This window comes from Brachybacterium aquaticum (assembly GCF_014204755.1).
Lineage (GTDB): Bacteria > Actinomycetota > Actinomycetes > Actinomycetales > Dermabacteraceae > Brachybacterium > Brachybacterium aquaticum.
This window is the reverse complement of the sequence record NZ_JACHLZ010000001.1, coordinates 1,764,298-1,990,778: the sequence shown is the minus strand read 5'-3', so window position 1 is coordinate 1,990,778 and position 226,481 is coordinate 1,764,298. Positions and strand designations below refer to the sequence as shown.

Sequence of the window (226,481 nt, the reverse complement as noted above, 5' to 3'; positions counted from 1 at the left end):
CGGCCGAGCACCGGCACCTCGGAGTCCACGGCGTCCGCGAGGGTGGCCGCGACGCGGTCGCCGCCGCCGCTGCCGAACACGTCCATGACGCTGCCGTCGGGGAGGGTGAGCCCGGCCATGTTCTCCACGACCCCGGCGATCTGCTGCTCGGTGGAGGCGGCGAGGGAGCCGACGCGCTCGGCGACCGAGGCGGCGGACTGCTGCGGAGTGGTGACCACGACCATCCGCGCGCCGGGCAGGAGCTGCGCCACGGAGATCGCGACGTCGCCGGTGCCGGGCGGCAGGTCCAGCAGCAGCACGTCGAGGTCGCCCCAGAACACGTCGGAGGCGAACTGCTCGATGGCGCGATGCATCTTGGGACCGCGCCACACCACGGCCTGCCCCTTGGGCACGAACATGCCGATGCTCATGACCTTCACGCCATGGGCCTGAGGGGGCATGAGCAGGTCGGAGACCTTCGTGGGCTGCTCGGAGATCCCGAACATGCCCGGCATCGAGAAGCCGTGGATGTCCGCGTCGATGACGCCCACGCGCATCCCGTCGGCCGCCATCGCGGCGGCGAGGTTCGCCGTCACGGTCGACTTGCCGACCCCGCCCTTGCCCGAGGAGATCGCGAAGATCCGAGTGAGGGAGCCGGGCTGGTTGAAGGGGATCTGACGGCGGCCCTGGCGCAGGCGGGCGGTGAGCTCGCGGCGCTGCTCCTCGGTCATCGCGGAGGTGGTGACCTCGACGCGGGACAGGCCCGGCACGGTCGCGGCGGCCTCGGCGGTGTCGCGCTCGATCCGGTCCCGCATGGGGCAGCCCTCGATGGTGACCAGCACCTGCACCCGGGCGGTGCCTTCGGCGTCCACGCTCACCGAGTCGACCATCCCCAGCTCCGTGATGGGGCGGTGGATCTCGGGGTCGATCACCCCCGCGAGGGCCTCGTGGATGCGGGCGACGCGCTCGTCACCGTCTGCCGGAGCCGTGCCCGGCGGGGCGGCGTCGGCCTGGGTGGGGGACGGGTCCGACGGGGTCACTGCGGGTCCTGCTCCTTCACGTGGTGATGCTCGGTGGGGTGAGGCTCGGTGTGCTGCTCGGAACGGATGCCCTCGGCGGGGCCGCGGCGCTCGCGACGGTCCAGCGCCGCCTCGACCTCCTCGCGCAGCAGCGCGCGCAATGCCTCGACCTCGAGCGACGGGGCGGGTGCCTGCTGGGACCCCTGCGCCTCCTGCGCCTCGCGGGCCTGGGCACCGCGCGAGGAGGAGGGCAGGGACAGGGACTCCGACCCGCCCGCCTGCGCAGCCTCCAGCTGCGCGGCCTCCGCCTGCGCGGCCTCCGCGTCCTGCTGCCGGGCCTCCTCGAGGTCCTCGAGCAGGTCCCGCAGCTCGCCGCGCACGAAGTCGCGCGTGGCGACGTCGTTCAGGGCCAGGCGCAGCGAGGCGATCTCGCGGGTGATGAAGTCGGTGGTGGCGTGGTTGCGCTCGTTGGACTGGCGGTCCTGCTCGTTCTGCACGCGGTCGCGGTCGTCCTGCCGGTTCTGCGCGAGCAGCAGCAGCGGCGCGGCGTATGAGGCCTGCAGCGACAGGATCAGGGTCAGCAGGGTGAAGTTCAGCGCGCGGGGGTCGAACTGGGCCGACTCCGGGGCCAGCGAGTTCCACGTCAGCCAGATCGCGCAGAACAGGGTCATGCCCACCAGGAAGGCGGGCGTGCCCATCATGCGCGCGAAGCCCTCGGCGGCGCGGCCGAAGGCGTCTCCGCTGAAGGGGTTGCGCAGCCGGCCGCGGCGGGGCGCCGGGTCGTCGAGGGCGTCGGGCTTCTGCTCCGCCATGCTCAGCCCTCCTCCGCCGCGTCACGGGCCGTGGCCCGGGCGATCTCGGACAGGTCGATCTGCCCGGTGGTGGGCCGGGGCTCGTCCTGCTCGCGCCAGTCGTCGGGCAGCACGTGGTCGAGCACGTCGTCGACCGTGACCGCGCCGAGCAGACGCCCGTCCTCGTCGATCACGGGGATGGAGACGAGGTTGTAGGTCGCCATCTCGCGGGTCACGGTGGACAGCGGGGCCGACGGGGGCACGGCGACCTTGTCCTGGTCGATGATCTCGCCGACGGCGCGGTCGGGCCGCTCCCGCAGCAGCTGCTGGAAGTGGACGATGCCCAGCAGGCGCCCGGTCGGGGTCTCCAGCGGCGAGCGGCACACGTGCACGGTCGAGGCGAGCGCGGCGTGCACGGCCTCGCGGCTGATCATCGCCAGGCAGTGCGCCACCGGCGTCTCCGGGGCGACGATCAGCGGCTCGGTGGTCATCATACCGCCGGCGGTGTACTCGTCGTAGGCGAGCAGGCGGCGGACGTCCTCGGCTTCCTCGGGCTCCATGAGGTCCAGCAGCTCGGAGGCCACGGCCTCGGGCAGCTCCTGGACGAGGTCCGCGGCGTCGTCGGGGTCCATCGCGTCCAGGATGTCCGCGGCGCGCTTGGCGTCCAGTCCCGTGACCACCTCGACGCGGATGTCCTCGGGCAGCTCCTCGAGCACGTCGGCGAGGCGCTCGTCGGCCAGCTCCCCGGCCAGCTCGATGCGCCGCTTGGTCTCCAGCTCCTGGATGATCTCGGCGAGGTCGGCGGGGTTGAGGTCCTGGTAGGAGGCGGCCAGCAGGTGCGCGGACTGCTCCGCCTGCGTGCCGTACAGGCCGTTGACCTGGTACAGCTCCACGGTGAGGGTCTCCCCGCGGGAGACGAGCCGGCTGAGCGAGCCGCCGCCGCGGCGACGGCGCAGGTGCAGGCGCGAGACCATCCAGTCGCGGTGGCGGTTCTGGTCCAGGGCGATGTCCAGCACCGTCGCCTCGCCGCTGCCGTCGGTGAGGGTCACCACGCGGTCCAGCAGGTCGCCGATCACCAGCAGCTCGCCGCGGCGCTTCTCGAAGCGGCGCACGTTCAGCACGCCGGTGGAGATGACCTGGCCCGGGGAGATGGAGGTGACGCGAGTGATCGGCAGGAACACGCGGCGCTTGGCGGAGACCTCGACCACGAACCCGACCGCGCGGGCGCTGGTGCGGGTCTGGGGGACGACGACCACGTCCCGCACCGTCGCCACCGCGTCCCCGATCGGGTCGAAGACGGTGGTGCCGGCGAGGCGGGCCGCGTAGAAGCGGGGCTGGGCGGTGCTGCTCACTGCCGCAGCCCGGCCATCCAGGCCTCGACGTCCTCGGCGCGGCGCGGGGCGGCCGCGGAGAGGTTCTCGACCCCGTCCTCGGTGACGAGCACGTCGTCCTCGATGCGCACGCCGATGCCGCGCAGCTCCTCGGGCACCAGCAGATCGTTCTCCTTGAAGTACAGGCCCGGCTCGATGGTGAACACCATCCCGGGCACGAGCTCCGCGTCGAGGTACATCTCGCGGCGCGCCTGGGCGCAGTCGTGCACGTCCATGCCGAGGTGGTGGCTGGTGCCGTGGGGCATCCAGCGGCGGTGCCACTGGCCCTCGGGGGCGAGGGACTCCTCGGCGGTGCCGGGCAGCAGCCCCCACTCCTCGAGGCGGCGGGCGAGCACCTCCATCGCGGCGGTGTGCAGGTCGCGGAACCTCAGCCCCGGGCGGGCGACGGCGAAGGCGGCCTCGGAGGCTTCGAGCACGGCGTCGTAGACGCGGCGCTGGACCTCGCTGAAGGTGCCGCCGACGGGCAGGGTGCGGGTGACGTCCGCAGTGTAGAGCGAGTCGATCTCGACGCCCGCATCGATGAGCACGAGCTCGTCGCCCCGGACGGTCCCGTCGTTGCGGGTCCAGTGCAGGGTGCAGGCGTGGTCGCCGGCGGCGGCGATCGTGTCGTAGCCGACGCCGTTGCCGTCGGCCCGCGCGGTCGCGGCGAAGACGCCCTCGATGACCCGCTCGCCGCGGGGGTGGCCGACGGCCTCGGGCAGGTGGCGGATGACGTCCTCGAAGCCGCGCAGGGTCGCGGCGACGGCCTCGCGCATCTGGCGGACCTCGTACTCGTCCTTGACCAGGCGCGCCTCGCTCGCGGCCTCCTTCAGGGCGGCCTGCTCCGCGGCGGCGGCGTCCCCGTCCGGCAGGCCGTTCTGCGCGCGGATCTCCTCCACCATCGCCTCGACGCCGGCGTCCACGCCGGGCATGACGGTCAGGGACAGCTGGGCGCCGACGTCCTTGGCGAGGTGGTCGCGCAGCTCGTCGATGTGGCGCACCTCGATGCCGATCCGCTGGGCGGCCTCGGTGACGGTGGGGCGCCGGCCCACCCACATCTCGCCGTAGCGGGAGTCGGCGTAGAACTCGGAGGTGTCGAAGCCGGCGCGGGGGCGGAAGAAGTAGGTCGCGACGGCTGCGCGGGGATCGTCGGCCGACGGCTCCACCACGAGCACGCTGTCGGGCTCCTCGTCCGTCCCGAGCCCCGAGTAGTACGCGAAGGCGGTGTCGGGGCGGAAGGGGTAGTCGGTGTCGTTGGAGCGGACCTTCAGCACGCCGGCGGGGAGCACGAGCCGGGTCGCGGGCAGTCGGCGCACGAGGGCGTCGCGGCGCGCGGGGGTGAAGTCCGCGGACTCGCGGCGCTCGGCGTCGGGGACGGTCTCGTCCCAGCCGGAGGAGATGAACTCGCGGAAGGCGGCGTTGTTCGGACGCTGCGAGCGGGAATCCCCCCGGAAGGCGAGGTCCTTCATCCGCTCGCCGCTGGTGGTGGCTTCGGTGCTGGTCTCGGTGTTCTCGGTGCTCACTCCACGAGTTTCTCACGCCTCGGTCTACCCTGGGCGCATGAGTGAGCGGACCGACTCCGGCGCGGAGCAGCGCATCGATCTGCACGCGCACACCTCCTGCTCCGACGGGACCACGTCGGTGGCCGAGCTGTTCGCGCAGGCGGCGGCCACGGGCCTGGACGTCCTGGCGCTGACCGACCACGACACCGTGCAGGGCTGGCCGGAGCTGCCGGACGCCGTCGCCGCGAGCGGTGTCGCCGCGGTGCCGGGCATCGAGGTGTCCTCGGAGCTGCAGCATCGCAGCGTGCACCTGCTCGCCCTGCTCGTGGACCCCTCACCGGAGACGGCGCTCGCCGCCGAGATGGGCGAGGCGCGCTCCTCCCGCATCGAGCGGGCCCGGCGGATGGTCGAGCTGCTGGGGGAGGACTTTTCGATCACATGGGACGGGGTGCGGGAGCAGGTGGCGGGGGAGGAGACCGTCATCGGCCGCCCCCACATCGCCGATGCGCTGGTCGCCGCGGGGGTGGTGGCGGACCGCTCGGCGGCCTTCGGGGAGCTGCTGCGCCCGTCCGGGCCGTACTACGTCCCCTACTACGCCCCCTCGCCGCTGGAGGCGCTGGTCGCGATCCGGGAGGCCGGCGGGGTGTCGGTGATCGCCCATCCCGGCTCGGTCACCCGCGACGACGACCTGCCGCTGGAGCTGCTGGAGGCGATGGTGGAGGCGGGCCTGGACGGGGTGGAGGTGCACCACCGCGAGCACGGGGCCGAGGAGCGCGAGCGCCTGCTCGCCTTCGCCCGCGCCCATGACCTCCTGATCACCGGCGGCAGCGACTTCCACGGCACCGGCAAGCCGAACGTGCTCGGTGAGAACCTCACCGCCCCGGAGGTGCTCGCGGAGATCGAGCGCCGCGCCACGAGCGGCACCCGCGTCATCCGGCCCTGACCCCGGAACGCCGACGGGCCCCGACGCGATTTCGTCGGGGCCCGCGGGTCAGGTCGGGGGATCAGCTCTCGGAGCCGCCGCCGGTCGAGCTGTCGGCGTTCGACGATCCGCCGTTCGAGGACCCGCCGCGGCTGCGACCGCGGCCGCCGCGCGAGCGTCGACGACGGGTCGAGGAGCCGCCGGACTCGGAGGAGCCGCTCTTGTCCTCGGGGCCGGTCGACGGCGCGTCGGAGCCGGTGCTCTCGCCCGCGACGACCTCGCCGTTCACCCGGCGGGTGCGGGAACGGGAGCGCTGGCGGCGCGGGGTCTCGCCCGCCTCGCCGTCGGCCTCGTCCCGGGCAGGGGCGTCCTGGCGGGAGCGGCCGCCGCTCTCGCCGCGGGACTCCTCGTCCCGGCTGCGACGCCCGCCCCGGGAACGGCCCTCGCCGCGCCCGCCGTCTCGGCCACCACGGCCGCCGTCACGACCGCCGGGGCCACCACGACCGCCGTCCCGGCCGCCGCGCCCGCCCTCGCGGGAGGGGCGGGAGGCCGAGTCGGGACCGCCCAGGTCCTCGATCTCCTCTGCGTCCAGGCCCTGACGGGTGCGCTTGTCCTTGGGCAGGGTGCCCTTGGCCTCGGTGGGGATGTCGAGGTCGGTGAACAGGTGTTCGGAGGTGGAGTAGGTCTCCACGGCCTCGGTGGACTCCAGCCCCAGCTGGCGGGCGATCAGCGCCCAGCGCGCCAGGTCCTCCCAGTCCACGAACGTGATCGCGGTGCCCTTCTTGCCCGCGCGGCCGGTGCGGCCGGTGCGGTGGAGGTAGGTCTTGTCATCGTCGGGGCAGTTCCAGTTCACCACGTGGGTCACGTCGGTGACGTCGATGCCGCGGGCGGCGACGTCGGTGGCGACCAGCACGTCGATCTTGCCGTTGCGGAAGGCGCGCAGTGCCTGCTCGCGGGCGCCCTGGCCGAGGTCGCCGTGCAGCGGGGCCGCGGCGAAGCCGCGATCGGCGAGGTCGCCGGCCACCCGGTCCGCCTGGCGCTTGGTGCGCATGAAGATGATGGTCAGGCCGCGCCCGCGGGCCTGCAGGATGCGGGCCATCACCTCGATCTTGTCGAGCTGGTGGGCGCGGTAGACGACCTGCTTGATGTCCGCCTTGGTGCGGGCCTCGTCGCCGGGGTCCTGCGCGCGGATGTGGGTGGGCTGGCGCATGAAGCGCCGCGCGAGCGCCATGATCGGGCCCGGCATGGTGGCCGAGAAGAGCATGGTCTGACGGTCGGTCGGCACGGCCTGGAGCAGCTTCTCGATGTCCTCGAGGAAGCCGAGGTCGAGCATCTCGTCGGCCTCGTCGAGCACGGCGGTGCGCACCTGGGAGAGGTCCAGGTGCTTCTGGCGCATCAGGTCGATGAGACGGCCGGGCGTGCCCACGACCACCTCGACGCCCTTCTCGAGCGCCTCGATCTGCGGCTCGTAGGCGCGGCCGCCGTAGACGGTGAGGATGCGGATCGGACGCTTCGCGGAGGCGGTCTCCAGGTCGTGGGCGACCTGCACCGCGAGCTCGCGGGTGGGCAGGACCACGAGGGCCTGCGGCTTGCCGATCTCACGGCCGCCGGGGTTGTCCTCGCCGGGGGCGACGGAGTTCTGCAGCAGCGGGATGCCGAAGCCGAGGGTCTTGCCCGTGCCGGTCTTGGCCTGGCCGATGATGTCGCGGCCCTTCAGCGCGACCGGCAGGGTCAGGGCCTGGATCGGGAAGGGCGTGGTGATGCCTTTCGCGGCCAGGGCCTCGACGATGTCGGGGCGGACGTCGAAGTCCGCGAAGGTCTGGTTCTGGCCGGGGATGCCGGAGCTCTGCTCGACGGCGGGGGAGGCCGACACGGCCTCGTCGGTGTGCGGGATGGTTTCAGGCACCGTTCAACTCTCTGGTCATGGATGTGCTGATCCATGGTAGCCCTCGGGGCCGTACCGGGGTCCGAATGGTGACGAACGGGGCGAATCGCCGGCGCCGACCGCCCGGAAGAGGGCCCCTGCAGTCCGGGACGGTCGTGAGGAATCGTGATCGTCTCGTGATGGAGGTCTCGGTGCGGTAGCTGATCGTTGGATGAATGATCTGTTCAATATCCGGGCTCGGAGGGGTGGAGCAGCAAAGTTGGGACTGATGCGCGGCGAATCGCCCCGGGTCTGGTGGAGGCTCTGAATCCACGGGAGGATGAGGAGCATGGCAGCACCGAGGAAGTACCCCGACGAGCTTCGGGAGAGAGCCACGAGGATGGCAGTTCAGTCACGGCGCGATCCATCGACGAGGTCGGGAACGTTTCGCCGTGTGAGCGAGCAGCTCGGGATCAATCCTGAGACTCTGAGGAACTGGGTCGTGCAGGCCGAGGTTGACGAGGGGCACCGTCCCGGGACCACGACCAGCGAGTCCCAGCGCCTGGTCGAGCTGGAGAAGGAAGTGCGTGAGCTGCGCAGGGCGAACTCGATGGCGGATTCAAGCGGTGGGCGCAAGGAACTCTGCGAGCTTCTCTGATGGTGTCAGATAGCCCAGTGTCTTGCGGGGGCGTCCGTTGAGGCTGTCCTGGATCGCGTCCAACTTCTCGCGGCTGACGACGCTCAGGTCGGTGCCTTTGGGCAGGTACTGGCGCAGCAGGCCGTTGGTGTTCTCGTTGCTCCCCCGCTGCCAGGGCGAGTGGGGATCGCAGAAGTAGATCGGGATTCCTGTGGCGATGGTGAACGCGGCGTGCTTGGACATCTCCGCGCCTTGGTCCCAGGTGATCGTTCGGATCAACGAGGGCGGCAGCTTGCTGATTGCGGCGCGCATCGCGGCCTCGACCTGCTCGGCGCTCTTGCCGTCGGGCAGGTGCAGCAGCAGTGTCATTCGCGTCGAGCGCTCAACGAGCGTGCCGACGGCGCTGCGGCTGCCCTCGCCGAGGATGAGATCACCTTCCCAGTGGCCTGGCACGCCGCGGTCGTCGGCTTCTGCGGGGCGTTCGCTGAGCATGACCATGCCGGGGATGCGGCCGCGACCGTCCGTGGTTCGGCGGGGCTTGCGGGCCGCTCTTCCGGACCGCAGGCACCGCGCCAGCTCACGGCGCAGTTCGCCTCGGCCCTGCACGAACAGCGACTGGTAGATCGTCTCGTGGCTCACGCGCATCTCCGGGTCGTCGGCGTGATCCAACCGTAGGCGCGCCGCGATCTCCTCAGGTGACCACAGTTGCTCCAGCCGGCTGGCGACCTCCTCGAGCAGCCGGCCCGACGCAAGCTTGAACGGCTTCGGTCGACGTGCCTGCTCGCGGGCACGTTCATGACCACGCCACGCCGAGTAGCCGCAGCGACCCCCGCCGCGCTTCACCTCACGGCTGACGGTCGACACCGCACGCCCCAGCTGCTCGGCGATCGCGGTGAAGGTATCGCCACGATTGATCCCCAGCAGGATCTGCTCGCGCTCGTGGATCGTCAGACAGCCCTGACGTGGCTCCCACCCGAACGGCCTGGCGTCAAGGTGCCTGCCGGTGCGGGCCATGATGCCGACCATCGGCGCGCTGCAGCCGATCTCTTTCGCGATGTCGACCAGCCGCCAGCCCTTCCCGTGCAGCCTGAGCCCGAGCTGCTTCTGCTCCCGGCTGAGATGACCGTGCCTGCCCTGCATCCGGATCCTCCTGTGATCAGTGACTGCCTCATCTCACAGGACTCGTTGCACTGACCGCTTGAATCCGCCGATCCTCAGGTCGGCCTCGGCTTTTTTCGCGGCGGAGCTCGACGGCCCACAGCGTTGATCGTGGAGTACATCGACCAGTGCAGGCATGAGTTCGGCGCCTGGCCGGTCTGTCGAACGCTGACCGCAGCGGGCACGCAGATCGCGCCGAGCACGAACTACGCGTTCAAGACCCGCCCACCCTCGAAGCGAGCACTACGCGACGAGGAACCGCTGGTCGAGATCCACCGGGTCCATGCGGCGAACTTCGGCGTCTACGGGGCGAAGAAGGTCCACGCCCAGCTGCGCCGCGAGGGCGTCGTCATCGCGCGTTGCACGGTCGAGCGGCTCATGCGCGGCGCGGGGTTGCGAGAGGTCAGCCGGGCCAAGGGCCCGCGCACCACGATCTCCGGTCGTGGCCCGGATAATCGTCCTGAACTGGTCGAACGTGGCTTCACCGCGACCGCTCCGAACCAGTTGTGGGTCGCGGACATCACCTACTGCCGCACCTTCGCCGGCTGGGTGTATGCCGCGTTCGTCATCGATGTGTTCTCCCGCCGCGTGGTCGGCTGGCAGCTGTCGAAGTCGCTGCGGACGAACCTCGCGCTGGACGCGCTCGAGATGGGCATCTGGACCCGCGATCACGCAGGCCAGGCCGTCTCCGGGCTCACGCACCACAGCGATAAGGGCGTTCAGTACGTCGCCATCCGCTACACCGAGCGTCTTGCTGAGGCCGGCGCGGCCGCCTCGGTCGGCTCCACCGGCGACTCGTATGCCAATGCCCTGGCCGAGGCCTTCAACTCGCTGTTCAAGGCTGAACTGGTCCGCAACCGCGGGCCCTGGAAGAACATCGACGACTTCGAGATCGCGACCGCGGAAAACATCGACTGGTTCAATCACCGGCGACTTCACGGGGAGATCGGCATGATCCCGCCCGTCGAGCTCGAGGACACCTACCATCACCACCACCCCGCACCGGCACCCGCCGACGCGGCACTTGCGAGCCTCTAACAAACCCGGGGCGATTCACACCGCCCACCTCGAAGAGCTCGTCGCCGTCCGCGGTGCACCGGGTGTGCTCCGCAGCGACAACGGGCCCGAGTTCATCAGCGACGCGATGGCCGACTGGGCGGGTACCCGCACCGGCCTGTTCTACATTCCGCCCGGCTCGCCCTGGCACAACGGATACGTCGAATCGTTCAACAGCCGCCTCCGCGACGAGTGACTCAACATCAACAGCTTCTGCTCACTGCTTCACGCCCAGGTCGTGATCGGCGACTGGAAGACCGAGTACAACCATCAGCGTCGGCACTCATCGCTCGGCTACCTACCCCCGGCCGAGTACGCCCGGCAGTGCACCCATCAAATCGAAACCGACGACTCACAGAGCGACCGGACCGAATGAAGGGGGCGGCCCAGGTGACCACCTTGATGTCGCGGGCGCGGATGTTCTCAGCGTTGGTGGGCACGCTCCATGGTGTCACCAGCGGGCGGAGACCCTGCCGGGTCTCAGTAGGAACGCTGCGTGCAGCTCGAGAGTCCCGCAATGACGGGAGGGGGCGGGTTGCTCCCGCCCCTCCCGTCATCTCATCGTCGGTGTCGTCCGCCGCGACCCCGTTGCTCCCGGCTCCGAGTCTGCTCGGCCTCACGCAGCCGCAGTACGGCTGCGCAGAGGTTCAGCAGCGCCGTCGCCAGTGCCGCCACCGCCACCAGCGCCTCTGTGATCTCCCGACTCACCCCCTCCCCTCCAGCGGGCGCGCCACCCTATGGGCCGACCCCGACCCGCGGCGCGCTCGGGCATGCCGCAGCGGCGTGTCTGCGGCGCCGCGGGCTAGCCCGGACCGCCGCGGCCGGCACTAGCCGATAGCTGGTCTTTCCGGCTAGCGCCCGTTGGGGCCGGGACCTTAATAGCTCAAAAGCGGCTGCCCGGGCCGCGGGCGTGATTTCGGGGGTTCCTGCTAATGGCGGCGCCGCACGCAACTGCGAGCAGCGGGACGGGCAGGCTCGGCCGTTCTTCGATCGCGGACGAGAGCGTGTCCGACGAGAGCCGCGCAGCCGGCACCGAGCGACCGGTCGACCCCATGCTCCCGCAGTGGATCACTTGCCAAATACCCCCTGGGGGTATAAAACTGAGGGGAGCAACGACAGTTTCCGCCGCTGCTGCACCCTTTGATGCGAGGAGTACCTCATGAGCCCCGAGACACTTCGACCCCTGCCGATGGCTTCCACCGGCTGTTCTTGCTGCGCCACCGCCCCGGTGGAGGACCGCGCCGCTGCTGAGGCGACTGCGACGTCCGCGGCCGAGACCACGACGTATCCGGTGCAGGGCATGACCTGTGGTCACTGCGCCGACAGCGTGACCACGGCAATCACCGTTCTCGAGGGCGTGGAGGAAGTACGGATCGACCTGGCGCCCGGTGGGATCTCCACCGTGACCGTGGCCGGAGCTGCCGCACCGGCCGCCGTCCGCGCCGCCGTCGCGGAGGCCGGCTACACCGTGGCCGACGCCTGACCCACCCCGGCAACACCCAGCCTCGTCCGAGGCCTTGCGGAAGGGACACCATGAGCACCCCCCACCACCACCACCACGACCACCCGGTTACCCCCGAACCCGACCACGCCGGGCACGACATGGCCCAGCACGGGCATCACCGCGGCACGGGCCCACACGGCCCGGCGGGCGCTCCGCCGGGCGGGGACCGTCATGGCGGCTACGATGCCGAGCAGATGGCGCACGAGGGGCATGCCCTGCCGACCGCCACTCACACCGGCCATGACATGACCGGGCACGGTGAGCACGACATGGCGGGCCACGAGCACCACGACCCGCACGCGGGGCACGACATGTCGGGTCACGGGGGCCATGCGGGTCATGGTGATCACGTGGGGATGTTCCGTCGGCTGTTCTGGATCATGCTCGTCCTTGCTATCCCGACGGTGCTGCTGAACGGGATGTTCGCTGACCTGCTCAGCTATGCGCTGCCGGACGCGGCCTGGGTGCGGTGGGTCTCGCCGGTCCTGGGCACGGTCATGTACCTGTGGGGCGGGAAACCGTTCCTGACGGGCGCGGTCGAGGAGATCCGGGATCGCAAGCCCGGCATGATGCTCCTGATCGGGATGGCGATCACGGTCGCCTTCGTTTCCTCGCTCGGCGCCAGCCTCGGACTGCTCTCCCACGAGCTCGATTTCTGGTGGGAGCTCGCCCTCCTGATCGTGATCATGCTGCTGGGCCACTGGCTCGAGATGCGCTCCCTCGCGCAGACCTCCTCCGCGCTGGATTCCCTGGCCGCGCTCCTGCCCGACCAGGCCGAGAAGATCGAGGGCGAGGACATCGTCGCGGTTTCCCCGGCCGAGCTGCAGCTCGGAGACGTCGTGATCGTGCGACCCGGTGGCCGGGTCCCGGCCGACGGGGAAGTCATCGATGGTGGCGCCGACGTCGACGAGTCGATGATCACCGGCGAGTCCAGCCCCGTGCGTCGCGAGATCGGTGATCAGGTCGTCGCCGGCACGGTGGCCACGGACAACGCGCTGCGCGTGCGCGTCACCGCGATCGGTGAGGACACCGCCCTGTCCGGCATCCAGCGCCTGGTCGCCAACGCCCAATCCTCCACGACCCGGGCCCAGCTGCTCGCGGACAGAGCCGCCGCCTGGCTGTTCTGGTACGCGCTGATCGCGGCGATCGTCACCGCGATCGTGTGGACAGTCGTCGGGGTGCCCGAGAGTGCACTGGTCCGCGCGATCACCGTTCTGGTCATCGCCTGCCCTCACGCGCTGGGTCTGGCGATCCCGCTGGTGGTGTCCATCTCGACCGAGCGGGCCGCGAAGGGCGGCGTCCTGGTCAAGGAGCGTGCCGCCCTGGAGCGGATGCGCACCATCGACACCGTCCTGTTCGACAAGACGGGCACGCTGACCAAGGGCGAGCCCGCCCTGAACCACGTCACCACCGTCGGCACCCTGGGCGAGGACGAGCTGCTCGCGCTGGCCGCCGCGGCCGAAGCCGACAGCGAGCACCCGCTCGCCCGCGCCATCACCGCCGCTGCCGCGGAACGCGGACTCGACGTGCCGCGCGCCACCGAGTTCCAGTCCACCACCGCGGTCGGCGTCAGCGCCACCGTGGACGGGCGCACCGTCCAGGTCGGCGGACCCAACCTCCTGGCCGAGCACGGCCAGGGACCGCTACCGGCCACCGGGCCGTGGTCCGCGGACGGAGCGATCGTCCTCCATGTCCTCCTCGACGGGCAGGTCACGGGAGCGATCGGCCTGGCCGACGAAGTGCGCCAGGAATCTCGCGAGGCCGTCGATGCCCTGCACGAGCTGGGAATCCGCGTCGTCATGATCACGGGCGATGCCCAGCCCGTTGCCCGCGCCGTGGCCGGCGAGCTCGGTATCGACCAGGTCTTCGCCCAGGTGCGCCCGGAGCACAAGAGCGAGAAGGTCCTCGAGCTCCAGCGCGACGGACGAGCCGTGGCGATGGTCGGCGACGGCGTCAACGATGCCCCCGCCCTCGCGCAGGCCGACGTCGGCATCGCGATCGGTGCCGGCACCGACGTCGCGATCGCCTCCGCCGGCGTGATCCTAGCCTCCGACGATCCCCGCTCGGTACTCTCGGTGATCCAGCTCTCCCGTGCCAGTTACCGCAAGATGAAGCAGAACCTGTGGTGGGCTGCCGGGTACAACATCGCCGCCGTTCCGCTGGCCGCCGGTGTCCTGGCGCCGATCGGATTCGTACTGCCCATGTCGGTCGGCGCGATCCTGATGTCGTTGTCCACTGTCGTTGTGGCCTTGAATGCGCAGATGCTGCGCCGACTGGATCTGACCCCTGCCAAGAGCGCGGCGCGCCTGGCCGGCCGCGAGAGCTCGACCCCGGTGTCGACGACCCAGTCTTCGAGCCGCGCGGGCTCGGCCAGCTCCCGGTCGGACTCGAGCAGGACCTCCACGGCGCCCAGGAACGGAGATCAGACTGGAGCCCATGAGGAGTGAATCGGCTCGAGCTGCAGCGACGGTTCTCGTTGTCGAAGACGAAGTCGCGCTCTCGGACGTCGTGCAGGCATACCTCGTGAAGGCCGGCTACGCCACGGGGAGCGCGCGAAGCGGTCCGGAGGCGGTGGAGGTAGCCCGCGCCTTGTCACCGGACGTGATCATCCTCGATCTCGGCCTGCCTGGCCTCGATGGCTTGGAGGTGATGCGGAGGATCCGCGCCTTCTCCGACTGCTACGTGCTGATCACGACGGCGCGATCAGAGGAGGTTGATCGCCTGGTGGGCCTGTCGGTGGGTGCGGATGACTACCTCACCAAACCGTTCAGCGTGCGTGAACTTGTCGCCCGGGTCCAGGCCGTGCTGCGGCGGCCCCGCGGCGAGCCCGGGACCGCTCCTTCGGGCATGGTGCGCGCATTCGGAGAGCTTGAGATCGATACGGCCGCCCAGGAGGTGCGGCTCGCTGGCCAACCAGTCCCGCTGACCCCCACCGAAAGGGGACTGCTTATGACCCTGGCCCGTCGGCCGGGCCAGGTCTTCAGCCGCCACCAGCTGATGGAAGCCGTCTGGGGTGATACCTGGATCGGAGATGACCATCTCGTCGATGTGCACATTGCCAACCTGCGACGAAAACTGGACGAGACAGCGGGTTCGGCACGGTATGTCACCACGGTCCGCGGTATCGGGTACCGGATGGGGAAGGGTTGAGGGCGTGACTGATCCCCGCTCATCGGCCAGAACGATCCGCCCCGGCACGAGCCTCGCCTCACGTTTGATGATCGGCCAGCTCATCGTGCTGTGTGCCGGCGCCGTCAGCATCACCGCTCTGACGGTGATGATCGGACCCGCCGTCTTCCACTATCACCTGCTCCAGACTGCTCTTCCGGTGGGCAGCGCTGAGATTCTGCATATCGAGCGCGCCTACCGTGACGCCCTCGCCCTCGCACTGGGGGTCGGACTGGTGGTCTCCCTCCTAGCGGCAGGCCTGGTCACCTGGAGACTGGCGCGACGACTCCGGCAGACACTCCACCGCCTCACCCTGGCCGTGGACGAACTCTCCCGAGGCCACTACTCCACTCGGGTGCCCGCCCTCGGTGCGGGAACCGAGCTGGACTCTCTGGCCGCCACGCTCAACGACATGGCTGCACGCCTAGATGCCGTCGAAGAGAATCGTCGCCGGCTGCTCTCTGACCTCGCCCACGAGCTACGTACTCCCATTGCGACTCTCTCGGCACATCACGAGGCGATGGCTGATGGTGTCATCGAGCCGGAGGCGGCCATGCCCATCCTTGCCGGTCAGACCATACGCCTGTCCCGGCTGGCCGACGACATCAGCGAGGTGTCCCGTGTCGAAGAGGGACAGCTCCCGGTGGAGCTGCGGCCCACGTCGGTCCGCGACCTGCTGGACTCAACACTCCAGGAATGGGAGGAGAGGTTCGAGGCAGCGGGTGTGGCATTGCGACGAGATTTCGTTATGCGCCGCTCCCCGATCATTCACGCCGACCCGGACCGCCTCGCCCAGGTACTCGGAAACCTCCTGAGCAATGCCCTGCGGCACACCTCGCCCGGGGGCGCCGTCACTCTCTCAGCGCTCACCACCGGCGACGTGGTGGAGATCGCGGTGTCCGACGACGGTGAGGGTTTCACCGCGCGTGACCAGGCGCGGCTGTTCGAACGCTTCTTCCGCGCCGACAGCGCTCGCACCCGCGAAAACTCCGGCTCGGGAATCGGCTTGACGATCAGTCGCGCCCTCGTGGATGCGCACGGCGGGACCATGGCTGCCGCCAGTGAGGGGCCCGGGCGGGGAGCCGTCTTCACCATCCGGCTTCCTCGAGCGACCGTTGAACGCTGATCCTCGAGAGCAGTACCCTTAGACGATCGTGGTGAAGGTGCCGATCTGGACCTGCAGGAGCGCCATCCACTGCTCCCACACCCCGGAGACCAGCAGCAGCCCGATGGTGATCAGGACGGACCCGCCGACGATCTGGAGCGTGCGGCGATGCCGGGACAGCACTCTGGAGATTCCTAGGGCGCGCCGGAACACGAGGGCGAAGAGGATGAACGGGATCCCGAGCCCGATCGCGTAGCCGAAAGCCAGGAGAGCGCCGCGGCTCGCGGATGCCTCCCCGAGGCTGAGTGCGGCGACTGCGGCGAACGTCGGCCCGATGCACGGGGTCCAGGAGAAGCCGAACGTGATCCCGAGCAGCGGGGCGCCGGCGAGTCCGGCATCGGGGCGCTTCCGGATCCTTTTCACACCGGAGAGGCGGGGGAAGATTCCCACGAACACCAGGCCCATGAGGATGACCAGCACCCCGGAGATCCGATTGATCGCGCTCGTGTACTGGATCACCAATGACCCCAGTGCACCGACGAAACCGCCGATGACCAGGAACACCGCCGTGAAGCCCGCGACGAACAGCACAGCGCCGGTGACCAGGCGCCATGGCCGTTCCCCGGGATCGCCGGTGCGGGGCGGCCCGGCGCTTCCTCCGGTGAGCCCGGTGATGTATCCGAGGTAGCCGGGGACCACCGGAAGCACGCACGGCGAGAGGAACGCGACCAGACCGGCCACCATCGACAGCAGCAGGGCTGCGGCCAGGGGTCCGCTCAGCACGGTGGTGGCGAACAGTTCACCCATCAGGCGGCCTCCGCTAGCACGGCATCCAAGAGGCTCTCTAGGGTGCTCTGATCGGCTGCGCCCGCGATCCGGGCGGCTACTCGTCCTTCAGCATCGAGGATCAAAGTCGTGGGGACGGCGTTGGGCGAGACGCTGCCGTCCATGGACGCGATCACCGCCCCGTCGGTGTCGGGGATCGAGGGGTAGGTGATGCCGAAGGTCTCCTCGAACGCGGCGGCTGGCCCGGCCTTGTCGCGCGTGTTCACGCCCACGAATTCCACTCCCAGGGCGCTGTACTCGGAGTGCACGGCCTTCAGCGCCGGTGCTTCGACCCGGCACGGCGGACACGACGCATACCAGACGTTGATCAGCAAGGGTGCACCGCGCAGCGCCGTGGAGTCGAAGTCGTCGCCGTCGTAGGTGGTTCCCCGAATCTCCAGAGGATCGGCGCGTCCCTCCGGGGGGATCTCGACGACGACACCATCGCCGGAGACGTACCCGGCGTTCGCCTCACTCGCGGCGTCCGAAGAACTGCTGCACGCCGCAAGAAGGGGCGCGAGGACGAGCAGGCTCCCGCCCAGTCGGAGCGTGGTCCGACGACTCAGGCGTGGTGTCACGCTCCGCTCAGTTGGGCCGACCACCGAATGCCAGAAGGCGGACCGGGTGCTTCGCCTGCTCACGTCAGCTGGAGACTGGTCAGACAGGTCAGATCATCCTCCGCCTGGGTCGAGATGGACGCGGTCCCCGTGTAGTCCTCGAGGGTGCACGTGAGCTCCGCGGTGATCCCGCGCGGTAGCCAGAGACCGAGGAACCCGTTGTCATGCGTGGTGCGAGTGCCCTCCTCAAGGACCTCGCCCGAGCTGCTGTCGACCACGCTCACGGTGAGCTCGCGGCTGCGCAGTTCTCCGCGGCACGTGGTCAGGCTGTGGAAGGCGCACTCGTGGGTGGTCTCGACGAACGGGGCCACCGACAAGTAGAACTGGTCCTCGGGAAGGGGCAGCTCGGCCTCGCGCCCTGCATCGTCTTGGAGCTGCAGAGACGTCGCGGTGACGCTGGCGATCAGATCCTGCGGTCGCTCAGCCACCGGGAGCGCCTCGAGCCGGTCGATGATCTCGTGCGCGTCCGCGTCGGCGAAGCCATGTTCCTGAAGCAACTCCTGATCACCCGTGATGGATGCGGGCTCGGACCCGCCGGCCCCGCAGCCGGCGACCACGAGCGGGAACAGGCCGGCACCGAGCACGAGCGATCGGCGCGGCAACCGGCCGGTGCGGCGACGGGGCCTACCCCCGGAGGAGGCGAGCGCACCTCGAGGGCTCGACGGGGAGGTCATCACGCAGGCTCGATCTCGCTCTCGACGACCCACTTGTGGTTCGTCATCATCATCCCGTCGGCTTCGTAATCGACCATGTACACGGTCTCCTCGGTGGCACTGTCGATGGTGGCCTCAGCGCCCTCCATCCCGGTCATGTGATCGGCGGTGATGACCACCTCGGTGCCCTCTGCCAGCGGTGCCTCGCCCGGGTTCTCGAGCTCCTCGTGAACGACCCACTTGTGGTCAGTGACCGGCTCACCGCCATCGGTCGGGGTGAAGCTGACCGAGTAGGTCGTGGTGTCGAAGGCACCGGAGATCGTCGCCGTCGCCCCCTCCATGCCCTCCATGTGGTCCGCCGTGAGCGTCACCTCCGTGCCGACCGGGAACTCGGGATCCTCCGCGGGCACCATCCCCTCAGGCGCTGGGCCGCCATCCATCGGGTGCTCCATGCCGCCGTGGCTGCCTCCATCGGACGCCTCCGATGCCTCGGACCCACCCGATGTCTGACCGTCGTCAGACCCGTTGTCGGTGCATCCGGCAAACACAATCGCACCGGTGACGACGACGGCCGCGAGACGGCCGAGAGAGCGACGAGAACGCATGATTTCTCCTAGTCAGAGGACACTTTGCGCCATCCTATGACCCCTAGATCAAGGTCTCCTCAAGGTCAGATCTTGACTTCTTGAGCACAACGTTGGCCAGTCATTCCGCATTGCCTCCAAACGAGTGGTCTATCCGCTTCCGTCCTTCGGGGGGCGATGGCTAGCGTCGTCAGGACGGGCCGGCATCCGCCGGGCCGTTCGGAACGAGAAGGAGCAGGACCATGACCCATCACGTCGCATCAATGCTTCAGACCTACCCGAAGGACCTCGGCACCATCGACCAGCAGAAGCTCGCCGAATGCATCGAGGCCTGCTTCGAGTGCGCCCAGACCTGCACAGCCTGCGCGGACGCCTGCTTGGCCGAGGACATGGTGGCGGAGTTGACCCAGTGCATCCGCCGGAACCAGGACTGCGCCGACGTCTGCGAAGCCACCGGACGCGTCCTGTCCCGTCAGACGGGCGAGAACATCGCCCTCAACCGTGCTCTACTCGAGGCGTGTCAGGCGGCGTGCCGGTCCTGCGCCGAGGAGTGCGAGAAGCACGCTGAAATGCACAAGCACTGCAAGGTCTGCGCGGACGCCTGTCGCCGCTGCGAGCAGGCCTGTGCCGAGCTGTTGGCCTCGATCAGCTGATACCGCTGCCTCTGCACGCAAAGGGAGCCCCAACCGTTGGTCGGGGCTCCCTCTGCGCGGGCGTTGCGACCTGCGGTCAGCGGAAGGTGACGAAGGTCGGCGAACCCCAGATGGTCCGCTCGGTGACGGCGCCCGGGGTGCGCCCCGCGTCGATGACCGTGTCGCCACCGGCGTAGATCCCGAGGTGGCCGGGCCACACCACGAGGTCGCCGGGCTGGGCCTCGGACTTCGAGATCGTGGTTCCAGCCGCAACCTGCTGCGACGAGGTACGGGGCAGGTCGATACCGGCCTGCTTGTACGCGTACAAGCTCAGGCCCGAGCAGTCGAAGCTGACGCCCGGCTTGGAGGTCCCCCACGAGTAGGAGGCACCGATCTGGCTGCGCGCGGCGTCGACGATCGCCTGCTGCGAGTTCGTCGCGGAGTTCGAGGGGGCGGGAGCAGAGGTTCCACCGCCCGAGGTCGATGCGCCGCCGTTCAGTGCGCCGCGCGTCTCGGGGCCCACGATGCCGTCGATCTTCAGGCCATGCGAGCGCTGGAAGTCCTTCACGGCCCCATGGGTGAGCGGGCCGAACTTGCCATCGACCGACAGCGAGGCACCGTGTTCGTTCAGTGCCGTCTGGAGCTGCTCGACCGACGAGCCCTGCGATCCCCACCGCAGCTTCTCGGCCGCAAGCGCGGATGTCGCATGTGCCGGGGCCGGCGCCGTGGGGGCTGAAGCCTGCGCAGCAACGGCAGGTGCGGCGGGCGAGCCGGCGGGGGCGGCCTGCGCGGGGCCCGCGAGCAGTGCGGATCCGAGGACGACCGTGCCGAGCACAGCGGCACCACCGGTGCCCCGCAGTGCGCGGCCGGCGGTCCCGACAGGCGTGACTGCTCGGCCGACGGCGCGGTGGGTGTTGTTCTGGGACATGGTTCTACTCCGTAAATTTCCCACTCGAGTCGGGCGGGAGTCGATGACTTCGTCAGTGCCACAGCGACAGCGGAGCGAGCAACGAGGCGACGGCTCATGTCGTGGGCGGCGACATCAACGTACGGCCCTGATCAGCCCCACAGAACAACGATGGGAGGGTCCACCGAAGGATTTAGCCGATCCTTGACTCCATAACCGTGCATACCCCCGGGGGGTAGGGCTCGCCTTTACCTTCGTTGGGCAGACTGTGGCTTAAGTGGAGCACGACGGCTCACGGGTCGGCGATCCCCACGTCAGCGCGCCGAGGCGCAGCTTTCCTCCTGGCGGACTGCGGAGATCACCGGCACGGGCGTCTCGTGCTGGCGCTCACCCCTGTCGGGAGCGGCGCGCTGCACTCGGCGACTTCGGCGACTTCCGCGGCGAGGACCAGGCCGACTAGGTCCAGACATCGAAGAGCACGCGAAAAAGCAGCGCGATGAGAATCGCGAGCGCCACGGCGGTGTTTCAGATCATGCTCCGGCGGCCGGCGGCCGGCGGCCGCGGCGGGTAAGGGCGAGTGCGTCGAGGGTCGACCGCATGCCATGATTCGGCTCATGGCAGTTGCTTCGTTGGGGTATACCCAGTGCGACAGATGTGTCGCAAAAATCCTCTTTTGGACCCTATTGCGATCTTCATGGCCGTTCCCCTTTTCGCCGACGGGGCCGCGTGTCTACCGTCACAGATGTGGAGGGTCGACATGGTTCTCCTCGAGGTCGCACCGATGGCAGGAGCGCGCTATGACGCACACCGTGAAGGCCATGCTGGAGACTCATCCGATCGGCTCTGGGTCCGTGGATCAGGAGAAGCTCGCCGCGTGTATCGCGGTGTGCTTCGAGTGCGCTCAGGTTTGCACTGCCTGCGCTGACGCCTGCCTGTCTGAAGAGATGGTCGCCGACCTGACGGCGTGCATCCGCAAGAACCTCGATTGCGCGGACATCTGCGCAGCCACTGGCAATGTCCTTTCCCGCCAGACCGGCAGCAATACTGAAGTCCTTCGCGCCCAGCTGCAGTCCTGCATGGTTGCCTGCAGGGCGTGTGGCGACGAGTGCGCGCAGCACGCCGATATGCATGAGCATTGCAAGGTCTGCGCCGAGGCGTGCCACCGGTGCGAGCAGGGTCAAGTCCCTGGAAGTGGTGTAGCGATCCTTCGCTGAGAGGTCAGGCGGTCAGGGCGGGCAGGGAGCTGGTGATGACCTCCTCGGTGCTGGTGTCGGGGACGAGGTTGAGGCGGCAGCGGGCAAGGACGTCGAGGCCGAGGTAGCGGCGCCCTTCGGCCCACTCGTCGGTCTGTTCGGCCAGGACCGCGCCGACGAGACGGACGATCGCTTCGCGGGTGGGGAAGATGCCGACGGAGTCCGTGCGGCGACGGATCTCCTTGTTCAGCCGCTCGGTGGGATTGTTCGACCAGATCTGCACCCACACGTCCTTGGGAAACCCCGTGAACGCGAGCAGGTCTGCGCGGGCCGCGTCGAGGTGCTCGGCCACCGCCGGGAGCTTCTCGCTGACGTAGTCCAGCAACCGCTCGAACTGAGCGTTCACGGCTGCTGCGTCGGGCTGGTCATAGACGCTGTGCAGCATCGCCTTCACCGCCGGCCACATGCTCTTCGGCGTCACTGCCATGAGGTTCGCGGCGTAGTGGGTGCGGCACCGCTGCCAGGCCGCGCCAGGCAGGTGCGCAGCGATCGCCTCGACTAGGCCGGCGTGGGCGTCGCTGGTGACCAGACGGACTCCGGCGAGGCCGCGAGCGACGAGGTCAGCGAAGAAGCTGTTCCAGGCCGCTCCGGTCTCGGAGGTGGCAACACGCATGCCGAGGACTTCGCGGTGCCCGTCTGCGTTGACGCCGGTCGCGAGCAGGACGACGGCGTTGATCACGCGCCCGCCCTCGCGGACCTTCATCGTCAGCGCGTCAGCGGAGACGAACGTGAATGGCCCGGCCTCGCCCAAGGGCCGGTGGCGGAACTGCTCGACGTGCTCGTCCAACGATGCGGCCATCCGGCTGACTTGCGACTTCGAGAGCGAGTTGCTGCCGAGAGTCTTCACGAGCTTGTCCATGCGGCGGGTGGAGACGCCGGCGAGATAGCAGTCTGCAACGACCGTGATCAGCGCGGACTCGGCGCGCTTGCGCCGCTCGAGCAGCCAGTCGGGGAAGTAGGTGCCAGAGCGGAGCTTGGCGACTGCGACGTCGATGGTGCCGACGCGGGTGTCGAGGTCGCGGTGGCGGTAGCCGTTGCGCTGCGCAGAACGACCAGCGCTGGGCCGACCGTACTCCGCGCCGGCGACAGCGTCTGCGTCCGCGGAGAGCAGGGTATTGATCACGTCCTGGAGCAGGCTGCGCATCAGATCCGGGGACGCCTCGGCCAGGGCTTCACCAAGCAGGCCGGAAGGGTCGACAATATGGGGAGCGGTCATCGTGATGACTCCGTTCGAGAGTGCTGTGAGAGGTTCACTCGAAGGATCACACGGTGGCCGCGCCCACGTCCGAGACGATCACTGCGGCCACCGCGCTACACCACTATGCGGGACTCAACTGCGGCCGCGCTGGATGACCTCGCGCGGGCTCGCCCGCCGAGGTGGGCATTGCTGCCGTCCAGCCAGTCCGGGATCACGGCCTCGTCCCAGACCCTGCTGGCGCGGGCGATGGCCAGCTCGATGTCGCCGTCCTGTGCGGGGGTATGGACCTTGCCGACCATGGAACCAGCATCCCTGTATAGCCACTCAGCAAGAACCTACGAAGACCGACGGACGTATGCGGGCTACGTCGACGGTCCCACGCTTCACTCACGACCCGACTAACGGACCTCCGTTCGTCACAACGCCCGCGTAGGATCGAGATCCAGCGGAGATCTCCTGATCTCAGCGGAGCTGACATCGAGGGGGCAAGACGTGAACGATTCCACAGATCCAGCGTTCGACGAGCAGAAGGAGCTCGAGGAAAAGCTAGGACTTGAGTCGATCAAGGACCTGCCGGTCGAAAAACTCCCTCAGTTCCTGCAGGAAATTCCAACGATGAGCAAGGAAGCCGTCGCTGCCGCCGTCGCCGCCCTACCCGACTTCGAGAGTCTTGTGAAGGGATCCCTCGACCGAGTGCAGAGCGGCACCAACACTGTCCTGAGTGCCAACTGGAAATCGCAGAAGAAGGTTCATGCCGCATTCGCAGAGTATCGCGCCATGATTGAACGCGAACTAGATAGCGGACCTCTGGAACTCGAGGATCGCATCCTTTTGCTCGGTCTCGTCAAGGAGGCGATCGAGCTAGAGGCAAAGATGAACGAGAATCATCAGTCCTTTGCACTCGCGGCTGTTAAGACCGTTGCCGTGGCAGGCGCGGCCATCGGCGCGATCGCTATCGCAACGACCGCCGCATTGATTACCAACAACAGCGACACGAAATCCTGATCCTGATTCTGATCCGGCATTTCTTCGCGGAGAAACAGATTCTTCTCTTACCGGGGCGCATCTTGAGAGTTCCCCAGCAGGTCAGCCCCAGATCTGCCTCGTCCGATGTCGCGTGCTCCGGCCCGCTCTGGTATCGGTGCTGACCCCGTGTCGGCCGAGCAGCCAGTGCACCCACGTCGGTCCACGCCCGAGCGCAGTCGACAGTGTCTGCATCGGCACGCCGTCCTCCACGAGTGCGAGGCAGGCCGTCGCGAGCACCGTACCCGCCTCTCCCCCGGTGTCCCGGTGCCCAGGCCGGTTCCGCTCAGCCTCGGGGCACGCCTCGTAGAGCTGTCGCAGCTCGAGCAGCTCCGCGTCCGTCGGCATCCTGCGCGCTGAGAGTCTCGGGTACCTCGTGCTCGGGACGCCGCTGGTGCTCTCGATCGCGGTGCGCACGGCGGTGCGGGAGCAACTGAGCGCCTCGGCGATCTTCTGGATGCTCTCGCCTCGTAGCCGCCGCTCGGCGACCTCCCCGGGGTCGGCGACAGGCTTTTGCCCCCACCGGCGATACGCGACCGGACGCAGCTGGGCGCCGATCCGGCGGACGGTCTCGGGGTGTAGGTCATGATCGCGTGCGATCTCGGCCCAGGTCTCGCCCGCCATGTACCGGTCGTGGCCGATACGGGCGAGCTCCTCACGCTCGGCATCGGTGAGGCGGCGGCGCATCACGAAGCCACCTCCTTCATGATGGCCCTGCGAGACGCGCTAGCGATCCTCCGCGAGGTCATACAAGCCCCCTCAGCTGTAAACGCCAGCCTCGTCGCCGGTGATCGCGGCGAGCACCGCGGCAGTCCGTCCGCGACGGATCATATCCAGCGGCGTGGTCCCGCCGAGGAAGGCGTTGCGCCCCTCGAGCCAGTCCAAGATCACGGCCTCGTCCCAGACCTTGCTGGCACGGGCGATGAACAGCTCGAGGTCGGTGTCCTGCGCGGGGGTGTGGTCAGCGGAGCTCATGCGTCCAGTATCCGCGCGCAGCCGAGCTGGGCAAGATCTCGTCACGGGTAGTGCAATTCCGGGCGCTATGCAGGAGAATTCCCCCACGGCTGAATCTCTTCACGCTCAGATCGCCAACCATGTCTTCCGTTTCCAGAAGGCATATGAAAAGGATCCGGAGTCCTTTGCGAATCAGCTAGAGATGATGTGGACTGGCCTCTCGTATAAGGCGACTTTCGAGGTCGAGATCAGCGAGGATCCGTGTATCGTGGTGCGCTATCACCTCGACCACCGAGGCGACCCCATGATCGTCGAGATCGCGGCCGTCGACGAGCGCGGCCGCCCCATAGCCAGCCAGCGCGTGGAGCAGGGGCACGCCCTGTGGCAGGCATACCAGGGATGGCTCGCGCTCTACGACCCGGACGGGGAGTTCGAGGACGTCCTCGAGGCTGCAGCAGCCGAGGTGGCCCACCAGGAGCCGGGAACGATCTCGCACCGTGAGCTCAAGGCGGAGCTCGCCCTGGAGGACGAGGAGTAAGTCAAGGCCGGTGGTTACCGGCGGCTCGCACGGGACGGCGGTGTGCCGATCCACTAATCATCCTGTGGGACCTGACCCAGCAGCCGAGTTCAGGTTAGATCGCTGATCGGTTCCGCGACTCGATCTTTCGACCGAGGAGCAACTCGCGGCGACGATGACGGATTAAGACTGGCCCGGATGCTCCTGCCGCCAGTGCTCTCGGAAGGCGGCGAGGACCTGCCGTCGTTCCTCGTCCGTGAGCACTCCCGCGAAGGGGGTGGTTTTTCGCAGCTCGCATGAGCGCGGGTCGGTGCCGACCAGCACGTCCACGACGCCGTCGATGCTGCCGTCGATGATCTCCCGCCACTGCGCCAGGTACCGCTCGGCCATGCCACCGGGGCGGTGTACGCCGTGCCAGGCCTCGAGATTCGCGCGCGCCCTCCCGAGGATGGACTCAGGATCGCTCCGGAGCCGTTCGAGCACGGCGCGGTGCAGCCAGAGACTCTTCTGGCGCTCTCGGGTTAGCTGCTCGTTCCCAGTCACGGCGCGAGCCTATGCAGTCGCCCGCTCTCCCGGCGTCCCATCAACCAACTACCACCGTCGAACCCTTGACCATATCGGCCAGTTCTGGACAACGCGCTGCCCGGTGACGGGAGGGCGCGACAACAGCAGGGGGCTGCATCGAGCGTGGTGCTGAGAGGCGTACGGAGTACGTGCGCGGCTGACACGGGGTGCTGGGTCAGTCCGCACACCGGGTCTCCTTCAGCTTTGAGATCTCACGGACCGCGCTGCTCATCTCCGTCTCCGCCTTTTGGCCGGGAAGACGCACCGGAAGCTGGCGCAGGCCCTCCATCCCAGGATGACTTCGACCCCGCGATCCAGAGGACGAAGATCATCGATTCTCGACCTATCCAACTCGTCTGTCAGACCGATCTGGGATAATCAAAGACGTCGCCAATCCCCAGATTCCATGAAGCGGAGAGCCATCACGTGAGCATCGGTTATCGCTCGATTCTGCAGCTCGAGGACTCAGCCGACGCGGTGCGCGTCGCCGAGGAGCAGATGCACGACTGGCTGCGCGGCAAGCTCAGGGGCCGTTTCCGGTCGATCGAGCGAGCTGACTGGGACGGCCCGGGGGTGCACGAGCTCGGGGAGCGGGCGCGGCTCACGGTGCTGGAGGACTCGAGCCACGACGGCCGGCGGCGACGCGAGCTGCTCGAGTTCGTCGAGGACAACGGCAACGGTGTCTGGACCACTCGCGTGTACGCGATGAACGCCCCCGATGCTCGGCGATACCGCCAGACCATCTGGATCGAGAGCGAGGGGCGAGGGCGCAACGGCGAGAGCGTCGTCCCCTCACCGCCCAGGATCGTCCGCAACACCCTCGAGACGATCCCGGCCTTCGACGGTGCGGTGCCGATCCTTCCGGAGTCGACGATGGTGCGCGGCGAGGACGCGGAGGCCCTCTTCGACCACATCACTGATCAGGAGCGGTCCCTCTCCCTCGTCATCGCCTCTCCCATCCCGAACGTCGGGGACGAGCGCTGGCGTCGCGCCGTCGACACGATCACGAAGGAGACGATCGGCTGCGCCTCGTTCTTCGTGCTCGACCAGGAGGCGCACCGGCTGCTCAACGAACGCCTCGGCGCGGCGCACTCGCTGCCTCTCGGGGCGCTGCGCACCTTCGTGCCCGGGGTCGCGCTCGATGACCGGCTCGATGCGCGCCGCCATCGGGTGCTGACCACGTGGGCGGTCCTCCGGGGGCTCGTCGAGGTTCCGGCGACCTCGAAGAAGTCCGAGCGACTCATCTTCGACGATCGCACCAAGCGCCTCGTCTCCGTCTCTCCCCGCCTGCAGCTGCTCGAGAAGGAGCTGCCCGGAGACCTGTCCCGGGCGACCAGGCTCCTGCAGCGACAGCGACTGGTCATCGCCGAAGAGCTGCCCGCGGCCGAGACCACCGCACCCAGCACCCCGGTCATCGTCCCCGCACCGAGCACCCCCGCTGCCGTGCCGGAGGTGGTCGCGGCCTCGGAGCCTGCCGCGCCAGAGGTCACGGAGACGGCCCCGGAGCCGACGCCCACCCCGATCGCAGCGCCCCGCGCCCCTTGGATGGACCGCCTGACGGCGCTGGTCCGTCGCATCCTCGGCCGCGAGACGCTGGACGATCAGGCGCTGCAGGCGCTCTCGGAGCGGTTCGAGCGCCAGGAGGCCGCCGTCAGGAAGGCCCAGGAGACCACCGGCGCTCTGCAATCGGAGCGGGAGAAGCTCGAGGACCAGGTCGCGGAGCTGAAGGCGCACCTCGAGACGGAGCGCTTCGAGCGGGCGGTCGCCGAGTCCGAGCGCCAGGACGCCGAGCGCAAGACCCGGCAGCTCGAGGCATGGCGGGCACAGCGCCCGGACCACTACGAGTTCATCGAGAAGCCGGCGGACCTCTGGGAAACCGATCCCGTCAGCGTCGTGAACATCGTCGAGCGCCTCACCGACGAGGAGGGCTTCGAGGAGGTCCGCAAGTACGTCTCCCTCACCGACTGGGAGCGGACGCTCGACGATGCCGGCGAGATCGACCTGATCGACCGCTCCAGCCTGTACGCGACCTCGTTCTGGGAGTACGTCCTCGTCCTCATGGACTTCGCCAAGGAGGTCGACGAGCACGGGTTCCGCGGCAACGTCCACACCTACCTCGGAGGCGCTGATCGGGTCGTGGGGCGGAAGTGCCCCCAGGCGCGGCACCGACCGAACGAGTCGCAGAGCGTCCAGAACAACGCCAAGTGGCGGAAGGAGCGGACGTTCACCGTGCCGACGGAGCTCGACCCCTCCGGGAAGCTCTTCATGACGGCCCACTTCGCCCCGACCAACCGCGACCAGAACGCCCCGCGCATGTACTACGCGATGGGGAAGAAGGACGGCCGCACGCACGCGTACATCGGGTACATCGGCACGCACCTGACGAACACGAAGACGAACTGAACGGTCGCCCCGGAGGCCCGGGAGCAGCCCATGGAAGCTTGGCGCGGCGGCGGTGTCTAGGTGTACTGACCGGAGACGTTAGTAGAGTGACTTTCTCTGGGAGCCTTGACCTTGACACTGTGTGATGCGGTCTGGTGGGAGTCGACATGTTGAGCATCGGAGAGATCGCGCATAGCGCCGGTGTCTCGCGGCGAATGCTACGGCACTGGGAAGACGAGGGGTTGCTGACCCCAGCTGTAACCGACCCCGTGACCGGCTATCGGCGCCACCAAGACAGCCAGCTAGGGCGCGTGCGAGCCATCACGGAGCTGCGCGCGCTCGGGTTCGGTTTGGCCGAGATAGGGCAGCTGCTCGATCCGCAGATCGGGCAGTCCACGCTGGAATCGCTTCTGATTCACCAGGTAGATGCCTTGCAGCGGGAGATCACCGAGGCTTCAACACGTCTGGTCCACGTTCAGCACCGGCTGGACATCATCCAGAACAAGTCCATGGAGATCATCATGAATCTGTCCCTCACCGCACTGCCCAGCCTCAATTTCTGGGGGCTGAGCACCGCCGTCCTTGATGAGACCGAGATCGGTCACGCCGTGAGCGAGCTGTACCGGCGTCTCCCGCAATCCGATGAAGAGATCGTGCTTCTGTACGACGGCACGCGCGACGACCAGATCACCGTCTCGGCCGGGACTATGACGCAATCCGAATCTGAGGCGGTCAGCAGGATCGTCGTACCGGAGGTCCCGGAAGGCGTAACGGTCACGTTCGATGTGCCCCCAGAGAGCATCGCGGATGCCTGGATCCTCATCGAGACCGAGCTGGAGAAGCGACACCTGACCAGCTTTGGAGTCTATCGGCAGGTCAACAGCGCGACGGGGCACGTCACCCTGCAGGCCCCTGTTCGCGAGCGGCACTGATTTGTCGGCCACGGCAAACGGGGCCAGCGGCGTTGTCGAGCCGTCGCCTGGACGTGAGCCTCAATGAGCCATGCAAATGCGGCCCTTACCCCGCGCCACAGGCTGAAAGTTGCCCACCTGGTCGTCGACCAGGGGTGGCGGATCAGTGAAGTAGCGGCCCGCTTCCAAGTGTCCTGGCCGACGGTCAAGCGCTGGGTCGACCGCTACCTCGCCGGCGAACCGATGCTGGACCGCTCCTCGCGGCCGCGGAGATCTCCGGGCAAGACACCCAAGACTGTGACGAAGAGGGGGACTGATGCGCGGGTAGGTGTCACATGATCGGTGGCGCTGAGCAGCGTCGCAGGGAAGGATGTGCACCATGCCCGCTCCTTACCCCCAGGAGTTCCGTGACGACGTCGTCCGTGTCGCGAGGAACCGTGAACCTGGCCAGAAGCTCTCCCAGATCGCGAAGGACTTCGGGATCTCGGAGTCGTGCCTGACGAACTGGGTGCGCCAAGCAGATGTCGAAGACGGCGCCCGTCCCGGCAAGACCCGCGAGGACTCTGCCGAGCTGCGCGATGCGCGCAAGCGGATCCGGCTGCTGGAGCAGGAAAACGAGGTCCTCCGCCGCGCCGCCGCCTACCTCTCGCAGGCAAACCTGCCGGGAAAATCCTCTACCCGCTCGTGAACGAGCTCGCCGCCGACAGGATCCCCGTCGCGGTGTCCCTGCGGGTCCTGAAGCTCTCCCGCCAGCCCTACTACCGCTGGCGGAAACAGCAAGTCACCGAGTCCGAGCTGGTCGAGGCCTATCGAGCAAACGCGCTGTTCGACGCCCACCGCGACGATCCCGAGTTTGGCTATCGGTTCCTCGCCGGCGAAGCGGAAGCCGCTGGCCAGCGCATGTGTGAGCGAACCGCGTGGCGGATCTGCCGCGACAATCAGTGGTGGTCCGTGTTCGGCAAGAAGCGGGGGAAGAACGGAAAACGACCCGGACCGCCCGTGCACGACGACCTCGTTCAACGGGACTTCTCCGCGGATGACCTCAACGAACTGTGGCTGACGGACATCACCGAGCACTGGACCGACGAGGGCAAGCTCTACCTCTGCGCGATCAAGGACGTGTTCTCCGGCCGGATCGTCGGAGACTCCATCAGCGACCGGATGAAGGCGCGCCTCGCAGTAAACGCCCTGGACAACGCGGTGTCCAGGCGCCGTGACGCCGGCGGCTGCATCGTGCACTCGGACCGCGGATCTCAGGGCGGATTCAACTGGTCGTCGCAACACCTCGACTTCGGAGGTGTGTTCGAGCATGGCCACGGGAGACTGGAGCAAGAAGACGAGCGACGCGCCGGTGGAGCTTCGTCGTCAGTGGCGTGCTGACCGGGCGCTGAGACCGCCGATGCGCTCGCCCGGACGCCCTGCCCCGTCCCGGGCGGTGCAACGGCAGTTCTGGCGCCTGATCGCCACGGGCATCACGTCGGCAGAAGCGGCGCTCGCGGTCGGCGTGTCCGTGCCAGTCGGGTCCCGCTGGTATCGCCACGCTGGCGGGATGTCGCCTATCTCGCTGGCTGAGCCCATCGGCCGATACCTGAGCTTCGAAGAACGCGAGGAGATCGCCATCCTGCACGCCCAGGCCAAGGGCGTTCGAGAGATTGCCCGCGAGATCGGGCGTGACCCCGGAGCCGTCTCCCGCGAGCTGCGCCGCAACGCTGCGACTCGTGCCGGGAAGCTGGAATACCGGGCCACGGTTGCCCAGTGGAAGGCGCAACAGTCGGCCAAGCGGCCCAAGGCCGCGAAGCTGCTTGAGAACACGTAGCTGCGCCAGTACGTCCACGACCGGCTCGCCGGCAACGTTCGCCGACCCGACGGCACGATCGTCACTGGCCCCACCCCGGCCCCGTGGAAAGGGCTGAACAAGCCGCACCGTGCCGACCGACGGTGGGCGCTGGCCTGGAGCCCGGAGCAGATCGCACAGCGCTTGAAGATCGACTTTCCCGATGATGAGTCCATGCGCATCAGCCACGAGGCGATCTACCAGTCGCTGTTCATCGAGGGTCGCGGCGCTCTCAAGCGCGAACTGGTCACGTGCCTGCGCACCGGTCGCGCGCTACGGAGGCCCAGGGCCCGGTCGCGGAACAAGCCCGGTGGGCATGTCACGGCCGATGTGGTCCTCAGCGAACGCCCCGCGGAAGCCGCAGACCGCGCCGTGCCTGGTCACTGGGAGGGCGACCTGATCATCGGCACTGGCCGGTCGGCGATCGGGACGATCGTCGAGCGCAGCAGCCGCTCAACGATCCTGGTCCACTTGCCCCGCACGGAGGGCTGGGGAGAGCAGCCCTACGTGAAGAACGGTCCATCGCTCGGCGGCTACGGCGCTCTCGCGATGAACGCGGCACTCAGTGCGTCGATGACCACGCTGCCCGAGCAGCTGCGGAAGACCCTGACCTGGGATCGAGGCAAGGAGCTCTCTGGTCACGCGCAGTTCTCCGTGGAGACTGGCACGAAGGTGTTCTTCGCCGACCCCCACTCGCCGTGGCAGCGGCCGACGAACGAGAACACCAACGGCCTGCTGCGCCAGTACTTCCCCAAGGGCACGGACCTCTCACGATGGTCCGCTGAGGACCTCGAGGCCATCGCGCACGCGCTCAACAACCGACCCCGCAAAGTACTCAAGTGGAAGACCCCTGCCGAGGTATTCGAAGAACAACTACGCTCACTCCACCAACCCGGTGTTGCATCGACCGATTGAACCCAAGCAGTTCCGGTCACGAAAATTCGTGCACGCCCTGAACCGTCACCACCTCATCGGGTCGATGGGGAAAGTCGGTGCTGCAGGCGACAACGCCGCTATGGAATCCTTCTTCGCCCTGCTCCAGAAGAACGTCCTGAACCGCAAGCGGTGGCGGACCCGAGAAGAGCTGCGGATCGCGATCATCACCTGGATCGAGCGGACCTACCACCGCCGCCGCCGACAGGCCCGCCTGGACCAATTGACCCCCACCGAATACGAGACCATCATGAACCCCGCCGTGAGCCTCGCGGCCTGAAACCTCAACTGTCACCTATCGGTGCGGCAGTCCCACTCAGACCCCGGTAGCGATGCTGCCGGGGTCTTGCTGTGCCTGTTGCGCTGCGCGCCTGGCTGGCCGGCACCCACCAGTCGGGCCTGGCGGCGACAATGGTGTGATGAGCGGCTTCAACTTCTTCGAGGGGATCCTCGCCGACGCGCCGAAGGCACCGGTGAAGGTCTCGTCGCGCTCCTTACGCAGCGCGATCGAGGAAGCGCTAATCCACAGCTACACGCGTCGCGACCTCGAAGTAGTGCTGGATGAAGAGCTCAAGCTGTCGTGGCTCCTGGCCGGGAGCAAGCCGACCGACGAGGTCTTCACCAAGCGCGACGTCATCCAGGGGTACACCCGCGGCTGGGATCTCCCGCGCTTGGTGGCACTGGCGCGACGCATCACCGCCGAGCTGGAGGTAACCGGCACGCTGCTGGCGGACCTGGAAGCCCTGCTCAACGAGTACGACCGCGGCGGAGGCGTCGGGTCGCCGGCGAAGAACCTGATCTTCGCGGCCAACGGACCCAAGCCCGACCTGGTTCTCCGGGACGCCGTCAACAACGACATCGAGATCGTGCGCAACGCCGAGTTCTGCCTGGTCTTCGACCAGCCGATCCCTGCCGATGGGCTGACGTACAGCACGCTGATCGAGTGGTGGCGCAAGCGCCAGGGCTTCGACGAAGCGATGTCCGCCCGCGACGTCGGCCTGGACCTGCACCAGCGCTTGCGGGACTCACTGGGCGACAACCCGGTCGAGTTAAAGGTGTTCGACGCCTACGCCGCCCGATACAAGGACGGGTTCGACATCCCGGCGCTGATCCCGCAGGTCTACCTGCACTTCGATCCTGCAACGCAACGGGCCAGGCAGACCTCGGGCCAGAGTGGAAGCCCGCTGGCGCGGCAGCGGATGGACTTCCTCATCCTGTTCTCCAGCCGGCATCGCGTCGTGCTGGAAGTCGATGGGAAACAGCACTACGCGAACGGCGATACTGCGAGCCCCACGCTGTACAGCGAGATGGTCGCCGAGGACCGGCGGCTCAGGCTTGCCGGCTATGAGGTCTACCGATTCGGCGGGGCCGAGCTGATGCGAGACGACGCAGGCACGATGCTCGCGGGGTTCTTCGACCAGCTGGCCGAGCGCATGCGGTGAGCGATCTCGCAGCGCTCAGATCTCTTCGGCCTCGTCGAGCGACAGCACGATGTCGGCTGTTGCCGCCTCGGTGAAGGACGCGCTGAACGTAAAGCGCAGCCGCCCTCGCACGGACGCCCTGAAGACATAGTCGTTCCAGTCCTCCAGCACGGAGAACCCTGAATCGTCGTCGTGGAGGAAATAGTCGCTCTTGTCGATGTATCCATCGAAACTGCAGTCAGCGTCTACCGTCACGAGAATTGTCAGCTCATCCCCGGCTTTGTAGATCTCGGAGGAGATGGTGTCCCCTTCGAACATGATCTCCTCGAAGGCCGCGCCGCTGAGTCCCGTGCTGATCGGCACCTCATACATGCCGTCGCCGACGTACACGCCGAGCGCTTCTTCGACATCGATCCCGTGCAGGTCCGCGATTGCGCTGTCGACCAGCTCCTCGATGCGCTCCGGTGTGAAGGTGTCCTCGAGCACGCGGAAGGCTTCAGCAAGCGGCGCGACCGCGTGATGCTCCAGCAGGTGGTGGAGCGAGGGCACAACGTCGAAAGCCTGACTTGCCGCAAGGTCCTGCCTCAGGTCCGGGTGGAGGCTGCCGCCCTTCTTATCGCAGAAGTCCGTGTGGTTGTTGGTGACGAAGACAACCGGAGTCGACGGATCGGTCAGGTCGCCGCAGAGCTCGCGAATGGTCTCCCAGATCAGCGCGTCACGGAAGCCCGTGCCCTCCCTGTCGAACGGCTTCCTGACCTCGATCTCGTTGGCTAAGAGATCTCGCACCGACACTTCGGGCGGTGATGGGATCTCGACACGCTTTGAGCGGAACAGGTTCTCGGCATAGGTATAGAACGCGGTCCGGTCGGGCGTGGGCGTGTTGATTTCGACCTGCCCGAGATCGAACTCGACGAGTGACTCATTGAGCTTCTTTACCCCCGTAAGCGCCTCAGCCGACTTCTCCTGCGCCTCCTCGTGCCATTGCCTCGAGAGCTCGAGCAGGACCACCTCGGGGACGATCAACCTCACGTGTCCAGACTCGGCGAGGGCCAGCAACCGGAGGCTGTACGCCTGCGTGAGCGGCTTACGGCCGTAGAGGGCGTTCGTATCGAGGACCACGACGGGCTGCATGCTCCGAGGATACTGGGGCGCGCATCCGGCCTGTTCAGAAAACGGTCGATCAGACGAACATCTGAAGGGTGCCCACGGACACGGTGTTTCGTGGCTCAGTTGATTCAAAAACTCGTTCAACAACAGGTACTATTGAGAAAGGCAATTGAACACGTTTGATGAACGGAGCAAGCCATGGCACTAGTGGGATTGGTGCGAGTCAGCACGAAGGGCCAGGACACCGCGCGGCAACATGACGCGCTGGACCCGATCTGCGTCAAGGTCTTCGAGGAGAAGGTCAGCGGCAGCTTGAAGGTGGAGAACCGGCCAGGCCTGAGCGCCGCGATCGACTACATGCGCGAGGGCGACATGCTCGCCGTCCAAGAGGTGGATCGCCTCGGCCGAAACCTGATCGAGGGGCTGGTTGTTCTCACGGACTTGTTCGAACGCGGAATCGCGGTCAAGGTCATCGAGGGAATCGCCAAGGGCGAGCACACCGAGCGGAGCTTCGTCCTGGACATGGCCATGGCGCTCGCAGAAGACCGCCGCCGCGACATCGTGCGCAAGACCAAGAACGGGCTCGAAGCAGCGCGCAAGCGCGGCAGGATCGGCGGCCGCCCCCGGGTGCTCGACGACGACAAGCGCGCGGTCATCATGTCCCGGCGCGAAAAGGGCGAGTCGATCAGGGCGATCGCCTCGGCTGTTGGAGTCTCAGTCGGGACGGTGCATTCGGCGCTAACCGCAGACGAGCAGGAAGCCAGCTGATGACGCGGGACATACGCGAGCCGATGATCACAGGAGATGGTTAGGAGCTCAGCCGTCAACGACCTCTGCAAGTGCACGCGGCGGGCAGGAGATCAGGAACGATCAACTTCAGCTCACAGCTGCCCGGCAGCCCAGGTCATCATTACCTCGGTGTACGCCTGCTGGCCGATCTGCATCGTTCCCACATCGCGACGCAGCAGACGCTTGAGCGAAGAAAGCGTGTGCTCCACGTAGATCTGCTCTCGCTCGCTGTCGGGAACGTCCTGGATGGAGAGTGTCGCGACCTCCCCGGCCGGCTTCTTCATGATCTTGTACCTGATCCCGAGGATGATCTCTGGATCCGATGGCTGGGCACCAAAGACCCAGCGCGAGTGGACCACCGCGTTGCGTCCATCCCGCCCAGACGCGAACCTCGCACGGAACTGCTCCACTTTGCGCACATCTGAATCGCCCCGGTTCTGGTGGAGGCTCTGAATCCACGGGAGGATGAGGAGCATGGCAGCACCGAGGAAGTACCCCGACGAGCTTCGGGAGAGGGCCACGAGGATGGCCGTGGACGCGCGACGGGATCCAGAGACGAAGTCTGGAACGTTCCGTCGTGTGGGTGAGCAGCTCGGGATCAATCCCGAGACTTTGAGGAACTGGGTCGTGCAGGCCGAGATCGACGAGGCGCACCGACCCGGGACCACGACCAGCGACGCTGAGCGGCTCGCTGAGTTGGAGAAGGAAGTGCGCGAGCTGCGCCGGGCTAACGCGATGGCGGATTCAAGCGGTGGGCGCAAGGAACTCTGCGAGCTTCTCTGATGGTGTCAGATAGCCCAGTGTCTTGCGGGGGCGTCCGTTGAGGCTGTCCTGGATCGCGTCCAACTTCTCGCGGCTGACGACGCTCAGGTCGGTGCCTTTGGGCAGGTACTGGCGCAGCAGGCCGTTGGTGTTCTCGTTGCTCCCCCGCTGCCAGGGCGAGTGGGGATCGCAGAAGTAGATCGGGATTCCTGTGGCGATGGTGAACGCGGCGTGCTTGGACATCTCCGCGCCTTGGTCCCAGGTGATCGTTCGGATCAACGAGGGCGGCAGCTTGCTGATTGCGGCGCGCATCGCGGCCTCGACCTGCTCGGCGCTCTTGCCGTCGGGCAGGTGCAGCAGCAGTGTCATTCGCGTCGAGCGCTCAACGAGCGTGCCGACGGCGCTGCGGCTGCCCTCGCCGAGGATGAGATCACCTTCCCAGTGGCCTGGCACGGCGCGGTCGTCGGCTTCTGCGGGGCGTTCGCTGAGCATGACCATGCCGGGGATGCGGCCGCGACCGTCCGTGGTTCGGCGGGGCTTGCGGGCCGCTCTTCCGGACCGCAGGCACCGCGCCAGCTCACGGCGCAGTTCGCCTCGGCCCTGCACGAACAGCGACTGGTAGATCGTCTCGTGGCTCACGCGCATCTCCGGGTCGTCGGCGTGATCCAACCGTAGGCGCGCCGCGATCTCCTCAGGTGACCACAGTTGCTCCAGCCGGCTGGCGACCTCCTCGAGCAGCCGGCCCGACGCAAGCTTGAACGGCTTCGGTCGACGCGCCTGCTCGCGGGCACGTTCATGACCACGCCACGCCGAGTAGCCGCAGCGACCCCCGCCGCGCTTCACCTCACGGCTGACGGTCGACACCGCACGCCCCAGCTGCTCGGCGATCGCGGTGAAGGTATCGCCACGATTGATCCCCAGCAGGATCTGCTCGCGCTCGTGGATCGTCAGACAGCCCTGCCGTGGCTCCCAGCCGAACGGCCTGGCGTCAAGGTGCCTGCCGGTGCGGGCCATGATGCCGACCATCGGCGCGCTGCAGCCGATCTCTTTCGCGATGTCGACCAGCCGCCAGCCCTTCCCGTGCAGCCTGAGCCCGAGCTGCTTCTGCTCCCGGCTGAGATGACCGTGCCTGCCCTGCATCCGGATCCTCCTGTGATCAGTGACTGCCTCATCTCACAGGACTCGTTGCACTGACCGCTTGAATCCGCCGATCCTCAGGTCGGCCTCGGCTTTTTTCGCAGCGGAGCTCGACCGCCCACAGCGTTGATCGTGAAGTTCATCGACCAGCACAAGCACGAGTTCGGCGCCTGGCCGATCTGCCGCACGCTCACCGCAGCGGGCACCCAGATCGCGCCGAGCACCTACTACGCCTTCAAGACCCGACCACCCTCGAAGCGGACGCTGCGGGACGAGGAACTGCTCGTGCAGATCCGGCGCGTGCACGCGAAGAACTTCGGGGTCTACGGCGCGAAGAAGCTCCACGCTCAGCTGCGCCGGGAAGGCGTCTCAGTCGCGCGCTGCACCGTGGAACGGCTGACGAGAGCCGAAGCTCTGCGCGGCATCAGCCGAGAGAGAGGCCCTCGGACCACGCGCCCAGGCGACGGCCTAGACACACGTCCTGACCTGGTTGAACGCAACTTCACCGCGACGGCCCCGAACCAGCTCTGGGTCGCCGACATCACCTACCGCCGCACGTTCGCGGGCTGGGTCTATGCCGCGTTCATCATCGACGTGTTCTCCCGCCGCGTGGTTGGCTGGCAGCTGTCGAAGTCGCTGCGGACCGACCTCGCCCTGGACGCGCTGGAGATGGGGATCTGGACCCGCGAGCACGCTGGCCACGACGTTTCCGGGCTCACGCATCACAGCGACAAAGGGGTCCAGTACGTCGCCGTCCGCTACACCCAGCGCCTCGCCGAGGCTGGGGCCGTGGCCTCGGTCGGCTCGACCGGCGATTCTTACGACTGTCAGTCTCTTTCTACCCGGTCCCGCGAGGATTGGGGAGTCCCGGCCGGCGCGGTCTGACCCTTGCTTACGATTGGCCCGAGTGGTGCCTTTGCGTTGATCTGTCGACCGCCCGGCTGGGCACGCAGTAAGCGCTGCCGCCGGATCGGGCGTGACCTAATAGGAGCCTGGAGCAGCATGTCGAGAGCGTCCCCGTGACAGTCCTGTCCACCCGCCGGCGACAGCGTGAGACCACGCTAACCGTCAAGGGAGACAGGCACCATGAGCACACTCGAAACCGTCCACTCCGGGCACGTCGTCATCGGCGTCGACACCCATAAGCACATCCATGTCGCCGCCGTGCTCGACACCATCGGCGGCATCCTGGCGACACTCACCGTCCCCACCGACACGGGTGGCTTCAAGCAGCTTCTCACCTGGGCGGACTCGTTCGGCAAGGTCCTTGCGTTCGGCATCGAGGGCACCGGTTCCTATGGTGCGACGTTGACATCGTTCCTGCGCCGCCACGGACACAAGGTCGTCGAAGCAGGACGCCCTGATCGCCGCCAGCGGCGCCTGAACGGGAAATCCGACACCCTCGACGCGGAGAACGCCGCCCGCTCCGTGCTCGCGGGGTTCGCGACGGTCATTCCGAAGACCGCGGACAGCAGCGTCGAGATGATCAGGCAGCTCAAGATCGCGCACGATTCAGCCGTGACCGACCGCTCCGCCGCGATGATCTCGATGAAGGCGATGCTCGTCCACGCCGACGACACGCTGCGCCGGGAGACGAACCGGATGACGCCGATCAAGCTCGCCCGACACCTCGCAGCGCTGCGCCCTCGCAACCTCGAGACGCCCGCAGACTCTCTCCGCCATGCGCTGCGGTCACTGGCCCGCAGATGGCAGCACCTGGACAGCGAAGCCAAGGAACTAAGGGCGTCGATCGAGGCGCTCGTCATTCGCACCGCACCCCAGCTGCTGGAGCAGTTCGGCATCGGCGTCGATACCGCAGCCGAGATCCTGATCGTCGCTGGCGACAACCCCGAGCGGATCCACTCCGAAGCCGCATTCGCGAAGCTCGCCGGTATCAGCCCAGTCCCGACCGGTTCCGGGATGACCAGCGGTCGACATCGCATCAACCACGGCGGCCATCGGCAGCTGAACGCCGCGATCTACCGCACCGTGATCGTCCGGATGAGGTTCCACGAGCCGACCATCGCCTACGTCGCCCGTCGGACCGCCGAAGGCAAGAGCAAGCGCGACATCATCCGCTGCCTGAAGCGCTACGTCATCCGCGAGGTCTACCACCTCATCAAGGTCAACCCCCGCACCGGCGAAATCGCGGGTTGACAACTATAGGAGCGTCAACGCCCTGGCCGAGGCCTTCAACTCGCTGTTCAAGACCGAGCTGATCCGCAACCGCGGGCCCTGGAAGAACATCGACGAGCTTGAGATCGCGACCGCTGAGTACATCGACTGGTTCAACCACCGACGTCTCCACGGGGAGATCGGCATGATCCCGCCCGTCGAGCTGGAGGACATCTACCATCACCACCAGACCGTGCCGGCACCCGCCGACGCGGCACTTGCGAGCCTCTAACAAACCCGGGATGCTTCTATGTTGTGTCAAGCCGCGGCGGCGGCGTCCGGGACGGGGTGGGCAACTGTGAGTGATCGGAAGATCTGGCGGCTGATGTAGCGCTTGAGGCAGCGTCGGATCTCTCTGGATGTCTTGCCCTCGCTTTGGCGCCGCTCGATGTAGGTGCGGGTGGCAGGATCGGTGCGCATCCTGGTGAGCACGATGGTGTTCAGCGCGCGGTTCAGCCGTCGGTCTCCACCGCGGTTGAGGCGATGCCTCGTGGTGTTACCCGAGGAGGCCGGGATCGGGCAGACTCCTGCGATCATGGCGAATGCGGCCTCGTTGCGTATTCGGCCGGGGTGCGACCAGACCGTCAAGATCACGGCTGCGGTGACTGCGCCGACTCCTGGCAGGTCCAGCAGCTCGGGAGCTGTGGTCTCCACGAGGTGAGTGATCCGTTCACGGTTCTCGGCGAGGTCCCTCTCGAGCGTCGTGATCTGCTTCGCGAGGCGTGTCGCTTCGGCGCGGGCGGTTGCTGTCCCCAGCGTCTCTTCTCGGCGACGCCAGCTCGCGATCGTCGCGATCTGCATTCCGGTCAAGGCCCGGCGTGCATCGATTCCAAGGTCGTGGGTTCTCACGAGTGCGGTGAGGGCGTTGATGCACCGCAATCTGTCGGCGTTCTGTTGGTCGCGGGCACCGGTGAGGACTTGGAGCGCCGACTGCAGGTCACCGGTGCGACGATCTCGCAACGTCGTCAACGGCATGACGAGACTCGATCGGGCGGCGAGTAGCGCGTCGAGGGCGTCGGTCTTGCTTCGGGCTCGTGCACGACGCGGGGTCGGTGCCTCGACGACTCGGTAGCCGACCTGCTGCAGCACGTCGCTGAGAACTGCCCCGTAAGAGCCGGTTCCTTCCACGGCGATCAGCACACCGTCGAGGTCTCCCTCGGTGCGGCGCGCGATCCATTCTCGTGCGCGTCGCAGCCCTGCAGGGCTGGTCGGGAAGACATTCTGATCGATGAGGCCGCCGTTCGGAGCCTCGATGATCGCGTAGGAGTGGGTTGCGGCGTGGGTGTCGACTCCGACGACGTATCGGTAGAAGTCCCCTACGGTGGCAGGCAGACTGTTCATGACGATGTTCCTCTCGAATCGCTGGGACGGGACGTCGTTGCCGGCGTCGGCCCAGGATGAGAGTCACTACGAGGCGGGCCTGTAATGAGCCACGCCGCCGAGATCGAGCTCCCGGCGGTGGACATGCTTCTGATCAAGCCATCGTGGTGGGCCAGGGCTGGCGCCGGCACCCGGCCCCCGCCGGACAGATCCCGGGAATGACACCCCGCAGGGGTCAGCCGATTCAGGAGTCACGACGGGCGCCGGGCTACCAGCACCAACCCTGCCAGCCAGCCCCGGGCCGGCCACCACGAACACTTACAGGCGATTCAGGTAGGTGTCAGCTGGGGTCAGGCCGCCGGGCTGACGATCGGGTTCATGACGGTCTGGGACCCGGTGGGGGGGCGATCGGCCCAGGATGTCCTGCCACCGGCGGCGGTGGTCGGTCCGTTCGATCCAGGTGATGATCGCGATCAGAGGCATCATCCTGCGACGCATCAGCCCGCCCTGTTCACCCTTCGCCGTCGTCGCTCGCACCCGGCAGCGGGCTGATCGGGTCGGTGGGGGTGACGCGGTCCTCGTCGGGCAGGCCCTCGCCGGGCTGCACCTCCTGCTCCGGCGGGATCGTCCCGTCGGGGGTCTCGGCATCGGCGGGGATCTCGAGCTCGGGCTGCTCCTCGGGCATCCGGGAGCGCTCGATCGAGACGGACACGAGCCCCAGCCCGCCCATCGTGATGTCGTCGTACGCGACCAGGTGTCCTGTCCGGGCGTCGAAGTAGAGCATCCTCGCGGTGAGCTCGAGCGGGTCCTCGCCCTGCAGCACGGGCGCGACCCCGCCGGAGGCGAGGGCGCCGCCGGTGGACCCGACGGTGAACCAGTCGGTGCCGGAGCCGTCCACGTCCATCTCCACGTTCGAGGTGTGCATGTGCCCGGAGAGCACCAGCGGCACCCGGCCCAGCAGCCCATCGGGCTGGGTGGGGTCGTGGAGCAGAGCGATGTCCACCGGCGCGTCGGGGTAGGCGTCGTCGTAGGCCTCGATCGTGTCGCCGAGCTGGTAGGCGCTCGCGGCGACCGCGTCCTTGCCCTCCTGCCAGCCGCCGGCGGCGTCGGAGTCGTCGTCGGCCGCGAAGCGGGGGTCGCCGATCCCGGCGATCCGCAGGCCCGCCATCTCGACCACCTCGTTGTCCAGGACGGTGGCGTTGGGCTGGGCCTCGATGACGGCCGCGGCCGCGGCGCCGTCATGGTTGCCGGAGATGTACACGTAGGGCACGTCCAGGGTGCCGATGCGGCGCAGCTGCTCGTTCTCCACCGGGGTGCCCCAGGAGACGATGTCGCCGGTGTCGATCACGGCATCGATCGCGAACTGGGTGTGCAGCTGCTCGATGACGTCGTAGGCCTGCGGGTTGTCGTGGATGTCCGAGACGTGCAGGACGGTGATCAGGTTTTCCTGGTCCAGCCCCACGGGGAGGTTGTCCGCCGCGATGTACAGCGCGGAGACCTGCCCCACGAACTCCGCGAGGGTGCTGCGGTAGCTCGCGTAGTCGATCGCCGTGCCCTGGCCGATGTCGGCGATGTACGCGGCCTGGGAGAGCAGCCCCTCGAAGCGCGGCTGGGTGAGGGAGGCGGGGGAGAAGGTCACCGCGGTCGCGCCGGCGGAGGCGGCGACCACCGCGACCGCCCCGCCGCCGGCGGCGAGGGCGCGGCGCACGCGGCGGAAGGTGAGCCCCACGGCGAGGCCCGCGCCCGCGGCGGCGAACAGCGCGTTCCACACCGCATTGGTCGCGGCGGCGCGGGTGATCGCCTCGGGGGCGGTGCGCTGCAGCTCGGCGAGGCCGGAGCTGTCGTAGAACAGCGCCTCGGCCTTCTTCACGTCCACGCCCTGCACGCGCGCCTCGATCCGCACCGGGGCGGTGTGGGTGTCGAAGCCGACCTCCCCGACCGGCGGCAGCAGCAGCACCGTGTCCGAGGAGAGCGAGGGGCGCAAGTGCACGGTCGCTCTCAGCGGGCCGACGTCGACCTTCGTGTCGGGCACGAGTAGCAGACCCACGATCGCGCCGAGCACCGCGACGACCACGGTGGTGGTCAGGCGCAGCGCCCGGGCGCGCCGACGACGGCGCCGGTGGCGTCGCACGATCGCGTCAGCGTCCTCCGAGGCGGCGTCGTCCTCATCGGGGCCCACCAGGGTGGCGTCCTCCGGCTCCCCGCCCTGCGGGGCGCCGCTCTCCTCCTCGGGGGAGGTCAAGGACTCAGCCGAGGAAGCCGACGCGGCGGGGCTCCTCGGTGGAGACCTCCGCGTAGGCGACCTTCGCCCCGGGGATCAGCACGGACTTGCCCTTGTCGTCCACCAGGGTGACGGGGGTGCCCTCGGTGACCGCGGCGCTGAGCCGCTCGAGCACCGCCTCCGCCTTCTCGTCGGACTCGATCACGAGCTCGCGCGGGGAGTGCTGGATGCCGATGCGGATCTCCATGGCCTGACCTTCCCTCCGCCCCAGGGGCGGGGACGATGTTGCAGTTCGCGCTCGAGTCTACGGCGCGGCCGCGGGCCTCGCGGCGGCGTACGCCGCAGGCGGAACGACACGGGGTGCGCGGGGTCGTGCGCGGTTCCGCGCCGACTCAGCGGGCGTCCGACGGCTCCGCGGCCTCCGCGTCCGACGGCTCCGCGGCCGACCGCTCTTCGGCGTCCTCGCCGGGCGGCTGCGCGGCAGGGCTGCCCTCGGCGGGGATCAGGTCGAAGCCGCTCAGGCCGTGCACCACGGTGGTGGTCATCGCCGAGAGGATCTCCTCGCGCATCTCGTCCCCCTCGGCATCGTGCAGGATCTGCGCGGTCGTCTGGGCGACGGCGATCAGGCCGCGGCCGAGCGTGCGCGCCTGGACGGTGCTCAGCCGGCGGTAGGAGGTCAGCACCCCCGCCAGCTCGATCGACAGCGCGTCCAGCACCTGCTCGACCCGCTCCTGGACCGCGTCGGAGATGACCTCGTGCCCGGTGAACAGCCGCAGCGAGTTCTCCAGCGCCACGAACTCGTAGAAGCGGTGCAGCGCGTCGCGGACCCTGCCGGTGGTGTCCCCGGCCTGGAAGGTGATCGCGCGGACCTCGGTGAGCATCGACTCACCGATCACGTCCAGCACCTCCACGTAGAGCGTCTCCTTGGAGCGGAAGTGCTGGTAGAGCACGGGCTTGGTGACCCCGGCGGCGGTGGCGATGTCATCCATCGACGTGGCCTGGTAGCCCTTCTCGGTGAACACCCGGGTGGCCAGGCGCAGCAGCTGCGAGCGGCGCTGCTCTCGGGGCATCCTGCCGGTGGCGGGAGCGGTCATGGGATCAGCCTCCGATGCGGGGTGTGCAGGACTTTCGTGATCCAGGACACTCTACCGCCGTGCGGGTGCGCGACGGACCCCCTCACCTGTCGGCCCGGTGCGGTGGAATGGGGGTATGCGACGCACCGGCACACCGTTCGAGGAGGGCATCCGACTGCTCGGACCCGACCTCGCCGCGCTGCCGGCCCTGCATGCCGCGGATGCGCTGGACGCCCCCCAGCGCGAGGCGCTGGAGCGCTTCCTCGCCGGGTCCGACGTGCTCGTCCACGGCGGGCCGGGCAGCGGCCGGACCGCCCTCGCGCTCGTCGCGGCAGACGGGGCCGCCCGTGCGCTCGGCGCGGAGGAGACCCTCCTGCTGGCGCCGCGGCGCGTCGCCGCCGGTCGGCTGCGCGATGCGATGGCGGTCCACGGCGCGGCCGGGGTGCGGGCCATGACCCCGCCCGCCCTCGCCCACGCGATCGCGCGGGCCGACGCGCTGCGTCGCGGCCTCGGCGAGCCGACCCTGGTCACCGGCGCCGAGCAGGACGCACTGCTGGCCGAGCTGATCGCCGAGCGCGACACCTGGCACCTGGACGTCGATCCCGGAGCCCGCACCCTGCCCGGCTTCCGCACCGAGCTGCGCGACCTGATCACCCGTGCCGGGGAGCTCGGCCTCACCCCTGCGGAGCTCGCCGCCCTCGGCCTCGAGCACACCCGCCCCGCCTGGCGCGATGCCGCGGCGCTGCTGCGCGACTACCTCGGCGTGCTGGACCTGGAGGCCTCCGCCGCGCTGGACGCCGGTCCGCGCCTGGACTCCGGTGCGCTAGTGCGCCGCGCCGCGACGCTGCTGCTGCGCCCCGGCACCCCCGCGCCGGCCCGTGCCGTGATCGTCGACGACGCCCAGGACCTCACCGTCTCCGGCCTCGCCCTCGTCGCGGCGCTCGCCGCCGGCGGCGCGCGGGTGCTCGTGCTCGCCAGCCCCGACGAGGCGGTGGACACCTTCCGCGGCGCCCTGCCCGATGCCGCGGACCGGCTGCGCACCCGCCTGCCCCGCCCCGCCGCCGAGGTCACCCTCACCGGCGCCCCCGGCCGCCGCGCCGAGATCACGGCGCTCGTCGACGCGCTGCGCGGCCGCCTCCCGCTCGCGGGTGCCCCGGCCGCCTCCCGGCGCCCGCGCGTGGTCATGCGCGCGGTCGCGGACGCCGCGGTCGCGGCGGGGGAGCCCACCGGCGCGGCCCACTCCGACGGGTCCCCCGCCGGCATCGCCCCCTGCGACGCCGCCACCGCCTCCCGCGCCGCGGGGCTCGTCGCCCTGCGCGCCGGGGACCCGCTGGACGAGGCGCGGCTGATCGGCTCGGCCCTGCGGGACCTCCACCACCGCGAGGGCGTCGACTACGACGACATGGCCGTGGTGTGCCGCTCCGGCGCGGCGGTCGCCGACGTGGCCGACCTCCTCGCCCGCACCGGCCTGCCCGTGCGGATCCCGCGCCGCCCCCAGCCGCTGCGGGACGTTCCCGCCGTCGCCGATCTCCTGCGCATCCTCGAGATCGGCCTCGCGCCCGACGGCACGGCGCTGGACCCCCTCACGGCCTCCGAGCTGCTGCGCGGCCCCTTCGGCGACGCCGACGACCTGCGCCTGCGCCGCATCCGCCGTCTTCTGCTCGCCGCCCACCGCCGCGCCGAGAACCCACCCGCCGTCGACGAGGCCCCGTCAGCCGGAGAGGCCCCGTCGGCCGCGGCGAACCCGTCGGCCGAGGACCCCGAGCCGACCCCGCCGGCGGAGGCCCCGTCGGCCGAGGACCCCGCGCTGGCCGCGGATCCCGCACCGCCGGTCTCGAGCGCCGAGCTGCTGGCCCGCGCCCTCGTCGAGCCGGACGTCCCCGGCCTGCCCGATCCCGAGGCGCGCGACCGCGCCGCCGCGCCCGTGCACCGCGTGCGGGCGATGATCGCCGCCGTGCGCGCGCACCGCGACCAGGACGCCGAGCAGGTGCTGTGGCAGGCCTGGGACGCCTCCGGCCTCGCCGGGGGCTGGCGGCGCGCCGCCCTCGGCGACGCCGGGGACGCCGACGGGGCCCGCGCGCGGCTCGCCGCGTCGCGCCTGGACGCGCTGCTGGAGCTGTTCGCCGCCGCCGAGCGCCTCACCGAGCGCCGCCCCGGGGCGGGCGCCCTGGACCTCGTCGAGCAGATCCGCGGCCAGGCCGTCGTCGAGGACACCCTCGCCCCGGCCGCCGGGGCCCGCGGCCGCCTCGCCGTGCTCACCCCGGCCCAGCTCGCCGGAGAGCACCGCGACACCGTCGTGCTCGCCCGCGTACAGGAAGGGGCATGGCCCGACCTGCGCCTGCGCTCGACCCTCTTCGGCGCCGCCGACCTCTCCCTGCTCACCGGACTGCGCGGCGCCCGGCCCGACATCTCCGGCCCCGATCCCGCGGATCCCGCCGTCGGCCCCGAGGAGCTGCGCGCCCTTCAGCGCGATCAGGTCCTCGCCGACGAGCTGCGTCTGGCCGTCAGCGCCCTCGCCCGCGCCCGCACCCGCGTGCTCGTCACCGCCGTGGAGGACGAGCAGTCCGAGCCCTCCGCCCTGTTCGAGGTGCTCGAGGAGCAGGCCCGCCGCGACCCCGCCTCGTGGGTGGACGCCGAGACGCTGCGCCTCGACCCCGGCCCCGCCCCCGACGCGCGCCGCCTCGTCGCCGCCCTGCGCCGCCGCCTGCGCGACCCCGACCCGGACCGTGCCCGCGACGCCGCGCTCGCGCTCGACGCCCTCGGCCGCGCCGGCGCCCCCGGCACCGACCCCGCCCGCTGGTACCACCAGGCGCCCAGCTCCACCGCGCCCCTGCACGACCAGGGCGAGACCATCATCCTGTCCCCGTCGGCCCTCGAGCGCGCCGTGGACTGCCCCCAGTCCTGGCTCATGGAGCGCGCCGGCGGCACCCGCGCCGGTGGACCCGCCCAGCTGCTGGGCACCGCGCTGCACCTGCTCGCCCAGACCCATCCGTGCGGGGAGGGCGACCTCCTCGGCGCGCTGCACACCCTGCTGCGCGGCATGCCCGGCACCGACACCTGGTCCGGCAGGCGCCGCGTGCGCCGCGCCGAGGACTCCGCCCGCCTGCTCGCCGAGCACCTCGCCGGCGCCGCGGGGGAGCCGCTCGCGCTCGAGGCGCCCTTCGAGGTCGACCTCGGCCGCGTCCGCCTGCGCGGCAGCATCGACCGGATCGAGGGGGACGCGACCGGACTGCGGGTCGTGGACCTCAAGTCCGGACGCACCGCCAAGTCCGCCGCGAAGGCCGAGGAGGACCTGCAGCTGGCCGCCTACCAGGCCGCCGTGCGCGAGGGCGCGCTCGCCGAGCAGCTCGGCGAGGACGCCCCCGAGCGGCTGAACGGCGCCCAGCTCGTCTACGTCGGCACCGGCGGGAAGAAGGCCGCCGTGCGCACCCAGGGCGCGCTCACCCGCGCCGATGACCCCGCATGGTTCGACGACCTCGTCGAGGCGGTCTCCCGCGATGTCTCCGGCGCCCAGGTCACCGCCCGGCGCAACGCCCACTGCGACCACTGCGCCGTGCGCGCCAGCTGCCCGCTCCAGCCCGAGGGGGACCAGCTGTGACCACCCCGCCCCGCCCCACGGAACCCCGCCATACGGCGCCCCGCCACACGGCCGCGGAGCTCGGCGCCCTGCTCGAGCAGCCCCCGCCCACCGCCGAGCAGACCGCCGTCATCGAGGCGCCGCTGGTGCCGATGCTCGTCGTCGCCGGTGCCGGCTCCGGCAAGACCGAGACCATGGCCTCCCGCGTGGTGTGGCTGATCGCCAACGGCATCGTCGAACCGCGCCAGGTGCTGGGCCTGACCTTCACCCGCAAGGCCGCCCACGAGCTCGGCGAGCGGATCCAGAAGCGGCTGGCGGCCCTCGCCGCCGCGCTGCGCACCGAGGGACTGGACCTCCCGCCCGGCCTCGAGCGCGGCGGCGACGAGCTGGTCGGCCAGCGCCCCGTGGTCCACACCTACAACGGCTTCGCCCTGGACCTCGTGCGCGAGCACGCCCTCGCCGTCGGCATCGACCCCGAGCTGACCATGATGTCCACCTCCGCCTCCTGGCAGCTCGCCCACGAGATCGTCGAGGGCTGGGACGACTCCCTGGACCTCGAGGCGTCCCCGGCGACCCTCACCGCCGCGCTGCTGTCGCTGACCAGCTCGCTCGCCGACCACCTCGTCACCCCCGCCCAGCTCGAGGAGCACCTGCGCGAGATCCGCACCCACCTCTCCCAGATCCCCCTGCAGGTCGAGGGCCGGCGCCGCACCACCCCCAAGGAGGTCGCCAAGGTCCTCACCGCCCTCGATGCGCGCCTCGCGCTCATCCCGCTGCTCGAGCGCTTCGCCGAGATCCGCACCTCCACCTCCTCCCTCGACTTCGCCGACCAGGTCTCCCTCGCCGCCCGCGTGGCCCGCGAGGTCCCCGCCGCCGGCGCCCTCGCCCGCCGCATGCACCGCGTGGTGCTGCTGGACGAGTTCCAGGACACCTCCGTCGCCCAGCTGCGCATGCTCACCGACCTGTTCGGTCCCGGCCACGCCGCCTGCGCCGTCGGCGACCCGCAGCAGGCGATCTACGGCTGGCGCGGCGCGTCGGCCGCCTCGCTCGCAGGCTTCGCCCGCGCCTTCGCGACCGACACGCAGCCCGTCCTCCAGCGCACCCTGTCGACCTCCTGGCGCAACGACGAGGCCGTCCTCGCCGTCGCCAACCGGCTCGCCGCCCCGCTGCGCGAGGCCGACGCCGGCATCGAGATCCCCGAGCTGCACCCCCGGCCCGGGGCGGGGGAGGGCGCCGCCGAGATCCTCGAGGCGGCCGACGAGCGCGCCGAGGCGCGCGCCATCGCCGACTGGGTCCTCACCCGCCGCGCCGAGGACGAACCCGGCGCCCCGCCCGCCTCCGCCGCGGTGCTCGTGCGCGCCCGCCGCCAGATCCCCGCACTGGTCGCCGGGCTCGAGGAGCGGGGCCTCGTCGCCGAGGTGGTGGGCCTCGGCGGGCTGCTGCACCGCCCCGAGGTCGCCGACGTGCGCGCCCTGCTCGCCGCCGCCCACGACCCCGGCCGCGGCGACGCCCTCATGCGCCTGCTCACCGGGTCCCGGCTCCGGCTCGGCGCCCGGGACCTCGCCGTGCTCGGGAAGTGGCGGGACCGGATGGGCTCGCGCCGCCGCGGGGAGCGCGGCCGCCCCGGCGAGGAGGACGAGGCCGAGGCCATCTCCCTCGTCGACGCCGTCGACGACCTACCGCCCGAGGACTGGACCGACCCCACCGGCCGGGCCCTGACCGCCGAGGGCCGCGCCCGGCTCACCCAGATCCAGGGCATGCTGCGCGAGATGCGGCGCCTGCTGCCCCTGCCCCTGCCGGACCTCGTCACCGCCGCTACCCGCCTGCTTGAGGTGGACCTCGCCCTGCTGGAGACCGACCCCGGCTCCCGCGCCCTCGCCGACCTCGAGGCCTTCCGCGACCACGCCGCCGCGTTCGAGCGCACCGCCCGCCGCGGCGGCCTCGGCGCCTACCTCGACCTGCTCGAGATCAGCGAGGACGAGGAGGCCGGCCTCGCCGTCACCGCCGCCCCCGAGACCGCCCACGACCCCGCCGCCGTCACGATCGTGACCATGCACTCGGCCAAGGGCCTTGAGTGGGACCTCGTCGCCGTCGCCGGCCTCACCGAGGGCACCGTCCCCTCCTACGACCTGCGCCGCGCGAGGACCGACGAGACCGGACGGGTGCGGGTCCCGGCCGACGGATGGCTCGGGAAGCTGGCCTCCGCCTCCGTCCCCACCGCCCTGCGCGGCGATGCGGACACCCTGCCCGAGCTCGCCTGGGCGGAGGCCGACACCCAGGTCGACGCCGAGGCGCTCATCGAGGACTACCGCTTCGCCCAGGGGGAGGAGTCGCTGCGCGAGGACAGGCGGCTGATGTACGTGGCGGTCACCCGCGCCCGCCGGCGCCTGCTGCTCACCTCCGCCGCCTGGCGGGAGGGCCTCGCCTCCGCCCGGCCCCGCTCCCGCTACCTCACCGAGGCCGCGCCGCTGGTCCCGGACGCCTTCCGCACCGCCCAGGAGGTGCCCGAGCAGAACCCGCTGGAGTCCGAGCGGCCCACCGCCGCCTGGCCCCCGGCCCCCGGCCCGGCCGAGCACGAGCGCGACCGCGCCGCGGCCCTGCTCGCCGAGGCGGCGGCGGAGGCCGCTGCGTCGGCGGAGATCGCTGCGTTGGCGGAGGTCGCTGCGGCGCCCGAGGACAGCCCCGCCGAGCACCGCGGGGGCCGGTCGGCCGTGCCCGCGCTCGCCGATCCGCAGCTGGCCGAGCTGGTACGCCGCGCGATCGTCGACCTCGAGCAGCGTGCCGCCGCGCCGGTCGTCCACTCCCCGCCGCGGCTGTCCGCCTCCCAGGTGGTGCAGCAGGCGAAAGACCCGCGCGCCGCCGCGATCGACCTGCTGCGCCCCCTGCCGCGCCGCCCCTCCCCGGCCGCGGCACGCGGCACCGCCTTCCACGCCTGGCTCGAGACCCGCTACGGCTCCGCGAGCCTGCTGGACCTCGAGGACCTCGCCGTGCTCGAGGACGAGGCCGAGCAGGGTCCGCTCGTCGACGCCCGCGCCCTGCGCGAGGCCTTCGACGCCTCCGAATGGGCCCACCGCTCACCGCTGGCCGTCGAGCAGCCGGTCACCACCCGCATCGGGGAGATCGCCGTGCGCGGCATCATCGACGCGGTCTTCGCCGACCCCGAGGGGAGCGACGGCAGCGAGGGCGTGCTGATCGTGGACTGGAAGACTGGGCACATGCCCCGCCCCGCGCAGCTGCGCGAGCGGTCCCTGCAGCTGTCGCTGTACCGCCTGGCCTGGCACGAGCGGACCGGTCTGCCGCTGTCGCGGATCCGCACCGCCTTCCACTTCGTGGCCGACGGGATCACCCACGAGGTGCGCCGCCACCCCTCCCGCGAGCGGATCGCGGCGATGCTGTCCGGGCAGGAGTGAGCCCCCGCCGGGCCGTGCGGGAGGTGGTGCGGGAAGCAGTGCGGGACGGAGCGGAGGACTCAGCCGTCCTCGCGCGCGCTCATCTCGTCGTAGGCGCGCTCGGCCTCATCCCGGGCGAGCTGGGCGAGGTCCGCGTCGAGGTCCGCGATCATCCCGCGGGCGTCGGCGACGATGACCTCGTCCTCGACCTCGAGGCCGTGCTCGAGCCATTCGGCCACCGCGAACTCGCCGAGCGCCTGGGCGCGCTCCATCAGCCGCGGATGGCTGTCGGTGGGCAGCTCCTCGCGGTACGCGGCGTACAGCTCGTCGAACCGCTCGGGATCCAGCGAGGAGACCAGCCAGGCCAGGTCCGCGGCGGGATCGCCGACGGTCGAGGAGGACCAGTCGCGCACCGCGCTGATGCGGTGCCCGGAGACGAACAGGCACTCCTCGGACAGGTCCCCGTGCACGAACTGCGGGGCGAAGTCCCACAGCCCCGCATCGGAGAGCAGACCCTCCCAGCGCTGCGCCACGGCGGCCGGCAGGTGCCCAGCGGCGTGGACCCGGTCGATGCGGGCGCGGTGGCGGGCGTGCAGCGTCTCGGGGGTGTAGGACTCGACCCCGGCCGCCTCGGCGGCATAGCGGGGGACGGTGTGGATGCGGGCGAGGACCTGGCCCAGCGAACGGGCGGCCTCGGTGCTGTCCTGCAGGTCGTCCAGCATCAGGGGACGGCCGACGGGGGCCTCGGTGACGGCGCAGCGACCGCCCTCGGGCAGCTTCACATAGCCCAGCACCGGCGGGATCACGGTGCGCAGCGGGGTGCCGGTGAGCGCATCGGCGATCCGCAGGTCGCGCTCGAGCCGGACCCCGGAAGCGGTCGTCGAGGGGGAGAGGACCATGAGGCGGCGCCCGTCCTCCGCGACGACCCCGGCGACGTCGAGATCCTCGGCCGGGGTGGCGATCGTCGAGGTCCTCACCGGGACCAGTCCGGGGACCGCGGCCGCAGCGAGGGCGGCCAGGGAATAGGAGTTGCGATGCACCCGTCCACCGTACCCGGCCCGCGACGCGCAGACGGCTAGGCTCGGAGCATGGCGACGCTCCGTGGACCACATCTCAGCACCCCTCTGACCCTTCCCGGCTCCGACCGCGACGCGCTGCTGCGCGGCGACGAGGGCGTCCTCGCCCCGGGGGAGGACGCCCGCTATCTCGTCACCCGCGCCGGCGCCGTCGCCCTCTCCGAGGACGAGAACGGCACGCTGCACGCCGTGCTGGAGGTCGAGGACCCCCGCGGCGGCAGCACCCAGCCGCTCGTGCTGCTGGGCCGCCGCGACGGTGTGCGGGTGCTGGCCGTGGAGATCCCCGAGCCGAGCCCCGAGCTCGACGATCCCGGACGTGATCTCCGCGACCTCCGGCGCGTCGCCGACCAGCTGGCCGAGAAGGACGCCGACATCGCCGCGGCCGCCGTCGCCATGGGCGCCTGGCACCGCTCCATGAAGCACTGCCCCCTGTGCGGCGGGGTGCTCGAGCCCGAGATGGCCGGCTGGGTGCTGCGCTGCCGCGAGGACGGCATCGAGCAGTTCCCCCGCACCGACCCCGCCGTGATCATGGCCGTGCGCGATGGGCGGGACCGCCTGCTCCTGGCGCGCAACGCCCACTTCCGCGGCCGCTTCCACTCGGTGCTGGCCGGGTTCGTGGAGCCGGGGGAGAGCCTCGAGAACTCGGTCGCGCGCGAGGTCGCCGAGGAGGTGGGCGTCCACGTGACCGAGGTGCAGTACATGGGCAGCCAGCCCTGGCCCTTCCCCCGCTCGCTCATGCTCGGCTACCGCGCCTGGGCCCCGGAGGCGGGTGAGCTCACCCTCCAGGACGAGGAGATCGCCGAGGCCCGCTGGTTCACCCGCGAGGAGCTCACCGCCGCCGTCGAGGCCGAGGAGATCGAGCTGCCCGGCCCCGCCTCCATGGGCCGCGCCCTCATCGATGACTGGCTGCGCGGGTAGACCGCGGGCTGAGACCCGCGTTCCCCGTCGGCCGACGGGCCCGGGTCAGAGCGCGCCGAGCGCCCGCAGCGCCTCGCGGAACCGGGCCGGCTCCTCCTCGACGGGGACGAGGTCCCGATCGAGCACGCCGTCCGGGGACCCCGGGACGTCGGGGCGCAGCGCCGCGAAGTCGTCCGTGAGGTCCTCCTGCTCGGGGCCGGTCCCCGCCGCGAGCTCGAGGGTCTTCCGGGCCGCCGCGTCCAGCCGCAGGCTGTCCACGAGCACGCGCGCGATCTCGTCGCGGGCGAGGACGCCGTCGGCGGGGCCGCCGGACCGCTCGGTGTCGCCCTGGCGCATGACGATCCGGCGCTCGTCGGGGTCGTTGTAGTCGAACCAGCCAGGACGGACGATCGTGTACTCGTGGCCGCTCGCGCGCACGAGCTTCTCGCCGCGCCGCTTCCACGCCGCGTAGGCCACTCCCGGCCGGGTGGTCCCGACCGCGGTCATCAGCGCGATCCGCACCCGCCTGCCGTCCAGGGCGGCGAGGACGTTCACCACTCCGGCGTAGTCGATGTCGCGCACGTCGGACTCCCGCGTGGTCGAGCCGTGGGTGAGGACGACCGCGTCGATCCCGCGGACCGCGGGCTCGAGGGTGTCCGGACGCGTCAGGTCCCCGACGACGAGCTCCGCCGCGTCGGGCAGGGCAGCGGCCCGGTCTCGGTCGCGGACGAGCGCGCGCACCTCGTGGCCCTGGCGGAGGGCCTCGATGACGGAGAGGCGGCCGATGCTGCCGGTGGCGCCGACGATCAGGATCTTCACTGCGCGGTCTCCTTCGGGGTGGGGGTCTGCTGCGGGGTGGGGGTCTGGGGAACTCCGGGGCTCGTCGCACCATCACACCCCGAGCCCCGGGCAGGGGCCAGTGGCCGCTGGTGCGGGTACCGCCAATACCACCCTCCGCGGGAACCTCGGCCGACGGATCCCGCACGATGTGGCGGACCCGTCGTCCACAGCGCCCCGCGGGGCGTCGGTGCCCCCTGGCAGGATGGGAGGCGATGACCCACCCCGCAGCCCCGCAGACCCCCGGCACCTCCGACGCACCCGCCGCCCCCGCGGCCTTGGCCGGCCCGGAGGCGCTGCTCGCCGGGCTCGACCCCGAGCAGCGCCAGGTTGCCGAGAGCTTCGGCACCCCGCTGTGCGTCCTGGCCGGCGCCGGCACCGGCAAGACCCGCGCGATCACCCACCGCATCGCCTACGGCGTCTCCACCGGGCAGCTGAACCCCCGTCACGTCCTCGCCGTCACCTTCACTGCCAAGGCCGCCGCCGAGATGCGCTCGCGCCTGCGCGACCTCGGCGTGCCCGCCGTGCAGGCCCGCACCTTCCACTCCGCCGCGCTGCGCCAGCTGCGCCACTTCTGGCCCCGCGTCGTCGGCGGACCTGTGCCCGAGATCCTCACCAGCAAGTACGCCGGCGTCGGCGAGGCCTGTCGGCGCCTGCACCTGAGCGTGGACCGCGCGGCGCTGCGCGACATCGTCGCCGAGGTGGAGTGGTCCCGCGTCTCGATGCTCACCCCCGAGTCCTACCCGGAGGCGGCTGCCGCGACGCGTCGGCCGGGCGTGGCCGGCTTCGACGCCCGCTCGATCTCCCGCATCCTCACCCAGTACGAGGAGGTGAAGAAGGAGAACGGCGTCATCGACTTCGAGGACGTGCTGCTGCACATGGTCGGCTTCCTCACCGAGCGCGGCGATGTCGCCCGCGAGCTCCGCGCCCAGTACAAGCACTTCGTCGTGGACGAGTACCAGGACGTCTCCGCCCTCCAGCACGCCCTGCTGCGGCTGTGGCTGGGCACCTCCGACGACCTGTGCGTGGTGGGCGACGCCGCCCAGACCATCTACACCTTCGCCGGCGCCCGCGCCTCCTACCTGCTGGACTTCCGCAGCGAGTTCAAGCGCGCCCGCACCATCCGCCTCGAGCGCAACTACCGCTCCACCCCGCAGATCGTGCGGATGGCCAACACCGTCCTCGACGGCGCGCAGGGCCGCACCCGCGCCGGCCGCCTCACCCTCGTCTCCCAGCGCCCGAGCGGACCGCCGCCGCTGGTGGAGTCCTTCCCCGACGACACCGCCGAGGCCGACGGGATCGCCGAGCGGATCGCGCACCTCGTCTCCGAGGGCCGCTCCGCCGCCGAGATCGCGATCCTGTTCCGCACCAACAGCCAGTCCGAGGTCTTCGAGCAGGCCCTAACCGCCCACGGCATCGGATACCTGGTGCGCGGCGGGGACCGGTTCTTCGAGCGGCAGGAGGTGCGCCGCGCCCTGGTCGCACTGCGCGCCGCGACCCGCGTCGAGCAGCTCGACCCCGCCCGGGCCGTGCGCGACATCCTCTCCCAGCAGGGCTGGGCCCCGACCCCGCCGGACACCACCGGCGCCGTCCGCGACCGCTGGGACTCGCTGAACGCCCTCGTCGGCCTCACCGACACCGTCACCTCCCGGCCCGGCACCACCATGGTCGACGTGGTACGCGAGCTCGAGGAGCGGGCCGAGGCGCAGGCCGCGCCCGTCGTCGACGGCGTCACCCTCGCCTCCGTCCACGCCGCCAAGGGCCTGGAGTGGCCGGTGGTGTTCGTGGTCGGCGCGAGCGACGGCCTGCTGCCCATCTCCATGGCGCGGACCCCCGCGGAGATCGAGGAGGAGCGGCGGCTGTTCTACGTCGCCCTCACCCGCGCGAAGGACCTGCTCACCGTCAGCTGGGCCGCCGCCCGCACCCCCGGTGCGCGCGGCTCCCGCAAGCCCTCCCGCTTCCTCGACGGGGTGCTGGACCATCCCGACTCCCCGCGCACCGCCCCCGGCGCCGGCCCCCGCCGCACCGGGCGCCGCTCCGCGACCGTGTACGCCGAGTGCCGGGTGTGCGGGCAGGGCCTCGTCTCCGCCGCCGAGCAGCGCCGCGGCCGCCACGACGGCTGCCCCTCACCGGCGGGGGAGGACCTCCTCACCGCCCTGCGCACCTGGCGCCGCGAGCAGTCCGCCACCCGCGGCGTGCCCGCCTACGCCGTGCTCACCGACGCCGCCCTCGAGGCCGTCGCCGAGCGCGCCCCGCGCACCGAGCATGAGCTGCTCGCCGTGCCCGGGATCGGCCCCTCCAAGGTCCAGGGCTACGGCGAGGCGCTGCTGCGGCTGCTCGCCGAGCACGCCCCGACATCCGGCGCGAAGGACTGAAACCGCAGGTCGAAAATTGCTTCTGCATCTCGTGGGCGGGGTGTAGAGTGCCTGTTGTCAATCGTTGAGAGTCGTGGGCCGGGGCACCGGGACACGCGCACTGAAAGGGGGTGGGCACCGTGATGAACATCTGGAATCTCGCAGGCACGGGACTGCGCGCCTTCGGCGCGCCCTCCCTTCTGCCGCGCGAACGGGGCGTTGCCCCCACGGTGCCCAGCCTGAGCTGACGAGGCCTTCCCTCGCTGCCGGCGCGGCGCCGAAGCCGTGCCCCTGCCCCCTGCGGGCTCGTCCTTTCCGACGACTTCGAAGCAGCGAGACGATGACTTCTCTACTCACCACTTTCTCCACCACCGCGGAGACCTCCGCGGACATGTTGCCGTGCCACGACCTGGACGCGGCGGACCTCTTCTTCTCCGAGCGCCCCGCCGAGCTCGAGCAGGCCAAGCGCCTGTGCGCCGACTGCCCGCTGATCGAGGAGTGCCGCCAGGGCGCCCTGGAGCGCTCCGAGCCCTGGGGCGTCTGGGGCGGCGCGATCTTCCAGGACGGCAGCATCATCGCCGTCAAGCGCGGCCGCGGCCGTCCCCGGAAGCACCCCTTGCCCGCCGAGGACCCTGCGCGCGACGCCGCGTGAGGTGCCGGGCGCTGCGGGGGGGAGGGGACGGGAAGACATGCGAAGGGCGGGGCTCCGTGATGGTGCCCCGCCCTTCGTGTGCGGTCTGAGCGTGGTCGGGATCAGGCTCTGTCTTCCGCCTGATCTCCTACCGCTCGTGCCTCGCAGTACGTCGATCAGGCTCTGTCTTCCGTCTGATCTCCTACCGCTCGTGCCTCGCAGTACGTCGATCAGGCTCTATTGACCGCCTGATCTCCTACCGCTCGTGCCTCGCAGTACGTCGATCAGGCCTTGCCGAGGATCCGGTTCAGCTTGGTGCCGCACTCGGGGCACACGGCCTTGGCCATGCGCCGACCGTTGGAGACGACGACGTTGCCCTCGGCCTCCCGCTTCTCGCGGCACTTCACGCAGTAGAACTCTCCGGCATAGGTCTCGTCGGCCATGTCCGCTCCTCGTTGTTTCGTGAATGATGATCGATCCCCGGACGCGCGGCGCTCGCCGCGAGGCCGGGACCGGACCACTGTAACGGGGTGGGCACGCACGGCCGAATCGGCGCCGTCCACGGCGCGGCGCGCTCACAGGCACGGCGGCGGTCGGATAGGGGTGCGGGGAGGGGCAGTGCCCGAGCTGACCGGCTCGTCGCGCGCTTCGGGTCATGGGGGCTCCGTGGAGCCGAGGAAGTGCGCGCGACGAGCCGATATCGGAGGCCCGACGGCAGCGTGAGGCCTGAAGGGCCGTGGAACCCCGGGGGCGCTCAGCACCACGCGCACCTTCCCCGTGTGCGTCCTGCTAGTTATCCCGGGGTCCCACGTGGAGGGAAACGTAGCCCCTGCACACCGGGCGGGTCAAAGACGGGTCGGGGACCCGTTGTGGACAACCTCCCCCATCCTGTGGACAGAGTGCCCACAGCGGTGCGACCACTGTGGAGGACGCGACATCGTCCCCGGTCACGGGGCGCTGACCGGCCACTTTGCGGTGCACAGATGTGGACGAACTTTTTTGGTCATGGAACCGTGCCAGGCTTCCCCCATGAGTGATCTCGTCCTCCATCAGACGCTGTCGGGGCCCCGCGGGGAGCGTGTGCTGGTGCGCCGCAGCAGCCGCCGTCGCCGCACCGTCTCGATCACGCGGCGCGAGGGCGACCTCGTCGTGGCGATCCCCGCGAGCTTCAGCGCCAAGGAGGAGCGGGAGTGGGCGCGGAAGATGGTCGACCAGCTGGTCGCCAAGGAGTCCCGGCAACGGCCCACCCGCCGCAGCGACTCGCAGCTGATGGCCCTCGCCCGCGAGGTGAGCGAGGCGTACCTGGGTGGCAGAGCCCACCCCAGCTCGGTGACCTGGTCCACACGGCAGAACCACCGCTGGGGCTCCTGCACCCCGGTGGACGGCACGATCCGCCTGTCCCATCAGCTGCAGGGCATGCCCGACTACGTGGTCCGGGCCGTGATGATGCACGAGCTGATCCACCTGCTCGTGCCCGGGCACGGCCGCGAGTTCAAGGCCCTGATGGCGAACTACCCGCAGGCGGAGAAGGCCAAGGGATTCCTCGACGGCGTCTCCTGGGCGAAGGACATGCCGCTCGGCGACGAGGACGACATCGACGAGCCCGGCGACGATGAGGACGAGGGGAGCAGCGGCGAAGGCTGAGCCCCGCAGGGGTCGGTGCGACGCCGGGTCGGTACGCCGCCCGACGTCGGCCTCGCGAGCGGGGCGGCCGTGCATTCACTGGCGCTGGAGAGCAGTCCTCGTTCGCATTCGACGAGCTCTGCGCCAAGGCGCCAGTGATCGCCATAGCGCCAGTAAATGCAGCGCCGTCCGACCTCGGCCTCCGTGGGCCGCGCGTCAGCCGGCGTGGGCCGCGTAGTACCCGGCCAGGGCGTCGAGGGTCGCCGGCAGATCCGGGACGGTCCCCTCCGGCAGGCCGCCGCGACCGGTGCGCCCACCGGCCCCGCCGGTCGACCCTGCCGTCCGCGCCGGCCACGGGAACCACGTGACGTCCCCGGACTCCTCGCTCGCCCGCAGCGGCGTCTCCGCCGCAGGCCCTGGAGCGCGCAGCAGGAACTGCACGTCCCAGTGCTCGTGGCAGCGGCCGAAGGCGGAGTCGAGCGCGTGACGGTTCAGCATCGCGGGGCCCGGGCCGATACGCTCCAGGTCGCTCAGCCCGATCTCCTCGGCGACCTCGCGCCGCGCGCCCTGCTCGAAACTGGTCTCCCCGGCCTCGAGGTGCCCGCCGGGCTGCACCCAGAACCGGCCCTTCAGATGCCAGACGAGCGCGACGTGGTCGCCGGGAGCATCGACGACGATCGCACTCGCGGTGAGGTGACGCGGACCGCCCTCGCGCAGCATCGTTGCGGGGGAGCCGCCGAGCAGCTCGCGGTACTCGGCCGCGAGGCCGGGACCGGAAGCGGCATCATCGGCGAGCATCAGCTCAGCCCACGCGCCAGGGGACACCCCAGCGGGAACCCCGTGCACCCCAGCGGGAACCCCGTGCACCCCGGCGGGAGCCCCGTCCTCGCCCGGGGTCTCGCTGCCGGGACGCGGCTCAGCGCCCATCGCCCGCCGGAGCGTCTCCCTCGTCATCCGCACCGTCAGCGCCGTCGGAACCCTCGGCTCCGTCGGACCCACCGGAGCCGTCGGCCTCGCCAGCCCCAGCCTCCGGCCCGCCCGCACCCCGCGGCCCGCCCTGCTGGTCCTCGCGCGGGGCCGTGTCCTGGCCCTCGCCGGAGAGCAGCTTCTCGAGCTCGGCGTCGAAGTCGTCGGGCAGGGTGACGTCCGCGAGCTCCTCGGGGACCTCGGCGGTCTCCGAGGGGCGCGGCGCCTGCGGGGTGCCGGAGAGCACCTCGGCGGTGGGCAGCAGGTCGGGGTGCTCCCACTTCGCCTCGCGCCCGGACTCGCCCTCGGTGTCCAGCACGCTCTCCCACCAGGACAGCGCCTCGCGCACCCGGCGGGGGCGCAGCTCGATGCCGATGGTGCGCGAGAGCATCTGCTCGGCCGGGCTGCCGGCGGCGCGGCGCCGACGCAGCACCTCGCGCAGCGCCTCGAGGTCGGGCAGCTTGCCGGTGAGGGCCTTGGTGGTGACGTGGTCGACCCACGCCTCCACGAGCGCGAGGGTCGTGGCGAGTTCCTCGAGGGCCCGCTCCTGCGAGGCGCGGCGGGTGAAGACGAACATCTCCTCCGGCCTGCGCGCCTGCATCGAGGCAGGGTCAGAGAGGTCCAGGCCCCGCACCATCTCGTCCAGCGCGTCGAGGTCCAGGGTGATGCCGCGGGCGTAGTCCTCGATCGCGGAGAACAGGGCGCGGCCCAGCCACGGCGCGGCCTGGAACAGGGCGGTGTGCGCGATCTCGCGGGCGGCGAGGAAGATCCGCGCCGCGCCCGGGTCCAGGGAGTGGGCGGAGATGAGGTCCTCGACGTTCGCGGCGACGAGCGCCGGCTCCCCGTCCCGGCCCAGCGGCAGCGACAGGTCCGTGGTGCCGGAGATCTCGCGGGCCAGCGAGCCGATGGCGTGGCCGAACTGGACGCCGAACATGGTCCCGCCGATCCGCTCCATCATCCCCGCGGGGTCCCCGCCGCCGGGCAGCTGCATCCCGGCCGCGCCGAGATCGCCCATCTGGCCCAGCTGCGCGGAGATCGCCTCGCCGATCGCGCCGGCCATGTACTTGGCGACCGGCTCGACGATCGGCTTCCAGCGGGGCAGGGTGCGGGCGAGCCACGTGCCACGGCTGTACACGCCGAGCTCGGTGGAGGGCACGTCGATGGCGAGCACCGGGTCCAGCCACAGTCGGGCCACCTGGGCGGCCTGGCGCAGCTGCTGGGTCTGCTCCGCGGTCGGGGAGGGGTCGCCCGGGGTACCGGGCGCGGGCTCGGCACCGGGGATGGTCAGCTCGCCGGCGGCGGTGCGGCGGGCGAGGTCCTCGGCCATCTGCCAGTTCACGGGGTTGTCGCCCTGCGCGGCGAAGAGGTGCTGCATCTGCGCGGCCGCGGCCCGCAGCTGCGCGGGGTCCTGGGGGAGGTTCGCCTGCTGGGCGAGGGCCGAGAGGTCCAGCCCGTCCAGCGCACCGTCGGGGAGCGCGTCCCCGAAGGTCTCCTTCAGGAAGCGCTTCAGCGCCTCCTCGTCCATGTCACCGGGTCCACCCGGGATCGGGGCATCGCTCATGGCCACCTCCAGCAGTCCGTGGGGTGCCCAGCGTACCGAGGGACCCTGCGCCCCGCCCGGGGGCGCGGCCCGGTTTCGCCCCTGGCGGAGAAGCGTGTCGGCCGACGGGCCGCGCGAGCGTCGGCCGACGGGCCCGCCCGGCCGCCCGCTCGTCGGCCGACGGGCCACGCCCGGCCGCCCGCTCGTCGGCCGACGGGCCACGCCCGGCCGCCCGCCCGTCGGCCGACGGGGGTGCCCAGCCGCCGTGGGGCACAATGTCCGGGTGACCGACCAGCCCACCCCGCCCACCCGCACCCGCGGGGTGCGCCCCCTGCTCTCCAAGGCCGTGGACGATGCGCAGTTCGCCCGTCCCCGCCTGGCACTGGTGTCGCTGGGGCTGCTGTGCGTGCTGATCCTCGGCGGGGCGCTCATGCCCGTGCCCTATGTCATCGAGCGGCCCGGCCCCGCGATCGACGTGCTCGGCGAGTACCAGGACGAGAAGATCCTGGTGATCGAGGGGGCGGAGACGTACCCCACCGAGGGCGAGCTGATGATGACGACCGTCTCCGTGGACGGCGGCCCCGGCTACCGCGTCACCCCCGTCGAGGTGATCGCCGCCTGGTTCGACCGCACCAAGCAGGTCCTGCCCCGCGAGGCCGTGTTCCCGGAGGGGCAGACCCGCGAGCAGACCACCCTGAACAACACCGCCGCCATGAGCACCTCCCAGCAGGGCGCCGTCGCCGTGGCGCTGGAGGAGCTGGGCATCGAGTACCGCGATGTCGTCATGGTCGCGGGCGTCCAGGAGGACGGGGCCGCGGCCGACACCCTCGAGGGCGGGGACGTGCTCGTCGCCGTCGACGGGCGGACCGCAGCTGATGTTGAGGGCTTCCGATCCCTGATCGCCGCTGTCCCCGCGGGGGAGGACGTGCCGCTGACCATCCGCCGCGGCGGCGAGGAGATGGACCTCCAGGTCCCGACCGCCGACGTCGACGGCACCGCCCGGATGGGCGTGATCCTCTCGGCCGGCTACGAGTTCCCCATGGACGTGCACCTCGCCGTCGGCGACATCGGCGGCCCGAGCGCGGGGATGATGTTCTCCCTGTCCGTCTACGACGAGCTCACCCCCGGCGCCCTCACCGGCGGCCACGCCATCGCCGGGACCGGCACCATCTCCGAGGACGGGACCGTCGGCGCGATCGGCGGGATCCGCCAGAAGATGGTCGGCGCCGCCGACACCGACGCCGAGTTCTTCCTCGCCCCGTCCGCGAACTGCCAGGACGTGGTCGGCTACGAGCCCGACGACCTCCAGGTCGTCGCCGTGTCCACCTTCGACGAGGCCCTGACCGCCACCGAGACCATCGCCGAGACCGGCAGCGCCGAGGGCCTGCCCACCTGTGAGGACGTGACCGCGAAGTGAGCAAGCGCAACCGCCGCCGCACCCCGCCGAAGCCCACCGTCGTGTTCGACTTCGGGGGCGTGCTCAGCGCCGGGCACGACCCCGTCCCGGACCTGCACGAGCTGCTCGGCGGCGACGCCGAGACCCTCGCCTCCGCCCTGTGGGCCGAGCGCGGGGAGTACGACCGCGGCGCTCGCACGGCCGAGGACTACTGGGGCGCGGTCGCCGCCGCCGTCGGCGTCGAGTCGCTCTCGGCCGACGAGATCACGGAGCTGCAGGACACCGACAACCGCTACTTCCTGCGCCTGGATCCCGAGGCCCGGTCCCTCATCCACGACCTCGCCCGCAACGGGGTGCGCCTGGCGCTGCTGTCCAACGCCTCGGAGGCCTTCGGCGAGGCGGTGCGCCGCGCCGACTGGTTCGAGGCCTTCACCCTCGCGGTGATCTCCGCCGAGGAGCGGGCGATGAAGCCGGACCGCGAGATCTACGAGGTCCTGCTGGACGTGCTCGCCCACGAGACCGGTGGGGTGTCGATCCCGTCGGCCGTGATCTTCTTCGACGACCGCGAGGAGAACGTCGAGGCCGCGCGCGCCCTCGGCATCGACGCGCACCTGTGGCCCCGCAACGGCGATGCACACCCCGAGGGGACCGAGCACGGCACCGTGATGGCGCGCCGCGTCCTGGCCGACCGCGGCGTCCCGCTGGACTGAGGGCCCCGCACCCCGCCGCTCCGGCCCCGCAGCACCCCGCCCGGACGTGCCCCGCGTCATCCCGCGCGCCTGCGCACGACAGGTTCGCGGGGGATGCGGGTAGAGTCGGTCACCGTGGCGTCCCCCGTGCGGCACCGCTCCGGCGCGCCGGTGGGACCACGCCCCTCGAACCCTCTCCGACAAGGACAGTGACTTGGCAGAGTTCATCTACACGATGTACAAGGCCCGCAAGGCCGTGGGCGACAAGGTCATCCTCGATGACGTCTCCATGAGCTTCTACCCGGGCGCGAAGATCGGCATGGTCGGCCCCAACGGCGCCGGCAAGTCCACCATCCTCAAGATCATGGCGGGACTGGACCAGCCCTCCAACGGCGAGGCGCGCCTCAGCCCCGGCTACAGCGTGGGCATCCTGCTGCAGGAGCCGCCGCTGGACGAGTCCAAGACCGTCCTGGAGAACGTCCAGGAGGGCATGGGCGACCTGTACCGCAAGGTGCAGCGCTTCAACCAGATCGGCGAGGAGATGGCGGAGCCCGACGCGGACTTCGACGCCCTCATGGCCGAGATGGGCACCCTGCAGACCGAGATCGACAACGCCAACGGTTGGGACCTCGACTCCCAGCTCGAGCAGGCGATGGACGCGCTGCGCTGCCCGCCCGGCGACGAGCCGGTCACCCACCTCTCCGGTGGTGAGAAGCGCCGCGTGGCGCTGTGCAAGCTGCTGCTGGAGAAGCCCGACCTGCTGCTGCTGGACGAGCCCACCAACCACCTCGACGCCGAGAGCGTGCTCTGGCTCGAGCAGCACCTCCAGCAGTACGAGGGTGCCGTCATCGCCGTCACCCACGACCGCTACTTCCTGGACCACGTGGCCCAGTGGATCGCCGAGGTCGACCGCGGCCACCTCTACCCCTACGAGGGCAACTACTCCACCTACCTGGAGAAGAAGGAGGAGCGCCTGCAGGTCCAGGGCAAGAAGGACCAGAAGCTCGCCAAGCGCCTCAAGGAGGAGCTGGAGTGGGTCCGCTCCAACGCCAAGGGCCGTCAGGCGAAGTCCAAGGCGCGTCTGGCCCGCTACGAGGAGATGGCGGCGGAGGCCGAGAAGACCCGCAAGCTGGACTTCGAGGAGATCACCATCCCGCCGGGGCCGCGCCTGGGCAACCAGGTCATCGACGGCAAGGACCTGAAGAAGGGCTTCGGGGAGCGCATCCTCATCGACGGGCTCTCCTTCTCCCTGCCGCCCAACGGCATCGTGGGCGTCATCGGCCCCAACGGCGTCGGCAAGACCACCCTGTTCAAGACCATCGTGGGCCTGGAGCCGCTGGACGGCGGCGAGCTGAAGGTCGGCCAGAGCGTCAAGATCAGCTACGTCGACCAGAACCGCGAGAACATCGACCCGGAGAAGAACCTCTGGGAGGTCGTCTCCGACGGGCTGGACTACATCCAGGTCGGCAAGGTCGAGATCCCCTCGCGCGCCTACGTCAGCCAGTTCGGCTTCAAGGGCCCGGACCAGCAGAAGAAGGCCGGCGTCCTCTCCGGCGGTGAGCGCAACCGCCTGAACCTCGCGCTCACCCTCAAGCAGGGCGGCAACGTGCTGCTGCTGGACGAGCCCACCAACGACCTCGACGTGCAGACCCTGGGCTCCCTGGAGAACGCGCTGCTGGAGTTCCCCGGCTGCGCCGTGGTCGTCTCCCACGACCGCTGGTTCCTGGACCGCGTGGCCACCCACATCCTGGCCTACGAGGGCACCGAGGAGAACCCCTCGAACTGGTACTGGTTCGAGGGCAACTTCGAGTCCTACCAGGCCAACAAGGTCGATCGCCTCGGCGAGGAGGCCGCGCGCCCGCACCGCGTGACCTACCGTCGCCTCACCCGCGACTGATCCCGCCGCCGCCCCGCGGCCGCAGGCACGGAGGGCCGGTCACCATCTGGTGACCGGCCCTCCGGCGTCTCCTTGGTGGTGCGGGGCCGCTCAGCCCTCCTCGGCCGACGGGGCGAGGCTCGCCACCACCCGCGGGGACGGGGAGCCGGAGCCCGAACCGGGCGCCATCTCCCACGTGACCTGCAACCGCTCCGCGGTGCGGTCCGTGCTGAAGCGCACCGTGCCGTCGTCCTCGAGGTCGAGCACGCCGAGGCTGCGCCACTGCCCGTCGCTCTCGCCCCACAGCTCGAGCACCTCGCCCTCGCGCGGGGCGACCCCGTCGGCCCGCACCGCGAGCCCGCCGGGGGTGAGGACGGCCTGCCACAGGCCGTTGTCGCTGGCGCCGTGCACGAGCGCGGCGTCCTCGACCATGGTGAGGTCCGCCCAGGTCGCGGCGAAGTCCTCGGCCTCGCCGAGGCGCGAGCGGGCATCCAGCAGCAGTCCGCCGAGCACGAGCGCGGTGAGCGCCAGCAGCACGGCGAGGGAGCGGGAGAGCCACGGGACGCCCCGGCCGCCGCGCGCGGCGAGACGCTGCTGCCGGGCCAGGCGCCGCGCCTGGCGCCTTCCGCTCCGGGTGCGCAGCAGCTCGTCGCCCGGGCGGAACGCGAAGGTGGGGGTGGCGGAGGGGTCCCCGCCGGCGGCCGCGAGGGGCATCCCGGTGGGGGCGGCGGGGTCGGCCGGCGGTGCGGAGGCGTGCAGGGTCCCGGCCAGGGCCGGTGGGCCCACCTGGCGGCGCTGGCGGTCGGTGCCGAGCACGGGGGTCGCGTAGTCCCCGGCATACGCCGTCTCGCGGGGGCGGGACGCGGGCGGCTGCGGGGCGAAGCCCTCGAGCACCGTGAGGTGCAGGTCCCGCGAGGGGGCGAGGGCGGTGAGGCGGGTCAGCCGGGCCGCCGCCTCGATCGCGTGGCGGTGGATGCCCGCCGTGTCCGGGGCGCGTGTGAGCTCGGCGAGCCGTCGGCGCTCGCCGGGATCGGCGAGGGCCAGCGCGTCCAGGGAGGCGAGGGCTCGGATCTCGGGCTCCTCGCTGCCGCGGAGGGGCACCAGGGCGTCCAGGAACTGTGCGAGCGCCAGTGCGGCCTGCTGCCGGTCGAGGCCGGCATAGGGGAGGCGCCCCTGCGCGGCGGCCTCGACCATCGCCCGTCTCCCCGGGGGCAGGGCGAGCAGCACCCGCAGCATCTCCACCTCGCGCCGGTCGCGGGTGCGGTCCTCGAGGCTGCCGGGGGAGAGGCGGTCGGGGGAGAGGAGGGAGCGGACGACGCCGCTCGGACGGGTGGCGACCGCGGCCCGCCGGGCCCGGTCCAGCACGGCGGCCTCCCCGGGCAGGCCGCTCGCGGCGAGCTCGGCCGCCTCGCGCAGGCAGCTGCGCAGCACCTCCACGGTGAGGCGCTCGGCGCGGGCCCCGGAGCCCGTCACGTGCAGTGCCAGGCCGTGGATCCGCGGGCCGAGCACCTCCACCAGGGCCCGGGCCGCGCGCTGGTCCCCGGCCGAGGCGCGGCGCAGCAGGGTCCGCACCGGGTCCAGCCGCTCGCCGAGGTCGATCGTGTCCTCCAGCACCGCGGCCCAGTCCTCCGCGCCCCCTCCGGCGGCGACCCCGTCGGCCGCGATCCCGCTGGCTGCGCCCCCGTCGGCCGTGATCGGACCGGCCGCCCCCGCGACCGGTCCGTCGACCCTCGCGTCCGCGCTGCTCCCCATCGGGCCTCCGTGCCGTCTCCGCGCGCCCGTCGCTCCCCGCGCGCCTGTCCTGATCCGTCCCCTGGGCGGTCCCGCCCCGGACCGTGTCCGAATCGTTTCCGAAGGGTGCCCCGGGCACCGCCCCCGCGGTGCCCGCCCATTGTGGCAGGCAGGAGCGCCCTCGCGCGCGGCGGCGGGCCGCCGCGGCGATAGAAAGTTCTTGCAAGATCCGGGACCTTCGGCCTCTCAATGGCCGGCGTGTGAACCTGAGGTGGCCTGTTCGTGCTGGTGAGCGCAATTCTGGTCGGGAAACTTTCCCGCCGGACATCACGCAAGACGGGTGCAAGACAGCGCGCGGCGTCGGGTACCGTGGAGCCATGAAGCCGATCTCCACGATCCAGGTCTCCTCGGCCCTCCCGGAGGCCCTCGCCCCCCTGCGCGATCTCGCGCTGAACCTGCGCTGGTCCTGGCGTCGTCAGACCGCCGACCTGTTCCGCTTCCTCGACCCGGAGGCGTACATCGCCAGCGGCGAGAACCCCTTCGCGATGCTCTCCAAGGTGCCCGCCGGGCGCTTGGCCGAGGCCGCGCGGGACGAGTCCTTCCTCGCCCGGATGCGCTCCGAGGTCGGCGACCTCGCCACCTACCTCGGCTCCGGCCGCTGGTTCCAGCGCACCGTCCCCGGCGCGCAGGGCACCGGTCAGGGCTCCTCGATCGCGTACTTCTCCATGGAGTTCGGCATCACCCCCACCCTCCCGATCTACTCCGGCGGCCTCGGCATCCTCGCCGGCGACCACCTGAAGTCCGCCTCGGACCTCGGTGTGCCGCTGACCGCGATCGGCCTGCTCTACCAGTGGGGCTACTTCTCCCAGTCCCTGGACCGCAGCGGCTGGCAGCAGGAGGAGTATCGCCATAACGACCCGGCCGACCTCCCCGTCTCCCCTGTCCTCGCCGCCGACGGCACCCAGCTGACCGTGTCGGTCACCCTGCCCGGCGCCCGCGAGGTCGCGATCGCGGTGTGGAAGGCGCAGGTGGGCCGCATCCCGCTGCTGCTCCTGGACACCAACGTGGAGGGCAACGACGAGGACGCCCGCCAGATCACCGACCGCCTCTACGGCGGCGACCACGAGCACCGCATCGTCCAGGAGATCGTGCTGGGCATCGGCGGCGTCCGCGCCGTCGAGGCGTACGCGGAGGTCACCGGCTCCCCGGCCCCGTCCGTGTTCCACCTCAACGAGGGCCACGCTGGCTTCTCGGGCCTGGAGCGCGTGGGCAGCCTGATCCAGAAGGGCGCCGGCTTCTCCGAGGCCGTCGCCGAGGTGCGCGCCGGCACCGTGTTCACCACCCACACCCCGGTCCCCGCCGGTATCGACCGCTTCGACGCCTCCCAGCTGCGCAGCTACCTCGACGCCGACGAGTCCGGGCTCTCCCGCCTGATCCCCTCGCTGCCCGTCGAGGCCGCCCTCGCGCTCGGCATCGAGGAGGGCGGGGACATCTTCAACATGGCCCAGCTCGGCTTCCGCATCGCCCAGCGCTCCAACGGCGTGGCGAAGCTCCACGGCGCCGTGTCGCGGACGATGTTCCAGGACCTGTACCCGGGCTTCGACGTGCCCGAGGTGCCGATCGGCTCGGTCACCAACGGCGTGCACCGCCGCACCTGGACCTCCGCGCACATGGACGACCTGTACAAGAAGTCGCTCGGCGACGTGGACATCTCCTCGCTCTCGGACTGGAGCGAGCTGTCCACCCTCACCGACCACGAGCTGACCACCACCCGCGACGCCCTGCGCGCGGAACTCGTGGCCATGGCCCGCAAGCACGTGAAGCATTCCTGGCAGCGCCGCGGCGCGGACGAGGCGGAGCTGGCCTGGACCGACCACATCCTGGACCCGGGTGTGCTCACCATCGGCTTCGCCCGCCGCGTCTCCACCTACAAGCGCCTGACCCTCATGCTCAGCGACCCGGAGCGCCTCAAGCGCATCCTGCTCAGCGAGGACCGTCCGGTGCAGATCGTGGTGGCCGGCAAGTCCCACCCGGCCGACCGCCCCGGCAAGGAGTTCCTCCAGCAGCTGGTGCAGTTCGCCGACGACCACGGTGTGCGCCACCGCATCGTGTTCCTCCCGGACTACGACATCCGCATGGCCTCGGTGCTGATCGCCGGCTCCGACGTGTGGCTGAACAACCCCATCCGCCCCGAGGAGGCCTCCGGCACCTCCGGCATGAAGGCCGTCCTCAACGGCGGGCTCACCTTCTCCATCTCCGACGGCTGGTGGGACGAGATGAAGGACGACGACGCCGGGTGGACCATCCCCACCGCCGAGGTCGCCGACCAGGCCGAGCGCAACCGCATCGAGGCCGACGCCCTGTACGAGATCCTCGAGCACGAGATCGCGCCGCTGTTCTACGAGCGCGACGCGCGCGGGATGCAGCGCGGCTGGATGACCAAGGTCCGCGCCTCGCTGGTCAAGGTGGCTCCGCAGATCACCGCCGCCCGCATGGTCCGCGACTACGTCACCGACCTGTACCTGCCCGCCGCGAACGCCGCCTCCGCCTTCACCGCGGATCCGGCGCTGGCCGGGGAGTTCACCGAGTGGAAGGCCGGGGTGCAGAAGGCCTGGTCGGGCGTCGCGGTGCGCGAGGTGACCCTCGAGGGCGCCGAGGGCTCGCAGGTCTCCACCGGCGCGGAGGTCACCCTGGTGGCCGACGTCGAGCTCGGCGGCCTGCGCGACGACGACGTGCTCATCGAGGCGGTCCTGGGTACCGTGGGAGAGGGCGAGGAGATCCTCGATCCGCAGCTGATCCCGCTGCGGCGCGCGGAGGACAGCCGCTGGGCCGCCCGCTTCGCCCTCGCCGCTCCCGGCGAGGTGGGCTACACCGTGCGGGTCACCCCGCAGCACCCGGTGCTGGCCTCCCGCGCCGAGCTCGGGCTGGTCACCACCGCCTGAGCCACACCGCTCCGCGGCGCGGCGGGTCGCTTCCTGCGACCCGCCGCGTCCGTCATGTCGGATGCTTGTCACCGACAGCTCTCCCACCCGTCGCCCGATCGAAAGGCCCGCCCCGTGCCGACCCGCCGCCAGCTCCTGCTCACCGCCGCTGCGACAGGACTGGCCGGGACCCTCGCGGGCTGCTCCCGCACGGCGGAGCCCGAGCTCGACGAGGGCGATGCGCTGCGGATGCGGGTGTGGAGCGAGGCGGCGTCGGCCGCGTACGAGGACTCCTTGGCCGCGTTCACCGAGCAGACCGGCATCGAGGTCGAGCTCGAGGTGCTCGCCTGGGACGACTACTGGTCGCAGCTGCCGCTGGACGTCGCCGGCGGCAAGCTCCCCGACGTGCTGTGGATGAACACCGCCAACCTCGCCCAGGCCATCGCCTCGGGCGATCTGCTGGAGATCGGTGCGGCCACCGACGCGGACCCCTCCACCTGGGAGGCGCTCGCCACCGACCTGTACCGCACTGATGACGGACTGTGGGGCGTGCCCCAGTACTGGGAGCAGAGCCTGCTGGTCGCGAACACGGCGCTGGTCACCGCCGCGGGCGGCGACGCCTCGGCGCTCGAGTTCTCGCCGGGCGCCGACACCGACTCCCTGCGCGATCTCGCCCGGGCGCTCACGGCCGACGGGGAGGGACGCCACCCCGGCGAGGAGAGCTTCGACGCCGCGACCCGTGCGACCTTCGGGTTCAGCGCCCACCTGGACCGCAGCGGCGTGCTCGGCCCGTTCCTCGCTGCGAATGGTGCGCAGTGGCAGGACGAGGACGGGACCATGGACTTCGCGACGGCAGAGGGGACCGCGGCCGTCCAGTACCTCGTCGACCTCACCACCGCCCAGCTCGCCCCTGCCGGCGCCGAGACCACTGCGGACGCGTCGCTGTGCCGCGACCTGTTCATCGGCGGGCAGCTGGGCCTGCTGCAGACCGGCAGCTACGACCTGCACGCCCTGTCCGAGGGGATCGCCGGCTCCTTCGCCTGGACCCTGCACCCCGTGGTCGCGGGTCCCCAGGGGGAGCGTCCCCTCGTCCACGCCGTCGCCGCGGTGGGCGTGGATCCCGACGACGACGAGCGCGCTGCCGCGATCGCCGCCCTTCTGGAGTGGCTCGGCAGCGCGGACGGGCAGCGACCGCTGGCCGAGAACCGGCTCGGCATCCCCGCCCACCGCGACCTGCGCGGGGCGTGGGAGGAGAGCTGGGCGGCCGACGGCGTGGACGTGTCCGTGCTCGAGGTGCCCTCCGACGTCGCCGTGCCCGAGCACGGGGAGCGCTCCGCGATCGGCACCGGCGAGGCGCTCTCCGTCCTCGCCGAGGCGTTCCGCGGCGACACCGACGTCGCCGAGGCCATGCCCCGCGCGCAGGAGGCCGCCCGCGAGGCGATGGGCTGAGGCCCGCCGGGAGGCGCCGGCCGAGGGCTCAGCCCCGGGGCTTCACCCGGATCATGCCCTCCTGGGTCACCGTCGCGACGAGGTCCCCGGCCCGGTCGAAGACCTGCCCGTGGGTCAGGCCCCGACCGCCGGAGGCCGACGGGGAGCGCTGCACGTACAGCAGCCAGTCGTTCGCGTCCACGTGCTTGTGCCACCAGATCGCGTGGTCGATCGTGGCCATCCGCAGCCCGGGCGTCATCCAGCTCAGCCCCTGACGGCGCAGGATCGGCTCGAACGGCGTGTAGTCGCTGGCGAAGGCGAGGATCGCGTCGTGCAGCAGCGGCTCCGCCTTCACGGGGGAGAGGGTGCGCATCCACACCATCTGCGTCTCGGTCGCCCCGCCGTTCGCATCCGGACGCAGGTAGATCGGGTCGGTGACGTGGCGGATGTCGATGGGGCGCTGGGTGGACCAGTAGTGCGCGACGGGGTGGTCGATCCCGGCGAGCACGTCGGCCGTGGTGGGCAGCTCCTCGGGGTCCGGGGCCTCGGGCGCCCGCTCCTGGTGCTCGAGCCCGTCCTGCACCTCCTGGAAGGACGCGGTCATCGCGAGGATCGTGCGGAGCTCCCCTGCCCCCTCCCCGTCGGCCGCATCGGCGGGCTGGGTGGCGAGCACCCGCCGCACCGAGAAGGAGCCGCCGTCGCGCAGCGCGTCGACCTGGAAGGTGATCGGGTGCGCGGGATCGCCGGGGGCGAGGAAGTAGGAGTACATCGAGTGGATGCGCCGCCCCTCGGGGGCGGTGCGGCCCACGGCGGTGACCGCCTGGCCCATCACCTGGCCGCCGAAGACGTGCCCGCCCGGCTGCGGGGAGGAGTCGCCCTCGAAGACGGCGACGGTGGCGGGCGTGGCGAGCGGCCCCGGGGTCTGGACGGGCCGCAGATCCAGCAGGTCGACGAGGCCCGCGGCGATCTGGGCGGGGTCGGTGCTCGAGGGAGTCATGGGAGGGATCGTACTGGTCAGGCGCGTCGGCAGGAGAACTACCATGAGGGCCATGCAGTACGAGATCACCACCGAGGCCACCCCCGAGCAGCCCGCACCGCTGGACGTTCCCGTCCCCGTGCGCTGGACGGACCTCGACGCCTACGGCCACGTCAACAACGCCGCCATGGTGCGCCTGCTCGAGGAGGCGCGCATCGCAGCGTTCTGGCAGCCGCCCGCTGAGCAGATCGCCCTCGGCGCCCAGCCGCCGCCCGCCGCGCTGCCGATCAGCGGCGCGGGCGCGGAGCTCTCCACCGTCATCGCCTCGCAGCGCGTCGAGTACGTGCGCCAGCTGGACCACCGCCGCGACGGCGTGGTGGTGCGGCTGTGGCTCTCCCGTATCGGCGGGGCGAGCCTCACGGCGGACTACCTGGTCCTCACCCGCGATGACCCCGAGGGCGCCGCGCCCTACGCCCGCGCCCGCACCGTCATGGTGCTGGTGGACGCAGAGACCGGCAGCCCCGTCCGCTTCGACGCGGAGGTCCGCGCCTCGCTGCGCGCCTTCACGGGCGAGCCGCTGGTGTTCCGGGACTGAGCCGTTCCGGGAACAGGGGTCTCTCCCGCTTCGCGAACCTCCCGCCCCCGTCAGCTGAGCCGGTCCGGGACCGCCTGTCCGGCCGCGGGGGCATCGCCGCCGTCGTAGGTGTTCACCATCGAGTGCGCGGCCCGCTCGAGGTAGTCCCACAGGGTCTGCTCGTGCAGGGGTGCGAGATCCAGGGCGTCCACCGCGTCGCGCATGTGGCGCAGCCACGCGTCCCGCGCCGAGGGGGAGACGGGGAAGGGGGCGTGGCGGATGCGCAGGCGCGGGTGACCGCGCTCGGCGCCGTAGGTCTTCGGCCCGCCCCAGTACTGCTCGAGGAAGGTGCGCAGGCGGTGCTTCGCGCCGGTGAGGTCCTCCTCGGGGTACATCGGCCGCAGCAGCGGGTCCTCGGCGACGCCCTCGTAGAACCGGTCCACGAGCGCCTCGAAGGTCGCGGCGCCACCCACGGCCTCGTAGAAGCTCTGCGGCGCAGGATCGGCGGGGGATGCGGGGCCGACGGGCGCGGCCGGGCCGACGGGCGCGGCCGGGCCGACGGGGGCTGCGGGATCGGGGCTGGTCATGCGGTCACGCTCCAGGGGGTAGAGGGAATCACTGCGGTGTCGTCACTTCGCGGTCTCGACGAAGCGGGGCATGGCGAAGGCGATGTCGGCCGCGGCGAAGCCGGCGCGGATCCGGGCCCTCAGCTCGCGCTCCACGCCCCACTGCTGGCCGGGGACGGTCTGGATGACGACGCGGCGCTGGTAGCGGGTGCCGTCCACGTCGAGGATGCCGGTGATGTCGGCGGGGGAGAGGATCGGCTCCTGCCAGGCCTCGTCGGCCGCGAGCTCGGCGGTGACCTGCTCGAGCACATGGGTGACCTTCTCGTCGTCGGCGCCGGCGTCGATGTCGAGGGTGACCACGGCGTTGGAGAAGCCGCGGGCGTAGTTGCCCACCCGGATGATCTCGCCGTTGCGCACGGTCCACAGCACGCCGTCGGTGCCCCGCACCTGGGTGGCGCGCAGGTTGATCGACTCGACGGTGCCCTCGGCGTACTCGATGTCCACCCAGTCGCCGACCGCGATGATGTCCTCGAAGAGCATCACGATCCCGGCGACGACGTCCTTGATGATGGTCTGCGCGCCGATGCCGGCGGCCAGGCCCACCACGCCGAGGCTCGCGATCACCGGGGCGATGTTCACGCCGATCTCGGACAGGATCATCATCAGCGCGATCGCCCAGATCACGGCGCGGGAGAGGTTGCGGGCCACGTTGGAGAGGGTCTCGGCGCGCTGCTCGCGGCGGGCCTGCGCGGCCTTCTGGGAGCGGGGGTCGCGCTTGATGACGGACCCGGCCACGTGCGAGAGGCGCGAGCCCGAGGAGACCATCGTGCGGAAGAAGCGGCGCAGCAGCCACGCGGCGACGACGCTGAGGACGGTGGCCACCACGAGGATCACCACGATCTTCACGCCGCTGGCGGCCAGCCAGTGCACCGCCTGGTCCGCGAGGGTCAGCGCGTCGTCGGTGGTGGGGCCCGACAGCAGGGTGCCGAGGTCCAGGGGGTCCAGGGAGTCGGGGTCCAGGGAATCGTCCGGCATGCTCCCGACGATAGCCCGCGCCGCCGCACCCGTCAGGGGTGCGGCGGCGCGAGGATCATCACCGTTCGAGCGGGAGCTCACCCCCCGCTCACGTCAGCTCACTCGACGTCCGCGGCGCGGACCCGCTCCTGGCGGGCGACGGTGTCGCGGCCCTCGATGACGATGCGGCGCAGCCCGAAGGGGGCCTCCTCCGCGTCGGCGAGCCACTGGTCGGCCGCGTCCAGCACGCCCTGGCCGCCGTAGGAGTGGGGGAAGTATCCGGCGACGAGGCGGGTGGCGATCTCGTTGGAGCGCTCCGCCCAGATCTTCGAGATCGCCGCGAAGTACTTCGGGCGGTACTCGGCGATGAGGGACTCGTCGGTCACGCGGCGGAAGCCCTGGATCACGGCCGTGATCGACTCGTTGGCCAGGGTGTCCTTCTCGACGGTGCGCCGCCAGGCCTTGGCCTTGGCGACGTCGGAGGGCAGCGCCGCGCGGGCGGTGAGGGCGTGCTTGCGGCCGGACTGGGTGTCGTCCGCGGCGAGCTGCTCGTCGATGCCGGCTGCGTCGATCCCGCCGAGCACGGCCAGGGAGATCACGAGCTTCCAGCGCAGGTCGGTGTCGATCGTGCGTCCCGGCAGGGTGGTCGAGCCGCCGAGCAGGCCCTCGAGGGTGTGGCGGTGCTCGGGGGTGCGGGCCAGGCGCGCGAAGGTCTCCAGCAGCTGCAGCTGGGTGTCGGAGCCGGCCTCGGCCTCGGTGGCGAGCTGCCAGACCGCGTCGGCCGCCTGCTCGGTGCGGGACGCGCGCTGGTCCACGGCGGCGTAGGGGCCGGACACGGACTCCAGGCGCTGCAGGAGCGTGCGGATCACGGAGGAGGAGTCCTCGCCGGTGAGGTTCGCCAGCAGCAGCTGCTGGAGGCGGCGGCTGGGCAGCTCGCCGTCGCGGACCATGTCCCAGGTGGCGGACCACAGCAGGGTGCGGGCCAGGGAGTCGTCCAGGTCGCGCAGGTGCTCCATCGCGACGGCCAGGGACTCGGCATCCAGGCGCACCTTGGCGTAGGCGAGGTCGCCGTCGTTCAGCAGCCACAGGTCCGCGCGACGCCCGGCGAGCTCGGGCACCTCGGTGAGCTCCCCGTCCACGTCCAGCTCGATGCTCTCGGTGCGCACCAGGCGACCGTCCTGGAGGGAGAAGCCGCCGACCTGCAGGCGGTGCGGGCGCAGCACGGGATGCTCTGCGGGTGCGGTCTGGGCGATCGCGAAGCGGGTCACGGTCCCCTCGCCGTCGCGCTCGATGACGGGGGAGAGGGTGTTCACGCCTGCGCGCTGCAGCCACAGCTCGGCCCAGGTGGTGAGGTCGCGGCCGGAGGTGGCCTCGAGCTCGACGAGCAGGTCCTTCAGCTCGGTGTTGCCCCAGGCGTGCTTGGCGAAGTAGGCGCGCACGCCGGCGAAGAACTCGTCCCGGCCCACGTACGCGACGAGCTGGCGCAGCACGGAGGCGCCCTTGGCGTAGGTGATGCCGTCGAAGTTCGTCTCGACCGCCTCGAAGTCGACCATGTCGGCGACGATCGGGTGGGTGGAGGGCAGCTGGTCCTGCTGGTAGGCCCAGCTCTTCTCCGACAGGGCGAAGGTGGTCCACGAGTCGGTCCAGCGAGTGACCTCGGCGCTGGCGAGGGTGGAGGCGTACTCGGCGAAGGACTCGTTCAGCCACAGGTCGTCCCACCAGCGCATGGTCACCAGGTCGCCGAACCACATGTGGGCCAGCTCGTGGAGGATGGTGAGGTCGCGGCGCTCGCGCACGGCGTCGGCGACGTCGGAGCGGAACACGTAGGACTCCACGTAGGTGACCGCGCCGGGGTTCTCCATCGCGCCCATGTTGTACTCCGGCACGAACACCTGGTCGTACTTGCGGAACGGGAAGTCCTGGTCGAAGGCCTCCTCGTAGAAGTCGATGCCGGCCTTGGTCACGTCGATGACGTTGTGGGCGTCGACGTGCTCGGCGAGGGAGGCGCGGGCGAAGACGCCCATGGGGATGGTGCGGCCGTCGCGGGTGGTGACCTCGCCGGTGCCGCCCTGGTAGTTGCCCGCGATGAGGGCGACGAGGTAGGTGGAGATCCGCTCGGTGGCGTCGAAGGCCCAGGTGGCGGTGCCCTCGCCGGCGGGGGTCGGCTCCGGGGTGGGGGAGTTGGAGATGACGCGCCAGTGGTCGGGGGCGGTGACGGTGAGGGTGAAGGCGGCCTTGAGGTCGGGCTGCTCGAAGCAGGCGAACATGCGCCGCGCGTCGGAGACCTCGAACTGGGTGTAGAGGTACACCTCCTCGTCCACCGGGTCCACGAAGCGGTGCAGGCCCTCGCCGGTGTTCATGTAGCGGCCGGTGGCGAGCACGCGCAGGGTGTTCTCGCCCTCGGCGAGTGCGGGCAGCTGCACGCGGGCGCCGTCGAAGCGGGAGGCTGGGTCCTCGACGAGCTCGCCGTTGAGCTCGATCTCGTGGACCTCCTCCGCGATCAGGTCGAGGAAGGTCTCCCGCGCGGCGGAGGCCGTGACCACGATGGTGGTCTCGGTGCGGAAGGTCTTCGTGTCGGTGGTGAGGTCCAGACGGATGTCGTAGGACGCGGTGTCGAGGAAGGAGGCCCGGCGGCGGGCCTCGTCCCGGGTGAGGTTCTCTGAGGACATGGGCCCCATCCTGCCACTCGGTCAGCGCACTCGGTTCAGCGACGGGTCAGGTCCAGGTCCCAGGTGTAGTGCTCGGGCAGGGCGGGCAGCGCCCAGCTGGGGTCCGGGAAGAAGTATTCGTACCCGGCGGAGAACGGGTAGGACCACTCGGCGATGTGCCGTTCGGCGTCCTGACCGGCGGCGCGGATCCCGGCGATCTCCTCGGCGGAGAAGTAGCCGGTGCGCTCGGCGCCCTCGAGCTCGTCCTCGTCCTTGTAGTGCCAGTCGCGGCGCGGCAGCACCACGAGGTCCAGGACCAGGTCGCGGGTGCGCACGCCCTCCTCGGTGCGCTCGTAGGGCGTCTCGAGGTTGACGTAGTAGCAGCCCAGCGAGCCGTCGTCCTTGTAGAACAGCCAGATCGAGTAGGGCTTGTCCGGCAGACCGATCATGAGGATGCCGTTGCCGGTCCACAGCTGCTTGGACTGGACGCGGGGGGCGGTGAACATGCCCTCGTCGCCGGCGCGGCGCAGGGCCGCCCCGGACTCCAGGACGGGCAGGAGCACCTCGGTGCCGGGCGCGATCCAGACCACCACGCCGCGGTCGTCGTCCAGCACGACGGTGCCGGGGCGGACGGTGCGGGTGGGGTGCTGAGGGGTGTAGTAGGTCCAGGTCACCTGGTCGCCGGGCGACCAGCGCGGGGTGGAAGACATGGTGGGGTCCCGGCCGGATCGGCCTCCGCGGACGCCCCGTACCGACCGGCCATCGGGCCGGGGCTGCACTGCCCGTGGAGGGGTAGGCGTATGGGACGACCCTACCCCTTCACCGGCCGACGGGGCGCGGGGGCGCGCCGTCGGGGCTGGTCCGGGGACGGGTGGGACGAGGGGGACGAGCGGGGTCAGGTGAGCGCCGCGACGACCAGCACCCCCGCGCCGACGAGCGCCGCCAGTGCGAGCACGAGCAGCACGACGCCCGCCGCAGTGCGCCCCCGCTCGCGGGAGGCCGGGGGCTGCTGGAAGTGGGAGGGCTGTGGTTCGTAGGACGGTTGCGACGCCGGGGGCGACGCCACCGCCGCATCCAGCGTCGCCGTGCGCACGAACCGCTCGGTGTCCGCGGTGTCCGGCACGTCCTGCTCCGCGGGCGGGCTCAGCACCGCCGGCGGAGACGGCGCTCGAGGCGGCGCTGCGGCGGGCGACGGTGCCGGCGCGGCCGACGGCGCTCCCGCCGCGGATCCCGCCGAGCGCGCCATCAGCTGCTCGTGCAGTCCCGGCGCGACCCCGGCGAGCCGGCCGGGACCGTCCAGCGGGACCTCGGGGCGTCCGTCGGCGGACCCGATACGGTCGCGGATCTCGACCGGCGCACCGGCCGCGGTGCGGGACCAGTGCGAGGGCGGTGCGGTCATGACCGCCAGCGCCTCCCGGGCCTCCGCGGCAGAGGGCCGCCGGTCCGGGTCCTTGGCGAGCAGGGCGTGCAGCAGGCGGCCGAGCACCGGCGCGGCCGGGTCGGCGCTGCCTGCGAGCGCGCTGTCGATCCGGGCGGGGAGGGCGGAGGGGTCCGGGCGCTCGCGCGGAGGGCGCGGGTCCAGGGCCTCCACGGCGCAGGCCCCGGCGGCCCACACGTCCTGCGCGGCGGAGGTGCCGGCACCCTCGAGCGCCTCGGGCGCCATGAACCCGGGCGTGCCGTGCACGAACCCGGTCTCGGTCAGGCGCACGTCGCTCTCGTGCAGGGCGATGCCGAAGTCGGCCAGCAGCAGGTGCGGGGCCGCGGACCCGGTCGCGTCCAGCAGCAGGTTCGCGGGCTTCACGTCCCGGTGCACCCAGCGCTGCGCGTGCATCGCGGCGAGCGCATCGAGCAGCTGGCGCAGCAGATGGGCGACGAGCGAGGGGGACAGGGCGCCGTGATCGGCCAGTGCGCTCGCCAGCGTCCCCCCGTGCACGAGCGGCATGACCAGCACGATCGTGTCGTCCTCGGCCACCCACGTGTACGGCGGCAGCAGATTCGGGTGCGCGCCGAGCCCCTGGGCCCCGCCCACGGCCTGCTCGCGCACGAAGCGCAGCACCTCGGCCCCGTCCCGCTGTCGCATGACCTTCGCGGCGCACACCGCGCCGTAGCGGCGGTCCACGGCGCGCCACAGCGACCCCGAGGCGCCACGGGCGAGGGGCTCGAGCAGCTCGATGCGACCGGCGATGACATCGGACATGATGGACCTCATGCTAGGGCACCGCGCCACTCCCTCCCCGTCCCGTCCCGCGAGCTCCCGCGCCGCGCTCACCGCCCGGGCTCTGCTCGCGGGCACCCTCGTCCCCGCCGCCCTGGTGCTCGCCACGCTGCCGCCCGCGGCGCTCGCCGACCCGGCCCCGGGGGAGGCCACCCCGCCCGCCTTCGCGTACCAGGCCGAAGGGCGCGAGGTCGAGGGCGGTGCCTCCCTGGCCCAGGCCGCGCTCGTGGATCCCGGCAACCATCGCGACTCCTTCGCCGCGGGCGGTGCGGAGCAGGGCGACGACGGCACGGTGAAGTACTACCGCGTCGCCGTCGCGGACGGGCAGCGGGTGCACGCCGCGGCGACGATCGCCGCCCCGCCCTACGCGGACGGCCTGCCCGAGGACAATGCGCAGCTCACGCTCGACGTCTCGTTCCTCACCGCCGCCGGCGCCACCTGCGACGACGGCTGGGAGACCGACATCGGGGAGAGCCAGCACGGCGACGGCCCCATCACCTCGACCGCCGTCTCGGACACGATGGGCCCGGACGGCTGCGCGGGCGACGAGCTGTTCGTCCGCGTCGCCCGCGAGGGGCCCCGCGACCTCGACGTGCCGCTGCCCGTCGAGCTGCAGATCGCGATCCAGCCCGCCGGGATCGGCGGCGGCGCCCCGGCGGTGGAGGAGCCGGTCGAGGACGACGGCGCCCGCCCCATCGCTCCGGAGGACACCGAGCCACTCACGCCCGGCCGCTCCTTCGCCGCCCCCACCGTCGTGGAGCCCGGCTCCCACGTCCTCGAGCTCGTGCCCGGGGAGACCGCCGTGCTCGCCCTCGACGTGCAGGAGGGACAGCGCCTGCGCTGGCGCACCGAGGTCGTCTCCCAGCCCGAGAACCAGCCCGGCTCCCTCTCCCTGCGCGTCCACAACGCCGCCCGCAGCCTGGTGGAGGTGGGCGGCGGCAGCTGGCCGCTCGGCGGCTCGGCCGGGGTGCGCGGCGGCGGGATGCGCGCCCCGGTGGACCTCGGCAACCGCAGCGCCCAGCAGACCTCGATCGCGGAGGCCTGGCTGCCCGGCCGCCACACGGTCGTCCTCCAGCGCCTCCAGCGCGACACCGCCGCGGATCCCGAGGGCGACGCGCCCGTCCGCCTGATCCTCACCCTGGAGGTCGAGGGCGAGACCGCCGAGGGGGCGGCCGACGGGTCCGTCCTGGAGCTCGGCGACGCGGAGTCCACGAGCGCGGGGTTCTTCGGCGGCTCCGCCGCGATGGTGCGCGGCCTGCAGCTCGCCGGCGCCGCAGTGCTCGCCCTCGCCGCGCTCGTCCTCGGCGCGGCCGGGGTGCTGGTGCTCCGCCCTCGCAGGAGCTGAGCAGCCTCAGCCCGCCCAGGCCTCCCACAGCCGCGCGTAGTCCCCGCCGCGGGCGACGAGCTGCTCGTGGGTGCCCTCCTCGACCACCGCCCCGTCGGCCATCACGAGGATCCGGTCGGCGACCATCGCCTGGGTCAGGCGGTGGGCGACGATGATCGTGGTCCGGCCCCGGGCCACCTCGAGCGCCGCGCGCTCGAGCACGCGCGCCCCCGAGGAGCCCTCGTCGGCCGTGGCCTCGTCGAGCACCAGCACCGCCGGGTCCTGCAGGGCGATGCGCGCGAGCGCGAGCTGCTGGGACTGCTCGGCGGTGAGCCGCTCGCCCCCCTCGCCCACCTCGGTGTCCGTTCCCTTGGGGAGGCGCTGCACCCACGCGGTCGCGCCGACGCGGTCGAGCGCGGCCCGCAGCTCCTCGTCGGAGGCGCCGGGGGCGGCCAGCTGCAGGTCCTCGCGCAGGGTCCCGCGGAACACGTGCACGTCCTGGGACACGATCGAGGAGTGGGCGCGGACCGCCTCGAGGTCCGCGGCCGCCAGGTCCGCGCCGCCGTGCAGCACCCGGCCGTGGCGGGGCACGAGGGTGCCGGCGAGGATCGCGGCGAGGGTGGACTTGCCCGCCCCGGACGCGCCGACCAGCGAGACCGTCTCCCCGGGCGCGATCTCGAGGTCCAGCGGCCGCAGCACGATCCGCTCGTTGCCCTCGGCGTCCTCGCCGTAGGCGTGGGAGACCTGCTCGAGGCGGATCGACGCATCGGCCGGGGTCTCCGTGCCGGGGGAGGAGGCGGGGTCGATCGTGGTGATCACGCCGACCATGCGCGAGACGCTCGCGACCGCCGACTGCACGTCGTCCAGGCGGAAGATCACCGCCATCATCGGCCAGAACAGGCTGATGAGGTAGATCCCGGCGGCGGTGACCACGCCGATCGGGGCGCCGGCGACGTGGACCATCACGAAGCCGAGCACGAGCACCAGCAGCAGGGCGAGGTTCTCGGGGATGTTGATATAGGCGACGAGCCGCCCCACCAGGTACATCACCCGCATGTGCAGCACGGACGCGGACTCGGAGAGCACCGCGACGTGGCGGGTCTCGCGCTTCTCGATGCCGTAGGCGTGCACGGTGGGGATGCCGTGGATCGCCGAGAGCAGGCCCTGGGCGCGGGCGCCCATGGTGATCCGCTCCTGGCGGTAGATCGGGGCGGTGCGGCGCAGGTACCAGACCGCCGCGATCACGTACATCGGCAGCACCACGACCACGAGGATCAGCAGCCACGGCGACAGGCTCGCCATGCCCACCATCGTCGCGATCACGTAGAAGCCGGTCTGGATGAGGGAGGGGACCAGGGAGTTCACGGCCCGGGCGGCGACGTCCACGTCGTCGGCGACGCGGGAGAGGGCGTCGCCGATGCCGGTGCGCTCCATGGTCTGGGCCGGCAGATCCAGCGCCCGGTCGATGACGTCCTCGCGCATTCCGGCGAGGATCCGCTGGCCGAGGGCGGAGACCATCGACCACCCGAGCGCCGTGAGCACCGCCTGCGCCGCGGCGACGCCGAGGATCTGCCCGCCGAGCCGCCAGGCGCCGCCGGTGCCGCCGCCCGCGGCGACCACGTCCACCGCCGCACCGATCAGGCGCGGCAGGATCGCGCCGCACACGGCGGCGCCAACGGTCACCAGCAGCGTCAGCAGCGCTGCGAGCCAGTGCTCGCGCACCTTCCCGCCCATGAACCGCAGCGTCGCGCGGGCGTCCGCGATCGGCAGCAGTTGGGCGTGCTCGGACAGCTGGCGCCGCGCGGTGGCGTCGTCGGCGAGCACCTGCTCCAGCGGGCGCTTCCAGTCCAGATCGCTGCGGCTCATCGCTGCACCATCTCCCGGTAGTCCTCGCGCTCGAGCAGCGTGAGGTGGTCGCCCTCGGCGGCGACGGCCCCGTCCTTGACGTACACGACCCGCTCCGCGCCGCGCAGCAGCGCGGGGGAGCGGGTGACCAGCAGGGTGGCCCGGTCGGTGCGGGAGCGGGCGGCGACCAGCGCCTCGGCGATGTGCTGCTCGGTCACCGCGTCCACGGCGGTGGTGGGGTCCTGCAGCACGAGCACCGGGGTGTCCGCGGCGACCGCGCGGGCGAGCGCGATGCGCTGACGCTGCCCGCCGGAGAGGTTCGCGCCGCGGTCCAGGATCCGCTCGTCGTAGCCCTCCGGCAGGATGCGCAGGAGGTCCTGGGCACCGGCCGCCTCGAGGGCGGCGTCCGCCCAGGCATCGTCCGAGCCGTCGGTGCTGTCCTCGGCCGTCCCCGCCGGCGCGCGGGTGGCGAGCTGCTCGCGCAGGGTCCCGTCGAAGAGGTCCACCACGTGCGGCTCCACGAGCAGGTCCGCGCGGAGCCCGGCGAGGCTGCGCGGGGTCAGCGCCTGCTCGCCGAGGCGGGCGCCGCCGTCGGTGCGGCCGGAGACCGCGTCGATCACGGCGTCCGCGTCGCGGACGTCCTCGCAGGCGAGCGCGACGACGCTGCCGTCGGGCACGGACACGGCCGGGCGGGCGAGGTGCAGGCCGCCGGCCGCGGCGCGACGACCGTGGGCGCCTCCGTCGCCGCGCTGGTCGCGGGCGGTGGACAGCGCGGCGAGGGACAGCGCCGGGTCGTCGACCTCGCGGCCGAGGTCCGCGAACAGGTCGCGCACGCGCCGGGCTGAGGTGGACATCGACGCCCACCACACCGGGATCTCGGCGAGGCCCTGCAGGGAGCCCATCACCTGGCGGGCCACGCCCACCACGGCGATGAGCGCGCCGATGCCGAGCTCGCCCTGCAGGCCGCGCAGCACCGCGATCACCACGACCGCAGCCATCATCGCGCCGGTGACCAGGGTGGTCAGGCCCGAGGACAGGCCCGAGAAGCGGGAGTTCACCAGCGCCGCGTCCAGCGCGATGCGGGAGCGGCGGCGGTACTGGGCGCGGGCGCGGGACTGCACGCCGAGGCCCTGCAGGACGCGCAGGCCGTGGACGAGGTCGGTCGCGGTCGCAGCGGCCTCGGCGGCCTGGGTCTGCTGCGCGTCGTAACGGGCGGAGAGGGTGGGGGTGATGACCCGCACCACGAGCACCATCACGACGATCCCGGCGAGCATCGCGACGGCGAGCCAGACGTCCTGGAAGGCCATCCAGATCGTCGCCCCGAGGATCGCGAGGGCCGACGGGATGCCCCAGGGGAGCATGTCCAGCACGTCTGAGGCCTTGTCCGCATCGGACGTGGCGATGGAGAGCACCTCCCCGGCGGGCCGGTCGATGCGGCGCGAGCGCGGGTCCAGGACCGCGCCCGTCAGCCCCACCCGCAGCCGGTGGCGCTCGTAGAGCACCGCCTTCTGGGAGGCGAGGAAGGTGATCACCCACATGAGGGTGCCGACCAGTCGCACGCCGATCACGAGCGCGGCGCCGAGCAGCGTGGCGGTGAGGTCCCCGTCCACGATCCCGCGGTCGATGACCATGCCCAGCAGGATCGGCAGCACCATCTCCGCCGCCTCGGAAACAGTCGCCAGCGGCACCACGAACCACAGCATCGAGGGGTGGGCGCGGACGATCGAGGCCATCACTCCGCGGCGCCGGGAGGGTGTCACGCGGGGCGGGGGAGCGTCGGCGTCGGCCGGGGGAGCGGCGCCGGTCGCGGCGGGCGGGACCGCCGAGGAGGAGGAGTCGAGCACTCGGTCGATCCAACCCTCCCGCGCCCGCGCGCGCAATGTGTTTTCCGCCCCGCGCGAGCGCTCGCACGACCAAGGGCCCACCGGGTCTCGCGGCGGTGACAGAATGAGGTGGCCGCGCGCCCACCCGGCGCGATCCGAGACCCGAGAGCAGGAGCTGCCATGACCCCACGCACCGTCGAGCTGTTCGTCGATCCCGTCTGCCCGTTCGCCTGGATGACCAGCCGCTGGCTGCTCCAGGCCGCGGAGGTCCGGGAGGTCCAGCCGCTCTTCTCGGTGATGTCGCTGTCCGTGCTCAACGAGGGCCGTGACCTCGAGCCCGGCTACCGCGCCTCGATGGACGACGCCTGGGGCCCCGCCCGCCTCGCCATCGCGATCGTTCAGGGCCATGGCGCCGACGCCTTCGCCCGCTGGTACACCGCCTGGGGCGAGCGCTACCACGTGGGCGGCCAGAACGAGGACCGGAAGGCCACCGCCGCCGCGGCCCTCGAGGACGTCTCCCTGCCCGCGGAGCTGCTGGACCTCTACGAGCCCGTCGCGGGCGACGAGATCGACACCGCCCTGCGCGCCTCCCACGAGGGCGCCATCTCCCGCGTCGGCGACGACGTGGGCACCCCGGTGATCTCCTTCGGCGAGGGCACCGCCTACTTCGGCCCCGTCGTCTCCCCGGCCCCCAAGGGCGAGGAGGCCGGGAAGCTGCTGGACGCGCTGGAGACCATGGCGACCCTCGAGGGCTTCTACGAGCTCAAGCGCTCCCGCACCGGCGGCATCGACTTCAGCTGATCGCGGGCCGCTCATCCCGGGCGACCACGTCGCCCCGCCATCCCCACCACTCCCGCTCCGGAAAGAGAGACCCCATGCGCGTGCACATCGGCACCGACCACGCCGGCTTCGAGCTCAAGAACCGCCTCGTCGCGGTGCTCACCAAGAAGGGCCACGAGGTCACCGACCACGGCGCCCACGAGTACGACGCCCTGGACGACTACCCGCCCTTCTGCACCGACGTGGGCGAGGCCGTGGTCGCCGACCCCACCTCCCTCGGCGTCGTGATCGGCGGCTCCGGCAACGGCGAGCAGATCGCCGCGAACAAGGTCAAGGGCGTCCGCGCGGCGCTGGTGTGGAACGAGGACACCGCGCGCCTGGCCCGCCAGCACAACAACGCCAACGTCATCTCCGTCGGCGCGCGCCAGCACACCGAGGAGGAGCTCGAGCACCTCATCGACGTGTTCCTGGCCGAGCCGTTCACCGGCGAGGAGCGGCACCAGCGCCGCATCGACCTCGTGGCCCGCTATGAGACCACCGGCGGCTACGCGGAGGACCAGGGCACCGGCGCCGACGCGCGCTGATGCCCGAGGGCCACACCGTCCACCGCCTCGCCGCGGCCCTCGCCCGGGGCTTCGGCGGGCAGCGGGTGCGCACCTCGAGCCCGCAGGGACGCTTCGCCGACGCCGAGGCGCTGGACGGCCACGTGCTGCTCGGCGCCGAGGCGGCCGGCAAGCACCTGTTCCTCCCCTTCGCCCCGTCGGCCGACGTCGACCCCACCGGCCCCGCGGTCCGGCACGTCCACGTGCACCTGGGCCTGTACGGCTCGTGGACCTTCGCCGGTGACCCCGGCACCTTCGACGCCCACGCGATCGGCGCGCCCCGGCTGAGGATCGGGGAGCGCGAGGAGGGCCTCGCGTCGGCCGACGGAGGCTCCCGCGACTGGCGACGGATCGTGCCGCGGGAGACGGTGCGGCTGCGGATCGCGGGCCCGCACGGCCTCGCCGACCTCACCGGCCCCACCGCCTGCGAGGTCCTGGACGGCGAGGGGCGGCAGAGGGTCCTGGACCGGCTCGGCCCGGACCCGCTGCGCCCGGACCCGGACGGCTCCCAGCGCCGCCGCTTCGTGGACGGGATCCGCCGCTCCCGCAGCACAATCGGCCAGCTGCTCATGAACCAGCAGGTCGTCGCCGGGATCGGGAACATCTACCGCGCCGAGCTGCTGTTCCGTGCCCGCCTGGACCCCACCGTCCCCGGCCGCGACCTCACGGCCGGGATGCTGGAGGACATGTGGGAGGACCTGGTCGCGCTCATGGCCTACGGCGCACGCACCGGCCGGATCGTCACCACCCAGCCCGAGCACCGCGAGATCGAGGCGCGGATCGTGGAGCGCTCCCGCGGCACCCGGCAGAACGGCGACGAGGACCCTGGCGTGGTCCCGCGCGAGCAGTCCTTCTACGTGTACCACCGCCAGACGCTGCCGTGCCGGCTCTGCGGCACCGTGATCCGCTCGGCGGACATGGGCGGGCGCACCGTGTTCTGGTGCCCCCGCTGCCAGAGCGTCCGCTCCCGTCGCGCGTCCTGGAGCCGGCAGCACCCCGCCGCGCCCTGGGCGGTGGAGGAGCGATGAGCACCCCGCCCCTGCCGCCACCGCCGCCCGTGCGGGCCTCCGGCCTGCTGGACGTCGGCCAGGGCCACCGGATCCGCTGGGAGGAGGCGGGCGCCGAGGACGGCGTCCCTGCGCTCTATCTCCACGGCGGCCCCGGCGGCCGGCTCACCCCCGGCCACCGTCGCAACGCCCCCGCGGACCGCACCCGCATGATCGCCCTGTCCCAGCGCGGAAGCGGCGACTCGAACCCGCCCGCCGGCGCGCCCGGCCCGGTGGACCTCACCGCCCAGACCACCGCGCACCTGGTCGCCGACCTCGAGGCGCTGCGCGCGCACCTCGGGATCGAGGCGTGGATCGTGCAGGGCGTCTCCTGGGGCAGCACCCTCGCCCTCGCCTATGCGCAGGCGCATCCCGAGCGGGTGCTCGGCGTGGTCCTGTTCGCGGTCACCACCACCTCGCGCCGCGAGGTCGACTGGATCACCGAGGGCGTCGGCGCGCTGTACCCCGAGGCATGGGACGCGCTCGCGACCCTCGCCGAGCAGCGCACCGGCTTCGACCGGAGGGACCGCTCACCAGGGCGGCTGCGCCTGGTCGAGGCGTACCGGCGGATGCTGACGGGCGGGGATCCCGCGCTCGTCGACGAGGCGGTGCGCACCTGGACGGCCTGGGAGGACGCGCACATCGCGATCGGGGGCGGCGGGCCCGCCCTCCCGTCGGCCCCGTCCGGCTCGACAGCCCCGTCGGACGCTCCTGTCACCGAGTACCAGCGCGGCTTCGCGCGGCTCGTCACCTACTACTGGGCGCACGACGGGTTCGTCGCCGACTGGGCCGTGCCCTGGGGCGCCGCGCCCGGCAGCGGTCTGCTCGGGGGCATGGACCGGCTCGCGGGGATCCCCGGCGTGCTGATCCACGGCCGGCGTGACGTCTCCGGCCCGACCCTCACCGCCTGGGAACTGCACCGTGCCTGGCCGGGCAGCGAGCTGGTCGTCGTCGAGGAGGAGGGCCACGGCGGCCCCGTCATGGCGGGGCACTGGCGGCGCGCCGTGACCGCGATGGTCGACGCGGTCCGGGCCCGCTGAGCGGCAGTACCCTGTCGCCCATGCCGTCCCCCGCCACTCCCGCCACGGCCAGCGGCGTCGTCCGCCGCGCCGCGCTCGCCGAGATCGACCCCCGCACCGTCTACCTGCTCGCGAAGCTGCGCCAGGACGTGTTCACCCTCGAGCAGCACGCCACCGACGCCGACCTCGACGGCCGCGAGCTCGAGCCGGGCACGGAGATCATGTGGCTCGAGGACCCGGACCCGGTCGCGCACCTGCGGGTGCTGCGGGAGGCCGACGGGACCGTGCGGATCGGCCGGGTCGCCGTGCGCGCGGATCGTCGTCGTGGCGGGTTCGGTCGGCGTCTCATGACCGCCGCCCTCGAGCACGTGCGCGCCACCGCCCCGGAGGCGGAGGTGCACATCGACGCCCAGGCCTACCTCGAGCCGTGGTACGCCTCGATGGGCTTCGAGACGGTGGGCGGGGTGTTCATGGAGGCGGGCATCGAGCACGTCGCCATGGTGCTGCGGAGGTGAGCTCTTTCAGCCCAGCAGGGCAGTGATCTCCGCACGCTGGAAGTACGCGGCGGTCTCCCGCGCGCTCGGGGTGCCGAGCTCCGGGTCGGCGCCGGCGGCGAGCAGCGCCTTCGCCACCTCCACATCGCCCTTGAACGCGGCGCCCGCGAGCGGGGACTGGCCGCGGTCGTTCAGCAGGTCCACGTCCGCGCCGCGGGCGGCGAGCTCGGTGACCAGCGCGGCATGGCCGTGGTACGCGGCGAGCATGAGCGGGGAGTTCCCGGCACTGTCCAGCAGGTTCACCGGCGCCCCCTGGTCGAGGTAGGCCAGCAGCGTCGCCGCATCGCCCTGCCGTGCCGCATCGAGGAGGGAGTTCGCCAGCTCGATGAGCGCAGCGTCCTCTGCCTCGGTCTCGGGAGTGTTCTGGGGTTCGTCGTTCACAGGACAACCCTAGCCAGCATCGTCATCGCACCAGCAACTCGGCCACCGCCGGCCACACCAACAGCCCGACCGCGAGCGCGGCGCCGAGCAGGTCCGCGCGGTGCAGCGGGCTCGGCTCCGCCCAGGTGCGGCGGTCCGCCCCGGCGAAGCCGCGGGAGTCCATGGCGAGGGCCTGCTGCTCGGCGCCGCGAAGGGTGTCCACGAGCAGGGCGAGGGTGGCGCCGGCGAGGAGGCGGGGCGAGCGAGCGGTGCCGAGGCCCCGCCGGATCCGGGTCGCGGTGATCGTGGACCACTGCCGGCCCAGGTGCGAGATGCGCACCAGCGCGATGACGGAGGCCGCGACGGGACGCCCGGGCAGGTGCAGGCGCTGGGCGAGGGCGTCGCCGAGCGGGGTGGGGCGCACGCTGCCGAGCGCGAGCACGCCGGGGGCGACGAAGACCGTGATCCGGCACGCCTCCTTGAGGCCGACGAGCCAGGCCTGCCCCGACAGCGCCGGGGCGTCGCCGAGCAGCGCCGTGGTCCAGGCGAGCCCGGCGGCGGAGAGCAGGATCGGCAGCAGGCGCAGCAGTCCGCCGCGCAGGGTCCGCACGGCGAGCGGGGCGAGCAGCAGGGTGGGCAGCAGGGCGAGCAGTCCGCCCTGCCAGGTCTGCACGGCGAAGGAGCCGATCGCGGCGAGGATGCCGATCAGGCACAGGGTGAGCGGGTTCAGCGCGTCGGCCGGGATCCGCCGCTCCCGGGGCGCCTCGGGGGCACCATCCGGACGCTTCGGCGCGGGCAGGTCGTGGTGGTCGTCAGCCGCAGCGACCACCGCCGGGTCGTGGGTGGCGACCAGCACGGCGCAGCCGCGTCCGGCGGCCTCGCGCAGCAGGGCGATCACCTCGGCCCTGCGCCGGGAGTCCAGGCCCACGGTCGGCTCGTCGAGGACCAGCAGGTCCGGGCGCTGGGCGAGGGCGGCGGCGATCGCGACGCGGCGCTGCTCCCCGCCGGAGAGGCGATGGGGATGGGCACCGGAGAGGTGGGCGAGGCCGGCGCGGTCCAGGAGCTCGCCCACGAGGGCCTCGTCGTCGGCCCAGGGGGAGGCCAGGAGCTCCTCGCGCACGGTGGCCCGGACGAAGGAGTGCTCGGGGTTCTGGGGCACGAGCGCGATCCGCCGGTCCTCGGGACGGCGCACCGTGCCGGTGGCGGGGGAGAGGTCGCCGAGCAGCACGCCCAGCAGCGTGGTCTTCCCGGCCCCGCTCGGCCCCGTCAGCGCGGTGATCCGGCCGGGGTGCAGGTCGAGGTCCTGCGGGACGAGGAGCCCCCGCGCGGGCACGGTGATCCCGCGCAGGGAGGCGACAGCCTCCCCATCGGCCGGGAGCCCGGCCCCTGCCGCACCCGCCGGCGCGTTCTCCTCTTCGAGCACCCCCGCCTCGATCAGGAGCGCCCGGTCGCGGGAGAGCACGTCGGCCGGCGCGCCGTCGGCGAGGATCCGCGCGCGCGGCCCGAGCACGATCATGCGGTCGACGTGGGGGAGCCAGGGCCCGATCCGGTGCTCGGCGACGACGAGGGTCGCCCCGCCCGCGGCCTCGAGGATCGCTGCCCGCACCTCCTTCGCGGTCGCGGCGTCGAGCATGCTCGTCGGCTCGTCCAGGAGCATGAGCTCGGGGTCCAGGGCGAGGGCGCCCGCGAGCGCGATGCGCTGCTGCTGCCCGCCCGAGGCATCCAGCGGCGCCCGGTGCGGGGGCAGATCCACCTGCGCGGCGTCCAGCGCCCGGGCGGCGCGCTCGTGGATCTCCGGGCGGGGGAGGGCGGCGTTCTCGGGCCCGAAGGCGGCGTCACGGACGATGGTCGCGGCGACCAGCGCATGGGTGGGGTTCTGCAGCAGCAGCCCCCGCTCGCCGGCGCGCCCCGGCGGGGCGGGCAGGGCCTCGCCGTCGCCGTCCTCGGGGTCGAGCAGTCCGGCAAGGGCGCGCAGCAGGGTCGACTTCCCGCTGCCGCTCGCCCCGGCCAGCAGCACCCGCTGCCCGGGCGGGATCTCGAGGTCCACCCCGTCCAGGGTCGGCTCGCGCCGGGTCAGGGGCCGCCAGCGCAGTCCCTCGACCTGCACCGCCGCGCCGGCCCGGGTGCTCTCCAGAGTCACTCCGTGCCCGTCCCTCGCGCACTCACGCCTCGGCGGCCCGGGCGTGCTCCCGGCCCGCGGCGAGCGTGTCCACCGCCCCGGTCGCGACCAGGGCCCGCGTCGCCGCCCAGCCCAGCACCCCGCACAGCACCGCCCCGGAGAGCAGGAAGAAGCCGAGCATTGCCAGGGCGAAGGGCCAACTCATCTCGGGGTAGTAGGCGAAGCGCTCCCAGGTCCACTCCAGCGCCGCCGCGAGCACCCCGCCGAGGATCGCGACGGGCAGGGTGAATCGGCGGTAGCGGGTCAGCAGGAAGGCGAGCTCGACGCCGCCGCCCTGCAGCAGGCCCGAGACGACGGTGCCCCAGCCCCACTGCCCGCCCAGCAGCATCTCCATCACCGCGGCGATCATCTCGGCGAGCAGGGCCGCGCCGGGCTTGCGCACGATCAGCGCGGCGAGCATCGCGGGCAGGAACCAGATCCCGGCCAGCAGACCCTCGGCGGGCTTGAACGCGGCGGTGATCGGGCCGATCAGCGTGTACAGCTGGCCGTAGCCCAGGAACGCGACGCCGAAGGCGGCGCCGATCAGCACGGTGACCAGCAGGTCCACGGTGCGGTAACGAGTCATCACAGCTCCTTCCATGATGGAAGGGGCGCGGGGCGCCGGCGGCGTCCCACGGAAATCCCGACTCCCTACGCCGGTGCGAGCCGGATCAGGTTCGAGGGTCTGCGCTGGTGCGCACTCTCAGCACCCCGATGGTGCTCCCCTGTCAGTGGATGACGATCGCCGAGTATATACCGCTCAGCGGCGGGCGCGGATGGCCTGGTCGACCGCGGCGGCGGTGGCCTGAGGGTCCTCGGCGTCCAGGAGGTAGTGGGTGCCCTCCCGGCCGATGATCTCCACCATGGTGCCGGGGCCGGTGGCGAGCACCCGGTAGGGCGACTTGATGTCGTCGAGCGTGAAGACCTTCCCGCCGCCGACGGGGGTGATCTCGTGCGGCTGGGCGGGACGGATGCGGGCGCGCCGCCAGCCGTACCCGCCGAGGGTCGCCCCGGCGTGGGAGGCGTCGAAGCGGCGCAGCTGGACGAGGCGGAAGTCCGCGAGCGGCCAGGGCCGCTGCGGCCAGAACCCGCCGAGGCTCACGGTCACGCCGTGCTCGTCGACGATGAAGCGGGTCCACTGGCCCATCCAGGTCCACAGCGCGAGGGCCGCGAACAGCGCGAGGATGATCAGCGCGGGCAGGAGGTCCAGGCGCTGGGCGATGAGGACCGCCATCAGCGCCCCGCCGATCAGCGTGATCCCGATGCGGGTCCAGCCGATGGCGGAGGGGCGGGTGCGGCCCACGTAGAAGGGCGCCTCGGGCCTCACCAGATGCTCACCCTCTCCTCGGGGGCGCGGTACATGCCGTCGCCCTCGGCCACGCCGAACGCCTCGTGGAACTCGTCGAGGTGCCCGGCCACGGTGTTGCAGCGGAACTCCATGGGGGAGTGGGGGTCCACGGCCAGGCGGCGGATCGCCTCCTGGGGGCGGTTCTTGCCGCGCCACACGGTCGCCCAGGAGAGGAACACGCGCTGCAGGCCGGTGAAGCCGTCGAGCTCCTCGGCGACCTCCGCCGCGGGGCGGGAGGCGAGGTAGGCCTTGACCGCGATGGACAGCCCGCCGAGATCGCCGATGTTCTCGCCGATGGTGAGGGCGCCGTTGACGCGGTGGGAGTCGTCGAGGTCGCGGGGGGAGAGCTGCGAGTACTGCTCCATCAGCCGGGCGGCGCGCTCCTCGAAGGCCTCGCGGTCCTCGGGGGTCCACCAGGAGGCGAGGTTGCCGTCGCCGTCGTACTTCGAGCCCTGGTCGTCGAAGCCGTGGCCGACCTCGTGGCCGATCACCGCGCCGATGCCGCCGAAGTTCACGGCGTCGTCCGCCTCGGCATCGAAGAACGGGGGCTGCAGGATCGCGGCGGGGAAGACGATCTCGTTGCGGCCGGGGTTGTAGTAGGCGTTGACCGTCTGCGGGGTCATGTGCCATTCGGTCTCGTCGATCGGCCCGCCCACCTTCGCGAACTCGAACGCCGCCTCGAAGCGGCGCGAGGCGCGGACGGTCGCGACGAGGTCGCCGGGGACGATCTCGAGCCCGTCGTAGTCGCGCCACTTCTCGGGGTAGCCGATCTTGGGGGTGAACTTCTCGAGCTTCGCCAGCGCCTTCTCGCGGGTCGCCGGCGTCATCCACTCGAGGGTGGAGATGGAGTCGCGGTAGGCGTCCATGAGCGCGTCGACCAGCGCGATCATCCGCTCCTTGTGGGAGGCGGGGAAGTGGCGGGCCACGTACTCGCGGCCGACGGCGAAGCCGACCGTCCCCTCCACCAGCGCGACTCCCCGCTTCCAGCGCTCGCGCAGCTCCTCGGCGCCGGAGAGGACCCGGCCGGAGAAGTCGAAGTCCTCCTCGACGAGCGCGGCGGGGAGGTAGGGGGCGTAGGAGGAGACGGCGTGGAGCGCGAGCCAGGTGCGCAGCACCTCGAGGTCCTCGCCGGCCAGCAGCTCGGCCGCGGCGCTGACGAACTCGGGCTGGCCGACGGACACGACCTCGAAGGCGGCCTGCGGTGCGCCGGTACCCTCGATGTAGGCGTCCCAGGGGAAGGCGGGGGCGAGCTCGGCACGCTGCGCGGCGTCCATCGGGTTGTAGGACTTCTCGCGGTCGCGCAGGCGCACCACGTCGACATGGCACTCGGCGAGCCGGGTCTCGAAGTCCATGACCGCGCGGGCGAGGTCCTCGGCCTCGCCCCCGATGAGGCCGTCCCGGCCGGGCAGGCCCGCGAGGCGGGCCAGGTTCGCCAGGTGCGTCCCGTAGGCGGCGCGGACCTCCTCGTAGCGGTCCTCGCGGTAGTAGGACTCGTCCGGCAGGCCGAGGCCGCCCTGGTGGATCTTCACCTGGTAGGAGGTGGAGTCGTGGTCGTCGGTCCACACGTAGGCCAGCAGAGCCGAGGCGCCGGAGTCCGGGGCGGCCATGGTGCGGGCGATGTCCTCGAGGCTCTGTGCGGTGGTGATGGTGCCGAGCAGGTCCTCGAGCACGTCCAGGCCCGCGGCCTCGATCGCGTCGGTGTCCATGAACATCCGGTACAGGACACCGATGCGGGCGTGGTCGGTGGCGGGAGCGGCATCGCCGGCCTCGCCGCCGGCAGGCCCGTCGGCCGCCGCCTCCTCGACGATCTCGCGCACCCGCTCCTCGGAGAGGTCGCGCAGCGCGTGGAACGCGCCGTCGCTCGAGCGGTCCGCGGGCATCACGTGCTCGCGCAGCCAGCGCCCGTTGACGTGGCCGAACAGGTCGTCCTGGAGGCGGATCGACTCGTCGACCTGGTCGAGGGAGAGTCCGGAGGGTCGGGCAGCGGTCATCATCGGCTCCTGCAGGTCGGGATGCGGTCGTGTGCGGTCGTGTGCGGGCGGGGTGCGGCGGGTGTGCGGGGCCGACGGCTCAGAGGCCGACGAGCCCCAGCGAGGCGAGGGCGAGGGTGAGCGCGCCGAGCAGCACGGGGGCGTAGGCCCAGGGGCTGCGGGAGCGCTCCGCCGGCGGGCGTCGGTGAAGGATCAGGGTGGACAGGCCGATACCGATCGAGAGCACGGCGGTGCCGATCACGAGCACGTGGGAGAGGATGACCAGCACGGTGGCGCCGACCTGGAACATCACGGTGCCCAGCACGTCCAGCAGGCGCATGACCACGGTCGAGCGGGCGCCGACGCGCTGCGAGAGCAGGGTCGAGATCGCCTCCTCGGACCACTCGCCGGGGCGGGCGATCCGTCGACGGGTCGAGATCGTCTGCGCGGTCGCGAGCGCGAGCCACACGAGCGCGCAGCCCGCGCCGACCCACACGCCGAGCTCGGCGCGGATGTCGCCGGGCCACAGCACGAGCGCCAGCAGCACCGCGGCGACGCGCAGCACCTCCTCGAGGATGCTGCGCACCGCGAGCAGACCGGGGTTCACGGCCAGCTGCTTGCGGGTGCGGGCCACGAACAGGGAGGTCGCGACCAGGGCGACGAGGTGCGCGGCACCGAGGGCGACGCCCAGCAGCAGCGGGACCGGGGTGGTGGGCGCGACGGGAAGGATCGCCAGCAGCAGGAGCACGCCGATCGCGGGGATCAGCAGCGCCTGGATCGACAGGCCCTTGACGAGGTCCCTCACCAGATCCGCGCCGGTGGGCGGGTGGTCATGACCGGTGTGGTCGTGGGGATCGTGCGGGTCGTCGCAGTGCGTCCGGGCGTCTGCGGGGGTGTCGGTCATGGAGCTCCTTCGTGGTCCCCACCAGGGTAGCGGGGCCGGGCTGGGCGCTCACCTGTGGAACCATGGGGCTGTGACGACGCATGCGACACCCCCTGACGCCACCGGGCTGACCCCGGCCCAGCGTCAGCGCGCCGTCGGCGCGGTGGTGGCCGCCGCGACCGGCGATGCGCTCGGCGCCCCCTACGAGTTCCAGGCCCCGGTGGTCGACTCGGAGGAGATCGACATGATCGGCGGCGGCGTGCTCGGCTGGCAGCCGGGCGAATGGACCGACGACACATCCATGGCGATCGTGGTCCTGGAGGCCTCGCTGACCGCCTCGGACAACCATGACCTGCGGATCGAGTCCGCGCAGGACCACATCGCCCGCGAGTGGTACTCGTGGTCGCTGGGCACCCCCGACATCGGCACTCTCACCTCGCACGTGCTCCGCACCGCCGCGGACCTCGGCCGCGAGGCCGGGCACTACGCGCCTCGGGCGGAGGACTTCCGGGCCGCCGCAGAGAAGGCCCACACCGAGCATCCGTCCTCCGCGGGCAACGGCTCGCTCATGCGCGTCCACGCCTCGGTGCTGCCCTATCTGCTGTCCGAGGACGCCGACGCGGTCGAGGCGATCGAGTCCGTGTGTCGCTTGACACACGTGCATCCGGACACCATCGAGGCCTGCATCCTGTGGGGCCTCGCGGTGCGCCACGCGATCCTCACCGGCGAGCTCGACGTGCGCGTCGGCCTTCCCCAGCTCCCCGCGGACCGCCGCGCGGAGTGGGGGGAGCGGATCGAGGAGGCCGAGGAGTCCACCCCGGTGATGTTCCGCCGCAACGGCTGGGTGGTCGGCGCGTTCCAGGCCGCCTGGGCCGCGATCCACGGCGTCTGCCCGATCCCGAAGGGGAAGTTCGCCCAGCGCGAGGCGATGGTCGCCGCTCTTGAGGCCGCGGCCCGCGCCGGCTACGACACCGACACCGTCGCCTGCATCACCGGCTCGCTCATGGGGGCAGCGCTCGGGCCGAAGGCCGTGCCGCCGGAGTGGCGACGGGTGCTGTTCGGCTGGCCCGGCTACGAGGTGGACGAGCTGAAGGGCCTCGTCGAGCGCGTCATCGCGCCGATGGTGGTCGAGGACGGCGAGGGAGAGGCAGCATGACGTCGCAGGAACTCTCGCGCGACCTGCGTGTGGTGGCCTGGAACCTTTGGGAGCTGCGCGGCGACCTCGAGGCGATGGCCGAGGCCATCGAGGACCTCGACCCCGACGTGCTGCTTATCCAGGAGGCGCCCCGCTTCGTCCTGCCGACGGCGCGGCTGGCATGGTTCGCCCGGCGGATCGGCCGACGGGTCCTCGTCGGCGGCGCGGGCGGGCGCGGGCTCGCGATCCTCGCGACCGACGACGTCGCCGCCCAGGTTATCCGCCGCGGCATGCACCCGGTCCAGCAGACGATCTCGGACCTGAACTCGACCTACCCCCGCGGCGTCGCCGCGGTGCGGGTGTCGGTGCCGGGCGGCGGCGCGGTGGTGCTCTCCTCGATCCACCTCGCGCTGCAGGAGGACAACCGTCTGCGCCATGCCGAGCACATCGCGAGGCTCGTGCGCAGCGCCGGGGCCCCGGTGATCGTCGGCGGCGATCTGAACGAGGAGGCGAGTGGGAAGGCCCGCACGCTGCTCGCGCCGTACGTGCACGATCCGGCGCCGCAGTCCGAGCACACCTTCCCCGCCAAGGGGCCGGTGCGCCGCATCGACGCGATCCTGGTGACCGAGGGGGTGCAGGTCCGCGAGGCCCGCGCCGTGCGGTCCACCGAGAGCGTCTCCGAGGAGCGCCTGGCGGGGGCGAGCGACCACCTGCCCACGCTGCTCGACGTCACGCTCTGAGACGTCGCGTTCTGAGGGGGCTCCCTCACACGTCCGTGCGCAGCCCCGCCCGCAGCGCGACGACGTCGTTCTGCCCGCCCACGTGCCGGATCGCGATGCCGCCCGGGACCGGACCGACCACCGTGAGCTGGGTGCGGTAGGAGTCCGCCGCGTGCAGGACCGTCTCGGCGACCTCCGGCAGGTCCCGCCACGCGGCGCGGGGGCGTGCCCCGCCGGCGGCGCCCCCGTCGGCCGATCCCTCACCCTTGCCGCCGCTCGCGACCTGCACGAGCGGCGTGCCCGTGCGGCCGCAGGCCGCGACGGCGACGTGGTGGGCGCGCACGTGGTCCGGGTGGCCGTAGGTGCCCTCGTCGTCGTAGCCGATCACCACGTCAGGGCGCACGTGCGCGATCAGCGCGGCGAGGTCGTCGGCCTCGTCCTCGAGCGGTGCCAGGGAGAAGGAGTCGGGGCCCGCGTCGGCCGACGGACCCGCCAGCCCCTCGCGCACCCACTCCATGCCGGAGTCGCGGTAGCGGCGCGGGACTGCGCCGGGGGCGAGAGCGGGCGAGGTGCCGAGCCAGTGCCGCTCGGCGAGGCCCAGCACGGCGGTCGCCGCATCGATCTCGCCCTCGCGGATCTCCTCGAGCGGGCGGGCGTCGCCGTCCTCGATCGCGCCGGGGACCACCTCGCCCTCCTCGCCGCGGGTCGCGGTCACGAGCACCACGCGGGTGCCGGAGGAGACGAGCGCGGCGAGCAGCGCACCGGTGGAGAGCGACTCGTCGTCGGGATGGGCGTGGACGGCGAGGACGGTGCGGGCGTCGTCGAGGAGGTGCCAGGGATCGGACTCGAGCAGACGCCGGGGCTCGGCGCTCATGCGCGCCCCACGACCGTCGCGTACAGCGACGCGAGCGCCTCGGCGGTCGCGTCCCAGGTGCGGGCGGCGGCGAACTCGCGGGCGGAGGCGACGGCGGCGGCGTAGCGGTCCGGGTCGGCCAGCAGTGCCTCGAGCGACTCGGCCCAGACGTCGGGGTCGCGGCCGGGCAGCACGAGCCCGTCGGGCGCGACGGCCTCCCGCACCCCGCCGGCGGAGCCCCAGGCGAGCACCGGGGTGCCGCTGGCCTGCGCCTCGAGGGCGACGAGACCGAAGGTCTCGGACCAGCTGGCCAGCAGGAGCGCGGCGGCGCAGCGCATCTGCTCGGCGAGCTGGTCGCGGCCGAGGGTGCCCACGAAGTCGACGCGGTCCTCGACGCCGAGCTCGCGGGCCCGGTCGCGCAGCTGCTCGAGGTAAGGCGCGAAGACGGTGGAGGCGGAGCCGGCGAGCACGAGGCGCGCGCCGAGGGCGGGGTCGAGTCGGGCGAGCACCTCGAGGGCGAGGTCGGGGCCCTTGAGCGGCTCGATCCGGGCGGTGAACAGCAGGGTCGGGTCCTCGCGCCGGGAGGCGACGTCCTCGCAGGGGCGGAAGCGGTCCGCGTCCACGCCGGGGCGGACCACGGACAAGCGCTCCCCGGGCACGCCGTAGCGCTCGGCGACGGTGCGCGCCTCCGCATCGGAGACGGCGACGACGAGCTCGGAGCCGGTGGCGGCGAACTGCTCGCCGGGGATGCGGCCCTCGGACTCGGCCGGCTCCCCGGCCTCGAGGGAGCGGGAGCCCTCGGGCGCGGCGACGGAATGGAAGGACTGCAGGTGGGGCACGCCCAGCTCGCGGGCGAGCGGCAGCGCGGCGACGCCGGAGAACCAGTGATGGGAGTGGACCAGGTCGTAGCCGCCCTCCGCGAGCGGGGCGCGCAGCTCCTCGCGGAAGGGGCGGATGGTCGCGTCCATGTCGGGCTTCGCCACGGGCGCGGCGGGGCCGGCGTCGAGGTGGAACAGGCGCACGCCCTCGGTGACCTCGACGAGGTCCGGGGCGTCCGGGTCGGAGCGGCGGGTGAAGAGGTCGACCTGGTGCCCGGCGCGGGCGAGGGCGAGGGACTGCTCGAGCACGACGACGTTCATGCCGCCCGCGTCGGCGTCCCCCGGCTGCTGGAGCGGGGAGGTGTGCAGGCAGACCGTGGCGATCCGGAGCGGTGCGGCGGACCGGTGCGGCGTGGCGGTCGTGGTGGCGGACATGCCCGCCATAGTAGGCGGGGCAGGGTTTCCCGGCGCTTTCCGGAATGGATTCCGGTGCCTCTCCGCTGTTTGTGTTCGCCCGTGACGAAAATGACGCGGCCTGGGTCACGGGAAGTTGAATCGGGCACCAGAGTGGGGGAGTCTGGCAGGCATGGAGACGGCGGAGAAGGTTGACTGGGCGGCGCTGAACGCCCATGCGGCGGGCCGTCCTGCCCGCCGGCTCGTGTCGAAGGCGATCGCTGCGGCAGGGGGTGACCGGCACCCCGGGGTCGTGCTCGACCTCGGCGCGGGCGCCGGCGCGGACTCCCTGCAGTTCGCGCGGCACGGCTGGACCGTGCACGCCTACGACAGCGATGACACCCTCGCCGCGCGTCTGGTGGAGAACGAGCGGATGACGGGCTCGGTGGAGTTCCACCACACCGACATCCAGGACGTCGAGTCCTTCCCCGACGCGAAGATCGTCTACTCCACCTACACCCTGGGCCTGCTGGGCCCGGAGGCGCTGCCGCAGGTGTGGGAGAAGCTGGTCGCGGCGCTGCCTCGCGGCGGTGTGATGGCGGTGGACTTCTTCGGCCCCAACGATTCCTGGGCGGAGCTCCCCGACGTCGCCACGCTGCGCTTCGAGGAGATCGACGACATGTTCCGCGGATTCCAGGTCATCGACCGGTCCGTGCGGGACGAGGACGGCCGCTTCCTCGCCGACAAGAAGCACTGGCACGTCATCACGACCCTGGCGCGGAAGCTGCGCTGAGGTCTTCGGGCTGTACGGCCCGTCTGCTCCACGGTGGAGCTCAGCCGTGCTCGGTAGAGCTCGCCCTTCCTCGGTCTCACCCTTCCCTGATCGAGCTCAGCCTGCCGTGCGCTCGTCGCCGGGGCGGAGGGGATCGGCGGTCGCGCCCTCGGCAGGTGCGTCGCCGTCGGCTGAAGGGGTGCCCTCCTCCGAAGTGCCCTCCTCCTCCGTGTCGCCCGCGATCTCGGGCGGCCTCGGCGCGAACAGGGGTCGTGGCAGGGAGATCCCGACCGCCCCGTGAGGGCTCGACCATTCCCTCCCCGAGCCCTGGGGTGGGAGTGATCCGTCGGGCGGGAGGGCCCCCTCGGTCGGGAGTGCACCCTCAGGGACGTCGTCGGCCGACCCCCTCCCGCCCCGGAGCGGGACGATCCTCCAGGTCCCATGCTCCTTGGCCTGGTTGCAGCGGGCGCACAGCCCCTGCCCGTTTTCGAAGGTCGTCCCGCCTCCGCGGTGGTGGGGGAGCACATGGTCGATCTGGCGGATCACGGCATTGCACCACGGGGTCGCACAGGTGACGTCGCGCCAGCGGATGAGCGTGGCGAGCCCGGCGGGGAACGCCCGGGCGCGGGACTCCATGCCGATCAGCTCCCCGGTGCGGGGACTCGTGTAGAGGCGACGGTAGAACGCGCTGATCCTCTGATCCGGGTGCTCTCCGAGCGGGTCGTCCGGTCCGGGAGTGATTCGCCCTGGTGGATGACCCCGCAGCGTGTCGGTGATGACGTGCGCGGGGATCCCGCCAAATCCGTCAAGGCGGGCGCTCTCGTGCTCGTCCTCGCGGCCGAGCAGCGCGGTGTCGGTGATGACGATGCCGATCTGGAGCGTGGGTCGAGGGCGCGGCCGAAGGGGCCCGGGCTCCGGGGTGGCGGTGGCCGATGTGCCGGGTGCCGGGGTGAGGTCCTCAGCGCTGGTGGCAGGGTCCGCAGCGGACGCAGCGCCGGAGTCGCCGGTTGAGACCACCTCAAGGCCGGCGCCGGGGGCGCGCTCGGTCTCGACCAGGATGGAGCCTGTGCTCGAGCCGTCGGCCGACGGGCTCTCGGCGGCGACGGCGGCAGACTCCTGCCCGTCGCGCTCAGCCGCGGTCTCCTCCGGTGCCGCGACCAGGTCCCATCCCGCCTCATGGGCGCCGAGCACCGCGTCGACAAGAAGGTCCGCCTCGAGGGCACGGCCCGGGGTGCGGGATCCGGCAGCGCGCAGCGACTCGGCGCGTTGCTGGAGCGCGGTCATCAGCGCCACGGCGTCGGGTCCCGGCACCACCGCGCCGATCCTCGCCATCCCGTCGGCCAGCGGCGTCATCGTCACGTGGCGGCGGCGGGCGGCGCGCTCGGCCCGGTCGCGGGAGCCGTCCGGCTCGAGGTGCTGGATCATCTCCCGCACGTCCGAGGCGACGCGCTTGACGCCCTTGCCGCGCAGGGTCTCCGGATCCTCGGCGATCATCCGGTCGATCCGGGCGCAGGTCTCCGCGTCGGCACCGTCCAGGGTGGTGGAGATCGTGGAGGCCTGCTGCGGGGTGAGCCGGCCGCGACGCAGCGCCGAGGTGGTGCCGGGGAGCTGACGGACCAGGCGCCGCGCCGCAGCGAGGGAGAACGAGTTCGAGGAAGGGGAGACCTGGCGGGCCAGCGCGATCTCCTGGTTCGCGCCCTTGCCCTGACGCTCGGCCGGGACGCCGCGGACCCGGTCGTCCTGCGTGATGCGCTGCTCGGCCCGCACCTGCCAGTTCGCATCCAGTGCCGCGAGCGAGGAGCGCAGATGGTCCAGCCCCGCCACGACCGCGAGCGCCTCCTCCGCGCTGCGCGGTGCCGTGTCCGGCAGGGGGTCGCGCGTGGAGCGAGTGAGGGTGAAGGCGGCGAGGGTCGCGGCGAGCACCTCGGCGAGCAGGGCTCGGGCCGACGCGCTCGCCTCGAGGGCCGCGATCTCGGCGGCGGCACGGTCCAGCACATCGACGCCGACGGGCCCGCCGTCCCGGTGGGGATCGTCCCCACCGGGGCGGTCCCCGTCGGCCTGCGATCTGATGGTGTCCATGCCTCGATCGTACGGATGTGCGAATCGCGACACCAGACCCGGGCGTAAATTGGGGACAACCTCCACCGTGTGTTCTAAGAATGTGGATAGAGCGGTGGAAAACTGCCCTGTGTGGAGGGGCGGTCGCGGGGTCGGGGGTGTGAGAGCGCAGGTCGTTATGAGGGAGAGGAGTCTCAGGTGGTGTCACAGGGGTGATGTCGGGGCATTTGTTGTCGCGGCTCGAAAGAATGTGTCAAGTGCGTCGCAAAAAATGTGGATGAATGACCTCTGTGGAGGAACGGTCGAGGACGGGGGAGCGGCGCTGGCGCGGTTCCAGGGGGTCGGGTCGGTTCGCGGCAGCCGGGCCGAAGCCGGACCGCGCCCCAACCCCCTACGACCCCAGCAGTGTCAGCACCGCGGTCACCCGGCGGTGCACGCTCGCGTCCTCGCTGAGGCCGAGCTTCGCGAACAGCCGCTGGGTGTGCTTCTCCACCGCGCCGCCGCTGATGAACAGGCGCTGGGCGATCGCGGCATTGGTCAGCCCCTCGCCCATCAGCTCGAGCACCTCCCGCTCGCGCGGGGTGAGGTCGTCCAGCGGGGTCCGCCGACGAGACGCCAGCACCTGCCCCACCACGTCGGGGTCTATCGCGACGCCGCCGTCGGCGACCCGCTCGATCGATTCGAGGAACGAGCGGATGTCGAACACGCGGTCCTTCAGCAGGTACCCCGTCGCCTGCTCCCCGGACTCGACGAGCTCGGTCGCATACGACACCACCACGTACTGGCTGAGCAGCACGATCGACGCCTCGGGCCAGCGGGCGCGGATCTCCTTGGCCGCCCGCAGACCTTCGTCGGTGTGGCTGGGCGGCATGCGGATGTCGGAGACGACCAGGTCGGGCCGCAGCTCGAGCGCCCGCACCACCAGCTCGGTGCCGGTCGCGGCGGCGTCGACCACCTCGTGCCCGGCGTCCTCGAGCAGCAGGCGCAGCCCCTCGCGCAGCAGTGCGGAGTCGTCGGCGATCAGGATGCGCATGGGATCACCGCCTCGATCCGGGTGCCCCCGTCGGCCGGGGAGTCGACCACGAGGCGCCCCTCGAGGGACGCGACCCGCCCGGCGAGCCCGGCGAGACCCCCGCCGGGGCGCAGCTCGGCGCCGCCGCGACCGTCGTCCGTGATCCGCACGCGCGCCTCCTCGCCGTTCCGCTCGACCTCCACCTGCACATGATCCGCCCCGGAATGCTTGGCCGCATTGGTCAGCGACTCGGAGACGACGTAGTAGATGCCGATCTCCACGTGCTCGGCCAGGTCCAGCTCGCCGCAGCGCACGATCGTGGGCACCGGGGAGATCGCGGCGAGCTCGGTGAGCGCGGCGGCGAGGCCGCGGTCCACGAGGATCGGCGGGGCGATACCGCGGGAGAGTCGGCGCAGCTCGTCCAGGGTCTCGCCGAGCTGCGCGCGGGTCTCGCGCAGCACCGCCTGGGCCCGGTCGGGGTCCCGCTCGGCCAGGGACTCGACCCGGGCGAGGTCCATCGACGCGCGCACCAGACGCTGCTGCGGACCGTCGTGCAGGTCCCGCTCCAGCCGCCGCAGCGCCGCCGACTCCGCGCTGCGCCCCGCGGCGCGCGACTCCTCGGTGCGCCGCAGCCGCTCCTGCGCCTCGAACCGCGAGCTCAGCAGCCCCTTCGCCACTCCCTGGTGCAGCGCGGTCATCCCCCGCGTCACCGGGCCGACCGACACCAGGAACAGCAGCCCCACCACCACCTGCAGCGCGATGTCGAGCAGCAGGGCCGTGGTCCCCGAGAGGCCCAGCAGGTCGGCGAACCCGCTGCGCTGGAAGGGCGGGAGCACCTCGTCCAGGATCAGGGTCGCGACCGGCCCGCCGACGGTCCCGATCGCGCCGACGGTCCAGGTCAGCGCGATCGAGAACGTCACCACCGTCAGCACGAAGTTCACCGCCACCCATAGCGCGTCCAGCCACGACTGCGGATCCGTCAGCGGCGTGACCAGCCGCCGCATCCACCCGGCCCCGTCGGGCGCGCGGCGCGGCGCCGGCGCGGGAAGATCAGTGCCGAGGATCGCGCCCTGCAGGGCCCGCTCGGCCATCGCGAAGCCGCGCGCGACGAGCACGCCGCCCACCAGGATCGGCACCCCGATCCACACCACGAGCGTCCCTACCCCCGCGGCGAGCAGGGCGATGACGAGGGAGAAGCCGAGCCCGCCGAGGATCAGCGCGATCAGCGAGTAGGCGAGGAAGCGGCCGATGCTCGAGGTCCAGGCGCCGAGCGAGCGGCGACGGGCGGGGGAGGAGTCGTCCGGGGCGGTCCGGGGCAGGGTCATGGTGGTCATGCCTTCACTCTCGGGCACACGTCCCGTCGGCCCCATCCTGTCACCGGGAGCGTCGATGTCGGGCTGGCCCGACGCTCACACCCGCCAGGCACTCACGCCCTCCAGGCGCTCACGCCTGCTCGCAGATCTCCTTCAGACGCTGCAGGTCCGCGCGCACGGCGTCCGCGTCCTCGGCGAGCTCCGCCTCGGTCATCGTCCCGCGGCGCAGCGTGAACAGGACCTCGCAGCGCCCCTCCTCCAGCGGCATCACCCGCAGCGGGTTCAGCACCGACTCACCGGAGGGGAGCGTGACGGTGTGGTCCATGACCCCGTAGGGGTTCTCCGGCACGAAGGAGACGAGCACCCGCCCCATCGGCGAGTTCATCGACCACTGCGTGACCTCGCGCTTCACCTCGCTGCCCGCGAGCCCCGCGGCCCAGGTCGGCAGGTTCCGCGGAGCGCTCGCGTAGGCGTACACCTCCTGCCAGGGCCGCTCGATCACGACGTCCAGGTGCAGGGACGCGGACTCGGCAGGCTGGGCGGGCTGGGCAGGCTGATCAGGGGGAGTCTGGGCGGTCTCGCTCATCCCGCGACGTTAGCACCCGCCCGCTCGGCGGAGCTCCCGGCCCGCATCGCCGCCCCGAGGGTCGTCACGATCGCCTGCTCCCACGGGATCGGGACGAGGCCCTCCTCGGTCTCGAGCCGCCCCGGCCGCATCACGCACGGCCCGTACCAGAGCCCGGAGATCCCGCGCACGATTCCTCGCGCTCGCCGGGCGATGACGCGCTGGGCGCTCGCCGAGCCGGCGCGGTGGACGCTGCTCTACGGCACCCCGGTGCAGGGCGACGCGGCCCCGGCAGAGACCACCAACGCCGCAGGCACGCGCGTGACCCGCCGGGTGCTCGAGATCGCGGCCGACGCAGCGTGGGAGGGCGGCGACCAGGCCCGCGAGGGCGTGGACCAGGCCCGGGAGGGCGGGGCGCCGGCAGAGGACGCGCCGGCACTCGCGCCGGCGGTCCGGGAGCTCCTCACGCAGACCCTCGCCGAGTTCGACGTCGACGCCGCGCCGGAGACCGCCGTCCGCGCGATCACGGTGTGGAGCGGGCTCGTCGGGGTGCTGAGCGCCCACCTCTTCGGCCAGCTCGGCGCCGACGCGGTGGCCCTCGGCGAGGACGTGCTGCGCCCCCAGATCGAGGTGCTCGCGGACGTCATCGCCCCGCGCTGAGCGCGCTGCCGCGCCGCGCCGAGAAGCTCTACCGCACCGCGCTGAGCGCGCGGCCCGACTCGCCCTCGTCGACCGCGGCGACCGCCGCGCGAGCCACCGAGCGCAGACTGACCGGCTCGCGCACGCGGGCCCCGTCGGCCGACGGAGCCACCACCACCCAGCGCGCCGCGCCCCGCCGGCGCATCCGCCCGATCTCGACGCTGCCGCCGGTGCGCAGCGGGATCACGAGCGCCCCGCTCGGGCCGACGACCAGGCGCGCGCCGAGCGCCGGGCGCAGCTCCAGCAGGAGCGCGCGGATCCGCTCGCGCTCGGCCCGGACCGTGGAGTCCAGGGCGGCGCGTGCAGGGGTGCGACGCGACGACGACATGCTCCGACCCTAGGAGCGGGGTGCGACAGATGAACGGAGCGATGCCCCGGGAACCCGGACGTGTCGCAGCCCGGATGTGTCGCAGCCTGGACGCGTCACGGGCCGATGCCTACGGTGGAGCTCCACGGACGTCCGCCCACGGGCGCCCCGAGGGGAGGACCCTCCGATGCGTCTGCGCTGGTACACCGTCGTCGTCGACAGTCTCGACCCCCGCGCCCAGGCCCGCTGGTGGGCTGCCGCGCTCGAGGGGGTGGTGGTCGACGAGAGCGACGAGGGGGGCCTGGTGATCCCGGGCGACATGCCGCCCGAGCTGCTCGCGGACGGCCCGGTGCCCGCCGAGCGCTGGCACCGCTTCCCGCCCGGCCTCGCCTTCGTGAGGGTCGACGGCGCCAAACAGGTCAAGAACCGTCTCCACCTCGACCTCGCCCCGCATGCCGAGGACGACCGCGACGCGCAGATCGAGCGTCTGCTCGCCCACGGCGCCCGCCGGGTCGACGTCGGCCAGGACGAGTCGGTCGTGGACTGGACCGTGCTCGCCGACCCCGAGGGCAACGAGTTCTGCCTGCTCTCCTCGCGCCTGGACTGAGCGCGCCTGGGTTACCCGAGGGGGCGAACCTCAGTCCCCGAGAATCGCCCCACGCGAGGCGGACTGGACGAGCTTCACGTACTTCCCGAGCACGCCCTTGGTGACCGTGGGCGGCAGCGGCTCCCACCGCTCGCGGCGCGCCGCGAGCTCCGCCTCGTCGACCAGCAGGTCCAGCGCGCCGCTCGCGACATCGAGACGGATCCGGTCGCCGTCGCGGACGAACGCGATGGGCCCGCCGTCCACCGCCTCGGGGGCGATGTGGCCCACGCACAGCCCCGTCGTGCCGCCGGAGAAGCGCCCGTCGGTCATGAGCAGCACGTCCTTGCCGAGCCCGGCGCCCTTGATCGCGCCGGTGATCGCGAGCATCTCGCGCATGCCGGGCCCGCCCTTGGGGCCCTCGTAGCGGATCACCACCACGTCGCCGTGATCGATGGTGCCGTCGTTCAGCGCGTCCAGCGCCGCCTGCTCCCGCTCGAACACGCGGGCGGTCCCCTCGAAGACGTCCTGCTCGAAACCGGCCGACTTCACCACCGCCCCCTCGGGCGCGAGCGAGCCGTGCAGGATTGTGATCCCGCCGGTCGGGGCGATCGGCGCGGAGGCGGGGCGCAGCACGGACCCGTCGGCCGGACGCGGCGCGAGGACCTCGAGGTTCTCCGCGATCGTGCGGCCGGTGACGGTCATGCAGTCGCCGTCCAGCAGACCCTCGTCCAGCAGCGTCTTCATCACGACCTGGATGCCGCCCACGTGGTCCACGTCGTTCATGACGTAGCGGCCGTAGGGCTTCAGGTCCGCGAGGTGCGGCACCTTCGCACCGATCCTGGCGAAGTCCTCGAGCGTCAGGTCGACGTCGGCCTCGTGCGCGATCGCGAGCAGGTGGAGCACGGCGTTGGTGGAGCCGCCGAAGGCCTGGACCACGCTGATCGCGTTCTCGAAGGCGGCCTTGGTCATGATGTCGCCGGTGGTCAGTCCCTGGCGCAGCATCCCGACGACGGCCTCGCCGGCGCGGCGCGCGTGCTCGTCGCGGCGTCTGTCGGCCGACGGGGGCGTCGCCGAGCCGGGGATCGACATGCCGATCGCCTCGGCGACCGTCGCCATCGTGTTGGCGGTGTAGAAGCCGCCGCAGGCGCCCTCGCCCGGGCAGATCGAGCGCTCGATCCGGCCGACGTCCTCCCGGGACATGAGCCCGCGCGCGCAGGCGCCGACGGCCTCGAAGCCGTCGATGATGGTCACGTCCTTCTCGGTGCCGTCGCTGAGCGAGGCGCGGCCGGGCATGATCGTGCCCGCGTAGACGAAGACGCTGGCGAGGTCCAGGCGCGCGGCGGCCATGAGCATGCCGGGCAGGGACTTGTCGCAGCCGGCCAGCAGCACCGAGCCGTCCAGCCGTTCGGCGAGCATCACCGTCTCCACGCTGTCGGCGATGAGGTCGCGCGAGACCAGCGAGTAGTGCATCCCCTCGTGCCCCATCGAGATCCCGTCGGAGACCGAGATGGTGCCGAACTGGAGGGGAAAGCCGCCTCCCGAGTGCACGCCCTCCTTCGCCGCGCGGGCGAGGCGGTCCAGGGACAGGTTGCAGGGGGTGATCTCGTTCCAGGAGCTCGCGATGCCGATCTGGGGCTTGTCCCAGTCGGCGTCGCCCATCCCCACGGCGCGCAGCATGCCGCGGGAGACGGTCGCGCTCACCCCGTCGGTGACGGTGCGGCTGCGGGGCTTGATGTCGGGGGCGGGGCTGGTGGGGGCGGGGCTGGCGGTGACGGCGCTGTCTTCCATGTCCCGACCCTAGACCTCGCCCCCGCACCTGTCACCGGGTCGGGCAGGGCGGGGGCGGGGCTCAGGCCGGGGTCACTGCACCGGGATCATCCAGGACAGGACGCTGGACTGCAGACCCACCAGCAGGCACAGGGCCACGAGCATGCCGAGGCTCCACCAGATCACCTTGCGGAAGATCAGCGACTCCTTGCCCACCAGTCCCACCGCGGTCGCGGCGATCGTGAGGTTCTGGGGGCTGATCATCTTGCCGACCACGCCTCCGGAGGTGTTCGCGGCGACCAGCAGGGCCGGGTCGAGCCCGGCCTCCTCGGCGGCGGTCTGCTGGAGGGTGGCGAACAGGGCGTTGGCGCTCGTGTCCGAGCCGGTCACGGCCGTGCCCAGCCAGCCGAGGATCGGAGAGAGGAAGGCGAAGGCCGCGCCGGTGCCCGCGATCCAGGTGCCGATGGTGATGGTCTGCCCGGACTGGTTCATGACGTAGGCCAGCGCCAGCACCGAGGCGACGGTGAGGATCGACCAGCGCATCTTCACGAGGTTGGTGACGTAGACGTCCACGGCGTCGGCGATCTTCATCCGGTACACGATCGCGACGATCACGCCGGTCAGCAGCAGGAGCGTGCCGGGGGAGGAGAGCCACTGGAAGGTGTAGACGGTGCTGGAGGTGACCTCGCCGGCGGCATTGGTGACGTTCCCGTCCAGGCCCGGCCAGTGGATCTTCACGTCGGTCGAGGCGAGCCACGCCGTCAGCGGCGGGACCAGCTTGGAGGCCGAGAAGATGAGGATCACCAGCAGGTAGGGGAACAGCGCCATGAAGACCTTGCCCGGGGTGAGCTGCACCTGGGTCCGGGTGGCGGTCGCGAGAGCGCCGCCGGCGGCGCTCGGATCGGGGTCCTCGGCCTGCTCGCGCTCGCGCTCGTGGGTCATGTTCTCCAGCGCGTCGTGACCGCCCACCGGCTTCCACACCTGGAGCATCAGCACCGCGGCGGCGAGGCCCATGAGCGAGGCGACGATGTCGGTGAGCTCGACGGAGAGGAAGTTCGAGGAGACGTACTGGCTGACCGCGAAGACCACGCCGACCACGAGCGCGAGCGGCCACAGCTGGCGCAGGCCGCGTCGGCCGTCGACCAGGAAGATCAGGAACAGCGGCACGAGCGCGGCGAGGAACGGGGTCTGGTGGCCGACGATCGCGCCGATGTGCTGGTAGTCGATGCCGGTGAGGTTGCCGGCGGTGATGATCGGGATGGCGATCGCGCCGAAGGCGACCGGTGCGGTGTTGGCGATGAGCACCACGGTCGCGGCGCGCATGGCGGTGAACCCGATCGCCATGAGCATCACGCCCGTGATCGCGACCGGCGCGCCGAAGCCCGCGAGGGCCTCGAGCAGGCCGCCGAAGCAGAACGCGATGATGATCGCCTGCACGCGCGGGTCGTCGGAGATCGCATCGATCACGGCGCGCAGGTCCTCGAAGCGTCCGGCGCGCACGGTGAGCTCGTACAGCCAGATCGCGTTCAGGACGATCCACATGATGGGGAACAGGCCGAAGGTGAAGCCCTGCGTGGCCGACAGGCCCACCAGCCCCACCGGCATCTGGTAGACGAGCACGGCGACGAGGATCGCGACGCCGAGCGCGGTCAGGCCCGCCCAGTGCGCCTTCCAGCGCAGCGCGCCGAGGGTCAGGAAGATCGTGAGGAGGGGGAGGATCGCGACCAGGGAGGACAGCGTGAGGCTGTCGGCCAGCGGTGCGAGATCGGGTGTGTACATGGGGACCTCCGGCGCGCATCACCGGGGGTGCCGAGGGACGATCCCTGCTGCTGCATCTCCGTCGATGTCGCGCCTCGTGAGCCGTGGGGACGAGGAGCCGGCCGGCCGGGGAGCCGGACCGTAGGGAGATGGTAAGTCCTCCGCGGGCCCGAGGCGTGCGACCTCGGGCCCGCGGCGGCGAGAAATCCTGGCCCGGTCGGCTCAGGCGCCGGGCACGTGCCGCTCGTCGGGGCCGACGTACTGCGACAGCGGCCGGATCAGCGCATTCGCGGCCCGCTGCTCCATGACATGCGCGGTCCAGCCCACCACGCGCGCCGCGATGAACAGCGGCGTGAACAGCTCGGTGTCGAAGCCCATGAGGTGATAGGCGGGGCCGGCGGGGTAGTCGAGGTTGGGCTTGATGCCCTTGGCCTCGTCCATCGCCTGCTCGAGCCCGTCGTACAGGCCCAGGATCTCATCGCGGCCCGTGTACGCGATCATCCCGTCCAGCGCCTGCTTCATGGTGGGCACGCGGGAGTCGCCGTGCTTGTAGACGCGGTGCCCGAAGCCCATCACCTTCTTCTTCTGCGCGAGGGCGTCCTCCATCCACGCCCTCGCCCGGGCCTTGGCCTCCTCGCCGGACTCCTCGGGGCGGATCCCGATCTCGTCGAAGGTGTGCATGACGGCCTCGTTCGCCCCGCCGTGCAGCGGGCCCTTCAGCGCACCGATCGCCCCGACCACGGCCGAGTGCAGGTCGGCGAGGGTGGAGGTGATGACGCGGGCGGTGAAGGTGGAGGCGTTGAAGGAGTGCTCGGCGTACAGGATCATCGAGACCCGGAACGCGTCGACCACCTCGGGCGCCGCCTCCTCGCCGAAGGTCATCCACAGGAAGTTCTGGGCGTAGTCGAGGTCGTCGCGGGGCGGCACGGGCTCCGTCGGCCCGCCCGCGCGCCGGCGGCGCTGCTCGTAGGCGATCACGGCCGGCAGCTGCGCCATCAGGCGCTCGGCCTTCTCGCGCTCCGCCGCGGGGGAGGAGTCCTCGGCCGACGGATCCGAGGCGCCCAGCACCGACACGGCGGTGCGCACGGAGTCCATCGGATGGCAGGTGGTGGGCAGGGCGTCGAGGGTCTGCTTCACCACCGGGTCCAGCGCCCGGTGCGCACGGCCCTTGGCGACGAAGGCGGCGAGCTCCTCGTCGCTGGGCAGCTCACCGGTCCACAGCAGGTGCGCGACCGCCTCGAAGGACTGGGTGGCGGCGAGCTCGGGCACGGGGTAGCCGCGGTAGAGCAGCGAGTTGGTCTCGGGGTTCACCTTGGAGATGGCGGTGACGTCGGCGACGACCCCGTTCAGTCCCTTGCGGATCTCGGTGCTGTCGGTCATCTCGCGGCTCCTTCGGACGAGGACGGATCAGTCGGGGAGTTGCTGTGGGCGGTGGGGTTCTGGGCGGTGGGCACCTCGAAGTCGAACACCGACGCGTCGAAGCGCGCGTAGGACTCATAGTCCACCAGTTCGTACAGACGTGCACGCGTGAGCATCTCGGGCACCCGCGACTCCTGCGTGCCCTCGGCGAGGATCGTGTCCAGCACCCGCTCGGAAGCGCCCATCGCGGCGCGCAGCAGGGTGACGGGGTAGATCACCATCGCGACCCCCGTCGCGGCGAGCTGCTCGCGGGTGAACAGCTGCGACTTGCCGAACTCGGTCATGTTGGCGAGCACGGGCACGTCCAGCGCCGCGCACACCGCCTCGAACTCGGAGAGATCCTTCAGCGCCTCGGGGAAGATCGCGTCGGCCCCGGCGTCCACGAGTGCCTTCATGCGGTCGATCGCGGCGGGGAGCCCGTCGGTCGCCCGCAGGTCGGTGCGCGCCATGACCAGGAAGCCGGGATCCCGCCGCCCGTCGGCCGCGGCGCGGATCCGCTTGATGGCGGTCGCCTCGTCGACCATGGTCTTGCCGTCCAGGTGGCCGCACCGCTTGGGGTTGACCTGGTCCTCGATGTGGCAGCCGGAAATGCCCGCGTCCGCGAGCTCCTGGATCGTGCGGGCCACGTTCATGGGCTCGCCGAAGCCGGTGTCCGCGTCGATGAGGCAGGGCAGGTCTGTGGCGCGGGCGATCTGCGCGCCGCGGGCCGCGACCTCGCTGAGCGTGGTGAGCCCGATGTCGGGCAGGCCCAGCTCATTGGCGATCACAGCCCCGGAGATGTACGCGCCGCGGAAGCCCTTCTCCTGGATGAGCCTCGCCGACAGCGGCGTGAACGCACCGGGGAACGGCTCGGCCGCGCCCGGGGTCAGCAGCGCCCGAAGCGTGCGGCGCTTCTCGGCGGGGGTGACGGTGGAGGAGAGCATCAGAACAGTCCCTTCGGGGCGGCCGACGGGTCGATCACGCTGTCCGCCGCACGGATCGCGAGGCGGCCCAGCTCGCCGGCGGGCAGGTCCGCGAGGTTCGCCGCGGCCTCGAGGAAGCGGTCGATCTCCGCGTCCTCGACGACGCCCTCGGCGAGGGTGCGCAGCTTCTGCTCGTACTGGGGGCGGGCGAAGGGACGGGCACCGAGCGGGTGCGCATCGGCGACGGCGATGCTGTCGCGCAGCTCGCGGCCGTCCTTCAGGCGGATCACGATCTCGCCGCCGAAGGCCTTCTCGGTGAGGTCCAGGGAGTGGTACCGGCGCGTCCACTCCGGGTCCTCCTCGGTGGTGATCGAGCGCCACAGCGCCACGGTGTCGGGTCGGGCGGCGCGCTCGGGCGCGTAGGAGTCCACGTGGTGCCAGGTCCCGTCCTGCAGGGCGACGGCGACGATGTAGGGGATCGAGTGGTCCAGCGTCTCGCGCGAGGCGGTGGGGTCGTACTTCTGGGGGTCGTTCGCGCCGGAGCCGATGACGTAGTGGGTGTGGTGGCTGGTGCGCAGCACGATCGAGTCGACGTTGCCGGGGTCGGTGACCTCGGGGTGCTCGTGGTGCAGGCGGCGGGCCAGGTCGATCCACGCCTGGGCCTGGTACTCCGCGGAGTGCTCCTTGGTGTAGGTGTCCAGGATCCCGCGCTTGGCCTCGCCGGGTGCGGGCAGGGGCACGGTGTAGCGGGCGTCCGGGCCGTCCAGCAGCCAGGCGATCACGCCGTCCTCGCCCTCGTAGATCGGGACGGGGGAGGTCTGGCCGCGCATCGCCCGGTCCACGGACTCCACCGCCATCTTCCCGGCGAAGGCCGGGGCGTGCGCCTTCCACGTGGAGATCTCGCCCTTGCGGGACTGGCGGGTGGCGGTGGTGGTGTGCAGCGCCTGCCCGATCGCCTGGAAGATCGTCTCGGCGGGCAGACCCAGCAGGGTCCCGATCCCCGCGGCGGCCGACGGGCCGAGATGGGCGACGTGGTCGATCTTGTGCGCGTGCAGGCAGATCGCGCGCACCAGGTCGACCTGGAGCTCGTAGCCGGTGGCCAGGCCCCGCAGCAGCTCGGCGCCGGAGCGGCCGGTGTGCTCGGCGACGGCGAGGATCGGGGGGATGTTGTCGCCGGGGTGGGAGTAGTCCGCGGCGAGGAAGGTGTCGTGGAAGTCGAGCTCGCGCACGGCGACACCGTTGGCCCAGGCGGCCCATTCGGGGGAGGTGCGCTCGGCGATGCCGAACATGCTCGCCCCCGCGCCGCCGGCGGAGACGGGGTGGCGGAGCGCCTGCGCGCGGGCGGAGACGATCGGGGCACGGTTCAGGGACGCGATGGCGACGGAGGCGTTGTCGATGATCCGGTTGATGATCATCTCGGCCACGTCGGCCTCGACCTCGACCGGGTCGACGGCGACCTGCGCCATCTTCCAGGCCAGCTGGCCAACGCGGGGGAGGTTCTCGTCGGAGCGGTGGACGCGGACGTCGTGGTCGATCATGCGGTCTCCTCCTGGAGGGGCGGGATGGTGGGGTCGGGCGGGGTGTTCTCCTGCTCGGCGAGCAGGTGGGCGAGGGCGCGGCGGAGGTGGACCTCGGTCGCGGCGGCGGCGAGGTCCGGGTCGGCCGACGCGACGGAGCGGGCGATGTCGGCGTGCTCGCGGGCGGAGTCGGCGAGTCGGCGCGGGGCGTGGCGGGCGAGGCGGCGCAGGCGGGCCAGGTGCAGCCGCAGCCCGCGCAGGGAGTCGACGAGATAGGGGTTCGCGCAGGCCGCGTCGAGCGCCCGGTCGAGCTCGGCGGTCAGGGCGTAGTAGTCGGTGGGGTCGGCGCCCGCCGCGAGCGGAGCGGCGGCTTCCTCGAAGCGGTCCGCGAGGGCGGCGAAGGCGCCGGGGGAGTGCTCCTCCGCCTCGTCCGCTCCCCCGACCTCCTCGGCGGCGCGGCGGGCGGCGAGCACCTCGAGCGCGATCCGCGGGTCGTAGAGGCGCCGGGCGTCGGCGCGGGAGATCTCGGTGACCACGAGGCCTCGGCTCGGGGAGGGGGCGACGAGCCCGTCGGCCACGAGCCGGGCGAGCGCCTCGCGCAGCGGGGTGCGGGAGAGGTCGAGCCGTGCGGAGTGCTCGACCTCGCCGAGCACGGTGCCGGGCGCAAGGGTGCCCTCGACGATCTCCTCGCGGAGCGTCGTGTAGGCCCGTTCGCTGGCACGCATGGGGCCGAGTGTATGCAGAACTGTCCTGCGAGAGCCAGATCCTTCGTGGATTCACCGAACGGGAGAGCGGCGTGTATACAGATTTGCGGTGCCGACCTCAGCGGCCGAATGCCCGCATCGTCTCCTCGGGATCCAGCACCGCCGCCGGATGCGGGCCCGCGCGCAGCCACGCGGCGCGCCAGTCCTCGACCTCGGGGGAGGCGAGCGCCCCGCCCGCGAGCAGCACCATGTTCCCGTCGGCCGGGGTCTCCAGCAGCGAGACATGGGTGAGCGTCCAGACCCCGGCGACGCCCTCGGCCGCGGCGGCGTCCTCGAGGTGGCGCACCTGGGCGGCGAGGAAGCGCTGCCCGGCGTCGTCGCCGACGTTCACCAGCAGCAGCCCGTCGGACTCGAGGTGTCCCAGCACCTCGCGGTAGAACTCCGTCGCCGCGAGGTGGGCGGGGGAGGACTCGCCGGAGAACACGTCCAGCACGATCGCGTCGAAGCGACGCCCCGCCATCGCGGCGAGCTCCTCGCGGGCATCACCGATCACGACCTCGAGGTCGGTGCCCTCCGGCATCGGCAGCGCGGAGGTCACCAGGTCCGGCAGCTCCCGCTCGATCTCGATCACCACTTGCGCGGAGCCGGGCCGGGTGACCTGCACGTAGCGGGCGAGGGTGAGCGCCCCCGCGCCGAGGTGCGCGATCCGCAGCGGCTGCCGACGTGGCCAGGCCGTCTCGAGCACCGCCGCCATGCGGCCGAGGTACTCGTGGACGAGATGGGTGGGGGCCTCGAGATCGACGTGCGACTGCTCGATGCCGCCGATGCTCAGCGCCCAGCCGCCCACGATCTCGTCGGCCTCGATCGAGGCGATCTGGTCCGAGAAGCTCAGGCGGACGCTGCGCGGGGTGCCGACGGGGGAGCGGTGCTCGGAGCCGGAGGACGAAGAGGAGGAGGTCATGGGGGCATTGTCGCAAGGCCGTACCCTGGGATCCTGCACCACCCAGGAGGACCACCATGCCCAGCACCGCCCCGGACGCCGTCGACCGTGACCTCACGGCCGAGGTCGCCGCCCTCCAGGAGGAGCTGGACGCGCTCGCCGACGACCGTATGCGCGCCGTGAACGAGAAGCACGGCGACGACCACGCCGTGAACCTCACCAAGCTCCGCTCGGTCGCCAAGCGGCTGAAGATCGACCCCGACCTGGCCCGGGCGCTGTGGGCGGCGCCCGCGGCGGACTCGACCCCGAAGCTGCTCGCCCTGCTGATCTCCCGCCCGAAGCAGTACTCCACCGAGGAGCTCGACGCGATGCTGCGCGAGGCCCCGACGCCGAAGGTCCACGAGTGGCTGGTCAGCTACCTGGTGAAGAAGAGCCCCCACCGCGAGGAGCTGCGCGAGGCCTGGTTCGCGGATCCCGATCCGGTGGTGGCGAGCGCCGGCTGGGCGCTGACCAGCGAGCGGATCGCCAAGGCCCCGGCCGGGGAGATGCCCGAGGGGATCGACCCCGACGCGCTGCTCGTGCAGATCGAGGCGGAGATGAAGGACGCCCCGGAGCGGCTGCAGTGGGCGATGAACCAGTGCCTCGCCGAGATCGGGATCCACGATGCGACCCGCCGCGAGCGCGCCAAGGACATCGGCGAGCGGCTCGAGGTGCTGAAGGACTACCCGACCCCGCCGAACTGCACCTCGCCCTTCGCCCCGCTCTGGATCGACGAGATGGTGCGCCGGGCCGAGGGCGCCTGAGCGCTCACCAGGCTCTCTCCGCCTCAGGCTCCGACCGGCGAGGCCCTCACCAGCAGCGCCCGGTGGTCGGTGCCCGGGACCGTCAGATAGGTCGGCACCGGGCCCGAGACGCCCTCCCCGGCGATCGCATGGTCGATCCGCGCGAAGGGCGGCGCGGTGCGGCCGACGGGCCACGTAGGCTCCCACAGCCCCTCGCCCCGTCCCCGCCCCGCGACGGCGAGGCTGTGCAGGGACCCGTCGGCCGTCAGCTCCCGCATCGTGTGATGCTGCTCGATCGCGTTGAGGTCCCCGACCAGCAGCAGGTTCCCAGCGGTGTACGGCGCGACCATCTCGCCGACGGCGGCGGCGTCCCGCGTCCAGGCTTCGGCGCCCATCTGCGGCGGCGCGGTGTGGATCACGCCGAGGTGCCAGAGGGCGCCGTCGACGGTGGTGGTGGCGAGCAGGTTGTCGAAGACGGTGTCCTCCGTGCTGTCGACCAGCTCGACCGGGGTGCGTGAGAGCAGCATGGTGCCGCCGGCTCCCTCCCGGGCGGTGCCGGCGCGGTGCGGGAAGGTCTCGAACATTCCTGCCGCGGCAAGGCTCGCCTCGAAGTCCGGGGTGATCTCCTGGATCGCGACGGCGTCCACCCCCTGCAGGGAGAGGCTGCGGATCTCCTGCACGTCCGCGCCGCCGTACTCGACGTTGAGCGAGAGCACGCTGAGCGACCCCGGCGCCACGATCTCGGGGACGGCATCCCGCTCGGGGCCGGGCAGCATCGGCCAGGCGAGGACGACGGCGAGCGCGAGGGTCGCCGACGCGCCGAGCAGCCGCCACCACGAGCGGAGCACGAGCACCAGGCCGAGGCAGGCGATCAGCAGCGGCACCCACAGCAGGGGGATGAAGCTCGACGCGGCGATGAGGTACTCGTGCCAGGTGTGCACCACGGTGACCTGGCGCAGGACGAGCAGGGCCGCGGCGCCGAGAAGGCCCGGGATCAGGAGCACCCAGCCCGCCCCGCGGAGCGCGCGGCCGATCATGCCGCCGGCCCGTCGGTCCGAGAGGAGCCGGGGTCGCCAGCGAGGAAGGTCGCGGGGTCGACATGCCGACGGGAGCGCGGCAGCCCCTCCACCACCAGCAGGTAGGAGTTGGTCACCAGCTCCCGCACGAGCTCCTCCGGGAGCGATCCGCCCGGGTTCAGGGTGATCCAGTGCCGCTTGTTCATGTGGTAGCCGGGGGTGATCTCCGGGTGGGCCGCGCGCAGCGCCTCCGCATCACGCGGCTCCGCCTTCAGTACCACGACGGGGGTGTCCTGGACCGGGATGAGCAGGAGGAATACCTTCCCCAGCACCTTCGCGACGTCCACCTCCGGGCCGAAGGGCCGCTCGAAGCCGGCGGCGGGCAGCTCCAGCGCCCGGTCCCGGGCGGTCTCCTGCAGGTCGATCCCGCCCATGCGCGTCCCCTCACGTCTGCTGTTGGATGATCCCGATCTTCTGCCACACCTTACGGGCCATGTCCGAGGTCAGCGCCTCGATCCCCTCGACCGCGTCGAGCACGTCCCCGTCGGTGGTGTGCTCCGCGAACAGGGCCGCGCTCTTGCCGACGAGCGAGAGCATCTCGGTGCAGAAGTCGAGATAGCGGGTGAGCTCCGTGCGGTCGAGGTCCAGCCCGCCGTCCTCCCGGGAGCCCCGCTCGAGCCGCTCGGGCACCTTGGTGAGCTGGTGCATGTCGATCACGTGGGCCAGCGAGCGCAGCCGGTGCAGGATCCGCAGCACGCGCGCCCGCTCCATCCGCTCGGGGATCCGCAGCAGGAAGAACACCGCGATCCCGCCGAACACGAGGTCGTTGATGATCGTCTCGAGCAGCGGGAGCATGTCCAGCGGGCCCAGCACGTCGCGCTCCGCGACTAGGTCCGCTCCCGCGAGCGCGACCGCACCACCGAGGAACCCCACGATCGCCATCATCGCGACCCGCGAGAGCACCCGGGCGAGTCGCACCCGTCGGCGGCTGATGCCGGTGCCGGCGTTGATCTCGTCCACCAGCCCCACCACCTCCCCGCACACCTCCCACAGAGTGCGGTCGGGGAAGCGGGTCATGATCCGGTGCTCGAGCGCCGCGGCCGAGCGGCGCACCGCCTGCCCGTCCAGGCGCTGGAAGCGGCTGGAGGAGGGCGGTGCGTCGGAGTGGTCCTCGGGACGGGGCGCGGGCGCCGGGTGAGTGGTCGGGGACATGCTTGGAGGTTAAATGATGGAGCGGTCACGGCGCGGCGGCGGGTTCCGGTGGCGTGCTCTAGGACGCTATGAGGGTGGGGGCTGCGGCGAGTTCTGTGGCCCAGGGCCCCGCGAAGAAGTCTCGTGGATCACCGTGGTCGAGGGGCGGCTGGGGTGCACGCATTCATAGGAGGCCCTGGTGTTCATCGAGACGACGAGGCGGGACATCGGGCGCAGGTCGCGGCACCCTCGAAGTTGATCCACCCGCCCGGGCACCGGGAACAAGGCCGACCGCGACGATGCAATGCTGCTGGCCCGTCTGGGCGGCGTCTGGAGAAGCTCGCCCTGCGCGACCCCTATGTGCTCGCCGGGAAGTCGAGCTGGGGCACGGAGCACAGGGCCCGGCTTCGGGGTATACGGCGTGACCAACCGGGCGTTGCCGGAGTCGGCGCACCCCGCGAACGCCGAAGCGGGGGCACCCACCGGCCGGTGGACACCCCCGCTTCACCCCGCCCACTGGACAGGAAGCCCTACATATCGGCCCTGTGTCAGCGGAACGCTGATCGTCGTGGGAGAACCCCGCGGTTATCGGCCGCCGAGGCGTTCGACGCTGTTCCTCTAAGAGGACTCGCCGGGCAGCTTGTACGCGATCACGTCGACGTTCTGGATGCTCGGCTCGGTGCTGAACAGATCAGCTCCCTGCGCAGCGAGTGCCTGACCGACGCCACCCGAGAGGTGGGTCTTACGGGCCTCGTCGTCGGGGAACACGTCGAAGATCCCGAAGGTCGATTCGTCGAACTGCAGAGCGAACCAGGCCTGCGTACCCTCCTCCTGCTCGACGATGGGGCGGGCGCTGCGGAGGAAATCCGCGACGTCCTGCTCCTTCCCCGGCTTGGCGTGCACGACGACCGACAATGCAACGTTGATCATGTTTTCCTCACTTGTCCTGGCTGAACAGCTCGACCATCGCGGCGTTGAAGGCCGGGAGATCCTCGGGCGAGCGGCTGGTGATCAGGTTCCGGTCGCGCGCCACCTCTTCGTCGACGACGTTCGCTCCGGCATTGCGCAGGTCGGTGCGGATGCTCGGGTACGAGGTCAGCGTCCGACCCTTCGCGACACCGGCCTCGATCAGCGTCCACGGTCCGTGGCAGATCGCGGCGACCGGCTTGTCGGCGACCATGATGTCCCGCACGAATCCGACGGCGTCGGTGTCCATGCGCAGCTGATCGGGGTTGACCGTGCCGCCGGGAAGCAGCAGGGCGTCGTACTCGTCGGCCGAGGCGGACTTCACCAGGGCATCGACCGAGAATGTCCCGGCCTCGTCCAGGTCGTTCTCGCGGGCCTTGATCTCGCCTTCGTGCAGCGAGAGCAGCACGGTGGTGGCCCCGGCGTCCTGAAGAGCCTGACGCGGCTGCTCGAGCTCCACGCGCTCGACGCCGTCCGCGGCCAGGATCGCGATCCGCTTGCCGTTCAATTCGTCTGCCATGTTCTGCTCCGTTCTGTGGGAGATGACGGCCTGCCCGTGCGGGCGAGCCGCACGCTGTTCGTACCGGGCAGCGTGGTTCGGGCGCAGACGACTCGCGTGCAGTCGTCGTTGCGCTCATCGGAGTGCCGGCAGGTGGTGGCTGCCGATTCTCGGGCCGGGTCCTGGGGGACGGAGAAGAAGCTTCGGCCCGGAGGTCGTCGCTGACGTTCCGCCATCGACGGTGGGCCTTCTTCGCCGGGGCCTGGCCGAATGTGAGCGCCTGCCCCTCAGTGAGTGTAGACCTCGTACGTCAGGGACGGGGCGCACGTGGCCATCTCATCCGGGACGCCGGGACGCCGGGACGCCGGGACGCCGGGACGCCGGGGGCACGAGGACGTCGACGCCGCCGCAGGACGTCCGGTCAGCGTCGTTCGAGGGTCACCGATCAGGTGACGCAGCCTGCTCGTCCGATGCGCTCCCTGCGACGAGGTCATCGCCCTCGTCGCAGCCGTACGACGCTCACGCCGGGGAGGTGGCCTCCTGGAGCGCGGCCTCGAGGTACGGTGCCGACGCACCGGCTCCGGACGAGGCGACCTGCGCGGGCGTGCCTGAGGCGACCACCGTGCCGCCATCGTCCCCCGCCCCGGGCCCGAGATCGATGACGTGGTCGGCCACGGCGACGATGCGCATGTCGAGCTCGACCGCGACGACGGTGTTGCCTGCGTCCACGAGGGTCTGGAGATGCGTCACGAGCCGGTCGGAATCGGCGCTGTGCAGCCCGGACGTCGGCTCGTCCAGGACGTAGAGGGTGTCCCCGCGCTGGGATCGCTGGAGCTCGGAGGCGAGCTTCACCCGCTGCGCCTCACCTCCGGACAGCTCGGTGGCCGGCTGTCCGAGACGGAGATATCCGAGGCCGACGTCGACCAGCGCCGCGAGCGACCGCATGATGTCGAACTCGCCCTGGAAGAAGTCGTGGGCCTCCTCGACGCTCATGGCGAGGATCTCCGCGATGTTGCGGCCGCGCCAGGCGATCTCCAACGTGCTGGACTGGTAGCGGGTGCCGTGGCAGTCGGGGCACTCGGTGTAGACCGAGGGGAGGAAGAGCAGCTCCACCATGACGGATCCTTCGCCCTTGCAGGTAGGGCAGCGACCGCCGGTGACGTTGAAGGAGAACCTGCCCGCTTTGTACCCGCGAGCGCGAGCCTCGGGCGTCTCCGCGAACCTCCGCCTCACGTGGTCGAACAGGCCCGTATAGGTGGCGACGTTCGAGCGCGGGGTGCGACCGATGGGCTTCTGGTCGATGCTCACGACGCGGCGCACCCCGTCGACGTCGCCGCGGATCTCACCCTCGAGCTCGTCGGGCTCGTCCGACAGCAGGAGCTCGTCCCCTTCGGCGGCGTCAGCGTCCTCCGCCTGGTCAGCTCGTCCCTGCCGTTCGTCGAGCAGCGCAGGCAGGGCCTGGCTGACCAGGCTGGACTTGCCTGATCCCGACACTCCGGTGACGGCCGTGAACACCCCGAGCGGGAAGGAGATCGACACGTCGCGCAGGTTGTTGCGCGTGACGTGCTCGAGCTTCAGCCATCCCTGCGGCTCGCGAGGCGTGCGGTGGGGCAGGCCGCTGCCCCCGAAGACGTATCCGCGGGTGACGGACTCCTCCACCTCGGCGAGCCCTTCGTAGGGCCCGCTGTAGACGACGCGGCCGCCGCGCTCACCCGCGCCGGGCCCGATGTCGACCAGCCAGTCCGCATGCCGCATCACGTCCACCGAGTGCTCCACGACGAACAGGCTGTTGCCTCGGCGCTTGAGCCCGTCGAGGATGCCGAGCAGGGCGCTGACGTCCTGCGGATGGAGCCCCGCGGACGGCTCATCAAGCACATAGACCACGCCGAAAAGTTCGGAGGTCAGCTGGGTGGCGAGCCGCAGCCGTTGCAACTCGCCGCCGGAGAGGGTGGGGGTGGTGCGGCCCAGGGAGAGGTACCCCAGACCCAGATCGATGATCGGCCGCAGTCTGTTGACGAGCTCTGCGCCCAATCGCGCTGTCGCGGCCAGCTTCTCGACCGAGCGGTCAGGCGATATGCGCGCGTCCTCGACGGCCGCGGGGGCGGATCCTCCGGCGTCGATCCGCGGCCCGGCGTCGCGTCGGTCAGCCTGGCCACCTGTGCGGCCCGCCGACTCAGCCCCGTCGAGAGTTCCGGCAGCTCGCTCGACCGCCTGGTCGATCAGCGTGGAGAGCTCCGCAAGCGGCAGCGCGGAGAGATCTGCGACGTCGAGACCCTCGAACGTCACGGACAGGGCCTCCGGCTTCAGCCGCTTCCCATGGCAGGCAGGGCAGGGAGCGACCGAGAGGAACTCCGCCACGCGTCGCTTCATCGACTCGCTCTTGGAGTTCGCGAACGTGTCCAGGACGTATCGACGAGCTCCGACGAAAGTTCCCGAGTAGCTCGGTTCGACGCCCGCGGCGGTCGCGGCCCGAGCCTCGGCGAGAGTCAGCCGCGAATGGACCGGGACGTACGGCGTCTCCTCGGTGTAGAGGATCCAGTCACGCTCCTCCTTCGGCAGATCCTTCCAGGGCACATCGACGTCGTAGCCGAGGGCGACGAGCACATCGCGCAGCTGATGACCGTGCCAGGCCGTCGGCCACGAGGCGATGGCCCGTTCGCGGATCGTCAGTGAAGGGTCCGGCACCATCGTGTCCTCGGTGACCTCGTACACCCGGCCGATGCCGTGGCACTCCGGGCATGCGCCCTGCACCGTGTTGGCGGAGAAGTCCTCGGCGTAGAGCATCGGCTGATCTTCGGGGTAGTGGCCGGCCCGGGAGTAGAGCATGCGCACCAGCGAGGAGAGCGTGGTGATGCTGCCCACCGAGGACCGCGCACTGCGGCCGCCGCGCTGCTGCTGAAGAGCGACGGCCGGCGGCATGCCCGTGATGGAGTCGACGTCCGGGACGCCGGCCTGGTCGATCAGGCGACGAGCGTAGGGAGCGACGGACTCGAGGTAGCGGCGCTGGGACTCCGCGAACAAGGTTCCGAACGCCAGGGAGGACTTCCCCGAGCCCGAGACGCCGGTGAACACCACCAGCGCGTCGCGAGGCACCGTCAGGTCGATGTCCTGGAGGTTGTGCTCGCGAGCGCCGAGAATCTGCACGTCGGGCTGAACGGGTGAGGAGTCCGACGATGCGGACCTGCGTGCTTCGACCATGTCGGCGAGACTAGCAACGCGTTACACCGATCGGTCGGTGCATGGCCCGGTCCTCCACGTTCCACCTGCCCGTGGTGCCTATCGCCGCAGCCGCGGCGGGCAACTCGGTGGAGGGCGAGGTTCCGTCTGTCCTTTGCTCGAAGAGAGCCGAGGTCGCGGGCGACGGGCATCCGGATGTTCGTGGCACTTCCGCGACCGGGCCATACACAACGGGAGGAGAACGTCATGGCAAGCAGTAACCGCGCCGTGGTGTTCCAGAACGTCAAGGACATGCGCGTCGAGACTCTCGACTTCCCGAAGCTCGAGATGCCGAACGGCAGGAGCGCCCCGCACGGCGTCATCCTCAAGATCGTCGCCACCAATATCTGCGGCTCCGACCTGCACATCTACCGCGGTTCCTTCCCCGTCCCCCAGGGCATGGTGATGGGGCACGAGATGACCGGCGAGGTCGTCGAGATCGGCTCCGACGTCGAGTTCCTCTCCGAGGGCGACCTGGTCTCGGTTCCCTTCAACGTCGCGTGCGGCCGATGCCGCAACTGTCGTGCCCGCCATACCGAGGTGTGCGAGACCGTGAACCCCGACGTGTCCTGCGGCGCCTACGGGTTCAACCTGGGCGACTTCCAGGGTGGGCAGGCGGAGTACCTGTTCGTCCCCTACGCCGACTTCCAGCTGCTCCGCTTCCCGGACAAGGACCAGGCCATGGAGAAGATCCGCGACCTCGCCCTTCTCTCGGACATCCTGCCCACCGCGTTCCACGGCCTCATGGAGGCCGGGGCCAAGCCCGGCTCGACCGTCTACATCGCCGGCGCCGGACCTGTGGGACGCTGCGGCGCCGCGGCGGCCCGTCTTCTGGGTGCGTCCTGCATCATCGTCGGTGACTACCACCAGGACCGGCTGGACCTGATGAAGAACAACGGCTGCGAGACCATCGACCTGAACCAGGACGTGCCGCTGACCGATCAGATCGAGGCCATCCTCGGCGAGCCCATGGTGGACTGCGCCGTCCACTACGTCGGCAACGAGGCACACGGGATCGGTCGCGAAGCCGATGACATGAACCCCGCCCACGCCATCAACCAGGTCATCGACGCCACCCGCGCAGGCGGTGCCACCGGCATCGTCGGCGTCTACGGCCCCGACCCGCTGGCCTCCTCCAAGGCCGAGCAGGAGGGCACCTTCTCGATCGACTTCGGCAAGGCGTGGATCAAGTCGCCTCGGATCTCCGGCGGCCAGGCCCCGATCATGCACTACAACCGTGAGCTGATGATGTCGATCCTCTGGGACCGCATGCCCTACCTCAGCGACATGCTCAACACCAAGGTCATCAGCCTCGATGAGGCCTCCGACGCCTACGCGGCGTTCGATACTGGTGTCTCGGAGAAGTTCATCATCGATCCCCACGGCATGATCCCCGCCTGATCCCGGGCCCGTCATGCACCCGGCCCGCGATCGTCGCTCCAGCGGCGGTCGCGGGCCGGTTCTGTGCACGGATCCTTCGCCGATCCCGTCCTGGACGATGCCCGGCGCGGGCCCGCCTCGGCACGCCCTGCGGGGAGGAGGGTCACGTGGCGCTCTGCGCCACGCGGTGATCGTCTGCGGCATCAGTCCACCGCATCCGGTGGGAGGGGACAGGATCCGGGCTTGCCGTCACCTGCCCCCTCTCCACGGGATGCGGTGGGCGGTGGTCACCGGATGGCGGAGCGGATGGCGGCGGCCGCGGCGGCGACGTCCGATGCGCTGTAGATGGCGCTGCCCGCGACGGCCACGTCTGCTCCCGCCTGCTGGACGGCCTCGACAGAGTCCGCACTGACGCCGCCGGCGACGGAGAACGGGACCGCGGCGGCCTCGCCGGCGGAGAGCAGGGCGTCGAGGCTGTAGCCGTCCTCCGCCTGCTCGTCGAGGCCGGCGTGCATCTCCACGAAGACGGCGCCGAGGGCGACGACCTCTCGGGCCCGTGCGGCCTTGTCGGACACGCCGATCAGATCGACCACGACGCCCTTGCCGTGCTTGGTCGCCGCGGCGACCGCTCCGGCGATCGTGCTGTCACCGGCGACGCCGAGCACGGTGACCAGATCGGCTCCGGCGGAGAAGGCGATGTCAGCTTCCAGCTCGCCGGCATCCATGGTCTTGAGATCGGCGAAGACTGTCTTGTCGGGGTGGGCGGCCTTGACCGCCGTGATCGCCGCGAGGCCCTCGCTCTTGATCAGAGGGGTGCCGAGCTCGAGGATGTCGACGTAGGGGGCGGCCTTCGCGGCCAGGTCGAGGGCGGACTCGGTGGTCAGGGTGTCCATGGCGAACTGCAGTCGCATGTCAGGGTGTCTCTTTCTCGTGGTGGTGTGGATGATGGAACGGGGAAGAAAGGTCATTCGAGGTTGGCATGACGGGGCCAGAGCGCATCCGCGCTCTGCCCGCTCCTCTGCCACAGGACGTCGAAGAGAGCGTCGCCGACGAGGACGAGGAGCTGCTCGAAGAGGCTGCCGGCGTACTGGGCCGACTGCTGCTCGGACCGGTCCGTCTTCGTCGCCGCACGGACGACCAGGACGGCGTGGGACAGCAATGCAAGCGGTGACTCGGGGTCGGTCGTGATCCCGATGACGCGGGCACCGACGGATCTCGCCGTCTCAGCCGCGCTCACCACCCCCGAGGTCGTCCCGGAACCGCTGGCGGTCAGGAGCAGGTCGCCCTCTCCGATCGCCGGGGTCGTCGTCTCACCTACTACGTGGACCTGCAGCCCGAGGTGCATGAGGCGCATGGCCGTCATCCGCAGCGCGAGCCCGGAGCGTCCGGCGCCGTGGACGAAGACTCGCCGGGCGTCCGCTGTCAGCTCGACGGCGGCCGCGAGCGCGGGCGCGTCGGGAAGGGCAGCTGCCCCCTCGATCTCGTTGACGATCCGCGTCAGCGAATCCTGAATACCTCGTTCTTCCATGTGGACCATCTTGGGCCGGTCCGCGGTGCTTCACTGCTGCCCGATGAGCGGGGCGCCCCCTTCGATCGGGTGGGCCTCCCAGGTCGGGCTAGAGTGGCGGAGTGAGCGACCTCCCTACCCCGCTGGAACGTGCCCGCTCCCTGTCGCGGGACCGTGCCCTGTCCGAGCAGGCTGATCAACATGCGATCACCCTCGAATCGATCCTCGCCGTGCTCCGCTCCGGCCGACTCGCGGATGCGGCCGCGCGCAGGGAGGCCACGGAGATCGCCTCCTCCGCGCTCATCCGTGCTCGTTCGGTCCACGAGCAGCAGGAGAGCGTGCTCGAGCCGGTGGCGGAGGCGTTCTCGCGCCTGCGCACCGAACTGCGTCCCCTGATCCGCTCCGGGCCGCTGCACGTCCAGTTCGCCGAGCCTCCTGCGCGAGGGCGGGCGCTGCCGGGCCCGGTCGCTCGGGAAGCCCGCGCCATCTCCCGCACAGCAGTGCTCTCGCTCATGGACCGCGCGGACGCTGCACGCGCCCGGGTCGGCTGGGACTGCGATGGCCGCAACCTGCTGATGGAGGTCCGTGACGACGGGGGAATCGCGGTGACGGCGCACGACGACACACTGCGTCCGATCGCGGAACGAGTGGCGGCGCTCGACGGAACCATGGACGTGGAGACGACCCCGGGCTGGGGGACGACGCTGCGGATCGAGATCCCGCTGGACCCACCCAGCGCAGCGCTCACCGTGGAGGGCGCCGAGGAGCTCACCGACCGCGAGAAGCAGGTGCTTCGCCTGGTCGCGACCGGGATCTCGAACCAGCGCATCGGCGATCAGCTCGGGATCACGGCCAACACGGTGAAATACCACGTGGCCAACCTGCTGCGGAAATACGGTGCCCGCACGCGCGCCGAGCTCGCAAGCATCACTCACTCCCCTGATGCGCACCATCCGAGGTCCCCGACTCGATAGCGGGCCGCGGTCCGGACATCGGCTGCGGTGCCCCGATCTGGCATCCTGCGCGGCAGATCCCACCATCGCCGGTCGGCCGGCGCTGCGAGCGGCAGCCCCCGCGACACGTTCTCGGGCTCCGAGCTCGCGCCACCGTCATCCCGCCGACCAGCCCCTGGGTGCGCCTCGGGACCGAGCCGCGGCGCGCCCCCGGGTGGGCGGGCACGAGGCTCACATCAGACCGTGCTCCTCGAGAAGCTGGCCGATCTCCCCGTGCTCGAGCCTGCCCCGCAGGTAGCTGCGCAGCGCGGCCGGGCCAGGCATCTCCACCTTCTCGCCATCGCGCATGCGCGCCGCGGCCTCGAGGAGGTCGCGCACGTCGTACGTGGAGCCCCAGGTCTCCGGCACGCCGCGCTCCACGTCGAGGAGCTCGTAGACGGCCTCCATGCCGGTGCGCACCGAGTACTCGGTGGTGAAGATCGTGTCGCGGCCGGTCTCCGCGAACTGCCCGAGGAACGCGAAGTTCTGGGCGCCCTCCGGGACGACCCGGGGCCGATCCCCCGCGCGGCGGGGCATGAAGAAGCTCGTCACATAGGGCATCATCACCGGCACGCATCGGGCACCGGTCGCCGCGAGCTCAGGGATCTCCTCCACGGGCACGCCCAGGTGGTAGAGCCATTCCTGGGTGATCTCCTCGCCGGTGCACTGCGCCAGGGGCTTCTTCACGTAGTCGCCCTCGACGTCGACGAACAGGCCGTAGACCCAGACGACGATCTGATCCTTCGGCTGCTTCTTGAAGTGCGGCTGCCGATTGACCGTCCAGCTCAGCAGCCAGGAGGAGTCCTCGGCGGTGACGATGCCGCCGGTGACCACGCGGCCGCTGAACGGATCGCGCTGGGCGATCCGCTCGATGTAGGCCGGGATGCGCTGATCGAGCGTCGTCACGGTGGCCGACTCCCACTTCGTCTCCTCGATCGAGGAGCAGAAGACCTCCGGGCGCCCGAACGACGCGTCCTTCTTCGCGATCCGCTTCCACAGGTCCCAGGCCGGGGCCGGGCCCTCATTGAGCACAGCGGGGGTGTGGTGGTCACCGTCATCGGAGTTGTCCACGAGCGAGCCGATCGTCATCAGGGCGAGGTCGTGCTCACCGAGCTCGATGGTCTCCTCGGCGCCCTCGCGGCGGCAGTGGACGGCCGTCGCGCGGATCTCGCCGTTGCGGTGCGCGAAATCCACATCGAGGACCTCGGTGCCGGACTGGAAGACGACGCCATGCTCGGCGAGGTAATGCATGAGCGGCAGGACGAAGGACTCGTACTGGTTGTACTTCGTGAACTTCAGCGCCGTGAAATCGGGTAGTCCGCCGATGTGGTGGACGAAGCGGTGGAGATAGAGCTTGAACTCGAGCGCGGAGTGCCATTCCTCGAAGGCGAACATCGTCCGCCAGTACATCCAGAACGGCGAGTCGAGGAACTCACGGCCCATGACCTCGTCGATGCGCTTGCCCTCCATCTCCGCGCGCTCGGCGAGAAAGATCTTGAGCAGGTCCTTCTGCGCCCGCTTCGGCAGGTCGAAGCGGCCATCGTGCCCCGCGTCCTCTCCCTGACGGACGGTGGCCCGGCGCAGCGAGTAATTGGGGTCGTCCTTGTTGAGCCAGTAGAACTCGTCGAGCACGGAGGCGTCCTCGAGCTCGAGAGAGGGGATGGAGCGCATCATGTCCCACAGGCACTCCATGTGGTCCTCCAGCTCCCGGCCGCCACGGATGACGAAGCCCTTGTCCGGCACGTCGAGCCCGTCGAGCGCACCGCCGGCGATGTCACCCTTCTCGAGGATCGTGACGTTGGCACCGGGAACCCCGGCGTCGCGGATCAGGAAGACGGCCGCCGCGAGCCCGGCCAGCCCGCTGCCGACGATGTAGGCCTTCGTCTCCTGGGCGTGCCGTGCGGGGCGGGGGCGCGCGAACGCCTCGTAGTTACCTGCCGTGTGCTGCATGGTCCATCCTTCCCGACGCGTGCCGGACGGCGGTCGTCCGGGCTCAATATTGAGTGTACTCAATACTGAGTCGACTACAATGGATGTATGGGAACTCAGGACGCCATGAGGCGGGGGTCGTCGGCGCGCCCGGGCAGGCGCGAGCAGGCGAAGGCGGACAAGCGCGCCCGCATCCTCGCCGCCGCGCGCGCACTCTTCGAGGAGCGAGGATTCCAGCGGACCTCGATGAGCGAGGTCGCGCGCGCGGCCGACGTGGCTGAGGGGACCGTCTTCCAGTACGCGGCGACGAAGACCGACCTGCTGATGATGGTCGTCGATGCGCTCTGGGGAGCCCACGAACAAGCGATGACCACCCCTGCGCGCGCCACGTCCGCCGCGCCCGGTGGAGTCGCGGCGGCGCCGCCGGCAGGGGAGACCGCTGACCAGATCGCGGCGCTCGTCTCGCCGCTCGTCGCCGCGATGCGCCGCTGGCCCGAGCCCGCGACATGGGTCGCCCGCGAGATCCTCTTCGGTGCGGAGATGCCGCACCGCCGGCAGGTCCTCGACCATGTCGATCGCCTCGAGGAGCAGATCGCCGCGCGCCTGCGGGACAGCCGGGCCGACACCTCAGGCGCGGTCGCCGTGGCGCAGGACGGGGCGGCCGGAGCTGCCGGCGGGGCCCCCGGCGAGGTCGAGGCGACCGGCGCCCGGCTCATCGTCACCGGGGTGCTGGCCGAGCTCAACCGCTCCCGACAGGGGCGCAACGAGAGCGAGAACGTCGATGCGGCTCTGCGTCAGCTCATCGACCTCGTGGTGGCAGGGGCGAGCGCCTCACGGTGACAGGGGGCCATCCCTTCGACACCGCTATCACCAGGCCCGATACGTTGACGAGCGCGCCCTCGGCGTGCCGTGCAGAGCGCTCGCACCGCCCGCGTCCCACCGTGTTCCGGGTTCGCGGATCGGCCTCAGGCCTTCGCCGCCTGGGTGCGGCCCCCGCGACGGCTGGATTCCAGCATCTCGGTCAGGGAGCGCGCGTCATAGCTGCCCACCATCCGACAACCATCGACGAAGAAGGTCGGGGTCATCTTGGCGCCGCTCGCCTCCGCGCTCGCGATGTCCCGCTGGACCCTCGCAGCAACCTCCTCGCTGTCGAGATCCTCGATGAACGCCTCGACATCGAGGCTCAGCTCAGCCGCGTAGCCGATGAGATCCTCCCTCTCCAGCGCGTCCTGCCGAGTGAACACGAAGTCGAGCCAGGGCCAGAACATCTTCTGCTTCGCGGCCGCCTCGGCGGCCCGTGCGGCGAGGGGGCCGTGAGGATGGTGAGGCAGATGCCGCACGACGTAGCGCAGATCGTCACCGAAGCGCCCGTGCAGATCTTCCCATGAGCCAGTGGCGTGCGCGCAGTACTCGCACTCGAAGTCCACGAACTCCACGAGGGTGAGCCGGGCGTCCTCCGGTCCGCGGATGTGATCCACCTCGGGGTCCACCGGAGGGTCGAGCGTCATCGGGAGATCCGCCGTCTCCTCTCCCCACCGACGGGCCGCGACCTTGAAGATCAACCAGCCCAGAACAGTGGCCAGCACCATCGCCACGAGCACGCCCAGTGTCGCCTGGCGCCCCAGATCCGAGGAGGAGTCGAAAGCGAGGCTGATGACCAGCAGCGACACGGTGAAACCGATGCCCGAAAGTGCTGCCCCGCCGAACACGCTGCCCATTCCGACTCCTTCCGGCAGTCGGCCTGCGCCCATCCGCACGGCGAGAGCGTTGCGATCCCGATCCCGAGGAGCTTGCCGAGCACGAGCCCCGCGATGACGCCCCACGGCACAGGCGAGCCCAGGGAGTCGGCCACCACTCCGCCGCCCAGGTCGACCCCGGCATTGGCCAGAGCGAAGATCGGCACGACCAGCAACGCCGTGGGGAGACGGAGGTACTCGTGCAACCGCTCGTTGACCGACACGCCCTTGGACAGCCCCCGGCCGACAGCACGCGCCGAGGAAGCGCTCGGGGATTGCCAGAAGTCGCGGAACAGCTGCCGGGCGGCGACCACCTCCTGCCGTTGCGTCGGGTAGGCCGGGATCAGAAGGCCGGCGATCATGCCCGTCAGCGAGGCGTGGATGCCGGAGGACAGAGTCGCCAGCCACAGCACGATGACGATCCCCACGTACGGAGCGGCACTCCACTGCCGGGAACGGCCCACCGGCCACAGGGCGACGAGGCAGCCGAGAGCGACCAGCAGCGGGACGGGCCGGATCTCGTCGCTGTAGAAGACGCCGATGATCGACACCGCGAGGAAGTCGTCGACCACCGCGAGGGTCAGGAGGAAGACGCGCAGCTGCCCGGAGAGCCGGGGGCCGACGATCGCGAGAGCACCGAGCATGAACGCCGTGTCCGTGCCGACGACCGCTCCCCACCCGCGAAGCCCCTCGCCACCGGACGCGCCGACGACCAGGACGTACACCAGCGCGGGCAACGCCACACCCGCGACGCCCGCGATCGCCGCCAGACGGGCGCGACTGCTGTCCCGGAGGGCCCCGTGCGCGAACTCCTGGCGCACCTCGAGACCCACGACGAAGAAGAACACGACCATCAGGCCGTCGTTGATCCAGTGGTGCAGATCCAGATGCAGGCCGAACGGGCCGACGTCGATCCCCACGCTCTGTTGCCACAGCTCGACATAGAAAGAGGAAAACGGCGAGTTCGCCCAGAGGAGAGCGAAGGCCGTGACGACGATGAGCAGCGCGGCCGAGCCCGACTCCGTGCGGAGCCTTCCGGCTATTCCGCGCGGGGGCGAGGTTGAGTGGGACACGGCGCGATTCTGCCTGTATCTGCTGGCTGGCGCCACTGGGTCGGACCGGGTCCGATGCCGCTGCTGTTCGGGTCCGAGGGAGTGGACGGGCGGCCGTGGGAGACCCATCCCCAGCTGCGCGCGAGGTGCGTGCGGCTCGTGCAAGAGCCCCCGCGGGAGTTCCCCTCCCACCCCGCCGCAGCGGTCGCGACCGCTCGGCAGGACGGCGTCCCGTGGGGCCCGTGCGGCGCTGTCCGGCGCAGGACGATGTCGACCACGGGACTCGTCGGGGTGTCACCAGCGCAGGGACGGCCGAGGTCAAGCGATCGAAGGCGGAGAACGAGCAGCTGTGCGCGGACCAGGAGACGCTCCGCCCGGCCTCAGTTCTCTTCGCGGCGAGCTCGACCCGCGCAACCAGCGATCTTGGCGTTCGGCGACGTGATGAAAGGCGATGGCTGCGCGGAGCTGCCGGGCCTGGAGGCCTCAGGCCCGTATCGCAGGCCGCGCCGTCATCGATGCCCTGGTTTAGGACAGGATCCGCGATCCAGTCACGCCAATGACGGATCGGCGAGATCACTGCCACCTTGTCGAGCTACCTTATCGAGAACCGGTGGATGTGGCCTCCATCACGACCTGCTGCACCGGGAATGAACCTGATCGGATCAGAGTTGAGTCGGGTGCACTCAAGAACGGAGCTGCTGAGATTGACATCGTCGATCCAGGGTTCTCTACTTGAGTCCGTACAGCTCAAGTCTTGCCGTCGACCACTGTCGGCAGCGAAGATCCCGTGCGGCGCATCCGTCGCAGAAAGGCAGGCACACATGTCCCGTGTCGTCGGAATCGACCTCGGCACCACCAACTCCGCCGTCGCTGTCCTCGAGGGTGGTCAGCCCACCGTCATCGCGAACGCCGAGGGCTCCCGCACCACCCCGTCGGTCGTGGCCTTCTCCAAGCAGGGCGAGGTGCTCGTCGGCGAGGTCGCCAAGCGCCAGGCCGTCACCAACGTCGACCGCACCATCGCGTCCGTCAAGCGCCATATGGGCACTGACTGGACCCAGGAGATCGACGGCAAGAAGTACACCCCGCAGGAGATCTCCGCCCGCATCCTCGGCAAGCTCAAGAAGGACGCCGAGTCCTACCTCGGCGAGCCCGTGACCGATGCGGTCATCACCGTCCCGGCCTACTTCTCCGACTCCGAGCGTCAGGCCACCAAGGACGCCGGCACCATCGCCGGTCTGAACGTTCTGCGCATCATCAACGAGCCCACCGCCGCGGCGCTCGCCTACGGCCTCGAGAAGGGCAAGGACGACGAGCAGATCCTGGTCTTCGACCTCGGCGGCGGCACCTTCGACGTGTCCCTGCTCGAGGTGAGCAAGGACGAGGAGGGCTCCACCATCCAGGTCCAGGCCACCGCCGGTGACAACCGCCTCGGCGGCGACGACTGGGACCAGAAGATCGTCGACTGGCTGATCTCGCAGGTGAAGAACAAGGAGGGCGTGGACCTGGGCAAGGACCGCATCGCCCTGCAGCGCCTCAAGGAGGCCGCGGAGCAGGCGAAGAAGGAGCTGAGCTCCTCCACCTCCACCACCATCTCCCTGCAGTACCTCTCGATGACCGAGAACGGCCCGTTGCACCTGGACGAGAAGCTGACCCGCGCGCAGTTCGAGGACATGACCTCGGACCTGCTCGAGCGCACCAAGGCCCCCTTCCACCAGGTCATCAAGGACGCCGGCATCAAGGTCTCCGACATCGACCACGTGGTCCTCGTCGGAGGCTCGACCCGCATGCCCGCGGTGACCGAGGTCGTCAAGGAGCTGACCGGCGGCAAGGAGCCCAACAAGTCCGTGAACCCGGACGAGGTCGTCGCCGTGGGCGCCGCGCTCCAGGCTGCGGTGATCAAGGGCGAGCGCAAGGACGTCCTGCTCATGGACGTCACCCCGCTCTCCCTCGGCATCGAGACCAAGGGCGGCGTGATGACCAAGCTCATCGAGCGCAACGCGGCCATCCCGACGAAGACCTCCGAGGTGTTCTCCACCGCCGAGGACAACCAGCCCTCCGTGGCGATCCAGGTGTTCCAGGGCGAGCGTCAGTTCACCCGGGACAACAAGCTCCTCGGAACCTTCGAGCTGACCGGCATCGCGCCGGCTCCGCGCGGCATCCCGCAGATCGAGGTCACCTTCGACATCGACTCCAACGGCATCGTGCACGTGACCGCGAAGGACCGCGGCACCGGCAACGAGCAGTCCATCCAGATCACCGGCGGCTCGGCCCTGTCCGACGAGGACATCGACCGCATGGTGAAGGACGCCGAGGCCCATGCGGCCGAGGACGAGGAGCGCCGCAAGAACGCCGACGCCCGCAACACCCTCGAGCAGCTCGTCTATCAGGGCGAGAAGCTGCTCAAGGACAACGCGGACAAGGTGCAGGACGCCGAGCGGACCACCGCCGAGGACGCCATCAAGGCGGCCAAGGACGAGCTGGTCAAGGAGGACGCCGAGACCTCGGACCTCGAGGCCAAGCGCGATTCCCTGAACGAGGCCCTGCAGGCCGTGGGCACCGCGATCTACTCGCAGGCTCAGGAGTCCGAGGGCGCCGCGGAGGGCGAGAGCACGTCGTCGTCCGACGACGATGACGTGGTCGACGCCGAGATCGTGGACGAGGACGAGGAGAAGAAGTGATGACCGAGAACCCCAGCACTCCCGACGACGCCCAGCGCCCCGAGGGCGAGCCGCGGTTCTCCTTCACCGACAAGCGGAAGGTGAACCCCGAGGACGGCTCCGTCCGTCCCTCGGGGGACGCCCCCGCCGACGGGGGCCAGGGCCCCACCGAGCCCGTCGACCCGATCGACGCCGAGGCCGCCACGCTCTTCGAGCAGGCCGCCGCGGAGAGCGCGGAGGGCGGGGCGGATGCCCCGGCCGACGCCCGACGGGTCGCCGAGCTCGAGGGCAGGGTCGTGGAGCTCACCGAACAGCTCAAGCGCGACCAGGCCGAGTACGTCAACTCGCGCCGGCGCATCGAGGGCGCCGCGACCGCCTCCCAGGAGGCCGCGATCGCCAAGGTGGTCACCTCGCTGATCCCCGTGCTCGACGACGTGGAGCTGGGCCGCCAGCACGGCGACATCGCCGAGGGCACCCCGTTCCACTCGATCGCCCAGAAGCTCGTCGAGGTCCTCCGCTCCCACGGCCTGACCCGCTTCGGCGAGGTCGGCGAGGAGTTCGACCCCACCCTCCACGAGGCGCTCATGCACGAGCAGGCCGACGACGTCGACACTGCGACGGTCTCCCTGGTCATGCAGCCCGGCTACAAGCTGGGCGAGCGGGTGCTGCGCCCCGCGCGGGTGGGCACCAAGGGCCCCGCCTGATCGGCGAGCCCGACCTCCGATGACGGCGGGGCCGTGCGGTCCCCGCGACCGACCGGCCCCGCCGCCGTCATCCCCCAAGACATACGCAGAAGCACCTGACGCTCCCGGAAGGAGGCGCACATGTCCCAACAGGACTGGCTCGACAAGGACTTCTACGCGGTCCTCGGCGTCTCCAAGGACGCCGACCCGCAGGAGATCAAGAAGGCCTACCGCAACCAGGCCAAGAAGTACCACCCCGACCGCCACCCCGACGATCCGAAGGCGGAGGAGAAGTTCAAGGAGATCGGTGAGGCCTACTCGGTCCTCAACGACGCCGAGCAGCGCCAGCAGTACGACGCGATCCGCGCCATGGGCTCCGGCGGCGCCCGCTTCTCCGCAGGCCAGGGAGGCCCCGGCGGTGCCGGCTTCGAGGACATCTTCTCCGCGATGTTCGGCGGCGCGGACGGCGGACGCACGAGCTTCGGCGGCGGTGCCGGCGGTGGCGCGCAGCCCGACCTCGACGACCTGCTGAAGATGTTCGGCGGCCAGGCGGGCGGCTTCGGTGGGGGCGGCCGGCCGACCGGCTTCCAGCCGAACCCCGCCCAGGGCCAGGACATCTCCGCCCGGACCCGTATCAGCTTCCGCGATGCGGCGCTCGGCACGGAGATCCGCCTGACCGTGGACGGCCGCACCGTCACCGCCCGCATCCCCGCGGGCGTGCACGACGGGCAGAAGATCCGCCTGCGCGGCAAGGGCCGCCCCGGCCACGGTGGCGCACCGGCCGGCGATCTGCTGCTGACCCTCGATGTCGACGAGCATCCCGTGTGGAGCGCCGACGGCGCGAACCTGCGCCTGACCGTCCCGGTCCGCTTCGACGAGGCCGTGCTCGGCACGACCCTGTCGGTGCCGCTGCTGGACGGCGGGACCATCTCGATGAAGGTGCCCGCCGGCACCCCGTCGGGCCGCACCCTGCGCGTGCGCGGCAAGGGGCTGGTCACCAAGAAGGCGACCGGCGACCTGCTGGTCACCGTCCAGGTCGCCGTGCCGACCCACGTGGAGGGCAAGGCCAAGCGGGCCGTCGAGGAGCTCCGCGACGCGCTCGCGGACGAGGATCCCCGCGCGGGCCTCGCGGCCGCCGCCGCGAGCTGAGAGGAGCCCCGGCCATGGCACCGCAGCAGCGCATCGACGACCGCGCCCCGGTCTTCGTCATCTCGGTGGCCGCCGAGCTCTCCGGCATGCACCCCCAGACCCTGCGCCAGTACGACCGGCTCGGCCTCGTCGTGCCCCAGCGCACGCGCGGCCGGGGCCGGCGCTACTCGACCCGGGACATCATGCGGCTGCGGGAGATCCAGTCGATGTCCCAGGACCAGGGCATCAACCTCGCCGGCATCAAGCGGATCCTCGAGCTGCAGGACGAGGCGAGCGAGCTTCGCGAGCAGCTCACCCGCGTGCGCGAGGCGCTCGAGGCAATGACCCCCGCCCAGCGTCGCGTCTTCGCCGCCGACCGGGACGGCGAGATCAGCGCCCTGCGCCGCGGCGAGCGGCCGCGCCGCAGCAGCTCCAGCGGTGCGCTCGTGGTGTGGCGGCCGAACCGTCGGCCCTGACCGGGCCCGGCGCTCCCCGTCCGCCTCGCGCCTAGCGCTTTCGCCGCAGACGGCGATGGGGCTGCGCGCCGACGAGCGCGTAGATCTCCTGGATCTGCCGCGCGACCTGCAGCAGGTCGACCGACTCCGCAGCCTGGCGCCCCGCTTCCCGCAGGTCCACCAGCTCGCCGTCCAGCAGGGCGGCGAGCTTCGTCGCGACCCGGTCGGGGAAGCCGGGGTCGTCACCGCTGACCTGGTGGGTCAGCACCCCGTCGGGCATGGCGTCGCGGTAGATCGGGATGCCGCGCACGAGGGTGGGCGTCCCGCACGCCAGCGCTTCCCACAGCACGATCCCCTCGGTCTCCTCCTTGGTGAGGAAGCAGAACGCATCGGCCCCGCAGTACGCCTCGCGCAGCTGCTCGGGGCGCACGTAGCCGGGGAACTGGGCGTTGGAGGGGGCGGTGCGCAGGGCATGCTCGACCTCGGAGGTGAGCAGGCGCTCATCCGTGCGGCCGTACCAGACGAAGGTCGTGTGCGGCATGCACCGTGCGACCTCCACCCAGTCCAGGATCCCCTTGCGCACCAGCTGCATGCCGACGCTGACCACCACGGTCGAGGTCGGGCCGAGGCCGAGGGACTCGCGAAGACGTCCGCGCGCCTCGGGATCGGGGCGGAAGAACCGGGTGTCCACGCCGTTGGAGAGCACGCGGATCGGGGCGGTGAGGCCGTACTTCGGGGCGGCGATCAGATCGCGGGAGTAGGTGCTCGGGGTGACCACCAGGTCGCCGCGGCGGTAGATGTGCGAGATCCAGCGGCGGAACAGCGGCGCGAGCCGGTTCGAGCCGGGGAAGGAGTCGCGGAAGTCGTCCTCCGTGGAGTGCGCCCACACGAGCACCGGGCGCCGCCACAGCCGCGCCCAGCGGGCGAGAACGGGCGTGTCCGGGAAGGGGGTGTTCAGGTGCACCACGTCGAAGGGGCGCAGCGGGTTCGTGACCACGACGTGGCCGAGCGAACGCACCGCGGACTCCTGGTGGCGGATGGCCGCGCCGATCCCGGACTCCTTGGCGAGGGAGGCGAGGCCTCGGGGCATGAGCACGCGCAGCGGCTCATCGGGGCGCACGTCGCGGCGCGGATGGCGGCCAGGCACGACGGTGTGCAGGGCATGGTCGGCCCAGCGCACCGCCGGGTCCCAGGGGCGGCGGGGGCGCCGGACGGCGCGGGTCTTCATCAGCATGTCGGAGTCCTTCTCACCAGGGCAGGAACCGCAGCAGCAGGGCGCTGACACCGAGCCCGTACGCGATCAGGGCCCACGGCTTGCACAGCAGGATGATCAGGGCGTAGGTGCGCCACCGCACGCGGGTGGTCCCGGCGATGTAGCAGAGCAGGTCGTCGGGGGCGACCGGGAGGGCGATCGCGGTGGCGAAGGCCCGCGTGAAGTGCGCGCTGCGCGTCCAGCCGAGGAACTTCTCGACCGTGCGCACGCCGAACATCCGCTCGATGAGGTCCAGCCCCACATGGCGGCCGATCGCGAAGTTCATCATCGAGCCCGCGCACACGGCGACGTAGTTGTATAGCGTCCCCTCGACCGGACCGAACAGCACGGGACCGGCGATCACCAGCAGCCCGCCCGGCACGATCGGGAACACGACCGAGGCGGCGGAGACGACGAGGAACGCGACGGGCCCCCAGGCGCCGAGGGAGTCGATGAAGGCCTGCAGGTTCACCAGGGAGCGCAGCACCCCCGTGTCCAGTCCCCACACGACCATGGCGATGCTCGCGGCGAGGCCCAGCAGCGGCGAGAGCCGCACCGCGATGAGCAGCGGGTCGCGGCGGCGCGGGGCGGTCTCCGCGGCCGAGCCATCGGCGGCGGGGGCCGTCGGGGAGGCGGGGGCTGTCGAGGTCGCAGGCGCCGTCCGGACGGCCGGGGCGGGAGCCGGGGAGGTGGACTTCCGCGAGGGCAGCGACGGTGCGGAGGGCACCGCCACCACCGGGATCGTGCCGGTGTGCGTGCTCATGCGCTCACCGCCGTCCGGGCGATGATCTGCGGCGGGCGACGCCGCAGGATCTGTTGGTACACGTCCAGCACTCCGCGGCCGAACTCCCGCGCCCCGCAGGTCGCGCGGGCGTGGGCGAGCGCGGCGGCGGACATCTCCTCCCGCAGCATCGGGTCGTCCAGCAGTGCGGACAGGTGCGCGGCGAACTGCGCGGCGTCCTGGTACTGCCAGCCGGTGCGGCCCTCGAGGACCACGGCGGCGAGCGAGGGGTCGCGGTGGCACAGCAGTGGCAGGCCGCAGGCGAGGGCCTCGATGAAGGTCAGTCCCTGGGTCTCGCTGAGCGAGGCGCTGACGAACACGTCCCCGAGGCGGTACCAGCGCTGGACCTCCGAGGGGTCCACGACGCCCACGAACCGCACCCGCTCCTGCAGGCCGAGCTGCGCCGTGCGCTCCTCGAGCTCCTCCCGGTAGGGGCCGTCACCGACCAGCATCAGCACCGCATCGGCACGGTCCGCGGCGGCGACCATGTCGAGGACCTCGTCGAGGTTCTTCTCCTTGGCCAGGCGTGAGACGGAGATCAGCACCTTCTGGTCCGGGGCGATCCGCAGGCGCTCGCGCAGCACGCGCACGTCCTCGTGCTCGGCAGGGGTGCGGGCGGCGCGGAAGCGCTCGAGGTCCAGCCCCGTGGGGATGATGTGGACGGGGGAGTGGACCCCGTAGCCCTCGAGCAGGCGCGCGACCTTCGCCGTCGGCACCACCACCGCGTCGGTCCCGTCGAGCACGCGGCGGGAGAAGGACTCCACGACCTTGCGGCCGACGGTCTTCGAGGGCGAGTAGTAGTGCGTGTAGTCCTCGTAGATGGTGTGGTACGTGTGCACCAGCGGAACGGAGAGGGTGCGGGCGATGCGACGGGCCCACATGTAGGTGGAGAACTCGCACTGGGAGTGGATGACGTCCGGCCGCCAGCGCAGGATGTCGCGCAGCACGCGGCGGCTGGCGGGCATGCCGATCCGGGCGCGGTCGTAGACCATCGCCGCGGAGACCGAGCCGATGCGGTAGACGCCCGGCTCATGACGGGTGCGCAGTCCCTGGGAGAGGGTGAGGACCCTCACGTCGCAGCCCAGGGCGATGAGCTCGCGGCGCAGGGTCTGCACCGAGGCGACGACGCCGTTGATGACGGGCTCCCACCAGTCGGTGGTGATCAGCACGCGCAGCGGGCGGGTGGTCTCAGCGGCCGGCCAGGGGGCGGGGCGCCATCTTCCGAGGTTCACGCCTCGAGCCTGGCAGACCGTCCCGCCGTCCGCCTCCGCCGTGCGCAGGAGGGGGGTCAGACCCAGGTCTGATCCTTCCGCCGTCCGCAGGTCGCGGCTGGTCCTGGAGCTCATGGCTCGAGCCTACGACCGCCCCCTGGGTGCTGATACGGGGCGCGCCCGAGTCGACATGGGGAGTTTCCCTCTGGTGCGTCAGTTCGTCACCTGGTAACGGGCAGTGAAGTCCGCGGAGCCGAGCTGCTGGGAGAAGATCGCGAAGCGCGCGCCGATGTGCAATGCGCCCTGCTCCACGCCGAGCGTCTCGACCGGCATCGCATGCACGGAGAACTGGTAGCGGTGCGGGGCACCGGCGGGCGGGTTCGGGCCGTCGTAGCCGACGTTCCCGTAGTCGTTCACGGCCTGCTTCAGCGAGGCGTCGTCGCGGGCGAGGCCGAGCGGCAGCGAGGTGACGTCGGCCGGGATGTCCCATGCGACCCAGTGCCAGAACCCGGAGCCGGTGGGCGCATCGGGGTCGTAGCAGGTGATCGCGAAGGACTTCGTGCCCTCCGGGGCGTCGCTCCAGGCGAGGTCGGGGGAGAGGTTCTCCCCGCCGAGATCCTCGACCAGCTGCTGGGCGCCCACCACCGACCCCGCAGGGATCGCGGAGGAGACGAGGGCGAAGGTCTGCTCGGGCTCGGTGACGTTCTCGGGCGCGTTGTCGGTCATGCAGATCAGACTAGGCCGGGCCGGGTCTTCTTTCGAGCGGTTCCGCGGAACTGCTCGGGGCGCGGCCGGGCCGCCGGCACCGGCGGGTGGCGTCGGCGGGCGGGCCTGCTCAGAATCCGTCGGCCGACGGGCGCGGGTAGTGCTGGAGGAACTTCTTCACCTGGTTCAGCTTCGCGGCCTGGACGTAGAAGCGGCGCTTCGGGCCCTCGACCTCGTAAGCCAGCGGGTGCACGGTGCGACGCCGGCCGATGGCCTGCACCCGCGCACGCAGATCCGGGTCGATGATGTAGCGGCGCAGCAGCTGCCACGGCACGATCGAGTAGAGGATCTCCTCGCGCGGCACGAGGCGCGTCATCTCGCGCTGCTCGACGAGGTCGGCGACCACGGGCTCGGCGACGTTCGCGCCGGCGGCGGTCATGTAGTAGTTGTTGCGGCCGATGCGGGGGTTGACCTCGAAGAACTTGGCGACCCCGTCGCGCGGGTCGATCTTCACGTCGAAGTTCGCGTAGCCGCGGTAGCCGGAGTGCTGCAGGAAGCGCACCGACTGCTCGAACACCTCGGGCAGGTCGGTGGTGAACATCGCCGCCGGGTTCCCGAGCGCGCCGGGGGTGTGCTCCTCGAGCAGCACCTGCGCGCCGCCCAGCAGGGTCACCTCGCCGCGGGTGTCGACGTAGGCGGTCACCGACAGCATCGCCGTGTCGTCGCCGGGGATCATCTCCTGGACCACGAAGCGGTCCTGGTAGCCGGCCGCGGTCAGTCGGCCCACGAGGTCCACGAGCTGGGCGCGATCGGCGATCTCGAAGACCTTGCGCTTGCCGGGGAAGGAGACGGCGCTGTACGCGGAGGAGCGGGAGGCCTTGGCGACCACGGGCCAGCCCAGGTGCAGCTCGGGCACCTCGGGGGCGGTGCCGCCCTCGAAGTCCAGCACCACGGTGCGCGGGGTGGGCACGTCGATCTCGGCGCACATCTGGGAGAACGTGGCCTTGTCCGCGACCGCGGCGAGCACGTCGTCGTCCAGCAGCGGCAGGTGGTAGAACTCGCCGAGCTCCTCGCGGTGGGCGGCCAGCAGCGCGACCAGGAAGTCGGCGTTCGCCAGCAGCACCGGGCGGGTGCCGCCGGGGCGGGCGGCCTTGTCGCGGCCCACCTGCAGCAGCGCGGCGATCATCTCGTCCTCGGTGGCGCTCATCCCGAGCTCGACGGTCTTCAGGATGGTGCTGTCGGCGACGGGACCGGCGACCTTGCGGGTGACGACGGTGGAGACCACCCCGTAGCGCTCGTGGAAGGCGCGGGCCAGAGCGTAGATGCCGATGTCGCCGCCCAGGAGCACCAGGTCGACCTCGGGCGTCGACGCGGCGACGTAGGGGTGGGCAGGGGTGTCGGGCATCAGGGGTCCTTTCGGGATCCGGGCTCAGAACCCGGTGTCGGTGGGGCGCGGGTACACGGCCCGGTACTTGCGCACGAAGTTCGCTCCGGAGATCACCGAGTAGGCCCGCAGCCACAGGCCCTCGGGACGGTACCGGAAGGGGTTGCGCAGGCCGCGGCGGGCGACCTGCTTCACGTGCGCGCGCAGCGCGGGGTCACGCACGTACGAGAGCACCAGGCGCAGCGGCAGGATCGTGTAGAGGATCGGGGCGGTCACGACGACCTGGTCGATGTCGCGGTCGTGCAGGCGGTCCTCGACGACGTGGCGGGCCACCGGCTCCCCGGCGGCGGTCACGTAGTAGTTGTTGCGGCCGATGCGGGGGTTGATCTCGAAGAAGCACTCCCGGCCGGTGCGGGGGTCGACCTTCACGTCGAAGTTCGCGAAGCCCACGTAGTCCACCGCGTCCAGGAACTTCTCCGCGGCGGCGGTGAGGGTGGGGAAGTCGCCGGTGACCATCGCGGCCGGGCGGCCCAGCGCCTCGGGCGTGTGCTCGCCGAGCAGCACCTGCGCCGCGCACAGCAGCGTCACCTTCCCGCGGCTGGAGCGGTAGGCGGTGATGGAGCGCTGGGCGGTGTCGTCGCCCTCGATGAGCTCCTGGAACAGGAATCGGCCGGTGAAGCCGGACTCGCGCAGGCGGCGCACCAGGTCCTGCTGCTCCGCGGGGGTCTCCAGGAAGAACACCTTCTTCTTCCCGGGGAAGTCGACGTGGTGGTACTCGGCGGTGTTCGCGGCCTTGCCCACCACCGGGTAGGACCAGGGCAGCTCCTCGTGGCCGTTCCAGCCCGCCTCGCCCGCGCGGGAGAAGTCGACGATCACGGTGGGGACCGTGTCGATGCCGAGCTCCTGGCAGATCTCGGCGAACTCCGCCTTGTCCGCCAGGCGCGACAGCAGCGCGGCGTCGACCTGGGCGAGGGTGTAGTGCTGCTCGAGGTCGCCGCGGAAGCGGTCGATGAAGTCGATGAGGGAGTCGGCGTTGGTCAGCAGCAGGGCGGGCCGGCCGGCGGGGCGCTGGGAGGCGAGGTCGATGAGCGCATCGCGCATGTCCTCGTCGGTCGCGTCGGCCCCGAGGGTGATGAGGTCCGAGGTCACCGTGCGCTCGTTCATCGCCACGGGGATGCGCACCACCGTGGTGCAGCGCATCCCGTACTGCTGGTGGAAGGCGATGGTGAGGTTCAGGGAGTTCAGACCCGCCCCGAGGACGACGACGTCGAACCCGGGATCGGTCGCGGAGGCGGAGGGCATGGCCACGATGGTAATGGCGCGGCGGGCGCGGACCCGGCGCGCCGCTCCGGGGGAGGGCATCTCACAGCGATCCGGGGCCACAGCGGGAACGGGTCGGGCCCCGACCGCTCCCGGTGGGGAACGGTCGGGGCCCGAGCCGTGCGTGCGGGGAGCCTGCGGCTCAGCCCTTGACGGCGCCGGCGGTGGAGCCGCCGACGATGTACCGCTGCAGGAACTGATACAGGATGATCACCGGCAGCATGACCATCACCGAGCCCGCGGCGAAGACGCCGAGGTTGTTCGAGCGGTCCGAGGAGAACATGCCGTACATGCCCACGGCGAGGGTCTTCTTGGAGTCGTCGGTGAGGAAGATCGAGCCGATGAGGAACTCGCTCATCGCGCCGACCAGCGCCAGCAGCAGGGTGGTGGCGAGGATCGGGGTCATCGACGGCACGAGGATCCGGGTGAAGGTCTGCCAGTGCGAGGCGCCGTCGATGAGCGCCGCCTCGTCCAGCGACTTCGGGATCGTGTCGAAGAAGCCCTTGATCAGCCACACCTGGCCGAGCGCGCCGCCGAGCAGCACGGCGATGTAGCCGGCCAGGGTGTTCAGGCCCAGCATCGGCACGACCTCGCCGAGGCCCGCGATCATCGTGTACACCGCGATCATCGACAGGATCGCGGGGAACATCATGATCAGCAGCACGGCGAGCATGCCTCCGCGGCGGCCGCGGAAGCGGAAGCGGCTGAAGGCGTAGGCCGCCAGCAGCGACAGGAACACCTGCACAACCGCGACGACGCCGCAGACGATGATGGTGTTGAGATACCAGCGCAGGAAGTTCGCGCGCTCGCCGGAGAGCATCGCGGCGTAGTGCTCGAAGGTCACGCCCTGGGTGGGGATCAGGCCCGTCGCGGACAGCGAGCCCGAGGGGTTCACCGACGCGGAGATGACGAACAGGATCGGGAAGACCGCGAAGGCGATCGCGAGCAGGCCGACGACGTGGCGCCAGCCGATCTCGGCGAACCAGCGCCCGAAGGGCATGCGGTGCTTCGGCGCCTGCGCGGGGGCGGGCTGCGACGGACCCGCGACCGGCCCGGTGGAGGTGGTGGTGCTCATGGTGGACCCCTTCCGCGGGCTCAGTTGACGTCCTCGAGGACGTTGGTGAATCGGAACTGGATGGTGGCCAGCACGCCGGTCAGGATGAACAGGCACACGGAGACGGCCGAGGCGAAGCCGAAGTCGGCCCCGGAGCCGCCGAAGGCGATGCGGTAGATCATCGAGATGAGGATGTCCGTCGCACCACGGGTGGAGCCGTCGGGGAACGGCCCGCCCTCGGTGAGCAGCTGGATCGCGTTGAAGTTGTTGAAGTTGAAGGCGAAGGACGAGACCAGCAGCGGCGCGACCGCGACCAGCAGCAGCGGCAGCACGATCCGCGACGTGGTCTGGAAGCGGGAGGCGCCGTCCATGCGGGAGGCCTCCATCAGCTCGTCGGGGATGGCCTGCAGCGCACCGGTGGAGACGATGAACATGTAGGGGAAGCCCATCCACAGGTTCGTCAGCAGCACCGCGGCCTTGGCGAGCGTGGGATCGCCGAACCAGTTCAGGTCCAGGTTCAGCATCTCGTTGATCAGGCCGAAGTCGCGGTTGTAGAAGTTCGACCAGACCAGCAGGGAGATGAAGCCCGGGATGGCGTAGGGCATGATCAGGACCGAGCGGTAGATCCGTCGGCCCTTGAGCCGGGCGTCGTTGAGGATCAGTGCGAGCGCGAAGCCGAGAGCGAAGGTCAGCAGCACCGACCCGGCGGCGAACACGAGGGTCCAGGCGAAGGCCGCGCCGAACTGGCTCGCGATCGCGGAGTTCGTGAACAGGCGCTCGTAGTTGGACATGCCCACGCCCTGCAGCCAGCCCTGCGAGAAGGCGCGGCTGCCCGAGGAGTCCACGAAGTACTCCTCGTCGCCGATGGCGCCGACGGTGTAGGTCTCGCCCGAGGCGGTGTCGGTGATGGTGTCGGTCGCCTCGTCGTACTGCAGCACCGTGGTGCCGACGAAGGCCTGGTTCACACCCAGCGGCCGCACGGCGGAGGTCTCGTCCACCGGCACGGCGAGCTGCATGAGCTCGTTGTAGACGGCGTTGACCTGGTTGGCGTCGAGCACCTCGAGGCCGTCGACCTCGGTGACGCGGCCGTCGACCACGGTCACGGAGTCCGCGGGGACCTCCTCGAGCGGGGTCTCGGCGTCACCGCGGTGGACGGTGCCGTCCGCGGGGTTGACGAGGTACAGCTCGAAGGGTCCCTCGGTGGGGGAGCCGGAGGTCGCGACTGTCATCGCGTAGCGCGGCGCGTCCGGGGACTGCTGCACGGAGTTGGCCACGATCGAGGCGACTGCCTGCTCCTTCGTGCCGCGGGTGCCGTCGCCGTAGTTGGTGAAGGAGTACCCGACCGTCAGCGCGATCGGCAGGATCAGGAAGACCGCCAGGAAGAAGGTGCCGGGGAAGAGGTACTTCCCGGGCACGAAGCGCTTGGTGGAGTACAGGACGAAGATCGAGATCGCGGCGATCAGCATCACCGCGAGCCACATCCAGGACTGCTGGGCGATCAGCACCGGGGTCATGAACACGGTGACGGCGAGGGTGGCGCCGAGCACCAGGATGCGCACGAGAAGGGCCGGGACCGACGTGGAGCGCGCCCGGTGCGCGGGCGCATGCGACGAGGTCATGAGGCGACTATGCCTTTCGGGGTCAGGGTCGAGCTAGCGGTGCCGGGGCACCGGGGGAGCGGCCGACGGGGGCGGCCGCGCGGGCCGGGTCTCGTCGGCCGGGAGGGTCCCGGCGGCCAGAAGGACCGGGCCGACGGGACCCTCCCGGCCGACGGGAACGGACGGAGCCGGCCCGCCGTCGAAGCCGCTGTGCGGCGCGGGCGGAGGGCCGGCTCCCCGGGATCAGCCGATCGCGGTGGCGATCTCCTCGCCGGCGGCCTGCATGGTCGGGTGCGGGTCCGCACCGCCGACGATGTTGGCCTGGGCGATGCCGAGCGGGCCCCAGATCGCAGCCATGGCCGGGATCGCGGGCATCGGGTCGGCGGCCTCGGCCGCCTCGGCGAAGATGGTCACGTGCTCGTCGGTCGCGGCGATCTCCTCGCGCAGCGCCAGGTTCACCGGGGGCAGCGGGTTGGCCTCGTACATGGCGCGGGCGACCTCGGGGTCATTGGCGGCATCGGTCATGAACTGCTGGGCGAAGCCGGCGTTCTTGGCGTTCGAGGCGACGTAGAAGGAGTTCACGCCCGCGAACGGCGCGGCGGGCTCCATGCCCTCGAAGCCGGGGATCGGGGAGACGGTGAAGTCGATCCCGGAGTTGCGCACGTCGGCCAGGGCCCACGGGCCGGAGATGAGGTACGCGGACTTGCCCTCGGCGAACAGCGAGATGGAGTTGTCGCCGGTGATGGAGTTCTTCAGCACGCCCTGCTTGCCGAGCTCGGAGATCTTGTCGGCCGCGGCGAGGGAGCCCTCCTTGCCCACGCCGAGGTCGGACGGGTCGAGGTTGCCCTCGGCGTCCTTGCCGAACAGGTAGCCGCCCGCGGAGGTGTAGATGGGCTGCATGTGGTACGGGTCGCCGGACTCGCCGATGGGCAGGGAGAGGACGTTCTCCGCGCCGCCGGCCTCGGCCGCCGAGATGAGCTCCTCGAGGGAGGAGGGCTCGGGGACGTCGGTCAGGGCGTTGTTCGCGTAGAGCGCGAGGGTCTCCACGGCGTAGGGGACGCCGTAGGTCTGACCGTCGTAGGTCACGGCCTCGATGCCGATCGGGGCGATGGTGTCGGCGACGTCGGCCGGCAGCTGCACGGGTGAGATCGCGCTGTTCTGCACCAGGTTGCCGATCCAGTCGTGCGCGCCCATGGTGATGTCCGGGCCGTTGCCGGCCTGGTTGGCGGTGATGAAGTTGGCCTGCAGCTCGTCGCCGGGGACGACCTGCACGGCCACGGTGATGCCGTTCTGCTCTCCCCACGCCTTCGCGGAGGGCTCCAGCGCCGGGGCCTTCTCCTCGTCGGCCCAGATGACGAGCTGAGCATCGGAGGGAGCGGCGGGCGCGCCGCCCGCATCCGAGGCGCCGCCGGCGTCCGAGGAGCCCCCCGAGGCGGAACCGGAGCCGGAGCCGGAGTCATCGCCGCCGCAGGCGGCGAGCATGGTGACGGAGGCGGCGAGGCCACCCAGGGCGAGGAAACTCTTACGACGGATCTGCACGTCTTCTCCTTTGAATCGTGGTCGTACTCGACCGGTCCAGGGGGCTGCCCTGTTGGCACCACTGTAGATCCCGGAGGGGGTGCTGTGCAAGAATGCGCAAGAACTTGCAGGGTGACGATCGGGTCACGGCGATGACGCTGCCCCAGCCGGAGGGATGCCGCGATGACCGGAGGGATGACCAGATGACCAGACTCATCGATATCGCCAGGAGCGCCGGGGTCAGCGAGGCGACCGTGTCCCGCGTGCTCAACGGCCGCGCCGGCGTCAACGAGGCGACCCGCAGATCGGTGCTCGAGGTGGCGCGGAGGATGGGGCGCGACGTGGGCCCCGTGGCGTCCGGGGGAGGGCCCCTCGTCGGTGTGCTCGTGCCGGATCTGGACAACCAGGTCTTCACCGCCTGGGCCGAGCGGATCGAGGCCGAGCTCTTCGAGCGCGGCGCCTCCACGCTCGTCGCTCTTCGCGCCCGCACGGTCGAGCGGGAGCGCGAGATCTTGCAACGCTTTCTGCACTCCGGCGCGGAGGCGATCATCGTCGTCTCCGGTCATCACGCCCAGGAGCGCGGCCCGCTGGACCACTACCGCGAGGTGACCGCCGCCGGGGTGCCGCTCGTGCTCGTCAACGGCGTGCGCGAGGACCTCGAGGCGGCGTTCCTGTCCACCGACGACGAGCACGCCGTCACCTCGGTGCTCGGGCACCTGCGCGAGCTCGGCCATGAGCGCTTGGGCCTGGCCGTCGGCGACGAGCACACCTGGCCGGTGCGCGAGAAGCTGCGGGTCTTCGAGTCCGTCACGGCCGACTGGGAGGGCGCGCCGCAGCCGGTCGCCTTCACCGACTTCTCCTACGCCGGCGGCTACGAGGCCGCGCGCGATCTCGTCGAGCGGGGCGCGACCGCGATCATCTGCGGCTCGGACGTGATGGCGGCCGGTGCGCTCGAGGGCGTGCGTTCCCAGGGCCTCAGCGTCCCCCGGGACGTCTCCGTGGTCGGCTACGACGACGTGTTCTGGGCGTCGCTCACCGATCCGCCGCTGACCACGGTGCGCCAGGCCGTCGGCCCCATCGCCCGCGCCGCGGTGCGCAACGCGCTCGGCGGCGGTGAGGACTCCCGCCGGCCCGCCCGCACCGAGGTGGTCTTCCGTCCACAGCTGGTGGTGCGCGGCTCGACCGCGGCCGCCCCCGGCGGGGCGGCTAGCATGGAGTGGTGACCGCACCGAACTCCACCAGCACCAGCTCCACCAGCTACGACACCGCCCTCCAGCGCAGCCAGAAGATCTGGGAGAAGATCGAGAAGGATCCCTCCGGCCTGCGCATGCTCACCGGGGACCGCCCCACCGGCGCCCTCCACATCGGGCACTGGTTCGGTTCCCTGCGCAACCGCGTGCGGCTGCAGGACGCGGGCGTGGAGACCTGGCTGATCGTCGCGGACTACCAGGTCATCACCGACCGCGACGTGATCGGCGACATCCAGGGCTCCGTGCGCGAGCTGCTCACCGACTACCTCGCCGCCGGGATCGACCCCGAGCGCTCCACGATCTTCACCCACTCCGCGGTCCCGGCGCTGAACCAGCTGCTGCTGCCTTTCCTGTCGCTGGTCACCCAGCCGGAGCTCGAGCGCAACCCCACGGTGAAGGCCGAGCTGCAGGCCGCCGGCAAGTCCGCCATGGGCGGGCTCATGCTCACCTACCCCGTCCACCAGGCCGCGGACATCCTGTTCTGCCACGGCAACCTCGTGCCGGTCGGAAAGGACCAGCTGCCCCACATCGAGCAGACCCGAGTCATCGCCCGCCGCTTCAACGAGCGCTACGCGGGCGGGGTGGAGTTCTTCCCCGAGCCCGACGCGCTGCTCTCCGAGGCCCCGACGATCCTGGGCCTGGACGGCGAGCACAAGATGAGCAAGTCCCGCGGCAACACCGTCATGCTGAAGATGGACGAGGCCGAGACCCTCAAGAAGATCAAGAAGGCCAAGACCGACGCGGACCGGCAGATCACCTTCGACCCCGAGGGCCGTCCCGAGGTCTCGAACCTGCTGACCATCGCCTCGCAGGCCACCGGCCGCACCCCCGAGGACATCGCCGAGGAGGTCGGCGACCGCGGCGCGGGCACCCTGAAGATCTTCACCGCCGAGGCGCTGAACGCCCACCTCGCGCCCCTGCGCGCCCGCCGCGCCGAGCTCGAGAAGGACCCCGGCTACCTCATGCAGGTCCTCCGCGCCGGCAACGAGCGCGCCAACGCCGAGGCCGATGCGACCCTGCAGAAGGTCCGCGAGTTCATGGGGATGGTGTACTGAGCCGGAGGGCGTCCCACCTGATCCCGACCTGGACGTCGCCTCCGCCTGCACCGTTATGATCGGTCCAAGCAAACCTTGGAGCCGGCTCCTCGCGGGCTCCGCGATATGGAGGAGAGAAATGCCCGTCTACGAGAACGTCTCCGAGCTGGTCGGCCGCACCCCGCTGGTCAAGCTCAACCGCCTGGGCGACGACGTCAAGGCCACCGTGCTTGCGAAGCTCGAGTTCTACAACCCCGCCAACTCCGTCAAGGACCGCATCGGCGTGGCCATGATCGACGCGGCCGAGGAGTCCGGCCAGCTGCAGCCCGGCGGCACCATCGTCGAGGCGACCTCCGGCAACACCGGCATCGCCCTGGCGATGATCGGCAGCTCGCGCGGCTACAAGGTCATCCTCACGATGCCCGAGTCGATGTCCAAGGAGCGGCGTGCCCTGCTGCGCGCCTTCGGCGCCGAGCTCGTGCTCACCGAGGCCCCCAAGGGCATGAAGGGCGCGGTCGAGAAGGCGAAGGAGATCGCCGAGGAGACCGGCGCCGTGCAGGTGCGCCAGTTCGACAACCCTGCCAACGTCGACATCCACCGCCGCACCACCGCGGAGGAGATCTGGGACGACACCGAGGGCGCCGTCGACGCGCTCGTGGCCGGCATCGGCACCGGCGGCACCATCACCGGCGTCGGCCAGGTGCTCAAGGAGCGCAAGGAGGGCGTGAAGGTGTTCGCCGTGGAGCCGGCCGAGTCCGCGATCCTCAACGGCGGCCAGCCCGGCCCCCACAAGATCCAGGGCATCGGCGCGAACTTCGTGCCCTCCATCCTGGACCAGGAGATCTACGACGAGGTCCTGGACATCGACGCGGAGACCGCCATGGCGCGCGCCCGCGAGGTCGCCCGCAGCGAGGGCCTGCTGGTGGGCATCTCCTCCGGCGCCGCGATCGAGGCCGCCGCGCGCGTGGGCTCCCGCGAGGAGTTCGCCGGCACGACCATCGTCGTCATCGTCCCGTCCTTCGGCGAGCGGTACCTCTCCACCCCGCTCTACGCCGAGTACATGGACTGACGAGCCACGAGATGGCCGCATTGCTCGCGCGGGCGATGGACCGCGCCATGGGCGCCGTCGCGACGGTCCGGGAGGACCTCGCGGCGGCGCACCGCCGCGACCCCGCCGCGACCGATGACCTCGCGATCCTGCTGACCTCCCCGGGACTCCACGCGATCTGGACCCACCGCATCGCCCACCGGCTGTGGGAGCGCGGCGCAAAGCTGCCGGCGATGGTCCTCGCCCAGGGGGCCCGCTCGATCACCGGCGTGGAGATCCATCCCGGGGCGCAGATCGGCAGGCGCTTCTTCATCGACCACGGCATGGGCGTGGTCGTGGGGGAGACCGCCGAGGTGGGCGACGACGTGATGCTCTACCACGGCGTGACCCTCGGCGGCCGCTCCATGGAGCGGGTCAAGCGCCACCCCACCGTCGAGGACGGGGTCACCATCGGCGCCGGCGCCCGGGTGCTCGGCCCCGTGCTGATCGGCGCGTACTCCCAGATCGGCGCCAATGCGGTGGTGGTCAAGGACGTGCCCTCGGGGGCGACGGCCGTGGGCATCCCCGCGACCATCCGTCAGGGAGCGGCGCATCCCGAGGAGCAGACCGACCCGGCCATCTGGATCTGAGCCCCGGGCGGAGCCCCGGACTCGTTCGGCGCTCGCGCCCCGGGCGCTGAACGGGTCAGGACAGGAACGGGTCCAGGAACGAGGTGCCGCCCACGCGGTGCAGGCGCCGCTCCCAGTCGGGCAGAACCTCGTGCGCGTCCTCGGCCAGCACGTGGTCGAACAGGGCCGAGGAGCCCGGCGGCGGGTCGATGTCCACGAGCACCGTGGTCGCCCCGTGCGCGCGGGCGAGCGGTGCGAGCTGTGCGGCGGGGAAGACCACACCGCTGGTGCCCACCGCGACGAACAGGTCGGCCCGCTGTGCGAGCCGCATGGCGAGGTCCAGCGCGTCCGGCGGGAGCTGCTCGTCGAAGAGCACCACGTCGGGCCGGGTGGGCGCCCCGCAGCGCGGACACGAGGAGGGCACGCCGTGGTCCTCGGGATACTCGCCCTCGCCGGGCTCGAGCGGCGCGCGCCAGTCGCAGCGGGGGTCCAGGCACACCGCGAACAGGGCGCTGCCGTGCAGCTCGGCGACGATCTCGCTGCCCGCGGCCTGGTGCAGGCCGTCGATGTTCTGGGTGATCACCGGCGCGCCGAGGCGCGCGATCGCGCGATGGCCCGGGGTGGGGCCGTGCGAGGTCGCGATCCGCGCCATCCGCCCCCACACGCTCCACAGCTGCGGCAGGGTGCCGGGCAGGAGGTGCGCGTGCATCGCCCGCTCGGTCTCGGGCTCGAGCGCCCACAGCCCCTGCGGGCCGCGGAAGGTGCCCAGGCCCGTGCGGGCGCTGATCCCGGAGCCGGTGAGGAAGACGATCTCCTGATGCTCCGGCCCCGGGTGGAAGCGCCCTGCTGTCACCACTCCTCGTGCTCCCGCGAGTCCCAGGCGGCGTCCTCCCCGAGGTCGAGGGAGGCGAGCAGGGTGCGGTCGGCGTCGTCGAGCACGACCTGGTCGAGCTCGGCGTTCAGTCGGCGGCGCTCGGGGCTGGAGGAGCGGGGGATCGCCACGATCTCCTGGTCGCGCAGCCAGCGCAGGGTGACCTGGGAGGTGCTCACCCCGTGCTTCTCCGCCACGCGGCGCAGCGCGAACTGCTCCGGGAGGCCCTCGCGGTTGCCGAGCGGTCCCCACGCCTCGGTGACGATGCCGTGCTCGCGGTGGAAGGCGAGGGAGGCCTGGCGCGGCAGGGCGGGGGAGAGCTGGATCTGGTTGACCTCGGGCCACACGCCGGTCGCGTCGAAGAGCTCCTGGAGCTGCTCGGGGCGGAAGTTGGACACGCCGATGTGCTTCGCGAGCCCCTCCTCCTTGAGGTCGACGAGGGTGCGCCAGGTGTCCAGGGCGAGGCCCCGCGAGGGGTTCGGCCAGTGGATCAGCAGCAGCGCCACCGAGTCCAGGCCCAGACGGCGCAGCGACTCGGTGAAGCCCTGGCGCGCGGCCTCGCGGCCCTGGTCGCCGCCGGCGATCTTGGTGGTCACGAGCACCTCTGCCGGGTCGACGCCTGAACGGCGTACGCCCTCGCCCACGGCGGTCTCGTTGCCGTACTGCGCGGCGGTGTCCACGAGGCGGTAGCCCTCGCGCAGGGCCGCGGCGACCACCTCCGCACCGTCCGGGCCCTTCGGCGAGCCGGTGCCCAGCCCCAGCAGCGGGAACGGGGTGCCGTCGGCGAGCGGGGTGGTCGGGATGGCGAGCGGTGCGGACTGCGACATGACGTCTCCTCCAGGAAGCGATTCCGGACGGGCACCAGGCTAGTGCGTCCGCGGCGATCGTGAACACGCCGTGCCTCGCTGGTAGCGTGCACGCACCGCAGGGAGCGCTCTTCCGCGTCCCTGACGGCACGACCCTCCGCCCCGATCCGAGGAGCTCCGATGGACGCCGGTGCCGCCGAGAACGCCCCCACCCCGCCCGCCCCCGTCGGGGTCCACGACGAGATCTCCCCGCTGCGCAGTGTGCTCGTGCATCGGCCCGGCCCCGAGCTCGAGCGGCTCACCCCGGACACCCGCGAGGAGCTGCTCTTCGACGAGGTGCTGTGGCGGGACCGGGCGGAGGCTCAGCACCGCGACTTCAGCGACCTGCTGAGCGGCCAGGGCGTCGAGGTGCTCGAGCTGCGCGACCTGCTGGTGGATCTCGTCGCCGATGCGGAGCTGCGCGCCCAGCTGCTCGAGCGGGCGCTGGACCCCGCGGTGCTCGGAGACATCGCCGTGCAGGACCTGCGCGGTGTGCTCACCGCCATGCCGCCCTCGCATCTGGTGGACGTGCTGATCGGCGGGATCACCGTCGGGGAGCTGCGGGCCCTCGGCGTGAGCCCCCGCTCGATCGCCCTGCAGCGGGTGGGGGAGGAGCACCTCGTGCTCGACCCGCTGCCCAATCATCTGTTCACCCGCGACCCGTCGGCCTGGATCGGCGACTCCGTCTCCGTCAGTGCCATGCGCCATCCCGCCCGGCGCCGCGAGAGCCTGCACCTCGAGATGATCTACCGTCATCACCCCCGCTTCGCCGGTACGGGGACGCCGCGGCGGATCCTCGGCCGCGACGGGGCGGGTGCCGCGACCGTCGAGGGCGGGGACGTGATGATGCTGTCCCCGCGCGTGGTCGCCGTGGGCCTGTCGGAGCGCACGAGCGCGGTCGGGGTGGAGCGCCTGGCCGCGGACCTGCTCGAGGACGGCGCGATCGAGCGGGTCATCGCGATCGCTCTGCCCCACCGCCGCTCGATGATGCACCTGGACACCGTCACCACCGTCGTCGACCAGGAGTCGATGCTCCGCTTCGGCCCGCTGCCGGCGCTGGAGACCTTCGAGATCGAGCGGCCCGGGGACCGGCTGGTCTCCCATGCGCGGGCGGCCGACGAGATGGACGAGGTCCTCGCCCGCGGCCTCGGCGTCCCCTCCCTGCGCGTGCTCACGCCGCCGCTGGACCCCTACGCCGCGGCGCGCGAGCAGTGGGACGACGGCTGCAACGTCCTCGCCCTCGCCCCGGGCCGCGTGGTCGCCTACGAGCGGGCCGCCGCCACCAACGAGTACCTGCGCGGGCAGGGCGTGGAGGTGCTCGAGTTCGCCGGGGACGAGCTGGGGCGCGGACGCGGCGGTCCGCGCTGCATGAGCTGCCCCGTCGCGCGCGGCTGAGACGGGCGCGGGTGAGTCGGGCGCGGCGGGGAGGGGCGCGGCTCCGCGCGCTGCGCGGCCGACGGGCGCGTCAGCGCCGGGTGGGCGGCGGCGGGTCGGCCGAGGTCTGCAGGGGCAGCTCCTGCGCGGGCAGCGGCTCGCGCAGCGACCGCTCGAGCAGCAGCTGCTGGGCGCCGAACTCCTCGAGCCCCTTGCGCACTGTGAAGCCGAGCTTGCGCAGCAGGGCCACGCTGCGCTTGTTGCGGGTCTGGCTGATCGCGATCACGGTCTCGTCCTCGAGGTGCTCCCGCGCCCAGTCCAGCAGGGCGATGCAGGACTCCGCCGCATAGCCCTGCCCGGTCCACTCCGGCAGCAGCGCATAGGACAGCTCCAGCTCGCCGCGATCGTGGTCCAGCGTGATCGAGCCGATCATCGCGTCGTCCTCGATCCTGGCCAGCACCCAGCGTCCCCAGGTCAGGCCCAGCGGCGAGAGCTCGAGGGCCTGGCGGGAGGCGTAGTCCACCGCCCCGCCCAGGTACTCACGGGTGACGGGATCGGTCATCAGCCGGATCATCGCCGCACGGTCGTCGTCGCCCGGCGGCCGGATCACCAGTCGGGGACTGCGGATCCGGACCGGCCATTCGGTGGAGCCTTCCTTCGTCACGCCCTCCACCGTACAAGCACCCGAGCCCCTCCTGCAGGCCGACGGGTCCCGGCCAGGTCAGTGCGGCGCGTGCACGGAATCTGCCGAAGGGGTGCGGACAGGGGTGATTCCGGGACGGCATGACACGGATCGGTGACGGGGCGCGATGACCTGCGGGACCCGTGCGCGCGGCGCGCACCGGACAGGTATGGTGACCCTGCGGCCCACCGCAGTGCCGCACACCAACGGTGCCCGGTCCCGCACCGGGTGATGGATGGGACGGCACGATCCGCCCCGGGACGCAGAAGGAGCACCATGTCCGACCAGGCCCTCCGCAGCACCGCCCTGGAGGAGGTCCATCGCGCACTGGGCGCGACCTTCACGGACTTCGCGGGCTGGAACATGCCGGTCCGCTACGACTCCGATCTCGCCGAGCATCGCGCCGTGCGCGAGAGCGCGGGACTATTCGACCTCAGCCACATGGGCGAGATCCACCTGCACGGCCCCCAGGCGGCTGACGCGCTCGACCACGCCCTGGCCGGGAAGATGTCCGCCATGTCGCTCGGGCGCGCGAAGTACTCGCTGCTGCTCACCGAGGACGGCGGCGTCATCGACGACCTGATCACCTACCGCCTCGCCGAGGACCACTTCCTCGTCGTCGCCAACGCCTCCAACGCCGAGGTCGTTGCCGGCGAGCTCGTCGACCGCGCCGCCGACTTCGACGTCGAGGTCGAGGACGCCTCCGCCGCCACGTCCCTCATCGCCGTGCAGGGCCCCGCCGCCGAGCAGATCCTGCTGGACGCGCTGCTGGCCGACGGCTCCGGGGTCGAGGGACCGAGCGCGGAGGTGATCACCTCCATGGGCTACTACCGCTTCGCGGAGGGCACCTACCGCGGCGCGGACCTGCTGATCGCCCGCACCGGCTACACCGGCGAGGACGGCTTCGAGCTGTACGTCGCGAACGAGTTCGCTGTGCCGCTGTGGGAGCAGCTCACCGCCGCCGGCGGCGACCGCCTCACCCCCTGCGGCCTCGCCTGCCGCGACACCCTGCGCCTCGAGGCCGGGATGCCGCTGTACGGCAACGAGCTCAGCCGTGACCTGCTGCCCGCGCAGGCCGGCATGGCGAAGGTCCCGGCGCTGAAGTCCAAGGGCGACTTCGTCGGCCGCTCCGCGATCGAGTCGAAGGACGCCTCCGGCCTGCCCGTGCTGGTGGGCCTCGCCGCCGAGGGCCGCCGCGCCGCGCGGGCCGGCGCCGCGGTCCGCGACGCCGAGGGCAACGAGATCGGGACCGTGACCTCCGGGGCGCTGTCCCCGACCCTCGGCCACCCGATCGCCATGGCCTACATCGACCCCGCGAGCAGCGAGGTCGGCACCGATCTGGTCGTCGACGTGCGCGGCAAGGACCTGCCCGTCCGTGTCACCGAGATGCCCTTCTACCGCCGCGGCTGACCGCCCGGGCCCCTGAGTTCCCCCGCCCGTCCCCAGGAAGGACCATGGAAATGTCCGCAGAACTCCTCTACAGCAAGGACCACGAGTGGGTCCGCGTCGAGTCCGACGGCGTCGCCGTCATCGGCGTCACCGACTTCGCCGCCGAGCAGCTCGGCGACGTGGTGTACGTCGACCTGCCCGAGGCCGGCTCCGACATCGCGGCCGGCACCGAGATGGGCGAGATCGAGTCGACCAAGTCCGTCTCGGACCTGTTCTCCCCGATCGATGGCACCGTCACCGAGGTCAACGACGCGGTCGTCGACGCCCCCGAGCTCGTGAACTCCTCGCCCTTCGAGGAGGGATGGCTCATCAAGGCCTCCTTCGACTCCCTTCCGGACGACCTCCTCAGCGCTGAGGAGTACAAGGCCCTCACCCAGTCCTGAGCGCGATCGGGGAGGCGGCGCCCGCGGGCACCGCCTCCCCGTCGGCCGCCCGGCCCTTTCCACGAACCCGACCCGCACGCAACTTCCAGGGGCACTCCTTCATGACCGCATCGCCTGAGCTCGACCACGACTCCTTCGTACGCCGCCACGTCGGCACCGATTCCGACGCCCAGCGTCACATGCTCGAGGTCCTGGGCTACGAGTCCCTGGACGAGATGCTGCGCGCCGCGGTGCCCTCCACGATCCTGCTCGACGACCAGGACGGCGCCGCATCGTCCGTCCCCGCCGGGATCACCGAGCCCGCCGCGCTCGCCGAGCTGCGCGGCCTCGCCGACCGCAACACCGTGCGCCGCTCCCTCATCGGCCTCGGCTACCACGGCACCCACACCCCCGCCGTGATCCAGCGCAACGTGCTGGAGAACCCCGCCTGGTACACCGCCTACACCCCCTACCAGCCCGAGATCTCCCAGGGCCGGCTCGAGGCGCTGCTGACCTTCCAGACCATGATCTGCGACCTCACCGGGATGGACGTCTCCAACGCCTCCACCCTGGACGAGTCCACCTCCGCGGCCGAGGCGCTGATGCTCGCCCGCCGCACCGCCAAGCGCAACGGCAACGTCTTCCTCGTCGACGCCGACGCCCTGCCCGCCACCAAGGCCGTGCTCCAGGGCCGCGCCGACGGGCTCGGCATCGAGCTGCGCGAGGTCGACTTCCGCGTCGACGGTGCGCCCGAGGGCGAGTACTTCGGCGCCCTCATCCAGTACCCCGGCGCCTCCGGCCGCGTGTGGGACCCCCGCGACGTCATCGCCGAGGTCAAGTCCACCAAGGCCGTCGCGATCGTCGCCGCGGACCTCCTGGCCCTGACCATGCTCGCCTCCCCGGGCTCCCTCGGGGCCGACGTCACCGTCGGCACCTCCCAGCGCTTCGGCATCCCGCTCGGCTTCGGTGGCCCCCACGCCGGCTTCGTCTCCGTGCGCAAGGGTCTCGAGCGCCAGCTGCCCGGCCGCCTCGTGGGCGTCTCCCGCGACGCCGACGGCAACCCCGCCTACCGCCTGTCCCTGCAGACCCGCGAGCAGCACATCCGCCGTGACAAGGCCACCAGCTCCATCACCACCGCGCAGGTGCTGCTGGCCGTGATGGCCGCGATGTATGCCGTCTACCACGGCCCCGACGGGCTCACCCGCATCGGCCGCACCGTCGCCGACCGCACCGCCACCCTCGCGGACCTGCTGCGCCGCAGCGGCTTCGAGCTCGTCTCGGACAGCTTCTTCGACACCCTCGAGGTGCGCGCGACCGGCACCGCCGCGGACCTCGCCGCCTCCCTCGGCGAGGCCGGCTTCCTCGTGCACACGGTCGGGGACGACATCGTCCACCTGTCCCTGGACGAGACCATCACCGAGGCGGACCTCGAGGCGATCGCCGCGGCCTTCGCCCCGCACGCCCCCACCCCCGGCCAGGAGATCGCCGCCGCGGACTCCGGCGCCGGCTGGGACGGCCTCGTGCGCGAGGACGCGTTCCTGCGCCACCCGGTGTTCTCCTCCTTCCGCTCCGAGACCGCGATGATGCGCTACCTGCGCCGCCTGTCCGATCGCGACTTCGCGCTGGACCGGGGCATGATCCCGCTGGGCTCGTGCACCATGAAGCTCAACGCCGCCACCGAGATGGCCGGCATCACCTGGTCCGAGTTCAACGGCATCCACCCCTTCGCCCCGCGCGAGGACGTGGAGGGCTACCTCGAGCTCATCGGCCAGCTCGAGGGCTGGCTCACCGACCTCACCGGCTACGACACCGTCTCCCTGCAGCCCAACGCCGGCTCCCAGGGCGAGTTCGCGGGACTGCTGGCCATCCGCGCCTACCACGACTCGCGCGGCGAGAGCTCCCGCGACGTGTGCCTGGTGCCCAGCTCCGCGCACGGCACCAACGCCGCCAGCGCCGTCAACGCCGGCCTGCGCGTCGTGGTCGTCGCCTCCGACGCCCGCGGCAACATCGACCTCGACGACCTCAAGCAGAAGATCAAGGACCACGGCGACGAGCTCGCGGCCATCATGATCACCTACCCGTCCACGCACGGCGTGTACGAGGAGGAGGTCCGCACCGTGTGCCAGCTGGTGCACGACGCGGGCGGCCAGGTGTACGTCGACGGCGCGAACCTCAACGCCCTGCTGCAGGTCGCCAAGCCCGGCGAGTTCGGCGGCGACGTCTCCCACCTGAACCTTCACAAGACCTTCTGCATCCCCCACGGCGGCGGCGGCCCCGGCGTCGGCCCCGTGGGCGCCAAGGCCCACCTCGCCCCGTTCCTGCCCGGCCACCCGGCCATGCAGAAGCCGGAGCACGCGGTCGTCGGCGCGGGCGAGCTGGTCCACGGCGGAGCCCCGGTCTCCGAGGCGCCCTACGGGTCCCCGTCGATCCTCCCGATCACCTGGACCTACATCCGCCTGATGGGTCCGGACGGGCTGCGCCACGCCACCGCCTCCGCGGTGCTCGCGGCGAACTACATCGCCCGCCGCCTCTCCGAGGCCTTCGACATCCTCTACACCGGCGAGAACGGGCTGGTCGCCCACGAGTGCATCGTGGACCTGCGCCCCTTCACCGATCGCACCGGCATCACCGTGGACGACGTCGCCAAGCGCCTCATCGACTACGGCTTCCACGCCCCGACGATGTCCTTCCCGGTTGCCGGCACCCTGATGGTCGAGCCGACCGAGTCCGAGGACCTCGCCGAGATCGACCGCTTCGTCGACGCGATGCTCATGATCGCCAAGGAGGCCGACGTGGTCCTCGCCGGCACCTGGCCCGCGGAGGACAACCCGCTGGTCAACGCCCCGCACACCGCCGCGTCCATCGCGACGGGGGAGTGGACCCACCCCTACTCCCGCGAGGTCGCCGTGTACCCGGGCTCCTGGACCGCCGTCGAGGACGACTCCGTCCACGACAGCGCCCAGATGCGCATCCAGTCCAAGTACTGGCCGCCGGTGCGCCGCATCGACCAGGCCTACGGCGATCGCAACCTGATCCCCGTCTGGCCCGTCGACTGACGAGCGGTATCGCTCGACGACCTGTGTGAACAGCTGTGACGCCCCGGTTTCCGACCGGGGCGTCACTGCTCCTACGCTCGGTCCATGACCGAGATCCTCACCACCCATGCCGGTTCCCTGCCCCGCAGCCCGGAGCTGATCGCCGCCAACGCCGCCCGCCCCGTCGGGGAGGACGGACTGACCCCGGAGCCCACCGACGAGTTCCGCGAGGTGCTCGCCCAGGCCGTCGTCGACGTCGTCGCGAAGCAGAAGGAGATCGGCATCTCCATCCCCAACGACGGGGAGTACGGCCACCTCATGGGCTCGGCCGTGAACTACGGCTCCTGGTGGTCCTACATCTTCGACCGCGTCAGCGGCCTGGAGATCACCGGCCAGGACCACATCTCCGCCGAGCCCGTCCGCTCCGCCCCCGGCGACGTGCGGCTGACCAGCTTCCCGGACCGCCGCGACTGGACGATCTTCGCCGACGCCTATCAGGACCCGACCTCCGGGATCACCACCGGCGAGCAGCCCACCTTCCCGGCCGCCACCGGACCCATCGCCTACTCGGAGACCGGCCGTGAGCTCGTCGCGCAGGACATCACCAACTTCCGGGCGGCACTGGAGCAGGTGGGCTACGACCGCGGCTACCTCGCCGCCCTGTCCCCGGGCTCCGGCTCCCGCATCGTCGACGACCACTACGGCGATGCGGACGCCTTCCTCGACGCCTGGGTGGAGGTGATGCGCCCCGAGTACGAGGCGATCGCCGCCGCCGGGCTCACCGTGCAGATCGACGACCCCTCCATCGCGGAGAACTTCGACCAGATCAACCCCGAGCCCAGCATCGAGGACTACCTCGAGTTCACCCGCAAGCGCGTCGACGCCGTCAACCGCGCCCTGGTGAACGTCCCCACCGAGCAGACCCGCTTCCACCTGTGCTGGGGCTCCTGGCACGGCCCCCACACCACCGACATCGAGTTCCGCCACCTCGCACCGCTGCTGCTCGAGATCGACGCGAAGTACTACAGCTTCGAGGCCGCCAACGTGCGCCACGAGCACGAGTGGACCGTGTGGCAGGACGTGGAGCTGCCCGAGGACAAGGTCATCGTCCCCGGCATCGTCTCCCACGCCACCAACGTCGTCGAGCACCCGGATCTGGTCGCCCAGCGCCTGGAGCGCTTCGCCCGCATCGTCGGCCCCGAGCGCGTCATCGGCTCGACCGACTGCGGCCTCGGCGGGCGCATCCACCCGCAGATCGCCTGGGCGAAGCTGGCCTCGCTCGTCGAGGGCGCGAAGATCGCCTCGACGCGGCTGTGAGGTCGCGGCCGCAGGTGTGAGCCGGGAGGGGGAGGGTGTCGCGCCCTCTCCCTCCTCGCGCGTCTTCTCCCTCCTCGCGCGTCTTCTCCCTCCTCGCGCGTCCGCGCCCCGTCGGCCCGGCCAAGAGTTCACCGGAGCGTCGACGACGCGTCACGCCCCGGTGGCGCGGTGGCAGGACGGGGAGCGGATCATCGAGGGCGTGAGGATCCTAGTCGTCACCGAGTCCTTCCTGCCGCACATGAACGGGGTCACCAATTCGGTGCTCCGGGTCGTCGACCACTTCGCCGCCGCCGGCGATGATCTCGGGATCATCGCCCCGCAGTGGCCGGGGGCCGACAAGCACCTGCGCACCTCCTGCGGGCGCAAGGTGCGGGTGCGCCGCATCGCGTCGGCCCCTATGCCGGGCTACGCCGAGGTCCGGATCGCCACCACGAGCGCCACCTCCCTGCGTCGCCGGATCGACGAGTTCGCGCCCGACGTCATCCACCTCGCCTCGCCGACGATCCTCGGCGGCCGCGCCGTGGTCGCCGCGCAGAAGTCGGGCGTGCCCACGGTCGCGATCTACCAGACCGACATCCCGGGCTACACCGCCCGCTACGGCATGCCCTTCCTCGAGAGCGCCTCCTGGCAGCTCCTGCGCGACGTGCACAACCGCGCCACCCTCAACCTCGCCCCCTCCACCGCCACCCGGGACCAGCTGATCGAGCACGGCATCGAGCGGGTGGACCTGTGGCGCCGCGGCGTGGACACGTCCCTGTTCTCCCCGAGCCTGCGCAGCGAGAATCTGCGCGCGAAGTACGCCGAGCCGGGGGAGAGGCTCGTGGTCTACGTGGGGCGCCTCGCCCCGGAGAAGCAGGTCGCGGACCTGAAGGTCCTCCACGACATGCCCGGCGTGCGCCTGCTGATCGTGGGCGACGGTCCCGAGCGCGAGATGCTGCGGCGCGAGATGCCCCGCGCCCGCTTCGCCGGCTTCCGCTCCGGCACAGACCTCGCCGCGCACCTCGCCAGCGCCGACCTCTTCGTCCACCCCGGCGAGCTGGAGACCTTCGGACAGACCATCCAGGAGGCCATGGCCTCCGGGCTGCCCGTCATCGCCCCTCGCCGCGGCGGACCGGTGGACCTGGTCACCCCCAGCCGCACCGGCTGGCTGTACACCCCGGGCATGCTCGACGAGCTGCGCGACCGCGCCGGCGACCTCCTGTTCGACGACGCCAAGCGCCTCGCCTTCGGCGCCGCCGCCCTCGAGTCGGTGCGCAAGCGCACCTGGCCGGTCCTCGCCGAGCAGCTGCGCGGCTACTACCTGCAGGCCATCCGCGAGCACGAGCGCGTCGCCGCGCACTGAGCACCGGCGGGGGAGGGCGCACCCGCGCCGTGACAGCCTGCGCTGTCACAGCCCGCTCGTCACAGCCCGCTCGTCACATTCCGCCACACAGCTCGCCCGCACACCCCCGGGCGGGGTGGACTGTGTCCTGTCGCCGCACGGCGGCACGATCACGGCTCCACTGCGGAAAGGACAACATCATGGCGCAGCGCACTCGTCGCCCGCTCATCGGCGTGACCGCGGGGACCCGCACCATGATGTCCGGTGCATGGGCTGGACACGAGGCCGTGGTCGTCAACGAGCACTACGTGCGCGCCCTGCGCGAGGCCGGCGCCCGCCCCGTAGTCCTCTCCCCGCAGGAGCCCTGGACCGACGAGGAGCTCGCCGAGCTCGACGGCCTGGTCCTCACCGGTGGCACCGACCTCGACCCCGCTGCCTTCGGCGAGGACGCGCTGCCCACCGACATGACCCCGGACCCCGAGCGCGACGCCTTCGAGACCGCGCTGTACCGCGCCGCCCGCCGCGTCGGCGTGCCGGTGCTCGGCATCTGCCGCGGCCTGCAGATCATCGTCGTCGCCGAGGGCGGCTCCCTGCACCGCCACCTGCCCGAGGACCTGCCCGCGCATCCGCTGACCGGCCAGGCCCCGACCGCCGTGGAGACCGGGATCGACGCGGCCAGCGACCTGGCCCTCGCCCTCGGCACCCGCGCCCAGGTCACCGCCTACCACCACCAGGGCATCCGCGAGGTCGCGGGCGACCTGCGCGTCGTCGCCCGCCACGACTCCGGGCTGGCGCTCGCGGTCGAGGCGGAGACCGGCTCCGGCGTGATCGGGGTGCAGTGGCACCCCGAGATCGACGGGGCGAGCGGCGCGGCGGTGTTCGAGGTGCTGCTCACGGCGATCCGCCACCGGGACACGACCGCGAGCACTCGTGCGCTGGTCTAGGATGGTCCTGGTCGCCCGCACCTGATGGCGGGTGCCAAGACGCCGCAGCACCGGCATCGCATGCCGGGAGAGTCAGGAAAGAGGCAGCATGAGCAACAACCATGTCGCGGACGCGCCCCGCGCGCAGGAGCGCCAGGACGACAACGTGACCTCGCAGGGCAACAGCGTGGTCCTGTCGGTGGTGCTCTTCCTCGTGCTGTTCGGTCTCTTCGCCGCCGGCCTGTACGTGATGAGCCTGTTCACGGTCGCCACCTTCCTCGGCGGTCTGGCCATGTGCCTGGTGGCGCTGTTCTGCACCTTCGACCTGGTGCCGCGCTTCCTCACCTGAGCCCCGCGCTCCCCAGAACCCTCCGATCGTGCCCGGCAGCCCGCAGCTGCCGGGCACGATCGCGTCATGCCGGTCCCGTCCCGGGGAGGTCAGCCCTGCCGGTTCTGGGCGCGCTCCAGGCGCACGATCGACTCCAGCGCCACCACGATCATGTCCTCGAAGGTCTCCTGGCGCTCCTGGGCGCTGGTCTCCTCACCGGTGAGCAGGTGGTCCGAGACCGTGCAGAGCGCTAGCGCGCGGCGGGAGTGCTGCGCGGCGAGGGTGTACAGCGCCGCCGCCTCCATCTCCACGCCGAGCACCCCGTAGCCCGCGAGGGTGCGGGCGATGTCCGGGTCGGGGTTGTAGAACTGGTCGGAGGAGAACAGCCCGCCCGCGACCAGGTCCACCAGCCGCTCCTCGGCGACCTCCGCGGCGATCCTCGCGAGGGTGAAGTCCGCCGCGGGGGCGAAGGAGACGTGCCCGAAGCGGGGCACGTTCATCGCCGAGTCGGTGGAGGCGGCGACGCCGAGCACCACGTCGCGCACCTTCACCGCGTCCGAGAGCCCGCCGCAGGTGCCGACCCGGACGATCGTCTCCACGTCGTACTCGGCGAACAGCTCGTGCGCGTAGATCGCGAGCGACGGCTGGCCCATCCCGGAGCCCTGCGCGGACACGCGCACCCCGGCGTAGGTGCCGGTGTACCCGAGCATCCCGCGCACGTCGTTGTACTGGACGGGGTCCTCGAGGAAGGTCTCGGCGATCCACCGCGCGCGGTAGGGGTCGCCGGGCATGAGGACGTGAGGGGCGATCTGGCCGGGAGCGGCACCGATGTGGGTCGACATGGCCACAGGGTACGGCGCGGGGCGGGCAGGTCGACGCAGGCCCCTCCGTCCCGGACAATGAGTTCTCGTGAACGCTCACGCCCCATCCGACGACGACTCCCTGCGCCCCGCCGTCCCGACCGACGCGCGCCGCGCCCGCTGGGCTGTCTCGCTGATCTTCTTCCTCAACGGCGCCTCGTTCTGCGCGATCCTGCCCCGTTACCCGGAGCTGGTGGACACGATCGGGCTGACCAACACCGCCTTCGGACTCGCCGTCGGCATCGGCCCGATCGGCGGACTCCTCGCGGGCCTGTTCGCCGCCCGGCTCATGTCCCGCCACGGCTCGGCGCGGATCAGCGTGCTCTTCCAGCTGATCGCCTCCACCTCGCACCTGGCGATCTACCTCTCCGGCTCCTGGCTGTGGCTCACCCTCGCCCTGATGATCGCGCAGGCGGCCGACGCGATCACCGACATCTCCATGAACGCGCACGGCATGCGAGTGGAGCGGCGCTACCGCCGCTCGATCATGAACAGCTACCACGGCTGGTGGTCTCTCGGTGCGGTCACGGGAGGCCTGCTCGGCGCCGCCGCGGCCCAGGTCGGACTGCCGCTGTGGGCGCAGGGGCTGATCGGCCTGGTCGTCTTCGGAGCGCTCGCCGCGGGGTCCTTCCGCTTCCTGCTGCCCGGGCACGACGCCACCGAGCGCACGCCCGCCGCCGCGCCCCCATCGGCCGACGCTCCCGCCGCCGCCTCCCCGTCGGCCGCCTCCGCCGCCGGGATCCCGGCCGAGCCGGCCGAGCCGGCCGGGCCGGGCCGGCCCATCGCCGGGATGAGCCTGCGCTCGCTCGGGCTCGTGGTGGCCCTCGGCATGGTGCTCGTCTTCGCCGGGTCCACCGAGGACGCCGGCAGCACCTGGGGCGCACTGTTCATGCGCTCCACCTTCGATGCGACCCCGTTCCTGGCCGGCATGGCCTTCGTCGCCCTCCAGGGCGCGCAGACCATCGGCCGCTTCACCGGCGACGCCGTCGTGGACCGGCTTGGGGACCGCCTCACCGCCCGCATCGGCGCGCTCGTGGCGATGGCCGGCATGGGCCTCACCCTGCTGGTCCCCACCCCGGCCACCGCCGTGCTCGGCTTCGCCGCCGCCGGCTGGGGCATCGCGACCCTGTTCCCCGCGGCCTACCGCGCCGCCGACGACCTGCCCGGCGTGCCGCACGGCGTGGGCATCACGGTGGTGGGCTGGTTCGCCCGGCTCGGCTTCTTCCTCACCCCGCCGCTGGTCGGCGCCCTCGCCGACGCCCTCACCCTGCGCTACGCGCTGTGGATGGTGCCGCTGTACGCGCTGGGGATCCTCGTGTTCTCCGGGGTGCTCAGCCCCCGTCGGCGGGTCGCGCGGGACTGACGGGGCTCAGAAACGGCTGACGTCGCCGGCACCCTCGCGGGCGATCACCAGGTCGCCGCCGGAGAGGTCCACCACCGTGGTCGGCTCGATGCCCACCTCGCCGGAGTCGATGATGACGTCCAGCTGCTCGTCGAGCAGGTCCTGGACGATCCAGCCCTCCGCGGGCGGGTCCACCTGCCCCGGCAGCAGCAGGGTCGAGGACACGATCGGCTCGCCGAGCGCCTCCACCAGCGCATGGGCGACCCGGTGGTCGGGGATGCGCACGCCGACGGTGTGCTTCTTGGGATGGGACATCTTGCGCGGCACCTCGCGGGTGGCCGGGAGGATGAAGGTGTACGGCCCCGGGGTCGAGTTCTTCACCAGGCGGAACACGGGGTTGGAGACCAGCACGTACTGGCCCAGCTGCGAGAAGTCCGCGCACACCAGCGTGAAGTGGTGGTCCTTGCCGACCTGGCGGATCCGTCGGATCCGCTCGAGCCCGTCGACGTCCCCGAGCCGGCACCCCAGCGCGTAGCAGGAGTCGGTGGGGTAGGCGATCAGGCCCCCGTCCTCGAGCGCGGCGACGGCCTGGTCGATCAGGCGCGGCTGCGGGTCCTCGGGGTGGATGTCGAGGTACTTCGCGGAGTGGGAGGATCTGGCCATGCCCGATGGTACGTCCGTTCCCGGACGGGTGACCAGGACATTCCCCGCAGGGCGGCCGACGGGGCCGGACTCAGGCGACGACGACGAACTCCCGGCCGATCCACTTGGTGCGGCGCAGGCGCACCACGGCGCTGACCGGCAGCGGACCCATGATGTGCGGGTACCCGCGGCCCTTCCCGTCGCGGTCCGCCTCGATGTCCACCGCGATGCCGGCCGCCTCGACCCGGGCCACGTCGATCTCGAGGATCACGAGGTCCGAGGGGCGGTCGGGGTAGATGCGCTTGGCGACCTTGGAGACCTGCTCGGGCCAGGAGGCGTGGAGGAAGCCCTCATCGGCCAGGTCCTTCCCGCGGGTCGCGCGGGTGTAGACGCCCGCCGGGACGGCCGCCTCCCAGGCGGCCAGCTCGGTGATGTGCCAGATCAGGGGCGCGGGCATGAGCGGCAGTGTACCGTGACCGGCATGGATGAGACCTCCGCCGGACCGGACGCGGTGCGCCTGGTCCACGACGACGACCGCGACCGCTACGCCGCCTACGAGGACGAGACCGTCGTCGCCGTCCTGGCCCATGAGGACGAGGGCGACGTGCGCGATCTGCGCTCCACCGTGGTCGCCCCGGACCGCTCCGGGCGCGGCATCGGCTCCGCCATCGTCCGCTTCGCGCTGGAGGACATCCGCGCCAAGGGGATGCGCGTCCGCCCGACCTGCTGGTTCGTGCGCGGATTCATCGAGCGCCATCCCGAGTACGCCGACCTGCTGGAGACCGACCGTTGACCTACCGCATCCTCACCGTCTGCACCGGCAACATCTGCCGCTCACCGCTGGCCGAGTACGCGCTGGCGGAGGCCGTGGAGGAGGCGGGGCTCGCCGGCCGCGTCGAGGTGGCCTCGGCCGGGACCACCGGCTGGGAGGCCGGCAACCCGATCGACCCGCGCGCCGGGGCACTCCTGCGCGAGCACGACATCGACGCCTCCGCCCACCGCGCCCGCCGCATGGACGAGGACGAGCTTCGCGCGGCGGACCTCGTCCTCGCGCTCGACCACGACCACGTCGACCCGATCCGGCGCGTGCTCGGCGCGGAGGCGGCGGGGGAGTGGCTGCGCATGGTGCGCGACTTCACCCCCGAGCCCGTCCCCGACACGGGCATCCGCGACCCCTGGTACGGGGACGAGAGCGACTTCCAGCTCGCCTGGGACCAGATCCAGGAGTCCGTGCCCGGCATCCTCGACCACGTGCGCGCCGCGCTCGCGGCCGACGAGACCTCCGGACGGCGCCCGTGACCGCGCCGGGCGCGGGGGGAGCGGGCGCGGGGGAGCCCCTCGGCGCGCTCGACACCGCGGAGGCGCTCCGCCGCGGCGACCTCGACGTGCGGGAGCTCGCCGAGAGCGCGCTGACGGCCGCCCGCACCGTCGGCGCCGAGGTCGGCGCCTACGCCCACGTCCTGGAGGACCTGACCCGTCGGCAGGCCGACGAGGCCGCCGCCGCCCTCGCGCAGGCGCGCGACCGCGGCGGACTCGAGGACCTCGCACGGACGCATCCCCTGCTCGGCGTGCCGATGCCGATCAAGGACCTCACCCAGGTTGCCGGCGCCCCCTTCGAGGCGGGCTCCGCCGCGCTGCGCGGGAACATCGCGACCGTCACCGACGGCGTGGCCCAGAGGATCCTCGACGGCGGAACGCTCACGATCGGCAAGACCACCACCCCCGAGTTCGGCATGCCCTGCTACACCGAGCCCGCGACCGGAGCGCCCGCCCGCACTCCCTGGGACCTGCGACGCACCGCCGGCGGCTCCAGCGGCGGTGCGGCGGCCGCCGTCGTCAGCGGTGCCGTCCCGATCGCCCACGGCTCCGACGGCGGCGGTTCCGTCCGCATCCCCGCCGCGTGCTGCGGCATCGTCGGGATCAAGCCCTCCCGGGGCCTGGTCTCGCCCGGCCCTCACGGCAGCGAGGGCATGGGCCTCGTGACCGACGGGGTGCTCGCCCGCAGCGTGCGCGACGTCGCCGCCGGCCTCGACCTCATCGCAGGACCCCGTACGGGGGACGCGACCCCCGCCCCTGCCCGCACCGGCTCCTTCCTCGAGGACCTCGAGCACGGTCCAGCGCCCGCTGGGCTGCGGATCGGCGTGCTGCGCGAGCCGCTCGCCGCCGAGACCGACGTCCACCCCGCCGCCCTCGCGGGACTGGAGCGGGCCGTCTCACTGCTGCGCGACCTCGGCCACGAGACCATGGAGATCCCCGCCCCCTTCACCCCGGAGGACTGGACCGCTTTCATGCCCCTGTGGACCGTGGGCGCGGCGACCATCCCGCTCACCGCGGAGCAGGAGGGACAGCTGCTCGAGCTCACCCGCTGGCTGCGGGAGCGGGGCCGCACCTACTCCGGGGTGGACCTGGCCCTCGCACTCGGCGGCGTGCAGATGCTCGCCCGGCGCACTCTCGAGGCCTTCAAGGGCCTGGACGCCGTGCTCACCCCGACGCTCGCCGGACCTCCCGCACTGCCCGAGACCCTCCAGCTCGCCGACGGCGGCGAGGACTTCGACGCGCAGCGCGCCTTCACACCGTGGACCAGCACCTGGAACATGCTCGGCACCGCCGCGATCGCGGTGCCGCTGCACCGCGAGGTCGTCGACGGGGTGGAGCTGCCCTTCGGCGTCCAGCTCGGCGCGACCCGCCCGGGCGAGGACCTGCTGCTGCTCGCACTCGCCGCCCAGCTCGAGGCGCACGACCCCTGGCCGCTGGTGCGCGCCCCGCACCGCGCATGAGCGCCGCGGAGACCCCGCAGGGCGGGACGCAAGGTGAGGCCGGGCCGCATGCCGCCGGGCCTCAGCGCACCGACGGGCCGCATGCCACCGACGGGCCGCAGTCCGTGCGTCTGGACGTGTGGCTGTGGAGCGCGCGCCTGATGCCCACCCGCTCCGCCGCCACCGCCGCCTGCCGCGGCGGTCACGTGCGGCGCAACGGCGAGCCGGTCAAGGCCGCGCAGAAGGTCGTCGTCGGCGACGAGCTGCGGGTCCGCTCGCCGGGCCGGGAGCGCATCGTCGTCATCACCCGGATCCTCACCAAGCGCGTGGGCGCCCCGATCGCGCGCGAGGCCTATGAGGACCACAGCCCCGAGCCCGCCCCGCAGCTGGCCGCCGCGCCGCCCCGCCGCGAGCGGGGCACCGGCCGGCCCACCAAGCGCGAGCGACGCCAGTTCGAGCAGCTGCGCGGCCGGGAGGAGCAGGACCCCTTCGACCGGCAGCACCGCCGCTGACTCCTGCGCACCGCTCCCGGAGTGCCACGAGGGCCCCGCACCTCGTCGGTGCAGGGCCTTCGTGCACGAGATTCCCGGGGGCCTCAGCGGGCGTGGGAGAGCAGCTCCTGGCGGTTCGTGGTCAGGCGCTGCAGCAGGTTCCGCTCGACCTGGACCACCTTGGGGTTCGCGCCGTCGGCCAGCAGTCGCTGGCGGATGGAGGCGAGGTCCGCGCTCTCGCGGATGAACCGCTTCATCACGGGCTTCGCACCGATCGTGTCGGCCCAGCGCTTGCCCTCGCGGCGGCCCTTCCAGGTGGCGAGCATGTCGACCTCCTCGTGGGTCAGCCAGCCCTGGTTCGCGTAGTCGCCCAGGCGCACCCGGGTCAGTCGCGACTCGTCCCAGATCAGCACCACGATCGTGATCAGGAAGAGCAGCGACAGCAGCGCTTGCGCGGCATACATGAGGACCATCAGCCCGATCCCTCCGCCCATGCCGGCGGTGAGGTTCCAGAGACCGTGCAGCAGCATGCCGGGGATCAGCGCGGGGATGAAGGAGAGCAGCCCGATGACGGTGCCCCACTTGCGCACCACGAACCCGACGATGATGCCGGTGCAGGCGGTGTAGATCGCATGGCCGAAGATGTTCAGCACGCCGCGCATGATGAACAGGACCAGCACGCCCTGGCCGCCCAGACCCTCGAGGATCCGCGAGTAGTAGAGGATGTTCTCGGTGAAGGCGAAGCCGCCGCCGATCAGCGTGCCGTAGATCAGGCCGTCCAGCGGACCGTTGAAGTAGCGCCGGGCGATCAGCATCAGCAGCAGCAGGCCCAGGCCCTTGGTGGTCTCCTCCACCAGCGGCGCGCTGATCACGGGGGTGGCGAAGTTCGAGAAGCCCTCCCCGCCGATCAGGTAGAAGATCAGACCGTTCAGGGAGTTCAGCCAGTAGCTCGAGAAGGCCGCGATCGCCGCGCCCCAGAAGATCGCGATGAGCAGCAGAGGGATCGGCTGTGGGTCCCAGCGGTCCGCCAGCAGGATGATCCCGGCGATCACCACCAGCGACACCCCGGCGAGGAAGGCGGTCACCGGCCACCACACCGGGCTCGAGCTCGCGTTGATCACGAAGTCGAGGAAGAAGTAGCCCAGCACGAACAGCAGCGCGAAGCCGAGCATGATCAGCGCGATCCACACCACGATGCTCACCGTGGGCACCTTGGTGCCCTCCTGCGAGACCTCCTGCACGCGGCGGGTCTGCGTGGACCAGGCCGACTGCGGCTGCGCCTGATCGGGGCGCTGGATCTGGGCGGGGGCGAAGCGCGCGGCGGTCAGGCCCGAGGTGGGGCGCACCGAGGTGTCGTACGCCCGCGGGTTGCCGTAGTCGATGTAGCGCGGCTGGGCCTGGAAGGACGGTGCGCCCGGGGCGGACTGCTGCGCACCGGGGCGCGGCCGTCCGTTGGGCATGTACTGACCGCCCTGCGGCGGGTACGGGGACTGTGACATGGAGGCCTCGGAATCTGCGGCAGGAGGAGCGGGGAGCGGGCGGGGCCGCGACCCCGACGGCGTCGGTTCCCCCTGACGTACGGGTGCGGCTCCGAGGCGATGCTACAGGGACGCCCCCGCCCGGCCCCGGAACGGATGTGGATGACGGGGAGCGGACCCTGGCCGAGCGCGGAGGCAGACCGACGGAGGATCGCGAGAAACTCAGGATTGAGCGGAATAGACTCAACCCCGTCGTCGTTGACCTGAGCGTGCCCGGGACCGATCCCGGATCGCACCCGCATTTCCGCACCGAGACATCCGCACCGAGACACCCGCACCACGACAGGAGAGGAGCCCCGTGGAGTTCCAGTTCACCACCCGCTCGCAGGAGGCGCTGACCGCTGCTGCGGAGAAGGCCGCCGAGCTCGGCAACCCGCAGATCAGCTCCATGCACCTGCTGTGGGCGCTCGCCGGCCAGGAGGACGGCATCGCCCGCGCCGCGCTCGTCAAGGCCGGTGCCGACCCCCGCGACGTGCTGCGCCGCGCCGGCCAGGCGATCGAGTCGCTGCCGCGCGTGAGTGGCTCCGGAGCCTCCTCGCCCACCTTCGTCGGCACGGCCTTCGACGCCCTCGAGGCGGCGCGCAAGGAGGCCGACTCCGACGGCCGCACGTACCTGTCCACCGAGCATCTGCTGATCGGCATCGCACTCGGCAAGGACGCGGCCTCCCGACTGCTCTCCGGCGTCGGCGCCACCCCCAAGGCCCTACGCGATGCCGTCCAGACCCTGACCCCAGGAGATGACCGTATGAACCAGATGGACTCCCAGAACCCCGAGGGCACCTTCCAGAGCCTCGAGAAGTTCGGCGTCGACCTCACCGAGCAGGCCCGTGAGGGCCGACTGGACCCGGTGATCGGCCGCGACGCCGAGATCCGCCGTGTCGTGCAGGTGCTCAGCCGCCGCACCAAGAACAACCCGGTGCTGATCGGCGAGCCGGGCGTGGGCAAGACCGCCGTCGTCGAGGGCCTCGCCCAGCGCATCGTCGCCGGGGACGTCCCCGACTCCCTGCGCGGCAAGCGTCTGATCTCGCTGGACCTCCCCTCGATGGTCGCGGGCTCCAAGTACCGCGGCGAGTTCGAGGAGCGGATGAAGGCGGTGCTGGACGAGATCCGCACCTCCAACGGGCAGATCATCACCTTCATCGACGAGCTGCACACGGTCGTCGGCGCCGGCGGGTCCGGCGACGGCTCCATGGATGCCGGCAACATGCTCAAGCCCATGCTCGCCCGCGGCGAGCTGCGCATGGTCGGCGCGACGACGCTGGACGAGTACCGCGAGAACATCGAGAAGGATCCCGCTCTCGAGCGGCGCTTCCAGCAGGTGTTCGTCGGCGAACCGAGCGTCGAGGACACGGTGACGATCCTGCGCGGCCTGAAGGACAAGTACGAGGCCCACCACAAGGTCACCATCACCGACTCGGCCCTGGTCGCCGCCGCGAGCCTGTCCGGCCGGTACATCCCCGGCCGACAGCTGCCCGACAAGGCGATCGACCTGGTCGACGAGGCCGCGTCCCGTCAGCGCATGGAGCTGGACTCGTCCCCGGAGGAGCTGGACATCCTGCGCCGCCAGGTGGACCGGCTGAAGATGGAGGAGCTGGCCCTGGCGGGCAGCGAGGACCCGGGCAGCCTCGTGCAGCTGGAGTCGGTGCGCGCGCAGCTCGCGGACCGCACCGAGCAGATGAACGAGCTCTCGGCCCGGTGGGAGCGCGAGAAGGCGGGGCTGAACCTCGTCGGCGACCTCAAGGCCCAGCTCGAGCAGCTGCGCATGCAGGCCGACCGCGCCCAGCGCGAGGGCGACCTGACGGCCGCCTCGAAGATCCTCTACGGCGACATCCCCGCCCTGAAGCAGCAGCTGCGCGACGCCGAGGAGCAGGAGGAGAGCACCTCCGGCGAGGAGGAGCGGCCGATGGTCTCCGACCACGTCGGCCCCGACGACATCGCCGATGTCGTCTCCTCCTGGACCGGCATCCCCGCCGGTCGCCTGCTCCAGGGCGAGACCGAGAAGCTGCTGGACATGGAGAACATCATCGGCAAGCGCCTGATCGGTCAGGAGCGGGCCGTGACCGAGGTGTCCGACGCGGTGCGTCGGGCGAGGGCCGGGATCGCCGATCCCGATCGGCCGACAGGCTCGTTCCTGTTCCTGGGGCCGACGGGCGTGGGCAAGACCGAGCTCGCCAAGGCGCTCGCCGAGTTCCTCTTCGACGACGAGCGGGCGATGATCCGCATCGACATGTCGGAATACGGCGAGAAGCACACCGTCGCACGTCTGGTCGGCGCCCCTCCGGGGTACGTCGGCTACGACGAGGGCGGCCAGCTCACCGAGGCCGTGCGGCGACGCCCGTACTCCGTGGTGCTGCTCGACGAGATCGAGAAGGCGCACCCGGACGTGTTCGACGTGCTGCTACAGGTGCTGGACGACGGCCGCCTGACCGACGGCCAGGGCCGGACGGTGGACTTCCGCTCCACCATCCTGATCCTCACCTCGAACCTCGGCGCGCATGCGCTGCAGGACGCGACGCTCGGCGAGCAGGAGAAGCACGAGCGGGTCATGCAGGTGGTGCGGGCCTCCTTCAAGCCGGAGTTCCTGAACCGCCTGGACGACATCGTCATCTTCGATGCCCTGAACCGTGAGCAGCTCTCCCGCATCGTCACCCTCCAGATCGACGAGGTGGGGCGGCGCCTGCGCGAGCGGCGCATCACCCTGGACGTCGACGAGGCGGCGACGCGCTGGCTGGCCGACGAGGGCTTCGACCCGCTGTACGGGGCGCGCCCGCTGAAGCGCCTGGTGCAGAAGGAGATCGGCGACGGCCTGGCCCGTCTGATCCTGCGCGGTCAGGTGCAGGACGGCCAGACGGTCACCGTGCGCCTCGCGGCGGACGGCGACGGGCTCGAGCTCACCGCGCTCGAGGACTCGTCCGCCCCTGAGCCGGAGCACGGCGACGACGGCTCGCTGGAGGACTGAGAGCACTGCGAACGGGTCGGTGTCCACGAGGGCACCGACCCGTCGTCGCGCTCAGAGCAGTGCGTCGCTGATCCGCCGTCCGGGCGGCGGCGGGGCATAGAGGTCGAGCATGACGTCGAGCTGCGGCCTGGCGAACATCATCTGCCCGAGGATCCCGGTGACGCCGCCGGCGCTCGTGAACAGATTGCTCGCAGTCCCGCCGTCTTCGAGCCCGAGCGCATCGGAGAGCGCGCCCGCTGTGGCTTCACCGACGCGTGCGCCGCGTCCCTCGGCCAGGTGGTCCCCGAGCCGCTCGATCACCGAGCCCTCGCCGGGGAGGACGGTTCCGATGGCTTCGCTGACCTCGAGGGCGATCCCGGCTGCCGGATGCGGGACGGCCCCGTGGACCGCCCCGAAGAGATTTTCCGCCACGCCCCCGATGTCGCCCTGACGAGCTGCATCAGCCATCTCGATGCCGTCGGGAATCGCCCCGAGCAGCGAAGCGCCCGCTGTCCGAGATCGCGTGGATCGCCGGGGAGGAGCCTGTCCAGTCCGTCCTCGACCAGATCATCGATCGGCGAGCGCGCATGGTCCGCAGCATCATCGATCAGCCCCGGGACGTCCGATAGTCCGTCGCGGATGCCCTTGCCGACCACGGTGACGGGTTTGTCCGGTTCGGCGATCTGGTTCCGGGGGCGCACCCCATTGAGGCCGGAGGAGGATCCGGTCGAGGAGGCATCGTCCTGCTGGTCGGCCTCGTTCCCGAGCGGCAGCCCGTCGTCCTGGAGATGCTTGGCCACGTCGAGTCCGTTGCGTACGGTCTGCTCGACCATGCGGCCGAAGGCATCGGTGTCTGGCCCGGTCCACTCGACCTCCTGCGCACCTTTCTGCAGCATCTCGAGCAGCCCGGCGAGGGTGGAAGACGACGCGGTGTACGCCTGGCCCTGCGCTCGCAGCTGTTCGGTGTCGGCGCCCAGAGTGATCATGGCGTCGATCAAGCCGCGACATGCGAGCGCGGTCGATGGGGAGATCTCCCCACACACAGGTCACCACTGCTTCACCTCCGGTGCTGCCCAGCACTCCGGCTGCGCCATGCCGTCACCCCTGCGGGTCCCAGGGCATCGGGACGTGGCGGCGTCGCCGGTCGTACCAGGACTCCGCATCGAGGGTGTCCTCGCGCCACTGCTCGACGCTCTCCCCGAGCCCCCGCAGCTCCGCTTCGGCGCGGTCGAAGCCGGCGGCGGCCTCCGGGCTCCAGCGCCGGGCACCGTCGGCACCGGCGGCCAGCATGTCCGCGCCGGAGTCCGCGATCGCCGGGAGAGGGGTGGCGGTGAGCATCTCCGCCGAGTACTGGGCGCCGCGGTGCAGTCCCCGCTCGCCGGCCCGCAGGGCGGCGGCGAGGTCGCCGTCGCCGACGGCCGCCGAGACCTCGTCCCCGGTCTGCAGGACGTTCGCCCAGCTCTTGTCGATGCCCGTGGCGACCTGCGAGACGACGGACTTCTCCCCGAGGGCCATCTCCGAGATCCGGTTGGGCAGGCGGAACGCCTGGAGCACCGGGTCGAGATGGCCGTAGCCGGCCTCCTCCAGCGACTGCTCGGCACGGTCGAAGCCCCGGCTCGCCGCGGCCTGCACGCCGATCATCGTCTGCACGGTCCCGACCACCGGGATCCCGCCGACGGCCAGGCGGCGGTCCTGCTCCGCGCCGGCGAGCACCTCCGGGTCCAGGGCGAACGACTCGCCCTCGGGAAGCGGACCCTGCACCTCCGCGGGCGGACGCGGACCGCCCGCGGGGCTCCCGGGAGGCATCAACGGCCCGCCGATCCAGGGACCGCCGGGGAACCCTTTGAGCTGCTCCTCGAGCTCCTCCGCGATCCTCTGCGTGTCCCGGTGCATGAACGGTCCGCCGATCCAGGGGCCGGGGTCCTCGAGCGGGCTCCTGCCGCGCAGCGGCGGCAGGGGGATCCGGCCGGGCCCGGGGAGGCCGCTCGCACCGCCCTCGGTCCCCGTCTCCGTGCGGGTGCGATGCGGCATCTCGCCGCGCAGCAGCCCGCCGAAGCTCGGCGGCGCGGCCTCCGCCGCCGAGGCCGCCTCCTGCTCGGCGGCGTGCTCCTGCAGGTCGGCGGCGAAGCCCTGCACCTGCGCGCCGGCCCGCGTGCCCTGGGCGGCGACCGATGCCGTGCGCTGCCGATGTGCATCGGCGTCGGGCCCTGTCCAGGCGACCGCGGCGCTCGCGTCGCGCAGCCGCTCGATCAGCTCGAGGAGGCGCTCTGCGCCCTCGAGCATCCGTTCCGCCAGGTCCTCGAGGGCCTCGGGCTCACATCCCATGAAGGTGTTCATGGCGCGAAGGTAGGACTGCGGGCGGCACCGCGTCAGCAGGGCCCCGCCCATTGTGGACAACCGCGGGATCTGGAGGAACGGTCGGGAACGGCCGACGGGCCCCACGGCTCCCGGGGGAGCGGCGGGGCCCGTCGGCCGTCGAGATCAGTGCGCGAGCAGCGCGATCAGACCACGATGTTGACGATCTTCGGGGCGCGGACGATCACCTTGCGGACCGTCTGGCCCTCCAGGAGCTCCTGCACGCGCGCCTCGGCCATCACCGCGGCCTCCAGATCCTCCGCGGAGATCTCAGGATCGACCTCGAGACGGTGGCGGACCTTTCCCTTGACCTGGACCACGCAGGTGACCGTGTCGGCCTTCAGCAGCTCCGGATCGGCGACCGGGAACGGGGCGCGGGCCAGCCCACCGGTGTGCCCGAGGCGGGCCCACAGCTCCTCGGCCAGGTGCGGGGCCAGCGGCGAGACCAGCAGGACCAGCGGCTCCACGGCCTCGCGCGGCGCGGTGCCGGTGGCGGTGAGCTGCTTGGTCAGATGGTTCACCAGCTCGATCAGCTTCGCGATCGAGGTGTTGAACTGCATCCGCTCCATGTCGCGGCCCACGCCGTCGATGGTGCGGTGCACGGCCTGCTTCGTGGGCAGATCGGCCGGCTCGTCCGAGATGGTCAGCTCACCGGTCTCCTCGTCGACCACCAGGCGCCACAGGCGCTGCAGGAAGCGCTGCGAGCCGACGACGGCGCGGGTCTCCCACGGCCGCGACAGGTCCAGCGGACCCATCGACATCTCGTACACGCGCAGGGTGTCCGCGCCGTACTGCTCGTACATGTCGTCGGGCGCCACCGCGTTCTTCAGCGACTTGCCCATCTTCCCGTACTCCTGGGTGACCGGCTCGCCCTGGTACGTGAAGGTGCCGTCGGCCTCCTCCACGACCTCGTCGGCCGGCACGTGGATGCCGCGGGAGTCGGTGTAGGCGTAGGCCTGGATGTAGCCCTGGTTGAACAGGCGGTGGAACGGCTCCTGGCTGGAGACGTCGCCGCGGTCGAACAGCACCTTGTGCCAGAACCGGGCGTACAGCAGGTGCAGCACGGCATGCTCGGCGCCGCCCACGTACAGGTCCACGCCGCCGGTGCCGCCCTCCTCGCGCGGGCCCAGCCAGTACGCCTCGTTCTCGGGGCGCACCAGGACCTCGTCCTCGGAGGGGTCGATGTAGCGCAGGTGGTACCACGACGATCCCGCCCACTGCGGCATCGTGTTGGTCTCGCGCAGGTACGTCTTCGGACCATCGCCCAGGTCCAGCTCGACCTCCACCCACTCCGTGGCGCGCGACAGCGGGGTCTGCGGCTCGGTGTCGGCGTCCAGGGGGTCGAAGGTCTTCGGGGAGAAGTCCGCGACCTCCGGCAGGTCCACCGGCAGCATGCTCTCAGGCAGCGGGATCGGGGTCTCCGGATCGGCGGGGTCGTAGACGATCGGGAAGGGCTCGCCCCAGTAGCGCTGGCGGGAGAACAGCCAGTCGCGCAGGCGGTAGGTGACGCGCGGGCGGCCGTGGCCCTCGGCGACCAGGAACTCGGTGGCACGCGCCTTGGCCTCGTCGATGGACAGGCCGTTGAGGTCCAGCTTCTCGTTGGCGGAGTTGATCTTCTCGCCGTCACCGGTCCAGGCCCCGCCCTCGAAGCCCTCGGCCGGCTGGACGGTGCGGATGATCGGCAGCGCGAAGCGGTCGGCGAACTCGTAGTCGCGCGCGTCCTCGGCGGGCACGGCCATGATGGCGCCGGTGCCGTAGCCGGTCAGGACGTAGTCGGCGGTGAACACCGGCACCTCGCGCCCGTCCAGCGGGTTCGTGGCGAACCAGCCGGTGAACACGCCGGTCTTCTCGCGGTCATCGGCGGTGCGCTCGTCGTCGCCGAGCGCGGCGGCGCGAGCCTGGTAGGCGGCGACGGCCTCGCGCGGGGTCGCGGCGCCGCCGGTCCACTCCTCGCGGGTGCCCTCGGGCCAGGCCGCGGGCAGCTGCTCGAGGTCGGTCAGCAGCGTGTGCTCGGGGGAGAGCACCGTGAAGGTCGCCCCGAACAGGGTGTCCGGACGGGTGGTGAACACGTCGAAGTAACGTCCCGCACCCTCACCGGCCAGCGCGAAGCTGACCTGGGCGCCGTGGCTGCGGCCGATCCAGTTGCGCTGCATGGAGCGCACCGACTCGGGCCAGTCCACGCGGTCCAGGTCGTCGGCCAGGCGGTCGCCGTAGGCGGTGATGCGCATGTTCCACTGGCGCAAGCGCCGGGTGAAGACTGGGAAGTTGCCGCGCTCGGAGCGGCCGTCGGCGGTGACCTCCTCGTTGGCCAGCACCGTGCCCAGGCCCGGGCACCAGTTCACGGGCGTCTCGGAGATGTAGGCCAGGCGGAAGGCGTCGGCCAGCTTCGCGATCTCCGCCGCGCTCGCGGCGGGGACCTCCTCGGCGCTGCGGCCCTGCCAGGCCTCGGGCAGCTCCAGGCCCTGACGGTCCGCCAGGGCGAAGGGATCGACCCGTCCGATCGCCAGCTCCTCGCGCAGCTCGGCGATGGGGCGGGCGCGGCCGACGATCCCGTCGGCGTTCGGGGCCTCCGGGTCGTACCAGGAGTCGAAGATCCGCAGGAAGATCCACTGGGTCCACTTCACGAAGCCGGGATCGGTGGTGGCCAGGGAGCGGCGCGCGTCATGGGACAGGCCCAGGCGGTGCAGCTGGCGGCGCATGTTGGCGATATTCGCCTCGGTGGTGGTGCGCGGATGGGTGCCGGTCTGGACGGCGTACTGCTCGGCGGGCAGGCCGAACGCGTCGTAGCCCATCGTGTACAGGACGTTCTTGCCCAGCATGCGCTGGTAGCGGGCGACCACGTCGGTGGCGATGTAGCCCAGCGGGTGGCCCACGTGCAGCCCCGACCCCGAGGGGTAGGGGAACATGTCCATGATGTACATCTTCTCGGGCTTCTCAGCCCGGGTCGCCTGCTCGAGCGACTCGACCGAGCCGCGCAGCGCGCCGACGGGGTTGTCGGCCCGGAAGGTGCCCTCCTCGTCCCAGCGCTGCTGCCAGCGACGCTCGATCTCGTCCGCGACCGCGGCGGTGTACCGGTACGGTGCCTCGCTCATGGGTGGTTCGTCCTCCGAAGGATCAGTGCGGCAGGTGCCGCCAGGTGTGCCGTGACATGAAAAAACCCTCGCGCAGGCGAGGGGAGCCGCATCGGTGCCTCTCGTGCGCACCGCCGTGGTCTCAGGAGCGGGCGGGCGCGGGCCTTGTCCGACGCGGCTGCATAAGCAGGAGCCGTTCAGTCACCGCCCCATCCTAGCGCGCCGGTCCCCGCCGCTCGGCGGCGGTCCGACGGAGGCCCGGAGGGCGGACGTCACACCGTGCCCGTCACGCCGCGTCCGTCGCACCGCGCCCGTCACGCCCCGTCCGTCACACCTCCAGCACGGCGGAGATCAGCAGCAGCACCAGCACGGTGCCGATGGTCGTGATCAGCACGGTGTCCCGGGCGAGGTTCTCCGAGGCGCGATAGCGGGCGGCGGCGACGTACACGTTCTGGGCGGTGGGCAGTGCAGCCATCACGACCACCTCGTACAGCGCCGCCCCTCGCATCCCGAGCAGCAGGCCGAAGCCGAGCGCGATCAGGGGCATCAGCACGAGCTTGGCGGTGGAGGCGAGCGCGATGAGGCCCCTGTAGCCGTCGTCCTTCGCCAGGGGTCTCGAACCGTTCAGCGACATGCCGAAGGCCAGGAGCATGGCGGGGATCGCCATGTCGGCCAGGGACTGGATCGGGGCGAGCACCACCTCGGGGAAGCTGACGCCGAGCAGCACGAGCGCGAGGCCGAGCGCCGAGGCGATGATCGTGGGGTTCGCGACGATGGAGCGGATCACGCCCGCGGCGCCCTGGGCCTCCTTGGTGGTGACCCGGTGCAGCACGAACAGGTACAGGGGCGTGTACACCGCCTGCTGGAAGAGGATCACGGGCAGGGCGTGGGAGATGTCGTCGAGTACGTAGGCGGCGATGGGGAAGCCCATGTTCGCGCCGTTGACGACGGAGCCGCTGATGGCGGTGACGATGAGGTCCGCGCCGCGGCGCCTGGTGAACAGGGCGACGATCGCGATGAGCAGCGCGCCGGTGGTCAGGCCGGAGGCGCCGGCGACCAGCATCGGCAGGGAGAGCACCTGGCGCACGTCGGAGCCGAGCAGGCCCACCAGCACCAGGGCGGGGGAGGCGACGAAGAAGGTGGAGCGGTTGAGGACATAGCGCCCGTGGGAGCCGAGCACTCCCGTGCGGCCGACGACCCAGCCGACCGCGATCATCGACCAGACGACGAAGAACCCGGCGAGGACCCCGCTCATCGGACGGGGCGGAGAAGGGTTCGCATCATTCCCAGGATGCTAGCCCCTCCGCGCCGGGGAAGCGTTTGCCGTCCAGCTCTCGGCCAGGTTCGAGGTGGGCGGAGGCCACGTCTCGGACGGCCCGCGGGCAGGCCTCGGGCGGAGCGCGAGCCGTCCGTCGGAGCCCGTCATGAGACATCCTCCCGCCCGGGGACCTTCATCGGCCCGCGCACCATCACCGATTCCTAGCGTGAGAGGCACCACACCACCCGCGTCGCCCACCACCGCTCAGGAGACCCCCGATGACCGCCACAGCCCCGACCGCCGCGGCCCCCGCCCCGACTGCTGCCGCCCCGACCTTCGCGCACATGCTCGCGCCGCTCCAGATCGGCCCGCTCCGCCTGCCGAACCGCGTGATCATGTCCCCGATGGGCACGGAGATGGGGACCGAGGACGGCCGCTCCACCCCGCGCGAGGCCGCCTACTACGCCGCTCGCGCCGCCGGCGGCACGGCGCTGGTGATGACCGGGGTGAACTTCCTGCAGTCGGATCACGAGCCCACCGCTCCCGGGCTGGCCCGGGCCGACACCGACGAGCACATCCCCGGCCTGCGCGGCATCGCCGACGCCGTCCACGCCGCCGGCGGTCTCGCCGCTCTCCAGCTCACCCCGGGCCTCGGCCGCAACAACCAGTACTACGACCAGATGGGGATGGAGCCGGTCTCCTCGAGCGAGAACCCTACTTCTTCGACCCCGAGCGGACCTGTCGCGCGCTGACCACCGAGGAGATCCGCCTGATCGTCCAGCGCACCGGCGAGGCGGCCCGCCGCGGCGCCGAGGCCGGGTTCGACGTCATCGACCTCCACGGCCACACCGGGTACCTCATCGACCAGTTCCTCTCCCAGGTGTGGAACCACCGCACCGACGAGTACGGCGGCAGCCCCGAGAACCGGGCCCGCTTCGCCGTGGAGTGCATCCGCGCGGTCAAGGAGAACGCCCCCGGCGTGGCCGTGTCCTTCCGCATCTCGGTGGACCACCGCTTCGAGGGAGGCCGCACCTGGGAGGAGACCCGGTACCTGGTCACCGCGCTCGAGGAGGCGGGGCTGGACATGATCCTCGCCGACGACGGCTCCTACGAGGCGATGGACTACGTCTTCCCGCCCTACTACCTCGGCGACGACTGCATGGTCCCCGCCGCCCGCCGCCTCAAGGAGGTGCTCACGATCCCCGTGGCGGCCTGCGGCAACATCACCCCCGAGAACAGTGAGCAGATCCTCGCGCGCGGCGACGCGGACCTCGTCGCCATCGGCCGCGGCCTGATCGCCGACCCCGACCTCGTGGCCAAGCTGCGCGCCGGCCGCCCCGAGGACGTGCGCCCCTGCATCCGCTGCAACCAGCTGTGCACGGGCAACGCCTTCTACGGCAAGGCCATCGGCTGCGCCGTGAACCCCGAGGTCGGCTACGAGGGCGTGCGCGTCATCACCAAGACCGACGCCCCGCGCCGCCTCGCCGTCAGAGGAGGTCGTCGACGTGCTCGCCTTCCACGAGGGCGCCCCCGTCGGCGAGCGGGTCGTCGTGTGCGGCGGCGGCCTCTCCGGCGCCGACGCGGCGCTCGAGCTCGCCCAGGACGGCCACCGGGTCACCGTGGTCGAGGCGGCCGAGGAGATCGCCCGCGACATGCCCATGCTCAACCGCACCTCGCTGCTGCGCAGCCTCGAGGAGGCGGGGGTGGAGCTGCTGACCTCGACCTCCGTGCAGGCCGTCACCGAGGACGGGGTGCGGGTCGCCGGCCCCGACGGCGAGCAGGTGCTCGAGGCGGACACGGTCATCGCCGCCTTCGGTCTGCGCCCCGCTACCGCTCAGGTCGAGGCGCTGCAGGCGCAGGCGCTGAGCGTCCGTCCTGTCGGCGACTGCGTCGCGCCGCGGAAGGTGGGCGACGCGATCAACGACGGCTACGAGCTGGCGATGAGCCTCTGACGGGGTGTCCTGAGCCTCGAACGGGGGCTGCGGAGCCTATCCCGGGAGGTGCTGATCAGGTCAGCGGAGGCCGGCGCTCGTGCGTCCGCCGATCTGGTCGGCCATCCCGGGGACGGGCTCGGCGCCGTCGTTCCCGAGCGCGACGATGCGATTGTTCTCGTCCACGTGCACCACGCGCGGGCGGTGGGCGGCGACCTCGGACTCGTCCAGCTGGCCGTAGGCCATGATGATCACGAGGTCGCCGGGGGAGACGAGGTGGGCGGCGGCGCCGTTGATGCCGATCACGCCGCTGTCGCGCTCGCCCTCGATCACATAGGTGGTCAGGCGGTTGCCGTTGGCGATGTCCACGATCGTGACCTGCTCGTGCTCGACGAGCCCCGCGGCCTCGGTGAGGGCAGGGTCGATCGTCACCGAGCCGACATAGTGCAGGTCTGCCTGCGTGACGGTGGCCCGGTGGATCTTCGAGGTCATCAGAGTGCGCAACATCGCCCCCATTCTCCCACTGCTGCGCCATGCTGGATGATGGGAGTGTCAGTTTTCGTCAGGAGGATCACTATGCCCAAGGCCCGTCGCCGCTCAGCCCACTCCTCGGAGCGGTTCGAGGACATGGCCCTGCCCGACGAGCTCCTCGGCGTCCTGGCGGAGCAGGGGCTCGAGCGGGCCTTCGAGATCCAGTCCGCGATCCTGCCCGATGCGCTCGCCGGCCGCGACGTCCTCGCCCGCGCCGAGACCGGCTCCGGCAAGACCCTCGCCTTCACCCTGGCGATGACCTCCCGCTTCCGCGGCCGCAGGGTCCACCGCCGCAGGCCGCTCGGCGTGGTCCTCGTCCCCACCCGCGAGCTCGCCGTGCAGGTCGTGGACACCATCCATCCCTTCGCCCGGGCCGTCGGCCTCCGCGCCCAGCTCGTCGCGGGAGGCATGAACATCGAGAAGCAGGCCGACGCGGTCGCGCGCGGGGTCGAGATCGTGGTGGCGACCCCGGGCCGGCTGATCGACCTCGCCGAGCGCGGGGCGCTGCAGCTGGACCTGGTGGAGACCACCGTCATCGACGAGGCGGACCACATGGCCGACCTCGGCTTCCTGCCCGACGTGCACGACATCCTCGCCGCTGTCCCCATGGGCACCCAGAAGATGCTCTTCTCCGCGACGCTGGACGGCCAGGTCGAGCAGATCGTCGATGCCTTCCTCGTCGACCCTGTCAGCCACGAGACCACCCCGGTCACCGCGGCTGTGAAGACCATGGACCACACCGTCCTCGCGATCGCGCCGTCGGCCAAGCGTGCGGTCACCGCGCAGCTCGGCGCCCGCGAGGGCCGCACCCTGATGTTCACCCGCACCCAGCTCGGTGCCGAGCGCGTCGCGCAAGAGCTCATCGAGGTGGGCATCCCCGCCGCGGCGCTGCACGGCAGCAAGCAGCAGGGCCTGCGCACGAACGTGCTGGCAGGCTTCCGTCAGGGCGCCTTCCCGGTGCTGGTCGCGACCGATGTCGCCGCCCGCGGCCTGCACATCGACGACGTCACGATGGTGGTGCACGTGGACCCCTCGGACGATGTCAAGGAGTACGTCCACCGCAGTGGCCGCACCGCCCGCGCCGGCGCTGCCGGCAGCGTGGTCACCCTCGCCCTGCCGCATCAGACCCGCGCCACCCGGCGGATCCTCGAGGAGGCCGAGGTCGAACCGACGTGGGCCGAGGACGTCGAGGACGCGGAGAACCCCGCGCTCGCCGAGCTCGGCGGCCGTACCCCGGCCGGGGAGCCCGTCGAGGACCCGGCGCTCGTGAAGTACAAGGGCGCCCCGCGCAAGCTCGACCTCTCCCGCGCCCGCGGCGCCGACCAGCGCAAGGCCGAGGAGCGCCGCGCCAACGAGGAGCGGCGCGCCTCCTGGGAGGAGGACGCTTCCGGTGAGTCCCCCCGCCGCGGCGGCGGTGGTCAGCGCGGTGGCGGCCCGCGCAGCGGCGGCCAGCGCGGCGCGTCGAGCGGCGGCCGTGGGGCGCGCGGCGCCTCGAGCGGCGGGCGCGGCGCCGCGGGGCGCGGCGGCTCGGGCAGCGGCCAGGGCGCCCGCGGGCAGTCCGGCCGGGGGAGCGCCGGCCGGGGTCGTCCGTCGGCCGACGGGGGCTCCACCGGCGGTCGCGGAAGCTCCACCGGCGGTCGCGGAGGCTCCCAGGGCAAGGGCGGCACCGGCAGGGGCACCGACAAGGGCGGTGCCGGCAGCAGCGGCACCGGCAAGGGCGGCGGCCGCGGGCGCTCCGGCGCGCCGACCCGCTCCCCCCGCCGCCGCGGGGGACGATGAGAGCCGCGCCCCGGCCCTGATCCCGGGCGCCGGCATCCGTGACGAGTGACGACACCGACGTCGAGGAGACGCATCCCCACCGTGAGCATCAGCACCTTCGACATGTTCAAGATCGGCATCGGCCCGTCGAGCTCCCACACCGTGGGCCCGATGCGCGCCGCCGCCCAGTTCGCCCGTGAGGTCCTCGCCGACCCCGGGATCGGCCCGCGCGTGGCCGGGGTCGAGGTGCATCTGTACGGCTCCCTCGCCGCGACCGGCGCCGGTCACGGCACCCTCGATGCGGTGGTGATGGGCCTGGAGGGCGCGGATCCCGAGACCGTCGATCCCGTCGCCGGGCGCGAGCGCGTCGCACGGATCGAGGCCGAGGGCGGGCTGCTGCTGGACGGCACGCGCGAGGTGAGCCTGCGCCCCTCGAGCATCGTGCTGCACCCGCTGACCTTCCTGCCCCAGCACTCCAACGGCATGACCTTCATCGCCCAGGACGCGGACGGGAACGAGCTGCGGCGTCGGCCGATGTTCTCCGTGGGCGGCGGCTTCGTCGTGGACGAGGCGGACATGGACCGCTCGATCGCGGAGGTCGCCGCCGAGGACGAGGGCCGCACCATCTTCACCACCGGTGCGGAGCTGCTGCGCGTGTGCGAGGACCGCGGCATCTCGATCTCCGAGGCGATGCTGCTGCGGGAGCGGCAGTGGCGCAGCGACGAGGAGATCCGCTCGGGCCTGCTGACGATCTGGCGCACCATGCAGGACTGCATCGAGCGCGGTACCCGCACCTCGGGGATCCTGCCCGGCGGGCTCGAGGTCAAGCGCCGCGCCGCCTCCTGGTACGACTCGCTCTCCGCCGAGGACCCGGTGCACCTGCCGATGAACTCCTTCGAGTGGGTCTCCCTCGCCGCGCTCGCCGTGAACGAGGAGAACGCCGCCGGTGGCCGTGTCGTCACCGCACCCACCAATGGCGCGGCCGGCATCATCCCGGCCGTGCTGTACTTCGCCACCCACTACATCGAGGGCGTGGACCCCGACGAGATCGCGGTGCGCTTCCTGCTCACCGCCGGGGCGATCGGCTCGCTCTACAAGGAGCACGCCTCCATCTCGGGCGCCGAGGTGGGCTGCCAGGGCGAGGTCGGCTCGGCCTGCTCGATGGCGGCCGCGGCACTGTGCGAGGCGATGGGCGGCAAGCCCGCCCAGGTCGAGAACGCGGCTGAGATCGCGATGGAGCACAACCTGGGGCTGACCTGCGATCCCGTCGGCGGCCTCGTGCAGGTGCCGTGCATCGAGCGCAACGCCATGGCGGCGGTCAAGGCGATCACGGCCGCCCGCTTCGCGCTGCGGGGCACGGGCGAGCACTTCATCTCGCTCGACACCGTCATCGAGACGATGCGCCAGACCGGCAAGGACATGCACGAGCGCTACAAGGAGACCGCCATGGGCGGCCTCGCCGTCACGGCCGTCCCGGTCAGCGTCCCCGACTGCTGAGCACTTCCGACTGCTGAGGATCCCGGCGGGCCCCGTCAGCGCAGCAGGCGGAACCCGTCGGGCACGGCGGAGGCGCCGAGCCGGTCGTGCACCAGCGCCCGCAGATCCTCCGGGCTCACCGCCGTCGTCCGGGCGGCCGACGGGTCCAGCACGACCTCGGCGAGGGTGTGCACCCCGGTGCGCTCGTCGGCCTCGACGAGCAGCCGTGCGGAGCCGACCGCGGGATGCGCGCGCAGCACCCGCAGGGTGGCTGGCGGATCAGGCAGGCGCCCGCCCGCGGTGAGCGTCGCATCGGCCCGGCCGAGCACACGCACCCTCTCGCCCCCGGCGAGCTCCCCGCGGTCGGTGACCAGCTCGCGGCCTGCGGTGAAGGGGGTGCGGGCCACGAGCAGCCCCTCGAGCTCGCGCAGGTGCACCCCGCGCAGCGGACGCCCGTCCACGCTCAGCGGCCCGGTCTCGGTGGTGCCGTACACGTCGTGGACCCGGGCGCGGAAGTGACGGGAGAGGTCTGCCCGCAGCTCCTCGGTGAGGGGTCCGGAGCCGGAGACGATGCGGGGGATCGCGAGCGGCCGTCCGCGCACCAGCGCCTGCTCCGCGCGCAGCAGCGCCGCGAGGTGCACGGGCGCGCCGGTGAGCAGGTCGGGGGAGGTGCGGTGCAGCAGGGCGATGCGGTCCGCGGCGGGCAGGTGGGCGAGGTCCACCAGCGGTGCGCCCACCGCGAGCGCGCCGAGGGCGAGCAGCAGTCCGTGGCCGTGGACCCCCGGGGCGAGGCAGGCGACCAGGCGTCCGCGGCGCAGCCCGACGCGCCGGCCGAGGTCGAGCAGGCAGCGCAGCTGAGCGGGGGTGAGCGGTCCGCGGCGCTGGAGCCGGGGTGCGCCGGTGCTCCCACTCGAGCGCAGCACCACCTCCCCGTCGGCCGCGAGCACCGCGACCAGCACCTGGCGCAGCGGCGCGGTCGCCGACAGGGCGCCAGGATCCTGGGCGGCCGGGAGGTGCGCGACGGTGCGTGCTGCGGGATGGGCGGGGCCATGCAGGAGGCCGTGGCGGGGGTGCTCCCGGCGCAGGCGCACGAGGTCCAGCAGGTCCTGCCCGGTGAGCATGCCCTGGCGGTCCACGAGGACGACGCTGCGCGCGCGGGTGCCGAGCCGGGCGCGCAGCACCGCGGCCACGTCGATGCCGCGGCCCGCCCGGCCCCGCAGGCTCATCCCGCGCTCACCACGAGCCCCGACGGTAGGCGCCGGGGTACAGGGAGGCGTCGCGCACCCCGAGCTCGTGGGCGGCGCGCTGGGGCCAGCCCGGCTCCCGCAGCGCCGCGCGGCCGACGGCCACGAAGTCCGCATCGCCCCGGTCCAGCACCACCTGCGCCCCGGCCGGGTCGGTGATCAGGCCCACGGCCGCGACGGGCGTGGAGACCGCATCGCGCAGGGTGCGGGCGAAGCCCACCTGGTACTCGGGCCCCACCGCGATGTCCGCGATCACCGCGCCGCCGGTGGAGACGTGCAGGGCGTCGATCCCGACCTCCTCGAGCTCGCGCGCCAGCCCGACGGACTGCGCGATGTCCCAGCCGCCGTCGATCCAGTCGGTCGCGCTGATCCGCACCACGAGCGGCCGGTCCGCGGGCCAGCGCTCGCGCACCGCGCTCGCGATCTCCCGGGCGAGCCGGCGCCTGCCGGGGCCGTCCCCGCCGTACTCGTCGGTGCGCGTGTTCACCAGGGGTGAGAGGAACTCGTGGACCAGGTAGCCGTGGGCGAAGTGGAGCTCCAGGGCGTCGAAGCCGGCGCGCTCGGCCCGCTCGGTCGCCGCGACGAAGTCCGCGACGATGCCGGCGATGTCCTGCCTCGACAGGGCGTCCGGGGCGTCCAGGCCGGGGAAGGGATCCGAGGTGGGGCCGACGGTGCGCCAGCCCGCGGCGAACTCGGGCACGGTGCCGCGCCGGCCGCGGAAGCGGGGCAGGTTCGGCCAGGTGGAGGCCTTGCGCCCGGCGTGGGCGAGCTGCACGGCGACCTTCGCGCCCTGCGCCTGGCAGAACGCGGTGATCCGCGACCAGGCCACGACCTGCTCCTCGTTCCACAGCCCGGTGTCCTGGGGGCTGATGCGGCCCTCGGGGGAGACGGCGGTGGCCTCGGTGACGATCAGGCCGAAGCCGCCGGCGGCCCGGGCGCCGAGGTGCACGAGATGCCAGTCGGTGGGCACGCCGTCCTGCTCCTCGACCATGTACTGGCACATGGGGGCGAGCCAGATGCGGTTGCGCAGCTCGAGATCGCCGAGGCGGGTGGGGGAGAGCAGCGTCGGGGAGGGCGCGGCGTGATCGGGGGCCATGGTGCACCACGGTAGTCGGACCGGACGCGCCCGGCGCACCCGCCCATGCCGCGGGCGGTGAGGTGCGGGCTCGTCGTTCCTGGAATCGTCCGGATGCGGCCCTCGAGCCGCCCGTTGCCCCAAGCTTGCGAACTTGCTAGCATCCTCGCATGGCAGCAGGTCCGCCCCCCGCCAAGGTCCAGTTCAACGTCTACCTCCCGCCCGATCTCGTGGTCGCGGTGAAGCATCGCGCGATCGACGAGAACAGCAGCCTCAGCGACCTGGTGCGCCGGGCGCTGACCGAGTACCTCGAGACCAGGAGCTCCTGATGATCCAGAACCCGAATCCGCCTGCAGCCCCGGCCCCCACGCCGGTTCTCGGAGTCCTGCCGCTGCGCTTCAGCGCCGACGCCCCCGCGATGATCGCCTTCCTGCGCACCCTCGGCATGGCCGCCGAGGTCACCACCGCCGGGGAGGACTTCGCCACCCTCGTCGCGGGCGGCGGTGGGCGCGTCATGGTCCACGGCGCCGACGGCTCGGAGACCGGCGCCGTGCCCGGCGAGACCCAGCTGTGCCTCGCCGTCGAGCGCACCGACGAGGCCGCGGACGCTCTCGCCGCCCACGATCTCGAGGTGCGGGTGTGGGACGAGACCTACGGCCGCCAGGGCGTCGTGGTCGGACCGTGCGGCGAGACCGTGTCCCTGAACGAGCAGCAGAGGGACCTCTACGGCTACGAGGGGCACGACGGCGACGGCGCGGATCCCCGCCTCGCCGTCTGCGTGGTGCGCTCGAGCGAGGAGGGACCTGAGCGCGAGGCCGACGTGCGCTTCTTCGCCGCCCTCGGCTTCACCCCCGTCGGCCCCGGCGACCGGTGGTGGCAGGCGCTCGCCGCTCCCGGCGCGGGCGTCGTCGGCCTCCACGCCCCGCACCCCGACGCGCCCGCGGGCCAGCGCGCCACCGGCACCGAGTTCGGCGACGTGGCCCTCGTGCGCCTCGGTTTCGAGACCGCCGAGGACCTCGAGCAGCTCGCCGCGCGCCTCACCGCCGCCGGCCACCCGGCGCGAGTCGTGCGTGAGGAGGTCACCGCCGTGCACGTCACCGACCCCGACGGCCTCCACCTGGAGATCCACCCGCGCTCACGGGGCTGAGCGCTCCCTTGGAGACCCAGAGGCGACCCCTCGGCGACCCCGCGCTCCCGCGGACCGGATCTCTCCCCGGTCCGCGGGCGCGTGATGTGGGTCTCCTGCGATACGGTGTCAGCGACCACCCGCCCCGGCCGCTCCGGGGCCCCATGACACAGGAGTGCTGATGTCCGACGACGCCGTCACCGGGATCGAGAACCTCTCCCAGGAGACCCGCACCTTCGCGCCGCCCACCGAGTTCGTCCAGAACGCGGTGGCCCGCCCGTCCCTCTACTCCGAGGCCGAGCGCGACCGCCTCGCCTTCTGGCGCTCCCGCGCGAGCCTGCTGAGCTGGGAGACCCCCTTCACCGAGACGCTCGACTGGTCCAACCCGCCCTTCGCCCGCTGGTTCGCCGACGGCACCCTGAACGTCGCCTACAACTGCGTGGACCGCCATGTCGAGTCCGGCCACGGCAGCCAGGTCGCGCTGCTGGCCGAGTACGAGGACGGCACCGACGCGTCGTACACCTACGCGGACGTCAAGGACGAGATCTCCCGCATGGCCAACGTGCTCGCCGACCTCGGCGTGCGCACCGGCGACCGGGTCGCGATCTACCTGCCGATGATCCCCGAGGCCGTCTTCGCGATGCTCGCCTGCGCCCGCATCGGCGCGCCCCACTCCGTCGTCTTCGGCGGCTTCAGCGCCGAGGCGCTGCGCTCCCGCATCGAGGACGCCGAGGCGCGCGTGGTCATCACGGCCGACGGCCAGAACCGTCGCGGCAAGCAGCTGCCGCTCAAGCCCGCCGTGGACGAGGCGCTCGCCGGCGGTGCGAAGTCCGTCGAGAAGGTCCTCGTGGTGCGCCGCACCGGCGGGGACGTGGCGTGGACCGAGGGCCGCGACGTGTGGTGGCACGAGGCGCGCGAGAGCGCCTCGACCGAGCATGCCCCGGTGCCCGTCGAGGCCGAGCACCCGCTGTTCATCCTCTACACCTCCGGCACCACCGGGAAGCCCAAGGGCATCGTCCACACCACCGGCGGTTACCTCACCCAGGCCACCTACACCCACCGCAACGTCTTCGACCTCAAGCCCGCCACCGACGTGTACTGGTGCACCGCGGACGTCGGCTGGATCACCGGCCACACCTACGTGGTCTACGGGCCCATGGCCAACCGCACCACCCAGGTCATCTACGAGGGCACCCCGGACACCCCGCACCAGGGCCGCTGGTGGGAGATCATCGAGAAGTACAAGGTCACCCAGTTCTACTCCTCGCCCACCGCGATCCGCACCGCCATGAAGTGGGGCGAGGACATCCCGGGCAAGTACGACCTCAGCTCCCTGCGGCTGCTCGGCAGCGTGGGCGAGGCGATCAACCCCGAGGCGTGGATGTGGTACCGCCGCGTGATCGGCGGGGACCGCTGCCCGATCGTGGACACCTGGTGGCAGACCGAGACCGGCGGCATCATGATCTCCCCGCTGCCCGGCGTCACCGACACCAAGCCTGGCTCCGCCCAGGTGCCGTTGCCCGGCATCAGCGCCGACGTCATCAACGACGCGGGCGAGTCCGTGGAGAACGGACAGGGCGGCTACCTCGTCCTGGACCAGCCCTGGCCCGGCATGCTCCGCGGCATCTGGGGCGACCCCGAGCGCTTCAAGGAGACCTACTGGTCCCGCTTCGAGGGCTACTACTTCGCCGGTGACGGCGCGAAGAAGGACGCCGACGGCGACATCTGGCTGCTGGGCCGCGTGGACGACGTCATGAACGTGTCCGGGCACCGCCTGTCCACCATGGAGATCGAGTCCGCGCTGGTCAGCCACGAGTGGGTGGCCGAGGCCGCGGTCGTCGGCGCCGACGACGAGACCACCGGCCAGGCGCCGGTCGCCTTCGTCATCCTCCGCAGCGGCAACGACGAGGCGATCGCCGCCGCCGGCGGCGAGGAGAAGGTGCCGGAGCTGCTGCGCGCCCACGTGGGCAAGGAGATCGGCCCGATCGCCAAGCCCAAGAAGGTGCTGCTCGTGACCGAGCTGCCCAAGACCCGCTCCGGGAAGATCATGCGCCGCCTGCTGCGCGACGTGGCCGAGAACCGTCAGGTCGGCGACACCCAGACCCTGGCCGACGCCTCGGTGATGGACCTGATCCAGCAGGGCCTGACCGGCAAGAGCTGACCCCGGTCCGCTCCTGCCCGACGACGAAGGGCGTCCCCTCCCGGTGGAGGGGACGCCCTTCGTGTGTGCGGCCCGAGCGAGACATCGCCAGGGGGATCTCCCGCCGTCGGACCTTTCAGCGCGTGATCGTCACGTCCCCGGTCTCGGTCCTCGCTGAGAGCGTGCCGACCGGGGCGCCGCTGCCGTCGGTGAGGCCGGGATCGATCTGCTCGGTGCCGAGCCCGGTGCTGGTCTCGACGCCCCAGCGGGAGGTGCCGGCCACGGCGATCCGCAGGTCCCCGAGCTCGCTGAGCAGACTCACTTCGCCGCCCGCATCGGCCGGCAGGCGCAGGGACACGTCCCCGAGGCTGGAGGTCAGTTCGACCGAGGTCGGGGCGGGGGAGACGGTCTCCACGTCGATCCCGCCGATGTCCGTGCTGACGGTGAGCCCGTCCGGGGCGGAGACCGGTCCGAGGTGGACGTCGCCCACGTCGGCGCGCACGTTCACCGCCGAGAACTCGCCGTCGGCGACCACATCGCCCACGGTGGAGCTCAGGTCCAGGTCCATCACGTGCCCGCTCGGCACGAGGACCAGGACGTCGCGGGCCCGGTCCACCCCGGGCACGCCGGTGTACTCCTCGGGCTGGCTCACCCGGACCACCGTCGCGTCCGCGCCGCCGCTGCGCTCGATGCGGGCGCGGACCATGTCGCCCTCGGCGGCGGGCACCGTGGTGCCGGGCTCCACGAGGGACAGCACGACTTCGTCGACCTCGTCGGAGGGCTGTACCCGCACGGTCCCGAGGGTGCTGCCCACCGACAGCGAGGTCGGGGCACCGAGCGTCGTCGTCGCGGGGACCTCGGTGAAGCGACGGGCGTTCACCCAGGTCGCGGCCGAGGTCGCCGCGAGCACCAGCACGAGCAGCAGCACCACGCCCCCGCCCACGAGCACCGTCCCGGTGCGCCAGGGGCGGTCGGAGGCGGGGGAGGGGACCAGGCTCCGCGGCGGGTCGTAGCGCACCTCCGGGTCCGGCGGACGTGGGGGATCGTTCGGCAGGCCGGGCGGCCCGGCCACGGGTCCGGTGGACGGCCCTGCGGGCGGGCGGTCGGGAGCGTCGACGCTCATGTCCGGTCCTCCGATTCCAGGTAGCGCAGCACCGCCATGACGCGCCGGTTCTCGCCGTCCACCGGCGGCAGGTCGAGCTTGGTGAGCAGCGAGGAGATGTGCTTCTCCACGCTGCCGGCGGAGACGAAGAGCGTGTCGGCGATGGCCTGGTTGGAGCGCCCCTGCGCCATGAGCGAGAGCACCTCCCGCTCGCGCGGGGTGAGCGCTTCGAGGGTGCGGCGGCGGCGCGAGCGGACGAAGATCTGCTGGACCACCTCGGGGTCCAGCCAGGTCCCGCCCCCGCCGACGGTGTCCACGACCCCGAGGAAGTCCTCGACGTCGGCCACGCGGTCCTTGAGTACGTAGCCCAGCCCCTGCGGCGAGTCGGCGATGAGGTCGGAGGCGTAGCGCTCCTCGACGTACTGGGAGAGCACCAGCAGTTTCACCTCGGGATCCTGCTGGCGGATCAGCACCGCGGCGCGCACGCCCTCGTCGGTGAACGTCGGCGGCATGCGCACGTCGATCACGGCGAGGTCGGGGCGGTGGTGGGAGACGGCCGCGAGCAGCCCGGCGGCGTCGCCCACGGCGGCGACCACCTCGTGCCCGGCCTCGGTGAGCAGGCGCTCGAGCCCTGCCCGCAGCAGCACGGCGTCGTCGGCGATCACGATCCTCATCGGTGGGCCTCCTGGGGGTCCGGTCGGGTCTGGGGGCGGGGCGGCGGGGCGGGTGCCGAGGCGGGTGCCACGGCAGCAGTCGGTGGAGCGGTGCCGCGCAGGGTCGGGATCACGGCCTCGAGCACCGTGCCCTCGCCGGGTGGGCTCGTCACCTCGAGCACCCCGCCGGTGGCGCGGACCCGGTCGGTCAGCCCCGCGAGCCCGGTGGACATCCCGTCGCGGTGCACGCGGGCGCCGCCGCGGCCGTCGTCCTCGATCCGCACCCGCAGAACCCGGGCGTCCTGGCGGACGTCGACCCGGATGCGCGAGGCCTCGGCGTGCTTGGTGATGTTGGTCAGCGCCTCGGCGACCAGGAAGTAGGCCACGCCCTCGCGCTCGCGGTCCAGGCCCGCATGGGTGCCGGGCGGCAGCTGCACGTCGAGCTCGACCGGGATGCGGGAGCGGGCGGCGAGAGCGGACAGCGCCGCATCCAGGCCCCGGTCCGTGAGCACGGCGGGGTGGATGCCGCGGGCGAGCTGGCGCAGGTCCGTCATCACGGCCTTCGCCTCGGCGTGCGCCTCGGTGACCAGGCGCTCGGCCCGGTCGGGGTCGGTGCGGATCGCGGTGCGGGCGATGCCGAGGGTCATGGCGAGGTTCACCAGGCGCGGCTGGACGCCGTCGTGGAGGTCCCGCTCGATCCGCAGCCGTTCCTGGGCGGCGGCGTCGACCGCGCCCTGGCGGCGCTCGGCGAGCTCGGCGACCTGCTCGCGCAGCTCCTCCTCGGAACCGGAGATCAGCCCCCGGGCCAGGCCCCGGTCGGCCAGCGCCCCGAGGGCCAGCATCGCGCCGGAGAGCAGCACCCCGGCGGTGCCGATGAGGGCCAGCCCCCAGCGAGTCAGCTCCACCCCGCCCAGCTCGAGCGGTCCGTGCAGCAGTGCGAGCTGCCAGCCGTTCCACCCCAGCCACAGCAGTGCCGCGAAGGCCACGAAGAACGCCCCGGCCACAAGCATGGCCAGGTGGTGGTGGAGGATGCCCCGCCAGAACGCGCCGCTGCCCAGCTCGAACCAGCGGTTCTGCAGCCAGCCCGCCGCGCCGGTGCGGCGCGAGCGGCGGCGCACGGGGACGATCACGCCGATGCCGTGGATCGCGACGGCCCGGCGGCGCTCGATGCGCACGACGACCTGCATCGCCAGCAGCCAGGGGATGAGCAGCAGCAGACCGGCACCGAGCGCGGGCAGGGCGCTGAGCCCGGCGATCAGCATGGTCACGCTGAGGATCAGCCAGGTGAAGCTCAGCACGCCGCCCACGACCACCGAGGCCAGGGAGGCCGGGGTGATCCGGGGGCGCTCGGGCAGCGCGGCCCCGTCGGTCGTCTCGTCCATGGCACGACCCTAGACGCGCCCCGGCCCCGGGCCCCACCGTGCCCGCCCGGCGCGCCGACGGGGGATATCCCCCGGTCCCGCGGCGGAACCGTGCGGTCCCGCGGCGGAACCGTGCGACGCATGCCCCGCGGATGCGGTTCAATGGGAGCCATGAGCAGTGACGCCACCTCCTCCTCCGATCAGATCGACCCCCGCATCGACGAGTCCGCGCCCGAGGACGCCGGCGCGACCGGGCAGGTCGTCGAGAACGTCGAGTCCACCGCCGCCTCGCTCGCGGCCGAGGGCGTCGCCCGCGGCACGCTTGGCGATGTCGCGAACTCGCTGGGCATCTCCAGCGCGGTCGCGCTGCGCGCTCTGCGCGGGTCCGACGAGATCAAGCCGCAGATGGCGGCGCGGGTGCGGGAGGCGGCCGAGCGGCTGAACTTCCCCATCGAGGAGCTCAGCGAGGAGACCGAGCACCGCGGCGTGGTCGCGATCCTCGTCAACACCATGCGCAACACCTGGATCTCGGACCTGGTCCGCTCGATCCGCATCGAGCTCACCGCGACCGGCCGCACCGCCGTCGTGGTCCCCACCCGTCGGCGCGTGCCCGAGTACCCCGTCGCCGCGGACACCGACGCAATCGAGAACCTCGTCCACCTCGGCGTGGACGGCTTCCTCATGGTCTCCGACCTCGCCGACATGGACAGCGTGCTAGAGGCCACCGGCAACCGGCCGCTCATCGGCATCGGCTGCTCCCGCGAGTTCGTCGGCCGCTTCGACACCGTCCGCATCGACGACGAGGTGGGCCAGGGACTGCTGGTCGACCATCTGGTGGGTCTCGGACATCGCGAGATCGCCCACGTCGGCGGGGTCGGCGCCGCGGTCGCCCGCGAGCGCGCCGACGCCTTCCGCGCCGCGATGGCCCGCCACGGCCTGTCCGACGTGGCCCGCGTCGAGCCCGGCGACTTCACCGAGCAGGTCGGGCAGACCGCCGGGTCGATGCTGCTGCGCGGCAGCCGCGTGCCCACGGCCGTGACCTGCGCCAACGACGTCACCGCCGTCGGCGTCCTCTCCGCCGCCCGCGAGGCCGGCTTCGACGTGCCCGAGGAGCTGGCGGTCGCCGGCTACGGCAACACCTCCCTCGCCTCCTCCGGCGTCGCCCAGCTGACCAGCGTGGATCCCAACTCCGACCGGCTCGGAGCGCTGGCCGCGCAGTTCCTGGTCGAGCGGGTCTCCGGCCACGAGGGCCCGACCCGCGACGTGGCCGTCGCCCCGTCGATCGTGGTGCGCCGCTCCACCTCCGCCGGCCCCCGCCCCGAGACCACCCGCCGCAAGCGGATCTCGGTGGAGTGAACTGCCCCGACCTTCGCGCTCCGTGCCGACCCCTGCGATAGGCTCCCGCCATGATCAACACCACGAACGACCCGAGCACGCCGCCCACCCAGCGGTCCATCGGCGAGCTCGTCCAGTCCATCCGCGACGAGCTCCTGGGTGTCGTCCACCACGAGATCGACATCGCCAAGAAGGAGGGGACCGCGCTCGCGATCAAGGTCGGCATCATCGCCGCCATGGCCGCCGTGCTGCTCTTCCTCCTGCTGTCGGCATGGGTCATGCTGCTCTTCGCGGCGGCCACCGGGCTGAACGCCCTGGGCCTGCCGTACTGGGCCTCCTTCCTCATCGTCGCGGGCGTGTTCATCGTCCTCGGCGCGATCGCAGGCCTGGTCGCCTTCCTGGTCTCGAAGAAGCTAAAGGCCCCCGAGACCACCATCGAGACCGCCCAGAACGCGGTCCAGGCGGTCCAGGGCAAGCGCCGCAAGAACGCCGTCTCCTACGACGACACGTTCGAGGAGCTCTACGGCAAGCAGGTCAGCGCCCGCACCGAGTGACCGGTCGCACCACCCCTGCGCAGGACCGGCCGCGCTGACCGGCCCGCGCCCCACCAGGCAGTACCCTGGGGGACGTGACTCTTCAGCTGCACGACACCGCCACCCGCACCACCGCACCGTTCACCCCGGTGCGCGAGGGGGCGGTGTCGCTGTACGTCTGCGGTCCCACCACGCAGGGCGCCCCGCACCTCGGCCACCTGCGCACCTTCCTCGCCTTCGACGTGCTGGTGCGCTGGCTCGAGCGCAGCGGCTACGAGGTGACCCACGTCCGCAACGTCACCGACATCGACGACAAGATCCTCGTGAAGTCCGCCGAGTCGGGCGCCGAGTGGTGGGCCTGGTCGCTGCGCTTCGAGCGCGAGTTCGCCGACGTGCTGGACCGGATCGGCAACCGTCGGCCCACCTACGAGCCGCGCGCCACCGGGCACGTGCCCGAGATGATCGAGCTGATGCAGCTGCTCATCGAGCGCGGCCACGCCTACGCCGACGGGAACGGCTCGGTGTACTTCGACGTCGCCTCCCTGCCGGACTACGGCTCGCTCACCCGGCAGTCCCTCGAGGACATGCAGGACGCGGGCGAGGAGATGGAGCCCGGCAAGCGCGACCGTCGCGACTTCGCCCTGTGGAAGGCCGCCAAGGCCACCGAGCCGGAGACCGCCTCCTGGGACACGCCCTTCGGCCGCGGCCGCCCCGGCTGGCACCTGGAGTGCTCGGCGATGAGCCGCAAGTACCTCGGGGAGACCTTCGACATCCACGCCGGCGGTCTGGACCTGCGCTTCCCGCACCACGAGAACGAGCAGGCCCAGTCCCATGCCGCAGGCTTCGGCTTCGCGCAGCGCTGGATGCACTCCGGGGTACTCACCGTGGACGGGCTGAAGATGGGCAAGAGCCTGGACAACTTCGTCACCGCCGCCCAGGCGCTCGGCGACCATCCCACCGCGGCGGTCCGTCTGGCCCTGGTCAGCGGCCACTACCGCGCGACCGTCGAGTACAACGCGACCGCCATGCGGGAGGCCGAGGTGGTGTGGGAGCGCTTCACCCAGGCTGCCCGCCGCGCCGCCGGCCTGCTCGGTGAGGACCCGATCGCCGGTCCCGACGCCGATCTCGCGGCGGTGGAGCTGCCCGCGGAGTTCGTCGCCGCGATGGACGATGACCTCTCCGTCGCCGAGGCCCTCGCCGTGATCCACCGCGAGCTCGCCTCCCTGAACACCCTGCTCGCCGCCGCCGGTGCCGCTGGCCGCAGCGAGGAGATCGCCGGGTCCCTCGGCCGCCTGCGCGCCATGCTCGACGTGCTGGGCCTTGACCCGCTCGGCGCGCAGTGGGGCCAGGAGTCCGGGGCCGACGGGGCTGAGCACGCCGCGCTCGACGCGCTCATCGCCGCCCAGCTCGCGGCCCGTCAGGAGGCCCGCGCCGCGAAGGACTGGGCCCGGGCCGACGCTCTGCGCGACGCTCTCGTCGCCGCGGGGATCCGCATCGAGGACGGGCCCGACGGCGCCCGCTGGACCCTCGATCCCACGCACTGAACTCCGAGGAGATTCCACACATGGCAGGAAACAGCTCGCGCCGCGGCGCGGTGCGCAAGGGCAAGAAGGGCGCGACCGTCGGCTCCGGCGGTGTGCGCCGACGCGCGCTCGAGGGCAAGGGCCCGACCCCGAAGGCGGAGGACCGTCCCGCCCACAAGAAGTACGCCGGCGGCTCGTCCGGCAGCGGCTCCGGCGGCTCCGGCCGCGGCGGCGCGAAGGGCGTGCGCAAGAGCCCCGGCAGCGACCAGGTCGCCGGGCGCAACGCGGTGCTGGAGGCGCTGCGCGAGGACGTGCCCGCCACCCAGCTCACCGTGATGGTTCGGCTGGACACCGACGAGCGGGTGCGCGAGATCATGCGCTTGGCCGCCACCCGCGGCCTCCCGGTCGCCGAGGCCTCCCGCACCGATCTGGACCGGATGACCGACCACGCCGTCCACCAGGGCGTGGCGCTGACCATCCCGCCCTACGAATACGCCGAGGTCTCCGACCTGCTCGAGATCGCCGCGGACCGCTTCGAGCCGCCGCTGCTGGTGGCGCTCGACGGCATCACCGATCCCCGCAACCTCGGCGCGATCCTGCGTTCGGCCGACGCCTTCGGCGCCCACGGCGTGATCCTGCCCGAGCGGCGCAGCGTCTCGATGACCGCGAGCGTGTGGAAGGTCGCCGCCGGTGCCGCCGGCCGCGTGCGCGTCGCCCAGGTCACCAATCTCAACCGCGCCCTCGCCTCCCTCAAGGAGAAGGGCGTGTTCGTGCTGGGCCTGGACGCCGACGGGGACGTCACCTCCCGCGAGCTCGAGCTCGGCACCCAGCCGACCGTCCTCGTGGTCGGCGCGGAGGGCAAGGGCCTCTCGCGCCTGGCCCGGGAGAGCAGCGACCAGGTGGTCTCGATCCCCATGGGCGGTCGGACCGAGTCGCTGAACGCCTCGGTCGCCGCCGCGATCGCGCTGTACGAGCTCTCCGGCGTACGGGAGCGCCAGGGCCTGGCCTGAGCCGCGCCTGCTCGGTGCGGGCCGGTGATCGGTGCGCGGGCCGGTGATCGGTGCGCGGGCCGGTGATCGGCGCGCAGGCCGGGCGGCGCGGGCCGTCAGCGCCGGGACGTTCCTTCGCCGATCGGGATCAGCACGTGCGGCATGGTCGCCTGGATGACGGGGCCGAGCGCGAGCGCGTACACCACGGTCCCGAGCCCGAGCGGCCCGCCGAGCGCCCAGCCGGTGACCAGCACGATCACCTCGAGCACGATCCGGATCGGGCCGACGGGGCGCTCCAGCACCCGGCTGAGACCGGTCATCAGCCCGTCACGGGCCCCGGCGCCGAGCTGGGCGCCGATGTAGACGGCGCCGGAGATGCCGTTGAGCACCACGGCGAGCAGCATCAGCACGATCTGCAGGGGCAGGGAGTCGAACGAGGGCAGCAGCGCCAGGCCCGCATCGATGCTGAGCCCCACCCAGATCGCGTTCGCGATCGTGCCGATCCCGACCCGCTCGCGCAGCGGGATCCACGCCAGCAGCAGCACGAAGCTCACCGCGATGCTCATCAGCCCCACGGTCGCGCCGAGATGGTGCGCGAGCGCGGCGTGGAGCACGTCCCAGGGCGCGCCCCCGAGGCCCGCCTCCAGCAGGAGCGCGAGGGACAGCCCGAACCCGGTCAGCCCCACCATCATCTGCATGAGCCGGCGCGGCAGCCGGTCCAGGCGAAGCTGGTCGCGCAGGGACACGTTGTCCAGGCGCGCAGGGGCGCGGCGGGGGCGTCGGCTCATCGTCGAGTCCTCGGGCGGGGAAGGGGAAAGGGGAGAGCGGGGGCGAGTCCTCAGCCCTCGATGATCGGCAGCGCCGACGTCTCGGTGGTCACCAGCGACTTCTCATCGGGCCGGTGGATGAGGACGTTGAGGATGTAGTGGCGCACCGTGTCGTCCAGGCTCACGTCGTGCCCGGCCTGCTCGGAGAGGAACCACTTGTGCTCGAGCACCTCGTGGTAGAACTCCGGCGGCTCGAGCTTGGAGCGCATCGAGCGGGGGATCGCCCGCACCACCGGCTCGTAGTGCCGCTGCAGCCACTCATGGGCCACGAACTCCTCCTCCTCGGCCTGCTGCTCGGTGTCCGCGATGTACTGGTCGAGATCGTTGAGCAGGCGGCGCGCCTGGTTCTCCTGCGCGTCGATGCCGGTCAGGCGCATGAGGCGGCGGGAGTGGTGGCCGGCGTCGACGACCTTGGGGCGGATCGAGAGGGTGGTGCCGTCGAGGTCGGTGGTGATCTCGAGCTCGCCCACGTCGAAGCCCAGCGCGTTCAGCCGCTCGATCCGGGCGGAGACGCGCCAGCGCTCGTCGGCCGAGAACCGCTCGCGCGAGGTCAGCGCCTCCCAGAGCTCCTCGTAGCGGGCGACCAGCTCGTCGCCCACCTCGACGGGATCCGCCTCGGGGTCGATCATCTCGCCGGCCTGGAGGTCCATCAGCTCGCCGATGATGTTCGTGCGCGCCAGGTCCAGGTCGTAGTGGCGCTGCCCGGCGGAGAGCTCCTCGTGCAGGGACCCGGTCTCCACGTCGACGATGTAGGCGGCGAAGGCGCCCGCATCGCGGCGGAACAGTGTGTTCGAGAGCGAGACGTCGCCCCAGAAGAAGCCCTCCAGGTGCAGGCGCACCATGAGCACCGCGAGCGCGTCCAGCAGACGCTGGGCGGTGTCCTGGCGGGAGACCTGGCTGAACACGGCACGGTAGGGGAGGGAGAACTGGAGGTGCCGGGTGATGAGCACCGCGTCCAGCGGCTCGCCCTGGCGGTCGGTGCGGCCCGAGACCACGGCGAACGGGGTCACCGACGGCACGCCCAGCCGGTTCAGCACCCGCAGCGTGTCGTACTCGCGCTGGGCGAGGTGATGGTTGATCTCCTTGAGGGCCAGGACCTGGCCCGAGACCCGGGCGAAGCGCACCACGTGACGGGAGATGCCGCGGGGGAGTGCGGCCAGCAGCTCCTCGGGCCAGTCCTCGAGCGGCTGGTCCCAGGGCAGGTCGAGCAGTGCCGGATCGGCGCGGGACGAGGTGATCTCCAGGGGTGCCATTGGTCCATTCTCCCCCGAGCGGGACGTGTTCGCCCACCCGTGACCGGTTTTCACGTCATCTCGACGGAAAGCTCACCGGATGAGCCCCCGTCGGCCCGCTCCAGGACGGGCGGCTCCGGGACGGCCTCCCGCCCCCGGGAACGACTGCCCCCTGGAACGCCTGCCTAGTGAACGGCGACGGGCGCCCGGCCGCAGCCGGACGCCCGTCGCACGGGAGCCGTGGGGATCAGTCGCCCAGGCGCTGGCCCGACTTCGCGTCGAACAGGTGGATGTGGCCCTCCTTGGGACGGAAGTACACGGTCTCGCCCTTGGCCGGGGGACGGCGGCCGTCGACACGGGCGATGAACGGCTTGGTCGTCTCGTCGCTGCCCGCGCGGCGCCCGTACACGAACGCATCCGCGCCGAGCTCCTCGACGACGTCGACCTCGACCGCGATGCCCTGGCCGTCGGTGACCAGCTCGAGGTCCTCGGGGCGCACGCCGATGGTCACGTGGGACTCATCGGTGTCCGAGAGGGTCGCGCGGTCGACCGGCAGCACGGCACCGCCGAACTGGACGCCCTGGTCGGTGAGCTTCTCGTCGAGCAGGTTCATCGCGGGGGAGCCGATGAAGCCGGCCACGAACACGTTGTTCGGGTGGTCGTACATGCGGCGCGGCGAGTCGATCTGCTGGAGCACACCGCGGTCCAGGACGGCCACGCGGTCGCCCATGGTCATCGCCTCGGTCTGGTCGTGGGTGACGTACACGGTGGTGACGCCGAGACGACGCTGCAGCGAGGCGATCTGGGTGCGGGTGGACACGCGCAGCTTCGCGTCGAGGTTCGACAGCGGCTCGTCCATGAGGAAGACCTGCGGGGAGCGGACGATCGCACGACCCATGGCCACACGCTGGCGCTGGCCGCCGGAGAGGGCCTTCGGCTTGCGGTCCAGGTACTCGGTGAGGTCCAGGATCGCGGCGGCGTCCTCGACACGCTTGCGGATCTCCGCCTTCGGGGTGCCGGCGATCTTGAGCGCGAAGCCCATGTTGTCGGCCACCGTCATGTGCGGGTAGAGCGCGTAGTTCTGGAACACCATGGCGATGTCGCGGTCCTTCGGCGGGACGTCGGTGACGTCACGATCGCCGATCAGGATGCGGCCCGCGTCGATCTCCTCGAGACCGGCGAGCATGCGCAGGGAGGTGGACTTGCCGCAGCCCGAGGGGCCGACCAGGACGAGGAACTCGCCGTCGCCGATCTCGATGTTGAGGTTGTCCACGGCCGGGCGCTCCTGGCCCGGGTAGATCCGTGATGCGTTGTCGAACGTGACTGTTGCCATGGTGGCGCTCCTTCACCGGCAGGTACGTGCCGGACGGTCCGTAGTGAAGTGATGTGCGGCCGGTTCGAAGGGTCAACTGCAAGGTGCACCTTCGCACCGGCTCGAGGAAGTGTATCCCAGCTCCCACCTCGGTGCGAGCACCATCCAGCGCGTCGCGCACGGCATGTCGCGCACGGGATGTCGCGCACGGGATGTCGCGCATGGGATGTCGCGCATGGGATGTCGCGCATGGCATGTCGCGCACGGGATGCCCTCGCCCACGATCCGGCACGCGATACTGGGCCGGTGGACACCACCGAGCTGACCCGCAGGATCCTTGACCGCCGCCCCCGCGAGGACGCCCCGCTGCGCATCGTGCAGGCCGGGCACCCCGCCCTGCGACGCACCGCCGTCGCCGCCCGGGACAGGCTCGAGTCCGAGCTGCTGCTCGAGCTGGCCGACGCGATGACCCTCACCATGCGCGAGGCGCCCGGGGTCGGCCTCGCCGCCCCGCAGATCGGCCTTCCGGTGCGCTTCTACGTCGTCGAGGACCGCTACGCCGGCGAGCCCGGGGAGGACGAGGAGGACGACCTGCTCGAGCGCCGCCCGCTCGCGCTGCGGGCGCTGCTGGACCCCGTCGTCGAGCCGCTGGGCACCGAGCGGGTCTTCGCCTTCGAGGGCTGCCTGTCCGTGGACGGCTGGCAGTCGATCGTGCCCCGCGCCCGGCGTGTGCGTCTGCGCGCCACCGAGCTGCTGCCCGGCGGGGAGCTGAGGGAGGTGGACGAGGAGCACGTCGGCTGGACCGCGCGCATCCTCCAGCACGAGACCGACCACCTGGCCGGGACCCTCTGCCACGACCGCATGGTGCCGCGCTCCTTCATCGAGGCCGGCTACACCCCGCACTACGCCGATCTCGGCGAGGCGGTGCGGCGCCTCGGCCTGACCGGCGACATCACCGAGCTCGGCGAGGGCGAGGTCGTGCTCGACCGCTGAGCACCCGGACGCGTCCAGGGCGGCGCCTGCGACGTGCATCCCACATCCAGGCACAGCGGCCGGTGCACGGTACCGTGACCCTGTTCAGGACCCCGTAGAACGGAGCAGCAGGTGACGCAGAGCGACTCCCACCCCTCCCCGCAGGACCTCCCCGAGGAGGACGGCGGGCTCGTCGAGCAGATCGACGACCGCTGGCTCTCGGTGATCGACGCCGCGCTGAAGGTGCAGGCGCCGCTGGCGCACACCTATGTCGAGCGGCTGCGCGTCAAGCACCCCGAGGCCACTGACCGGCAGCTGCTGGAGATGGTGACTAAGCGCTTCACCACCCTCACCACGGCGACCGGCGCCGGCATCGGCGGCGTCGCGGCCCTGCCGGGTCTCGGCACCGCGGCGGCGCTGGGCCTGACCGTCGGCGAGGGCGCGACCTTCGCCGAGGCCTGCGCCTTCCTCACCCTCGCCGCGGCGGACATCCACGGTGTGGACATGTCCGACCGCGCCACCCGCCGCCTCGTCCTCATGGGCGTGCTCAGCGGAGAGCGCGGCACCGAGATCATCGCCAAGGCCCTCGGCAAGCAGGGCCTGCAGTGGAACGCCGTCCTCGGCGGCGGTGGGGGCGGCTTCCTGCCGGGCCTCATCTCCAAGCAGGTCAGCAAGTACGTCCGCCGAAGGGTCATCGCCCGCACCGGCGGACTGTGGGTCGCGCGCCTGCTGCCTTTCGGCATCGGTGCGGTCCTCGGCGGGCTCGGCGCCCGGGCCGTGGCCCGCTCCGTCGTCGAGGCGATGCTCGAGATCTTCGCCCAGGGCCCCACCACCCTCGAGGGCGAGACCGCGGGGGCGCGCCGCAGCATCGACGCCTGAGAGCACGCCGGCGACATAGCCCGTCGGGGACACAGCCCGTCGGTGACACTGCACGGGCTCAGCACAGCAGGAGGGCCGGTCCCCGCGGGGACCGGCCCTCCTGCTGTGCCCGGGGCGCGTCGGCCCGCGAGGGGCCGACGCGAGCGCGGACCTCAGATGTCCTGGGTGAACTCGTTGGCGTGCTCGGTGCCGATCGCGCGCTGGTAGGACTGGCGGATCTCCGCCTCCGCGTCGCTGCGGCCCTCCCAGTGCGCGCCCTCGACGCTCTTGCCCGGCTCCAGGTCCTTGTAGACCTCGAAGAAGTGCTGGATCTCCAGGCGGTGGAACTCGGAGACGTCGGTGAGCTCCTGACGGCGCACCTGACGACGGTCGCCCACCGGCACCGCGATGATCTTGTCGTCGCCGCCGGCCTCGTCGCGCATGCGGAACATGCCCAGCGCGCGGCAGCGGATCAGGCAGCCCGGGAACGTGGGCTCCTCGAGCAGCACCAGGCAGTCCAGCGGGTCGCCGTCCTCACCCAGGGTGCCCTCGATGAAACCGTAGTCGTCCGGGTAGCGGGTGGCGGTGAACAGCATCCTGTCCAGCCGGATACGACCGTTGTGGTGGTCCACCTCATACTTGTTCCGGTTCCCGCGAGGGATCTCGATCGTCACGTCGAATTCCACGACTGCCGCTCCATTGCTCCGGCCCCGTGGGCCACTTCCGATGACCGGGACACCATATCGTGGGCTCATGGTCCGACGAGCAACCGAGCGCATGTGGCGCCTCACGGCGATCGTGATGTGCGCGGCAGTTCCCGCGAGCTTCTACGTCCTCGGGGACCTCATGGACGCCTTCCCGGGCGTGCTCACGATCCGCTCGCAGGAGCAGGGACCCCAGGCGGGGCCCCGCGCCGTCGCCGAGGACTGGGAGCGCGTCGACCCCACCGAGGCGGCCGACCCGGTCGCCTCCTCGCCCGCCCCGCTCGACCCCGCCGACCTGCAGGCGCGGATGGACGCCAAGGCCGAGCTGCCCGTCATCGCCGGCAACCTCGCCTACAGCGTCGTCGACTCCGCCACCGGCGCGGTGCTCGCCGAGCGGAGCTCCGGCGAGGCCCTCGTGCCCGCCTCGACCCTCAAGCTGCTCACCGCAGCCGCGGTGCTGCGCACCTACACCGGCGACGAGGTGCTCGTCACCCGCGCCACCGTCCAGGACGGGGTGGTCACCCTCGTCGGCGGTGGTGACATGACCCTCACCGAGGACGACCTGCGGGACCTCGCCGGGCAGGCCGCGGCCCTCGCGACCGAGCTGGGGACGAGCGAGGTCTCCCTGCGCCTGGACGACAGCCATCTCGTCGGCGGCCGCAACGAGAACTGGGGGAGCAACGGCCCCGAGGGTGGATGGGTCACCCCCACCGCCTCCCTCGCCCTGGACGAGGGCTGGCTCGACGGCGAGCAGTACGGCCCGAAGTCCACCGACCCCGCCGGCGACGCGGCCGAGCGCTTCGCCGCACTGCTCGGCGAGGCCGGGCTCACCGTCACCGGGGAGATCACCGAGGCCGCCGCACCCGACGGCGCCCCCGCCGCCGAGGTCGCCTCCGAGCCCCTCTCCGAGATCGTGCGCCACACCCTGCTGATCTCCGACAACACCACCGCCGAGCTGCTCGCCCACCTCGTCGCCCTCGCCGACGGCGTGGAGACCACCCCGGCCGGGGCCGCGGCCGCGGTCGAGAGCGAGATCCGCGACCTCGCCGCCGAGGCCGGTCTGCCCGAGACGATCCTGGACGGCCTCGACCTTCGCGACGGCTCCGGGCTCTCCCGGGAGAACCGGGTCCCGCCCGCGCTACTGGCCGCCGTGGTCGCCGAGGCCTCTTCGGGCCGGACCCCCGTGCTCGAGCAGATCCTCTACGACGTGCCGATCGCGGGACTCAGCGGCACCCTCGCCGACCGCTTCGACCACGGCGACACCACCGAGGCCGCCGGGATCGTGCGCGGCAAGACCGGCTATCTCGGCGGCGCCGCGACCCTCGCCGGGGTCGCCGTGCTGCCCGACGGCCGCACCGTCGGCTACTCGATCGTCGTCCACGGCTTCGACGGCGCGCGGGCGGACGAGGCCCGCGCCGCGGTCGACGAGGTCGCCGTCGAGATGGTGCAGAGGGACTGATGGCCGGACCGCCCCCGGTGGTCGCCCGCGCCCGACGCGCCGTCCGCACCGCCCTCACCGCCCGCCTCGAGCAGCTCGCCGACGACACCGGCTCCGGGAACTACGCCCCGCGGCTGCTCGTCGGCACCAGCGGCGGCGCCGACTCCCTCGCGCTGCTGGCGACGACGCGCTGGGTGGGGGAGCGGATGGGTCTTGCGACCGAGGCGGCGATCGTCGACCACGGGCTCCAGGAGGGCTCCGCCTCCGTGGCCGCCCGCGCCGCCGCCCAGGCCGAGCGCCTCGGCGCCGAGGCGCACGTGGTCCGCGTCGCCGTGGACACCGCCGCGCCCGGCGGCATCGAGAACGCCGCCCGCACCGCCCGCCACGACGCCCTCGAGCACCTCGCCGCCGAGCGCGGCGCCCTCGCCCTGCTGCTCGCCCACACCCTCGACGACCAGGCCGAGCAGGTGCTCATGGGCCTCGCCCGCGGCGCCGGGCCCCGGGCGCTCGCAGGGATCCCCCGCACCCGCGGCCTGCTGCTGCGCCCCTTCCTCGGCGACGGCCGTGACGAGACCACCGCCCTGCGCCGCGAGGACACCGAGGAGATCTGCCGCCTGCACGACCTGGAGTGGTGGGAGGACCCGATGAACGCGGACCCCGCCCTCCTGCGCTCGCGGGTGCGTCACCGCGCTCTGCCCCTGCTGCGCGAGATCCTCGGCCCCCAGATCGACGAGAACCTCGCCCGCAGCGCGGACCTGGTCCGTCCCGACGTCGACCACCTCGACCGCGAGGCGCGCGAGCTGCTGCCGGCGCTGCGGCGTCCGTCGGCGGAGCGCGCCGAGGAGGGGGACCTGCTCGCCCTGGACGTCCACGCGCTCGCCGCCGCCCCGGAGCCGCTGCGCACCCGGGTGCTCCGCGACGCCACCCGCGAGGCGGCGCAGCACGCCGGGCGGGACGGCGCAGCAGCCTCCCAGGAGGGTTCCGCTCAGCGCGCAATCGCCGCCGGTGAGGGCTCCGGGTCGACGAAGTCCCTGCTCCGAAGGCAGGTGCTCACGATCGATGCGCTGGTGGTCTCATGGCACGGTCAGGCAGCGGTGCCCCTACCGGGTAGGATCGAGGTCGCTCGCCGTGACGGCCTGTTGGTGTGGCGCCGTCCCGCTCCGTGAGCCGCGGCGGACGCACCCCACCACTCACCCGGAGGAGATCCGCGTGCCCCTGACGCACCCCCACCCCGATGTCGACCGCGTGCTGCTGGACGAGCAGCAGATCCGCGAGCGGCTCGCCGAGATCGGCGCCCAGATCGCCGAGGACTACGCGGACGAGTCCCCGGTCCTCGTGGGCGTGCTCAAGGGCGCCGTCATGGTGATGGCCGACCTCGCCCGCCAGATCGACCTCAAGGTCGAGATGGACTGGATGGCGGTCTCCTCCTACGGCTCCGGCACGAAGTCCTCCGGCGTGGTGCGCATCCTCAAGGACCTCTCCGGCGACATCACCGGGCGCAACGTGCTCATCGTCGAGGACATCATCGACTCGGGTCTGACCCTGAAGTGGCTGCTGTCCAACCTGCGCTCGCGCGGGCCGAAGTCCGTCGAGATCGCCACCCTGCTGCGCAAGCCCGAGGCCGCGCGGGTGGAGATCGACGTGAAATACGTCGGCTTCGACATCCCCAACGAGTTCGTCATCGGCTACGGGCTCGACTACGCGGAGAACTACCGCAACCTTCCGTATGTGGGCGTGCTCGCCCGCTCGGTCTACGAGGACTGATCCGTGGCAGATTCCCCCAAGAGCTCCTCCAAGGGCTCCCGCAAGCGCAGGCCCTTCACCTCGGTCGCCCTGTGGATCGTGGTCGCGCTGCTGCTGGGCATGGCGATGTTCTCCCTGCTGGGCCGTGACGGCTACCAGCAGATCGACACCGAGCAGGGCCTCGAGCTGCTGCAGGGCGGCACCGTCGAGCAGGCCAAGATCATCGGCGGCAACCAGCAGCGCGTCGACCTCGTGCTGAGCGAGGACTTCGTGGACGGCGAGGAGAACAAGGGCACCCAGGTGCGCTTCTCCTACGTCGACGCGCGCGCCGAGTCGATCATTGCCGCGGTCGAGGAGGCCGCTCCGGCCGACGGCTACACCGACGAGATCGCCACCAGCTCCTGGTGGTCCACGCTGCTGCTGTCCTTCCTGCCGCTGCTGATCTTCATCGGCCTGTTCTGGTTCCTGATCATGAACGCCCAGGGCGGCGGCCGGGCCATGCAGTTTGGCAAGTCCAAGGCCAAGCTGTTCAACAAGGAGGCCCCGAAGGTCACCTTCGCCGACGTCGCCGGCGCCGAGGAGGCCGTCGAGGAGCTCGACGAGATCAAGCAGTTCCTCGTCGACCCCGGCAAGTACCAGGCCGTGGGCGCGAAGATCCCCAAGGGCGTGCTGCTCTACGGCCCGCCCGGCACCGGCAAGACCCTGCTCGCCAAGGCGGTCGCCGGTGAGGCGAACGTGCCCTTCTACTCGATCTCCGGCTCGGACTTCGTGGAGATGTTCGTGGGCGTCGGCGCCAGCCGCGTGCGCGACCTGTTCACCACGGCGAAGGAGAACGCCCCGGCGATCATCTTCATCGACGAGATCGACGCCGTCGGCCGCCATCGCGGCGCCGGCATGGGCGGCGGCCACGACGAGCGCGAGCAGACCCTGAACCAGATGCTCGTGGAGATGGACGGATTCGACGAGAACCAGAACGTCATCCTCATCGCCGCGACCAACCGCGTGGACATCCTCGACCCGGCGCTGCTGCGCCCGGGCCGCTTCGACCGTCAGATCGCGGTGACCGCCCCGGACCTCAAGGGCCGACTGCACATCCTCGGCGTGCACGCCAAGGGCAAGCCGCTGGCCCACGACGTGGACCTCGAGGCCGTCGCCAAGCGCACCATCGGCATGTCGGGCGCGGACCTCGCCAACGTGCTCAACGAGGCGGCGCTGCTCACCGCCCGCTCCGGCAACCAGATCATCGACAACCGCGCCCTGGACGAGGCCATCGACCGCGTCTCCATGGGTCCGCAGCGGTACTCGAAGGTGATGACCGAGCGCGAGCGCCAGATGACCGCGTACCACGAGGGCGGCCACGCCCTGGTCGCCGCGGCCATGAACAACTCCGCCCCGGTCACCAAGGTGACGATCCTGCCGCGCGGCCAGGCCGGCGGCTACACCATGGTCGTGCCCACCCAGGACCGCAACTACCAGTCCCGCAACGAGCTGCTGGACCGCCTGGCCTACGCCATGGGCGGCTACGCCGTGGAGGAGAGCATCTTCCACGACGTCACCACCGGTCCCAGCTCGGACCTGCAGAACGCCACCAAGATCGCCCGCACCATGGTCATGCAGCTGGGCATGAGTGAGGCCGTCGGCCAGGTCGCCCTCTCCGGTGACCAGGACGAGGTGTTCGTGGGCATGCAGCAGGGGCAGGGCCCCCGCTTCTCGGGCGAGACCGCGTCCCTGGTGGACCAGGAGGTGCGCAAGCTCCTGGACAACGCCTTGGACGAGGCCTGGAACGTGATCGTGCAGAATCGTCACGTGCTCGACCGCCTGGTGGAGGAGCTGCTGGAGAAGGAGACCCTGAACGAGCACGAGCTCGCCGAGGTCTTCAAGGACGTCGTCAAGCAGCCGCCGCGGGAGGTGTGGGTCTCCTCGGAGGAGCGCCCCGCGCTCGAGGCCCCCTCCGTCGGCCGCACCACCACCGCCGCCGGCACCGAGGAGCACGACGCGGGCGAGCCCCTGCAACCGGGCGCCCCCGAGCTGCCTCACCCGGGCGGCGACGGGCCCGCCATCCCCGGCGCCCCGCAGGGCGGCCCCGTCGGCGGACCCGACGCGGGCGGTCCCACGGGACCCGCAGGACCTGGCGGCCCCGCGGGCCCGGGGCAGGGCTACGGCTACGACACGCAGAACCCCTGGGGCGACGGCGGAACGGAGCACTGAGATGACCGTGGACAAGCCCCGCGTCGAGGCGGCGGTGCGGGAGATCCTCGCCGCGATCGGGGAGGACCCCGACCGCGACGGTCTCCTCGACACCCCCGCCCGGGTCGCACGGATGTACGCGGAGGTGTTCGAGGGCCTGGACCAGGACGCGCACGAGCCGCTGTCCACGACCTTCGACATCGACCACCAGGAGCTGGTGCTCGTGCGCGACATCGCCTTCTACTCGATGTGCGAGCACCACCTGCTGCCCTTCCACGGCACTGCCCACGTCGGGTACATCCCCGGGGGCGGGGTCGTGACGGGCCTGAGCAAGCTCGCGCGTCTCGTGAACGTCTACGCCCGCCGCCCGCAGGTCCAGGAGCGGCTCACCTTCCAGATCGCCGATGCGCTGATGGAGGAGCTCGGGGCGGGCGGCGCGATCGTCGTCATCGAGGCCGAGCACATGTGCATGTCGATGCGGGGCGTCCGCGCCGCCGGGGCCCGCACCGTCACCAGCGCCGTGCGGGGCATGCTGCGCGACAGCGCCAGCACCCGCGGCGAGGCCATGGCCCTCATCCACGGGCGCTGAGCGGCATGAGCACCGCCGTGCGCCGCCCGGACGGCCTGCCCGACCGCCTCGGCGGGGACGACACCCTGGTCATGGGTGTCCTGAACGTCACCCCCGATTCCTTCTCCGACGGCGGGACGCACAACGACGCGCCCGACGCGATCGCCCACGGTCGCCGCCTGGTGGCCGAGGGCGCCGCGATCGTCGACATCGGCGGGGAGTCCACCCGCCCCGGCGCGCCGCGCGTCGACGAGGAGGAGGAGCTGCGCCGGGTGATCCCGGTCGTCGAGGCCCTCGCCGCCGAGGACGTCGTGATCAGCGTGGACACCATGCGCGCCTCCGTCGCCGCGGCGAGCATCGCCGCCGGCGCCCTCATCGTCAACGACGTCTCCGCCGGCCAGGCCGACGTGCACATGGGCGCGCAGGTCGCGGCGCTCCGCACCCGGCTCGGCACCCCGCCCGTCTTCATCGCGATGCACTGGCGCGGCCACAGCGACGTGATGAACGACCTCGCCGCGTACGAGGACGTCGCCCGGGACAGCACCGCCGAGCTCGGCGACCGCATCGCCACGCTGCGCGAGGCCGGGGTCGAGGACCGCTTCCTCGTCGCCGACCCGGGGATGGGCTTCTCCAAGACCGGCGAGCAGAACTGGGACCTGCTGGCCGACTGGGAGGCCATCTCCTCCCACGGCCTGCCCGTCCTCATCGGCGCCTCCCGCAAGCGCTTCGTCAGCGCCCTCGGCGTGGACCGCGACGCCGCGACCGCCGCGGTCAGCGCCTACAGCGCCGAGCACGGCGCCTGGGCGGTGCGCGTCCACGAGGTCCCCTCCAACCTCGCCGCCGTGCGGGTGGGGGACCGGCTGCGCCGGAGCCGGCGGCGATGAGTCGGCCGACGGGCGAGGTCCGGCTCGAGCACGGTGACGGGAGCGACGCGCTGGACCGCATCGAGGTGCGCGGCATCCGCGCCTGGGGCCGCCACGGCGTGCTTCCCCAGGAGAAGGACCTCGGCCAGCAGTTCGTCGTCGACATCGTCCTGCACCTGTCCACCGCCCCGGCCGGCCGCACCGACGCCCTCTCCCGCACCGTGAACTACGCCGAGGTCGCCGCCGCCGTCCAGGAGGAGATCCTCGGCGGGCCCCACGACCTCGTCGAGACCCTCGCCGAGCACATCGCCGCCCGCATCCTCACCGACACCGGCCATCCCCTCGTGCGACGCGTCGAGGTCACCGTGCACAAGCCTGCGGCCCCCGTCGGCCTGCCCGTCGCCGACGTCGCCGTGCACATCCGCCGCGACGCCGCGCCAGTGGACGCCGTGCTCGCCCTCGGCACCAACCTCGGCGACCGCGAGGCGCATCTGCGCCGGGCCCTCGAGATCCTCGCGGAGACCCCCGGGCTCGCGATCGACTGGACCTCCCCGGTGCTCGAGACCGCCCCCGTCGGCGGCCCGGACGGCCAGGGCGCGTTCCTGAACGCCGTCATCGGCGTCCGCACCGTGCTCGGCCCCTACGCCCTGCTCGAGGCCGCCCACCGCGCCGAGCGGGACGCCCGCCGCGAGCGCCTGGTGCGCTGGGGACCGCGCACCCTGGACGTGGACGTGATCACCTACGGCGACTGGACGAGCGACGACGAGGAGCTGACCGTCCCCCACCCCCGCGCCCACGAGCGCGCCTTCGTGCTCGCCCCCTGGCACGCCGCCCGCCCGGACGCCGAGCTGTCCGGCCACGGACCGATCGCCGACCTGCTCGAGGTCGCCGCGGACCGCGAGGGCCTGCACGAGGGACCGGCCGTGGAGGGCTTCGGTCGGAGTGCCGCGCAGGGCGTCGACGAGAGCACCGACCTGGGCGGTGCCGGGCGGCCGTGAAGCCTCTGAACATCCCCGTGCTCGTGCTGATCCTCCTGATCGGTGCGGGGTTCGGGGCGCAGATGCTCGAGGCCCTCGCCTCCCGCGGCCACTCCCTGCCGATCGCCGGGTGGCTCACCACCGCCGTGCTGCTCGCGCTGTGCGGGGTACTGCTCGCCTACGGCATCCCCATGCGCCGGTACCTGCAGGAGAGCGCCGAGCGCCGGGAGCACCCCTCTTTCTCCCCGCGCCGCCACCAGATCGACCTGCCCACCGCCTACCGCACCGTGCTGCTGGCCCGCGCCTGCGCCTACACCGGCGCCGTGGTGGGCGGCATCTTCACCGGGCAGGCGCTGTTCCTGCTCGTCACCGGCACCGGCGACCCGATCGGCGCGATCCTGCCCACCTCCGCCGCGGCCCTGTCCGGCATCGCCCTCGGCGTGCTCGGCGTGATCGTGGAGCGCTGGGGCAAGCTCCCGCCCGACGCCGGCGAGGGACCCACCGAAGGGGCCGAGGCCGGGTCCTGACCCGCGCCACCCTCGCTCTTCCCTGCCTCGGCATCGGTGAGCCTCCGCCGCTCGGCGGACCCCGGACCTGCAAGGACACGACCTTCGCAGGGGTCATCTCCCCACCGCCGTCGCGGCGTGCGCGCCGGGCGAGATGACACCATGGGGCCATGACCTCCTCCTCGGACCCCCAGCAGGCTCCTGCGCTCCAGCAGTCGACCCTGCCGTCGCTGCCCGGACCGGACCTCCCGACCCGCCCCGAGATCTCGGACGCGCCCACGGGACGGCTCGGCGAGGAGGGCCTCACCCCGGTCTCCGAGAAGCTCATCCCCGCCCGCTACCTCGCCGGGATCCCCGGCTACGTCATCGGCCTGCTGCTGACGGCCGGCTCGATCGTCGCCGCGGTCCTGACCGGCTGGTGGTGGCTCGCGCTGCCCGCACCGCTGTTCCTGCTCATCGTGCTGCAGGGACTGCTGCTCACCCCGCGCCGCGTCCGCGCGATCGGCTACCGGGTGGGGGAGGACGACCTCACCGTCGCCGGCGGCATCATGTTCCGCACGGTGCAGACCGTCCCCTTCGGCCGCGTGCAGTCGGTGAAGATCGACGAGGGACCGATCGCACGCCGCTACGGACTGACCACGCTCACCGTCTCCACGGCGACCGACGGCGACGGTGTCACCCTGTCCGGCCTGCCCCGCGAGGAGGCCGAGCAGCTGCGCGCCCTCCTCGCCGCACGCGGCATCGAGCTGATGGCGGCGCTGTGAGCACCTCCCCGTCGCTCGGCGCCGAGACGGAGGACGTCTCCGCCTCCACGCCGCGCCATCGCACCCACCCGATCACGCCGTTGGTGTCGGGGTGGAAGGTCGTCGTCGGCATCGTCGCGATCATCACCGCGCAGAACATCGCCCAGCTCGCCGCCGAGTTCACGATCCAGCGGGCCCTTATCGGCCTCGCCCTCCTGGCCGTCGTGATCCTCGTCGTCATCGGCGGTTCCGCCTTCCGATGGTGGTTCACGACCTATGCGGTCGACGACGACGGCGTCTCCCTCCACAAGGGAATGATCAGCCGCTCCCGCGAGTACGCGCCCCGCGCCCGCATCGAGTCCGTCTCCATCGAGCGCCCGCTGCTGCCGCGCCTCCTGGGCCTGGCGAAGGTGCGCGTCGAGGTCGCCGGCGGCGGCGAGTCCTATCTCGACATCGAGTACATCCGCAGCTCCGAGGCGGAGGAGCTGCGCCGCGGCATCCTCGGCATCGCCGCCGGGACGGGCGCGGCCGCGGGGCGTTCGGCCGACGGGCCCGCGGGCGGCGGCCGGGCGGCCGACGGGCCGGCCGCTGGAGGAGCCGCGGCCGACGGGCAGGCATTCCTCGGCCCCACGGCCGACGGGTCCTTCGCCCCGGCCGCCGCCGGGTCGGCGTCCGCCGCCCATGGCGACCGGCTCCAGGAGCTGCTGTACGACGGGGTCACCGAGGGTGAGCTCATCGCCCAGATCCCCACCGCGCGCCTGATCCGTTCGCTGCTGCGCGACCTGGGGTTCCTCACCGGCGTGGTCTCGAGCGTCCTGGGCGTGATCGTCGCGATCTTCTTCGCGATCTGGCAGGACGGGTTCTCCGTCGCGATCATCATCGCGCTCGTGCCGACCTTCATCGCGGTGCCCAAATACGTGTTCGGACGCATCGACGCCGGATGGGGATTCACTTCCCGCTACACCGAGCGGGGCCTGCGGATGCGCCGCGGCCTGCTGGACTCCCGCACCGACAACATCGCCGCCGGACGCATCCAGCGCTACGACCTGCGCCGGCCCCGGCTGTGGCGCGCCCCGGGCTGGACCGCCGTGTCCGCGACGGTCGCCGGGATCGACGACGACGATGAGAACGGGGCCGAGAGCGTGCTGCCCGTCGGCACCCGCGAGGAGCTGCGCGACACCCTCGGCCATCTCAGCCCGCCGCTCGGGACCGAGGACGACCTGGCGACCCTCGAGCACCTGCTCATGGCCCCGGCCCGCCAGATCCCCGGGATCCGCACCCCGAGGCGGGAGCTGTGGATCTCCCGCCGCACCCGCGTGACCGTGGTGCTGCCGGGCGCGCTCGTGCACCGCCGCGGCATCCTCGCCCGGCGCCTGTCGGTGATCCCGCGGGACCGCATTCAGCAGCTCACGCTGAACGACGACGTCCTCGCGCGGCGGCTCGACGTGCTGGACCTGACCGTCCAGGGGGCCGGGCACGAGCTCGAGCTCGGCTATCTCTCCCGGGCCGACGCCCTCGCGCTGCACGCCCTGCTCGCCGAGGACGCCCGCACACTGCGCCGCTACCGCGACCGGGACCAGTGGCCGCGCCCGGCGCTCGCGGCCGCGAAGGGCCCCCGCCCCATCGGTCCGCTCGCCCGCGCGCCCGGCCCCGTCGGCCCGCTCGCCCACGCGCCCAGCCTCGATGTCCCGTTTCCCCCGGGCCCCGTCGGCCGTCCCGCTCCGTCCTCCGAGGAGACCCGATGAACCCGCCCCGCCTCGGCATCGGCGTGATCGGCGCGGGCCGGGTGGGCGCCGTGCTCGGCGCCGCCCTGCGCGCCGAGGGCCACGCCATCACCGGCGCCTACGCCGTCTCCGACGCCTCGAGGGAGCGCGCCGAGGCGCTGCTGCCCGGGGTGCCGCTGCTGGACGTGCCCGCGATCGTGGAGCGCAGCGAGATGCTGCTGCTGGCCGTGCCCGACGACCAGCTGGCCCCGCTCGCCGCCGGGATCGCCGCCACCGGCCTCGTCCCCGGCGGACAGCTCGTCGCCCACACCTCCGGCCGCTACGGCGCCGAGGTGCTCGCGCCGCTCGCCCGTGCCGGCAGCGCCACCCTCGCCATCCACCCCGCCATGACCTTCACCGGCACCCGCACCGACCTCTCGCGCCTCGTCGGCTGCCCCATGGGTATCACCGCCGCCGAGGAGTTCCTCCCCGTCGCCGCGGCGCTCGTGGTCGAGATGGGAGGGGAGGCCGTGGTGATCGCCGAGGGCGACCGCCCGCTCTACCACGCCGCCCTCGCCCATGCCGCGAACCATCTCGTGGTGCTCGTGGACCAGTCCCGCCAGGCCCTCGCCCGCCTCGGGATCGAGAACCCCGGGGAGTACCTGCGCCCCCTGCTCGAGGCGGCGCTGGACGAGTCGCTGCGCCGGGGGAGCGGCGCGCTGACCGGCCCCGTGGTCCGCGGCGATGCCGGGACCGTCGCCGCCCACCTCACCGCCCTCGCGGATCTGGACGCGACCGCCGCCCCCGTCGAGCTCGGCGACGTGGGCGGCACCTACCGCGCCCTCGCCGCCGCGGCCCTCGCCCGTGCGAGACTCCCCGAGGACGCCCGGACCAGGATCCGGGAGCTGCTGGAGGAGAACCCGCCCCGGGAGGACGCATGACCCACGAGAACACCGCACAGGAGACGACCGCCGCTCACGGGAACGGCCCTGCGCGCACCCGCCTGATCACCACCAAGGCCGAGCTGCGCGCCGAGCGCGCCGCGATGGACGGCACCGTCGCCGCGGTGCTCACCATGGGCTCCCTCCACGAGGGGCATCTGGCGCTCGTCCGCCGCGCCCGCGAGCTCGCCGACCACGTGATCCTCACCGACTTCGTCAACCCCCTCCAGTTCGGCCCCGGGGAGGACTACGAGGCCTACCCGCGCGACCTCGAGGCGGACCTCGCGCTCGTCGACGGTCTCGTCGACCTCGTCTTCGCCCCGTCGGTCCAGGAGATGTACCCGGTGCTGCCGCCGACGGTGTCGGTGACCGCCGGCCGCGCCGGCACCGTGCTCGAGGGCGCCGCCCGCCCCGGCCACTTCGACGGCGTCGTCACCGTGGTCACCAAGCTCCTCCAGCTCACCTCCCCGCACGTGAGCGTGTTCGGACGCAAGGACGCCCAGCAGCTCGCGATCATCCAGGCCCTCGTCGCCGATCTCGAGCTGCCGGTGCGGATCGAGCCGGTGGAGATCCAGCGCGAGGAGACGGGCCTTGCCCGCTCCAGCCGAAACGCCTACCTCACCCCGGCCGGGAAGGAGCAGGCCCTGGCCCTGTCCCGCACCATCGCCGCGGCGCTCGCCGCCGCCCCGTCCCTGTCCGGCATCCGCGCCGCGCTCGCGGGCGCCCTGGCGCGCGGCGAGATCGCCTGGGACTACGCGCTGGCGCTGGACCCCGCGACCCTCGAGGAGGCCGGGGACGACCACCGCGGCGAGGTGCTCGTGGTGCTCGCCGGGAAGGTCGAGGGCACCCGTCTGCTGGATGCGGCTGTGGCGGTGGCGACAGCACCCTGATCCCACGGGCCCTGCCCGGGGTTGGTCTGAGAGAATCGCCCCCATGAGCGAGAATTCCCCTGCCCCCGACACGACGGACACCTCCGACCAGGTCGCGGTCCGCCGGTCCAAGCGGGAGCGCCTGCTGGCGCGCGGCGAGGAGGCCTACCCGGTGTCCGTCCCGGTCACCACCACCATCTCCGCGGTCCGTGCGACGTACGGCCACCTCGAGGCCGGGGTCGAGACCGAGGACGAGGTCGGCGTCGCCGGCCGCGTGGTCTTCCAGCGCAACACCGGCAAGCTGGCCTTCCTCACCCTCCAGGACGGTGCGGGAGAGCGCCTGCAGATCATGGCCTCCCAGGCCGTCATCGGGGAGGAGCGCCTGGCCGACCTGAAGGCCGACGTCGACCTCGGCGACCACGTCTTCTTCCACGGCCGCGTGGGTGCGTCCCGCCGCGGCGAGCTGAGCGTCTTCGCCGACTCCTGGCAGATGGCCGCCAAGGCCGTGCGCCCCCTGCCCGTGCTGCACGCGGACCTCTCCGAGGAGTCCCGCGTGCGCCGCCGCTACGTCGACCTGATCGTGCGCCAGGAGGCGCGCGACACGGTGCGCCTGCGCGCCGAGGTGATGCACTCCCTGCGCGACTCGTTCCGCCGACGCGAGTTCGTCGAGGTCGAGACCCCGATGCTGCAGGTGATCCCCTCCGGCGCCGCCGCGCGCCCGTTCGTCACCCACATGAACGCCTTCGACCTGGACCTCTACCTGCGCATCGCCCCGGAGCTGTACCTCAAGCGCGCGGCCGTGGGCGGACTCGAGAAGGTCTACGAGATCAACCGCAACTTCCGCAATGAAGGCGCTGATTCCACGCATTCCCCCGAGTTCGCGATGCTCGAGTCGTATCAGGCATACGGCGATTACGACTCCATCGCCGAACTCACCCAGTCGCTGATCCAGGAGGCCGCCGAGACCGCCACCGGCTCCCAGGTGGTCACCCTCGCGGACGGCACCGAATACGACTTCTCCGGGGAATGGAAGAAGATCACCGTGTACGGCTCCCTCTCCGAGTCCCTCGGCGAGGAGATCACCCCCGATACCACCCCGGAGCGACTGCGCGAGATCGCCCGCTCCCTGGACCTGGACCTCGAGCACCCCAAGTACGGCCACGGCAAGCTCGTCGAGGAGCTGTTCGAGCACCGGGTGGGCGATGACCTGCACGAGCCCACCTTCGTGCGCGACTTCCCGGTGGAGACCAGCCCGCTCGTGCGCGCCCACCGCTCCACCCCCGGCGTGGTCGAGAAGTGGGATCTGTACGTGCGCGGCTTCGAGCTGGCCACCGGCTACTCCGAGCTCGTCGATCCCGTCATCCAGCGCGAGCGCTTCGCCCAGCAGGCCCGCCTGGCCGCGCAGGGCGACGACGAGGCGATGCGCCTGGACGAGGACTTCCTCGAGGCGATGGAGTACGCGCTGCCGCCCACGGGCGGCATGGGCATGGGCGTGGACCGCCTCCTCATGGCGCTGACCGGACTCGGCATCCGCGAGACCATCCTCTTCCCGCTCGTGAAGCCGGGGGCCTGAGATGGATTCCGGGTTCTGGTTCGAGGCCGGGGCGCTGCTCCCGTCGATCGGTGTGGGCCTGATCTTCTGGTTCGCGATCCGCTCCCTCCTGCGCGCGGACCGGCGCGAGCGCGAGGCGGACCGAGAGGTCGAGAATGACGTGCGGGCGATGCGGGAAGCGGAACGCGCGAAGGCGAAGGAAGCGGAATCAGAACAGCGTCCGTGATGCTGTTCATCCACATTCCCGCGATTCGGATTGAAATTCACTTCCTCGCAATGGATACTGGGCCTCGATAGCGCAACGAAATCGGTTCGCATCACGACCCGGAACGAAACAGCGAGGGAGAACCCCTATGGCACGGAAGACCTACGTGGAGCTCGTCGACGATCTCAGCGGTGACAAGGCCGACGAGACGGTGAGCTTCGCCCTGGACGGGGTCGCCTACGAGATCGACCTGAGCTCCGAGAATGCGGAGAAGTTCCGCGCGGAGCTGGGCGCCTGGATCGACAAGGCCCGTCGGGTGGGCGGCCGTCGGACCCGTGGCGCGGCCTCCGGTGCGCGCACCGGCAACGACTCCTCCAAGATCCGCGAGTGGGCCCGCGAGGCCGGCTACGAGGTGCCCGACCGCGGTCGCATCTCCGGCACGATCCGCAAGGCCTACGAGGAGGCGCACGGGGAGTGACCTCCCCTGGCTGGACGCCCCGCGGCCCCGCCGCGGACGTCCCGCCCCTGCAGCATGACAGCGGGCCCGTGACCATGACGGTCACGGGCCCGCTTCACGCTGTTCGGGAGATCAGTGCTGTTCGGGGAGCTCGGGCTCACCAGCCGCGCAGCGCCCAGGAGGCGGCGTGCTCGCCGCCCGGGGCCAGGCGCACCACGTCGGTGCCGCTGCGGAACGCGTCCGGCGGGCAGGTCATCGGCTCGACGGCGAGGCCCTTGCGGTGGTGCTCGGGCTCAGGCCGGTCACCGGTGTGGATCTGCAGCCAGGTGCACTCCGGGCCCGCGGACAGCTCCACGCCGGTCCCGCCGGGGGCGGTGACCGTCACGGTCAGCCGGTCCTGCGCGTCGCGGCCGAGGTCGGTGAAGGCATGGTCGATGAACAGGTCGCCGATCTCCCGCGGGCTCGAGAAGTCGAACGGGTCCCCGGCGCCGACGGGGGCGGTGCCGGTGGGCAGCAGCCGGTCCTCGGTGACGGTGAGGACGGTGCGCGCCTCGGTGCGCAGCGACCACTGCTCGAGCGGCTCGGGGCCCGCGACCAGGTATGGGTGCGGGCACACCCCGTAGGGCGCGTCGCGCCCGCCGAGGTTCCGGGCGGTCACCGTGGTGGTCAGGCCCGACTCCGCGTCCACGCGGTACGTGACCGTCAGCAGCAGGTGGAAGGGATAGCCGGGGGAGGGGAACAGCTCGGTGCGCAGCACCACCTCGTCCTCCGCGACCGACGCCGGGGCGAAGGGCAGGAACGAGACCAGCCCGTGCAGGGCATTGCCCCGCTCCGGCTCGCTGAGCGGGGTCTGCAGCTCCTCGCCGTCCCAGGTGTAGGCGCCGTCGCCGATGCGGTTCGGCCACGGGGCCACGATCGCGCCGCGGAAGAACAGCATCGGCCCGTCGGCAGGGGAGCGCAGCACCAGGTCGCGGCCGTCGACCGAGAGGGACTCGAGGGTCGCGCCGACGGTGGAGACCTCGGCGCGAAACGGCCCGGCGACGAGCGCGAACAGATCGCCGCGGTCACGGGACACGAGGGCGGTGGTCTCGGGGGCGCTGCTCATGCGGTCACCGCCGCCGACGTCTCGGACGATCCGTCGGCCGACTCCTCCGCCGCCGACCCCTCTGCCGCCGGCGCCTCGGGCTCGGGCTCCACGAGCACCACCTCGAGGCGGCGCGGGCCGTGCACCCCCTCGACGCGGCTGAGCTCGATGTCGCTGGTCGCGCTCGGGCCGGAGATCATCGTCCACGCGGCGGTGGGGTCCTCGTTCATGCGTGCGATGCCCTTCGGCACCCCGAGCACCACCTGGTCCGCCTGGACCACGACCACGTGGCGGTCGGGCACGAGCGACACCGCGCGTCGCCCGCCGAGCTCGTCGCCGCGCAGCACGATCGTGCCGGTCAGCGCGATGGCGGTGTGGCAGCCGGTGAGCACGGCGTCGATCGCGTCGAGCTCGCGCGGGGTGGCGGTGCCGTCGTCGACGGTGACGTCCGCGGAGGAGGCGGAGGTCCACTCCTGCGGCACGCCCGCGGGCACGACCACGGTGCGGGACTCGCCGAGCGCCTCCGCGATCGCGGCGGGCAGCTGCGCGGCGGTGGTGCGGTGCACGATCGCCGTGTAGTCCACGAGACGGTCCACGAGCACGTCGCGCACCTTGGCGGGATCGGTGGAGACCTCCTGCTTGTCGTCGGCCCGCTGGTAGTCGCGGGGCACGTCGGCGGCGTCGGTGACCTCATCGCGTCGCGGGGCCGCGAGGGCGCTGCGCACGCGGGCGAGGATCTCCTCCTTCGCGCTCATGCCCGGGGTGCGGGCGGGACGGGCGTCCTCCCAGTCGTTCATGCCTGCTCCTCCCCGTCGGCCGAGCCCTTCGCCTTCTTCTTCTCCCGCTCGTCCCACCAGGAGCGGAAGGACTGCTCGGGGCTCGGCAGATCGCGATGATCGGTCCAGCCCGGGATCAGCGGGATCACCCCGGGCAGCTTGCCGATGTTCTTGCCCGGCAGCAGCGAGGTCAGCGGCTTCGCCGAGCGGACGGCGAGGTCGTACGCCTTCGGGGAGGACATGAGCTTGCCCGCGCCCTTCAGCGCCACGTCCCAGGTCTCGTGGAACTCGCCGCGGGTCTCGCGGCGCCGGTCCACGTCCTTCGCGCGCAGGTGCACGAGGATCTCGGGGATGTTGATCTTCACCGGGCACACGTCGTAGCAGGCGCCGCACAGGCTCGAGGCGTAGGGCAGGGTGGAGTTCGGATCATCCGTGCCGGAGGTGCCGGTCAGCTGCGGGGACAGGATCGCCCCGATCGGGCCGGGGTAGGTCGAGCCGTAGGCGTGCCCGCCGGCGCGCGCGTACACCGGGCACACGTTCAGGCAGGCCGAGCAGCGGATGCAGTGCAGGGCGCTGCGCCCCTCGGGGTCCTCGAGCACCGCGGAGCGGCCGTTGTCCAGGAGCACCAGGTGGAACTCCTCGGGCCCGTCGCCCTCGTGCACGCCCGTGAACAGGGTCGTGTACGGGTTCATCCGCTCCCCGGTGGAGGAGCGGGGCAGCAGCTGCAGGAACACCTCGAGGTCCTCGAAGGTGGGGACGATCTTCTCGATGCCCACCACGGAGATGAGGGTCTTCGGGAGGGTCAGGCACATACGGCCGTTGCCCTCGGACTCCACCACCACGAGCGTGCCCGTCTCGGCGACGGCGAAGTTCGCGCCCGAGACCGCGACCGAGCCGGGCATGTCCAGGAACTTCTCGCGCAGGAAGCGGCGGGCCGCCTCGGCGAGCTCGGACGGCTCATCGGTGATCGACGGGTCCAGGTCCGGCATCGCCTTCAGGAAGATCTCCCGGATCTCCGCACGGTTGCGGTGGATCGCGGGGACCAGGATGTGCGAGGGGGTGTCGTCGGCGAGCTGCACGATGAGCTCGGCGAGGTCGGACTCGATGGCGCGGATCCCGGCATGGGCGAGGGCCTCGTTCAGGCCGATCTCCTGGGTGGCCATCGACTTGACCTTCAGCACCTCCTCGGCGCCGCGCTCGAGGGCCAGCTTCGTGACGATCTCGCCGGCCTCCTCGGCGTCGCGCGCCCAGTGCACGACGCCGCCCGCGCGGGTCACCGATTCCTCCAGCTGCTCCAGCAGCTCCGGGAGATGATCGGTGACCTGCCACTTCAGGGCGCTGCCGGCATTGCGCAGCTTCTGCCAGTCCCGCACCTCGCGCACCACCCCGGCGCGCTTGGACTGGATGGTGGTGGTGGCGTGGCGCAGGTTGCCGCGCAGGGTCTCGTTGCCCAGCTCGTCACGGGCGGCCGACGGGAAGCCCCGCTCGCCGCGCAGGTGGGAGGAGGGGGAGGCGTGCTGGGGGCGGACGGACGGGATGCCCAGGTTCACGGTGGTCATTTCGAAGCCCTCCCCAGGATCGTCTCGGACGGGACGAAGGGGTCCTCCTTCGTCGACGCCAGGATCTGCGCCAGGTGGATCGAGCGGGGCGCGGCGCCGGTGCGGCGCAGCTTCCCGCCGATGTTCATCAGGCACGAGGCATCGCCCGCGACGACGTACTCGGCGCCGCTGGCGACCACGTTCGCGGCCTTGTCGGTGACCATCGCGTCGCTGGTCGCGTCGTTCTTCACCGAGAAGGTGCCGCCGAATCCGCAGCAGGTGTCGGACTCGGGCAGGTTCTTCACCTCGATGCCCTCCACCGCGCGCAGCAGCTTCAGCGGGCGCGGGCCCACCTTGAGGAAGCGCATCGAATGGCAGGTGGGGTGGTAGGTCACCGAGTGGGGGAAGTACGCGCCCACGTCGGTCACCTTCAGCACGTCCACCAGCAGCTCGGAGAGCTCGTAGGTCTTCGCGGCCACGGCCGCGGCCCGCCGCTCGAGGCGGGTGTCACCCTCGTGGCGGGCCACCAGCTCGTGCTGGTCGCGCACGCAGCCGGTGCAGGAGCCGGACGGCATCACGATCGCGTCGACGCGGTCCAGCGCCGGCTCGAAGGTGTCCACGAACTGGCGCACCACGGGCGCGGCCTCCGTGTAGTAGCCGGAGTTGGTGTGCATCTGGCCGCAGCACGTCTGGCGCTTGTCGAACACCACCTCGTGACCCAGCCGCTCGAGCAGGGTGACCGTGGCCCGGGCGACGTCCGGGGCCATCACATCCACCAGACAGGTGGTCATCAGCGAGATCCGCATGTGCACTCCTCGAGGTGCGGGAGGGTCGATGGCCGGGGTCCGACGGGCCCCGGAGGGTGGTCCGGACCAGTGAGCGGTCCGGAGTGGTCAGTGGGTCAGGCCCAGTGTGTCGGCGGTGCGCTCGAGCGTGCGGTGAGCCTGCTCGGGGTCCTCCGACAGCTTCGTGCCCCAGGAGGGCACCATCTGCTGCAGGGTCGGGCGCCAGGTCTCGATGCGCTGGGGGAACATCTTCTCCAGCATCGAGAGCATGATGCTGGTGGCGGTCGACGCGCCCGGCGAGGCCCCGAGCATGCCGCCGATCGACCCGTCGGCCGCGGTGATCAGCTGGGTGCCGAACTGCAGCACGCCGTGCTTCTTCTGGTCCGGCGCGATCACCTGGACACGCTGGCCGGCGGTGACCTCCTCCCAGTCGGACTCGCGCGCGTCGGGCATGTACTCCAGCAGCGCCTCGAAGCGCTTGTGGGAGGTCGCGGCCAGCTGCGAGCCGAGGTAGACCATGAGGTCCAGGTTCGGCGGCGCGACAGCCATCATCTGGGTGACGTTCGAGGGCTTGATCGACTCGAACAGGTCGGTGTAGCGGCCGGTTTTGAGGAACTTCGGGGACCAGCCCGCGTACGGGCCGAACATGAGCGAGCGCTTCCCGCCCACGTAGCGGGTGTCCAGGTGCGGCACGCTCATCGGCGGGGCGCCGACGGCGGCCTTGCCGTACACCTTCGCGTCATGGCGGGCGATCGTCTCCGGATCGGTGCAGCGCAGCCACTGGCCGGAGATGGGGAAGCCGCCGAAGCCGCGGATCTCCTCGATCCCCGACCTCTGCAACAGCGGCAGTGCATAGCCGCCGGCGCCCACGAACACGAAGGGCGCGCGCACCACGCGGATCGCGTCGGTCGCGGTGGAGCGGACCATGACGCCCCAGTCCGAGCCCATCCGGCGCAGATCCACGACCTCGGAGCCGGTGGAGACGGTGGTGCCGGTGCGGGAGGCGTGGGCGAGCATCTGGCGGGTCAGGGCGCCGAAGTCGACGTCGGTGCCGTCCGGCGACCAGGTCGCGGCGATGGTCTCGGTGACCGGGCGGCCCTCGGAGACCAGCGGCGCCCAGTCGGCGAGCTGCGCGTGCTCGGTGGTGAACTGCATCTTGTCGAACAGCGGGTTCGCCACCAGCGCCTCGTGGCGGCGGCGCAGGTAGTCGACGTTCTCCATGCCGTGCACGAAGCTCATGTGCGGCACGGTGTGGATGAACTCGGACGGGTCACCGATCCGGTCGTTCTCCACCAGGTGGGACCAGAACTGGCGCGAGACCTGGAACTGCTCGTTGATGGAGATCGCCTTGGCGGGGCTGACGGAGCCGTCCACGTCCTGCGGGGTGTAGTTCAGCTCGCACAGGGCGCTGTGCCCGGTGCCGGCGTTGTTCCACGCGTCGGAGGACTCGGCGCCCAGGGAGTCCAGACGCTCGAGCACCACGATGTCCCAGTCGGGCTCCAGCTCCGTGAGCATCGCGGCGAGGGTCGCACTGGCGATGCCTCCGCCGATCAGCACCGCATCCGCACGGGTCACGTCCAGGTCTGCCATGTCTCTCCGTTCGAGCTCTCCCGGGGGCCGCCCCGGACGGCGAGGCGCTGCTGCGCGCGACGCCGGGCGGCCACGCCGCCCAGGGTATCCCTTGGACCTGGGCGACCGAGCGCGGCACCCGCGGGAGTGGACGGGGGAGTCCCGGGCTCAGACCCCGGGAGGGGGGTCCCGGCGCTCGGAGACGGTGTGGCCCGGGGCGCTCTGCGTGTTCACCACGGTGCGGCGCGAGCGCAGGGCGAGCAGGAGGCCGACGACGAAGAGCACGGCACCGGCGACCATGAGGATCGTGCCGAGCATGGTGGAGTCGACCCCGGGGAGGTCGAACTCGAGGGCGAAGCGCGCGATGGCTCCGAGGACGAAGAGGATGATGCCGCCGACGATGGCGCCCATGGGGGACTCCTGGGGGAAGAGAGGGGAAGGGGACGGGAACTCCGGGACGTCGCGGCGTCCCGCTCACCACCTGCCCGACACGGGCGGTGCAGTGATCCAGGTCATAGTACGGGGCGGGTCGTGGCCGTCCGCGCACCCCGACCGGCGGGTCGGGTCGCTTCGGGGCCCGGGGCCCGGGGCCCGGGGACCGGGGCACGGGGCCGGAGGCCTGCCGCCCTCCGGTCATCGTCGAGTCACGGGCTGTCACGCCCGCGGCGAACAGAGCGGGAATCCGGGCAGGATCCGCGTAGTCTCGATCCATCACCACCACCGAATGGGGGAGGACCATGTTCGAACGGTTCACCGACCGGGCCCGCCGCGTCGTCGTCCTGGCGCAGGACGAGGCCCGTCTTCTCAACCACAACTACATCGGGACCGAGCACATCCTGCTCGGG

General features: G+C 71.8%; 201 protein-coding genes, 8 pseudogenes, 1 riboswitch and 2 other annotated features (2 of these 212 only partly in view). Of the genes and pseudogenes, 104 read left to right on the top strand and 105 right to left on the bottom strand.

Annotated features, from left to right (window positions below; all coding sequences use genetic code 11):
- The 4 genes in view from HNR70_RS08895 to HNR70_RS08880 are tightly spaced (at most 2 nt apart) and all read right to left on the bottom strand, a layout consistent with a single transcriptional unit that may run on beyond the window.
- Positions 1-1,019 carry the 5' portion of an Mrp/NBP35 family ATP-binding protein gene (locus HNR70_RS08895; RefSeq protein WP_376768819.1) on the bottom strand. The gene continues 172 nt to the left of window position 1, outside the view, so the window shows 1,019 of its 1,191 coding nt (coding positions 1-1,019); it begins with the start codon at positions 1,017-1,019; the stop codon falls past the left edge of the window.
- Positions 1,016-1,810, bottom strand: a complete 795-nt coding sequence (locus HNR70_RS15875; protein ID WP_246375189.1) for a DUF1003 domain-containing protein — start codon at positions 1,808-1,810, stop codon at positions 1,016-1,018. Before HNR70_RS15875 ends, HNR70_RS08895 begins: the two co-directional genes overlap by 4 nt.
- Positions 1,811-1,812: 2 nt before the next feature.
- Positions 1,813-3,141 carry a magnesium transporter MgtE N-terminal domain-containing protein gene (locus HNR70_RS08885; RefSeq protein WP_312857620.1) on the bottom strand — a complete coding sequence of 443 codons (1,329 nt, stop codon included), beginning with the start codon at positions 3,139-3,141 and terminating at the stop codon, positions 1,813-1,815.
- The gene (locus tag HNR70_RS08880; protein WP_184325329.1) at positions 3,138-4,682 is read right to left on the bottom strand and encodes an aminopeptidase P family protein; all 1,545 of its coding nucleotides are present in this window, start codon (positions 4,680-4,682) and stop codon (positions 3,138-3,140) included. Before HNR70_RS08880 ends, HNR70_RS08885 begins: the two co-directional genes overlap by 4 nt.
- 37 nt (positions 4,683-4,719) lie before the next feature.
- On the opposite strand from HNR70_RS08880, the gene HNR70_RS08875 reads away from it, so the two are divergent.
- Positions 4,720-5,604: a PHP domain-containing protein gene (locus HNR70_RS08875; protein ID WP_184325328.1), complete on the top strand. Its 885-nt coding sequence runs from the start codon at positions 4,720-4,722 to the stop codon at positions 5,602-5,604.
- 61 nt (positions 5,605-5,665) lie between these two features.
- Here HNR70_RS08875 and HNR70_RS08870 read toward each other — a convergent pair whose 3' ends face one another.
- Positions 5,666-7,489 (bottom strand): DEAD/DEAH box helicase, encoded by a 1,824-nt coding sequence (locus tag HNR70_RS08870; protein WP_184325327.1) that lies wholly within the window; start codon positions 7,487-7,489, stop codon positions 5,666-5,668.
- A 298-nt stretch (positions 7,490-7,787) separates the two neighbouring features.
- On the opposite strand from HNR70_RS08870, the pseudogene HNR70_RS08865 reads away from it, so the two are divergent.
- A pseudogene (locus tag HNR70_RS08865) lies at positions 7,788-8,060 on the top strand (transposase); the annotation flags it as partial.
- A gap of 6 nt (positions 8,061-8,066) precedes the next feature.
- Here HNR70_RS08865 and HNR70_RS08860 read toward each other — a convergent pair.
- Positions 8,067-9,224 carry an IS30 family transposase gene (locus tag HNR70_RS08860; protein WP_184325325.1) on the bottom strand — a complete coding sequence of 386 codons (1,158 nt, stop codon included), beginning with the start codon at positions 9,222-9,224 and terminating at the stop codon, positions 8,067-8,069.
- 87 nt (positions 9,225-9,311) lie between these two features.
- Positions 9,312-9,440 (top strand) — a sequence feature (AL1L pseudoknot).
- Between HNR70_RS08860 and HNR70_RS08855 the strand changes: the two genes are divergently transcribed.
- The 6 genes and pseudogenes from HNR70_RS08855 (at position 9,354) to HNR70_RS08830 (ending at position 16,096) form a co-directional block, all read left to right on the top strand.
- Entirely contained in the window at positions 9,354-10,280 is a 927-nt protein-coding gene (locus tag HNR70_RS08855; protein ID WP_184325324.1) for an IS3 family transposase, read from the top strand. It overlaps the preceding feature by 87 nt.
- Positions 10,281-10,299: 19 nt before the next feature.
- Positions 10,300-10,674: pseudogene (locus tag HNR70_RS08850) on the top strand (integrase core domain-containing protein); the annotation flags it as partial.
- A 783-nt stretch (positions 10,675-11,457) separates the two neighbouring features.
- A complete protein-coding gene (locus tag HNR70_RS08845) occupies positions 11,458-11,781 on the top strand; it encodes a cation transporter (protein ID WP_184325323.1) in 324 nt (107 codons plus the stop codon).
- A 50-nt stretch (positions 11,782-11,831) separates the two neighbouring features.
- Positions 11,832-14,249, top strand: a complete 2,418-nt coding sequence (locus HNR70_RS08840) for a heavy metal translocating P-type ATPase (protein WP_184325322.1) — start codon at positions 11,832-11,834, stop codon at positions 14,247-14,249.
- Positions 14,239-14,952, top strand: coding sequence for a response regulator transcription factor (locus tag HNR70_RS08835; RefSeq protein ID WP_184325321.1), 714 nt, complete (start codon positions 14,239-14,241; stop codon positions 14,950-14,952). Before HNR70_RS08840 ends, HNR70_RS08835 begins: the two co-directional genes overlap by 11 nt.
- A gap of 67 nt (positions 14,953-15,019) precedes the next feature.
- Positions 15,020-16,096: a sensor histidine kinase gene (locus HNR70_RS08830; RefSeq protein WP_184326620.1), complete on the top strand. Its 1,077-nt coding sequence runs from the start codon at positions 15,020-15,022 to the stop codon at positions 16,094-16,096.
- A gap of 18 nt (positions 16,097-16,114) precedes the next feature.
- Here the strand turns inward: HNR70_RS08830 and HNR70_RS08825 are convergent, their stop codons facing one another.
- The 4 genes from HNR70_RS08825 to HNR70_RS08810 form a co-directional block, all read right to left on the bottom strand.
- Complete coding sequence (locus tag HNR70_RS08825; RefSeq protein ID WP_184325320.1) at positions 16,115-16,882, bottom strand: cytochrome c biogenesis CcdA family protein; 768 nt, start codon at positions 16,880-16,882, stop codon at positions 16,115-16,117.
- Complete coding sequence (locus HNR70_RS08820) at positions 16,882-17,478, bottom strand: TlpA family protein disulfide reductase (protein ID WP_259792588.1); 597 nt, start codon at positions 17,476-17,478, stop codon at positions 16,882-16,884. The genes HNR70_RS08825 and HNR70_RS08820 overlap by 1 nt, the downstream gene beginning before the upstream one ends.
- A 59-nt stretch (positions 17,479-17,537) precedes the next feature.
- Positions 17,538-18,101: a CueP family metal-binding protein gene (locus HNR70_RS08815; RefSeq protein ID WP_184325319.1), complete on the bottom strand. Its 564-nt coding sequence runs from the start codon at positions 18,099-18,101 to the stop codon at positions 17,538-17,540.
- An 89-nt stretch (positions 18,102-18,190) separates the two neighbouring features.
- Entirely contained in the window at positions 18,191-18,775 is a 585-nt protein-coding gene (locus tag HNR70_RS08810) for a YdhK family protein (protein WP_184325318.1), read from the bottom strand.
- A 221-nt stretch (positions 18,776-18,996) separates the two neighbouring features.
- On the opposite strand from HNR70_RS08810, the gene HNR70_RS08805 reads away from it, so the two are divergent.
- Positions 18,997-19,407: a four-helix bundle copper-binding protein gene (locus tag HNR70_RS08805; protein ID WP_184325317.1), complete on the top strand. Its 411-nt coding sequence runs from the start codon at positions 18,997-18,999 to the stop codon at positions 19,405-19,407.
- Between the two features lie 76 nt (positions 19,408-19,483).
- On the opposite strand, the gene HNR70_RS08800 is transcribed toward HNR70_RS08805, so the two are convergent.
- Complete coding sequence (locus HNR70_RS08800) at positions 19,484-20,314, bottom strand: C40 family peptidase (RefSeq protein WP_184325316.1); 831 nt, start codon at positions 20,312-20,314, stop codon at positions 19,484-19,486.
- A gap of 776 nt (positions 20,315-21,090) precedes the next feature.
- Here HNR70_RS08800 and HNR70_RS08795 point away from each other — a divergent pair.
- Positions 21,091-21,507, top strand: coding sequence for a four-helix bundle copper-binding protein (locus HNR70_RS08795; RefSeq protein ID WP_184325315.1), 417 nt, complete (start codon positions 21,091-21,093; stop codon positions 21,505-21,507).
- A 4-nt stretch (positions 21,508-21,511) separates the two neighbouring features.
- On the opposite strand, the gene HNR70_RS08790 is transcribed toward HNR70_RS08795, so the two are convergent.
- Both HNR70_RS08790 and HNR70_RS08785 read right to left on the bottom strand, forming a co-directional pair.
- Positions 21,512-22,762 carry an IS256 family transposase gene (locus HNR70_RS08790; protein WP_184325314.1) on the bottom strand — a complete coding sequence of 417 codons (1,251 nt, stop codon included), beginning with the start codon at positions 22,760-22,762 and terminating at the stop codon, positions 21,512-21,514.
- Between the two features lie 95 nt (positions 22,763-22,857).
- Positions 22,858-23,043, bottom strand: a complete 186-nt coding sequence (locus tag HNR70_RS08785) for a hypothetical protein (protein ID WP_184325313.1) — start codon at positions 23,041-23,043, stop codon at positions 22,858-22,860.
- Positions 23,044-23,236: 193 nt separating this feature from the next.
- On the opposite strand from HNR70_RS08785, the gene HNR70_RS08780 reads away from it, so the two are divergent.
- Positions 23,237-23,749 carry a hypothetical protein gene (locus HNR70_RS08780; RefSeq protein ID WP_184325312.1) on the top strand — a complete coding sequence of 171 codons (513 nt, stop codon included), beginning with the start codon at positions 23,237-23,239 and terminating at the stop codon, positions 23,747-23,749.
- An 81-nt stretch (positions 23,750-23,830) separates the two neighbouring features.
- On the opposite strand, the gene HNR70_RS08775 is transcribed toward HNR70_RS08780, so the two are convergent.
- Together HNR70_RS08775 and HNR70_RS08770 are read right to left on the bottom strand one after the other, a co-directional pair.
- On the bottom strand, positions 23,831-24,454 hold the full coding sequence (locus HNR70_RS08775; RefSeq protein WP_221421116.1) for a hypothetical protein: 624 nt from the start codon (positions 24,452-24,454) through the stop codon (positions 23,831-23,833).
- A 72-nt stretch (positions 24,455-24,526) separates the two neighbouring features.
- Positions 24,527-24,742, bottom strand: coding sequence for a hypothetical protein (locus tag HNR70_RS08770; protein WP_184325310.1), 216 nt, complete (start codon positions 24,740-24,742; stop codon positions 24,527-24,529).
- Between the two features lie 67 nt (positions 24,743-24,809).
- Here HNR70_RS08770 and HNR70_RS08765 point away from each other — a divergent pair, with 67 nt between their 5' ends.
- Positions 24,810-25,259, top strand: coding sequence for a hypothetical protein (locus HNR70_RS08765; RefSeq protein ID WP_184325309.1), 450 nt, complete (start codon positions 24,810-24,812; stop codon positions 25,257-25,259).
- A 162-nt stretch (positions 25,260-25,421) separates the two neighbouring features.
- Here HNR70_RS08765 and HNR70_RS08760 read toward each other — a convergent pair whose 3' ends face one another.
- Positions 25,422-25,781, bottom strand: coding sequence for a hypothetical protein (locus tag HNR70_RS08760; RefSeq protein WP_184325308.1), 360 nt, complete (start codon positions 25,779-25,781; stop codon positions 25,422-25,424).
- A 447-nt stretch (positions 25,782-26,228) separates the two neighbouring features.
- Here HNR70_RS08760 and HNR70_RS08755 point away from each other — a divergent pair, with 447 nt between their 5' ends.
- The 8 genes and pseudogenes from HNR70_RS08755 to HNR70_RS08720 all read left to right on the top strand — a co-directional run bounded on the left by HNR70_RS08755 (position 26,229) and on the right by HNR70_RS08720 (position 33,304).
- Positions 26,229-28,205, top strand: coding sequence for a hypothetical protein (locus HNR70_RS08755; RefSeq protein ID WP_184325307.1), 1,977 nt, complete (start codon positions 26,229-26,231; stop codon positions 28,203-28,205).
- Positions 28,206-28,351: 146 nt separating this feature from the next.
- Entirely contained in the window at positions 28,352-29,116 is a 765-nt protein-coding gene (locus tag HNR70_RS08750) for a MerR family transcriptional regulator (RefSeq protein ID WP_184325306.1), read from the top strand.
- A 63-nt stretch (positions 29,117-29,179) separates the two neighbouring features.
- A pseudogene (locus tag HNR70_RS08745) lies at positions 29,180-29,422 on the top strand (helix-turn-helix domain-containing protein); the annotation flags it as partial.
- 52 nt (positions 29,423-29,474) lie between these two features.
- Positions 29,475-29,783 carry a transposase gene (locus HNR70_RS15590; RefSeq protein WP_221421115.1) on the top strand — a complete coding sequence of 103 codons (309 nt, stop codon included), beginning with the start codon at positions 29,475-29,477 and terminating at the stop codon, positions 29,781-29,783.
- Positions 29,780-30,475, top strand: coding sequence for a DDE-type integrase/transposase/recombinase (locus tag HNR70_RS08735; protein ID WP_184325305.1), 696 nt, complete (start codon positions 29,780-29,782; stop codon positions 30,473-30,475). Before HNR70_RS15590 ends, HNR70_RS08735 begins: the two co-directional genes overlap by 4 nt.
- Before the next feature lie 19 nt (positions 30,476-30,494).
- Positions 30,495-31,844: pseudogene (locus HNR70_RS08730) on the top strand (IS30 family transposase).
- A 7-nt stretch (positions 31,845-31,851) separates the two neighbouring features.
- Positions 31,852-32,142 (top strand): annotated as a pseudogene (locus HNR70_RS08725) (integrase core domain-containing protein); the annotation flags it as partial.
- Between the two features lie 139 nt (positions 32,143-32,281).
- Entirely contained in the window at positions 32,282-33,304 is a 1,023-nt protein-coding gene (locus HNR70_RS08720) for a putative endonuclease domain-containing protein (RefSeq protein ID WP_184325304.1), read from the top strand.
- Between the two features lie 15 nt (positions 33,305-33,319).
- On the opposite strand, the gene HNR70_RS08715 is transcribed toward HNR70_RS08720, so the two are convergent.
- Positions 33,320-34,414, bottom strand: a complete 1,095-nt coding sequence (locus tag HNR70_RS08715; RefSeq protein ID WP_184325303.1) for a PIN domain-containing protein — start codon at positions 34,412-34,414, stop codon at positions 33,320-33,322.
- A 174-nt stretch (positions 34,415-34,588) separates the two neighbouring features.
- Here HNR70_RS08715 and HNR70_RS08710 point away from each other — a divergent pair, with 174 nt between their 5' ends.
- On the top strand, positions 34,589-35,158 hold the full coding sequence (locus tag HNR70_RS08710) for a recombinase family protein (RefSeq protein ID WP_184325302.1): 570 nt from the start codon (positions 34,589-34,591) through the stop codon (positions 35,156-35,158).
- Positions 35,159-35,271: 113 nt separating this feature from the next.
- On the opposite strand, the gene HNR70_RS08705 is transcribed toward HNR70_RS08710, so the two are convergent.
- Positions 35,272-35,655 (bottom strand): hypothetical protein, encoded by a 384-nt coding sequence (locus HNR70_RS08705; protein ID WP_184325301.1) that lies wholly within the window; start codon positions 35,653-35,655, stop codon positions 35,272-35,274.
- Between HNR70_RS08705 and HNR70_RS08700 the strand changes: the two are divergent.
- Positions 35,645-35,911: pseudogene (locus HNR70_RS08700) on the top strand (transposase); the annotation flags it as partial. The gene HNR70_RS08705 and the pseudogene HNR70_RS08700 overlap by 11 nt on opposite strands.
- Before the next feature lie 12 nt (positions 35,912-35,923).
- Here the strand turns inward: HNR70_RS08700 and HNR70_RS08695 are convergent.
- On the bottom strand, positions 35,924-37,081 hold the full coding sequence (locus tag HNR70_RS08695) for an IS30 family transposase (protein WP_184324565.1): 1,158 nt from the start codon (positions 37,079-37,081) through the stop codon (positions 35,924-35,926).
- 87 nt (positions 37,082-37,168) lie between these two features.
- Positions 37,169-37,297: a sequence feature (AL1L pseudoknot), on the top strand.
- Between HNR70_RS08695 and HNR70_RS08690 the strand changes: the two genes are divergently transcribed.
- The 3 genes from HNR70_RS08690 (at position 37,211) to HNR70_RS08680 (ending at position 39,485) form a co-directional block, all read left to right on the top strand.
- A complete protein-coding gene (locus HNR70_RS08690; protein WP_184325299.1) occupies positions 37,211-37,963 on the top strand; it encodes an IS3 family transposase in 753 nt (250 codons plus the stop codon). Its footprint overlaps the feature before it by 87 nt.
- Positions 37,964-38,164: 201 nt before the next feature.
- Positions 38,165-39,235 carry an IS110 family RNA-guided transposase gene (locus tag HNR70_RS08685; RefSeq protein ID WP_184325298.1) on the top strand — a complete coding sequence of 357 codons (1,071 nt, stop codon included), beginning with the start codon at positions 38,165-38,167 and terminating at the stop codon, positions 39,233-39,235.
- Positions 39,236-39,257: 22 nt separating this feature from the next.
- Complete coding sequence (locus HNR70_RS08680; protein WP_184326618.1) at positions 39,258-39,485, top strand: IS3 family transposase; 228 nt, start codon at positions 39,258-39,260, stop codon at positions 39,483-39,485.
- A 26-nt stretch (positions 39,486-39,511) separates the two neighbouring features.
- On the opposite strand, the gene HNR70_RS08675 is transcribed toward HNR70_RS08680, so the two are convergent.
- From HNR70_RS08675 to HNR70_RS08660, 4 genes are all read right to left on the bottom strand, one after another.
- The gene (locus tag HNR70_RS08675) at positions 39,512-40,594 is read right to left on the bottom strand and encodes an IS110 family RNA-guided transposase (protein WP_184323913.1); all 1,083 of its coding nucleotides are present in this window, start codon (positions 40,592-40,594) and stop codon (positions 39,512-39,514) included.
- Between the two features lie 490 nt (positions 40,595-41,084).
- Positions 41,085-42,815 (bottom strand): metallophosphoesterase family protein, encoded by a 1,731-nt coding sequence (locus tag HNR70_RS08670; RefSeq protein WP_246375186.1) that lies wholly within the window; start codon positions 42,813-42,815, stop codon positions 41,085-41,087.
- 4 nt (positions 42,816-42,819) lie between these two features.
- Positions 42,820-43,041, bottom strand: a complete 222-nt coding sequence (locus HNR70_RS08665; RefSeq protein WP_184325297.1) for a DUF3107 domain-containing protein — start codon at positions 43,039-43,041, stop codon at positions 42,820-42,822.
- Between the two features lie 145 nt (positions 43,042-43,186).
- Positions 43,187-43,888, bottom strand: a complete 702-nt coding sequence (locus HNR70_RS08660) for a TetR/AcrR family transcriptional regulator (protein WP_184325296.1) — start codon at positions 43,886-43,888, stop codon at positions 43,187-43,189.
- Between the two features lie 115 nt (positions 43,889-44,003).
- Here HNR70_RS08660 and HNR70_RS08655 point away from each other — a divergent pair, with 115 nt between their 5' ends.
- A complete protein-coding gene (locus HNR70_RS08655) occupies positions 44,004-47,465 on the top strand; it encodes a UrvD/REP family ATP-dependent DNA helicase (protein WP_184325295.1) in 3,462 nt (1,153 codons plus the stop codon).
- Positions 47,462-50,854: an ATP-dependent helicase gene (locus HNR70_RS08650; RefSeq protein WP_184325294.1), complete on the top strand. Its 3,393-nt coding sequence runs from the start codon at positions 47,462-47,464 to the stop codon at positions 50,852-50,854. Before HNR70_RS08655 ends, HNR70_RS08650 begins: the two co-directional genes overlap by 4 nt.
- 59 nt (positions 50,855-50,913) lie before the next feature.
- Here HNR70_RS08650 and HNR70_RS08645 read toward each other — a convergent pair whose 3' ends face one another.
- Positions 50,914-51,873, bottom strand: a complete 960-nt coding sequence (locus tag HNR70_RS08645; protein ID WP_184325293.1) for a phosphotransferase — start codon at positions 51,871-51,873, stop codon at positions 50,914-50,916.
- A gap of 48 nt (positions 51,874-51,921) precedes the next feature.
- Between HNR70_RS08645 and nudC the strand changes: the two genes are divergently transcribed.
- A complete protein-coding gene (gene nudC, locus HNR70_RS08640) occupies positions 51,922-52,827 on the top strand; it encodes an NAD(+) diphosphatase (RefSeq protein WP_184325292.1) in 906 nt (301 codons plus the stop codon).
- 45 nt (positions 52,828-52,872) lie between these two features.
- Here the strand turns inward: nudC and HNR70_RS08635 are convergent, their stop codons facing one another.
- On the bottom strand, positions 52,873-53,625 hold the full coding sequence (locus HNR70_RS08635) for an SDR family oxidoreductase (protein ID WP_184325291.1): 753 nt from the start codon (positions 53,623-53,625) through the stop codon (positions 52,873-52,875).
- Between the two features lie 233 nt (positions 53,626-53,858).
- On the opposite strand from HNR70_RS08635, the gene HNR70_RS08630 reads away from it, so the two are divergent.
- Positions 53,859-56,018, top strand: a complete 2,160-nt coding sequence (locus HNR70_RS08630; protein ID WP_184325290.1) for an ATP-dependent DNA helicase UvrD2 — start codon at positions 53,859-53,861, stop codon at positions 56,016-56,018.
- Between the two features lie 319 nt (positions 56,019-56,337).
- Positions 56,338-56,649 (top strand): WhiB family transcriptional regulator, encoded by a 312-nt coding sequence (locus tag HNR70_RS08625; protein ID WP_184325289.1) that lies wholly within the window; start codon positions 56,338-56,340, stop codon positions 56,647-56,649.
- A gap of 263 nt (positions 56,650-56,912) precedes the next feature.
- Here the strand turns inward: HNR70_RS08625 and HNR70_RS08620 are convergent, their stop codons facing one another.
- Positions 56,913-57,071, bottom strand: a complete 159-nt coding sequence (locus HNR70_RS08620; protein ID WP_010551122.1) for a DUF5679 domain-containing protein — start codon at positions 57,069-57,071, stop codon at positions 56,913-56,915.
- A gap of 586 nt (positions 57,072-57,657) precedes the next feature.
- Between HNR70_RS08620 and HNR70_RS08615 the strand changes: the two genes are divergently transcribed.
- The gene (locus HNR70_RS08615; RefSeq protein WP_184325288.1) at positions 57,658-58,272 is read left to right on the top strand and encodes a M48 metallopeptidase family protein; all 615 of its coding nucleotides are present in this window, start codon (positions 57,658-57,660) and stop codon (positions 58,270-58,272) included.
- Between the two features lie 195 nt (positions 58,273-58,467).
- Here the strand turns inward: HNR70_RS08615 and HNR70_RS08610 are convergent, their stop codons facing one another.
- Positions 58,468-59,049, bottom strand: coding sequence for an NUDIX hydrolase (locus HNR70_RS08610; protein ID WP_246375185.1), 582 nt, complete (start codon positions 59,047-59,049; stop codon positions 58,468-58,470).
- Between the two features lie 118 nt (positions 59,050-59,167).
- Complete coding sequence (locus HNR70_RS08605; RefSeq protein ID WP_246375184.1) at positions 59,168-60,778, bottom strand: zinc-dependent metalloprotease; 1,611 nt, start codon at positions 60,776-60,778, stop codon at positions 59,168-59,170.
- A 262-nt stretch (positions 60,779-61,040) separates the two neighbouring features.
- On the opposite strand from HNR70_RS08605, the gene HNR70_RS08600 reads away from it, so the two are divergent.
- The 3 genes from HNR70_RS08600 to ettA all read left to right on the top strand — a co-directional run bounded on the left by HNR70_RS08600 (position 61,041) and on the right by ettA (position 64,739).
- Positions 61,041-62,174 carry a YlbL family protein gene (locus tag HNR70_RS08600; protein WP_312857618.1) on the top strand — a complete coding sequence of 378 codons (1,134 nt, stop codon included), beginning with the start codon at positions 61,041-61,043 and terminating at the stop codon, positions 62,172-62,174.
- Entirely contained in the window at positions 62,171-62,863 is a 693-nt protein-coding gene (locus HNR70_RS08595) for an HAD family hydrolase (protein WP_184325285.1), read from the top strand. The genes HNR70_RS08600 and HNR70_RS08595 overlap by 4 nt, the downstream gene beginning before the upstream one ends.
- Positions 62,864-63,056: 193 nt before the next feature.
- Positions 63,057-64,739, top strand: coding sequence for an energy-dependent translational throttle protein EttA (ettA, locus tag HNR70_RS08590; protein ID WP_184325284.1), 1,683 nt, complete (start codon positions 63,057-63,059; stop codon positions 64,737-64,739).
- Between the two features lie 90 nt (positions 64,740-64,829).
- Here the strand turns inward: ettA and HNR70_RS08585 are convergent, their stop codons facing one another.
- Entirely contained in the window at positions 64,830-66,470 is a 1,641-nt protein-coding gene (locus tag HNR70_RS08585; protein ID WP_246375183.1) for an RNA polymerase sigma factor, read from the bottom strand.
- Between the two features lie 356 nt (positions 66,471-66,826).
- Here HNR70_RS08585 and glgP point away from each other — a divergent pair, with 356 nt between their 5' ends.
- Both glgP and HNR70_RS08575 read left to right on the top strand, forming a co-directional pair.
- Positions 66,827-69,391, top strand: coding sequence for an alpha-glucan family phosphorylase (gene glgP, locus HNR70_RS08580; protein WP_184325283.1), 2,565 nt, complete (start codon positions 66,827-66,829; stop codon positions 69,389-69,391).
- A gap of 114 nt (positions 69,392-69,505) precedes the next feature.
- A complete protein-coding gene (locus HNR70_RS08575; RefSeq protein WP_312857617.1) occupies positions 69,506-70,819 on the top strand; it encodes an ABC transporter substrate-binding protein in 1,314 nt (437 codons plus the stop codon).
- Positions 70,820-70,847: 28 nt separating this feature from the next.
- On the opposite strand, the gene HNR70_RS08570 is transcribed toward HNR70_RS08575, so the two are convergent.
- The gene (locus tag HNR70_RS08570; protein ID WP_184325281.1) at positions 70,848-71,795 is read right to left on the bottom strand and encodes an acyl-CoA thioesterase; all 948 of its coding nucleotides are present in this window, start codon (positions 71,793-71,795) and stop codon (positions 70,848-70,850) included.
- A gap of 52 nt (positions 71,796-71,847) precedes the next feature.
- Here HNR70_RS08570 and HNR70_RS08565 point away from each other — a divergent pair, with 52 nt between their 5' ends.
- A complete protein-coding gene (locus HNR70_RS08565) occupies positions 71,848-72,369 on the top strand; it encodes an acyl-CoA thioesterase (protein ID WP_184325280.1) in 522 nt (173 codons plus the stop codon).
- A gap of 50 nt (positions 72,370-72,419) precedes the next feature.
- On the opposite strand, the gene HNR70_RS08560 is transcribed toward HNR70_RS08565, so the two are convergent.
- The 5 genes from HNR70_RS08560 to HNR70_RS08540 all read right to left on the bottom strand — a co-directional run bounded on the left by HNR70_RS08560 (position 72,420) and on the right by HNR70_RS08540 (position 78,773).
- Positions 72,420-72,935: a globin gene (locus HNR70_RS08560; protein ID WP_184325279.1), complete on the bottom strand. Its 516-nt coding sequence runs from the start codon at positions 72,933-72,935 to the stop codon at positions 72,420-72,422.
- A gap of 42 nt (positions 72,936-72,977) precedes the next feature.
- Positions 72,978-73,949: a mechanosensitive ion channel family protein gene (locus HNR70_RS08555; protein WP_184325278.1), complete on the bottom strand. Its 972-nt coding sequence runs from the start codon at positions 73,947-73,949 to the stop codon at positions 72,978-72,980.
- A 98-nt stretch (positions 73,950-74,047) separates the two neighbouring features.
- On the bottom strand, positions 74,048-76,597 hold the full coding sequence (gene pepN, locus HNR70_RS08550) for an aminopeptidase N (RefSeq protein ID WP_184325277.1): 2,550 nt from the start codon (positions 76,595-76,597) through the stop codon (positions 74,048-74,050).
- 35 nt (positions 76,598-76,632) lie between these two features.
- Positions 76,633-77,286 carry a ribonuclease FAU-1 family protein gene (locus HNR70_RS08545; protein ID WP_184325276.1) on the bottom strand — a complete coding sequence of 218 codons (654 nt, stop codon included), beginning with the start codon at positions 77,284-77,286 and terminating at the stop codon, positions 76,633-76,635.
- A gap of 185 nt (positions 77,287-77,471) precedes the next feature.
- Positions 77,472-78,773: a serine/threonine-protein kinase gene (locus HNR70_RS08540; protein WP_184325275.1), complete on the bottom strand. Its 1,302-nt coding sequence runs from the start codon at positions 78,771-78,773 to the stop codon at positions 77,472-77,474.
- Between the two features lie 10 nt (positions 78,774-78,783).
- On the opposite strand from HNR70_RS08540, the gene HNR70_RS08535 reads away from it, so the two are divergent.
- A complete protein-coding gene (locus tag HNR70_RS08535) occupies positions 78,784-80,136 on the top strand; it encodes a hypothetical protein (protein WP_221421113.1) in 1,353 nt (450 codons plus the stop codon).
- Between the two features lie 6 nt (positions 80,137-80,142).
- Here HNR70_RS08535 and HNR70_RS08530 read toward each other — a convergent pair whose 3' ends face one another.
- Together HNR70_RS08530 and HNR70_RS08525 are read right to left on the bottom strand one after the other, a co-directional pair.
- Positions 80,143-81,981 carry an ABC transporter ATP-binding protein gene (locus HNR70_RS08530; RefSeq protein ID WP_184325273.1) on the bottom strand — a complete coding sequence of 613 codons (1,839 nt, stop codon included), beginning with the start codon at positions 81,979-81,981 and terminating at the stop codon, positions 80,143-80,145.
- Positions 81,978-83,804 (bottom strand): ABC transporter transmembrane domain-containing protein, encoded by a 1,827-nt coding sequence (locus HNR70_RS08525; protein ID WP_312857616.1) that lies wholly within the window; start codon positions 83,802-83,804, stop codon positions 81,978-81,980. The genes HNR70_RS08530 and HNR70_RS08525 overlap by 4 nt, the downstream gene beginning before the upstream one ends.
- 159 nt (positions 83,805-83,963) lie before the next feature.
- On the opposite strand from HNR70_RS08525, the gene HNR70_RS08520 reads away from it, so the two are divergent.
- The 5 genes from HNR70_RS08520 (at position 83,964) to HNR70_RS08500 (ending at position 87,745) form a co-directional block, all read left to right on the top strand.
- Positions 83,964-84,584 (top strand): mycothiol-dependent nitroreductase Rv2466c family protein, encoded by a 621-nt coding sequence (locus HNR70_RS08520; RefSeq protein WP_184325272.1) that lies wholly within the window; start codon positions 83,964-83,966, stop codon positions 84,582-84,584.
- Between the two features lie 74 nt (positions 84,585-84,658).
- Positions 84,659-85,147, top strand: a complete 489-nt coding sequence (locus tag HNR70_RS08515; RefSeq protein ID WP_184325271.1) for a ribose-5-phosphate isomerase — start codon at positions 84,659-84,661, stop codon at positions 85,145-85,147.
- Positions 85,147-86,193: an Fpg/Nei family DNA glycosylase gene (locus tag HNR70_RS08510; protein ID WP_184325270.1), complete on the top strand. Its 1,047-nt coding sequence runs from the start codon at positions 85,147-85,149 to the stop codon at positions 86,191-86,193. The genes HNR70_RS08515 and HNR70_RS08510 overlap by 1 nt, the downstream gene beginning before the upstream one ends.
- Complete coding sequence (locus HNR70_RS08505) at positions 86,190-87,251, top strand: alpha/beta fold hydrolase (protein WP_184325269.1); 1,062 nt, start codon at positions 86,190-86,192, stop codon at positions 87,249-87,251. Before HNR70_RS08510 ends, HNR70_RS08505 begins: the two co-directional genes overlap by 4 nt.
- 20 nt (positions 87,252-87,271) lie before the next feature.
- The gene (locus tag HNR70_RS08500) at positions 87,272-87,745 is read left to right on the top strand and encodes a GNAT family N-acetyltransferase (protein ID WP_184325268.1); all 474 of its coding nucleotides are present in this window, start codon (positions 87,272-87,274) and stop codon (positions 87,743-87,745) included.
- Positions 87,746-87,751: 6 nt separating this feature from the next.
- Here HNR70_RS08500 and HNR70_RS08495 read toward each other — a convergent pair whose 3' ends face one another.
- The 6 genes from HNR70_RS08495 to HNR70_RS08470 form a co-directional block, all read right to left on the bottom strand.
- A complete protein-coding gene (locus HNR70_RS08495; protein WP_184325267.1) occupies positions 87,752-88,165 on the bottom strand; it encodes an ankyrin repeat domain-containing protein in 414 nt (137 codons plus the stop codon).
- A gap of 22 nt (positions 88,166-88,187) precedes the next feature.
- On the bottom strand, positions 88,188-90,284 hold the full coding sequence (locus HNR70_RS08490; RefSeq protein ID WP_312857615.1) for an ATP-binding cassette domain-containing protein: 2,097 nt from the start codon (positions 90,282-90,284) through the stop codon (positions 88,188-88,190).
- A 22-nt stretch (positions 90,285-90,306) separates the two neighbouring features.
- On the bottom strand, positions 90,307-90,888 hold the full coding sequence (locus tag HNR70_RS08485; protein WP_184325266.1) for an ECF transporter S component: 582 nt from the start codon (positions 90,886-90,888) through the stop codon (positions 90,307-90,309).
- A gap of 45 nt (positions 90,889-90,933) precedes the next feature.
- A riboswitch (TPP riboswitch) is annotated at positions 90,934-91,039 on the bottom strand.
- 23 nt (positions 91,040-91,062) lie between these two features.
- A complete protein-coding gene (locus HNR70_RS08480; RefSeq protein ID WP_184325265.1) occupies positions 91,063-91,629 on the bottom strand; it encodes a hypothetical protein in 567 nt (188 codons plus the stop codon).
- Positions 91,626-93,644, bottom strand: coding sequence for a M13 family metallopeptidase (locus tag HNR70_RS08475; RefSeq protein ID WP_281383211.1), 2,019 nt, complete (start codon positions 93,642-93,644; stop codon positions 91,626-91,628). Before HNR70_RS08475 ends, HNR70_RS08480 begins: the two co-directional genes overlap by 4 nt.
- Positions 93,645-93,720: 76 nt before the next feature.
- Positions 93,721-94,524 carry a hypothetical protein gene (locus HNR70_RS08470; protein WP_184325263.1) on the bottom strand — a complete coding sequence of 268 codons (804 nt, stop codon included), beginning with the start codon at positions 94,522-94,524 and terminating at the stop codon, positions 93,721-93,723.
- 70 nt (positions 94,525-94,594) lie between these two features.
- On the opposite strand from HNR70_RS08470, the gene HNR70_RS08465 reads away from it, so the two are divergent.
- Together HNR70_RS08465 and HNR70_RS08460 are read left to right on the top strand one after the other, a co-directional pair.
- A complete protein-coding gene (locus HNR70_RS08465) occupies positions 94,595-95,659 on the top strand; it encodes an ADP-ribosylglycohydrolase family protein (RefSeq protein WP_312857614.1) in 1,065 nt (354 codons plus the stop codon).
- A complete protein-coding gene (locus HNR70_RS08460) occupies positions 95,656-96,378 on the top strand; it encodes an endonuclease/exonuclease/phosphatase family protein (protein WP_184325261.1) in 723 nt (240 codons plus the stop codon). The genes HNR70_RS08465 and HNR70_RS08460 overlap by 4 nt, the downstream gene beginning before the upstream one ends.
- A 25-nt stretch (positions 96,379-96,403) precedes the next feature.
- On the opposite strand, the gene HNR70_RS08455 is transcribed toward HNR70_RS08460, so the two are convergent.
- Both HNR70_RS08455 and HNR70_RS08450 read right to left on the bottom strand, forming a co-directional pair.
- Positions 96,404-97,231 (bottom strand): PIG-L deacetylase family protein, encoded by an 828-nt coding sequence (locus HNR70_RS08455; protein ID WP_184325260.1) that lies wholly within the window; start codon positions 97,229-97,231, stop codon positions 96,404-96,406.
- Positions 97,228-98,463, bottom strand: a complete 1,236-nt coding sequence (locus tag HNR70_RS08450) for a glycosyltransferase (protein ID WP_184325259.1) — start codon at positions 98,461-98,463, stop codon at positions 97,228-97,230. The genes HNR70_RS08455 and HNR70_RS08450 overlap by 4 nt, the downstream gene beginning before the upstream one ends.
- A 151-nt stretch (positions 98,464-98,614) precedes the next feature.
- Between HNR70_RS08450 and HNR70_RS08445 the strand changes: the two genes are divergently transcribed.
- The gene (locus HNR70_RS08445; RefSeq protein WP_184325258.1) at positions 98,615-99,214 is read left to right on the top strand and encodes a class I SAM-dependent methyltransferase; all 600 of its coding nucleotides are present in this window, start codon (positions 98,615-98,617) and stop codon (positions 99,212-99,214) included.
- Positions 99,215-99,310: 96 nt separating this feature from the next.
- Here HNR70_RS08445 and HNR70_RS08440 read toward each other — a convergent pair whose 3' ends face one another.
- The 4 genes from HNR70_RS08440 to HNR70_RS08425 form a co-directional block, all read right to left on the bottom strand.
- The gene (locus HNR70_RS08440; protein WP_184325257.1) at positions 99,311-101,272 is read right to left on the bottom strand and encodes an HNH endonuclease; all 1,962 of its coding nucleotides are present in this window, start codon (positions 101,270-101,272) and stop codon (positions 99,311-99,313) included.
- 370 nt (positions 101,273-101,642) lie between these two features.
- The gene (locus tag HNR70_RS08435; RefSeq protein ID WP_184325256.1) at positions 101,643-102,284 is read right to left on the bottom strand and encodes a response regulator; all 642 of its coding nucleotides are present in this window, start codon (positions 102,282-102,284) and stop codon (positions 101,643-101,645) included.
- On the bottom strand, positions 102,272-103,597 hold the full coding sequence (locus tag HNR70_RS08430; RefSeq protein WP_184325255.1) for a sensor histidine kinase: 1,326 nt from the start codon (positions 103,595-103,597) through the stop codon (positions 102,272-102,274). The genes HNR70_RS08435 and HNR70_RS08430 overlap by 13 nt, the downstream gene beginning before the upstream one ends.
- A 109-nt stretch (positions 103,598-103,706) precedes the next feature.
- Positions 103,707-104,162: an SRPBCC family protein gene (locus HNR70_RS08425; RefSeq protein ID WP_246375182.1), complete on the bottom strand. Its 456-nt coding sequence runs from the start codon at positions 104,160-104,162 to the stop codon at positions 103,707-103,709.
- Between the two features lie 192 nt (positions 104,163-104,354).
- On the opposite strand from HNR70_RS08425, the gene HNR70_RS08420 reads away from it, so the two are divergent.
- On the top strand, positions 104,355-104,801 hold the full coding sequence (locus HNR70_RS08420; protein WP_184325254.1) for a TetR-like C-terminal domain-containing protein: 447 nt from the start codon (positions 104,355-104,357) through the stop codon (positions 104,799-104,801).
- A 28-nt stretch (positions 104,802-104,829) separates the two neighbouring features.
- On the opposite strand, the gene HNR70_RS08415 is transcribed toward HNR70_RS08420, so the two are convergent.
- Positions 104,830-105,168: a hypothetical protein gene (locus tag HNR70_RS08415; protein WP_184325253.1), complete on the bottom strand. Its 339-nt coding sequence runs from the start codon at positions 105,166-105,168 to the stop codon at positions 104,830-104,832.
- A gap of 166 nt (positions 105,169-105,334) precedes the next feature.
- Here HNR70_RS08415 and HNR70_RS08410 point away from each other — a divergent pair, with 166 nt between their 5' ends.
- Entirely contained in the window at positions 105,335-105,754 is a 420-nt protein-coding gene (locus HNR70_RS08410) for a VOC family protein (protein ID WP_184325252.1), read from the top strand.
- Between the two features lie 30 nt (positions 105,755-105,784).
- Here HNR70_RS08410 and ilvD read toward each other — a convergent pair whose 3' ends face one another.
- From ilvD to HNR70_RS08375, 7 genes are all read right to left on the bottom strand, one after another.
- Positions 105,785-107,521 (bottom strand): dihydroxy-acid dehydratase, encoded by a 1,737-nt coding sequence (gene ilvD, locus HNR70_RS08405; RefSeq protein ID WP_184325251.1) that lies wholly within the window; start codon positions 107,519-107,521, stop codon positions 105,785-105,787.
- 72 nt (positions 107,522-107,593) lie between these two features.
- Positions 107,594-109,279, bottom strand: a complete 1,686-nt coding sequence (locus HNR70_RS08400; protein WP_184325250.1) for an L-lactate permease — start codon at positions 109,277-109,279, stop codon at positions 107,594-107,596.
- A 201-nt stretch (positions 109,280-109,480) separates the two neighbouring features.
- Positions 109,481-110,638 (bottom strand): bifunctional 2-methylcitrate synthase/citrate synthase, encoded by a 1,158-nt coding sequence (locus HNR70_RS08395; RefSeq protein WP_184325249.1) that lies wholly within the window; start codon positions 110,636-110,638, stop codon positions 109,481-109,483.
- A complete protein-coding gene (gene prpB, locus HNR70_RS08390; protein WP_184325248.1) occupies positions 110,635-111,600 on the bottom strand; it encodes a methylisocitrate lyase in 966 nt (321 codons plus the stop codon). Before prpB ends, HNR70_RS08395 begins: the two co-directional genes overlap by 4 nt.
- Entirely contained in the window at positions 111,600-113,117 is a 1,518-nt protein-coding gene (locus HNR70_RS08385; RefSeq protein WP_184325247.1) for an MmgE/PrpD family protein, read from the bottom strand. Before HNR70_RS08385 ends, prpB begins: the two co-directional genes overlap by 1 nt.
- Positions 113,114-113,821 carry a GntR family transcriptional regulator gene (locus tag HNR70_RS08380; protein WP_184325246.1) on the bottom strand — a complete coding sequence of 236 codons (708 nt, stop codon included), beginning with the start codon at positions 113,819-113,821 and terminating at the stop codon, positions 113,114-113,116. The genes HNR70_RS08385 and HNR70_RS08380 overlap by 4 nt, the downstream gene beginning before the upstream one ends.
- A gap of 97 nt (positions 113,822-113,918) precedes the next feature.
- Positions 113,919-114,761: a spermidine synthase gene (locus tag HNR70_RS08375; protein WP_184325245.1), complete on the bottom strand. Its 843-nt coding sequence runs from the start codon at positions 114,759-114,761 to the stop codon at positions 113,919-113,921.
- A gap of 56 nt (positions 114,762-114,817) precedes the next feature.
- Between HNR70_RS08375 and HNR70_RS08370 the strand changes: the two genes are divergently transcribed.
- Complete coding sequence (locus HNR70_RS08370; protein WP_184325244.1) at positions 114,818-115,543, top strand: DNA alkylation repair protein; 726 nt, start codon at positions 114,818-114,820, stop codon at positions 115,541-115,543.
- 23 nt (positions 115,544-115,566) lie between these two features.
- On the opposite strand, the gene HNR70_RS08365 is transcribed toward HNR70_RS08370, so the two are convergent.
- The 6 genes from HNR70_RS08365 to HNR70_RS08340 all read right to left on the bottom strand — a co-directional run bounded on the left by HNR70_RS08365 (position 115,567) and on the right by HNR70_RS08340 (position 122,392).
- A complete protein-coding gene (locus tag HNR70_RS08365) occupies positions 115,567-116,559 on the bottom strand; it encodes an endonuclease/exonuclease/phosphatase family protein (protein WP_184325243.1) in 993 nt (330 codons plus the stop codon).
- Positions 116,556-116,972, bottom strand: a complete 417-nt coding sequence (locus HNR70_RS08360; protein ID WP_184325242.1) for an MmcQ/YjbR family DNA-binding protein — start codon at positions 116,970-116,972, stop codon at positions 116,556-116,558. Before HNR70_RS08360 ends, HNR70_RS08365 begins: the two co-directional genes overlap by 4 nt.
- A 10-nt stretch (positions 116,973-116,982) precedes the next feature.
- The gene (locus HNR70_RS08355; RefSeq protein ID WP_184325241.1) at positions 116,983-117,750 is read right to left on the bottom strand and encodes a hypothetical protein; all 768 of its coding nucleotides are present in this window, start codon (positions 117,748-117,750) and stop codon (positions 116,983-116,985) included.
- 597 nt (positions 117,751-118,347) lie between these two features.
- On the bottom strand, positions 118,348-118,659 hold the full coding sequence (locus tag HNR70_RS08350; protein WP_184325240.1) for a putative quinol monooxygenase: 312 nt from the start codon (positions 118,657-118,659) through the stop codon (positions 118,348-118,350).
- Between the two features lie 7 nt (positions 118,660-118,666).
- Positions 118,667-119,215 (bottom strand): type 1 glutamine amidotransferase domain-containing protein, encoded by a 549-nt coding sequence (locus tag HNR70_RS08345; protein WP_184325239.1) that lies wholly within the window; start codon positions 119,213-119,215, stop codon positions 118,667-118,669.
- A gap of 498 nt (positions 119,216-119,713) precedes the next feature.
- Positions 119,714-122,392: an excinuclease ABC subunit UvrA gene (locus HNR70_RS08340; RefSeq protein WP_184325238.1), complete on the bottom strand. Its 2,679-nt coding sequence runs from the start codon at positions 122,390-122,392 to the stop codon at positions 119,714-119,716.
- A 225-nt stretch (positions 122,393-122,617) separates the two neighbouring features.
- Between HNR70_RS08340 and HNR70_RS08335 the strand changes: the two genes are divergently transcribed.
- On the top strand, positions 122,618-123,811 hold the full coding sequence (locus HNR70_RS08335) for an alcohol dehydrogenase catalytic domain-containing protein (protein ID WP_184325237.1): 1,194 nt from the start codon (positions 122,618-122,620) through the stop codon (positions 123,809-123,811).
- Between the two features lie 266 nt (positions 123,812-124,077).
- Here the strand turns inward: HNR70_RS08335 and hxlA are convergent, their stop codons facing one another.
- Positions 124,078-124,701, bottom strand: coding sequence for a 3-hexulose-6-phosphate synthase (gene hxlA, locus HNR70_RS08330; protein WP_184325236.1), 624 nt, complete (start codon positions 124,699-124,701; stop codon positions 124,078-124,080).
- A gap of 53 nt (positions 124,702-124,754) precedes the next feature.
- On the bottom strand, positions 124,755-125,327 hold the full coding sequence (hxlB, locus tag HNR70_RS08325) for a 6-phospho-3-hexuloisomerase (RefSeq protein WP_184325235.1): 573 nt from the start codon (positions 125,325-125,327) through the stop codon (positions 124,755-124,757).
- Positions 125,328-125,419: 92 nt separating this feature from the next.
- Between hxlB and HNR70_RS08320 the strand changes: the two genes are divergently transcribed.
- Positions 125,420-126,271 (top strand): LuxR C-terminal-related transcriptional regulator, encoded by an 852-nt coding sequence (locus HNR70_RS08320; RefSeq protein WP_184325234.1) that lies wholly within the window; start codon positions 125,420-125,422, stop codon positions 126,269-126,271.
- A 210-nt stretch (positions 126,272-126,481) separates the two neighbouring features.
- On the opposite strand, the gene HNR70_RS08315 is transcribed toward HNR70_RS08320, so the two are convergent.
- Positions 126,482-128,239, bottom strand: coding sequence for an oleate hydratase (locus HNR70_RS08315; protein ID WP_184325233.1), 1,758 nt, complete (start codon positions 128,237-128,239; stop codon positions 126,482-126,484).
- Positions 128,240-128,326: 87 nt separating this feature from the next.
- Here HNR70_RS08315 and HNR70_RS08310 point away from each other — a divergent pair, with 87 nt between their 5' ends.
- Positions 128,327-129,058: a TetR/AcrR family transcriptional regulator gene (locus tag HNR70_RS08310; RefSeq protein ID WP_246375181.1), complete on the top strand. Its 732-nt coding sequence runs from the start codon at positions 128,327-128,329 to the stop codon at positions 129,056-129,058.
- Between the two features lie 125 nt (positions 129,059-129,183).
- On the opposite strand, the gene HNR70_RS16570 is transcribed toward HNR70_RS08310, so the two are convergent.
- Together HNR70_RS16570 and nhaA are read right to left on the bottom strand one after the other, a co-directional pair.
- Positions 129,184-129,726, bottom strand: a complete 543-nt coding sequence (locus HNR70_RS16570) for a DsbA family protein (protein ID WP_221421394.1) — start codon at positions 129,724-129,726, stop codon at positions 129,184-129,186.
- Between the two features lie 108 nt (positions 129,727-129,834).
- Positions 129,835-131,135: pseudogene (gene nhaA / locus HNR70_RS16565) on the bottom strand (Na+/H+ antiporter NhaA); the annotation flags it as partial.
- Positions 131,136-131,827: 692 nt separating this feature from the next.
- Between nhaA and dnaK the strand changes: the two are divergent.
- The 4 genes from dnaK to HNR70_RS08285 all read left to right on the top strand — a co-directional run bounded on the left by dnaK (position 131,828) and on the right by HNR70_RS08285 (position 135,950).
- On the top strand, positions 131,828-133,684 hold the full coding sequence (dnaK, locus tag HNR70_RS08300) for a molecular chaperone DnaK (protein ID WP_184325232.1): 1,857 nt from the start codon (positions 131,828-131,830) through the stop codon (positions 133,682-133,684).
- Positions 133,684-134,367, top strand: a complete 684-nt coding sequence (locus HNR70_RS08295; protein WP_184325231.1) for a nucleotide exchange factor GrpE — start codon at positions 133,684-133,686, stop codon at positions 134,365-134,367. The genes dnaK and HNR70_RS08295 overlap by 1 nt, the downstream gene beginning before the upstream one ends.
- Positions 134,368-134,487: 120 nt before the next feature.
- A complete protein-coding gene (locus HNR70_RS08290; protein WP_184325230.1) occupies positions 134,488-135,495 on the top strand; it encodes a DnaJ C-terminal domain-containing protein in 1,008 nt (335 codons plus the stop codon).
- A 14-nt stretch (positions 135,496-135,509) separates the two neighbouring features.
- Positions 135,510-135,950 (top strand): heat shock protein transcriptional repressor HspR, encoded by a 441-nt coding sequence (locus HNR70_RS08285; protein WP_184325229.1) that lies wholly within the window; start codon positions 135,510-135,512, stop codon positions 135,948-135,950.
- 31 nt (positions 135,951-135,981) lie between these two features.
- Here the strand turns inward: HNR70_RS08285 and HNR70_RS08280 are convergent, their stop codons facing one another.
- The 9 genes from HNR70_RS08280 to HNR70_RS08240 form a co-directional block, all read right to left on the bottom strand.
- On the bottom strand, positions 135,982-137,163 hold the full coding sequence (locus HNR70_RS08280; protein WP_184325228.1) for a glycosyltransferase: 1,182 nt from the start codon (positions 137,161-137,163) through the stop codon (positions 135,982-135,984).
- A gap of 13 nt (positions 137,164-137,176) precedes the next feature.
- Positions 137,177-137,944 carry a TVP38/TMEM64 family protein gene (locus tag HNR70_RS08275; protein ID WP_184325227.1) on the bottom strand — a complete coding sequence of 256 codons (768 nt, stop codon included), beginning with the start codon at positions 137,942-137,944 and terminating at the stop codon, positions 137,177-137,179.
- Positions 137,941-139,308 carry a glycosyltransferase gene (locus HNR70_RS08270; protein WP_184325226.1) on the bottom strand — a complete coding sequence of 456 codons (1,368 nt, stop codon included), beginning with the start codon at positions 139,306-139,308 and terminating at the stop codon, positions 137,941-137,943. Before HNR70_RS08270 ends, HNR70_RS08275 begins: the two co-directional genes overlap by 4 nt.
- 78 nt (positions 139,309-139,386) lie before the next feature.
- On the bottom strand, positions 139,387-139,899 hold the full coding sequence (locus HNR70_RS08265; RefSeq protein WP_184325225.1) for a YbhB/YbcL family Raf kinase inhibitor-like protein: 513 nt from the start codon (positions 139,897-139,899) through the stop codon (positions 139,387-139,389).
- Positions 139,900-140,008: 109 nt separating this feature from the next.
- On the bottom strand, positions 140,009-141,283 hold the full coding sequence (locus tag HNR70_RS08260; RefSeq protein WP_184325224.1) for a carboxylate--amine ligase: 1,275 nt from the start codon (positions 141,281-141,283) through the stop codon (positions 140,009-140,011).
- Between the two features lie 24 nt (positions 141,284-141,307).
- The gene (locus HNR70_RS08255) at positions 141,308-142,564 is read right to left on the bottom strand and encodes a carboxylate--amine ligase (protein WP_184325223.1); all 1,257 of its coding nucleotides are present in this window, start codon (positions 142,562-142,564) and stop codon (positions 141,308-141,310) included.
- Between the two features lie 160 nt (positions 142,565-142,724).
- Positions 142,725-143,582 (bottom strand): sugar ABC transporter permease, encoded by an 858-nt coding sequence (locus HNR70_RS08250; RefSeq protein ID WP_376768835.1) that lies wholly within the window; start codon positions 143,580-143,582, stop codon positions 142,725-142,727.
- Between the two features lie 95 nt (positions 143,583-143,677).
- The gene (locus HNR70_RS08245; RefSeq protein ID WP_184325221.1) at positions 143,678-145,255 is read right to left on the bottom strand and encodes an ABC transporter permease subunit; all 1,578 of its coding nucleotides are present in this window, start codon (positions 145,253-145,255) and stop codon (positions 143,678-143,680) included.
- A 222-nt stretch (positions 145,256-145,477) separates the two neighbouring features.
- The gene (locus HNR70_RS08240) at positions 145,478-146,773 is read right to left on the bottom strand and encodes a sugar ABC transporter substrate-binding protein (protein WP_184325220.1); all 1,296 of its coding nucleotides are present in this window, start codon (positions 146,771-146,773) and stop codon (positions 145,478-145,480) included.
- Positions 146,774-146,955: 182 nt separating this feature from the next.
- Between HNR70_RS08240 and HNR70_RS08235 the strand changes: the two genes are divergently transcribed.
- The 4 genes from HNR70_RS08235 to epsC all read left to right on the top strand — a co-directional run bounded on the left by HNR70_RS08235 (position 146,956) and on the right by epsC (position 150,713).
- Positions 146,956-147,975: a LacI family DNA-binding transcriptional regulator gene (locus tag HNR70_RS08235; protein WP_184325219.1), complete on the top strand. Its 1,020-nt coding sequence runs from the start codon at positions 146,956-146,958 to the stop codon at positions 147,973-147,975.
- Positions 147,972-149,057 carry a tryptophan--tRNA ligase gene (gene trpS / locus HNR70_RS08230; protein WP_184325218.1) on the top strand — a complete coding sequence of 362 codons (1,086 nt, stop codon included), beginning with the start codon at positions 147,972-147,974 and terminating at the stop codon, positions 149,055-149,057. The genes HNR70_RS08235 and trpS overlap by 4 nt, the downstream gene beginning before the upstream one ends.
- A gap of 118 nt (positions 149,058-149,175) precedes the next feature.
- A complete protein-coding gene (gene cysK, locus HNR70_RS08225; protein WP_184325217.1) occupies positions 149,176-150,105 on the top strand; it encodes a cysteine synthase A in 930 nt (309 codons plus the stop codon).
- Between the two features lie 47 nt (positions 150,106-150,152).
- Complete coding sequence (gene epsC, locus HNR70_RS08220; protein WP_246375580.1) at positions 150,153-150,713, top strand: serine O-acetyltransferase EpsC; 561 nt, start codon at positions 150,153-150,155, stop codon at positions 150,711-150,713.
- A gap of 55 nt (positions 150,714-150,768) precedes the next feature.
- Here the strand turns inward: epsC and HNR70_RS08215 are convergent, their stop codons facing one another.
- Together HNR70_RS08215 and HNR70_RS08210 are read right to left on the bottom strand one after the other, a co-directional pair.
- Positions 150,769-151,545 (bottom strand): SIR2 family NAD-dependent protein deacylase, encoded by a 777-nt coding sequence (locus tag HNR70_RS08215; RefSeq protein WP_312857613.1) that lies wholly within the window; start codon positions 151,543-151,545, stop codon positions 150,769-150,771.
- The gene (locus tag HNR70_RS08210; protein WP_184325214.1) at positions 151,542-152,390 is read right to left on the bottom strand and encodes an aldo/keto reductase; all 849 of its coding nucleotides are present in this window, start codon (positions 152,388-152,390) and stop codon (positions 151,542-151,544) included. The genes HNR70_RS08215 and HNR70_RS08210 overlap by 4 nt, the downstream gene beginning before the upstream one ends.
- 159 nt (positions 152,391-152,549) lie before the next feature.
- Between HNR70_RS08210 and HNR70_RS08205 the strand changes: the two genes are divergently transcribed.
- Entirely contained in the window at positions 152,550-153,803 is a 1,254-nt protein-coding gene (locus HNR70_RS08205; protein WP_184325213.1) for an arginine deiminase, read from the top strand.
- Positions 153,804-153,873: 70 nt separating this feature from the next.
- On the opposite strand, the gene HNR70_RS08200 is transcribed toward HNR70_RS08205, so the two are convergent.
- On the bottom strand, positions 153,874-154,446 hold the full coding sequence (locus HNR70_RS08200; protein WP_312857612.1) for a GNAT family N-acetyltransferase: 573 nt from the start codon (positions 154,444-154,446) through the stop codon (positions 153,874-153,876).
- A 294-nt stretch (positions 154,447-154,740) separates the two neighbouring features.
- On the opposite strand from HNR70_RS08200, the gene gcvT reads away from it, so the two are divergent.
- The 7 genes from gcvT (at position 154,741) to HNR70_RS08165 (ending at position 163,220) form a co-directional block, all read left to right on the top strand.
- Entirely contained in the window at positions 154,741-155,874 is a 1,134-nt protein-coding gene (gene gcvT, locus HNR70_RS08195; RefSeq protein WP_184325211.1) for a glycine cleavage system aminomethyltransferase GcvT, read from the top strand.
- Between the two features lie 50 nt (positions 155,875-155,924).
- A complete protein-coding gene (gene gcvH / locus HNR70_RS08190) occupies positions 155,925-156,296 on the top strand; it encodes a glycine cleavage system protein GcvH (RefSeq protein ID WP_184325210.1) in 372 nt (123 codons plus the stop codon).
- 101 nt (positions 156,297-156,397) lie between these two features.
- Positions 156,398-159,331 carry an aminomethyl-transferring glycine dehydrogenase gene (gene gcvP / locus HNR70_RS08185; RefSeq protein ID WP_184325209.1) on the top strand — a complete coding sequence of 978 codons (2,934 nt, stop codon included), beginning with the start codon at positions 156,398-156,400 and terminating at the stop codon, positions 159,329-159,331.
- A gap of 84 nt (positions 159,332-159,415) precedes the next feature.
- The gene (locus HNR70_RS08180; protein ID WP_184325208.1) at positions 159,416-160,627 is read left to right on the top strand and encodes a cobalamin-independent methionine synthase II family protein; all 1,212 of its coding nucleotides are present in this window, start codon (positions 159,416-159,418) and stop codon (positions 160,625-160,627) included.
- Positions 160,628-160,826: 199 nt separating this feature from the next.
- Complete coding sequence (locus tag HNR70_RS08175) at positions 160,827-161,969, top strand: glycosyltransferase family 4 protein (RefSeq protein WP_184325207.1); 1,143 nt, start codon at positions 160,827-160,829, stop codon at positions 161,967-161,969.
- A 179-nt stretch (positions 161,970-162,148) separates the two neighbouring features.
- The gene (locus HNR70_RS08170) at positions 162,149-162,892 is read left to right on the top strand and encodes a gamma-glutamyl-gamma-aminobutyrate hydrolase family protein (RefSeq protein WP_184325206.1); all 744 of its coding nucleotides are present in this window, start codon (positions 162,149-162,151) and stop codon (positions 162,890-162,892) included.
- An 88-nt stretch (positions 162,893-162,980) separates the two neighbouring features.
- Positions 162,981-163,220 (top strand): hypothetical protein, encoded by a 240-nt coding sequence (locus tag HNR70_RS08165; RefSeq protein ID WP_184325205.1) that lies wholly within the window; start codon positions 162,981-162,983, stop codon positions 163,218-163,220.
- 89 nt (positions 163,221-163,309) lie between these two features.
- On the opposite strand, the gene deoD is transcribed toward HNR70_RS08165, so the two are convergent.
- Positions 163,310-164,041: a purine-nucleoside phosphorylase gene (gene deoD / locus HNR70_RS08160; protein ID WP_184325204.1), complete on the bottom strand. Its 732-nt coding sequence runs from the start codon at positions 164,039-164,041 to the stop codon at positions 163,310-163,312.
- A 67-nt stretch (positions 164,042-164,108) separates the two neighbouring features.
- Between deoD and HNR70_RS08155 the strand changes: the two genes are divergently transcribed.
- The gene (locus HNR70_RS08155) at positions 164,109-165,422 is read left to right on the top strand and encodes an MFS transporter (RefSeq protein WP_184325203.1); all 1,314 of its coding nucleotides are present in this window, start codon (positions 164,109-164,111) and stop codon (positions 165,420-165,422) included.
- 6 nt (positions 165,423-165,428) lie between these two features.
- Here the strand turns inward: HNR70_RS08155 and HNR70_RS08150 are convergent, their stop codons facing one another.
- Together HNR70_RS08150 and HNR70_RS08145 are read right to left on the bottom strand one after the other, a co-directional pair.
- Positions 165,429-166,064, bottom strand: a complete 636-nt coding sequence (locus HNR70_RS08150; protein WP_184325202.1) for an L-threonylcarbamoyladenylate synthase — start codon at positions 166,062-166,064, stop codon at positions 165,429-165,431.
- Positions 166,065-166,134: 70 nt separating this feature from the next.
- Entirely contained in the window at positions 166,135-166,500 is a 366-nt protein-coding gene (locus tag HNR70_RS08145) for a DUF952 domain-containing protein (protein ID WP_184325201.1), read from the bottom strand.
- A 24-nt stretch (positions 166,501-166,524) separates the two neighbouring features.
- On the opposite strand from HNR70_RS08145, the gene HNR70_RS08140 reads away from it, so the two are divergent.
- Genes HNR70_RS08140 through HNR70_RS08125 form a run of 4 tightly spaced genes read left to right on the top strand, consistent with a single transcriptional unit; the run spans position 166,525 to position 169,311 of the window.
- Positions 166,525-166,836 (top strand): GNAT family N-acetyltransferase, encoded by a 312-nt coding sequence (locus HNR70_RS08140; RefSeq protein ID WP_184325200.1) that lies wholly within the window; start codon positions 166,525-166,527, stop codon positions 166,834-166,836.
- A complete protein-coding gene (locus HNR70_RS08135; RefSeq protein WP_184325199.1) occupies positions 166,833-167,342 on the top strand; it encodes a low molecular weight protein-tyrosine-phosphatase in 510 nt (169 codons plus the stop codon). The genes HNR70_RS08140 and HNR70_RS08135 overlap by 4 nt, the downstream gene beginning before the upstream one ends.
- Complete coding sequence (locus HNR70_RS08130; protein WP_184325198.1) at positions 167,339-168,820, top strand: amidase; 1,482 nt, start codon at positions 167,339-167,341, stop codon at positions 168,818-168,820. The genes HNR70_RS08135 and HNR70_RS08130 overlap by 4 nt, the downstream gene beginning before the upstream one ends.
- On the top strand, positions 168,817-169,311 hold the full coding sequence (locus tag HNR70_RS08125; RefSeq protein WP_184325197.1) for an Hsp15 family ribosome-associated heat shock protein: 495 nt from the start codon (positions 168,817-168,819) through the stop codon (positions 169,309-169,311). Before HNR70_RS08130 ends, HNR70_RS08125 begins: the two co-directional genes overlap by 4 nt.
- An 83-nt stretch (positions 169,312-169,394) precedes the next feature.
- Here the strand turns inward: HNR70_RS08125 and HNR70_RS08120 are convergent, their stop codons facing one another.
- On the bottom strand, positions 169,395-170,789 hold the full coding sequence (locus tag HNR70_RS08120) for a PrsW family intramembrane metalloprotease (RefSeq protein WP_184325196.1): 1,395 nt from the start codon (positions 170,787-170,789) through the stop codon (positions 169,395-169,397).
- Between the two features lie 337 nt (positions 170,790-171,126).
- On the opposite strand from HNR70_RS08120, the gene clpB reads away from it, so the two are divergent.
- A complete protein-coding gene (gene clpB, locus HNR70_RS08115; RefSeq protein WP_184325195.1) occupies positions 171,127-173,787 on the top strand; it encodes an ATP-dependent chaperone ClpB in 2,661 nt (886 codons plus the stop codon).
- 51 nt (positions 173,788-173,838) lie between these two features.
- Here the strand turns inward: clpB and HNR70_RS08110 are convergent, their stop codons facing one another.
- The 5 genes from HNR70_RS08110 to HNR70_RS08090 all read right to left on the bottom strand — a co-directional run bounded on the left by HNR70_RS08110 (position 173,839) and on the right by HNR70_RS08090 (position 180,447).
- Positions 173,839-174,087, bottom strand: coding sequence for a hypothetical protein (locus HNR70_RS08110; RefSeq protein ID WP_184325194.1), 249 nt, complete (start codon positions 174,085-174,087; stop codon positions 173,839-173,841).
- On the bottom strand, positions 174,084-174,764 hold the full coding sequence (locus tag HNR70_RS08105; protein ID WP_184325193.1) for a hypothetical protein: 681 nt from the start codon (positions 174,762-174,764) through the stop codon (positions 174,084-174,086). The genes HNR70_RS08110 and HNR70_RS08105 overlap by 4 nt, the downstream gene beginning before the upstream one ends.
- A 100-nt stretch (positions 174,765-174,864) precedes the next feature.
- Positions 174,865-176,103, bottom strand: a complete 1,239-nt coding sequence (locus HNR70_RS08100) for a hypothetical protein (protein ID WP_184325192.1) — start codon at positions 176,101-176,103, stop codon at positions 174,865-174,867.
- A gap of 164 nt (positions 176,104-176,267) precedes the next feature.
- Positions 176,268-179,213 (bottom strand): leucine--tRNA ligase, encoded by a 2,946-nt coding sequence (gene leuS, locus HNR70_RS08095; RefSeq protein ID WP_184325191.1) that lies wholly within the window; start codon positions 179,211-179,213, stop codon positions 176,268-176,270.
- 307 nt (positions 179,214-179,520) lie between these two features.
- The gene (locus tag HNR70_RS08090; RefSeq protein WP_184325190.1) at positions 179,521-180,447 is read right to left on the bottom strand and encodes an AEC family transporter; all 927 of its coding nucleotides are present in this window, start codon (positions 180,445-180,447) and stop codon (positions 179,521-179,523) included.
- Between the two features lie 281 nt (positions 180,448-180,728).
- On the opposite strand from HNR70_RS08090, the gene HNR70_RS16210 reads away from it, so the two are divergent.
- The 3 genes and pseudogenes from HNR70_RS16210 to HNR70_RS08080 all read left to right on the top strand — a co-directional run bounded on the left by HNR70_RS16210 (position 180,729) and on the right by HNR70_RS08080 (position 182,402).
- On the top strand, positions 180,729-181,202 hold the full coding sequence (locus HNR70_RS16210; RefSeq protein ID WP_281383210.1) for an oxidoreductase: 474 nt from the start codon (positions 180,729-180,731) through the stop codon (positions 181,200-181,202).
- Positions 181,199-181,732: pseudogene (locus HNR70_RS16205) on the top strand (oxidoreductase); the annotation flags it as partial. The gene HNR70_RS16210 and the pseudogene HNR70_RS16205, both read left to right, overlap by 4 nt.
- A gap of 223 nt (positions 181,733-181,955) precedes the next feature.
- Complete coding sequence (locus tag HNR70_RS08080) at positions 181,956-182,402, top strand: FAD-dependent oxidoreductase (RefSeq protein ID WP_184325189.1); 447 nt, start codon at positions 181,956-181,958, stop codon at positions 182,400-182,402.
- A 60-nt stretch (positions 182,403-182,462) separates the two neighbouring features.
- Here HNR70_RS08080 and panD read toward each other — a convergent pair whose 3' ends face one another.
- Positions 182,463-182,888, bottom strand: coding sequence for an aspartate 1-decarboxylase (gene panD, locus HNR70_RS08075; protein ID WP_184325188.1), 426 nt, complete (start codon positions 182,886-182,888; stop codon positions 182,463-182,465).
- A 69-nt stretch (positions 182,889-182,957) separates the two neighbouring features.
- Here panD and HNR70_RS08070 point away from each other — a divergent pair, with 69 nt between their 5' ends.
- Together HNR70_RS08070 and HNR70_RS08065 are read left to right on the top strand one after the other, a co-directional pair.
- Complete coding sequence (locus HNR70_RS08070) at positions 182,958-184,691, top strand: DEAD/DEAH box helicase (protein ID WP_184325187.1); 1,734 nt, start codon at positions 182,958-182,960, stop codon at positions 184,689-184,691.
- 81 nt (positions 184,692-184,772) lie between these two features.
- Entirely contained in the window at positions 184,773-186,167 is a 1,395-nt protein-coding gene (locus tag HNR70_RS08065; RefSeq protein WP_312857611.1) for an L-serine ammonia-lyase, read from the top strand.
- A 35-nt stretch (positions 186,168-186,202) separates the two neighbouring features.
- On the opposite strand, the gene HNR70_RS08060 is transcribed toward HNR70_RS08065, so the two are convergent.
- Both HNR70_RS08060 and HNR70_RS08055 read right to left on the bottom strand, forming a co-directional pair.
- Complete coding sequence (locus HNR70_RS08060) at positions 186,203-187,372, bottom strand: AMP-binding protein (protein ID WP_184325186.1); 1,170 nt, start codon at positions 187,370-187,372, stop codon at positions 186,203-186,205.
- Positions 187,373-187,379: 7 nt separating this feature from the next.
- Positions 187,380-188,486, bottom strand: a complete 1,107-nt coding sequence (locus tag HNR70_RS08055) for an NADH:flavin oxidoreductase/NADH oxidase (protein ID WP_184325185.1) — start codon at positions 188,484-188,486, stop codon at positions 187,380-187,382.
- Between the two features lie 149 nt (positions 188,487-188,635).
- Here HNR70_RS08055 and HNR70_RS08050 point away from each other — a divergent pair, with 149 nt between their 5' ends.
- The 3 genes from HNR70_RS08050 to acs all read left to right on the top strand — a co-directional run bounded on the left by HNR70_RS08050 (position 188,636) and on the right by acs (position 191,752).
- Positions 188,636-188,794 (top strand): ribbon-helix-helix domain-containing protein, encoded by a 159-nt coding sequence (locus HNR70_RS08050; protein WP_184325184.1) that lies wholly within the window; start codon positions 188,636-188,638, stop codon positions 188,792-188,794.
- A complete protein-coding gene (locus HNR70_RS08045; protein WP_184325183.1) occupies positions 188,794-189,612 on the top strand; it encodes a VOC family protein in 819 nt (272 codons plus the stop codon). The genes HNR70_RS08050 and HNR70_RS08045 overlap by 1 nt, the downstream gene beginning before the upstream one ends.
- Before the next feature lie 160 nt (positions 189,613-189,772).
- Positions 189,773-191,752, top strand: a complete 1,980-nt coding sequence (gene acs, locus HNR70_RS08040) for an acetate--CoA ligase (RefSeq protein ID WP_184325182.1) — start codon at positions 189,773-189,775, stop codon at positions 191,750-191,752.
- 115 nt (positions 191,753-191,867) lie between these two features.
- Here acs and HNR70_RS08035 read toward each other — a convergent pair whose 3' ends face one another.
- The 3 genes from HNR70_RS08035 to HNR70_RS08025 are packed head-to-tail and all read right to left on the bottom strand — an operon-like array spanning position 191,868 to position 194,868.
- Positions 191,868-192,854: a DUF4097 family beta strand repeat-containing protein gene (locus tag HNR70_RS08035; RefSeq protein ID WP_184325181.1), complete on the bottom strand. Its 987-nt coding sequence runs from the start codon at positions 192,852-192,854 to the stop codon at positions 191,868-191,870.
- The gene (locus HNR70_RS08030) at positions 192,851-193,507 is read right to left on the bottom strand and encodes a response regulator transcription factor (protein WP_184325180.1); all 657 of its coding nucleotides are present in this window, start codon (positions 193,505-193,507) and stop codon (positions 192,851-192,853) included. The genes HNR70_RS08035 and HNR70_RS08030 overlap by 4 nt, the downstream gene beginning before the upstream one ends.
- Positions 193,504-194,868, bottom strand: coding sequence for a sensor histidine kinase (locus tag HNR70_RS08025; RefSeq protein WP_184325179.1), 1,365 nt, complete (start codon positions 194,866-194,868; stop codon positions 193,504-193,506). Before HNR70_RS08025 ends, HNR70_RS08030 begins: the two co-directional genes overlap by 4 nt.
- Before the next feature lie 150 nt (positions 194,869-195,018).
- Between HNR70_RS08025 and HNR70_RS08020 the strand changes: the two genes are divergently transcribed.
- The 4 genes from HNR70_RS08020 to rlmB all read left to right on the top strand — a co-directional run bounded on the left by HNR70_RS08020 (position 195,019) and on the right by rlmB (position 199,248).
- On the top strand, positions 195,019-196,203 hold the full coding sequence (locus tag HNR70_RS08020; protein WP_184325178.1) for a LacI family DNA-binding transcriptional regulator: 1,185 nt from the start codon (positions 195,019-195,021) through the stop codon (positions 196,201-196,203).
- A gap of 50 nt (positions 196,204-196,253) precedes the next feature.
- Complete coding sequence (locus HNR70_RS08015) at positions 196,254-196,736, top strand: phage holin family protein (RefSeq protein WP_184325177.1); 483 nt, start codon at positions 196,254-196,256, stop codon at positions 196,734-196,736.
- A 74-nt stretch (positions 196,737-196,810) separates the two neighbouring features.
- The gene (gene cysS / locus HNR70_RS08010; RefSeq protein ID WP_184325176.1) at positions 196,811-198,259 is read left to right on the top strand and encodes a cysteine--tRNA ligase; all 1,449 of its coding nucleotides are present in this window, start codon (positions 196,811-196,813) and stop codon (positions 198,257-198,259) included.
- Between the two features lie 20 nt (positions 198,260-198,279).
- Positions 198,280-199,248, top strand: a complete 969-nt coding sequence (gene rlmB, locus HNR70_RS08005) for a 23S rRNA (guanosine(2251)-2'-O)-methyltransferase RlmB (protein WP_184325175.1) — start codon at positions 198,280-198,282, stop codon at positions 199,246-199,248.
- Positions 199,249-199,343: 95 nt separating this feature from the next.
- On the opposite strand, the gene yczE is transcribed toward rlmB, so the two are convergent.
- The 3 genes from yczE to HNR70_RS07990 all read right to left on the bottom strand — a co-directional run bounded on the left by yczE (position 199,344) and on the right by HNR70_RS07990 (position 202,619).
- The gene (yczE, locus tag HNR70_RS08000) at positions 199,344-200,015 is read right to left on the bottom strand and encodes a membrane protein YczE (RefSeq protein ID WP_184325174.1); all 672 of its coding nucleotides are present in this window, start codon (positions 200,013-200,015) and stop codon (positions 199,344-199,346) included.
- Positions 200,016-200,065: 50 nt separating this feature from the next.
- A complete protein-coding gene (locus HNR70_RS07995) occupies positions 200,066-201,307 on the bottom strand; it encodes a DUF4032 domain-containing protein (protein ID WP_184325173.1) in 1,242 nt (413 codons plus the stop codon).
- Positions 201,308-201,533: 226 nt separating this feature from the next.
- On the bottom strand, positions 201,534-202,619 hold the full coding sequence (locus tag HNR70_RS07990) for an ABC transporter ATP-binding protein (RefSeq protein WP_184325172.1): 1,086 nt from the start codon (positions 202,617-202,619) through the stop codon (positions 201,534-201,536).
- Positions 202,620-202,904: 285 nt separating this feature from the next.
- Here HNR70_RS07990 and HNR70_RS07985 point away from each other — a divergent pair, with 285 nt between their 5' ends.
- Both HNR70_RS07985 and HNR70_RS07980 read left to right on the top strand, forming a co-directional pair.
- Positions 202,905-203,591, top strand: coding sequence for a peptide deformylase (locus HNR70_RS07985; protein ID WP_184325171.1), 687 nt, complete (start codon positions 202,905-202,907; stop codon positions 203,589-203,591).
- 111 nt (positions 203,592-203,702) lie between these two features.
- Complete coding sequence (locus HNR70_RS07980) at positions 203,703-204,449, top strand: hypothetical protein (RefSeq protein WP_184325170.1); 747 nt, start codon at positions 203,703-203,705, stop codon at positions 204,447-204,449.
- A gap of 152 nt (positions 204,450-204,601) precedes the next feature.
- On the opposite strand, the gene HNR70_RS07975 is transcribed toward HNR70_RS07980, so the two are convergent.
- Positions 204,602-205,114, bottom strand: a complete 513-nt coding sequence (locus tag HNR70_RS07975) for an inorganic diphosphatase (protein ID WP_184325169.1) — start codon at positions 205,112-205,114, stop codon at positions 204,602-204,604.
- A 67-nt stretch (positions 205,115-205,181) separates the two neighbouring features.
- On the opposite strand from HNR70_RS07975, the gene HNR70_RS07970 reads away from it, so the two are divergent.
- The 15 genes from HNR70_RS07970 to HNR70_RS07900 all read left to right on the top strand — a co-directional run bounded on the left by HNR70_RS07970 (position 205,182) and on the right by HNR70_RS07900 (position 219,905).
- Positions 205,182-206,591 carry a D-alanyl-D-alanine carboxypeptidase/D-alanyl-D-alanine-endopeptidase gene (locus HNR70_RS07970; protein WP_246375180.1) on the top strand — a complete coding sequence of 470 codons (1,410 nt, stop codon included), beginning with the start codon at positions 205,182-205,184 and terminating at the stop codon, positions 206,589-206,591.
- Positions 206,591-207,736 (top strand): tRNA lysidine(34) synthetase TilS, encoded by a 1,146-nt coding sequence (gene tilS, locus HNR70_RS07965; protein WP_184325168.1) that lies wholly within the window; start codon positions 206,591-206,593, stop codon positions 207,734-207,736. The genes HNR70_RS07970 and tilS overlap by 1 nt, the downstream gene beginning before the upstream one ends.
- 43 nt (positions 207,737-207,779) lie before the next feature.
- Positions 207,780-208,334, top strand: coding sequence for a hypoxanthine phosphoribosyltransferase (gene hpt / locus HNR70_RS07960; RefSeq protein ID WP_184325167.1), 555 nt, complete (start codon positions 207,780-207,782; stop codon positions 208,332-208,334).
- A gap of 3 nt (positions 208,335-208,337) precedes the next feature.
- Positions 208,338-210,521: an ATP-dependent zinc metalloprotease FtsH gene (gene ftsH / locus HNR70_RS07955; protein ID WP_312857610.1), complete on the top strand. Its 2,184-nt coding sequence runs from the start codon at positions 208,338-208,340 to the stop codon at positions 210,519-210,521.
- Between the two features lies 1 nt (position 210,522).
- Positions 210,523-211,089, top strand: coding sequence for a GTP cyclohydrolase I FolE (folE, locus tag HNR70_RS07950; protein WP_221421110.1), 567 nt, complete (start codon positions 210,523-210,525; stop codon positions 211,087-211,089).
- Positions 211,090-211,094: 5 nt separating this feature from the next.
- A complete protein-coding gene (gene folP, locus HNR70_RS07945) occupies positions 211,095-211,952 on the top strand; it encodes a dihydropteroate synthase (RefSeq protein WP_184325166.1) in 858 nt (285 codons plus the stop codon).
- The gene (gene folK / locus HNR70_RS07940) at positions 211,949-212,929 is read left to right on the top strand and encodes a 2-amino-4-hydroxy-6-hydroxymethyldihydropteridine diphosphokinase (protein WP_184325165.1); all 981 of its coding nucleotides are present in this window, start codon (positions 211,949-211,951) and stop codon (positions 212,927-212,929) included. The genes folP and folK overlap by 4 nt, the downstream gene beginning before the upstream one ends.
- Positions 212,926-213,435 (top strand): DUF3180 domain-containing protein, encoded by a 510-nt coding sequence (locus tag HNR70_RS07935; protein ID WP_184325164.1) that lies wholly within the window; start codon positions 212,926-212,928, stop codon positions 213,433-213,435. The genes folK and HNR70_RS07935 overlap by 4 nt, the downstream gene beginning before the upstream one ends.
- 149 nt (positions 213,436-213,584) lie before the next feature.
- The gene (locus HNR70_RS07930; protein ID WP_184325163.1) at positions 213,585-214,178 is read left to right on the top strand and encodes a PH domain-containing protein; all 594 of its coding nucleotides are present in this window, start codon (positions 213,585-213,587) and stop codon (positions 214,176-214,178) included.
- Positions 214,175-215,902, top strand: a complete 1,728-nt coding sequence (locus tag HNR70_RS07925; RefSeq protein ID WP_184325162.1) for a PH domain-containing protein — start codon at positions 214,175-214,177, stop codon at positions 215,900-215,902. The genes HNR70_RS07930 and HNR70_RS07925 overlap by 4 nt, the downstream gene beginning before the upstream one ends.
- The gene (locus HNR70_RS07920) at positions 215,899-216,801 is read left to right on the top strand and encodes a Rossmann-like and DUF2520 domain-containing protein (protein ID WP_184325161.1); all 903 of its coding nucleotides are present in this window, start codon (positions 215,899-215,901) and stop codon (positions 216,799-216,801) included. The genes HNR70_RS07925 and HNR70_RS07920 overlap by 4 nt, the downstream gene beginning before the upstream one ends.
- Positions 216,798-217,691 (top strand): pantoate--beta-alanine ligase, encoded by an 894-nt coding sequence (panC, locus tag HNR70_RS07915; protein WP_184325160.1) that lies wholly within the window; start codon positions 216,798-216,800, stop codon positions 217,689-217,691. Before HNR70_RS07920 ends, panC begins: the two co-directional genes overlap by 4 nt.
- 43 nt (positions 217,692-217,734) lie before the next feature.
- Positions 217,735-219,243, top strand: a complete 1,509-nt coding sequence (gene lysS / locus HNR70_RS07910; RefSeq protein ID WP_184325159.1) for a lysine--tRNA ligase — start codon at positions 217,735-217,737, stop codon at positions 219,241-219,243.
- A gap of 1 nt (position 219,244) precedes the next feature.
- Complete coding sequence (locus HNR70_RS07905) at positions 219,245-219,448, top strand: hypothetical protein (protein WP_184325158.1); 204 nt, start codon at positions 219,245-219,247, stop codon at positions 219,446-219,448.
- A gap of 127 nt (positions 219,449-219,575) precedes the next feature.
- Positions 219,576-219,905: a histone-like nucleoid-structuring protein Lsr2 gene (locus HNR70_RS07900; protein WP_184325157.1), complete on the top strand. Its 330-nt coding sequence runs from the start codon at positions 219,576-219,578 to the stop codon at positions 219,903-219,905.
- Between the two features lie 136 nt (positions 219,906-220,041).
- On the opposite strand, the gene HNR70_RS07895 is transcribed toward HNR70_RS07900, so the two are convergent.
- The 6 genes from HNR70_RS07895 to HNR70_RS07870 all read right to left on the bottom strand — a co-directional run bounded on the left by HNR70_RS07895 (position 220,042) and on the right by HNR70_RS07870 (position 226,047).
- Positions 220,042-220,989, bottom strand: a complete 948-nt coding sequence (locus HNR70_RS07895; RefSeq protein WP_184325156.1) for an aldose 1-epimerase family protein — start codon at positions 220,987-220,989, stop codon at positions 220,042-220,044.
- Positions 220,986-221,765, bottom strand: a complete 780-nt coding sequence (locus HNR70_RS07890; RefSeq protein WP_184325155.1) for a LutC/YkgG family protein — start codon at positions 221,763-221,765, stop codon at positions 220,986-220,988. Before HNR70_RS07890 ends, HNR70_RS07895 begins: the two co-directional genes overlap by 4 nt.
- Complete coding sequence (locus HNR70_RS07885; RefSeq protein ID WP_184325154.1) at positions 221,762-223,303, bottom strand: LutB/LldF family L-lactate oxidation iron-sulfur protein; 1,542 nt, start codon at positions 223,301-223,303, stop codon at positions 221,762-221,764. Before HNR70_RS07885 ends, HNR70_RS07890 begins: the two co-directional genes overlap by 4 nt.
- Positions 223,300-224,088, bottom strand: a complete 789-nt coding sequence (locus HNR70_RS07880; RefSeq protein WP_184325153.1) for a (Fe-S)-binding protein — start codon at positions 224,086-224,088, stop codon at positions 223,300-223,302. The genes HNR70_RS07885 and HNR70_RS07880 overlap by 4 nt, the downstream gene beginning before the upstream one ends.
- Positions 224,089-224,175: 87 nt before the next feature.
- Entirely contained in the window at positions 224,176-225,657 is a 1,482-nt protein-coding gene (locus HNR70_RS07875) for a malate:quinone oxidoreductase (RefSeq protein WP_184325152.1), read from the bottom strand.
- Between the two features lie 147 nt (positions 225,658-225,804).
- Complete coding sequence (locus tag HNR70_RS07870) at positions 225,805-226,047, bottom strand: DUF6458 family protein (RefSeq protein ID WP_184325151.1); 243 nt, start codon at positions 226,045-226,047, stop codon at positions 225,805-225,807.
- 326 nt (positions 226,048-226,373) lie between these two features.
- On the opposite strand from HNR70_RS07870, the gene HNR70_RS07865 reads away from it, so the two are divergent.
- On the top strand, positions 226,374-226,481 hold the 5' portion of the coding sequence (locus HNR70_RS07865; RefSeq protein ID WP_246375179.1) for an ATP-dependent Clp protease ATP-binding subunit. It continues 2,505 nt past the right edge of the window; the window shows 108 of its 2,613 coding nt (coding positions 1-108); it begins with the start codon at positions 226,374-226,376; its stop codon lies off the right edge, out of view.

Coding starts and splice junctions, on each gene's coding strand:
- HNR70_RS15875 (WP_246375189.1), bottom strand. CDS start 1,810: ATGGCGGAGCAGAAGCCCGACGCCCTCGACGACCCGGCGCCCCGCCGC.
- HNR70_RS08875 (WP_184325328.1), top strand. CDS start 4,720: ATGAGTGAGCGGACCGACTCCGGCGCGGAGCAGCGCATCGATCTGCAC.
- HNR70_RS08860 (WP_184325325.1), bottom strand. CDS start 9,224: ATGCAGGGCAGGCACGGTCATCTCAGCCGGGAGCAGAAGCAGCTCGGG.
- HNR70_RS08845 (WP_184325323.1), top strand. CDS start 11,458: ATGAGCCCCGAGACACTTCGACCCCTGCCGATGGCTTCCACCGGCTGT.
- HNR70_RS08840 (WP_184325322.1), top strand. CDS start 11,832: ATGAGCACCCCCCACCACCACCACCACGACCACCCGGTTACCCCCGAA.
- HNR70_RS08835 (WP_184325321.1), top strand. CDS start 14,239: ATGAGGAGTGAATCGGCTCGAGCTGCAGCGACGGTTCTCGTTGTCGAA.
- HNR70_RS08830 (WP_184326620.1), top strand. CDS start 15,020: ATGATCGGCCAGCTCATCGTGCTGTGTGCCGGCGCCGTCAGCATCACC.
- HNR70_RS08825 (WP_184325320.1), bottom strand. CDS start 16,882: ATGGGTGAACTGTTCGCCACCACCGTGCTGAGCGGACCCCTGGCCGCA.
- HNR70_RS08810 (WP_184325318.1), bottom strand. CDS start 18,775: ATGCGTTCTCGTCGCTCTCTCGGCCGTCTCGCGGCCGTCGTCGTCACC.
- HNR70_RS08805 (WP_184325317.1), top strand. CDS start 18,997: ATGACCCATCACGTCGCATCAATGCTTCAGACCTACCCGAAGGACCTC.
- HNR70_RS08800 (WP_184325316.1), bottom strand. CDS start 20,314: ATGTCCCAGAACAACACCCACCGCGCCGTCGGCCGAGCAGTCACGCCT.
- HNR70_RS08795 (WP_184325315.1), top strand. CDS start 21,091: ATGACGCACACCGTGAAGGCCATGCTGGAGACTCATCCGATCGGCTCT.
- HNR70_RS08790 (WP_184325314.1), bottom strand. CDS start 22,762: ATGACCGCTCCCCATATTGTCGACCCTTCCGGCCTGCTTGGTGAAGCC.
- HNR70_RS08785 (WP_184325313.1), bottom strand. CDS start 23,043: ATGGTCGGCAAGGTCCATACCCCCGCACAGGACGGCGACATCGAGCTG.
- HNR70_RS08775 (WP_221421116.1), bottom strand. CDS start 24,454: ATGCGCCGCCGCCTCACCGATGCCGAGCGTGAGGAGCTCGCCCGTATC.
- HNR70_RS08770 (WP_184325310.1), bottom strand. CDS start 24,742: ATGAGCTCCGCTGACCACACCCCCGCGCAGGACACCGACCTCGAGCTG.
- HNR70_RS08765 (WP_184325309.1), top strand. CDS start 24,810: ATGCAGGAGAATTCCCCCACGGCTGAATCTCTTCACGCTCAGATCGCC.
- HNR70_RS08750 (WP_184325306.1), top strand. CDS start 28,352: ATGTTGAGCATCGGAGAGATCGCGCATAGCGCCGGTGTCTCGCGGCGA.
- HNR70_RS15590 (WP_221421115.1), top strand. CDS start 29,475: ATGCCCGCTCCTTACCCCCAGGAGTTCCGTGACGACGTCGTCCGTGTC.
- HNR70_RS08720 (WP_184325304.1), top strand. CDS start 32,282: ATGAGCGGCTTCAACTTCTTCGAGGGGATCCTCGCCGACGCGCCGAAG.
- HNR70_RS08715 (WP_184325303.1), bottom strand. CDS start 34,414: ATGCAGCCCGTCGTGGTCCTCGATACGAACGCCCTCTACGGCCGTAAG.
- HNR70_RS08710 (WP_184325302.1), top strand. CDS start 34,589: ATGGCACTAGTGGGATTGGTGCGAGTCAGCACGAAGGGCCAGGACACC.
- HNR70_RS08705 (WP_184325301.1), bottom strand. CDS start 35,655: ATGCTCCTCATCCTCCCGTGGATTCAGAGCCTCCACCAGAACCGGGGC.
- HNR70_RS08695 (WP_184324565.1), bottom strand. CDS start 37,081: ATGCAGGGCAGGCACGGTCATCTCAGCCGGGAGCAGAAGCAGCTCGGG.
- HNR70_RS08685 (WP_184325298.1), top strand. CDS start 38,165: ATGAGCACACTCGAAACCGTCCACTCCGGGCACGTCGTCATCGGCGTC.
- HNR70_RS08675 (WP_184323913.1), bottom strand. CDS start 40,594: ATGAACAGTCTGCCTGCCACCGTAGGGGACTTCTACCGATACGTCGTC.
- HNR70_RS08665 (WP_184325297.1), bottom strand. CDS start 43,041: ATGGAGATCCGCATCGGCATCCAGCACTCCCCGCGCGAGCTCGTGATC.
- HNR70_RS08660 (WP_184325296.1), bottom strand. CDS start 43,888: ATGACCGCTCCCGCCACCGGCAGGATGCCCCGAGAGCAGCGCCGCTCG.
- HNR70_RS08655 (WP_184325295.1), top strand. CDS start 44,004: ATGCGACGCACCGGCACACCGTTCGAGGAGGGCATCCGACTGCTCGGA.
- nudC (WP_184325292.1), top strand. CDS start 51,922: ATGGCGACGCTCCGTGGACCACATCTCAGCACCCCTCTGACCCTTCCC.
- HNR70_RS08630 (WP_184325290.1), top strand. CDS start 53,859: ATGACCCACCCCGCAGCCCCGCAGACCCCCGGCACCTCCGACGCACCC.
- HNR70_RS08625 (WP_184325289.1), top strand. CDS start 56,338: ATGACTTCTCTACTCACCACTTTCTCCACCACCGCGGAGACCTCCGCG.
- HNR70_RS08620 (WP_010551122.1), bottom strand. CDS start 57,071: ATGGCCGACGAGACCTATGCCGGAGAGTTCTACTGCGTGAAGTGCCGC.
- HNR70_RS08615 (WP_184325288.1), top strand. CDS start 57,658: ATGAGTGATCTCGTCCTCCATCAGACGCTGTCGGGGCCCCGCGGGGAG.
- HNR70_RS08610 (WP_246375185.1), bottom strand. CDS start 59,049: ATGCTCGCCGATGATGCCGCTTCCGGTCCCGGCCTCGCGGCCGAGTAC.
- HNR70_RS08605 (WP_246375184.1), bottom strand. CDS start 60,778: ATGAGCGATGCCCCGATCCCGGGTGGACCCGGTGACATGGACGAGGAG.
- HNR70_RS08585 (WP_246375183.1), bottom strand. CDS start 66,470: ATGGGGAGCAGCGCGGACGCGAGGGTCGACGGACCGGTCGCGGGGGCG.
- glgP (WP_184325283.1), top strand. CDS start 66,827: ATGAAGCCGATCTCCACGATCCAGGTCTCCTCGGCCCTCCCGGAGGCC.
- HNR70_RS08570 (WP_184325281.1), bottom strand. CDS start 71,795: ATGACTCCCTCGAGCACCGACCCCGCCCAGATCGCCGCGGGCCTCGTC.
- HNR70_RS08565 (WP_184325280.1), top strand. CDS start 71,848: ATGCAGTACGAGATCACCACCGAGGCCACCCCCGAGCAGCCCGCACCG.
- HNR70_RS08560 (WP_184325279.1), bottom strand. CDS start 72,935: ATGACCAGCCCCGATCCCGCAGCCCCCGTCGGCCCGGCCGCGCCCGTC.
- HNR70_RS08555 (WP_184325278.1), bottom strand. CDS start 73,949: ATGCCGGACGATTCCCTGGACCCCGACTCCCTGGACCCCCTGGACCTC.
- pepN (WP_184325277.1), bottom strand. CDS start 76,597: ATGTCCTCAGAGAACCTCACCCGGGACGAGGCCCGCCGCCGGGCCTCC.
- HNR70_RS08545 (WP_184325276.1), bottom strand. CDS start 77,286: ATGTCTTCCACCCCGCGCTGGTCGCCCGGCGACCAGGTGACCTGGACC.
- HNR70_RS08540 (WP_184325275.1), bottom strand. CDS start 78,773: ATGTCCGATGTCATCGCCGGTCGCATCGAGCTGCTCGAGCCCCTCGCC.
- HNR70_RS08535 (WP_221421113.1), top strand. CDS start 78,784: ATGCTAGGGCACCGCGCCACTCCCTCCCCGTCCCGTCCCGCGAGCTCC.
- HNR70_RS08530 (WP_184325273.1), bottom strand. CDS start 81,981: ATGAGCCGCAGCGATCTGGACTGGAAGCGCCCGCTGGAGCAGGTGCTC.
- HNR70_RS08520 (WP_184325272.1), top strand. CDS start 83,964: ATGACCCCACGCACCGTCGAGCTGTTCGTCGATCCCGTCTGCCCGTTC.
- HNR70_RS08515 (WP_184325271.1), top strand. CDS start 84,659: ATGCGCGTGCACATCGGCACCGACCACGCCGGCTTCGAGCTCAAGAAC.
- HNR70_RS08510 (WP_184325270.1), top strand. CDS start 85,147: ATGCCCGAGGGCCACACCGTCCACCGCCTCGCCGCGGCCCTCGCCCGG.
- HNR70_RS08505 (WP_184325269.1), top strand. CDS start 86,190: ATGAGCACCCCGCCCCTGCCGCCACCGCCGCCCGTGCGGGCCTCCGGC.
- HNR70_RS08500 (WP_184325268.1), top strand. CDS start 87,272: ATGCCGTCCCCCGCCACTCCCGCCACGGCCAGCGGCGTCGTCCGCCGC.
- HNR70_RS08485 (WP_184325266.1), bottom strand. CDS start 90,888: ATGACTCGTTACCGCACCGTGGACCTGCTGGTCACCGTGCTGATCGGC.
- HNR70_RS08475 (WP_281383211.1), bottom strand. CDS start 93,644: ATGATGACCGCTGCCCGACCCTCCGGACTCTCCCTCGACCAGGTCGAC.
- HNR70_RS08470 (WP_184325263.1), bottom strand. CDS start 94,524: ATGACCGACACCCCCGCAGACGCCCGGACGCACTGCGACGACCCGCAC.
- HNR70_RS08460 (WP_184325261.1), top strand. CDS start 95,656: ATGACGTCGCAGGAACTCTCGCGCGACCTGCGTGTGGTGGCCTGGAAC.
- HNR70_RS08455 (WP_184325260.1), bottom strand. CDS start 97,231: ATGAGCGCCGAGCCCCGGCGTCTGCTCGAGTCCGATCCCTGGCACCTC.
- HNR70_RS08450 (WP_184325259.1), bottom strand. CDS start 98,463: ATGTCCGCCACCACGACCGCCACGCCGCACCGGTCCGCCGCACCGCTC.
- HNR70_RS08445 (WP_184325258.1), top strand. CDS start 98,615: ATGGAGACGGCGGAGAAGGTTGACTGGGCGGCGCTGAACGCCCATGCG.
- HNR70_RS08440 (WP_184325257.1), bottom strand. CDS start 101,272: ATGGACACCATCAGATCGCAGGCCGACGGGGACCGCCCCGGTGGGGAC.
- HNR70_RS08435 (WP_184325256.1), bottom strand. CDS start 102,284: ATGCGCATCCTGATCGCCGACGACTCCGCACTGCTGCGCGAGGGGCTG.
- HNR70_RS08430 (WP_184325255.1), bottom strand. CDS start 103,597: ATGACCACCATGACCCTGCCCCGGACCGCCCCGGACGACTCCTCCCCC.
- HNR70_RS08425 (WP_246375182.1), bottom strand. CDS start 104,162: ATGAGCGAGACCGCCCAGACTCCCCCTGATCAGCCTGCCCAGCCCGCC.
- HNR70_RS08420 (WP_184325254.1), top strand. CDS start 104,355: ATGACGCGCTGGGCGCTCGCCGAGCCGGCGCGGTGGACGCTGCTCTAC.
- HNR70_RS08415 (WP_184325253.1), bottom strand. CDS start 105,168: ATGTCGTCGTCGCGTCGCACCCCTGCACGCGCCGCCCTGGACTCCACG.
- HNR70_RS08410 (WP_184325252.1), top strand. CDS start 105,335: ATGCGTCTGCGCTGGTACACCGTCGTCGTCGACAGTCTCGACCCCCGC.
- ilvD (WP_184325251.1), bottom strand. CDS start 107,521: ATGGAAGACAGCGCCGTCACCGCCAGCCCCGCCCCCACCAGCCCCGCC.
- HNR70_RS08400 (WP_184325250.1), bottom strand. CDS start 109,279: ATGTACACACCCGATCTCGCACCGCTGGCCGACAGCCTCACGCTGTCC.
- HNR70_RS08395 (WP_184325249.1), bottom strand. CDS start 110,638: ATGACCGACAGCACCGAGATCCGCAAGGGACTGAACGGGGTCGTCGCC.
- prpB (WP_184325248.1), bottom strand. CDS start 111,600: ATGCTCTCCTCCACCGTCACCCCCGCCGAGAAGCGCCGCACGCTTCGG.
- HNR70_RS08385 (WP_184325247.1), bottom strand. CDS start 113,117: ATGATCGACCACGACGTCCGCGTCCACCGCTCCGACGAGAACCTCCCC.
- HNR70_RS08380 (WP_184325246.1), bottom strand. CDS start 113,821: ATGCGTGCCAGCGAACGGGCCTACACGACGCTCCGCGAGGAGATCGTC.
- HNR70_RS08375 (WP_184325245.1), bottom strand. CDS start 114,761: ATGACCTCCTCCTCTTCGTCCTCCGGCTCCGAGCACCGCTCCCCCGTC.
- HNR70_RS08370 (WP_184325244.1), top strand. CDS start 114,818: ATGCCCAGCACCGCCCCGGACGCCGTCGACCGTGACCTCACGGCCGAG.
- HNR70_RS08365 (WP_184325243.1), bottom strand. CDS start 116,559: ATGATCGGCCGCGCGCTCCGCGGGGCGGGCTGGGTGCTCCTGATCCCG.
- HNR70_RS08360 (WP_184325242.1), bottom strand. CDS start 116,972: ATGGGCGGGATCGACCTGCAGGAGACCGCCCGGGACCGGGCGCTGGAG.
- HNR70_RS08355 (WP_184325241.1), bottom strand. CDS start 117,750: ATGTCCCCGACCACTCACCCGGCGCCCGCGCCCCGTCCCGAGGACCAC.
- HNR70_RS08350 (WP_184325240.1), bottom strand. CDS start 118,659: ATGATCAACGTTGCATTGTCGGTCGTCGTGCACGCCAAGCCGGGGAAG.
- HNR70_RS08345 (WP_184325239.1), bottom strand. CDS start 119,215: ATGGCAGACGAATTGAACGGCAAGCGGATCGCGATCCTGGCCGCGGAC.
- HNR70_RS08340 (WP_184325238.1), bottom strand. CDS start 122,392: ATGGTCGAAGCACGCAGGTCCGCATCGTCGGACTCCTCACCCGTTCAG.
- HNR70_RS08335 (WP_184325237.1), top strand. CDS start 122,618: ATGGCAAGCAGTAACCGCGCCGTGGTGTTCCAGAACGTCAAGGACATG.
- hxlA (WP_184325236.1), bottom strand. CDS start 124,701: ATGCGACTGCAGTTCGCCATGGACACCCTGACCACCGAGTCCGCCCTC.
- hxlB (WP_184325235.1), bottom strand. CDS start 125,327: ATGGTCCACATGGAAGAACGAGGTATTCAGGATTCGCTGACGCGGATC.
- HNR70_RS08315 (WP_184325233.1), bottom strand. CDS start 128,239: ATGCAGCACACGGCAGGTAACTACGAGGCGTTCGCGCGCCCCCGCCCC.
- HNR70_RS08310 (WP_246375181.1), top strand. CDS start 128,327: ATGGGAACTCAGGACGCCATGAGGCGGGGGTCGTCGGCGCGCCCGGGC.
- HNR70_RS16570 (WP_221421394.1), bottom strand. CDS start 129,726: ATGACGCTCGACCCTCCGGTGGACCCCGAGGTGGATCACATCCGCGGA.
- dnaK (WP_184325232.1), top strand. CDS start 131,828: ATGTCCCGTGTCGTCGGAATCGACCTCGGCACCACCAACTCCGCCGTC.
- HNR70_RS08295 (WP_184325231.1), top strand. CDS start 133,684: ATGACCGAGAACCCCAGCACTCCCGACGACGCCCAGCGCCCCGAGGGC.
- HNR70_RS08290 (WP_184325230.1), top strand. CDS start 134,488: ATGTCCCAACAGGACTGGCTCGACAAGGACTTCTACGCGGTCCTCGGC.
- HNR70_RS08285 (WP_184325229.1), top strand. CDS start 135,510: ATGGCACCGCAGCAGCGCATCGACGACCGCGCCCCGGTCTTCGTCATC.
- HNR70_RS08280 (WP_184325228.1), bottom strand. CDS start 137,163: ATGCTGATGAAGACCCGCGCCGTCCGGCGCCCCCGCCGCCCCTGGGAC.
- HNR70_RS08275 (WP_184325227.1), bottom strand. CDS start 137,944: ATGAGCACGCACACCGGCACGATCCCGGTGGTGGCGGTGCCCTCCGCA.
- HNR70_RS08270 (WP_184325226.1), bottom strand. CDS start 139,308: ATGAGCTCCAGGACCAGCCGCGACCTGCGGACGGCGGAAGGATCAGAC.
- HNR70_RS08265 (WP_184325225.1), bottom strand. CDS start 139,899: ATGACCGACAACGCGCCCGAGAACGTCACCGAGCCCGAGCAGACCTTC.
- HNR70_RS08260 (WP_184325224.1), bottom strand. CDS start 141,283: ATGCCCGACACCCCTGCCCACCCCTACGTCGCCGCGTCGACGCCCGAG.
- HNR70_RS08255 (WP_184325223.1), bottom strand. CDS start 142,564: ATGCCCTCCGCCTCCGCGACCGATCCCGGGTTCGACGTCGTCGTCCTC.
- HNR70_RS08250 (WP_376768835.1), bottom strand. CDS start 143,582: ATGCCCTTCGGGCGCTGGTTCGCCGAGATCGGCTGGCGCCACGTCGTC.
- HNR70_RS08245 (WP_184325221.1), bottom strand. CDS start 145,255: ATGACCTCGTCGCATGCGCCCGCGCACCGGGCGCGCTCCACGTCGGTC.
- HNR70_RS08235 (WP_184325219.1), top strand. CDS start 146,956: ATGACCAGACTCATCGATATCGCCAGGAGCGCCGGGGTCAGCGAGGCG.
- cysK (WP_184325217.1), top strand. CDS start 149,176: ATGCCCGTCTACGAGAACGTCTCCGAGCTGGTCGGCCGCACCCCGCTG.
- epsC (WP_246375580.1), top strand. CDS start 150,153: ATGGGCGCCGTCGCGACGGTCCGGGAGGACCTCGCGGCGGCGCACCGC.
- HNR70_RS08210 (WP_184325214.1), bottom strand. CDS start 152,390: ATGTCGCAGTCCGCACCGCTCGCCATCCCGACCACCCCGCTCGCCGAC.
- HNR70_RS08205 (WP_184325213.1), top strand. CDS start 152,550: ATGGACGCCGGTGCCGCCGAGAACGCCCCCACCCCGCCCGCCCCCGTC.
- gcvT (WP_184325211.1), top strand. CDS start 154,741: ATGTCCGACCAGGCCCTCCGCAGCACCGCCCTGGAGGAGGTCCATCGC.
- gcvH (WP_184325210.1), top strand. CDS start 155,925: ATGTCCGCAGAACTCCTCTACAGCAAGGACCACGAGTGGGTCCGCGTC.
- gcvP (WP_184325209.1), top strand. CDS start 156,398: ATGACCGCATCGCCTGAGCTCGACCACGACTCCTTCGTACGCCGCCAC.
- HNR70_RS08180 (WP_184325208.1), top strand. CDS start 159,416: ATGACCGAGATCCTCACCACCCATGCCGGTTCCCTGCCCCGCAGCCCG.
- HNR70_RS08170 (WP_184325206.1), top strand. CDS start 162,149: ATGGCGCAGCGCACTCGTCGCCCGCTCATCGGCGTGACCGCGGGGACC.
- HNR70_RS08165 (WP_184325205.1), top strand. CDS start 162,981: ATGAGCAACAACCATGTCGCGGACGCGCCCCGCGCGCAGGAGCGCCAG.
- deoD (WP_184325204.1), bottom strand. CDS start 164,041: ATGTCGACCCACATCGGTGCCGCTCCCGGCCAGATCGCCCCTCACGTC.
- HNR70_RS08150 (WP_184325202.1), bottom strand. CDS start 166,064: ATGGCCAGATCCTCCCACTCCGCGAAGTACCTCGACATCCACCCCGAG.
- HNR70_RS08145 (WP_184325201.1), bottom strand. CDS start 166,500: ATGCCCGCGCCCCTGATCTGGCACATCACCGAGCTGGCCGCCTGGGAG.
- HNR70_RS08140 (WP_184325200.1), top strand. CDS start 166,525: ATGGATGAGACCTCCGCCGGACCGGACGCGGTGCGCCTGGTCCACGAC.
- HNR70_RS08125 (WP_184325197.1), top strand. CDS start 168,817: ATGAGCGCCGCGGAGACCCCGCAGGGCGGGACGCAAGGTGAGGCCGGG.
- HNR70_RS08120 (WP_184325196.1), bottom strand. CDS start 170,789: ATGTCACAGTCCCCGTACCCGCCGCAGGGCGGTCAGTACATGCCCAAC.
- HNR70_RS08100 (WP_184325192.1), bottom strand. CDS start 176,103: ATGAACACCTTCATGGGATGTGAGCCCGAGGCCCTCGAGGACCTGGCG.
- leuS (WP_184325191.1), bottom strand. CDS start 179,213: ATGAGCGAGGCACCGTACCGGTACACCGCCGCGGTCGCGGACGAGATC.
- HNR70_RS08090 (WP_184325190.1), bottom strand. CDS start 180,447: ATGAGCGGGGTCCTCGCCGGGTTCTTCGTCGTCTGGTCGATGATCGCG.
- HNR70_RS16210 (WP_281383210.1), top strand. CDS start 180,729: ATGACCGCCACAGCCCCGACCGCCGCGGCCCCCGCCCCGACTGCTGCC.
- panD (WP_184325188.1), bottom strand. CDS start 182,888: ATGTTGCGCACTCTGATGACCTCGAAGATCCACCGGGCCACCGTCACG.
- HNR70_RS08070 (WP_184325187.1), top strand. CDS start 182,958: ATGCCCAAGGCCCGTCGCCGCTCAGCCCACTCCTCGGAGCGGTTCGAG.
- HNR70_RS08060 (WP_184325186.1), bottom strand. CDS start 187,372: ATGAGCCTGCGGGGCCGGGCGGGCCGCGGCATCGACGTGGCCGCGGTG.
- HNR70_RS08055 (WP_184325185.1), bottom strand. CDS start 188,486: ATGGCCCCCGATCACGCCGCGCCCTCCCCGACGCTGCTCTCCCCCACC.
- HNR70_RS08050 (WP_184325184.1), top strand. CDS start 188,636: ATGGCAGCAGGTCCGCCCCCCGCCAAGGTCCAGTTCAACGTCTACCTC.
- HNR70_RS08045 (WP_184325183.1), top strand. CDS start 188,794: ATGATCCAGAACCCGAATCCGCCTGCAGCCCCGGCCCCCACGCCGGTT.
- acs (WP_184325182.1), top strand. CDS start 189,773: ATGTCCGACGACGCCGTCACCGGGATCGAGAACCTCTCCCAGGAGACC.
- HNR70_RS08035 (WP_184325181.1), bottom strand. CDS start 192,854: ATGAGCGTCGACGCTCCCGACCGCCCGCCCGCAGGGCCGTCCACCGGA.
- HNR70_RS08030 (WP_184325180.1), bottom strand. CDS start 193,507: ATGAGGATCGTGATCGCCGACGACGCCGTGCTGCTGCGGGCAGGGCTC.
- HNR70_RS08025 (WP_184325179.1), bottom strand. CDS start 194,868: ATGGACGAGACGACCGACGGGGCCGCGCTGCCCGAGCGCCCCCGGATC.
- HNR70_RS08020 (WP_184325178.1), top strand. CDS start 195,019: ATGAGCAGTGACGCCACCTCCTCCTCCGATCAGATCGACCCCCGCATC.
- HNR70_RS08015 (WP_184325177.1), top strand. CDS start 196,254: ATGATCAACACCACGAACGACCCGAGCACGCCGCCCACCCAGCGGTCC.
- rlmB (WP_184325175.1), top strand. CDS start 198,280: ATGGCAGGAAACAGCTCGCGCCGCGGCGCGGTGCGCAAGGGCAAGAAG.
- yczE (WP_184325174.1), bottom strand. CDS start 200,015: ATGAGCCGACGCCCCCGCCGCGCCCCTGCGCGCCTGGACAACGTGTCC.
- HNR70_RS07995 (WP_184325173.1), bottom strand. CDS start 201,307: ATGGCACCCCTGGAGATCACCTCGTCCCGCGCCGATCCGGCACTGCTC.
- HNR70_RS07990 (WP_184325172.1), bottom strand. CDS start 202,619: ATGGCAACAGTCACGTTCGACAACGCATCACGGATCTACCCGGGCCAG.
- HNR70_RS07970 (WP_246375180.1), top strand. CDS start 205,182: ATGGTCCGACGAGCAACCGAGCGCATGTGGCGCCTCACGGCGATCGTG.
- tilS (WP_184325168.1), top strand. CDS start 206,591: ATGGCCGGACCGCCCCCGGTGGTCGCCCGCGCCCGACGCGCCGTCCGC.
- folE (WP_221421110.1), top strand. CDS start 210,523: ATGACCGTGGACAAGCCCCGCGTCGAGGCGGCGGTGCGGGAGATCCTC.
- folP (WP_184325166.1), top strand. CDS start 211,095: ATGAGCACCGCCGTGCGCCGCCCGGACGGCCTGCCCGACCGCCTCGGC.
- folK (WP_184325165.1), top strand. CDS start 211,949: ATGAGTCGGCCGACGGGCGAGGTCCGGCTCGAGCACGGTGACGGGAGC.
- HNR70_RS07930 (WP_184325163.1), top strand. CDS start 213,585: ATGACCTCCTCCTCGGACCCCCAGCAGGCTCCTGCGCTCCAGCAGTCG.
- HNR70_RS07920 (WP_184325161.1), top strand. CDS start 215,899: ATGAACCCGCCCCGCCTCGGCATCGGCGTGATCGGCGCGGGCCGGGTG.
- panC (WP_184325160.1), top strand. CDS start 216,798: ATGACCCACGAGAACACCGCACAGGAGACGACCGCCGCTCACGGGAAC.
- lysS (WP_184325159.1), top strand. CDS start 217,735: ATGAGCGAGAATTCCCCTGCCCCCGACACGACGGACACCTCCGACCAG.
- HNR70_RS07905 (WP_184325158.1), top strand. CDS start 219,245: ATGGATTCCGGGTTCTGGTTCGAGGCCGGGGCGCTGCTCCCGTCGATC.
- HNR70_RS07900 (WP_184325157.1), top strand. CDS start 219,576: ATGGCACGGAAGACCTACGTGGAGCTCGTCGACGATCTCAGCGGTGAC.
- HNR70_RS07895 (WP_184325156.1), bottom strand. CDS start 220,989: ATGAGCAGCGCCCCCGAGACCACCGCCCTCGTGTCCCGTGACCGCGGC.
- HNR70_RS07890 (WP_184325155.1), bottom strand. CDS start 221,765: ATGAACGACTGGGAGGACGCCCGTCCCGCCCGCACCCCGGGCATGAGC.
- HNR70_RS07885 (WP_184325154.1), bottom strand. CDS start 223,303: ATGACCACCGTGAACCTGGGCATCCCGTCCGTCCGCCCCCAGCACGCC.
- HNR70_RS07880 (WP_184325153.1), bottom strand. CDS start 224,088: ATGCGGATCTCGCTGATGACCACCTGTCTGGTGGATGTGATGGCCCCG.
- HNR70_RS07875 (WP_184325152.1), bottom strand. CDS start 225,657: ATGGCAGACCTGGACGTGACCCGTGCGGATGCGGTGCTGATCGGCGGA.
- HNR70_RS07870 (WP_184325151.1), bottom strand. CDS start 226,047: ATGGGCGCCATCGTCGGCGGCATCATCCTCTTCGTCCTCGGAGCCATC.